The organism is Nocardiopsis algeriensis (genome assembly GCF_014203695.1).
Lineage (GTDB): Bacteria > Actinomycetota > Actinomycetes > Streptosporangiales > Streptosporangiaceae > Nocardiopsis > Nocardiopsis algeriensis.
Genome location: NZ_JACHJO010000006.1, coordinates 115,343 through 346,028, shown reverse-complemented (window position 1 = coordinate 346,028; position 230,686 = coordinate 115,343). Strand labels below are relative to the sequence as shown.

The 230,686-nt window shown below is 71.2% G+C and carries 203 protein-coding genes, 4 tRNA genes, 2 pseudogenes and 1 riboswitch (2 of these 210 cut by a window edge); of the genes and pseudogenes, 74 read left to right on the top strand and 135 right to left on the bottom strand.

The window, feature by feature from the left end:
* A protein-coding gene (locus FHS13_RS12040) for a 3-hydroxyacyl-CoA dehydrogenase (protein WP_184291544.1) crosses the window boundary here: on the bottom strand, positions 1-173 show its 5' end (the start). It extends 1,036 nt beyond the left edge of the window; only the first 173 of its 1,209 coding nucleotides appear in the window; its start codon is at positions 171-173; its stop codon lies beyond the left edge, outside the window.
* A 126-nt stretch (positions 174-299) separates the two neighbouring features.
* Between FHS13_RS12040 and nucS the strand changes: the two genes are divergently transcribed.
* From nucS to FHS13_RS12000, 8 genes are all read left to right on the top strand, one after another.
* A complete protein-coding gene (gene nucS, locus FHS13_RS12035; RefSeq protein WP_184291542.1) occupies positions 300-977 on the top strand; it encodes an endonuclease NucS in 678 nt (225 codons plus the stop codon).
* A 107-nt stretch (positions 978-1,084) separates the two neighbouring features.
* Positions 1,085-1,960 (top strand): ABC transporter ATP-binding protein, encoded by an 876-nt coding sequence (locus FHS13_RS12030; protein ID WP_184291540.1) that lies wholly within the window; start codon positions 1,085-1,087, stop codon positions 1,958-1,960.
* On the top strand, positions 1,957-2,796 hold the full coding sequence (locus FHS13_RS12025) for an ABC transporter permease (RefSeq protein ID WP_343064996.1): 840 nt from the start codon (positions 1,957-1,959) through the stop codon (positions 2,794-2,796). Before FHS13_RS12030 ends, FHS13_RS12025 begins: the two co-directional genes overlap by 4 nt.
* Before the next feature lie 5 nt (positions 2,797-2,801).
* Positions 2,802-4,043, top strand: coding sequence for a sensor histidine kinase (locus tag FHS13_RS12020; protein WP_184291538.1), 1,242 nt, complete (start codon positions 2,802-2,804; stop codon positions 4,041-4,043).
* The gene (locus FHS13_RS12015; RefSeq protein ID WP_184291536.1) at positions 4,040-4,666 is read left to right on the top strand and encodes a response regulator transcription factor; all 627 of its coding nucleotides are present in this window, start codon (positions 4,040-4,042) and stop codon (positions 4,664-4,666) included. Before FHS13_RS12020 ends, FHS13_RS12015 begins: the two co-directional genes overlap by 4 nt.
* Before the next feature lie 79 nt (positions 4,667-4,745).
* The gene (locus FHS13_RS12010) at positions 4,746-5,408 is read left to right on the top strand and encodes a DUF1707 SHOCT-like domain-containing protein (RefSeq protein WP_184291534.1); all 663 of its coding nucleotides are present in this window, start codon (positions 4,746-4,748) and stop codon (positions 5,406-5,408) included.
* A gap of 194 nt (positions 5,409-5,602) precedes the next feature.
* Complete coding sequence (locus FHS13_RS12005; protein WP_425491173.1) at positions 5,603-7,225, top strand: M28 family peptidase; 1,623 nt, start codon at positions 5,603-5,605, stop codon at positions 7,223-7,225.
* A 321-nt stretch (positions 7,226-7,546) separates the two neighbouring features.
* Positions 7,547-8,143: a cob(I)yrinic acid a,c-diamide adenosyltransferase gene (locus FHS13_RS12000; protein WP_184291532.1), complete on the top strand. Its 597-nt coding sequence runs from the start codon at positions 7,547-7,549 to the stop codon at positions 8,141-8,143.
* Positions 8,144-8,153: 10 nt separating this feature from the next.
* Here FHS13_RS12000 and FHS13_RS11995 read toward each other — a convergent pair whose 3' ends face one another.
* From FHS13_RS11995 to FHS13_RS11880, 24 genes are all read right to left on the bottom strand, one after another.
* Positions 8,154-8,669, bottom strand: coding sequence for a hypothetical protein (locus FHS13_RS11995; protein WP_184291530.1), 516 nt, complete (start codon positions 8,667-8,669; stop codon positions 8,154-8,156).
* A gap of 65 nt (positions 8,670-8,734) precedes the next feature.
* Positions 8,735-9,217 carry a DUF2550 domain-containing protein gene (locus tag FHS13_RS11990; protein WP_184291528.1) on the bottom strand — a complete coding sequence of 161 codons (483 nt, stop codon included), beginning with the start codon at positions 9,215-9,217 and terminating at the stop codon, positions 8,735-8,737.
* Positions 9,218-9,249: 32 nt separating this feature from the next.
* Positions 9,250-9,639: a F0F1 ATP synthase subunit epsilon gene (locus FHS13_RS11985; RefSeq protein ID WP_184291526.1), complete on the bottom strand. Its 390-nt coding sequence runs from the start codon at positions 9,637-9,639 to the stop codon at positions 9,250-9,252.
* Between the two features lie 113 nt (positions 9,640-9,752).
* Complete coding sequence (gene atpD, locus FHS13_RS11980) at positions 9,753-11,195, bottom strand: F0F1 ATP synthase subunit beta (RefSeq protein ID WP_184291524.1); 1,443 nt, start codon at positions 11,193-11,195, stop codon at positions 9,753-9,755.
* Positions 11,196-11,200: 5 nt separating this feature from the next.
* Complete coding sequence (locus tag FHS13_RS11975) at positions 11,201-12,121, bottom strand: F0F1 ATP synthase subunit gamma (protein ID WP_184291522.1); 921 nt, start codon at positions 12,119-12,121, stop codon at positions 11,201-11,203.
* Positions 12,122-12,124: 3 nt separating this feature from the next.
* On the bottom strand, positions 12,125-13,759 hold the full coding sequence (atpA, locus tag FHS13_RS11970) for a F0F1 ATP synthase subunit alpha (RefSeq protein WP_184291520.1): 1,635 nt from the start codon (positions 13,757-13,759) through the stop codon (positions 12,125-12,127).
* 68 nt (positions 13,760-13,827) lie between these two features.
* Entirely contained in the window at positions 13,828-14,649 is an 822-nt protein-coding gene (locus FHS13_RS11965) for a F0F1 ATP synthase subunit delta (RefSeq protein ID WP_184291518.1), read from the bottom strand.
* The gene (locus tag FHS13_RS11960; protein ID WP_184291648.1) at positions 14,649-15,191 is read right to left on the bottom strand and encodes a F0F1 ATP synthase subunit B; all 543 of its coding nucleotides are present in this window, start codon (positions 15,189-15,191) and stop codon (positions 14,649-14,651) included. The genes FHS13_RS11965 and FHS13_RS11960 overlap by 1 nt, the downstream gene beginning before the upstream one ends.
* A gap of 57 nt (positions 15,192-15,248) precedes the next feature.
* Positions 15,249-15,470 (bottom strand): ATP synthase F0 subunit C, encoded by a 222-nt coding sequence (gene atpE, locus FHS13_RS11955; RefSeq protein ID WP_184291516.1) that lies wholly within the window; start codon positions 15,468-15,470, stop codon positions 15,249-15,251.
* A gap of 120 nt (positions 15,471-15,590) precedes the next feature.
* On the bottom strand, positions 15,591-16,421 hold the full coding sequence (gene atpB / locus FHS13_RS11950; protein WP_184291646.1) for a F0F1 ATP synthase subunit A: 831 nt from the start codon (positions 16,419-16,421) through the stop codon (positions 15,591-15,593).
* Positions 16,422-16,532: 111 nt separating this feature from the next.
* Complete coding sequence (locus FHS13_RS11945) at positions 16,533-16,763, bottom strand: AtpZ/AtpI family protein (RefSeq protein ID WP_184291514.1); 231 nt, start codon at positions 16,761-16,763, stop codon at positions 16,533-16,535.
* Positions 16,764-16,868: 105 nt separating this feature from the next.
* Positions 16,869-17,291, bottom strand: a complete 423-nt coding sequence (locus tag FHS13_RS11940) for a Cg1360 family ATP-synthase-associated protein (RefSeq protein WP_184291512.1) — start codon at positions 17,289-17,291, stop codon at positions 16,869-16,871.
* 137 nt (positions 17,292-17,428) lie between these two features.
* On the bottom strand, positions 17,429-18,577 hold the full coding sequence (locus FHS13_RS11935) for an MraY family glycosyltransferase (RefSeq protein WP_184291510.1): 1,149 nt from the start codon (positions 18,575-18,577) through the stop codon (positions 17,429-17,431).
* 12 nt (positions 18,578-18,589) lie between these two features.
* Entirely contained in the window at positions 18,590-19,342 is a 753-nt protein-coding gene (locus tag FHS13_RS11930) for an L-threonylcarbamoyladenylate synthase (protein WP_184291508.1), read from the bottom strand.
* A 36-nt stretch (positions 19,343-19,378) separates the two neighbouring features.
* Entirely contained in the window at positions 19,379-20,242 is an 864-nt protein-coding gene (gene prmC, locus FHS13_RS11925) for a peptide chain release factor N(5)-glutamine methyltransferase (RefSeq protein ID WP_184291506.1), read from the bottom strand.
* Positions 20,239-21,306 (bottom strand): peptide chain release factor 1, encoded by a 1,068-nt coding sequence (gene prfA, locus FHS13_RS11920; protein WP_343064999.1) that lies wholly within the window; start codon positions 21,304-21,306, stop codon positions 20,239-20,241. The genes prmC and prfA overlap by 4 nt, the downstream gene beginning before the upstream one ends.
* A gap of 109 nt (positions 21,307-21,415) precedes the next feature.
* On the bottom strand, positions 21,416-21,625 hold the full coding sequence (gene rpmE, locus FHS13_RS11915) for a 50S ribosomal protein L31 (RefSeq protein ID WP_184291502.1): 210 nt from the start codon (positions 21,623-21,625) through the stop codon (positions 21,416-21,418).
* Positions 21,626-21,906: 281 nt separating this feature from the next.
* A complete protein-coding gene (gene rho / locus FHS13_RS11910; protein WP_184291500.1) occupies positions 21,907-23,865 on the bottom strand; it encodes a transcription termination factor Rho in 1,959 nt (652 codons plus the stop codon).
* A gap of 442 nt (positions 23,866-24,307) precedes the next feature.
* The gene (thrB, locus tag FHS13_RS11905) at positions 24,308-25,270 is read right to left on the bottom strand and encodes a homoserine kinase (RefSeq protein WP_184291498.1); all 963 of its coding nucleotides are present in this window, start codon (positions 25,268-25,270) and stop codon (positions 24,308-24,310) included.
* A gap of 17 nt (positions 25,271-25,287) precedes the next feature.
* Positions 25,288-26,346: a threonine synthase gene (gene thrC / locus FHS13_RS11900; RefSeq protein ID WP_184291496.1), complete on the bottom strand. Its 1,059-nt coding sequence runs from the start codon at positions 26,344-26,346 to the stop codon at positions 25,288-25,290.
* 207 nt (positions 26,347-26,553) lie between these two features.
* On the bottom strand, positions 26,554-27,840 hold the full coding sequence (locus FHS13_RS11895) for a homoserine dehydrogenase (protein WP_184291494.1): 1,287 nt from the start codon (positions 27,838-27,840) through the stop codon (positions 26,554-26,556).
* 54 nt (positions 27,841-27,894) lie between these two features.
* Complete coding sequence (lysA, locus tag FHS13_RS11890; protein WP_184291492.1) at positions 27,895-29,280, bottom strand: diaminopimelate decarboxylase; 1,386 nt, start codon at positions 29,278-29,280, stop codon at positions 27,895-27,897.
* Positions 29,281-29,390: 110 nt separating this feature from the next.
* Positions 29,391-30,473 carry a DALR anticodon-binding domain-containing protein gene (locus FHS13_RS11885; RefSeq protein WP_184291490.1) on the bottom strand — a complete coding sequence of 361 codons (1,083 nt, stop codon included), beginning with the start codon at positions 30,471-30,473 and terminating at the stop codon, positions 29,391-29,393.
* Positions 30,470-30,856 carry a response regulator gene (locus FHS13_RS11880; protein ID WP_184291488.1) on the bottom strand — a complete coding sequence of 129 codons (387 nt, stop codon included), beginning with the start codon at positions 30,854-30,856 and terminating at the stop codon, positions 30,470-30,472. The genes FHS13_RS11885 and FHS13_RS11880 overlap by 4 nt, the downstream gene beginning before the upstream one ends.
* Positions 30,857-30,983: 127 nt before the next feature.
* On the opposite strand from FHS13_RS11880, the gene FHS13_RS11875 reads away from it, so the two are divergent.
* Positions 30,984-31,055 (top strand) — tRNA-Arg (locus FHS13_RS11875).
* Between the two features lie 209 nt (positions 31,056-31,264).
* Here FHS13_RS11875 and FHS13_RS11870 read toward each other — a convergent pair.
* On the bottom strand, positions 31,265-32,323 hold the full coding sequence (locus FHS13_RS11870) for an IS110 family RNA-guided transposase (RefSeq protein WP_221442742.1): 1,059 nt from the start codon (positions 32,321-32,323) through the stop codon (positions 31,265-31,267).
* Positions 32,324-32,701: 378 nt separating this feature from the next.
* Positions 32,702-33,427, bottom strand: a complete 726-nt coding sequence (locus tag FHS13_RS11865) for an exonuclease domain-containing protein (RefSeq protein ID WP_184291485.1) — start codon at positions 33,425-33,427, stop codon at positions 32,702-32,704.
* 287 nt (positions 33,428-33,714) lie between these two features.
* On the opposite strand from FHS13_RS11865, the gene FHS13_RS11860 reads away from it, so the two are divergent.
* The 3 genes from FHS13_RS11860 to FHS13_RS11850 all read left to right on the top strand — a co-directional run bounded on the left by FHS13_RS11860 (position 33,715) and on the right by FHS13_RS11850 (position 36,168).
* Entirely contained in the window at positions 33,715-34,224 is a 510-nt protein-coding gene (locus FHS13_RS11860) for an LURP-one-related/scramblase family protein (RefSeq protein WP_184291483.1), read from the top strand.
* Between the two features lie 106 nt (positions 34,225-34,330).
* Complete coding sequence (locus FHS13_RS11855; RefSeq protein ID WP_184291481.1) at positions 34,331-35,536, top strand: sensor histidine kinase; 1,206 nt, start codon at positions 34,331-34,333, stop codon at positions 35,534-35,536.
* Positions 35,524-36,168: a LuxR C-terminal-related transcriptional regulator gene (locus FHS13_RS11850; protein WP_184291479.1), complete on the top strand. Its 645-nt coding sequence runs from the start codon at positions 35,524-35,526 to the stop codon at positions 36,166-36,168. The genes FHS13_RS11855 and FHS13_RS11850 overlap by 13 nt, the downstream gene beginning before the upstream one ends.
* A gap of 108 nt (positions 36,169-36,276) precedes the next feature.
* On the opposite strand, the gene FHS13_RS11845 is transcribed toward FHS13_RS11850, so the two are convergent.
* The gene (locus FHS13_RS11845) at positions 36,277-36,831 is read right to left on the bottom strand and encodes an ATP-binding protein (RefSeq protein WP_184291477.1); all 555 of its coding nucleotides are present in this window, start codon (positions 36,829-36,831) and stop codon (positions 36,277-36,279) included.
* A gap of 443 nt (positions 36,832-37,274) precedes the next feature.
* Between FHS13_RS11845 and FHS13_RS11840 the strand changes: the two genes are divergently transcribed.
* Both FHS13_RS11840 and FHS13_RS11835 read left to right on the top strand, forming a co-directional pair.
* Positions 37,275-39,896 (top strand): ATP-binding protein, encoded by a 2,622-nt coding sequence (locus tag FHS13_RS11840; protein ID WP_184291475.1) that lies wholly within the window; start codon positions 37,275-37,277, stop codon positions 39,894-39,896.
* Positions 39,877-40,572, top strand: coding sequence for a response regulator (locus FHS13_RS11835; RefSeq protein ID WP_184291473.1), 696 nt, complete (start codon positions 39,877-39,879; stop codon positions 40,570-40,572). The genes FHS13_RS11840 and FHS13_RS11835 overlap by 20 nt, the downstream gene beginning before the upstream one ends.
* 4 nt (positions 40,573-40,576) lie before the next feature.
* Here FHS13_RS11835 and FHS13_RS11830 read toward each other — a convergent pair whose 3' ends face one another.
* Both FHS13_RS11830 and FHS13_RS11825 read right to left on the bottom strand, forming a co-directional pair.
* The gene (locus FHS13_RS11830; RefSeq protein WP_184291471.1) at positions 40,577-41,506 is read right to left on the bottom strand and encodes an aminoglycoside phosphotransferase family protein; all 930 of its coding nucleotides are present in this window, start codon (positions 41,504-41,506) and stop codon (positions 40,577-40,579) included.
* 178 nt (positions 41,507-41,684) lie between these two features.
* Entirely contained in the window at positions 41,685-42,362 is a 678-nt protein-coding gene (locus tag FHS13_RS11825) for a sirohydrochlorin chelatase (RefSeq protein ID WP_184291469.1), read from the bottom strand.
* Between FHS13_RS11825 and FHS13_RS11820 the strand changes: the two genes are divergently transcribed.
* The 4 genes from FHS13_RS11820 (at position 42,361) to FHS13_RS11805 (ending at position 45,769) form a co-directional block, all read left to right on the top strand.
* Positions 42,361-42,561, top strand: coding sequence for a hypothetical protein (locus FHS13_RS11820; protein WP_184291467.1), 201 nt, complete (start codon positions 42,361-42,363; stop codon positions 42,559-42,561). The two genes, FHS13_RS11825 and FHS13_RS11820, sit on opposite strands and share 2 nt — an antisense overlap.
* Positions 42,562-43,119: 558 nt before the next feature.
* Positions 43,120-43,932: a nucleotidyltransferase domain-containing protein gene (locus FHS13_RS11815; RefSeq protein WP_184291465.1), complete on the top strand. Its 813-nt coding sequence runs from the start codon at positions 43,120-43,122 to the stop codon at positions 43,930-43,932.
* Positions 43,933-44,019: 87 nt separating this feature from the next.
* Positions 44,020-44,574 carry a peptide deformylase gene (gene def, locus FHS13_RS11810; protein ID WP_184291464.1) on the top strand — a complete coding sequence of 185 codons (555 nt, stop codon included), beginning with the start codon at positions 44,020-44,022 and terminating at the stop codon, positions 44,572-44,574.
* Between the two features lie 223 nt (positions 44,575-44,797).
* The gene (locus FHS13_RS11805; RefSeq protein ID WP_184291462.1) at positions 44,798-45,769 is read left to right on the top strand and encodes a coiled-coil domain-containing protein; all 972 of its coding nucleotides are present in this window, start codon (positions 44,798-44,800) and stop codon (positions 45,767-45,769) included.
* On the opposite strand, the gene FHS13_RS11800 is transcribed toward FHS13_RS11805, so the two are convergent.
* The 5 genes from FHS13_RS11800 to FHS13_RS11780 all read right to left on the bottom strand — a co-directional run bounded on the left by FHS13_RS11800 (position 45,756) and on the right by FHS13_RS11780 (position 51,728).
* Positions 45,756-46,994, bottom strand: coding sequence for an MFS transporter (locus FHS13_RS11800; protein WP_184291460.1), 1,239 nt, complete (start codon positions 46,992-46,994; stop codon positions 45,756-45,758). The two genes, FHS13_RS11805 and FHS13_RS11800, sit on opposite strands and share 14 nt — an antisense overlap.
* Before the next feature lie 42 nt (positions 46,995-47,036).
* On the bottom strand, positions 47,037-47,831 hold the full coding sequence (locus FHS13_RS11795) for an alpha/beta hydrolase family protein (protein WP_184291458.1): 795 nt from the start codon (positions 47,829-47,831) through the stop codon (positions 47,037-47,039).
* 60 nt (positions 47,832-47,891) lie between these two features.
* Positions 47,892-49,139, bottom strand: a complete 1,248-nt coding sequence (locus tag FHS13_RS21730) for a CPBP family intramembrane glutamic endopeptidase (RefSeq protein WP_343064995.1) — start codon at positions 49,137-49,139, stop codon at positions 47,892-47,894.
* Positions 49,140-49,184: 45 nt separating this feature from the next.
* Entirely contained in the window at positions 49,185-49,907 is a 723-nt protein-coding gene (locus FHS13_RS11785; protein WP_184291644.1) for a M48 family metallopeptidase, read from the bottom strand.
* 87 nt (positions 49,908-49,994) lie between these two features.
* Entirely contained in the window at positions 49,995-51,728 is a 1,734-nt protein-coding gene (locus FHS13_RS11780) for an amidohydrolase (protein ID WP_184291456.1), read from the bottom strand.
* A 434-nt stretch (positions 51,729-52,162) separates the two neighbouring features.
* On the opposite strand from FHS13_RS11780, the gene FHS13_RS11775 reads away from it, so the two are divergent.
* Positions 52,163-53,290: an acyltransferase family protein gene (locus FHS13_RS11775; protein ID WP_184291454.1), complete on the top strand. Its 1,128-nt coding sequence runs from the start codon at positions 52,163-52,165 to the stop codon at positions 53,288-53,290.
* 66 nt (positions 53,291-53,356) lie between these two features.
* On the opposite strand, the gene FHS13_RS11770 is transcribed toward FHS13_RS11775, so the two are convergent.
* Positions 53,357-54,298, bottom strand: coding sequence for a CDP-alcohol phosphatidyltransferase family protein (locus FHS13_RS11770; RefSeq protein ID WP_184291452.1), 942 nt, complete (start codon positions 54,296-54,298; stop codon positions 53,357-53,359).
* A 220-nt stretch (positions 54,299-54,518) separates the two neighbouring features.
* On the opposite strand from FHS13_RS11770, the gene FHS13_RS11765 reads away from it, so the two are divergent.
* Positions 54,519-55,958: a GuaB1 family IMP dehydrogenase-related protein gene (locus tag FHS13_RS11765; RefSeq protein ID WP_184291450.1), complete on the top strand. Its 1,440-nt coding sequence runs from the start codon at positions 54,519-54,521 to the stop codon at positions 55,956-55,958.
* Between the two features lie 84 nt (positions 55,959-56,042).
* Here the strand turns inward: FHS13_RS11765 and FHS13_RS11760 are convergent, their stop codons facing one another.
* On the bottom strand, positions 56,043-56,834 hold the full coding sequence (locus tag FHS13_RS11760) for an endonuclease V (protein ID WP_184291448.1): 792 nt from the start codon (positions 56,832-56,834) through the stop codon (positions 56,043-56,045).
* A gap of 225 nt (positions 56,835-57,059) precedes the next feature.
* Between FHS13_RS11760 and FHS13_RS11755 the strand changes: the two genes are divergently transcribed.
* The 8 genes from FHS13_RS11755 to FHS13_RS11720 all read left to right on the top strand — a co-directional run bounded on the left by FHS13_RS11755 (position 57,060) and on the right by FHS13_RS11720 (position 65,272).
* A complete protein-coding gene (locus FHS13_RS11755) occupies positions 57,060-57,455 on the top strand; it encodes a DUF3592 domain-containing protein (RefSeq protein ID WP_184291446.1) in 396 nt (131 codons plus the stop codon).
* Positions 57,456-57,817: 362 nt separating this feature from the next.
* On the top strand, positions 57,818-60,268 hold the full coding sequence (locus tag FHS13_RS11750) for a sensor histidine kinase (protein ID WP_184291444.1): 2,451 nt from the start codon (positions 57,818-57,820) through the stop codon (positions 60,266-60,268).
* A 2-nt stretch (positions 60,269-60,270) separates the two neighbouring features.
* Entirely contained in the window at positions 60,271-60,717 is a 447-nt protein-coding gene (locus FHS13_RS11745; protein ID WP_184291442.1) for a roadblock/LC7 domain-containing protein, read from the top strand.
* 8 nt (positions 60,718-60,725) lie between these two features.
* Positions 60,726-61,163, top strand: coding sequence for a DUF742 domain-containing protein (locus FHS13_RS11740; RefSeq protein WP_184291440.1), 438 nt, complete (start codon positions 60,726-60,728; stop codon positions 61,161-61,163).
* Positions 61,144-61,728: a GTP-binding protein gene (locus tag FHS13_RS11735; RefSeq protein ID WP_184291438.1), complete on the top strand. Its 585-nt coding sequence runs from the start codon at positions 61,144-61,146 to the stop codon at positions 61,726-61,728. The genes FHS13_RS11740 and FHS13_RS11735 overlap by 20 nt, the downstream gene beginning before the upstream one ends.
* Positions 61,729-61,951: 223 nt before the next feature.
* The gene (locus FHS13_RS11730; RefSeq protein WP_184291436.1) at positions 61,952-62,902 is read left to right on the top strand and encodes an oxygenase MpaB family protein; all 951 of its coding nucleotides are present in this window, start codon (positions 61,952-61,954) and stop codon (positions 62,900-62,902) included.
* Between the two features lie 52 nt (positions 62,903-62,954).
* Positions 62,955-63,920, top strand: a complete 966-nt coding sequence (locus tag FHS13_RS11725; protein ID WP_184291434.1) for an oxygenase MpaB family protein — start codon at positions 62,955-62,957, stop codon at positions 63,918-63,920.
* Complete coding sequence (locus FHS13_RS11720) at positions 63,917-65,272, top strand: MFS transporter (protein ID WP_343064994.1); 1,356 nt, start codon at positions 63,917-63,919, stop codon at positions 65,270-65,272. The genes FHS13_RS11725 and FHS13_RS11720 overlap by 4 nt, the downstream gene beginning before the upstream one ends.
* A 30-nt stretch (positions 65,273-65,302) precedes the next feature.
* On the opposite strand, the gene dprE2 is transcribed toward FHS13_RS11720, so the two are convergent.
* The 4 genes from dprE2 to pgfA are packed head-to-tail and all read right to left on the bottom strand — an operon-like array spanning position 65,303 to position 69,290.
* Complete coding sequence (gene dprE2 / locus FHS13_RS11715) at positions 65,303-66,055, bottom strand: decaprenylphospho-beta-D-erythro-pentofuranosid-2-ulose 2-reductase (protein WP_184291432.1); 753 nt, start codon at positions 66,053-66,055, stop codon at positions 65,303-65,305.
* A 9-nt stretch (positions 66,056-66,064) separates the two neighbouring features.
* Positions 66,065-67,441, bottom strand: a complete 1,377-nt coding sequence (dprE1, locus tag FHS13_RS11710) for an FAD-binding protein (RefSeq protein WP_184291430.1) — start codon at positions 67,439-67,441, stop codon at positions 66,065-66,067.
* A 15-nt stretch (positions 67,442-67,456) separates the two neighbouring features.
* Positions 67,457-68,383: a decaprenyl-phosphate phosphoribosyltransferase gene (locus tag FHS13_RS11705; RefSeq protein ID WP_184291428.1), complete on the bottom strand. Its 927-nt coding sequence runs from the start codon at positions 68,381-68,383 to the stop codon at positions 67,457-67,459.
* Positions 68,367-69,290, bottom strand: coding sequence for a cell envelope lipid trafficking protein PgfA (gene pgfA / locus FHS13_RS11700; RefSeq protein ID WP_184291426.1), 924 nt, complete (start codon positions 69,288-69,290; stop codon positions 68,367-68,369). Before pgfA ends, FHS13_RS11705 begins: the two co-directional genes overlap by 17 nt.
* Positions 69,291-69,478: 188 nt before the next feature.
* On the opposite strand from pgfA, the gene FHS13_RS11695 reads away from it, so the two are divergent.
* Positions 69,479-70,795 (top strand): acyltransferase family protein, encoded by a 1,317-nt coding sequence (locus tag FHS13_RS11695; protein WP_184291424.1) that lies wholly within the window; start codon positions 69,479-69,481, stop codon positions 70,793-70,795.
* A 106-nt stretch (positions 70,796-70,901) separates the two neighbouring features.
* Here the strand turns inward: FHS13_RS11695 and FHS13_RS11690 are convergent, their stop codons facing one another.
* Entirely contained in the window at positions 70,902-72,902 is a 2,001-nt protein-coding gene (locus FHS13_RS11690) for a hypothetical protein (RefSeq protein ID WP_184291422.1), read from the bottom strand.
* Between the two features lie 158 nt (positions 72,903-73,060).
* Between FHS13_RS11690 and FHS13_RS11685 the strand changes: the two genes are divergently transcribed.
* Together FHS13_RS11685 and FHS13_RS11680 are read left to right on the top strand one after the other, a co-directional pair.
* A complete protein-coding gene (locus tag FHS13_RS11685; protein ID WP_343064993.1) occupies positions 73,061-73,819 on the top strand; it encodes a class I SAM-dependent methyltransferase in 759 nt (252 codons plus the stop codon).
* On the top strand, positions 73,816-74,577 hold the full coding sequence (locus FHS13_RS11680) for a methyltransferase domain-containing protein (RefSeq protein WP_184291420.1): 762 nt from the start codon (positions 73,816-73,818) through the stop codon (positions 74,575-74,577). The genes FHS13_RS11685 and FHS13_RS11680 overlap by 4 nt, the downstream gene beginning before the upstream one ends.
* Before the next feature lie 70 nt (positions 74,578-74,647).
* Here the strand turns inward: FHS13_RS11680 and FHS13_RS11675 are convergent, their stop codons facing one another.
* The 8 genes from FHS13_RS11675 to FHS13_RS11640 form a co-directional block, all read right to left on the bottom strand.
* On the bottom strand, positions 74,648-75,592 hold the full coding sequence (locus FHS13_RS11675) for an electron transfer flavoprotein subunit alpha/FixB family protein (protein ID WP_184291418.1): 945 nt from the start codon (positions 75,590-75,592) through the stop codon (positions 74,648-74,650).
* Positions 75,593-75,625: 33 nt separating this feature from the next.
* Entirely contained in the window at positions 75,626-76,405 is a 780-nt protein-coding gene (locus FHS13_RS11670) for an electron transfer flavoprotein subunit beta/FixA family protein (protein ID WP_184291416.1), read from the bottom strand.
* A gap of 369 nt (positions 76,406-76,774) precedes the next feature.
* Positions 76,775-79,081 (bottom strand): serine/threonine protein kinase, encoded by a 2,307-nt coding sequence (locus FHS13_RS11665; protein WP_246405170.1) that lies wholly within the window; start codon positions 79,079-79,081, stop codon positions 76,775-76,777.
* Between the two features lie 289 nt (positions 79,082-79,370).
* Positions 79,371-80,159: an enoyl-CoA hydratase-related protein gene (locus FHS13_RS11660; protein ID WP_184291414.1), complete on the bottom strand. Its 789-nt coding sequence runs from the start codon at positions 80,157-80,159 to the stop codon at positions 79,371-79,373.
* A gap of 63 nt (positions 80,160-80,222) precedes the next feature.
* Positions 80,223-80,972 carry an energy-coupling factor transporter transmembrane component T family protein gene (locus tag FHS13_RS11655; RefSeq protein ID WP_184291635.1) on the bottom strand — a complete coding sequence of 250 codons (750 nt, stop codon included), beginning with the start codon at positions 80,970-80,972 and terminating at the stop codon, positions 80,223-80,225.
* Positions 80,973-80,991: 19 nt separating this feature from the next.
* Positions 80,992-82,542, bottom strand: coding sequence for an ABC transporter ATP-binding protein (locus FHS13_RS11650; RefSeq protein ID WP_343064992.1), 1,551 nt, complete (start codon positions 82,540-82,542; stop codon positions 80,992-80,994).
* 2 nt (positions 82,543-82,544) lie between these two features.
* Positions 82,545-83,159, bottom strand: coding sequence for an ECF transporter S component (locus FHS13_RS11645; RefSeq protein ID WP_184291412.1), 615 nt, complete (start codon positions 83,157-83,159; stop codon positions 82,545-82,547).
* 97 nt (positions 83,160-83,256) lie between these two features.
* Positions 83,257-83,362: riboswitch (TPP riboswitch) on the bottom strand.
* Between the two features lie 28 nt (positions 83,363-83,390).
* On the bottom strand, positions 83,391-85,433 hold the full coding sequence (locus FHS13_RS11640) for a transglycosylase domain-containing protein (RefSeq protein ID WP_184291633.1): 2,043 nt from the start codon (positions 85,431-85,433) through the stop codon (positions 83,391-83,393).
* 788 nt (positions 85,434-86,221) lie between these two features.
* On the opposite strand from FHS13_RS11640, the gene FHS13_RS11635 reads away from it, so the two are divergent.
* The 4 genes from FHS13_RS11635 to glgB all read left to right on the top strand — a co-directional run bounded on the left by FHS13_RS11635 (position 86,222) and on the right by glgB (position 94,039).
* Positions 86,222-88,192, top strand: a complete 1,971-nt coding sequence (locus tag FHS13_RS11635) for a maltotransferase domain-containing protein (RefSeq protein ID WP_184291410.1) — start codon at positions 86,222-86,224, stop codon at positions 88,190-88,192.
* A gap of 105 nt (positions 88,193-88,297) precedes the next feature.
* Positions 88,298-90,208 (top strand): maltose alpha-D-glucosyltransferase, encoded by a 1,911-nt coding sequence (treS, locus tag FHS13_RS11630; protein ID WP_184291408.1) that lies wholly within the window; start codon positions 88,298-88,300, stop codon positions 90,206-90,208.
* Between the two features lies 1 nt (position 90,209).
* Entirely contained in the window at positions 90,210-91,595 is a 1,386-nt protein-coding gene (locus tag FHS13_RS11625; RefSeq protein WP_184291406.1) for a maltokinase N-terminal cap-like domain-containing protein, read from the top strand.
* Between the two features lie 275 nt (positions 91,596-91,870).
* The gene (gene glgB / locus FHS13_RS11620; protein WP_184291631.1) at positions 91,871-94,039 is read left to right on the top strand and encodes a 1,4-alpha-glucan branching protein GlgB; all 2,169 of its coding nucleotides are present in this window, start codon (positions 91,871-91,873) and stop codon (positions 94,037-94,039) included.
* A gap of 47 nt (positions 94,040-94,086) precedes the next feature.
* On the opposite strand, the gene FHS13_RS11615 is transcribed toward glgB, so the two are convergent.
* The 6 genes from FHS13_RS11615 to rpsB all read right to left on the bottom strand — a co-directional run bounded on the left by FHS13_RS11615 (position 94,087) and on the right by rpsB (position 100,079).
* The gene (locus tag FHS13_RS11615; protein ID WP_184291404.1) at positions 94,087-95,265 is read right to left on the bottom strand and encodes a pyridoxal phosphate-dependent aminotransferase; all 1,179 of its coding nucleotides are present in this window, start codon (positions 95,263-95,265) and stop codon (positions 94,087-94,089) included.
* 91 nt (positions 95,266-95,356) lie between these two features.
* Positions 95,357-96,286, bottom strand: a complete 930-nt coding sequence (locus tag FHS13_RS11610; RefSeq protein ID WP_184291402.1) for a phosphatidate cytidylyltransferase — start codon at positions 96,284-96,286, stop codon at positions 95,357-95,359.
* A 266-nt stretch (positions 96,287-96,552) separates the two neighbouring features.
* Positions 96,553-97,110: a ribosome recycling factor gene (gene frr / locus FHS13_RS11605; protein WP_184291400.1), complete on the bottom strand. Its 558-nt coding sequence runs from the start codon at positions 97,108-97,110 to the stop codon at positions 96,553-96,555.
* A gap of 55 nt (positions 97,111-97,165) precedes the next feature.
* Positions 97,166-97,891 (bottom strand): UMP kinase, encoded by a 726-nt coding sequence (pyrH, locus tag FHS13_RS11600; protein WP_221442808.1) that lies wholly within the window; start codon positions 97,889-97,891, stop codon positions 97,166-97,168.
* A 317-nt stretch (positions 97,892-98,208) separates the two neighbouring features.
* The gene (tsf, locus tag FHS13_RS11595; RefSeq protein WP_184291396.1) at positions 98,209-99,045 is read right to left on the bottom strand and encodes a translation elongation factor Ts; all 837 of its coding nucleotides are present in this window, start codon (positions 99,043-99,045) and stop codon (positions 98,209-98,211) included.
* A gap of 110 nt (positions 99,046-99,155) precedes the next feature.
* On the bottom strand, positions 99,156-100,079 hold the full coding sequence (rpsB, locus tag FHS13_RS11590; RefSeq protein WP_184291394.1) for a 30S ribosomal protein S2: 924 nt from the start codon (positions 100,077-100,079) through the stop codon (positions 99,156-99,158).
* 294 nt (positions 100,080-100,373) lie between these two features.
* On the opposite strand from rpsB, the pseudogene FHS13_RS11585 reads away from it, so the two are divergent.
* Positions 100,374-100,775, top strand: a pseudogene (locus FHS13_RS11585) (M23 family metallopeptidase); the annotation flags it as partial.
* A gap of 124 nt (positions 100,776-100,899) precedes the next feature.
* On the opposite strand, the gene FHS13_RS11580 reads toward FHS13_RS11585, so the two are convergent.
* From FHS13_RS11580 to FHS13_RS11495, 18 genes are all read right to left on the bottom strand, one after another.
* A complete protein-coding gene (locus FHS13_RS11580) occupies positions 100,900-101,775 on the bottom strand; it encodes a tyrosine recombinase XerC (RefSeq protein ID WP_184291393.1) in 876 nt (291 codons plus the stop codon).
* Entirely contained in the window at positions 101,772-102,128 is a 357-nt protein-coding gene (locus FHS13_RS11575) for a RidA family protein (protein WP_184291391.1), read from the bottom strand. Before FHS13_RS11575 ends, FHS13_RS11580 begins: the two co-directional genes overlap by 4 nt.
* A 226-nt stretch (positions 102,129-102,354) precedes the next feature.
* Positions 102,355-103,503, bottom strand: coding sequence for a DNA-processing protein DprA (locus tag FHS13_RS11570; RefSeq protein ID WP_343064991.1), 1,149 nt, complete (start codon positions 103,501-103,503; stop codon positions 102,355-102,357).
* Between the two features lie 148 nt (positions 103,504-103,651).
* A complete protein-coding gene (locus FHS13_RS11565; RefSeq protein WP_184291389.1) occupies positions 103,652-105,172 on the bottom strand; it encodes a YifB family Mg chelatase-like AAA ATPase in 1,521 nt (506 codons plus the stop codon).
* Positions 105,172-105,537 carry a YraN family protein gene (locus FHS13_RS11560; RefSeq protein ID WP_184291387.1) on the bottom strand — a complete coding sequence of 122 codons (366 nt, stop codon included), beginning with the start codon at positions 105,535-105,537 and terminating at the stop codon, positions 105,172-105,174. Before FHS13_RS11560 ends, FHS13_RS11565 begins: the two co-directional genes overlap by 1 nt.
* Positions 105,538-105,842: 305 nt before the next feature.
* Positions 105,843-106,169 carry a DUF2469 domain-containing protein gene (locus FHS13_RS11555; RefSeq protein ID WP_184291385.1) on the bottom strand — a complete coding sequence of 109 codons (327 nt, stop codon included), beginning with the start codon at positions 106,167-106,169 and terminating at the stop codon, positions 105,843-105,845.
* A gap of 113 nt (positions 106,170-106,282) precedes the next feature.
* The gene (gene lepB, locus FHS13_RS11550; protein WP_184291383.1) at positions 106,283-107,146 is read right to left on the bottom strand and encodes a signal peptidase I; all 864 of its coding nucleotides are present in this window, start codon (positions 107,144-107,146) and stop codon (positions 106,283-106,285) included.
* A gap of 61 nt (positions 107,147-107,207) precedes the next feature.
* Complete coding sequence (gene rplS / locus FHS13_RS11545; RefSeq protein ID WP_184291381.1) at positions 107,208-107,567, bottom strand: 50S ribosomal protein L19; 360 nt, start codon at positions 107,565-107,567, stop codon at positions 107,208-107,210.
* Positions 107,568-107,754: 187 nt separating this feature from the next.
* Complete coding sequence (trmD, locus tag FHS13_RS11540) at positions 107,755-108,519, bottom strand: tRNA (guanosine(37)-N1)-methyltransferase TrmD (RefSeq protein ID WP_184291379.1); 765 nt, start codon at positions 108,517-108,519, stop codon at positions 107,755-107,757.
* Between the two features lie 10 nt (positions 108,520-108,529).
* A complete protein-coding gene (rimM, locus tag FHS13_RS11535) occupies positions 108,530-109,042 on the bottom strand; it encodes a ribosome maturation factor RimM (RefSeq protein WP_184291377.1) in 513 nt (170 codons plus the stop codon).
* Between the two features lie 143 nt (positions 109,043-109,185).
* Positions 109,186-109,428, bottom strand: a complete 243-nt coding sequence (locus tag FHS13_RS11530) for an RNA-binding protein (protein WP_073704564.1) — start codon at positions 109,426-109,428, stop codon at positions 109,186-109,188.
* 1 nt (position 109,429) lies between these two features.
* The gene (rpsP, locus tag FHS13_RS11525) at positions 109,430-109,885 is read right to left on the bottom strand and encodes a 30S ribosomal protein S16 (RefSeq protein ID WP_184291375.1); all 456 of its coding nucleotides are present in this window, start codon (positions 109,883-109,885) and stop codon (positions 109,430-109,432) included.
* 225 nt (positions 109,886-110,110) lie between these two features.
* Positions 110,111-111,712, bottom strand: a complete 1,602-nt coding sequence (gene ffh / locus FHS13_RS11520) for a signal recognition particle protein (protein ID WP_184291373.1) — start codon at positions 111,710-111,712, stop codon at positions 110,111-110,113.
* A gap of 137 nt (positions 111,713-111,849) precedes the next feature.
* Positions 111,850-113,049: a hypothetical protein gene (locus FHS13_RS11515; RefSeq protein ID WP_184291371.1), complete on the bottom strand. Its 1,200-nt coding sequence runs from the start codon at positions 113,047-113,049 to the stop codon at positions 111,850-111,852.
* Between the two features lie 387 nt (positions 113,050-113,436).
* Positions 113,437-114,768 carry an ammonium transporter gene (locus FHS13_RS11510; RefSeq protein ID WP_184291369.1) on the bottom strand — a complete coding sequence of 444 codons (1,332 nt, stop codon included), beginning with the start codon at positions 114,766-114,768 and terminating at the stop codon, positions 113,437-113,439.
* A gap of 287 nt (positions 114,769-115,055) precedes the next feature.
* The gene (gene ftsY / locus FHS13_RS11505) at positions 115,056-116,252 is read right to left on the bottom strand and encodes a signal recognition particle-docking protein FtsY (RefSeq protein WP_184291367.1); all 1,197 of its coding nucleotides are present in this window, start codon (positions 116,250-116,252) and stop codon (positions 115,056-115,058) included.
* Positions 116,253-116,328: 76 nt separating this feature from the next.
* Positions 116,329-117,366: an iron chelate uptake ABC transporter family permease subunit gene (locus FHS13_RS11500; RefSeq protein WP_184291366.1), complete on the bottom strand. Its 1,038-nt coding sequence runs from the start codon at positions 117,364-117,366 to the stop codon at positions 116,329-116,331.
* On the bottom strand, positions 117,367-118,368 hold the full coding sequence (locus tag FHS13_RS11495) for a helical backbone metal receptor (protein WP_184291364.1): 1,002 nt from the start codon (positions 118,366-118,368) through the stop codon (positions 117,367-117,369).
* A gap of 597 nt (positions 118,369-118,965) precedes the next feature.
* On the opposite strand from FHS13_RS11495, the gene FHS13_RS11490 reads away from it, so the two are divergent.
* Positions 118,966-121,590 carry a S8 family serine peptidase gene (locus tag FHS13_RS11490; protein ID WP_184291362.1) on the top strand — a complete coding sequence of 875 codons (2,625 nt, stop codon included), beginning with the start codon at positions 118,966-118,968 and terminating at the stop codon, positions 121,588-121,590.
* Between the two features lie 69 nt (positions 121,591-121,659).
* Here FHS13_RS11490 and smc read toward each other — a convergent pair whose 3' ends face one another.
* The 8 genes from smc to coaD all read right to left on the bottom strand — a co-directional run bounded on the left by smc (position 121,660) and on the right by coaD (position 129,996).
* Entirely contained in the window at positions 121,660-125,205 is a 3,546-nt protein-coding gene (gene smc, locus FHS13_RS11485; RefSeq protein ID WP_184291360.1) for a chromosome segregation protein SMC, read from the bottom strand.
* A 403-nt stretch (positions 125,206-125,608) separates the two neighbouring features.
* Positions 125,609-125,797 carry a hypothetical protein gene (locus tag FHS13_RS11480; RefSeq protein WP_184291358.1) on the bottom strand — a complete coding sequence of 63 codons (189 nt, stop codon included), beginning with the start codon at positions 125,795-125,797 and terminating at the stop codon, positions 125,609-125,611.
* Between the two features lie 356 nt (positions 125,798-126,153).
* Positions 126,154-126,441: an acylphosphatase gene (locus FHS13_RS11475; RefSeq protein WP_184291356.1), complete on the bottom strand. Its 288-nt coding sequence runs from the start codon at positions 126,439-126,441 to the stop codon at positions 126,154-126,156.
* 62 nt (positions 126,442-126,503) lie between these two features.
* Positions 126,504-127,361 (bottom strand): bifunctional DNA-formamidopyrimidine glycosylase/DNA-(apurinic or apyrimidinic site) lyase, encoded by an 858-nt coding sequence (gene mutM, locus FHS13_RS11470; protein WP_184291354.1) that lies wholly within the window; start codon positions 127,359-127,361, stop codon positions 126,504-126,506.
* A 4-nt stretch (positions 127,362-127,365) separates the two neighbouring features.
* Positions 127,366-128,121, bottom strand: a complete 756-nt coding sequence (gene rnc / locus FHS13_RS11465; protein ID WP_184291352.1) for a ribonuclease III — start codon at positions 128,119-128,121, stop codon at positions 127,366-127,368.
* A 371-nt stretch (positions 128,122-128,492) separates the two neighbouring features.
* Positions 128,493-128,669 (bottom strand): 50S ribosomal protein L32, encoded by a 177-nt coding sequence (rpmF, locus tag FHS13_RS11460; RefSeq protein ID WP_184291350.1) that lies wholly within the window; start codon positions 128,667-128,669, stop codon positions 128,493-128,495.
* Between the two features lie 137 nt (positions 128,670-128,806).
* Positions 128,807-129,382, bottom strand: a complete 576-nt coding sequence (locus FHS13_RS11455) for a YceD family protein (protein ID WP_184291348.1) — start codon at positions 129,380-129,382, stop codon at positions 128,807-128,809.
* A gap of 134 nt (positions 129,383-129,516) precedes the next feature.
* Positions 129,517-129,996, bottom strand: a complete 480-nt coding sequence (gene coaD / locus FHS13_RS11450; RefSeq protein ID WP_184291346.1) for a pantetheine-phosphate adenylyltransferase — start codon at positions 129,994-129,996, stop codon at positions 129,517-129,519.
* Between the two features lie 167 nt (positions 129,997-130,163).
* Between coaD and rsmD the strand changes: the two genes are divergently transcribed.
* Positions 130,164-130,727: a 16S rRNA (guanine(966)-N(2))-methyltransferase RsmD gene (gene rsmD / locus FHS13_RS11445; RefSeq protein ID WP_184291344.1), complete on the top strand. Its 564-nt coding sequence runs from the start codon at positions 130,164-130,166 to the stop codon at positions 130,725-130,727.
* Positions 130,728-130,797: 70 nt separating this feature from the next.
* Here the strand turns inward: rsmD and recG are convergent, their stop codons facing one another.
* Positions 130,798-132,957, bottom strand: coding sequence for an ATP-dependent DNA helicase RecG (gene recG / locus FHS13_RS11440; RefSeq protein ID WP_184291342.1), 2,160 nt, complete (start codon positions 132,955-132,957; stop codon positions 130,798-130,800).
* Between the two features lie 317 nt (positions 132,958-133,274).
* Here recG and rpmB point away from each other — a divergent pair, with 317 nt between their 5' ends.
* Positions 133,275-133,460: a 50S ribosomal protein L28 gene (rpmB, locus tag FHS13_RS11435; protein WP_013151263.1), complete on the top strand. Its 186-nt coding sequence runs from the start codon at positions 133,275-133,277 to the stop codon at positions 133,458-133,460.
* Positions 133,461-133,582: 122 nt separating this feature from the next.
* Here rpmB and FHS13_RS11430 read toward each other — a convergent pair whose 3' ends face one another.
* Both FHS13_RS11430 and FHS13_RS11425 read right to left on the bottom strand, forming a co-directional pair.
* Entirely contained in the window at positions 133,583-134,224 is a 642-nt protein-coding gene (locus FHS13_RS11430) for a cellulose binding domain-containing protein (RefSeq protein WP_184291340.1), read from the bottom strand.
* Positions 134,225-134,364: 140 nt separating this feature from the next.
* The gene (locus tag FHS13_RS11425; protein WP_184291338.1) at positions 134,365-135,330 is read right to left on the bottom strand and encodes a thiamine-phosphate kinase; all 966 of its coding nucleotides are present in this window, start codon (positions 135,328-135,330) and stop codon (positions 134,365-134,367) included.
* 73 nt (positions 135,331-135,403) lie between these two features.
* On the opposite strand from FHS13_RS11425, the gene FHS13_RS11420 reads away from it, so the two are divergent.
* A complete protein-coding gene (locus FHS13_RS11420) occupies positions 135,404-135,637 on the top strand; it encodes an Lrp/AsnC family transcriptional regulator (protein ID WP_184291336.1) in 234 nt (77 codons plus the stop codon).
* An 11-nt stretch (positions 135,638-135,648) separates the two neighbouring features.
* Positions 135,649-136,107, top strand: a complete 459-nt coding sequence (locus FHS13_RS11415; RefSeq protein WP_184291334.1) for a DUF3515 family protein — start codon at positions 135,649-135,651, stop codon at positions 136,105-136,107.
* A gap of 107 nt (positions 136,108-136,214) precedes the next feature.
* Here FHS13_RS11415 and FHS13_RS11410 read toward each other — a convergent pair whose 3' ends face one another.
* Positions 136,215-137,006: a DUF3105 domain-containing protein gene (locus FHS13_RS11410; protein ID WP_184291332.1), complete on the bottom strand. Its 792-nt coding sequence runs from the start codon at positions 137,004-137,006 to the stop codon at positions 136,215-136,217.
* 89 nt (positions 137,007-137,095) lie between these two features.
* Here FHS13_RS11410 and FHS13_RS11405 point away from each other — a divergent pair, with 89 nt between their 5' ends.
* The 9 genes from FHS13_RS11405 to FHS13_RS11365 all read left to right on the top strand — a co-directional run bounded on the left by FHS13_RS11405 (position 137,096) and on the right by FHS13_RS11365 (position 148,473).
* Positions 137,096-137,833, top strand: a complete 738-nt coding sequence (locus tag FHS13_RS11405) for a DUF305 domain-containing protein (RefSeq protein WP_420222040.1) — start codon at positions 137,096-137,098, stop codon at positions 137,831-137,833.
* Positions 137,834-138,106: 273 nt separating this feature from the next.
* Positions 138,107-139,549, top strand: coding sequence for a cytochrome ubiquinol oxidase subunit I (locus tag FHS13_RS11400; RefSeq protein WP_184291328.1), 1,443 nt, complete (start codon positions 138,107-138,109; stop codon positions 139,547-139,549).
* Positions 139,550-139,558: 9 nt separating this feature from the next.
* Complete coding sequence (cydB, locus tag FHS13_RS11395; protein ID WP_184291326.1) at positions 139,559-140,596, top strand: cytochrome d ubiquinol oxidase subunit II; 1,038 nt, start codon at positions 139,559-139,561, stop codon at positions 140,594-140,596.
* Positions 140,597-140,735: 139 nt separating this feature from the next.
* Positions 140,736-142,454 (top strand): thiol reductant ABC exporter subunit CydD, encoded by a 1,719-nt coding sequence (gene cydD / locus FHS13_RS11390; protein ID WP_184291324.1) that lies wholly within the window; start codon positions 140,736-140,738, stop codon positions 142,452-142,454.
* Positions 142,451-144,202 (top strand): thiol reductant ABC exporter subunit CydC, encoded by a 1,752-nt coding sequence (gene cydC / locus FHS13_RS11385; protein ID WP_184291322.1) that lies wholly within the window; start codon positions 142,451-142,453, stop codon positions 144,200-144,202. The genes cydD and cydC overlap by 4 nt, the downstream gene beginning before the upstream one ends.
* Before the next feature lie 845 nt (positions 144,203-145,047).
* Positions 145,048-145,797: an ATP-binding cassette domain-containing protein gene (locus FHS13_RS11380; protein WP_184291320.1), complete on the top strand. Its 750-nt coding sequence runs from the start codon at positions 145,048-145,050 to the stop codon at positions 145,795-145,797.
* The gene (locus FHS13_RS11375) at positions 145,794-147,080 is read left to right on the top strand and encodes a DUF7224 domain-containing protein (protein WP_184291318.1); all 1,287 of its coding nucleotides are present in this window, start codon (positions 145,794-145,796) and stop codon (positions 147,078-147,080) included. Before FHS13_RS11380 ends, FHS13_RS11375 begins: the two co-directional genes overlap by 4 nt.
* A complete protein-coding gene (locus tag FHS13_RS11370; protein ID WP_184291316.1) occupies positions 147,077-147,655 on the top strand; it encodes a hypothetical protein in 579 nt (192 codons plus the stop codon). Before FHS13_RS11375 ends, FHS13_RS11370 begins: the two co-directional genes overlap by 4 nt.
* Positions 147,656-147,687: 32 nt before the next feature.
* Entirely contained in the window at positions 147,688-148,473 is a 786-nt protein-coding gene (locus tag FHS13_RS11365; RefSeq protein ID WP_343064990.1) for an EI24 domain-containing protein, read from the top strand.
* Between the two features lie 36 nt (positions 148,474-148,509).
* Here FHS13_RS11365 and FHS13_RS11360 read toward each other — a convergent pair whose 3' ends face one another.
* From FHS13_RS11360 to FHS13_RS11345, 4 genes are all read right to left on the bottom strand, one after another.
* Positions 148,510-149,628, bottom strand: a complete 1,119-nt coding sequence (locus FHS13_RS11360; RefSeq protein WP_184291314.1) for a D-alanine--D-alanine ligase family protein — start codon at positions 149,626-149,628, stop codon at positions 148,510-148,512.
* A 64-nt stretch (positions 149,629-149,692) separates the two neighbouring features.
* Positions 149,693-150,904: a trans-sulfuration enzyme family protein gene (locus FHS13_RS11355; protein WP_184291312.1), complete on the bottom strand. Its 1,212-nt coding sequence runs from the start codon at positions 150,902-150,904 to the stop codon at positions 149,693-149,695.
* 11 nt (positions 150,905-150,915) lie between these two features.
* Positions 150,916-151,983: an NAD(P)H-dependent glycerol-3-phosphate dehydrogenase gene (locus FHS13_RS11350; RefSeq protein WP_184291310.1), complete on the bottom strand. Its 1,068-nt coding sequence runs from the start codon at positions 151,981-151,983 to the stop codon at positions 150,916-150,918.
* Positions 151,980-152,792 carry a 1-acyl-sn-glycerol-3-phosphate acyltransferase gene (locus tag FHS13_RS11345; protein WP_184291308.1) on the bottom strand — a complete coding sequence of 271 codons (813 nt, stop codon included), beginning with the start codon at positions 152,790-152,792 and terminating at the stop codon, positions 151,980-151,982. Before FHS13_RS11345 ends, FHS13_RS11350 begins: the two co-directional genes overlap by 4 nt.
* A 206-nt stretch (positions 152,793-152,998) precedes the next feature.
* Here FHS13_RS11345 and cofC point away from each other — a divergent pair, with 206 nt between their 5' ends.
* Entirely contained in the window at positions 152,999-153,694 is a 696-nt protein-coding gene (gene cofC, locus FHS13_RS11340; protein ID WP_184291306.1) for a 2-phospho-L-lactate guanylyltransferase, read from the top strand.
* An 87-nt stretch (positions 153,695-153,781) separates the two neighbouring features.
* Here the strand turns inward: cofC and FHS13_RS11335 are convergent, their stop codons facing one another.
* The 3 genes from FHS13_RS11335 to leuC all read right to left on the bottom strand — a co-directional run bounded on the left by FHS13_RS11335 (position 153,782) and on the right by leuC (position 156,450).
* Positions 153,782-154,063: an HU family DNA-binding protein gene (locus FHS13_RS11335; protein ID WP_184291304.1), complete on the bottom strand. Its 282-nt coding sequence runs from the start codon at positions 154,061-154,063 to the stop codon at positions 153,782-153,784.
* Positions 154,064-154,423: 360 nt separating this feature from the next.
* Complete coding sequence (leuD, locus tag FHS13_RS11330) at positions 154,424-155,017, bottom strand: 3-isopropylmalate dehydratase small subunit (RefSeq protein WP_184291302.1); 594 nt, start codon at positions 155,015-155,017, stop codon at positions 154,424-154,426.
* Between the two features lie 26 nt (positions 155,018-155,043).
* Entirely contained in the window at positions 155,044-156,450 is a 1,407-nt protein-coding gene (gene leuC, locus FHS13_RS11325) for a 3-isopropylmalate dehydratase large subunit (protein ID WP_184291300.1), read from the bottom strand.
* Between the two features lie 155 nt (positions 156,451-156,605).
* On the opposite strand from leuC, the gene FHS13_RS11320 reads away from it, so the two are divergent.
* Positions 156,606-157,289, top strand: a complete 684-nt coding sequence (locus FHS13_RS11320) for an IclR family transcriptional regulator (RefSeq protein ID WP_281388771.1) — start codon at positions 156,606-156,608, stop codon at positions 157,287-157,289.
* Positions 157,290-157,425: 136 nt separating this feature from the next.
* On the opposite strand, the gene FHS13_RS11315 is transcribed toward FHS13_RS11320, so the two are convergent.
* The 6 genes from FHS13_RS11315 to FHS13_RS11290 form a co-directional block, all read right to left on the bottom strand.
* A tRNA-Glu gene (locus FHS13_RS11315) sits at positions 157,426-157,498 on the bottom strand.
* Between the two features lie 92 nt (positions 157,499-157,590).
* A tRNA-Glu gene (locus FHS13_RS11310) sits at positions 157,591-157,666 on the bottom strand.
* Between the two features lie 52 nt (positions 157,667-157,718).
* Positions 157,719-157,790 (bottom strand) — tRNA-Gln (locus FHS13_RS11305).
* A gap of 180 nt (positions 157,791-157,970) precedes the next feature.
* A complete protein-coding gene (gltX, locus tag FHS13_RS11300; protein WP_184291296.1) occupies positions 157,971-159,410 on the bottom strand; it encodes a glutamate--tRNA ligase in 1,440 nt (479 codons plus the stop codon).
* Positions 159,411-159,463: 53 nt separating this feature from the next.
* The gene (locus FHS13_RS11295) at positions 159,464-160,414 is read right to left on the bottom strand and encodes a GDSL-type esterase/lipase family protein (RefSeq protein WP_184291294.1); all 951 of its coding nucleotides are present in this window, start codon (positions 160,412-160,414) and stop codon (positions 159,464-159,466) included.
* A gap of 83 nt (positions 160,415-160,497) precedes the next feature.
* Positions 160,498-161,298 (bottom strand): fumarylacetoacetate hydrolase family protein, encoded by an 801-nt coding sequence (locus FHS13_RS11290; RefSeq protein ID WP_184291292.1) that lies wholly within the window; start codon positions 161,296-161,298, stop codon positions 160,498-160,500.
* A 227-nt stretch (positions 161,299-161,525) separates the two neighbouring features.
* Here FHS13_RS11290 and FHS13_RS11285 point away from each other — a divergent pair, with 227 nt between their 5' ends.
* Entirely contained in the window at positions 161,526-162,242 is a 717-nt protein-coding gene (locus FHS13_RS11285; protein WP_246405203.1) for a DUF3152 domain-containing protein, read from the top strand.
* A 50-nt stretch (positions 162,243-162,292) separates the two neighbouring features.
* On the opposite strand, the gene FHS13_RS11280 is transcribed toward FHS13_RS11285, so the two are convergent.
* The 13 genes from FHS13_RS11280 to gatB all read right to left on the bottom strand — a co-directional run bounded on the left by FHS13_RS11280 (position 162,293) and on the right by gatB (position 181,217).
* The gene (locus FHS13_RS11280; protein ID WP_184291625.1) at positions 162,293-163,690 is read right to left on the bottom strand and encodes an ABC transporter substrate-binding protein; all 1,398 of its coding nucleotides are present in this window, start codon (positions 163,688-163,690) and stop codon (positions 162,293-162,295) included.
* Positions 163,691-163,735: 45 nt separating this feature from the next.
* The gene (locus FHS13_RS11275) at positions 163,736-164,593 is read right to left on the bottom strand and encodes a carbohydrate ABC transporter permease (protein ID WP_184291288.1); all 858 of its coding nucleotides are present in this window, start codon (positions 164,591-164,593) and stop codon (positions 163,736-163,738) included.
* Positions 164,590-165,513, bottom strand: a complete 924-nt coding sequence (locus FHS13_RS11270; protein ID WP_343064989.1) for a carbohydrate ABC transporter permease — start codon at positions 165,511-165,513, stop codon at positions 164,590-164,592. The genes FHS13_RS11275 and FHS13_RS11270 overlap by 4 nt, the downstream gene beginning before the upstream one ends.
* 313 nt (positions 165,514-165,826) lie before the next feature.
* Positions 165,827-167,437 (bottom strand): citramalate synthase, encoded by a 1,611-nt coding sequence (cimA, locus tag FHS13_RS11265; RefSeq protein ID WP_184291286.1) that lies wholly within the window; start codon positions 167,435-167,437, stop codon positions 165,827-165,829.
* A gap of 274 nt (positions 167,438-167,711) precedes the next feature.
* The gene (locus tag FHS13_RS11260) at positions 167,712-168,209 is read right to left on the bottom strand and encodes a hypothetical protein (RefSeq protein ID WP_184291284.1); all 498 of its coding nucleotides are present in this window, start codon (positions 168,207-168,209) and stop codon (positions 167,712-167,714) included.
* 54 nt (positions 168,210-168,263) lie between these two features.
* A complete protein-coding gene (locus FHS13_RS11255; protein ID WP_184291282.1) occupies positions 168,264-169,382 on the bottom strand; it encodes a branched-chain amino acid aminotransferase in 1,119 nt (372 codons plus the stop codon).
* A 167-nt stretch (positions 169,383-169,549) separates the two neighbouring features.
* A complete protein-coding gene (locus FHS13_RS11250; protein WP_184291280.1) occupies positions 169,550-170,608 on the bottom strand; it encodes a 3-isopropylmalate dehydrogenase in 1,059 nt (352 codons plus the stop codon).
* Positions 170,609-171,164: 556 nt separating this feature from the next.
* On the bottom strand, positions 171,165-172,754 hold the full coding sequence (serA, locus tag FHS13_RS11245; protein ID WP_184291278.1) for a phosphoglycerate dehydrogenase: 1,590 nt from the start codon (positions 172,752-172,754) through the stop codon (positions 171,165-171,167).
* A 165-nt stretch (positions 172,755-172,919) separates the two neighbouring features.
* Positions 172,920-173,915, bottom strand: a complete 996-nt coding sequence (gene ilvC, locus FHS13_RS11240) for a ketol-acid reductoisomerase (RefSeq protein ID WP_184291276.1) — start codon at positions 173,913-173,915, stop codon at positions 172,920-172,922.
* 80 nt (positions 173,916-173,995) lie between these two features.
* Complete coding sequence (gene ilvN / locus FHS13_RS11235; protein ID WP_184291274.1) at positions 173,996-174,520, bottom strand: acetolactate synthase small subunit; 525 nt, start codon at positions 174,518-174,520, stop codon at positions 173,996-173,998.
* A gap of 18 nt (positions 174,521-174,538) precedes the next feature.
* Positions 174,539-176,392: an acetolactate synthase large subunit gene (locus FHS13_RS11230; RefSeq protein WP_343064988.1), complete on the bottom strand. Its 1,854-nt coding sequence runs from the start codon at positions 176,390-176,392 to the stop codon at positions 174,539-174,541.
* 284 nt (positions 176,393-176,676) lie between these two features.
* Entirely contained in the window at positions 176,677-179,382 is a 2,706-nt protein-coding gene (locus tag FHS13_RS11225; protein ID WP_184291264.1) for a putative bifunctional diguanylate cyclase/phosphodiesterase, read from the bottom strand.
* A gap of 338 nt (positions 179,383-179,720) precedes the next feature.
* Positions 179,721-181,217 carry an Asp-tRNA(Asn)/Glu-tRNA(Gln) amidotransferase subunit GatB gene (gene gatB, locus FHS13_RS11220; protein WP_184291262.1) on the bottom strand — a complete coding sequence of 499 codons (1,497 nt, stop codon included), beginning with the start codon at positions 181,215-181,217 and terminating at the stop codon, positions 179,721-179,723.
* A gap of 297 nt (positions 181,218-181,514) precedes the next feature.
* On the opposite strand from gatB, the gene FHS13_RS11215 reads away from it, so the two are divergent.
* From FHS13_RS11215 to FHS13_RS11200, 4 genes are all read left to right on the top strand, one after another.
* Entirely contained in the window at positions 181,515-182,690 is a 1,176-nt protein-coding gene (locus FHS13_RS11215; protein WP_184291260.1) for a Cys-Gln thioester bond-forming surface protein, read from the top strand.
* 400 nt (positions 182,691-183,090) lie between these two features.
* Positions 183,091-184,299, top strand: coding sequence for a Cys-Gln thioester bond-forming surface protein (locus tag FHS13_RS11210; protein WP_184291258.1), 1,209 nt, complete (start codon positions 183,091-183,093; stop codon positions 184,297-184,299).
* Positions 184,300-184,646: 347 nt separating this feature from the next.
* Positions 184,647-185,882: a Cys-Gln thioester bond-forming surface protein gene (locus FHS13_RS11205; protein ID WP_184291256.1), complete on the top strand. Its 1,236-nt coding sequence runs from the start codon at positions 184,647-184,649 to the stop codon at positions 185,880-185,882.
* A 115-nt stretch (positions 185,883-185,997) separates the two neighbouring features.
* Positions 185,998-186,408 (top strand): hypothetical protein, encoded by a 411-nt coding sequence (locus FHS13_RS11200; RefSeq protein ID WP_246405167.1) that lies wholly within the window; start codon positions 185,998-186,000, stop codon positions 186,406-186,408.
* 70 nt (positions 186,409-186,478) lie between these two features.
* Here FHS13_RS11200 and gatA read toward each other — a convergent pair whose 3' ends face one another.
* The 7 genes from gatA to mnmA all read right to left on the bottom strand — a co-directional run bounded on the left by gatA (position 186,479) and on the right by mnmA (position 195,995).
* The gene (gatA, locus tag FHS13_RS11195; RefSeq protein WP_184291254.1) at positions 186,479-187,978 is read right to left on the bottom strand and encodes an Asp-tRNA(Asn)/Glu-tRNA(Gln) amidotransferase subunit GatA; all 1,500 of its coding nucleotides are present in this window, start codon (positions 187,976-187,978) and stop codon (positions 186,479-186,481) included.
* On the bottom strand, positions 187,979-188,278 hold the full coding sequence (gatC, locus tag FHS13_RS11190) for an Asp-tRNA(Asn)/Glu-tRNA(Gln) amidotransferase subunit GatC (protein ID WP_184291252.1): 300 nt from the start codon (positions 188,276-188,278) through the stop codon (positions 187,979-187,981).
* 196 nt (positions 188,279-188,474) lie between these two features.
* On the bottom strand, positions 188,475-190,517 hold the full coding sequence (locus FHS13_RS11185; RefSeq protein WP_184291250.1) for a putative bifunctional diguanylate cyclase/phosphodiesterase: 2,043 nt from the start codon (positions 190,515-190,517) through the stop codon (positions 188,475-188,477).
* A gap of 245 nt (positions 190,518-190,762) precedes the next feature.
* Complete coding sequence (gene ligA / locus FHS13_RS11180; protein WP_184291248.1) at positions 190,763-192,991, bottom strand: NAD-dependent DNA ligase LigA; 2,229 nt, start codon at positions 192,989-192,991, stop codon at positions 190,763-190,765.
* A 37-nt stretch (positions 192,992-193,028) separates the two neighbouring features.
* The gene (locus FHS13_RS11175) at positions 193,029-194,069 is read right to left on the bottom strand and encodes a uroporphyrinogen decarboxylase/cobalamine-independent methonine synthase family protein (protein WP_184291246.1); all 1,041 of its coding nucleotides are present in this window, start codon (positions 194,067-194,069) and stop codon (positions 193,029-193,031) included.
* A 90-nt stretch (positions 194,070-194,159) separates the two neighbouring features.
* Positions 194,160-194,711 carry a DedA family protein gene (locus FHS13_RS11170; protein ID WP_184291244.1) on the bottom strand — a complete coding sequence of 184 codons (552 nt, stop codon included), beginning with the start codon at positions 194,709-194,711 and terminating at the stop codon, positions 194,160-194,162.
* A gap of 183 nt (positions 194,712-194,894) precedes the next feature.
* Entirely contained in the window at positions 194,895-195,995 is a 1,101-nt protein-coding gene (mnmA, locus tag FHS13_RS11165) for a tRNA 2-thiouridine(34) synthase MnmA (protein WP_246405165.1), read from the bottom strand.
* A gap of 369 nt (positions 195,996-196,364) precedes the next feature.
* Between mnmA and FHS13_RS11160 the strand changes: the two genes are divergently transcribed.
* Positions 196,365-197,531 (top strand): DUF695 domain-containing protein, encoded by a 1,167-nt coding sequence (locus tag FHS13_RS11160; protein WP_184291242.1) that lies wholly within the window; start codon positions 196,365-196,367, stop codon positions 197,529-197,531.
* Positions 197,532-197,776: 245 nt separating this feature from the next.
* Here the strand turns inward: FHS13_RS11160 and FHS13_RS11155 are convergent, their stop codons facing one another.
* From FHS13_RS11155 to FHS13_RS21160, 3 genes are all read right to left on the bottom strand, one after another.
* Complete coding sequence (locus FHS13_RS11155) at positions 197,777-198,124, bottom strand: DUF4333 domain-containing protein (RefSeq protein ID WP_184291240.1); 348 nt, start codon at positions 198,122-198,124, stop codon at positions 197,777-197,779.
* 91 nt (positions 198,125-198,215) lie between these two features.
* Positions 198,216-199,070 (bottom strand): hypothetical protein, encoded by an 855-nt coding sequence (locus tag FHS13_RS11150; RefSeq protein ID WP_343064987.1) that lies wholly within the window; start codon positions 199,068-199,070, stop codon positions 198,216-198,218.
* Positions 199,071-199,239: 169 nt separating this feature from the next.
* Positions 199,240-199,845, bottom strand: a complete 606-nt coding sequence (locus tag FHS13_RS21160) for a hypothetical protein (RefSeq protein ID WP_221442731.1) — start codon at positions 199,843-199,845, stop codon at positions 199,240-199,242.
* A 533-nt stretch (positions 199,846-200,378) separates the two neighbouring features.
* On the opposite strand from FHS13_RS21160, the gene FHS13_RS11140 reads away from it, so the two are divergent.
* Positions 200,379-201,200 carry a ZIP family metal transporter gene (locus FHS13_RS11140; RefSeq protein WP_343064986.1) on the top strand — a complete coding sequence of 274 codons (822 nt, stop codon included), beginning with the start codon at positions 200,379-200,381 and terminating at the stop codon, positions 201,198-201,200.
* Between the two features lie 119 nt (positions 201,201-201,319).
* Here FHS13_RS11140 and FHS13_RS21875 read toward each other — a convergent pair whose 3' ends face one another.
* Positions 201,320-201,541 (bottom strand): DUF2795 domain-containing protein, encoded by a 222-nt coding sequence (locus FHS13_RS21875; RefSeq protein WP_184291238.1) that lies wholly within the window; start codon positions 201,539-201,541, stop codon positions 201,320-201,322.
* A gap of 683 nt (positions 201,542-202,224) precedes the next feature.
* On the opposite strand from FHS13_RS21875, the gene FHS13_RS11130 reads away from it, so the two are divergent.
* The 5 genes from FHS13_RS11130 (at position 202,225) to FHS13_RS11110 (ending at position 206,061) form a co-directional block, all read left to right on the top strand.
* Complete coding sequence (locus FHS13_RS11130) at positions 202,225-202,419, top strand: hypothetical protein (protein WP_184291236.1); 195 nt, start codon at positions 202,225-202,227, stop codon at positions 202,417-202,419.
* A gap of 7 nt (positions 202,420-202,426) precedes the next feature.
* A complete protein-coding gene (locus tag FHS13_RS11125) occupies positions 202,427-203,248 on the top strand; it encodes a hypothetical protein (RefSeq protein ID WP_184291234.1) in 822 nt (273 codons plus the stop codon).
* 305 nt (positions 203,249-203,553) lie between these two features.
* Positions 203,554-204,171, top strand: a complete 618-nt coding sequence (locus tag FHS13_RS11120; protein ID WP_184291232.1) for a LysE family translocator — start codon at positions 203,554-203,556, stop codon at positions 204,169-204,171.
* A 172-nt stretch (positions 204,172-204,343) separates the two neighbouring features.
* Complete coding sequence (locus tag FHS13_RS11115) at positions 204,344-205,228, top strand: YwqG family protein (RefSeq protein WP_184291230.1); 885 nt, start codon at positions 204,344-204,346, stop codon at positions 205,226-205,228.
* Positions 205,229-205,344: 116 nt separating this feature from the next.
* On the top strand, positions 205,345-206,061 hold the full coding sequence (locus FHS13_RS11110; RefSeq protein WP_184291228.1) for a hypothetical protein: 717 nt from the start codon (positions 205,345-205,347) through the stop codon (positions 206,059-206,061).
* Positions 206,062-206,167: 106 nt separating this feature from the next.
* Here FHS13_RS11110 and FHS13_RS11105 read toward each other — a convergent pair whose 3' ends face one another.
* The gene (locus FHS13_RS11105; protein ID WP_184291226.1) at positions 206,168-207,118 is read right to left on the bottom strand and encodes an aminoglycoside phosphotransferase/kinase family protein; all 951 of its coding nucleotides are present in this window, start codon (positions 207,116-207,118) and stop codon (positions 206,168-206,170) included.
* Between the two features lie 268 nt (positions 207,119-207,386).
* Between FHS13_RS11105 and FHS13_RS11100 the strand changes: the two genes are divergently transcribed.
* The 4 genes from FHS13_RS11100 (at position 207,387) to FHS13_RS11085 (ending at position 211,011) form a co-directional block, all read left to right on the top strand.
* Positions 207,387-208,355, top strand: coding sequence for an MBL fold metallo-hydrolase (locus FHS13_RS11100; RefSeq protein ID WP_343064985.1), 969 nt, complete (start codon positions 207,387-207,389; stop codon positions 208,353-208,355).
* A gap of 182 nt (positions 208,356-208,537) precedes the next feature.
* Positions 208,538-209,245, top strand: a complete 708-nt coding sequence (locus FHS13_RS11095) for a class I SAM-dependent methyltransferase (RefSeq protein ID WP_184291222.1) — start codon at positions 208,538-208,540, stop codon at positions 209,243-209,245.
* Between the two features lie 131 nt (positions 209,246-209,376).
* On the top strand, positions 209,377-209,931 hold the full coding sequence (locus tag FHS13_RS11090) for a hypothetical protein (RefSeq protein ID WP_184291220.1): 555 nt from the start codon (positions 209,377-209,379) through the stop codon (positions 209,929-209,931).
* Positions 209,932-210,024: 93 nt separating this feature from the next.
* On the top strand, positions 210,025-211,011 hold the full coding sequence (locus FHS13_RS11085; protein WP_343064984.1) for a DMT family transporter: 987 nt from the start codon (positions 210,025-210,027) through the stop codon (positions 211,009-211,011).
* A gap of 72 nt (positions 211,012-211,083) precedes the next feature.
* On the opposite strand, the gene FHS13_RS11080 is transcribed toward FHS13_RS11085, so the two are convergent.
* Positions 211,084-211,272, bottom strand: coding sequence for a hypothetical protein (locus FHS13_RS11080; protein WP_184291218.1), 189 nt, complete (start codon positions 211,270-211,272; stop codon positions 211,084-211,086).
* A 244-nt stretch (positions 211,273-211,516) separates the two neighbouring features.
* Here FHS13_RS11080 and FHS13_RS11075 point away from each other — a divergent pair, with 244 nt between their 5' ends.
* The gene (locus FHS13_RS11075; RefSeq protein ID WP_184291216.1) at positions 211,517-211,813 is read left to right on the top strand and encodes an NUDIX hydrolase; all 297 of its coding nucleotides are present in this window, start codon (positions 211,517-211,519) and stop codon (positions 211,811-211,813) included.
* A 75-nt stretch (positions 211,814-211,888) separates the two neighbouring features.
* Here the strand turns inward: FHS13_RS11075 and FHS13_RS11070 are convergent, their stop codons facing one another.
* The 4 genes from FHS13_RS11070 to FHS13_RS11055 form a co-directional block, all read right to left on the bottom strand.
* Positions 211,889-216,775 (bottom strand): DEAD/DEAH box helicase, encoded by a 4,887-nt coding sequence (locus FHS13_RS11070; RefSeq protein ID WP_343064983.1) that lies wholly within the window; start codon positions 216,773-216,775, stop codon positions 211,889-211,891.
* Between the two features lie 298 nt (positions 216,776-217,073).
* Positions 217,074-217,442, bottom strand: a complete 369-nt coding sequence (locus FHS13_RS11065; RefSeq protein WP_184291214.1) for a type I restriction endonuclease subunit R, EcoR124 family — start codon at positions 217,440-217,442, stop codon at positions 217,074-217,076.
* A 104-nt stretch (positions 217,443-217,546) separates the two neighbouring features.
* Positions 217,547-217,993, bottom strand: coding sequence for a hypothetical protein (locus FHS13_RS21440; RefSeq protein ID WP_246405163.1), 447 nt, complete (start codon positions 217,991-217,993; stop codon positions 217,547-217,549).
* 126 nt (positions 217,994-218,119) lie between these two features.
* On the bottom strand, positions 218,120-218,644 hold the full coding sequence (locus FHS13_RS11055) for an ATP-binding protein (protein ID WP_343064982.1): 525 nt from the start codon (positions 218,642-218,644) through the stop codon (positions 218,120-218,122).
* 350 nt (positions 218,645-218,994) lie between these two features.
* On the opposite strand from FHS13_RS11055, the pseudogene FHS13_RS21945 reads away from it, so the two are divergent.
* The 5 genes and pseudogenes from FHS13_RS21945 to FHS13_RS11035 all read left to right on the top strand — a co-directional run.
* Positions 218,995-219,192 (top strand): annotated as a pseudogene (locus FHS13_RS21945) (helix-turn-helix domain-containing protein); the annotation flags it as partial.
* A gap of 30 nt (positions 219,193-219,222) precedes the next feature.
* Complete coding sequence (locus FHS13_RS11050) at positions 219,223-219,858, top strand: DUF5753 domain-containing protein (RefSeq protein WP_246405161.1); 636 nt, start codon at positions 219,223-219,225, stop codon at positions 219,856-219,858.
* Positions 219,859-220,667: 809 nt separating this feature from the next.
* On the top strand, positions 220,668-222,740 hold the full coding sequence (locus FHS13_RS11045) for a hypothetical protein (RefSeq protein ID WP_184291208.1): 2,073 nt from the start codon (positions 220,668-220,670) through the stop codon (positions 222,738-222,740).
* A 138-nt stretch (positions 222,741-222,878) separates the two neighbouring features.
* Positions 222,879-224,198 (top strand): hypothetical protein, encoded by a 1,320-nt coding sequence (locus FHS13_RS11040; protein ID WP_184291206.1) that lies wholly within the window; start codon positions 222,879-222,881, stop codon positions 224,196-224,198.
* A gap of 169 nt (positions 224,199-224,367) precedes the next feature.
* The gene (locus FHS13_RS11035) at positions 224,368-224,916 is read left to right on the top strand and encodes a GNAT family N-acetyltransferase (protein WP_184291204.1); all 549 of its coding nucleotides are present in this window, start codon (positions 224,368-224,370) and stop codon (positions 224,914-224,916) included.
* A 152-nt stretch (positions 224,917-225,068) separates the two neighbouring features.
* Here the strand turns inward: FHS13_RS11035 and FHS13_RS11030 are convergent, their stop codons facing one another.
* From FHS13_RS11030 to FHS13_RS11005, 6 genes are all read right to left on the bottom strand, one after another.
* Positions 225,069-225,911 carry an alpha/beta fold hydrolase gene (locus FHS13_RS11030; RefSeq protein ID WP_184291202.1) on the bottom strand — a complete coding sequence of 281 codons (843 nt, stop codon included), beginning with the start codon at positions 225,909-225,911 and terminating at the stop codon, positions 225,069-225,071.
* Positions 225,908-226,339 (bottom strand): helix-turn-helix domain-containing protein, encoded by a 432-nt coding sequence (locus tag FHS13_RS11025; protein WP_184291200.1) that lies wholly within the window; start codon positions 226,337-226,339, stop codon positions 225,908-225,910. Before FHS13_RS11025 ends, FHS13_RS11030 begins: the two co-directional genes overlap by 4 nt.
* Before the next feature lie 330 nt (positions 226,340-226,669).
* The gene (locus FHS13_RS11020; RefSeq protein ID WP_184291198.1) at positions 226,670-228,103 is read right to left on the bottom strand and encodes a PQQ-binding-like beta-propeller repeat protein; all 1,434 of its coding nucleotides are present in this window, start codon (positions 228,101-228,103) and stop codon (positions 226,670-226,672) included.
* A gap of 198 nt (positions 228,104-228,301) precedes the next feature.
* Positions 228,302-228,640 carry a MerR family transcriptional regulator gene (locus tag FHS13_RS11015; RefSeq protein ID WP_184291196.1) on the bottom strand — a complete coding sequence of 113 codons (339 nt, stop codon included), beginning with the start codon at positions 228,638-228,640 and terminating at the stop codon, positions 228,302-228,304.
* A gap of 786 nt (positions 228,641-229,426) precedes the next feature.
* Positions 229,427-230,161 (bottom strand): DUF4429 domain-containing protein, encoded by a 735-nt coding sequence (locus tag FHS13_RS11010; protein WP_184291194.1) that lies wholly within the window; start codon positions 230,159-230,161, stop codon positions 229,427-229,429.
* Between the two features lie 95 nt (positions 230,162-230,256).
* A protein-coding gene (locus FHS13_RS11005) for a DUF6177 family protein (protein WP_184291192.1) crosses the window boundary here: on the bottom strand, positions 230,257-230,686 show its 3' portion. Its footprint extends 962 nt past the window's final position; the window shows 430 of its 1,392 coding nt (coding positions 963-1,392); its start codon lies beyond the right edge, outside the window; its stop codon occupies positions 230,257-230,259.

Sequence of the window (230,686 nt, the reverse complement as noted above, 5' to 3'; positions counted from 1 at the left end):
TTGGCGACCGCGCGCGAAAGGGACTTGTCCACGTGGCCGCGGCCGCGGTCGAGGGCGGCCTGGTCGATCTCGACCCCGATGACGTCGAATCCCGCACGTGCGAACACCTCGGCGATGCCCGCGCCCATCGTGCCGAGTCCGACGACACCGACCTTGTCAAATTCCTGCACCATGTGCTCAGCCTAGACCTCGGTCGCGGTGCCTCCGCCCACCGGCTCCCCCCGTTCGTACCCGCCGGTAACCACGGAAGGGGACGACTCCTCCCCAGGACCTCGCGAAAGGCGGTAACGTGGCGTTCTGTGCGTCTCGTCATCGCCCGGTGCAGCGTCGACTACGTCGGCCGCCTGACCGCCCACCTGCCCATGGCCCCCCGCCTGATCCTCGTCAAGGCGGACGGAAGCGTGTCCATCCATGCCGACGACCGAGCCTTCAAGCCCCTGAACTGGATGAACCCGCCGTGCAAACTGCGGGAGGAGACCGTCGCGGACGGCCCCGACGTCTGGACGGTCACCCACGGCAAGTCCGGTGAGAAGCTCGTGCTGACCATCGAGGAGATCATGCACGACTCCTCCCACGAACTCGGCAAGGACCCGGGGCTGCAGAAGGACGGGGTGGAGGCCCACCTCCAGGAGTTGCTGGCCGAGCACATCACCACCCTCGGCGAGGGCTACACCCTCATCCGCCGCGAGTTCCCCACCGCCATCGGCCCGGTCGACATCCTCTGCCGCGACGGCGAGCAGGGGACCGTGGCCGTGGAGATCAAGCGCCGCGGCGAGATCGACGGCGTGGAACAGCTCACCCGCTACCTGGAGCTGCTCAACCGCGATCCGCAGCTGGCCCCGGTGCGCGGTGTCTTCGCCGCCCAGGAGATCAAGCCGCAGGCGCGCGTGCTCGCGGAGGACCGCGGAATCTCCTGCGTCGTGCTCGACTACGACGCGCTCCGCGGTATCGAGCCCGACGTCCTGCGCCTCTTCTGAGCCCCTCCCGGCCGAAGCCCCGACGGGCCCGTGTCCTCCGATCGGAGGACACGGGCCCGTCCGCTTGTCCGATACCGCCGGGGCCACCGCCGCGGGAACCTCGGTACATGAACGACACCGCGATCGAGGCCGTCGGCCTCACCAAGAGCTACGGCGGCTCCCCCGCCGTCGCGGGCATCGACCTCCGCGTCCCGCGCGGCGAGGTCTTCTCACTGCTGGGGCCCAACGGCGCGGGCAAGAGCACCACCGTCGAGATCCTGGAGGGTTTCCGCCGCCGCGACGGCGGCACCGTCTCCGTGCTCGGCGAGGACCCCGGACAGGCGGGGCGCCGCTGGCGCTCGCGCATCGGGATCGTCTGGCAGAGGGAGACGATGCTCCCCAAGGTGCCGGTGCGCGACCTCGTGCGCCACTTCGCCGGCTACCACCCCTCGGCGCACGACCCCGACGAGGTCGTCGAGCGCGTCGGCCTGGCGGCCAAGGCACGGGCGCTGCCCGACTCCCTCTCGGGAGGCCAGCGGCGGCGCCTGGACGTCGCCCTCGGGATCGTCGGCCGCCCCGAGCTGCTGTTCCTGGACGAGCCCACCACCGGGTTCGACCCGGAGGCCCGCCGGTCCTTCTGGGAGCTGATCGGCGACCTGGCCCGCCGGGGCACCACGATCGTCCTCACCACGCACTACCTGGAGGAGGCCGAGGCCCTGGCCGACCGCGTGTGCGTGCTCGCCGGCGGCCGGGTCCGCGCTCTGGGTGCCCCCGCCGACCTGGGCGGGCGCGCAGCGGCGCGGGCCACCGTGTCATGGACCGAGGACGGCGGGCACCGCGAGGTGCGCACCCGCGAGCCCACCCGGGTGGTGGCCGAGCTGGCCGCACGCTTTTCCGGGGAGGTTCCCGGGCTCGGCGTGCACCGGCCCACCCTCGAAGAGATCTACCTGAGCCTGGTCTCCGGGCCCGCCGGCTCCGGGACCGCGGGGGAGGGGACCGCGTGAGCACCGGAACCGCCGCCACCGGAGGCACCGCCCCCGCCCGTCTGCCCGGCGTGCTCCGCCTCGGCCTGTCCCGCGGATGGCTGGAGATCCGCGCGTTCGCCCGCGAGTGGGAGGGGATCGTCTTCACCTTCGCACTCCCCTCCCTGATCCTGATCCTGTTCGCGGTGGTCTTCGACGGCATGTTCGACACGGCCATGCCCGCCGTCGACTACTACCTTCCGGGACTGGTCGCCATGGGCCTGATGTCGGTGAGCTTCCAGAACCTGGGCACGGAGATCGCGATCGAGCGCGACCACGGAGGCCTGCGCCGCCTGCGCGGCACCCCCATGCCGCCCGGCGCCTACTTCGCCGGCAAGACCGTCCTGGTGGCCTTCCTGGCACTGGGCCAGCTGGTCCTGATGCTCGGGGTGGGCGCCCTGTTCTTCGATGCGCGGCTGCCCTCGGACCCCGCTTCCTGGGCCACCGTCGCCTGGGTGTTCGTCCTGGGCACCATCGCCTGTTCCCTGCTGGGTGTCGCGACCAGCTCCCTGGCCCGCAGCGCCCAGGCGGCCTCGGCCGTCGTGGTCGTGCCGTTCCTGGTCCTGCAATTCGTCTCGGGGGTGTTCGTCCCGGTGACGGCGCTGCCCGACTGGGTCCTGTACGTCGCCTCCCTGTTCCCGCTGCTGTGGATGGCCCAGGGCATGCGCGCCGCCTTCTACCCCGACGTGATGGCCGCCTTCGAGCCGTCCGGGGCCTGGGATCTGCACATGGTCGCCCTGGCTCTGGGGGCCTGGTGTGTGGTGGGCTTGGTGCTGACGCTGCTGACCTTCCGCTGGAAGACCCGAAAGGACGGCTGAGAGCGATGTCCTCCACCGAGCCGGCGGAAGCGCGACCGCTGCTCCCCGGCCCCGGCGGCACCGAACGGCACGCATGGGACCTGGGCACCGCCTGGTACATCTTCTTCGCCGTCGTGCTGACGGTCTTCGGGGCCGTGTGCGTGGTGGCCGGCGAGGGGTGGCGCGGCTGGTCCGCGGCGGGCCTGCTGGCCGCGGTGGGTCTGCTCCACCTCACCGTCGGCCGCTGGATCCAGGACACCGACCGGTACGCCACCCCGGTCTCGGGGGTGTTCGCCCTGGCGGTGGCGGCCCTGCTCGTGGTCGGAGTCCATCTCGTCCCGTTCACGGCCTTCGCGCTCCTGGCGGTGGCACCGATGTGCTTCATGACGGCGGGGGCCCTGTACGGAACCCTGTCGGTCGGCCTGGTCCTGCTCGCCCCCCTCGTGTCCGACTGGGCGGCGGGCCGGACCGACACCGCGGACGCGCTCGTGGCGGCGGGCGTCCACCTGGTCGTCCTCGGGTTCGCCTACTGGTTCGGCAGCTGGTTCCAACGCGTCGTCGCGCAGAGCTACGAGCGCTCGGAGCTGCTGCGGCAGCTGCGGGAGAGCCGCGCCGAGGCCGTCCGGCTGTCGGAGGAGAGCGGTGCCCTGGCCGAGCGCGAGCGCCTGGCCCGGGAACTGCACGACACCTTGGCCCAGGGGCTGACCAGCATCATCGCCCTCACCCAGGCGGTGGAGTCGGAGATGGGCCCCGACCCCGGCTTGGCCCGCCGCCACCTGGCGCTCATGCGTGCGACCGCGTCGGAGAACCTCGCCGAGGCCCGGGCGATGGTCGCCGCCCGGCGCCCGGTGCCGCTGGAGGAGAACACCCTGGACGCGGCCCTGGTGCGGATCGCGACCGCTCTCGGCGCGGAGTTGGGCATCACCGTCGACACGGCCGTGACGGGGGTGGGTCCCCGGGAGCTTCCGAGCCCCTCGCAGGTCTGCCTGCTGCGCACCGCGCAGGAGGCTCTGGCCAACGTCCGCAAGCACGCCGGCGCCCGACGCGTCGAGGTGTCCCTGTCCTACACCGACGTGGGAGTGCGCCTCACCGTCGCCGACGACGGACGCGGCTTCGACCCCGGCGCCTCCACCGGCGGCAACGGCCTGGCGAACATGCGGCACCGCGCCGAGGAGGCGGGAGGCGTCCTGGACATCGACACCGCCCCCGGGGAGGGCACGGCCGTGCGGCTGTCCCTGCTCCACGACGACGAGGAGGAAGGCACATGATCCGCGTGCTCCTGGCGGACGACCACCCCGTGGTGCGGGAGGGCATCCGCGGCATGCTCGCCGCCGAGCCGGACCTCGACGTGGTCGGTGACGCCTCCTCCGGCCCCGAGGCCCTGGCCCGGGTCGCGGAGCTGTCCCCCGACGTCGTGCTCATGGACCTGCGCATGCCGGGCGGCGACGGGGTGGCCGCGACGAAGCGCATCGCCACCGACCACCCGGGCACCCACGTCCTGGTGCTCACCACCTACGACACCGACAGCGACATCCTGAGGGCGGTGGAGGCCGGCGCCACCGGTTACCTGCTCAAGGACACCCCGCGCGCGGAGCTGGCCGAGGCCGTGCGGGCGACGGCACGCGGGGAGACGGTCCTGACCGGGCGCCTGGCGGGCAGGATCGTCACGGGGATGCGCCACCGGAGCGCCCCCGCGCTCTCCCAGCGCGAGACGGAGGTGCTCCGGCTGGCCGCCGACGGACTCACCAACACCGCCATCGGGCACGCCCTGCACATCAGCCCGACCACGGTCAAGACACATCTGATGCGCGTCTACGAGAAGCTCGGCGTGGGCGACCGGACGTCGGCCGTCAGCCGGGCGCTCCGGCAGGGCCTGCTGCCCGACGCCTGAGCGCACCGGGGACACATCAGGGTCGGCTCGGGGATCCTCCCTGATGCCGGCGACCTGCCGCTCGAGGACAATTCGGAATATGCTGGAAGCGATGAGCGAGATCACACCCCCCGACCGCGAGCGGATGCGCGCCTCCGACGCCGACCGCGACGCCACCGCGCACCAGTTGCGCGAAGCCCTCGCCGAGGGGCGCCTGGACCCTGACGAGCACAGCGAACGGCTGGACTCCGTCTACCGCGCCAAGACCCTCGGGGAGCTCCTCCCCCTGACCGCGGACCTGCCCGCCCCGAACAGCTCCGCGACCCCGGCCCCCACCGGCTTCCGGTCCCCGCGCCCGCTCTACGGCAGCGGCCGCCTCACCGACCAGGGCCCCACGAGTTCCTTCGCGGTCGCCGTGATGGGGGGTGCCGACCGCTCGGGCAGCTGGATCGTGCCCCCCGTCTTCAGCGCGGCGGCGGTGATGGGCGGAATCGAACTGGACCTGCGCGAGGCCCGCTTCGCCCAGCGCGAGACCACCGTCTGGGTCCTGTGCGTCATGGGCGGGGTGTCCATCACCGCACCCGACGACATCCAGGTACGGGTGCACGGCCTGCCGATCATGGGCGGGTTCGGTGTGCGGGGCGCGCCCCCCAGCGTGATGGACCCGGACGCACCGATCGTCCACGTGCGCGGCATCGCCGTCATGGGCGGCGTGGACGTGCAGTACCGCAAGCGGCGGCACCAGAAGGAGATCGAGGACTGAGCCGGCAAAGCTCGCTTTCGAGACATTTGCTGGTTTTCGGGCCGGTTATTTAATCATATTGGCCACAGCCACGTCATTCTTTTGGCTGATTGTGGCAATTTTACCTTCAGCGCTTGCCCACAGCTGCCGTCCGGTGGCACTCTGCATCGATACCTCGCCTACCCCAGGTGTCCATCCCCCAACACCGCGGAGCGATGGACTCCTCGTACCACGGAGGAAGATCGTTGCCTACACCCAGCAGACGGCTGGCAGCGCTGGCCGGCCTCACGGCAGCCCTGATGACCGCGGGCACCCTTGCCGCGAGCCCGGCGAGCGCCGCGCCCGAGCATGCCCCGCAGCACCCGGCCAAGCCGGGCAAGCCCGGGAAGCCGGGTAAGCCCGGGAAACCCGGCAAGCCCGGGAAGCCGGGCAAGCCGGGCACCCCTGGCGAGGACCTCCCCCTGTCGGAGCTCGTGACCGTCGACGCCGTCCGGAGCCACATGGAGAGCTTCGACGTCATCGCCGAGTACAACGGCGGCAACCGCGCCTCGGGCACCCCCGGCTACGACGTGGCCGCCCTCTACGTGGAGGACCAGCTCGAACGGGCCGGATACGAGACCTACCGGCACGAGTTCGACTACGACCACTGGTCCGAGCACTCCGACGCCGTCCTGAGCCGGACCGCGCCGGACGAGCACACCTTCGAGGTCGGCACCGACTACGTCACGCTGTCCTACTCGAGGGCGGGCGACGTCACGGCCCCGGCCGTGGCGGTCAACCCGGACAGCACCGCGAGCGGCTGCTCCGCCGACGACTTCGCCGGCTTCCCCGCGGGAGCGGTCGCGGTCGTCGTGCGCGGCTCCTGCGCGTTCTCCGAGAAGGTCCAGAACGCCGCGGACGCCGGCGCCTCCGCCGCCCTGGTGGTCAACAACGCGGACGAGGTGTTCCTCGGCACCGTCAGCGAGCTCTCCGACATCCCCGCGATCGGCGTGTCCGGCACGGCCGGCGCCGAGCTGCTGTCGGCCGGCGAGGGCCTGGAGGTGCGCGTCGCCGTCGACGCCTCCGTCGAGACCAAGACCTCCTACAACGTCCTGGCCGAGACGGCGGGCGGGCGCGACGACAACGTCGTGGTCGTCGGCGCCCACCTCGACGGTGTCGAGGACGGTCCCGCGATCAACGACAACGCCAGCGGCACCTCCTTCGTCCTGGAGACCGCGATCCAGCTCGCGGCGCAGGAGGAGACCAAGAACAAGGTCCGCTTCGCCTTCTGGGGCACCGAGGAGGAGGGGCTGATCGGCTCCACCGAGTACGTCGCCTCCCTGAGCGCGCAGGAGCTCGACGACATCGCGCTCTACCTCAACTTCGACATGATCGGCTCGCACAACTACGGCCGCTTCGTCCTGGACGGCGCGATGGAGCTGCCCGGTTCCGTCCCCGCCCCGTCCGGCTCGGGCGCGATCTCGAAGATCTTCTCGGACTACTTCGCCGAGCAGGGCCAGGTCAGCGAGCCCGGCGTGCTCAGCGGCCGCAGCGACTACGCGCCCTTCATGAACGCGGGCATCCCCTCGGGCGGTCTCTTCAGCGGCGCCGACGGCGTCAAGACCGAGGAGCAGGTCGAGTGGTACGGCGGTACCGCGGGCGCCCAGTACGACCCGTACTACCACACGCCCGACGACACGATGGAGAACGTCAACTGGGACTCGGTGGCCGAGCTGTCGGCCGCGGGTGCGCACGGCGTGGAGTTCCTCGCCGAGAACACCCTCCCCGTGAACGGCGTGCGCTCCTTCTCCGCCGCCACGCCCGAGTTCGACCGCGTGGGCGACACCTGGCTGCGCTAGGCCCTGTTTTTCGGATCATCTCGGGCTGCACGGCCGCCAGGCGCCCCCTTGCCGCGTCGGAGAGCTTGCGAAGCCAACCAGGCTGAGCTGCGCTCCCCGCCTCGCAAGGAAACGCCTGGCCGGCCGTTCGCCGGGGATCGGCTCCGCCGATACGGCGAGAGCATCCGAAAACACGGCCCAGCCGACACCTGACCCCGAGAAGCAGGAAGGGGCGGGCGGTGCGGACCTCCGGGTCCGCACCGCCCGCCCTCCGTTCTCGGGGGCGGAGTCCCGCCGCACCCGCCCCGGGGCCCCGCGCCGCGCGCACCCTAGGGTGGGTGCATGACGAAACGGGACACCGACAAGCCGGTCGTGCTGTCGAAGATCTACACACGCACCGGCGACAGCGGCACCACGGCTCTGGGAGACATGAGCCGCACCAGCAAGAACGACTCCAGGATCGCCGGCTACGCCGACGCGGAGGAGGCCAACGCCGCCATCGGCGCCGTCATGGCCTTCGGCGAGGTCCCCGACGACGTGCGGGAACTGCTCTCCCGCATCCAGAACGAGCTGTTCGACCTCGGGGCGGACCTGTCCACCCCCGTCGTGCCCGATCCCGAGTATCCGCCGCTGCGGGTGCTGCCGGAGTACGTCACCCGGCTGGAGGAGGCCTGTGACGCCTACAACGCCGATCTGCCCACGCTGCGCAGCTTCATCCTGCCCGGCGGCTCCCCCACCGTCTCGCTGCTGCACACCGCGCGGATCGTGGTGCGCCGTGCCGAGCGCAGCGTGTGGGCCGCGGTCGAGGAGCACGGGGAGGGCGTCAACGCCCTGACGGCGCAATACCTCAACCGCCTCTCGGACCTGCTGTTCATCCTGGGCCGGTACGTGGCGAAGGAGGGCGACGAGGTCCTCTGGAAACCGGGGGGCGAGCGCTGAGGCGACGTCCTCAGCAGGAGGGCGGAAACTCCTCGGCGTCGGTGAACTCGGCCTTCCCCGTTCCCGACACACTCGCGTAGACGCCCTGCTCCGAGGTGAGCGCCCCGGTGCTGAACACCAGGGTGCCGATGTCGTGCTCGGCCTCCTCACCCGGTTCCGCCGCAGCGGTCCCGACTCCCAGCAGGTACTCCTCCTGCGGGGAGTCCGGGCCCAGGCGGTAGACGGCGCGGCCGTCGCCGTCGAGGATGTCCCAGTCCTCACCGGGGGCTGACAGGTCCACCTCGATGCTCCCGCCCTCGAACTCGCGGGTGGCGATCAGGTGCCGCCGCTGGTGCTCCCCCACCAGGTCGATCTGGCGGGGCGGTTCCTCGCCGCACCAGGAGATGAGCAGCACGGGAAAACTGTGACCGGCCGTGAAGTGGCCGGTGGCGACCGCGGCCACATGGCCTCCGGTCGGCTGGCAGGCGATCAGGAGCGGGCCGGCCAGGGCGATGGCGGCCAGCCGCCGCGACGGGGAAGCGACCATGTCCGAAATCCTGCCATCCCCGGGCCATCCGGGGCGGAAGGCGCTCCGATGCGCACAGCGCCGGTTCAGGCCTCCCACGGGGTGCCCGGGGGCAGCGACTCGACCCACGACAGGAACCCGGTGAGGGTGGCCTCGCCCATCGCGATCTCGAACGCCGCCTCCTCGGGGTCGGCACCGTCGTCGCCGGCCCAGCCGATCCGCACGACCGTGCTGTCGGCGGGCAGCTGCTCCCCCTCTTCCGGCAGACGGCGCCCCACAATGACGAGACCGCGGCGCGACAGCTGTGCTGTCGGCCGCGGTCTGAGGGAGAAGATCGGGAACCAGTCGAGGTGCTCCGAGCCGTACCGGCACATACCGATGCGCCAGGAGCCCCGGCGGCCCCGTACACCCACGGTACGCAGATGGCACTCCACCGCGCCGCCGCGCCGCAGGAGGATCCAGCGGCGCAGGAATCCGGTGGCCGCCAGTGCGACCGCGAGCAGGAGAAGGGCGAGAAACACCCACTGCACGGGCTCCACCCAAGGCGTTCCGAGCAGCAACTGTTCCATTCCCACCCCGTCTCCGTCTCCAGGTACTGCGGTCAGGTGACTTCCTCGCCTGCCGCACGCAGGCGGCTGCGGGCGCGGCCCAGGGCGACGGTGTCACCCGATCCGCCGGCGCTCTCGAAAGCCGTGCGGGCGCGCTCGACGTCGATCTCCTCGGCGAGCTCGGCGGTCTCGGCGAGGATGGAGACGCGACCTCCGTCCGACACCGAGATGAACCCGCCGTGCGCGGCGGCCCGAACCTCACCGGTCTCGCGCGCACCCAGCACGCGGACGACGGCGTCGTGGGCCAGAAGGGCCATCACCGGGACGTGCCCGGGCTGGATACCGATCTCGCCCTCGACCGTCTTGGCGATCACCATGTCGCCCTCACCCGACCACACCTCGTGCTCGGGGGAGACGATCTCGACGGAAAGCTTCTTCGACACTGCCACAAACTCCTCGGCTGGCGGGTGGATTCGGCCGGGCCGACCCCCTTTCTCCCGGGGGCCGGCCCGGCCTGACGGCTTGCTCGCCGCCACCCTCGACGGACTCTTCGGTACTAGCCCTGGAGCTTCTTGGCCTTCTCGACAACCATGTCGATGTTGCCGACGTCGAGGAACGCCTGCTCGGGCAGGTGGTCGTACTCACCGTCGCACAGGCCCTTGAAGGAGGCGATGGTCTCCTCCAGCGGCACGAACACGCCCGGGGTACCGGTGAACTTCTCCGCCACGAACATGTTCTGCGACAGGAAGCGCTCGATCCGGCGGGCGCGGTTGACGATGATCTTGTCCTCTTCGGACAGCTCGTCCATACCGAGGATGGCGATCTGGTCCTGGAGGTCCTTGTTGCGCTGCAGGATCTCCTTGACCCGCTGGGCCACCTGGTAGTGCTCCTCGCCCACGTACTGCGGGTCGAGGATGCGGGAGGTGGAGGCCAGCGGGTCCACCGCCGGGTAGATGCCCTTCTGCGAGATCGGGCGGGAGAGCTCGGTCGTCGCGTCCAGGTGGGCGAACGTGGTCGCCGGGGCCGGGTCGGTGTAGTCGTCCGCGGGAACGTAGATCGCCTGCATCGAGGTGATCGAGTGACCGCGGGTCGAGGTGATCCGCTCCTGGAGCTGACCCATCTCGTCGGCCAGGTTGGGCTGGTAACCCACGGCGGAGGGCATGCGGCCCAGCAGCGTGGAGACCTCCGAACCCGCCTGGGTGAAACGGAAGATGTTGTCGATGAACAGGAGCACGTCCTGCTTCTGGACGTCGCGGAAGTACTCCGCCATCGTCAGAGCCGACAGCGCCACGCGCAGACGGGTGCCCGGGGGCTCGTCCATCTGGCCGAAGACGAGAGCGGTGTCCTGGAGGACCTCCATCTCGTCCATCTCCAGGAAGAGGTCCGTACCCTCACGGGTGCGCTCGCCGACGCCGGCGAACACGGACACACCACCGAAGTTGCGGGCGATACGGGTGATCATCTCCTGGATCAGAACGGTCTTGCCGACACCGGCACCACCGAACAGACCGATCTTGCCACCGCGCACGTACGGGGTGAGGAGGTCGATGACCTTGATACCCGTGACCATCATCTCGGTCTTGGACTCGAGCTGGTCGAACGACGGCGGGGTGCGGTGGATCGGCCAGCGCTCGGTGACCTGCAGCTCCGAGGTCGGCACGTCCAGGGACTCGCCCAGGGTGTTGAACACGTGGCCCTTGACGACGTCGCCGACGGGCACGCTGATGGGCGCGCCGGTGTCGCGCACCTCTCCGCCGCGGACGAGGCCGTCCTGCGGGGCGAGGGAGACGGTCCGGACCAGGTTGTCACCCAGGTGCTGGGCGACCTCCAGGGTGATCGTCTTGGTCTTGCCGCCGACGGTGACGTCGGTGTGCAGGGCGTTGTAGATGGCAGGCAGGGAGCCGACGGGGAACTCCACGTCGACGACCGGGCCGGTGACCCGGGCGATACGGCCGGTGGCGGTGCCAGCCCCAGCCGTCTCTTCAACAGTCGCAGTCACTTTTGTTACTCACTTCCCGCGCTGGCAGCAGCGAGCGCGTCGGCACCGCCGACAATCTCACTGATCTCGTTGGTGATCTCGGCCTGACGCGCCTGGTTGGCCAGGCGGGTCAGGTTCTTGACGAGGTCCTCGGCGTTGTCGGTGGCGGCCTTCATGGCAGCCCGACGGGACGCCTGCTGGGAGGCGGCCGACTCGAGGAGCGCGAAGTAGATCCTGTTGGTCACGTACTGCGGCAGCAGCTGGTCCAGGACGTCCTCCGCGGAGGGCTCGAACTCGTACAGCGGCAGTGCCTCACCGCCGTGCGCGGCCTCGAGCTCGGCCTCGTCGACCTCCTCCAGCTCCAGGGGCAGGACCCTCGTGGCCGCGGCCCGCTGCGTCAGCATCGACACGAACTCGGTGGAGACCACGTGGATCTCGTCGACCCCGCCCTCGTCGGTGTCCTGGGCGAAGCGCTCCATGAGAGCGTTGCTGATCTCCTGGGCGTGCGCGTAGGACGGACGCTCGGTGATGCCCTCCCACGTGGCCTCGAGGGGGCGCTCGCGGAAGTTGTAGGCGGCGACACCCTTGCGGCCCACCATGTAGGTGAGGACCTCCTTGCCCTGCTCCTGGAGGAGCCGGGAGAGGCCTTCGGCCTCCTTCAGGGCGTTGGCCGAGAAGGCTCCCGCCAGGCCCTTGTCACTGGTGATGACCAGGACGGCCGCCCGCGTGGGGTTCTCGACGTCGGTCAGCAGCGGGTTGTAGCGAACCCGGCCGGCCAGCGCCGAGACGGCCCTGGTGATCTCCCGCGCATAGGGCCCAGCTGCCTCAGCCGCCCGCTGCGCCTTGGTGATGCGCGTCGTGGCGATGAGCTCCATCGCACGGGTGATCTTCGCCATCGACTTCGTCGAGCGGATCCTCCGGCGATAGACGCGAAGCTGTGCACCCATGGGTTACTTCCCGCCCTTGGCGACCTTGATGGTCTCCTGGCCGACGTTCTCCTCGTCGAGCGCCTCGGCCTCGACGCCCAGGAGGGAGCCGGACGAGGTCTGGAAGCCCTGCTTGAACTTGTCGAGGGAGCCGACGAGGGCCTGCTCGGTCTCGGACTCGAACTTGCCGGACTCGCGGATGGTGTCCAGGACACCGCCGTTCTCGCGCTCCAGGTAGGACAGGAAGTCCTCCTCGAAGCGGCGCACGTCCTCGACGGGGACGTCGTCGACGCGGCCGGTGGTGCCCATCCAGATGGAGACGACCTGCTTCTCCATGGAGAACGGGGAGTACTGGCCCTGCTTGAGCAGCTCCATCAGGCGGGCACCGCGCTCCAGCTGCTGCTTGGAGACGGCGTCCAGGTCGGAGCTGAACGCGGAGAAGGCCTCGAGCTCGCGGTACTGGGCCAGGCCCAGCCGGAGGGTACCGGAGACCTTCTTCATCGCCTTGGTCTGCGCCGCGCCACCGACACGGGAGACCGAGACACCGACGTCGATGGCCGGACGCTGTCCCTGGTTGAACAGGTCGGACTCCAGGAACACCTGGCCGTCGGTGATGGAGATGACGTTGGTGGGGATGTACGCCGAGACGTCGCCCGCCTTGGTCTCGATGATCGGCAGAGCGGTCATCGAGCCCTTGCCCAGCTCGTCGGAGAGCTTCGCGCAGCGCTCCAGGAGGCGGGAGTGGAGGTAGAAGACGTCACCCGGGTAGGCCTCACGGCCCGGCGGGCGGCGCAGCAGGAGGGAGACCGCGCGGTAGGCCTCGGCCTGCTTGGTCAGGTCGTCGAAGACCACCAGGACGTGCTTGCCCTGGTACATCCAGTGCTGGCCCAGCGCGGAGCCGGTGTAGGGGGCCAGGTACTTGAAGCCCGCGGCGTCGGACGCCGGAGCGGCGATGATGGTGGTGTACTCCATCGCGCCGGCCTCCTCCAGGGCGCCGCGCACGCTGGCGATGGTCGAGCCCTTCTGGCCGACCGCGACGTAGATGCAGCGCACCTGCTTGTCGGGGTCGCCGGAGTCCCAGTTGGCCTTCTGGTTGATGATCGCGTCGATGCAGACCGCGGTCTTGCCGGTCTGCCGGTCGCCGATGATCAGCTGGCGCTGGCCGCGGCCGATCGGGGTCATCGAGTCGATGGCCTTGATACCGGTCTGCAGCGGCTCGTGGACGGGCTTGCGCTCCATCACGGTCGCGGCCTGCAGCTCCAGCTCGCGGCGCTCGGTGGTCTCGATCTCGCCCTTGCCGTCGATGGGGTTGCCCAGGGGGTCCACCACACGGCCGAGGAAGTTGTCGCCCACCGGCACGGAGAGGAGCTGGCCGGTGCGGCGCACCTTCTGCCCCTCCTCGATGCCGGTGAAGTCGCCCAGCACGACGGCACCGATCTCGCCGATCTCGAGGTTCTGGGCCATGCCCAGGGTGCCGTCCTCGAATTGCAGCAGTTCGTTCGCCATCGCCGAGGGAAGGCCACTGACGCGGGCGATGCCGTCACCGGAGTAGGTGACGGTACCGACCTCTTCCGCGCGGGTGGCCTCAGGCTCGTACGACTGGACGAAGCGCTGCAGCGCGTCCCGGATCTCGTCCGGCCGGATCGTCAGCTCCGCCATCTCTACGTTGTCCTTGCTCTCAAGTGGCGCCGAGCCGGCGCCGTGCGTGCTTGCCTTGCATTCGGGTGTCAGCCGGCCAGACGGCGCCGCACCTCGGCGATGCGCCCGGCGATCGTGCCGTCGGTGATCTCGTCACCCACCTGGACGGACAGGCCGCCCACGAGGCCGGGGTCGACCTCGATGTTCAGGTGGATCGCACGCCCGTACCTGCGGGCGAGGGCGCCGCGCAGGCGTTCCTGCTGGTCCTCGCTCAGCGGGTGCGCGACACGGACCAGCGCGATGTAGCGCTGGGCCCGCTCCGCGACGAGCTGGGCGTAGGTCTCCAGCACCTGCTCCAGGGTGCGGTTCCTGGGGCGGGCGACCGCCTCGCCGACGAGCGCGACTGTGGCCGGGTTCGCCTTGCCCTCGAGCAGGTCGCGGACCAGGGCGCGCAGGTGCTCCTGGGAGACCCCGTCCCGGGTGAGGGCCGCGCGCAGCTCGGGCTGGGCGACGACGATCCGCTCGAAGCGGAAGAGCTCGTCCTCCAGCTCGTCCAGGCGGGTGCCGTCGACCGAGGCGATGGTCGCGTAGACGCCCATGCGCTCCAGTGCGTCCACGAGGTCGCGGGCGCTGGACCACTTCTGCTGGACGACGTCGCTGACCACGATGACCGTGGACGGCGAGACCTTGCTCTCGAGCAGCTGACCGATCAGACCGGTCTTCTGCTCGGCGGGGTTGGACTGGTCGGCCAGCCAGCGGCGCAGCGAGTGCTCATCGCCGAGCAGCCCGACCACCTCGAAGATCTCGGCCCCGAGCTCGATCGCGTGGCGGTCGGCGCCGGCCGACGCCAGGACGTTCTCGTCCAGGCGCCGGGTCACCTCTGCCAGAGAGGTACGACTGATACCACGCATCAACGCACCTCGGCCCGCTGGACATTCCCGTCCTGCTCCAGCTCCTGGAGGAACCGGTCCACGACACGGGTCTGCGCGGCGGTGTCGGTGAGGGTCTCACCGACGATGCGGCCGGCGAGATCGGTGGCCAGGGCCCCGACCTCGCCCCGCAGCTGGGCCATCGCCTGCTGGCGGTCGGCCTCGATCTGGGCCTTGGCGGCCTCCAGGATGCGGGACGCCTCGGCCTGGGCCTCCTCGCGGGCCTCGGCGATGATCGCCGCGCGCTGCTCCTTGGCCTTCTCGAGCTCCTGGGCGTACTCGCGGTGGGCTTCCTCGAGCTTCTCGCGGTACTGCTGTCGGATCTCCTCGGCCTCGGCCTCGGCACGCTTGGCCCGCTCGATGCCGCCCTCGATGGCGTCGTGGCGCTCGTCGAGGACCGCCATCACCTTCGGGACCGCCTTGCGGCCCACGAAGAACCAGACCACTGCGAGCGCGATCGCACCGAAGGTGAACTTCACCCAGTCGATTCGCAGAATGTTGTCATCGGCTGCCAGCTCCAGCAACATGGTCAGCCCTCCTTCACGTCAGTTGCCATCGAAGAACGGTCGGCCGTGTCGGGCCTAGTTGACGGCGAACGCGAGGACGAAGCCCAGGATGGCGAGGGCCTCGATGAGCGCGAAACCGAGGTAGATGTTGGTCTGGAGGGGACCGCGGGCCTCGGGCTGGCGGGCGATGGCCTGCATACCGAGACCGAAGACGATACCGACACCGATGCCGGCGCCGATGACGCTGATGCCGTAGCCGACGGTGTTGATGCTGCCGGAGATCGCGGCGATGTCCATGTTGTATTCCCTTTACTCGACGTCCGGCGTTGCTTGCGCAATTGGTCAGTTCGCCGGTTTGGACGGGGTCCTTCACACCTCGGGTCCCCCCGGCAGGGGCCGGGGAGGGGAGAGGGGAATCTAGTGGGCTGCTTCGAGGGAGTCGTTGAGGTACAGACCGGCCAGGAGCGTGAAGATGAACGCCTGGACGAGCATGATGACGATCTCGAAGACGAAGAAGACGATGTAGCCGATCAGGGCGGCACCGGAGAACACCGCCGAGGCGGCGGCGAGCGCGGCGGGCGCACCGAGGTTGAGCATGTACCAGCCGCCGTAGGCGAACACGGCGAGCAGGAGGCTGCCCGCGAACATGGTCGCGAAGAGACGGAGGGCGTGGGTGACCGGGCGGATCACGAAGACCGAGAGGATCTCGATCGGGGTGACCAGCACGTAGATCGGCTTGGGCATCCCCGCCGGGAAGATCTGGTTGCGGATGTAGCCCCAGCCGCCCTGGTTGCGCATGCCGATCACCAGGGTGAGCACGTAGACGAAGACCGCCAGCATGGCCGGGAAGGCCAGGTTGCTGTTGACCGGAAGCATGCCCGGGATGAGACCGGTGAAGTTCATCAGCAGGATGAACGTGAAGAGGGTCGTCAGCAGCGGCAGGAACTTGTCGCCCTTGGCGCCCATCGTGGGTCGGGCGATCTGATCCCGGATGAACAGGATCAGCATCTCACCGATGCCCTGCCTGCGCCCGGGGACGAGGCTCAGCTTCTTGCTGAACCACGACCACAGGAGCAGGGTGGCACCGACCGCCACGAGCAGCAGCAGCAGGTGCAGGTCGATACCGGCACTGCCGGGGATGTTCTCGTACCACGGTGTGGGGAAGAACATCCCCGTGGTAGGAGCGGAGAAGCCGCACCCGTTGTCGCCGAAGAGATGGCAGCCCGGTTCGGCCGCGAGAATGCGCACGTCAGCACTCACGGCGAATCCTTTCGTCGTGACGCAAGAAAGCCTCGTTGATGGTTGTGCCGGAGCCCGGCCGGGCGGGGGACCGCACCGGTCGCACTCCAACGGGGTGGTTCAGTCCTGACGGGTCTTGGCGACGATCAAGAGGACCGCCCCGACCAAGCCGAGAACCGCGCCGATGGGCAGGAAGAGCGCCTGGAAGCCCAGAAGCTTGTCCGCCCCCCAGCCGATCGCGCTCCACACGAGCACGCCCGAGAGCAGAGTGGAGAAGAGCGCCCAGCCGTCGGACTCCCGCGGCCCCGAGGGCTGGTGTGAGTCCGTCTTCCGTGCAGGTTCGCTGCTCATCTCGCTCCGGAATATAGCATGGGGCCTCAGGCCGGAACGTGTCCGCCCATCCGCCGGAGAACAGGGTATTACGCTCGGTTCCACGGCCTGGCGCCAGGTCGGCCATCACGTCCTCTCCGCATCCTCGTCGGGCTGCACATGGAGGATCTTGGCCCGTGACGTGGCCCAGGTCTGCCCGCCCAGCCATCCCAGCACCACGGCAAGGGCGCTGTAGACGAAGGCGTTGCTGCTGAGGTCCTCGATCAGGGGACTGCGTCCGAGCGTGACCAGAACGATGCCGAGGATCACCATCTTGACGACGAACCCGACCAGGTTCGCGGCAAGGAAGAGGTCCTCGTTGCGGCGCGTGATCGCAATGACGGCCCACTGCCCCAGACCGAAGCAAGCCAGGACGATCGCCACGGCGAAGGCCGACCCGAGAGCGCCCGAACCGCCGGCGAACAGCGCCGACAGCACGACGGCCAAGGCTCCGATCACAGCGGCGGGAAGCGCGGCGCCGCGGAGGATCCGGGCTCCGTGTTCCTGCATGGCAAAGCTCCGAAGGGGTTCGTGGGTACCTGCTCGTGAAAGCTATCACAAGGTTTTCGGTGCTGAATCCGAAGGATCCTTAACGCGACCTTAACGCCTCGGAAAACACCCGCTTCACGCGGGCTTCGGGTCTTTTGTCACTTTGGCCACACCTGTTGCTTCTGCCCCTTGCGACCACCCCACACCAGCCGTCCGCGGCGGCGCAGCCGCGGCAGGGCGATGAGGCCGACCGCGCAGACGGCCACGAGAGCCGTCACCAGGAGCACGATCACCACCGAGTCGAACACCGACAGGGCCACCGCGGCGAAGGCGACGATGCCCGCCCACAGGTACATGAGCAGCACGGCGCGCACGTGGCTGTGGCCCATGTCGAGCAGCCGGTGGTGGAGGTGGCCCCGGTCGGGGGCGAACGGCGACTTGCCGGCCAGGGTGCGGCGCAGGACCGCGAGCACGAGGTCGGCCAGCGGCAGCGCGATCACCAGCAGGGGCAAGGCGATCGGCAGGAAGACCACCAGTCCGGAATCGAGTTCCTCGCGCGCGGTGTTGGCGTCGAACTGGCCGGTCACGGTGATGGTGATCGAGGTGAGCAGCAGGCCCAGCAGCATCGACCCGGTGTCTCCCATGAACACCCGGGCCGGGTGGAAGTTGTGGAACAGGAAGCCCACGCAGGTGCCCGCGAGGATGATCGCGATCATCGCCGGATAGGACTGGCGGACGAAACCCTGCTCCACCGCCACCACGTAGTAGTAGGCGAAGAACGCGAACGCGGAGATGCCGACGATCCCCGCCGCGAGGCCGTCGAGGCCGTCGGCGAAGTTGACGGCGTTGATGGTCACCACGATGAGCAGTACCGAGACCATCGCGCCCAGCCACGGCCCCAGGGAGAGCTGCGTGCCCGGCAGAGGCAGCCACAGCAGCTGCACGCCCTGCCAGACCATGATGCCCGCGGCGGCCACCTGTCCGGCGAGCTTGCTGAGCGCGTCCATGCCCCAGCGGTCGTCGATGACACCGATGACCGTGATGAGACCGCCGGCCAGCAGCAGCCCCAGCCACGTGTCGGCGACGAAGACGTTCTGCAGGTGCGGCAGCTGGGCCGAGATCAGCAGCGCGGCCGCGAACCCGCCGTAGATGGCGAGGCCGCCCAGACGCGGGATGGGCTCGGTGTGCACGTCGCGGTCGCGTACCGGCGGGGTGGCGCCGAAGGCGATCGCGAACTTGCGCACCAGGGGAACCAGCAGATAGGTCACCGCGGCGGCGATGACGAAGGTGAGCGCGTACTCCCGCACGGCCTGGCCCTTCTAGTCGCGACTCTGGGGGATGTCCTTCTCGGGGGCCTGCCCCGTGCCGTCCGCCTCCCGCGCCTCTTCCCCGGCCGCCTCCTGGGACCGGGCGGGGCTCCTGCGCGGTTCGCCGATGACCGTGCCGCACACGGCCCGCAGCTGTTCGACGGAGATCGCGCCGGCGCGCAGCACCCGCGGAACCGCGTAGGTGAGGTCGACGATCGTGGAGGGGACCGAGGACTCGGTGGCACCGCCGTCGAGGTAGACGGCGACGTCCTCCTCGCCGAGCTGCTCGACCGCCTCGTCCACGCGGGTGGCGGCGGGCCGCCCCGACTTGTTGGCACTGCTGACCGCCATCGGACCGGTCTCCTTGAGCAGCTCCAGGGCCACGGGGTCCATGGGCATGCGCACGGCCACGGTGCCCTTGGTGTCGCCCAGGTCCCAGGACAGGCTCGGGGTGGCCGCGCAGACCACGGTGAGCGGACCGGGCCAGAACTCCTCCATGAGGTCGCGGCCGTGGCTGCCCAGATCGTCGATGAGCGCCGTCGCCGCCCGCATGGAGCCGACCAGGACCGGCGGAGGCATCTCGCGGCCGCGGCCCTTGGTGGTGAGCAGGCCGGCCACGGCCCTGGGGTTGAAGGCGTCCGTGCCGATGCCGTACACCGTGTCCGTGGGCAGCACCACAAGCTCGCCCCGGCGCACCGCGGACGCGGCGTCGGCGATGCCGTCCTTGCGGGCTGCCTCGTCCGCGCAGTCGTAGATGCGGCTCACGTTCCACCTCGTTCTCGAACGTCCGGGCGGTCCCGGTCAGTCGTCCTCGTCGGCCCTGCGCATGACCACGAAGCGGTCGCGCCGGGCCATGTCCTTGCGGTTGAGCACATCGCGCCACCCCCTGGCCTCGGGGAAGAGCCGCGGAATGTCGATGCCCTGGCCGTCGTGGTGCTCGACCGCCATCGCACCGCCCGGGCGCAGCAGCCTGCGACCCACGGTCTCCAGGGCGCGGATCATGTCCAGGCCGTCCTCCCCCGACCACAGCGCCGGGGCGGGGTCGAAGTCCCGCACCTCGGGCGGGATGGCTCCGACCTCCCCCGTGGGCACGTAGGGCGGGTTGCTGATGAGCAGGTCGACCCGTCCGTCGAGCTCGGGGAGCGCGGTGCGCATGTCGCCGCGGTGCAGGGTGACCCGGTCGGCGTGGCCCGCGGCGTCGATGTTGCGCCGGGCCCACACGAGCGCCCCCGGATCGATCTCCACGGTGTGCACGCGCGAGCGCGGCACCTCCTGGGCGATGGAGATGGCGATGGCGCCCGAACCGGTGCCGAGGTCGACGACCAGGGGGTCGGCGACATCCATCGCCCGCAGGGTCTCGATGGCCCAGTCGACCATGATCTCGGTCTCCGGGCGGGGGATGAACACCCCCGGCCCCACCTGGAGCTCGAGGTAGCGGAAGTAGGCGCGGCCGGTGATGTGCTGGAGCGGCTCGCGGGCCTCGCGGCGGGAGACGCACTCCCAGTAGCGGGCGTTGAAGTCGGAGTCGGCGACCGTGTGCAGTTCCCCTCGACGGACACCGTGCACGTAGGCCGCGAGTTCCTCTGCGTCCGTACGCGGCGATGCGACACCCGCCTCCGCGAGTCTCAGTGTCGCGCGGGCGACCTCGTCGAGCAGAAGGTTCATGACTGGGCCGCTTCGAGCCTCTCCTTGGTGTCCGCGTCCACCAGGGCCTTGACGACCCCGCCGAGGTCTCCGTCGAGGACCTGGTCGAGGTTGTAGGCCTTGTAGCCGACACGGTGGTCCGAGATGCGGTTCTCGGGGAAATTGTAGGTGCGCACGCGCTCGGAGCGGTCCACGGTGCGGACCTGGCTCTTGCGCTCGGCCGCGGCCTCGGCGTCGGCCGTGGCCTGGGCCTCGGCATGGATGCGGGCGCGCAGGATGCGCATGGCCTGCTCCTTGTTCTGGAGCTGGCTCTTCTCGTTCTGGCAGGAGGCGACGATACCGGTCGGGATGTGGGTGATGCGCACCGCGGAGTCGGTCGTGTTGACGCTCTGGCCGCCGGGTCCCGACGAGCGGTAGACGTCGATGCGCAGGTCCTTCTCGTGGAGCTCGACCTCGATCTCCTCGGCCTCGGGCACCACGAGGACGCCGGCCGCGGAGGTGTGGATCCTGCCCTGGGACTCGGTGACCGGGACGCGCTGGACCCGGTGCACGCCGCCTTCGAACTTGAGCATCGGCCAGACTCCGGTGCCCGGCTCGGGGGTGCCCCTGTTCTTGAAGGCGATCGTGATGTCCTTGTAACCGCCCAGGTCGGAGTGGGTGGCGTCGATGATCTCGGTCTTCCAGCCCTGGCGCTCCGCGTAGCGCAGGTACATGCGGACCAGGTCGCCCGCGAACAGGGCGGACTCCTCGCCGCCCTCGCCCGCCTTGACCTCCATGATGAGGTTCTTGTCGTCGGCGGGATCGCGCGGGACGAGCAGGAGGCGCAGGCGCTCGGTGAGCTGCTCAGCCTCCTGGGTGAGGCGGTCGGCCTCCTCGGCGAAGGAGGGGTCCTCCGCGGCGAGTTCGCGTGCGGCCTCGATGTCGCTCTCGACCTCGGAGAGGGCGCGGTAGGTCTCGATGACGGGGGTGAGCTGCGCGTAGCGCTTGCCCAGAGAGCGCGCTCTTCCCTGGTCGGCGTGCACCTCGGGGTCCGCGAGCTGCTGCTCCAGCTCGTAGTACTCACCCAGAAGGTCGTCCAACTTCACTTGTGTCATCCCGCCTTGTTCGCGTGCCTCGCCTGTCTCATTGTCCCCGTCCGGGAACGAACCGGTCCCGCGGTGCCGGTCGGCCGGCGCCGCGGGACAGCGGGGAGCGCTACTTGCGCTTGCCGAAGCGCTTCTCGAAGCGGGCGACCCGGCCGCCGGTGTCGAGGATCTTCTGCTTGCCGGTGTAGAACGGGTGGCACGCGGAGCACACCTCGGCGCGGATCTTGCCCTCACCGACGGTGCTGCGGGTGACGAAATGGGCACCGCAGGTGCAGGTCACCTCGGTCGCGACGTACTCGGGGTGGATGTCGGCCTTCATCGTGTGTCTCCTCATCAGGGGCTCGGCCGCCGGACGCACGCGGGACGGGCCACCTCTCGGTGGGGCGTCGTGATGTCGCGTGCGCGAACCGGTGCCGCGTCGATCCAGGTGGTGGGGCGGCCGTGCCCTCGCGCGGAGGACGGGGCTTTCCCTTCACCAGTCTGCCAGAAGCACAACGATGCCCGGACCAGTGTCTATTCCCGCGGCCGGGCCGTCGCGGCGCACGGCGGCGGCCCTTTCCCCGGGAACCTCCGGGGAAAGGGCCGTTACCAGGACCTGGGTCAGCGCTCGGGGCCGACCGTCGTCTTCTGGATCTGGAGCAGGAACTCGGCGTTGCTCTTGGACTCCTTCATCTTGTCCAGGAGCAGCTCGATGGCCTGCTGGGTGTCGAGTGCGTGCAGCACCCGGCGCAGCTTCCAGACCACGTTGAGCTCCTCCGCCGACATGAGGATCTCCTCCTTGCGGGTGCTGGAGGCCTCCACGTCGACGGCGGGGAAGATGCGCTTGTCGGCCAGGCTCCGGCTGAGCTTGAGCTCCATGTTGCCGGTGCCCTTGAACTCCTCGAAGATCACCTCGTCGGCGCGCGAGCCGGTCTCGACCAGCGCGGTCGCCAGGATGGTGAGGGAGCCGCCCCCCTCGATGTTGCGGGCGGCGCCGAAGAAGCGCTTGGGCGGGTACAGCGCGGTGGAGTCCACACCGCCCGACATGATGCGGCCGCTGGCCGGGGCCGCCAGGTTGTAGGCGCGGCCCAGGCGGGTGATGGAGTCCAGCAGGACGACGACGTCCATGCCCATCTCCACGAGCCGCTTGGCCCGCTCGATGGCCAGGTCGGCGACGACCGTGTGGTCCTCGGCCGGACGGTCGAAGGTCGAGTGGATGACCTCGCCCTTGACCGTGCGCTGCATGTCGGTGACCTCTTCGGGACGCTCGTCCACGAGGATGACCATCAGGTAGCACTCGGGGTTGTTCTCGGTGATGGCGTTGGCGATCGCCTGCATCACCATCGTCTTGCCCGCCTTGGGCGGAGAGACGATGAGCCCGCGCTGGCCCTTGCCGATCGGTGCGACCAGGTCGATGATGCGCGTGGTCAGCACGCCCGGCTCGGTCTCCAGGCGCAGCCGCTCCTGCGGGTAGAGCGGAACCAGCTTGGAGAACTCCTGGCGGCCCCGGGCCTGGTCGGGAGACATGCCGTTGACCGAGTCCAGGCGCACCAGGGCGTTGAACTTCTCCTTGCGCTCGCCCTCGCGGGGCTGGCGGACCGCACCGATGATGTGGTCGCCCTTGCGCAGACCGTGCTTGCGCACCTGGGCCAGCGAGACGTAGACGTCGCTGGATCCGGGCAGGTAGCCGGTGGTGCGGACGAAGGCGTAGTTGTCCAGGATGTCGAGGATGCCCGCGACCGGCAGCAGGACGTCGTCCTCGCCGATCACCGGTTCCGGTTCCTGGCTGCCGCGGCCGCGGCGGTCGCGGCGGTCGCGGCGGCGTCCCCGGCGGCGGCCGCCGAACTCGTCGTCGTCACTGCCTCGGTTCTGCTGCTGGCCGCCGCCCTGCTGCTGCTGTTGCTGGGGCTGGGCGGCGCCCGAGCCCTGGTCCTCGCCACCGCGGTTGCGGTTGCGGCGGTTGCGCTGGCGGCGTCCCTCGCGCTCCTCGGAGGCGTCGGAACCGTTCTTCTGGGGGGTGCTCGATGTCTTCGTCACGCTGCTCGCGGAAGTTGGGGTGTCGGTACCGTCCACCGAACGGGCCTGGTCGCCGGTCTCGTCCCCGCGTCTGCGGGGGGAGCGACGGCTGCGGGACGGCTTGTCGCCCCGCCCCTGGGCGTCGGCAGCGGCCTGGTCCGGCGACTGCTCGGCCGCGCTGCTGCGGGCCTCGTCCGTACCCGACGATTCCCGGGCCCGGACTTCGCTGTCGGCTGCCTCGACCTTACCCGTCTCGGGGGCCTCGGCGCTCTTCTTCGCGGATCTGGAGGCGGTCGGGCCGCTGACAGGGCCTCCCTGCTTGGCTTCGATCGCGGCGATGACGTCGCTCTTGCGCATGCGCCCCGTACCGGTGATGCCCATGCTCGACGCGAGCTTCTGCAGCTCGGGGAGCTTGAGGGCAGCGAGCCCGGTGCCGCGCGCGGCGCGGGACCGTGCCGGCGAGGTGCCCGTGGCAGCAGCGGCTCCGGCCTCCGTTCCGGAGGCGCCGGTGGTGGTTGTGCTGTCGACCGCCGCGTCCGTGTGGAGTTCGGTGGTGTCGCTCACTAAGGGTCCTTCCCAAGGAGCGGGCTTCGGCCGTCAGCGGATTGCTTGATCGGCCGGCCCGATGGTGCGAACCGGCAGGGCCGGGTAGGGCTTGCCCCACGTGGATGTCGGAAACCGGCTGAAGACGGTCCCCTACCCAATCTCAGCGGGCTCTGGGTACAGCCAGACGTCGGGGTGAATGGCTCGGTGGCGGTGCCCGTCAACCAGGGTGACACGCTCGTCCGAGGAGGAGCGAACTTCGGAGACGTCGACACACTCGCGCGGATACCGCGGACTCGACACGTTGGCTACCGCTTCCGGAAGGTCGTGGGACCGGACCACACCGGGGTATGGGACGCGGACGCCGCTGTGGCGGATGAGCACTCGCCCCGCGGACGGGGCGCCTGGTGCTCCACCTAGCCTAACATCACCAGAGGCCACGGCTATTCCTCGACACATGGTGCTACGGATGGGGAGATGGGGTCCGCACCCCCGCCGGCTCGATGTGCAGGGGGCGTATGTCCCAATCATTACCCGCGCTTCGAGCGATCGAATCAACCTGGCGGACGATTTCCGGTGAATCGGTGTCGGCCTCCCCCTCCTCCACCGAGCACAGCACCAGCACCGTGGGCCCCGCTCCGGAGACCACCGCGGGCAGACCGTGCCGTTCACGCAGGTCGCGGACCAGCTCCAGGGTCCGCGGCATGGCGGGCTCCCGGTAGTCCTGGTGCAGGCGGTCCTCGGTGGCCGCGTACAGCGCGTCGGGGCGTCCGCACACGGCCGCGGTCATCAGCGCGGAGCGCCCTGCCGCGAACGCCGCGTCGGCGTGGGGCACCGCCGCGGGGAGCAGGCCCCTGGCCCGTTCGGTGGACAGGTGCCAGCCCGGGACGCACAGGACCGGCAGGATGCGCCGGTCGACGGCCAGGGAGACCGCGCCCCAGCGTCCGCCGTCGCGGTAGGCCACGGTGTAGCCCCCGAAGACGCAGGGGGCGACGTTGTCGGGATGCCCCTCGATGTCCGCGGAGACCTGGTAGATCCAGTCGAGGTCGGGACCCTGGCCGGGACCGGTGCGTCCCAGCAGGGCGGAGGCCGCGGCGACACCGCCGACGATCGCCGAGGACGACGAGCCGAGCCCGCGCGCGTGCGGAATGTTGTTGACGCAGTCCAGGGTGAGCCCCGGCAGCTTCTCACCGACGCGGTCGAAGGCCTCGGCCATGGACCTGACGACGAGGTGGCGCCGGTCCAGCGGGACCTCGCCCGCCCCTTCGCCACCCACCCGGACGCGGAGCTCGCCGTCGTCGCGCACGGTGACGTCGAACTCGTTGTACAGGCGTACGGCCAGTCCGAGGGAGTCGAAGCCGGGGCCGAGGTTGGCGCTGGTGGCCGGCACCCGGACGGACACCCGCGCGGGGCCCGGTGGGGTCATGGTGCGTGCTCCCACGGTCAGGCGAGGTCGAGCGCGCGGGCCGCGGCGAGGGCGTCCACCGGGACCGTGGTGGCGGAGGAGGCGCCGGCCAGGGCCCAGTCGGGGTCCTTGAGGCCGTTGCCGGTCACCGTGCACACCACGCGGCTGCCGCGCTCGACCTGCCCTGCCTCGGCGGCCTGGAGGAGGCCGGCGACACTGGCCGCGGAGGCCAGTTCGACGAACACGCCCTCCTCGGCGGCCAGAAGCCTGTAGGCGGCCATGATCTGGCGGTCGGTCACCTTGTCGATGAGGCCGCCGGACTCGTCGCGCGCCTGCTCGGCGAGCCTCCAGGAGGCGGGGTTGCCGATGCGGATCGCGGTGGCGATGGTGCTCGGGCTGGTGACGGGGGCGCCGTCGACGATGGGCGCGGAGCCGCTGGCCTGGAAGCCGAGCATGCGGGGGTTCCTGGTGGAGATCCCGTCCCTGCTGTACTCGGTGTAGCCCATCCAGTAGGCGGTGATGTTGCCCGCGTTGCCGACGGGGATGCAGTGGACGTCGGGGGCGTCACCCAGGGCGTCGACGATCTCGAAGGCAGCGGTCTTCTGGCCCTGGAGGCGGTAGGGGTTGACCGAGTTCACCAGGGCGACGGGGTAGTCGACGCTGAGCTTGCGGGCCAGTTCGAGGCAGTCGTCGAAGTTGCCGTCGACCTGGAGCAGGCGGGCGCCGTGGACGAGGGCCTGAGCGAGCTTGCCCATGGCGATCTTGCCGCGCGGCACGAGCACGGCGCAGGTCATGCCCGCGCGGATGGCGTAGGCGGCGGCGCTGGCGCTGGTGTTGCCGGTGGAGGCGCAGATGACGGCCTTGGCACCGTCCTCGGCCGCCTTGGTGATGGCCATGGTCATACCCCGGTCCTTGAAGGATCCCGTGGGGTTGAGGCCCTCGACCTTGAGGAAGACCTCGCATCCGGTGAGCTCGGATACACGCGTCGCGGGCAGGAGGGGCGTGTTGCCCTCCTGGAGCGTCACGACGGGGGTGCTCTCGTTGACGGGGAGGCGGTCGCGGTACTCCTCGACGACGCCTCGCCACGCCCGTGCCATGCTCACGACTGTGTCCCTTTCGGGTGGATACGACTTCACTTGAAGATCGGTGGAAGGGGCGGGGCGCGCCGGTCCTCTGGCCTGCACCGCCGCCGCGTACGAGTCTATGTCCCCGCGGGGGCGTCCTGCATCGCGGACCCCGGTCTCAGCATGTGGAACGGCGGGCCGGGGTCGCGCCCCCGCCGGCCGGACCCCTCGGCCGGCGGATCAGTCGGCGAAGGTCTCCACGCGCATGACACTGGCGACCTCCCGGACCATCTCGTGCCCGCGCAGGTCCGCCACGGTGCTTCTGAGCGCGGCATCCGGGGCGGGGTGGCTGACCAGCACGAGCTGGGCGTCCTCACCCCGGCCCTCCTGGCGCACGTTGCGGATGGACACGCCGTGGTCGGCGAAGATCTCGGCCACCTTCGACAGCACGCCCGGGCGGTCGGCCACGTCCAGCGCCACGTGGTAGCTGGTGACGGTCTCGCCCATGTCGTGCACCGGCAGGCCGGTGTCGTGGCCGCCCTCGGAGACCGAGGTGCCGGCCAGGCGGTTGCGCGCCACCGCCACCAGGTCGCCCAGGACCGCACTGGCCGTGGGGGTGCCGCCCGCCCCGGCTCCGTAGAACATCAGGCGGCCCGCCGACTCGGCCTCGACGAAGACCGCGTTGTAGGCCTCCTTGACCCCGGCCAGCGGGTGTTCGAGGGGGAGCATGACCGGGTGGACGCGCACACCCACGGAGGCACCGTCCTCGGAGCGCTGGCAGATCGCCAGGAGTTTCACCACGCAGCCCATCGCCCGGGCGCTGGCGATGTCGCCCGCGGTCACCCCGGTGATGCCCTCGCGGTGCACGTCGGCCGCGGTGACCTTCTGGGTGTGGAAGGCCAGCCGGGCCAGGATCGCGGCCTTGGCCGCGGCGTCGAAGCCCTCCACGTCGGCGGTCGGGTCGGCCTCGGCGTAGCCCAGGGCCTGCGCCTCCTCGAGCGACTCGGTGAACCCCGCACCGAGGGAGTCCATCCGGTCGAGGATGTAGTTCGTGGTGCCGTTGACGATGCCGAGGACGCGGTTGACCCGGTCACCCGCCAGGGAGTCGCGCAGCGGCCGCAGGAGCGGGATCGCACCCGCGACGGACGCCTCGTAGTACAGGTCGACCCCGGCCTCGCGCGCGGCGGCGTGCAGGGTCTGGCCGTCCTCCGCCAGGAGCGCCTTGTTGGCGGTCACCACGGACTTGCCCGCCCCGATGGCGGCGAGGATCAGCGAGCGGGCCGGCTCGATGCCGCCGATGACCTCGACCACGACGTCGATGTCGGGGCGCGTGACCAGGGACGCGGCGTCGGTGGTCAGCAGTGCCGGGTCGACACCGCGGTCGCGGTCGGTGCGGCGCACCGCGATGCCGCCGATCTCGATGCGCGTGCCGACCCGAGCGGCCAGCTCCTCGGACTGCTCGTTGACCAGGCGGACGACTTCCGAACCCACAACGCCGCATCCGAGCAGCGCCACCTTCATCGCCATTTGGGCGTGACTCCCACTTCTCTCGTGTCCTCTCCGTACATGTGGAGGGACGTTTCAGCCGACGTCGAGGCGGAGGAGGTCCTCCTCTGTCTCCCTGCGCACGATCACGCGGGCGCTCGCGTCCCGGACCGCCACCACGGCCGGCCGGGGCAGGTGGTTGTAGTTGCTCGCCATGGAGTAGCAGTAGGCCCCGGTGGCGGCGACCGCCACCAGGTCGCCCGGCCGGAGGTCGGCGGGCAGGTACAGGTCGTGCACGATGATGTCGCCGCTCTCGCAGTGCTTGCCGACGAGGCGGGAGAGCACGGGGTCCGCGTCGCTCTCCCGGGACACCAGCCGGCTGGTGTACTCCGAGCCGTAGAGGGCGGTGCGGATGTTGTCGCTCATGCCGCCGTCGACGCTGACGTAGGTGCGGATGCCCTCGACGTCCTTGACGGTACCCACCTCGTAGAGGGTGATTCCGGCCGGGCCCGCGACGGCGCGGCCCGGCTCCACCGCCAGGCGCGGCACCGGCAGGCCGGCGTCCTCGCACTCGCGCCGCACGATGGAGGTGAGGCTGTCGGCGATGCTCTTGGGGTCGAGGGGCTTGTCGCCGGAGACGTAGGCGATGCCCAGGCCGCCGCCGAGGTCGAGTTCGGCGAGGGTGACACCCATGTCCTGGTGGATCCCGGTGAGGAAGCGGGTGACGCGGCGGGCCGCGACCTCGAAGCCGGCGGTGTCGAAGATCTGGGAGCCGATGTGGGAGTGCAGGCCGACGAGCTCCAGGTGCGGGGCGTCGAGCACGCGGCGGACCGCCTCGGCGGCGGCACCGGTGCTGAGCGCGAAGCCGAACTTCTGGTCGTCGTGGGCGGTGGCGACGAACTCGTGGGTGTGCGCCTCCACCCCGGTCGTGACGCGGATCAGCACCCGGGGGGTGCGGTCCAGCTCGGCGGAGATGCGTTCGAGCCGCTCGATCTCGTCGAGGGAGTCGAGGATGATCCGGCCGACACCCGCCGAGACGGCGCGGCGCAGCTCCCGCTCGGACTTGTTGTTGCCGTGCATGCCGATGCGCTCGGCGGGCACCCCGGCGGCCAGGGCCACGGCCAGCTCCCCGCCCGAGCACACGTCGAGCTTCAGCCCCTCCTCGGTCACCCAGCGGGCCACCGCCTTGGTCAGCAGCGCCTTGCCCGCGTAGTAGACGTCGGCCCCCGCGAAGGCCTCGGCGTAGCTCCGGGCCCGGCCGCGGAAGTCCTCCTCGTCCATGACGAAGAGGGGGGTGCCGTACTCGGCGGCGAGCTCGCGGACGCCGACGCCGCCGACGACGAGCTCGCCGTCCTCGCGGCGGGCGGTGGCGGGCCAGATCTGCGGGTCGAGCGCGTTGAGGTCCTCGGGCGGCAGGGGCGGGTTCTCCTCCGGCAGGACCTCCGCGTGGCGGGATCCGGCGGGATGGGCGTAACGGCTCATGATCGGCTTTCGGCTGGGTCTGTGGAACTGTGCGGGAGGCTGCCCCGCCCATTGTCCCCTTCTCCGGTCGGGACGGAAGGGTTGGGTGCGGTCCGCGGCGGGCGGAGCGTCTACAGCCTTGTGGGCGCCGACACCCCGAGCAGGAAGAGCCCGGTGCGGAGAACCCCGGCGACGGCGGCCGGAATCGCGGTGGCCTCGCCGCGGTCCGCCGGTTCGGCGGAGGAGGGGCACACCCGCCACTCATCGTAGGCACCGGCCAGCGTCTCCAGGTATCTGACCAGGATATGGGGTTCCTCTCGGCGCGCGGCCGTGTCGAGGGCGCTGGGGCCGTCCAGAAGGGCCCGCCGGACGGGGGCGGTGTGCTCGGAGCAGGCGGTGTGCGGCTCCGCTCCTCCGGCCGTCCAGCGTTCCTGGCCGACCGCGTGGGCGTGGGCGTAGCGCAGCCGGAAGGCGGGGTTGGCCTCCGTCAGGCGCACCCACGCCCCCGGGTTCTCGGCGGACGGGAGCGCGGGCAGGTCCCGGCCCGTGGTCTCCCCCGCACGGGGGTGCTCGGGAACCGAGCGGCAGAAGGCGATGCGGGCGCTGTCCTCGCCGACGGCGCGCAGCGCCCGGGCGGCGGGTGTGGGCGGCAGGTCGGCGCCGCCGTCGCGGTAGCGGTCGCGCCAGGACACCTCGCCTGCGGGGCCGGGGGGCGGGGGCGGGCCCCCGAGGGCCAGGGCGATGCGGGCCCGCGCGTCGGCCCGGGCGAGGCGGCGGGCCCGGGCGACCGGCCCGGCGTCGTGCAGCTCGGTGCGGGGCCACTCCCCCGGCCCGTCCCAGGCGCGTCCGGTGAGGTAGCGGGGGCCGTCGGAGGCCGCCTCCAGGAGTGCGCGGCGCTGGCCGGCGGTGAGTGTGAGGTCGAGGAAGCCGCGGGCGTCGGCGCGGACCGCGGCGAAGGAGGCCGCGCCCTCGCCGCGCATGCGCAGCAGCTCCTCGGCGATGCGGGCGCCCGCCCGCAGGTGGGGTCTCTCCTCACCCGGCGGCAGAGCGGACCCCGCCAGGCGCACGATCCTGGGCGGCAGGGCGGTGGCGGCGTCGGCGCCCTCCCCCGCGTGGTCCCCGCGCGGCCAGACGAGCGGGATCCGTTCGGGTTCCAGCCCGAAGGACCGTGCGGCGGCCCCGCGCACGAGGGCCTCCATCTGTCTGGGGGTCACTCCCGCCCTCCACCGAGGAGGCCCCGTACGACGTCGACGAGCTCGTCGGGGTCGAAGGGCTTGGTGACGTAGGCGTTCACCCCGATGCGCTCCGCGCGCCGCCGGTCCTCCTCCTGGGTGCGGGCGGTGACCAGCACGATGGGGCAGTGGCGGGTGCGCTCGCGGGCGCGCAGACGCTCCGCGGCGGACCAGCCGTCCAGGCGGGGCATCATCACGTCCAGGGTGACGACGTGGGGATCGATGCGCTCGACGTGTTCGAGACAGTCCTGCCCGTCCACGGCCGTGAACACCTCGAAGCCCTCGAGCTCGAGGTTGAGGCGGATGAGTTCACGGATCACGTGGTCGTCCTCGACGACGAGAACCCGCGCAGGTAGGGCGTTCACGGGCGCGACACTACCGCTGCCGGATGCCTCGGCACCACCGGATCGCGAAGTTCCTGCCATCCCGGGCGCGCGGTGCGCGTGTGGACGAAGCGCGCGAGGCCCCTGCTACAGTTGTTCTCGCAAGCCAGCCCCCTTAGCTCAGGGGATAGAGCAACGGCCTCCGGAGCCGTGTGCGCAGGTTCGAATCCTGCAGGGGGCACACACACCGGACCAGCACCATCACGGCGCTGACCAGGCGATACGGCGTCCTACGGGGCGCCTTTCGTGTGTCAGCCCTCGTCATCCGGCACCACCTTTCCCGGACCTCTGTGGTCGGGCTGTGGTCAGGACACCGAAACACAGAAAGGGCGGGTGCCCCGAGATCCTCGGAGCACCCGCCCTGTCGTGTCTTCTCGTGACGCTTCTATGTCAAGCGGCGGGCTGACAGGCCTCTTGCAAGGCTTCTTCAGCCCGCCATTGCTGCCGGTCAGCCACCATCGCCCGATACACCACATCCACCAGATGACGCTTCAACGCCCGCTGCGCTCCCCGCTTGCCCTTGGCCTCCACCCGCGCCGCCACATACTCCCGCGCCGGCCCGAACCTTTGCGCCTGCACCATCGCCACCGTGTGCAACACCCGGTTCACCTGCCGATTGCCACCCCGATGCAACCGGTGCCGCTCCCGATCAGCCGAAAACACCGGAATCGGCGCGCACCCCGCATAGCGGGCCAGCTTCGCCGAGGACGCGAACCGCTCCACATCCCCCACCTGCGACAGCAGCACCGCCGCCGAAACCACCCCCACCCCGGCAATGGCCAGTAGGTGCGGCGCCACCGGCTCCACCAGCTCCCGCAGCCGCCGCTCCACCTCCCGGATCCGCGCCAGCAACCCCTCCAGCTCACCGACCAGGGCCAGCAGCACCCACCGCACCGTCTCCTCCACCGCTGCCGCGGCCACCACCTGGCGCACCCGCGCCAGCGCCGCCCCGCTCGACAGCCCGCCAGGGGCATGCTCGAGCTCCACATGCACCATCGTGGCCAGCCGGTTGGCCACCGCCACCCGCCGCTCGACCAGGTCGGCGCGCAGGTCCACCAGCAGCCGTATCTGCCGCACCCGGGGGTCGATGCGGTGGCGGGCCAGGTGGGGGTCGGCCATGGCCGCGCGCGCCACCGCCACCGCATCGATCACGTCGGACTTGGCTCCCCGGGTGGCGGTGATACGGCGCTGGGCGGCCATGGCCCGCACCGGGACCCACACCACTTGCTGGCCGTGCAGCAGCAGCGCATCGGCCACTGCCCGGCCCAGGCCGGGGCCGCCCTCGATGGCCCACAGCACCGGCCGGCCCTGGGCCAGGGGCCGGATCCAGGCCAGCAGCCGTTCCAGGGCCTCAGGGCCGGTGGGGACTTTCAGGGGCCGGCCCAGCCGGGTGCCGTTGTCGGCCAGTGCGACGGCCAGGTGCATCTGCTTGTGCGGATCGATGCCCACTGTCACCATGGTGGTGTCCTGTCCTTGTCTTTTGGTGGAGGGACGGGACTGCTGCCAGGGCTCTGCCGTGGGGGACAGATCTACTGTGAGTTATGGGATGCACAGGCTTCTATTAGGTCACTCCCACAGGCAGGGCCCTGGTGTGCGAGCGCTGGTGGACACGTCACGAGAAAGCCATCTCGGACAGATCTTGTAGGAGTCACCCCAGCGTCGCGATCGGGGAGAGCTCCCGTCGAAACCCTCCCTGACACCACCATGGTGGACCAGTAGATCTTGTATCTGCGGTCACTTCGGCCGGCTACAGGACGGCAGCGAGACGGGGTGAGATCGGCTCCAGGGACAAGATCACGGGGAACGGGGCGGAGCCGGAAGGGCAGGTCACTGCCGCGCCGTGTCCGACGGGCGCGGGGAGAGGGCGACGGGCCAGCTGCCGTCGACGACCGCCTCGGGGTCCTTGCGCCGCAGGTAGGCCTGGAAGGAGGCGGCCTGCTCGGCCTTCCAGCGCACCTGGGCGGCGTGCAGGTCGTCCAGGTCCAGGGCGGTGAGCTCCTCGTGGGCGGCGGCCAACTTCCAGGCCAGCCGGGCGGCGGCCAGGGCGTCGGCGGACGCTCCGTGGGCCTGTTCCTGGTCGAGGGGCACACCGTGGAGGGCGCACACGTCGGTGAGCTTGCGCCCGCCGCGCCGGTAGGGGTCGACCCGCTTGTCCAGCACCAGGGGGTCGATGACGCGCAGGCCTTCGACGAAGCCGGCGGGGAGGCCGTGGCGGTCCAGTTCCGCGCAGAGCAGGCCGAGGTCGTAGGGGGCGTTGTAGACCACCACGGGCAGGCCGTCGGCGGAGACCTTCTCCAGGGCCGCGGCGATCTCCGCCACGACCTCCGCCGCGGGGCGGCCGGAGCCGCGCGCCTGCTCGGTGGTGACACCGTGGATGGCGGTCGCCTCTGCGGGGATCTCGATCCCGGGGTCGGCCATCCAGGTCCGGACGTCCTTCGTGCGCGCGGCCGGGTCGATCCGCCACAGGGCGGCGGTGACGATCCGGTCGGCGGTGACGTCCAGTCCCGTGGACTCGAAGTCCAGTGCGGCCATCGGCCGGGTGTGCCAGCTCATGTGTGCCCTTCCGTTCGGTGCCCTCCTATCGTGCCCTGTACCTGTGACAGCCCGCCGCACACACGGCCTGGTGCGCCCGGTGTCGCGGCCTCCAGGCCCTGTTTTTCGGATCATCTCGGGCTGCACGGCCGCCAGGCGCCCCCTTGCCGCGCCGGAGAGCTTGCCAAGCCCACCGGGCTGAGCTGCGCTCTCCGCCTTGCCAGGGAACACCTGGCCGACCGTTCGCCGGAGGATCGGCTCCGCCGATACGGCGAGAGCGTCCAAAAAACAGGGCTTAGGTTGGTTCCATGAAATTCCTGGTACGCGAACGCGTCTTCGACATCGGTGACGACTACTGGGTGACCGACGAGGACGACCGCAAGGTGTTCCTCGTGGACGGCAAGGCCCTGCGCATCCGCACGACCTTCGAACTCAAGGACACCGAGGGCAACCTCCTCACCACCATTCGCCGCAAGCTGTTCAAGGTGCGCGACCAGATGCGCGTCGAGCGCGACGGGCAGACGGTCGCCACGGTGCGCAAGCGCCTGGTCAACCCCCTGCGCGACAAGCTCGTGGTCGAGGTGGAGGGGGCGCCGGACTGGGAGGTCACAGGGGACTTCCTCGGCAAGGAGTACGTGATCAGCGACGAGCACGGCACCGTCGCGCACGTGTCCCGGACGTGGTTCCGGATCCGCGACACCTACGCCGTGGACGTCAACACCCACCGCGACGACATCGGCGGCGACGTCGCACTGGTCATCAGCGTCGCGGTGGCGGTGGACTCCCTCACCCGCGACGACGACGGCGAGGAGGACTGACACGGGCGCGGCGGCCCGTTTCCGGTAGCCGGCTGTAGTGACCGCCCGGACCCGTATGCCCCAGACTGTCGGGGACCGAAGAGGCGCGGGCTGGAGGCAGTCGGAGATGAAGGTCTGGAGAGCGGTCCTGCGGGCCGTCGGCCACCTGGTGGTGGCCCTGGTCACGGGGATGGCGGCGATGGTGGCGCTGCCGCTGACAGCGGTGGCGGTGCTCCTGTCGCTGCTGGGCGGGGCGCGGTTGTCGTCCGGCTGGTTCCTCCTCCTGCACCGGTGGGCGGAGTCGTACCGGGCGCGGGCGGCCGGCTTCCTGGGCGCGCCCGCTCCCGAGGAGGCGCCGCCGCCCCCGAGCGGTCCGCGCGAGCTGCGGCGGGCGCCGTCCGCCCGCCGCCTGCTGCGGTGGGCGGCCCAGGAGGCCCTTCTCGGTACCGCCCTCGGTCTCGCGGGCACGGCCGCGGCCGTGATGCCGGTGGACGCCCTGCTGTTTCTCCTGTGGTGGGCGCTGCCCTTCGAGGAGAGCTTCCTCGGGATGCCGGTGGACGGCTGGGCCCCCGCCCTGGTCGCCTTCTCCGCCGAGGCGGCCGCCGGCCTGGCGCTGCTGCGCTGGGCGGTCGTGCCCGTGGCCCGCACCCACGCCCGGCTGGCGCTGCGCCGGCTGGCCCCCTCCCGGGCCGAGGTGCTCGCCGCGCGGGTGGACGAGCTGAGCCGGACCCGGGCCGGGGTCGTCGACGCGCACGGCGCCGAGCTGCGCCGCATCGAGCGCGACCTGCACGACGGCACCCAGGCGCGGCTGGTGGCGATCGCCCTCCAGCTGGGGGTGGCCAAGGAGGCCCTGAAGGACGATCCCCGCGCGGCCCGGCTCCTCGACCAGGCCCACGAGGGGGCGGAGGAGGCGATGGCCGAGCTGCGCCAGGTGATGCGCGGTATCTACCCGCCGGTCCTGGCCGACCGCGGGCTGTCCGGTGCGCTGGACGCCCTGGCCGCCCGCACGGGCATCCCCACGCGGATGGACACCGGGGACCTGGGCACTCTGCCCGTCCCCGTGGAGACCGCCGCGTACTTCGTCGTCACGGAGGCGGTCACGAACGCGGTCCGCCACTCGGGGGCGCGGGAGATCGGCGTGCGCCTGCTGCGGGAGGACGGTGTGCTGCGGGTGTCGGTGCGCGACGACGGCCGCGGCGGGGTGGACGAGGAGCGGGGAACGGGGGTGCAGGGGATCCGTCGGCGGGTGGCCGCCCTGGACGGCTCGGTACGGGTGGACAGCCCTGCGGGCGGCCCTACGGTGCTGGAGGTGGAGCTGCCGTGCGGGTCGTGATCGCGGAGGACAACGTCCTGCTGTCGGCGGGACTGGAGCTGCTCCTGTCCACGCAGGGGTTCGAGGTGGTCGAGATCGCGGCGGACGCCCCGGCCTTCGCCTCGGCGGTGGCGCGGCACCGGCCCGATCTGGCGGTCGTGGACGTGCGGCTGCCTCCGGGGTTCCGCGACGAGGGCATCCGCGCGGCCATCGAGGCCAGGCGCACGCACGAGGCGCTTCCGGTGCTGGTGCTGTCGCAGTACGTGGAGCGCGAGTACGCGGGTGAGCTGCTGGCCGACGGCCGGGGCGGGGTGGGATACCTGCTCAAGGACCGGGTGGCCCGGGTGGGCGAGTTCGTGGACGCGCTGCGCCGGGTGGCGGAGGGCGGCACGGTGATGGACCCGGAGGTGGTCCACCAGCTCCTGGCCCCCAGGGCGGGCGACCCCCTGGACTCGCTGACCCCGCGCGAGACGGAGGTGCTGGCGCTGATGGCGGAGGGGCTGGGCAACGGGGAGATCGCCGGCCGGCTGGTGGTCACCGAGAACGCGGTGCACAAGCACGTGGGCAACATCTTCGCCAAGCTGGGGCTGTTTCCCGCCGACCCCGGGCACCGGCGGGTCCGCGCGGTGCTCGCCTACCTCGACAGCAGGTGAGCGCGGCCCCGCCCGCTCGGGCCGGCCCCGGGGCGGCGGTCCGGGCCGCACGCGGGACCCGGAACGCCTGCCGCCGGCACGGTCCCGGGCCGGGCACGGGGAGCGCGTTCAGGCGGCCGGCCAGGAGCTGCCCGTCATGTCGAAGGCCAGGTGGAACCACACCTTGCGGATACTGGGGTGGCCGTTGTCCCCCCAGGAGCTGGCGAAGCTGTCCACCAGGGCCAGGCCGCGCCCGCTCTCGGCGGTCAGCCGGTCGCCGGTGGCGGGCACCGCGGTCAGCGGGCCGCCCTCCCCGGCCGCGGCCCTGGTGGGGATCCCGTTGTCGCGGCACACCAGTGTCATGCCGTTGGGGGTGCGCGTCACCCGCAGCACGAAGGTCTGCCCCTCCTCTCCCGAACGGCTGTGCTTGATGGCGTTGGTGGCCAGTTCGGTGCCCATCAGGGCGAACACGTAGCGGTACTCCCCGTCCCGGGCGGCGGCGCAGGTGTCGAGGAAGGCGCGGGCGAGCGGCACGGCGGCGGGCTCACCCGGAAACTCCCAGTGGCGCTTCGTGAACGGGACCGGGGGGCGTCCGTTGAAGTAGTGCCGGTACTCGTCCGGGACACCCGCGAGGACGCTGTCCTCGGCCGTGGCAAGGGTGGGCACGGAGACGAGTGAGGGCATGGGGAACTCCTTCGGCGGGGCGGTTCAGTGGGCAGGCGAACCGGGGGAGGGTCTGCTGCGGGAGCGTCCGGCGCCACGAGGGGGAGGGATGGCGGGACCGGTACACGACCATACGCGATCGGGCTTCCCCGGGACAGTGGGTGCGGGTGTGGCGCACCACCCCTCTTCCCGGGCTCCTCGGCCTACCGCGGCCAGGGTCTGGGCCGCGGCTGCCTCCGCGGCTGTCCGGTCGCCGACGGCCGGCGCCCTGGGCCTGCGGCTGTCGGACCGCCTGCTGCCCCTACCGGGGCGAGCTCGTCCCCGACGCGCAGGCATGAGCGCCGGCGCGGTCGCGTGCGGGTGACGCGGCCGGTTCGCGCCGGACCCCGCGGAAGGGACCTGGCGGGCAGAAGGGGCGGGCCGCCCGGGGACGCCTGCGCCCCGCACCTCCCGCAGGCGCGACAATGGACGCCGTGGGACGAGGAAGACTGCGCATCTACCTGGGGTCGGCCCCCGGGGCCGGCACGACGCACAGCGCCCTGGCCGAGGCCCGCCGGCGGGCGGACGAGGGCGTCGACGTGGTCGTGGCTGCGGCCCACACGCGCCACCGCGAGCGCACGTCGGCGCTGCTCGAAGGGCTGGAGGAGATTCCCCTCCACCCGTCGGGCTCGGTGGACACGGCCGCCGTGCTCGCCCGGTCGCCCCGCCTGGCCGTGGTCGACGACCTCGCCCTGGCCAACCCGCACGGCTCCCCCAACGAGTACCGCCGGCAGGACGTCGAGGAGCTGCTGGAGGCGGGCATCGACGTGCTGTCCACGGTGGGCATCCACCACCTGGAGTCCCTCAACGACGTCGTGCACCAGATCACCGGGGTGCGGCCCCGCCGGACCGTGCCCGACCACGTGGTGCGGCGCGCCGCCGAGATCGAACTCGTGGACACCACCCCCCAGGAGCTGCGCCGCCGCATGGCGCGCGGCGACATCCACACGCATGTCGACGCCGCGCTCGCCGACTACTACCGGGAGGGCAACCTCGCGGCGCTGCGCGAGCTGGCGCTGCTGTGGACCGCCGACCGGGTCGAGGAGAGCCTGGCCCGCTACCGGGGCGAGCACGAGATCCGGCGCACCTGGGAGGCGCGCGAGCGGGTGGTGGTGGCGCTCACCGGAGGACCCGAGGGGGAGACGCTGATCCGCCGGGCCGCCCGCGTCGCGGCGCGTTCGCGCGGAGGCCGCCCGCAGCCCAGCCACCTCATGGCCGTGCACGTCGTCCCTCCGGGCGGCATCGCGCAGACGCCCGGCGGTGACCTGCTGCGCCAGCGCAGACTGCTCGCCGAGCTGGGCGGCACCTACCACCAGGTGGTCGGCAGCGACGTCCCCACAGGGCTGCTGGAGTTCGCGCGGGGCGTGCACGCCACCCAGATCGTGCTGGGCTCCTCCCGCCGCAGGGCCTGGCAGTACATGTTCGGTCCGGGGGTCGGCACGATCGTGGCCCGCGAGTCCGGCGACATCGACGTGCACATCGTCACCCACGAGGAGGTGGGCAGCGGCCGCTGGCCCCTGCCGCCCCAGGTCCGGGGCCTGGGCGGCCACCGCCGGCTGGCGGGATGGCTGCTGGCCCTGCCCGCACCGACGCTGGTGTCGCTGGTTCTGGCGCTGCCCCCGTTCGCGGACACGGGGCCCGCGTCGGACGCGATGCTCCTGCTGCTGACCACCGTGTCCACGGCGGCGGTCGGCGGTCTGCGGCCCGCCCTGGTGTCGGCGCTGTGGAGCGCCCTCCTGCTCACGCTCCTGCTGTCGCCCCTGCACGGGCGCCCCGCCGTGTCCCTGGACAACGCCCTCGCCCTCGTCGCCTTCACCCTCGTGGGGGCACTGGTGGCGATGGTGGTGGAGACGGCGGCCCATCGATCGGCGCAGGCGGCCAGGGCGCGTGCCGAGGCCGACGCGGTGACCCTGCTGGCGGGCAGCGTCCTGGCGGGGAACGAACCGCTGCAGGCCCTGCTGCGGCGGATCCGGGAAACCTTCGGCCAGCGTTCGGCGACTCTGCTGGAGCTGGCGGGCGAGCCGGGCGAGGACGGTTCCCCGGCCGGGGCGCCCGAGGGGAGCGGGTGCCTGGACGGTGACCGGTGGCGCGCGGTGTACAGCGTGGGCAGCCCGGCGGCGGACTCCCCCGAGGAGGCCGACGTCCTCGTCTCCATCTCCGACAGGCTGGCGCTCGCCCTGCGCGGCCGGGTCCTGCCCGCCGCCGACCAGGGGGTGCTGCGGGCCTTCGCCGCGCACATCGGTATCGCCCTGGAGCACCAGAGGCTGGAGTGGGACGCGGCCGAGGCGCGCCGCCAGGCCGCGGGCAACCGGATCCGCACGGCGCTGCTGGCCGCGGTCTCCCACGACCTGCGCACGCCGCTCACCTCGATCAAGGCGAGCATGTCGAGCCTGCGGGCCACCGACATCGCCTTGAGCGAGGAGGACCGCGAGGCTCTGCTGGAGACGGTCGAGGTGTCCACCGACCGGTTGAACCGGCTGATCGACAACCTGCTGGACATGAGCCGGGTGCACACCGACAGCGTGCGGCCCAAGCTGGCACCGGTCGGTCTGGAGGAGGTCGTCCCGCTGGCCCTGCTGGGTCTGCCGGGCGGAGCGGTCACCGTGGACGTGCCCGACGGCCTGCCCCGGGTCCCGGCCGACGCCGGCCTCCTGGAGAGGGCGGTGGCCAACGTGGTCTCCAACGCGGTCCGCCACAACCCCGATCCGCGTGTTCCCGTACTGGTGGCGGCGAGCGCGCACGGCGACAGCGTCCAGCTGCGCGTGGTGGACCGGGGTCCGGGGGTCTCCGACGAGGGCAAGCAGCGCATGTTCGAGGCGTTCCAGAGGCTGGGCGATGCCCCTCAGGGGACCGGGGTGGGGCTGGGCCTGGCGGTGGCGCGCGGTTTCGTCGAGGCCATGCACGCCACGCTCGACCCCGAGGACACCCCGGGCGGCGGACTGACGATGGTGTTCACGTTCCGGGCCGCGGAAGGCGTCCGCACGGAGGACGCGGTGACCGGGGTCGGGACCGAGGGAAGGAGGGCCGGTGCGGGTCCTGGTCGTTGACGACGACATGCAGATCATCCGGGCGATGCAGATCAATCTGCGGGCGCGGGGACACGACGTGGACACCGCCGCCGACGGCGCGTCGGCGCTGAGGTCGGCGGCGGAGCACTCCCCCGACGTGGTCCTGCTCGACCTCGGCCTGCCCGACATGGAGGGGCTGGAGGTCATCCAGAGGCTGCGCGGCTGGTCCCAGGTACCGATCATCGTGCTGTCGGCCCGCCATTCCTCGGGGGAGAAGGTGCGCTGCCTGGACTCGGGGGCCGACGACTACGTGACCAAGCCGTTCGGGATGGACGAGCTGCTGGCGCGGATGCGTGCGGCCGAGCGCCGGTCGGTGCGCAGCGAGGAGGCCCCGGTGGTACGCACCTCCTGCTTCACCGTGGACCTGGGAGCCAAGCGGGTCCTGCGCGACGGCGGGGAGGTGCGCCTCACCCCCACCGAGTGGCACATCCTGGAGATCCTGGCACGCAACGCCGGACAGCTGGTCAGCCAGCGGCGGCTCCTGCACGACGTGTGGGGCCCCGCCTATCAGAGCGAGACCAACTACCTGCGGGTGTACATGGCGCAGCTGCGCCGCAAGCTCGAACCGGACCCGGCCTGTCCGCGCTACCTGATCACGGAGGCGGGCCGGGGCTACCGGTTCGAGAACGCCGCGCTGTCACCGCGCGGGGACTGAAGCCTCAGCGGCCTGCGTAGGCCCCTCCGGAGAGCTCCATCAGGAGGTCGAACTCCTCGCTGTTCTCCTGACCGCGGTTGGCCTTGGCGACGGCCATGCAGGGGGCGAAGGCGCGGACCCAGTCCATCATGCGGCCGCCGTCGACCCCCATGACGCGGGAGAGCGTGTCGACGCGCTCCTCCACCTCCTCGCGGGTGGTGGCCTTCCACAGGGCCCAGTCCACCGCGTCGACGGCGCCGTCGCCCAGGCAGGCGCGCGGGTCGATGACGACCAGGCCGCGGGGACCGCCGTCGAGCACGTTGCCGGGGTGGAGGTCCCCGTGGACGGGCACAGCGTCGACCTCGCTGTCCGAGAGCTCCCTGGCCCGGGTGAAGCCGCGGTGCATCACCGCGGCGGGGATCATCTCGGCGGCCCGGCCCTCGCTGTGCTCGCGGCCCCACAGGTCGAAGACGAACTGCACGCGCGAGGCCAGGGGCGGCAGCTCCAGGAGCTGGGCCCGCGGCACCTCGGTCCCGTGCAGCTCGGCGATGAGGGAGCCGATGGTCTCCATCGGCGGCACCTCGCCCCGGGCCGCGACGGTGTCGCCCTCGATGAACTCCATCAGGATCGCGCCGCGGGGCACGCTGACGTCCCACACCTCGGGCACCCTCCGGGAGGAGGACCACATCATGAGCAGGTTGGCCTCGGAGACGGCCAGGCCGCTGTCCGGGGAGAGCTTGACGACCCCCCTCCGGCCATCGGCGCGGGTGACCTCGATGACCACGGACGTGCGCCCGTGCGGGGCGGGACCCTCCAGCCTCAGCCGCCACTGGGAGGCGAGTTCGTCCAGGACCGCGGGCAGGTCGGCCAGCCACTCCCCCACGTGGCTGCCGAAGCGCCGTTCCAGGCGCCGACGCTGCCGGTCGTCGACGAACCTTGCTGTGAGGTCGTTCATAGGTCCACCTTCGGATCCGCTCACGTCGGTGCCGCGGGGCGGTCCCGCGCACGGGGGCGGAGCGGAGCGTGCCTCGTCGTGGGTGCGGGGAGTTCCCGCCCGTGGAGCACATACCCGTTCCGGCGACCCGGGTAACGGACCGTGCCGGTGCGGGCCCCGCAGGGCCCGCGGACCGGGCTCACACGAGGCGGCCCTTGGCGGCCCGGTGCTGGGCCAGAAGTGTGTCCACGACCAGTTCGGAGGGCCACAGGGGGGAGGTGATGGCCGTGGCGTCGAGCCTGCGCAGCAGGTCGAGGTCGGGGCCGTCGACGAGCCGCCAGGCGGCGACGGCGACGTTCTCGCGGCCGTTGCGCCGCAGGCGGTCGACGGCGTCGACCACCGAGGGTGCCCAGGTGCGCAGGTAGCCGACCTGGACCGGTGAGCCCAGGCGGCGGCTGAGCATGCGCGCCACGTCCATGACCACCTGGCGCTCCTCCGTGCCGGTGGTGCCGTCGGCAGCCAGGACCACGCCGTCGTCGCGGCTCCAGCCCGCGTCGGAGAGGCGTCCGGCCAGGTCGGCGACGATGGACGGAACCGCGCCGAGGGGCGGGGTACGGCAGGAGTCCCCCAGACTGCGGAGGTCGAGCCGGGAGAGCAGCCGGGCGCTGGCGACGTCGCCGCCCGCGACGAACGCGGGGACGACGACCTTGGGCCCGCGGACGGAGCGGAGGGCACCGGCGACCTCCTCCGGGCTGCCGAAGGCTGTCGCCACAGGCGCCTCGCCCCGCTCGGCCACCGCTTCCGCGAGACCGCACAGGGCCTCTCGCCGCTGCGCGTCGCGGGAGTCGTCGGCCAAGAGGACCATCGTCGGGACCATGAACGGCTCCTTCGTCTTCTCTGTATATCTGCTGCTGCTTGTCGAGGCTGCAGTGGATCGGTTTCCGGAGGATGCCCCTGTGTTACGCGGAGGAAAACAGCAGATAATGGCTGTCTTGGTTATCACCAGAACCGGCCCTGGTGAACCACAACAATCGCCGAAAAAAATGAGTAAGTCCACCTTCTCGACAGTGGTATAGACCTCATACGACACCCGACGCCTCCTGACCTGCATCGAAACCCCAAGGGTCGCTCAACCGGACACGGAGGGGCTCGGAGAGGGCGCCGGCGGCAGATCGGCCGACGAGAGCCTCACAAGTCGGGAAAAATGCCCACAGAACTTCTCCAGAGAAATCCCGGGAAAACACGTCCCATGCATCCGCACGGTGCCGATGCACGTGCTTGCGAATGTGCGCGAGAAATTGTCCCTCCCGGTCCGACCCCCGTCCGACCGGAGGACCTCGGCCCTTCTCCTGCGGACCCGATCCCTTAGCGCCTGATCCTCCTTCTTGTCAAGGGTGCACACCTCCCCTTTCCGGCATAGCCGCACACCACCTGACGTGGGGGGACAGGGTGCGGGTTCGGTGCCGCCACTTGCGATCGCTTCCGGACCCGCCCACACTGGATCGCGGAGAGGAGCACTCCACTACAGGCCCTCCGGCCCCAGCAGCGCTCTTCAGCCACATGAACTCCCGACTACATCGCTCGCATGTGGGTAATGGGGTTGCCGGAAACCGACCGTCCAGACTGGAGTGAGCATGGCCGTCCACCCTCGGGTGCGGACGATCGCGCGGACCTTTCTCACGCACGCCGACCGGGAGGCCCCGGGCCTGGTCGAGGGTCTCTACCTGACCGGTTCGGTCGCTCTCGGCGACTTCCGCCCCCACACCAGCGACGTCGACTTCGTCGTCGTCACCTCGGCCCGGCCGGGCCCCACCGAGCTCGAACTGCTCCGGCGCGCGCACGCGCTCACGCGCAACGACGCCGCCGGCCTCCAGTTCAACGGCATCCACGTCACGTGGGAGGACCTCACCCGCGACCCGGCCGCCTGCGGTCCTGTCGCCTCCGTCATCGGCGGCCGGTTCCGCGACCGGGCCGACAGCGATGTCAACCCCGTCACCTGGCACGTGCTCGCCGAGCGGGGCGTGACCGTACGCGGTCCGCACCGGCTCGAGCTCGACGTGTGGGACGAGCGCGAGAGCCTGCGCGCCTGGTCGCTCGGGTCCTTGGACGAGCAGTGGCGGCGCTGGCGGGAGAAGGCCGGACGCCTGGTCACGCCGCGCGGGCTGGCCGTCCTCGGATCCCTCGCCCCCTCCTGGAGCGTGCTGAGCGTGAGCCGCCTCCACTTCACCCTCAAGACGGGTGAGATCACCTCCAAGTCGGGTGCCGGCGCCTACGCGCTGCACGCCTTTCCGGAGAAGTGGCAGCGAGTCGTCAACGAGTGCCTGCGGGTCCGGCGCGGCTTCGGCAGCCCCTCCCTGTACGAGAGCGCCCTGGCCCGGCGCCGGGCCGCCCTGGACTACATCGAGATGGTCCTGGACGACGCCCTGCGCCCCGGTCTCGCCCTCTGAGGAAACGGGAGCACCGGTTCGCCGGGGCGGAAGGGCTTCTGCGGATCTCCGTCCTCGCACGGACGGGACCGGACTAATCTTTGGTGCATGACCATGCGTCCCATCGTCCGCTTCGGCGACCCTGTACTCGTCACCGCGACCACACCCGTCACCAAGTTCGACAAGCACACCGCATCCCTGGTCCAGGACCTGCTGGACACGGTGGACGCCCCCGGCCGGGCCGGCGTCGCCGCCACCCAGATCGGGGTGGGGCTGCGTGTGTTCAGCTACAACGTCGAAGGGCGCATCGGCTACGTGATCAACCCCGAGATCGCGGAGCTGTCCGAGGAGGTGCAGGACGGCGACGAGGGCTGCCTGTCCATTCCCGGCCTCTGGTACCCCACCCGGCGGGCCATGCACGCCGTCGTCACCGGCGTGGACCTGCGCAACGAGCCCGTCACCCTGCGGGGCAGCGGCCTCATGGCACGCGCCCTCCAGCACGAGACCGAGCACCTGGACGGCGTGCTCTACATCGACCGCATCGAACCGGAGGCGCGCAAGCAGGCACTGCGCGAGATCCGCCGGTCCGACTGGTTCATGCCCGCCGAGCCGCCGAGCCCCGCCGGCGTCCAGCTGCCCAGCGCCTTCGGCGGCGCGGGCTGAACCGCTGCCGCGAGCAGGGCGTCCCACGGGCAGGCGCGGGCCCGTCCGGTCACCGGCTACCGGTATCTTCGGACACGTCCCCGCTCGACCCCCCAGAGTCACGTGAGTCAACGCACCAGGCACGCAACGCCACGACCTCATAGGGTCTGCTGAGCATCCCTCCGCCGCGACATCCTCCTCGCTGTCGCGCGTCGGATGCGCCCAGACCGTTCACGGAGCAGACATGACACCCTCTCCTCATCCCAGCCGCCGGCGCGGCAGGCGCGCCGTCCTCGCCCTCTCCGCCGCGGTCACGGCCGTGGCCGTCGGCCTCCCGGGCACGGCGCAGGCCGAACCCGGTGACGACGAGGTCGACATCGACGAGCTGACGCAGCGGGCCGAGGAGCTCGAGGAGAGCTACAACGGCGAGCTGCTCCAGTTCGAGGAGATCAAGACACGTGTCGAGAAGGCCGAGGAGGACCTCCAGGAGATCGAGGAGGAGCTGGAGGCCTCACGGTCGGGCGTGTCCACCATCGCGGCCACCCAGTACAAGAACAGCAGCGGCCTCGACCCGGCCTTCTCGGTGATCTTCTCCAGTGAGCCGGAGTCGGTGTACAGCGACGCGGCCGTCCTGAGCTACCTGGGGCAGAGCCAGTCCGAGGAGATCGCGGACCTCATCGAGATACGGGACGAGGCCGAGCTGGTCGCGGACGAGCTCAACACGGAGTTGCAGGACGCCGAGGAGCTCATCGACGAGCTGGAGGGCAAGCGCGAGGAGATCGAGGAGAAGATCCGGAAGTACGAGGAGGAGCAGGTTCCCGAGACACAGGGGACCGGCGCCATCCCCGACAGCGCGGTCGGCGGCGGCTGGTCGCAGACCACGCCCCGCATGGCGGCGATCCGCGACGAGATCATCAGGTCGGTCGGCGTCCCCTACTCGGTGGGCTGCTGGCGCGGCACCGCGGACGACCACGGCGAGGGTCGGGCGTGCGACTTCATGGTGAGCACGGGCGGGGGCTACCCGACGGCGGACAACCAGGCGTGGGGCACCCAGATCGCCCAGTACGCCATCGACAACGCCGACCGCCTGGGCGTGGAGTACGTCATCTGGGAACAGCAGATCTGGCACACGGCCAACCGCCAGTGGAAGTGGATGGAAGACCGCGGCAGCCCCACCCAGAACCACTACGACCACGTGCACATCACGTCGTTCTGACCTTCCGCCCCAGGGCCAGGGGCAGGGCCGCCGCCAGGACGAGGGCGGTGACCGCGAAGGCGGGGCCGTAGCCGAGCAGCTGGATGAGCAGGCCCAGGAGGATCGCCCCCGCACCCGTGCCCGCGTCGTAGCCGATGTTCCAGACCGCACTGGCCCTGCCGTAACCGGCGGGGCCGGTGCGGTTCAGCATGAGGGTGACGGTCTCGTTCTGGACCGCGCCGAAGCCCAGGCCGAACAGGAAGGCGCCCGCCACCACCAGCAGCGCCGTTCCCGCCCCGGGCTGTGCCCCCGGACCCGGGACGGACCACAGGGCGACGGTGGCCAGGGCCGCGCCGAGAACGGCGGCCGCGGTGCCCGGCAGGAGGAGCAGGGTGCGGCGGTGGCGGTCGTGGAGCGTCCCTGCGCTCCAGCGGCCGATCACGACCGCCGCCGCGTAGGCGGCCAGGGCGCCGCCGGCCAGCCACGCGGTCCGCTCGAACGGGATCGCCAGGAAGGTGACGATCCCGCTCGCGGTCGCCGCGGTCACCAGCATGAGCACCAGGGGGACCGCCAGCGCCGCCGGGGAGGTGCGGACCGGAGCGCTCCTGTGCGCGGGGTCGGAGCGCATCGCCGGGCGGTTGCGCCCGCCGTCGGCGTACCAGATGCACGCGGACAGGGCCGCCCCCGCCACCGAGCACAGCCCGGTGAGCCAGAAGGTGGTCTCGAAGCCGATGCTCAGGGCGAGGGCCACGCCTCCGGGGAGGATGACGACCTGGGGCAGGCCGACGGCGAGCCCGTAGTAGCCGGTGGCCCGGCCGACCTGGTCCTGCGGGACGAGCCGGGCCGCCAGGACCGTGCCGGCGACGGTCACCATTCCGAAGCCGACGCCCCGCACCGCCGAGACGGTGACGAGGACGCCGAGGTCCGCGGTCAGGGCGAACAGCGGCGCGGGCAGGCCCATGATCAGTGAACCGACGGGAAAGGCCCAGCGGTAGCCGCCGCGCTCCAGCAGCCAGGGCATGGCGAGCTGGGTGATCACCGTGGTGAGCATGAAGGCGGCGGTGGTGCCGCCCGCCCCGAACTCGCCCACCCCTCCCCTGGCCGCCCACAAGGGGACCAGGGGCAGTGCGGCGGTGAAGCCGCAGAGGCTGATGGCGGTCGCGGCGATGAGCAGGGCGAAGCCGCGTCCCCGCAGGCCGGGCAGTGCTGTTTCCACCTTTTTCCTCGACACAGGTGATCGGGTCATCCTCTCTTTGTAGTCGAGAAGGAAAGGGCCCGCGACACAGGTTCAGTTCTCCTCCGCCTGCTCCTCGGGCAGGTGTTCACGCAGCCATTCACGCAGGCGGAGGGAGAGTTCCGGGGTCACCGCGCGCTCGGCGTGGCCCATGCCGGGGATGATCCACAGGTCCTTGGGTTCCTCGGCCGCACCGTGGACGTCGAGCGCGTGGGAGACGGGGAAGTAGGGGTCGGCGTCACCGTGTACCACCAGCAGCGGTGCCGGAGAGATCTTCCCCGCCACCTCCCGGGGCTCGGCCGGTCTGGTCTCCCACTCGCGGTCGATGACGCGGACCTTGCGGAAACTGCGCAGGAAGAAGCGGCCCAGCCCCCGCTCGACACCGAGGTGGAGCAGGCGCATCCTCCGGGTGCCCCTGTAGTACCAGCGGCTGGGACCGCTGACGGCGACCGCGGCGGCGACCCCTCCGTAGACGGCCGCGTGCCGCACGACGACCGCCGCCCCCATGGAGAACCCGACCGTGGCCACCGAGGTGTAGCCCAGCTCCCGCAGCCGCACCATGACCGCCTCCAGGTCGTGGATCTCGGCGTTGCCGACCGTGCTGCGGCCCCCGGAGCCGTGGTGCCCGCGGAAGTCGAAGGTCATGACGTCGCCGACCTGGAGCATCGCCTCGGCGAGCGCACGCGTGTGAGGGCTGCGATAGGTGCCGGTGAACCCGTTGGCGAGCACCACCGCGGTGGTGCGCGGAACAGGACCGGTCAGCAGCTGGGAGTCGATCCCGACGCCGTCGGCGGTGGTCAGCCAGTAGCGGCGACTGCGGGTGATCGGGAAGTCGAGAGCGTCGGACATCCCACCATCGTGCCTCACCGCCTCGGGACACCGGGAACCGGCCCGGAGGTCACCGCCGGCTCAGGCGCCCGGTCCCTGCGGGCGCTGAGGCCACTCCCCGAGGAGGTCGCCGCTGCGCCCCGCGTCCCGGGGCGGCGCGCCGGGCGGAGGAGCTCCCCACGGGGGCGTGCCCCGGGGCGGAGTGCCCTGCCGCGGGGATCCGTACCCGGGCGTGCCCGGCGAAGGCGTGCCGTAGGGGGGCGTCCCCGGGGGCCGAGCATCCTGCGGCGGCATCCCCTGCGGCGGGGTGCCGCCCTGCGGCCGCGGTCCCCCGTGCCGCGGAGCCTGCGGCCCGGGAGCCACGGGAGCGGCGAACTGCGCGGTGGCGGCCGGGGCCTGCGGGGCCGGAGCGGTGGGGACGGCGGACTGCGCTGTGGCGGCCGGGGCCTGCGGGGCCTCTCCGGCCCCGCCGCCGGGGCCCTCGCCGTCGGACCGGTCCTCGTACTCGCTCTCGTACGGGTCCTCGTGGTCGTCCTCGTACGGCCCCTCCCTCAGGGAGGCCGGGGGGAAGGCGATCGAGCGCAGGTTGAGGGCGACGTGCACCGCGATCGGCACCCACAGGCTGCCGGTGCCCAGGTACAGGACCGTGAACAGCGTGCCCGAGGCCCCCGCGCTGACCAGCCCCCACCAGCCCTGGTAGAGGTAGGCGACGGAGAACAGCGCCACCGAGAGCACCCCGGCGATCCACAGCGGGACGCCCATGCTCGCCACCAGGACGATGAACAGGCCGCGGTAGACCATTTCCGTGAACACGCCTCCGGTGACGGCCGCACCCGCGGCCGCGAGGCGCTCGTTCCTCGTCCAGGGGACGAGCAGCCACCGGTCGCGCTCGGGCTCGGGCAGGTTCCTGGCGGGAGCGGGGGCGCGGCGGCGCCTGCTCCGCCGGCCCTTGGCCGGAAGCGCGGAGCGGACCCGGGCGGGGAGTCCGTTGAGGAACAGCCACAGGCCGCCCAGGGCGATCAGGCCGCCCAGGGCTCCGCCGACGACCGGTCCCAGGGAGTCGGGGAGCCGCAGGCCGAGGTCGGCGGCGTCCAGTCCCGGGGAGAGCAGCAGCACGGCCAGGAACAGCACGCCCCACAGGACGTGCACGCCCATCGTGGCGGCGTGCACGCGGACGAGGGCGAGCGCGTCCCTGTCACGCCGCCGCGACAGCCACGCGAACGCCTTCCTGCCGAGGAAGGGCTCGCCGAAGGCCGCGAAGAAGAGCAGCAGGACCGTCAGCAGGGTCCCGGCGAGACTGAACTGAGGGAGGGAATCGGACCATGGCACGGGGCAATAGTAGAGGGCGGAAACAGGTTGCGGTGCACGCCTTGTTCACAGGATCCGGCCCGGCCTGCTCCGGTCCGACAGAGCGGCGAACCTGAACGTGTTGACCGGGTGGCTGGAGAGCAGGTTGACCAGCAGTACGAAGAACCCCGTGTCGGTCGCCGCCCGGTCGGCGATGTCCTGGAAGTCGACCGCCTGGTACAGGTACTTGCCCGCGGCCAGGACCCGCAGCCCCTGCACCCCCTCGGGGCAGAACTTGTAGGCGTGGTTGTCGGCCGTGTACTCCTGGGCCCGGCTCAGCGTGCTGCCCACCCCCGGGATCACGTTGGCCACGGAGATGCCGAACTGGCGCCAGAACGAGGTGTGCCCGGCCGCGATGTGCCCCACCTCGTGGCCGATGACGAAACGGAGCGCGTCGGGGTCCGCCAGTCTCCCGCCCACCTCGAACAGATCGCTGTTGACGGCCACGTACCGGCGGAACCCGTGTCCGGAGGCGAACGCGTTGATCACGCCGTTGCCCAGCACGACGTACGCCTCCGGAACCCGTTTCATGCCGAACGCGGCCGCCGCCTCGGCCACCATCCGGTGCGCCTCGGGGAACTGCCGCTCGGTGATCCGCACCCCGTTGACCCGCTGGCGCGCGTACATCTGCCCCCGCACGAAGTACACCAGCACGGGGATGCTCAGCAGCAGCAGCGGTTCGTTGGGGTCCCCCGCGTAGGCGCGGCTGAGGGCGCCCGCCACGGTGAAGAGGGTCACCCCCACGCACATGGCCAGCAGAGAGGCTTCCCGGGGGTGGCGCAGGGACCGGCGCAGACCGGGGTCGCCCCACTGCCGGAAGCCTGCTCCCACAGGAGGTCAGAGAGGGTACTCGGAGCCGGGCCGGCCGTCGTCGCGCCCGGGGGGCGGCGCCTGGTGGGCGCTGCCCTGCGGCGGCGGACCGCCGTAGGAGCGTCCGGCGGGCGGCCCCTGGGGCTCGTCGTCCAGGAACGCGGCCATGTCCGCCGACATCGTGGACTCCTCGACCTTCCCGCTGCGCCACTCCTCGCGGAGCTCCTCGTCCTGGGCCTCCATCATGGCGCCCATGTCGGCCTCGTGGGTGGACTTGGCGCGCTCCTCCCCGTAGGCGGGCCACGGGGTGGCGGCGAGGTAGGCGCTGTCGTAGGCCTCGGAGTCGGGAAGACCGGACGGCGGCGGGGCGTCGGCCGCGGGGGCCTCGCCGGGCGGCGGGCCGTGCACCGCGGTCGGCGGAAGCGCCTGTCCCTGCACGCTCCCCCGGTCGCTGCCCAGGTAGGTCAGCGCCGCGACGGTGAGCGCCGCGAGCCCGGCCCGCAGCGCGGGTTCGCGGGCGGGTGCGAAGAAGGGCGAATGGGTGCCGGGAACGTTGCCCATCTTCTCGTAGGGGGTGTCACCTGGGGCCGTCTCCCAGACGTCGTGCGGCGTCGCTCCCACGAACCAGAACACGTACGGGATCGGCTGCGGGTCGCCGGGCAGCCCGAAGCGGCCGAAGTCCTCCGTGGCCGGGAAGGGGTCCGGAAGGTGGATGACGTAGTCCTCGCCGAAGTACGCGTGGTGCGCGGCCGCGACGTCGGCGGTGCCGTCCGGGTCGTTGCGGGTGACCCCCGCGCTCTGGAAGCGCTCGACGGAGGGCGGGCGGATCGCCCCGGAGGCGGCGGCCTCGGCGTTCACGATCCGCTCGATGGCCGCCTCCAGCTGCGCGGCGACGTTGTCGTTGAGCGCGCGGGTGTTGATCTCCAGGTAGGCCTCGTCCGGGATGATGTTGGCCGTGGTACCCGCCTGGATCCTGCCGACGGTGAGCACCGCCATCTCGCTCGGGCTGATCTCGCGGGAGACCACGCCCTGCAGACGGGTGACGATGTTCGCCGCGATGAGCACCGGGTCGACGGTGGCGTTGGGCTGGGAGGCGTGGCCGCCCTCACCGTGGATGCGCACCCGGTAGGAGTGGGACGAGCCGAGGATGATCCCGGCCCGGTGCGAGATGAGTCCGGCGGGCTGGGGGCCCAGGTGCTGGCCCAGGACGATGTCGGGGCGGCCGAAGCGTTCGAACAGGCCGTCCTCCAGCATGGCCTGCGCCCCCTCCAGGGACTCCTCGGCGGGCTGGGCGACGATCATCACGGTGCCCGACCACTCCTGGCGCGTCTCGGCGAGGAGGTCGGCGGCTCCCACCAGGCAGGCGGTGTGGGCGTCGTGGCCGCACGCGTGCATGACGGGGACCTCGGTGCCGTCGGCGTCGACGGCGCGGGCGGTGCTGGCGTAGGGCAGACCGGTCCGCTCCTCGACGGGGAGGGCGTCCATGTCGGCGCGCAGCATGACCGTGGGGCCGGGGCCGTTGCGCAGGATGCCGACCACACCGGTGCCGCCGATGCCCGTGTGGACCTCGTAGTCGGCCCGGCTGAGCCACTCGGCCACGGCGCTGGCGGTGCGGTGCTCGGCGTGGGAGAGTTCCGGATTCTTGTGGAGGTCGACGTAAAACCCCTCCACGAGCGGGAACAGCTCGTCGAGGAGTCGCATGACCACACTCCCGTGCTGGGCGGCACGGCTCGGGTCCACCGCGTGCGGCACGGTTTCCACCGCCTTTTCTCGTATCTCGACCGGGTCTGCTGTCCCGGGGCCACTGCCTGACGGCACAGCCTATCGGCGCGGACGCCCCCCACCCACACTGACATGTCCTCCCTTCGTTCCCCCGCCACCGCGTAGGTGGGTTAAGGTCTGATCACGGAAGAACGGCCTGGGCACCCTGTTTGCCCGGCCTGTACGCGCAGAGGCCCGCTTCCCCGAGGGCAGGCACCCGAAGCGGATTTCCCGGGAAAACCGTGCGAACCGCTGGCGCATCGATTTACATCACAGTAATGTAACGGCACACGTGCCCGGTTCCCCGGTGCCCTCCGCGTGCACCGCACGGCATCGGCCGCTCGACTCCCCCACACCTCCGTGTGACCTCATGCACGGAAAATTGAACACGAACAGTTACGATTCGACTTCGGAGTCCACTCGTGGCCTCATCCATGACCGAACCGGAAGACCGCCGCCCCGACCGGGGCGCGGCCTCCCCGACGGCCGAGAGCAACCCCGCCGCGGCGGAGACGACCCCGGCCCGCGACGCCCGCCTGGACAACGCCAAGTTCCTCCTCATCGGGCTGGTGGTCGTCGGCCACATGCTCGGGCCCATGCGCGACTACGGTCCCGCCAACGTCCTGTACTACTGGATCTACTTCTTCCACATGCCCGCGTTCATCCTGATCAGCGGGTACCTGTCGCGTTCCTTCACGACGTCGCCCCGGCGCGTCGAGAAGCTGATCCTGACCCTGGCCGTGCCCTACCTCGTCTTCTGGGCCGTCGACCACGCCGTCCATGCCCTCCAGCGCGGAAGCCTGCCCGACGCGCTGTCGCTGCTCCAGCCGACCTACGCCCTGTGGTTCCTCGTCGCGCTGTTCCTCTGGCGACTGAGCGTCCCGGTCTGGCAGCGGCTCCGCCGGCCGGTGGCGGTCGCCCTCGTCGTCTCGGTCTGCGCCGCCACCACCGACCTGGGCAGCGGAACCCTGGCCATCGGCCGCGTGCTCAGCTTCCTGCCCTTCTTCGTCCTGGGCCTGACCCTGCGCAGGGAGCACCTCGCCCTCCTCGACAAGCTGTGGGTGCGTGTCGGCGCCGTGGCCGTGATGGGCGTGACGGCCCTGCTGGCGGTACCCGCCTCCCAGGAGCTGAGCACGGACTGGCTCTTCCTGAGCAGCAGCCTGACCGACCGCGACATCGACCCCCTGCTGCCCGGCCTCGGCATCCGGCTGGCCTTCCTGGGAATCGCCCTGGCAATGAGCATCGCCTTCCTGGCCCTGACCCCCAAGCGGCGCACCTGGTTCACCGACCTGGGTGCCTACACCCTGTACGTCTACCTCGGCCACGCCGCGCTCATGGAGCCGCTCCGCATGACCCCTTGGTACGACGTCGCGACCGGCCCCGTGGGCACGGTCGCCACCCTGCTCCTGGCGGCGGGCCTCGTCCTGCTGCTGTGCAGCCCTTGGGTCCGGGCCTGCCTGCGCTGGGCGGTGGAGCCCCGGTCCACCTGGTTCCTCAAGCCCCTGCCCGACACCCCCCGGCCCGCCGAGCGCGAGTCGGCCGGAAGCGGCAGCCGGGCCTGACGGCCTGCCCGCAACGGCGAAGGCGGGGCGGTGCCGACCGGCACCGCCCCGCCCGTATCGGCCGGATCAGCTCTGGCCGCCCCTGTTGCGCAGAGGGGTCATCCCGGCGTCGAGCAGGTAGCGGCGCCGCGACTCGAAGCGGCGCGCCTCCCTCCACAGCCGCAGCACCAGCACGACCTCGAAGAAGAGCAGTGCCAGGACGGAGAAGGCCGCGACGGGAAGGATGAGGCCGTCCAGCGGGGTGAACAGAGAGACCAGGACGGTCACCGGGGCCACCACGCACAGGAACATCTCGTACTCGATACCGCTGAACAGGTGCGGGCGCACGCGGTGGCGGAGCAGGAAGTCGCGCGCCCGGGCGTAGCGGCTCCTGCGGACGGGAGGCGCGGGAGCGGCCGAGGCCTCGTCCATCTCGTCGTCCTCGGGGCTGACCCGGCCCAGGCCCTTGGCGGCGTCGACGCGGAGTTCCTCGGTGTCGCCCACCAGCTCGGCAAGGGCCCTGCGCATGGCCCGCCGCGTCTTGGCCACCTGGGAGCCGTTGAGGTAGCGCAGCAGGTCGAAGAAGACGACGACCGGGGCCGCGATGAGGTAGGCCACGTCACCGGTGACCACCCACTGCCCGATCAGCAGGGCCATGACGCACGCGAAGAAGCGGATGCGGTCGAACACGAAGTCGACCCAGCCCCCGAAGACCGACCCCGTCCCCTTGAGGCGGGCGATCTTGCCGTCCATGCAGTCCAGCACGAAGCTGAGGTGGAACAACAGGGCCCCCGCCAGCAGCCAGGCCCATCCGGCCCCCACCCCGACGGCGGGCATGGCGAAGCTCACAGCCGACAGCAGACCCAGCACACCGGCTCCCAGCGTCAACTGGTTGGGCGTGATCTCGGTGCGGTTCGCGGTCCAGACGACCAGTCGGCCCGCCAGGGGGTCGACCAGGAAGACGGTCCACCAGGCATCCTTGGCCTTGTAGGTCTCTTCCTTGACTTGCGCGAGCGAAAAGCGCGGCATGCGTGTCTCTCCAGGGAAAACGCCCGGCGAACCCCGTGTCGACGACAAAGCACTGCCGGGTACAGGGGGGAGGGCTCTGTGGTGGGAATCGAGTCATCATGCCAGACAGGAGGCCGTACGAGCCAATCGGAGAGGCATACTTGACCGGCAGGAGGAGGCAGGCCGGCGGCCGCGCGCGGCGGACGGCCCGCCCCCTTGGGTCCCGACCGAGGTAGAGGTAGTGCGTTTTCTCAACGACCAGATTCCCCAGCAGGACCTGACCTACAGCGACGTGTTCATGGTTCCGGGCAGGAGCTCTGTCGGTTCCCGTCTGAGCGTGGACCTGTCGTCACAGGACGGCACCGGCACCACCATCCCGATCGTGGTCTCGAACATGACGGCCGTCGCGGGCCGGCGCATGGCCGAGACCGTGGCCCGGCGCGGCGGCATCGCGGTCATCCCGCAGGACATCCCCATCGACGTGGTCTCCGACGTCGTCGCCTGGACCAAGCAGCGCCATCTGGTCCATGACACCGCCATCACCCTGAACCCCGCCAGTACCGTCGGCGAAGCGCTCAACCTGCTGCCCAAGCGCGCGCACAACGCCGTGATCGTCGTCGACGGGCTCCGCCGCCCGGTCGGGGTGGTCACCGAGGCCGACTGCGCGGGGGTGGACCGCTTCACGCAGCTGCGCGACGTCATGTCCGCGGAGCTGCTCACCCTTCCCGAGGACACCGAGCCGCAGAAGGCGTTCGGGGTGCTGAACGGCCACCGGCACCGGCTGGCACCGGTGGTCGACGGCGAGGGCGCCCTGGTCGGGGTGCTGACCCGTACCGGCGCCCTGCGCTCCACCCTGTACACACCCGCCGTGGACGCCGGGGGCCGTCTGCGGGTGGCCGCCGCCGTCGGCATCAACGGCGACGTCGCGGGCAAGGCCGCCGAACTGCTGGATGCCGGGGTGGACACCCTGGTGATCGACACCGCGCACGGCCACCAGGAGAAGATGCTCTCCGCCGTCGGGCGGGTCCGCGCCCTGTCGCCCTCCGTGCCGATCGTGGCGGGCAACGTCGTCACCGCCCAGGGCACCCGCGACCTGATCGAGGCCGGCGCCGACATCGTCAAGGTCGGCGTGGGTCCGGGCGCGATGTGCACCACCCGCATGATGACGGCGGTGGGCCGCCCGCAGTTCTCCGCCGTGCTGGAGTGCGCGGAGGCCGCCCGCGCCCTGGGCGGGCACGTGTGGGCGGACGGCGGCGTGCGCCACCCGCGCGACGTGGCGCTGGCCCTGGCCGCGGGCGCGTCCAACGTGATGGTCGGCTCCTGGTTCGCCGGCACCTACGAGTCGCCCGGCGACGTGATGCGCGACGCCGAGGGCCGCCAGTACAAGGAGAGCTTCGGCATGGCCTCGGCCCGCGCGGTCCGGCTGCGCACCGCCGACGACTCCCCCTTCGAGCGGGCCCGCAAGGCCCTGTTCGAGGAGGGCATCTCCACGGGCCGCATGTACCTGGACCCGGAGCGCCCGGGTGTCGAGGACCTGATCGACCAGATCGTCGCGGGTGTGCGCAGCTCGATGACGTACGCGGGTGCGTCCTCGCTGGAGGAGTTCCACGAGCGCGCCGTCGTGGGTGTGCAGAGCGCCGCCGGGTACAACGAGGGCCGCCCGGTCCCCACCAGCTGGTAGGACGGGGACGCGCGGGACACGCCCCGGCTCCCGCCGGGGCCCGTGCGCGGGAGGACGCCGGCCGTCCTCCCGCGCATCCGGAGCTCAGGAGAAGACGGGGAGGTCCTCACCGGCCTCCTTGGCGGCCAGCACCGCCTTGCGGTGCTCACCGCACAGCCGGTCGGCGTGGCGGACCGGCTCGGGCACCCGGTACTTGGGCGACAGGCGCAGGACCAGCTCGGCGGCGCCCTCCAGATCGACCCTGTGGCCGACGGACACGTAGACGGGCTTGACCCCGGTCCGGGTGCGCAGGGACCGGCCGATGACCTCCTTGCCCTGTTCCGCGAGGGCCGCCGAGTCGGGGACGACCTCGGAGATACCCGCCACCATGGGCGTCCACGATCCGCGCTCCTCCCCGGGGACCGCGTGTTTGCCGTAGAGCACCGACTTGGCCGATCCCACCACCGGCAGGTCGAGCAGGACGCCCAGGTGGCAGGCGACCCCGAAGCGGCGCGGGTGGGCCAGGCCGAAGCCGTCGCACAGGTACACGTCGGGGGTGGTCGTGAGCTGCCCGAGCGCCTCCAGGACCGGCGGTGACTCGCGGAAGCCGAACAACCCGGAGATGTAGGGGAACGAGGGTTCCGAGGCGATGGCGACCGACTCGACCACCTCCAGGGTGCGCACGTCCATGACCACCGCGGCCGCCGACAGCGCCGTGTTGTCCTTCGCGTAGCTGACGTCGAGTCCGGCGACCAGGCGCACGGAGTCGACGTCGAGAGGTTCCACCCTGACCCTGCCGGCCAGGCGCCGCTGGAGCGCGACCGCCTCCTTCGGGTCGTCCGGCCAGTTGTTCGGGTCGTCCAGGATCCTCCCGACCCGCTCTGCGATCTCCGACATCGCCTCCCGCTCCTTTCCGCTTCCTCCTGACACGCTGCCGCCACCCCATCATCGGGGGCTGCCGGCCGCCTGTCCGCACACCCGGAGCATCTGTTCCCCCCAGGCCGGTCCGCGCTACCCTGTCGCCGCCCGTCGGCGGCCTCCCGACCCAGGACGTGTGCGACGGCTCCGACCTGGGCGCTTCTCCCTCCTTCCCGGCAGTCTCCTGAGAGGACACCCCTGGCGATGTCCCAGCTGTACCCGCTCCTCCCCCTCGTCGCGGGCCTGGTCCTCCTCTGGACCGTGAACCGCAACAGCCGGCTCGACCGGCGCCTGGCCAGGTACGGCGTGCGTGCGAAGGGGAGGGTGATCGGCTACCGGGAGACCTCGGCGGCCTCCCGGATGATCGTGCAGTTCCGCACCGAGGAGGGGCAGGAGGTCCACGCCGAACACGAGAGCACCGGGTGGACGGCATCCAGGGCGGGAGAGATCGTCACCGTGGCCTACGATCCGGCCCGGCCCGACCTGGCCCGGATCGTGGCCGCTCCGTGGCTGTCGCACTGGGTGCGCGGCATGTTCGGCACGCTGGGAGCGATCCTGGTGCTCAGCGGTGCCTTCCTGGGATATTTGGAGTGGCGTTGAGCCATATGTGACGTACGTCCCATGTAATTCCGGAGAGTAGTATCCAGTCCGCATCAGCCCTCCGAAGATGTGGACATCCCGCTCTTCGTGGCAGACTGCCCCCACCACCCGGATATTTCGCCGTTTTCCTTCCGAGATACGATCTCCAACGCCGAAAAGCCGCATGAGTGGTCACCCTACGGGGCGTTCCGCTCCGACCACCCGAGTCGGACGAACCCGTGGACAGAGAGGTGCAGACCCCGAGGCACCCGCGGCCGTTTCCCCGACGCCGCATCCGAGAAGACTTCACGCGGATCGACAGGAGAACCGTGCAGGCATTACCACAACGTCGCAGGCGGACGATCGCCTCCCGCATCCGCACGATGGTCACGATTCCCACCGCCGCCCTGGTGGCGCTCTGGTTGATCCTCACCTCGGTCCTGGCCTACGACGCGACCCTCCAGCTGCTCCGCTCGCGGGCGACCGAGAGCATGGTGACGCCCGCCGCCGTCGGCCTCGTCGACGCCATGCACGAGCGGGCCCGGACCATCGCGTTCATCGAGAACCCGGGGAGCCGGGAGCTGGCCGAACAGCTGGCCGAGGCCCGCACGAGCACCGACGAGTCCCTCGGCTCCGTCATCGGAGAGCTCATCGACTTCGCCGACCTCGCCCCCGGGGACGCCGGCCGGCACATCGAGACACTGCACGCCGAGTACGGCAGGATCGGCGACATCCGCCTGGCCGTGGACGACGGCAGCGCCACCCGTGACGAGGTCCTGGAGTACTACAACGGTCTGATCCTCCACGGCGCCAACTCCTTCGACAGCCAGGCCCGCGAGGGCAACATCACCGCCGCGGTGAAACCGGGTGTCACGGCGACCCAGATGTTCCGCACCGTCGACCTGTTCGCGCGCACCGATGCCCAGCTCTCCCGGGCCTTCGCCAACGACGAGCTGACGGTGGAGGACCAGCGCGAGTTCACCGAACTGGTGGGCGCCTACCAGAGCCTCCTCGCCGCCAACGGCCCCTACCTGAGCGGTCCGGGGCAGGCCGACCGGCTCCAGGCCGTGCTCGACAGCCCCGAGTACGCGAACCTGCTCTCGATGCAGGAGCAGATCATGGACCGCCAGGTCCGGACGGAGACGGTCACCGACCCGGTCACCCTCCTCCCGACCGAGGTCGAGGACCTGTCCATGCCGGTGGACGCCGAGGCCTGGTACTCCGACTTCGAGTACGTCGTGCTCGAGTTCACCGAGATCGGCGCGGACGAGGCCCTGCACGCCTCCGACGTCACCGCGGCCCAGGCCAACCGGGCCGTTCTCGTGGCCGCCGTCAGCAGCCTCGCCGTGGCCCTGGTCGTCGCGGCCGCCTTCCTGCTCGCCCGCCGGTCCTCCCTGTCCCTCACCACCCGGCTGACGACGCTGCGCGACGGCGCCGACGACCTGACCCGGAACCGGCTGCCCGACATCATGCGCCGCCTGCACGCCGGCGAGCACGTGGACATCGACTCGGCACTGCCCCAGCTGTCGACCTCCGACGACGAGATCGGTGACGTCGCCAAGGCGTTCAACACCGCCCAGCGCGCCGCGGTGGACGAGGCCGTCCAGCAGACCGAGCTCCGCCAGGGCATCAACCGCGTGTTCCTCAACATCGCGCACCGCAGCCAGACGCTGGTCCACCGCCAGCTGCGCCTCCTCGACAAGATGGAACGCGAGCAGGAGGACCCGGAGCAGCTCTCGCAGCTCTTCAAGCTCGACCACCTGGCCACGCGCTCGCGCCGCAACGCCGAGAACCTGCTGATCCTCGGCGGTGAGGCGCCCGGCCGCACCTGGCACCGGCCGATGCCGCTGATCGACGTGCTGCGCGGCGCCATCTCCGAGTCGGGCGACTACACCCGCGTCAAGCGCGAGCGGATCGCCCGCGTCCACCTCAACGGCCCCGCCGTCGCCGACGTCATCCACCTGGTCGCCGAGCTGGTCGACAACGCCGCGATGTTCTCCCCGCCGCACACCCACGTGCGCCTGAGCAGCGACGAGGTCCCCAACGGTGTGACCATCGAGGTGGAGGACCGGGGACTCGGCATGACCGACGACGAGTTCGCCTCGGCCAACGCGCTCCTCGCCGACCCGCCCGAGTTCGACGTGATGCGCCTCAACGAGAAGATGCGCCTCGGCCTGTTCGTGGTCTCCCACCTGGCCCACCGCCACGGCATCAAGGTGCACCTGCGCCCGTCGCCCTACGGCGGCGTGCAGGCGATCGTCCTGCTCCCCCACGAGCTGATCTCCGGCGACCGCGCCTCCGTCTCCGGGAAACCCTCCGAGGAGGAGGACATCTGGGAGGTGCGCGAGGTCGCCGACCGCACCCCCGAGGGCGCACTGAAGGCCGTGTCCTCCCCCGCGCTGACAGCGGTCCCCGCGCCCTCGGACACGTCCCCCGGGACGCCGGAGCCCCAGGACCCCGCGGGCACCGGCCCGGAGGGCGAGGACGGTGGCTCCGCCGACCGCCCTCCTCTGCCCACCCGCAGGCCGGCCGTCTCCCCGGCACCGGCCCCGGACACCGGGGAGACGGTCGAGGCGGGCGGCGGACGCCCTCCGCTCCCCAGACGCAGGCCCCAGCAGAACCTGGCCCCGCAGCTGGCCTCCGACCCCGCGCCCGACCCCCGGGGCGGACCCGCGGCGGCGGAGGGATCCTCCTCCGCGGAACGTCCCCGGCCCGCCGACACCAGTGAGCGGCTGTCCCGGCTGCGCCGGAACATGACCGCGTTCCAGAAGGGAACGGACCGGGGCCGGCGCGCCGGCAAGCAGCAGACCGACGAGACCGACAAGGACGCGTAACCGTGACGAGTACTTCCGAGAGCTCCGACCACGAGGACTCGAGCAAGAAGGACATCGACTGGCTGCTGGACGAGCTCCTCGACCGCGCGGTCGGCTCCCGGCACGCCATCGTGCTCTCCGCCGACGGCCTGTTGATCGGCCGCTCCCGCGGGCTGGCCAAGGACGACGCCGAGCACCTGTCGGCCGTGGCGTCCGCCTTCCAGAGCCTGGCACGCGGCACCGGCCGCCACTTCGGCGGCGGCGAGGTGCTCCAGACCGTCGTGGAGATGGAGAGCGCGTACCTCTTCGTCACCGGCGCGGGACGGGGCGCCTGCCTGGCCGTCCTGGCCCAGGAGAGCGCGGACGTGGGCCTGATCGCCTACGAGATGAATGTCCTGGTCGAGCAGGTGGGCCGATACATGGGCGCCGCCCCCCGGCACGAGGGCGACGCTGGAGAAGCCACACGATAGGGGCCGTCATGCAAGCGCACAACGAGTTCGACCCCGGCGAGGCCTACGAGCCGCCGCTCCGCGATACGGAGGCGGCTCCGGAGGACCTCGCGGCCGAGCAGCCGGACGCAGGTCCGCTCGTCCGCCCGTACGTGATCGCGCAGGGCCGTGAACACGACGACGCGGTGCGGCTGGACATGATCAGCGTGGTGATCGCGGCCAAACGGGCCGACGTCGACGAGATGGCGCTGGAACCCGAACAGCTCCGCATCCTGGAGCTGTGCCGACACCCCCAGTCGGTCGCCGAGGTGTCCGCGCACCTGGACATCCCGGTGGCAGTCGTCAAGGTCCTGCTCAGCGACCTCCTCAACCGCGGCCTGGCCCTGGCCCGCGCACCCTACACAGCGAAGAGCCCGGTGAGCCGGGACGTACTCCAGGCGGTTCTCGATGGCATCGAACGACTCTGACCCGCGCTCCCAGGAGGCCGTTCCCTCGGCCCTGAAGATCCTGGTGGCGGGCGGTTTCGGGGCCGGCAAGACCACGTTGGTCGGGTCGGTCAGCGAAATCCCCCCGCTGAGCACCGAGGAGGTGATGACCGAGGCCAGCTTCGGGGTCGACGACCTGTCCGGGGTGGAGTCCAAGACGACGACCACCGTGGCGCTGGACTTCGGACGCATCACCATCAGTCCCAACCTCGTGCTGTACCTGTTCGGCACGCCCGGACAGGAGCGGTTCTGGTTCATGTGGGACGAGCTGTCCGAGGGCGCGCTGGGGGCGATCGTCATCGCCGACACCCGCCGTCTGGAGACCTGCTTCGCCTCGGTGGACTTCTTCGAGCGGCGCGGCGTGCCCTTCGTGGTGGCGGTGAACTGCTTCGACGACTCCTACGCCTACGAGGCCGAGGAGGTGCGGGCCGCACTGAGCCTGGCCCCCTCGGTCCCCGTGGTGCTGTGCGACGCACGCAGGCGCGAGTCGTCCAAGCAGGTCCTGCTGGCCCTGGTCAACCGCGTGGCCGAGAGCGTGGCCGTCTGACCGAACCTGCCGAGGGCGGGGGGACGCAGGTCCTCCCGCCCTTTGTGCTGTTCCCCTGAGCGACCGCATGATGACGGACAGGACACGGTTTTCCGGCCACAAGGGAACAGAGGCCCCCAGGTCTCCTCTACAGAAGGGCCTTCCGGGTAAAGTGCGCCCCTGAAGCACCCGCAGACCCTGTCCCGTCGCGGGCGGGCCGAGAAGGCGACTGGAGTTCCACCTGATGAAGCGGTTCGAGTGGCGAGACAGGATCCACACGCTGGACGCGGAGGCGGACTGCGAGGAGATCGCGCGCATCCTGGCGGCCCACGAGTTCCCCTGGGACATCGAGCAGGCCCTGGGTCTGGCCCTGTACCGCACCTACGCCGTCCCCAGCGTCGGACAGCTGCTGGCCGACACCCGGGAGTTCACCGAACGCACCCAGCACCGCTACGACGACACCGCGCTGATCCTCAACGACATCATGGAGCACGGGTTCGGACCGGGCCGGGGACGCGACGCCCTGCGCCGGATGAACCAGATGCACCGCTCCTACGACATCAGCAACGACGACTACCTCTACGTGCTCAGCACCTTCGTCGTCATGCCGGTGCGCTGGATCAACGACCACGGCTACGGCTGGCGCTGCCTGAGCGACCACGAGACCGCCGCCCACACGAACTACTACCGCAAGCTCGGCAGGCACATGGGGATCAAGGAGATCCCCGAGACCTACGAGGAGTTCCGCCACCTCATGGACTCCTACGAGGCGGAGCACTTCGCCTACACCGACGGCGGCCGCGCCGTCTCCGACGCCACCCTGGAGCTGATGGCGGGCTTCTACCCCGCCTGGCAGAGGCCCCTGGTGCGCCCCTTCACCAAGGCCCTGCTGGACGACCGCCTCGTGAAGGCGTTCGGCTACCCCGAACCCTCGAAGACCTGGCGCGCCCTCGCCTCGGGGGCCCTGAGGCTGCGTGCGAAGGTCGTGCGCCGCATGAGGCCCCGGAAGGAACCGCGCTGGGCCCGGCAGAGCCCCAACGTCCGCAGCTACCCCGAGGGCTACGACCCGGCGCGGATCGGCACCTTCCCCCAGGGCTGCCCGGTTCCCCACGGCATGGCCACCGTCGAGGTGCCCGCCACCGGCGCGCTCGTGCCCGCCCCCGGACAGGCCGTGGCCCCCACCACCGAGGACTGACCGCTCCGCGACACCCCACCGGCACCACCCCCTACCCCCTTAAGGACCCCCGATGAAGCGTTTCGACCTCCGAGACGAGATCCATCGCCTGGACGCCGAGGCCGACTGCGTACGGATCGTCCAGATCCTCACGTCCCAGGAGTTCCCCTGGGACATGGGGCGCGCACTGGGCGTGGCCCTGTACCGCACCTACGCCGTCCCCAGCATCGGGGAGCTCCTGGGGCGGACCGACGAGTTCACGGGCCGGACCCAGAAGCGCTACGACGACACCGCGCTGATCCTCAACAACATGATGCGGTACGGGTTCGGACCGGGGCAGGGCCGCGACGCCCTGCGCCGGATGAACCAGATGCACCGCTCCTACGACATCAGCAACGACGACTACCTCTACGTGCTCAGCACCTTCGTCGTCATGCCGGTGCGCTGGATCAACGACCGCGGCTACGGCTGGCGCCGCCTGAGCGACCACGAGGTCGCGGCGATCACGCACTACTACCGCAAGCTCGGCAGGTACATGGGGATCAAGGAGATCCCCGAGACCTACGAGGAGTTCCGCCACCTCATGGACTCCTACGAGGCGGAGCACTTCGCCTACACCGACGGCGGCCGCGCCGTCTCCGACGCCACCCTCGATCTCATGGTGACGTTCTACCCCGACCGCGTCTCGGGACTGGCCCGCAAGTTCTCCATGGCGATCCTCGACGAGTCCCTCATCGAGACGTTCCGCTACGACCCGCCCTCGAAGGCCTGGCGCAAGGGCGCCGACCTGGCGCTGAAGCTGCGCGCGAAGGTCGTGCGCCGCATGAGGCCGCGCGAGGAGCCGCTGTGGGCGGACCAGAACCCGAACATCCGCAGCTACCCCGGCGGCTACGACGTCAACCGGATCGGCACCTTCCCGGCGAGCTGCCCGGTGGCGCACGACGTGGACCCGGTCGGCCACGAGGAGCTGTACGGCGGAGAGACCGCTCCGGCCGAGAGGGCCGAGAGGGCCGAGGCCTCCGCGGACGGAGCCGTGTGACTCCCGTCCCCGCCCGCTCCGGGGCCTCCTCCCCGCCGGCCTCCCCCCTTCCGCGGTCCGTGCACGCCTGGTACGGCAGCGGCGCCCTGGCCACCGGTGTCTTCAACACCGTCCCGGGGCTGCTCCTGCTCATCTACCTGACCGACACGCTCGCGGTGAGCCCGGCGGTGGCCGGTCTGGTGGTCCTGCTGCCCAAGATCGCCGACCTGGCCGCGAGCCCCCTCATCGGGGCCTGGTCGGACCGCACCCGCTCGAGCTGGGGGCCGCGCCGGCCCTGGATGCTGGCGGGTGCGCTGACCCTGCCGGTGCTGTTCGCCGCGATGTTCGCCGGTCCGCCGCTCCAGGGCGGGGCCGCCGCTGCCTACGTGGCGGCGGTGTTCGTGGCCGCGGCCCTGGCCTCGTCGGTGTACCAGGTACCGCACGCGGCGATGCCCGGAGAGATCACCGACGACTACCACGAGCGTTCCACGTTCACCGCCTGGCGGACCGTGTTCGTGGGGGTGGCACTGATGCTGGGCGGGGCGCTGGCCCCGGTGATCCAGTCGGCCGCGGGTGACGAGGTGACCGGATACCGGCTCATGGGGCTGGTCATGGGCGCCGTGCTGCTGGTGTCGATGCTGGGCTCGGTCGCCGGCACCCGCCGTGCCCCGCGCACGGTGCACCCCCACCGCACCGAGGGGATCGCCGCCCAGCTGAGGATCGCCTTCGCCCACCGGCACTTCCGGGTGCTGTTCCCGGCCAACCTGCTGATGGCCACGGCCGGCGGGACGATGGTGGCGGGTGTTCCCTACGTGACGGCCAATGTCATGGGCGAGCCCGCCTACACGAGCATCCTCATGGTGTGCGTGCTGGTGCCGCTGATGGCCGCGGCCCCGCTGTGGCGGCGGCTGTCGCTGCGTGTGGACAAGCGCCGGGCCGCGGCCTGCGCCGCCGGGGTGTTCACCCTCGGAGGCCTCGGCCTGCTGCTCATCCCGGTCTGGGGTGTGCCCGGTGCGATGGCCTCGTCGGTCCTGGTCGGCGTCGGCCTCTCCGGCACGGGCATGCTGCCGTGGTCGATGCTGGCGGACTGCATGGCCGCCACCCCCGACGGGAGGCACCAGGGCGGCGTGCTGTCGGGCGTGTGGACCGCGGGCGAGGCCCTGGCCCAGTCGGTGGGCGCCGGCCTGCTGTCGCTGTCGCTGGCCCTGAGCGGCTACGCGGAGTCCTCCGCGGGCGAGGTCGTGCAGCAGAGCGAGACGGCTCTGCGCGGCATGCTCGTCGGCAGCACGCTGGTCCCGGCCGCGGTCATGCTCTCCTGCCTGGTCCCCCTCGCCTTCTACCGCCTCACCGCCGCCGACACACGCCGGCCGTGACCGGGGCGTGCCCGGCGGCGGCCGGGCCGGTCAGCGGTTCAGGCGGCGCCAGAGGGGGCGCGGCAGTAGGCGCATGCCGGTGAAGAGAGGCCCGAGCACGCGCGGCACCCACACCGTGGTGGCGCCCGAGCGCAGGCCCGACCGGACCGCCTCGGCGACCTGCCCCGGCGTGGCGGGGAAGGGCGCGGGTGCCACGTGCGCCGACATCCGGGTGGGCACGTAGCCGGGGCGCACCACGAGGACGCGGGCGCCGCTCCCGTGCAGCGAGTCGGCCAGCCCCTGGGCGAAGCCGTCCAGGCCCGCCTTGGCCGAGCCGTACACGAAGTTGAACCTGCGCACCCGTACACCGGCGACCGACGACAGCACGACCAGCGCCCCGTGGCCCTGCTCACGCAGCCGTGCGGCCACCGCCAGGCCGGCGGAGACGTGCCCGGTGTAGTTGACCGCGGCGGCGCGGGCGGCCGCGGCCGGGTCGGCCTCGTACTCGGACTGCTCGCCGAGCACACCGAACGCGTCGACCACCACGTCCAGATCGCCCACCAGGGACACGGCCTCGGCGACGGTGGCGGTGTGGGTGTCGGGAAGCGCCGCGTCGAAGTCCACCGAGTGGAGGGTCGCCCCGAGGGCGGCCAGGGTCCCGGGCGGGTCGGCCGCCCCTCCCCGGGCGGCCAGCACCACCTCCCGCGCCCCGTCGCGGACGAGCCGCTCGACGACGGCCAGGCCGATCTCGCTGCGGCCTCCGAGCAGCAGGACGGTGCGTACCCGTCCGGTCGAGTCGCGCATGGTACTCCCTCACGGTCGGACGAGTTCGAGGCGGCGGGCCAGGTCGGAGACGAGGACCCCGTCGGGGTCGACGCGCTCGCGCACCCTCTGCCAGGCCGGCAGTTCCGGGTACATGGCGCGGACGGTCGCGGCATCGGTGCGGCTGTCCTTGGCCAGGTAGAGCCGCCCTCCCGCTGCCAGGAGCATCTCGTCGAATCCACGCAGCAGCGGACCGAGTCCGGGCAGCCCGGCGGGCAGGTCGACGGCGAGCGTCCAACCGGGCCGGGGGAAGGACAGCGGGGCGGGGACGGACTCCCCCATCCGCTTGAGGACGGCCAGGAAGGAGGGCGCCCCCGCCCGCGACAGCCCCTCCATGACGGCCGCGAGGGTGTCCTCGGCACCGAGGGGGAGCACGAACTGGTACTGGACGAGGCCGCGGGGGCCGTACAGCCGGTTCCAGTTCCGCACCGCGTCGAGGGGATGGAAGAAGGAGGCCGCGGGCCGGACCTCGCTGCGGCGGCGCCGGGGCGCGGCGGAGAAGTAGGCGGTGTTGAACGCACCCACGCTCCACCGGTTGAGGAGGCCGAACGGCATCTCGGGCGGAGCCGCAGGCAGGGCGGCGGCACGGTGGCGCAGGGGGGCGCGGCGCAGCGGAGGAGGCAGGTCGGCCACGCGCGCGTGGTGGGCGCGGGTGAGCACGCCCCGGCCCATCGCGGCCCCCTTCGCCAGCAGGTCCACCCAGCAGACCGAGTACGGGTGGCCGCTGTCGGCCGACATCAGCTCCAGGGACCGTTCGAGGGAGGCGGTGCGGTCGGTGTCCACCTTCATGTGGGCGGTCTCCACCGGAAGCACCGACAGCGTGGCCTCGGTGACGACCCCGGTCAGTCCCATGCCGCCCACGGTCGCCCAGAACAGGTCGGCCCCGTCCCCGTCCGGGCCGACGCGGCGGACCCCGCCCGCGGGCACCGCCACGGTGAGGGAGCGCAGGTGCGCCCCCAGGGAGGAGTCCGCGTGGTGGTTCTTGCCGTGCACGTCGGCGGCGATCGCGCCGCCGAGGGTGACATGGCGGGTCCCGGGGGTGACGGGGACGAACCAGCCGCGTTCGAGCAGGTGGTCGATGAGCCTTCCCGTGCTCGTCCCGGCCGGGGCGGTGACCTCGCCGCGTTCGGTGTCCAGCCGGATCGGGCCGGTCAGACCGGTGCAGTCCAGGACCAGTCCTCCGGCGGCCTGGGCGGCGTCGCCGTAGGAGCGGCCGAGCCCTCGGGCGATCGCGCCGCGCGGTCCGGCCGCGGCCAGGGCCTCCGCGACCTGCTCGGCGGTGCGGGGCCGCACCACGCGGGCGGCGGTGGGGGCGGTGCGCCCCCACCCGGTGAGAAGCAGGGTCCGCTCCCGCTGCCGGCGTTTCACGTGCTGTTCCTCCTGTCAGAGGTGGATGCCGAGGCACACGAGGGTGAGAAGGGAGGCGCCGGCCAGCTGCAGGGGGCGGTCGCGCAGGGCGATCTCCTCGGGTTCCTCCCCCGTGCCGCGGTCGACGAGAAGGTTGTAGCGCAGGACGAACATGGTGAACGGCAGCGTACTGGCCGCGTGGAACGCGTTCCCACCGCCCTGCTCGAACGCCCACAGGACGTAGGTGAGGATCATCGCGGCCGACACCGCGGTCCGGGTCCGGGCGAGGCAGGCGGGGGTGTAGACGTTCAGGACGGCGCGGACCGGGCCGGGGGCCGGCCGGTCGGCCAGGGCGCGCAGCTCGACCTCGCGCTTGCCGGTCACCACCAGGAGCGCGGCGAGGGAGACCACGGCGACGAACCAGGAGCTCAGCGGGACGCCGGCGGCCACACCCCCCGCGGCGGCGCGGAGCACGTGGCAGGAGGCGACCGCCACCAGGTCGAGGACCGCGATGTCCTTGAGGCGGTGGGTGTAGGCCAGGGTGAGGACGACGTATCCCGTGAGGATGCCGGTGAGCAGGGGGTCGCCCAGCAGGAGGGAGGCCGCCGGGGCGGCGACGACGAGCAGGGAGCCGACGGTGACGGCCACGGGGACCGGCACCCGTCCCGAGGCGATCGGGCGGTGCCGTTTGCGCGGGTGGGCGCGGTCGCGCTCGATGTCGCGGACGTCGTTGAGGAGGTAGGTACCGCCGGCCGCGACGCAGAACAGCACGAACACCGAGGCGCAGGCCGCGGCGGCCTGCGCCTCGGTGAGTGTGCCGGCCGCCGCCGGTGCCGCCGCCACCAGGAGGTTCTTGGGCCACTGGCGGGGGCGGAGAGCCCCGAGGAGGGCGGGGAAGGCCCCGCGCCACCGCTGGGTGCGGCGGTCGCGGAGCCGTTCGGGGTCCTCAGTTGTGGTGGTCACTGCGGCGGCCGGAGAAGTACAGGACGGCCGCCATGGCGAAGGTTCCGGCACCGACCACGAGCAGGCCGATCGGGAGCGTGGTCCTCAGCAGCGGAAGCACGGTGCGGCCCTGCTCGGAGTTCTCCAGGGCCTGCTGGACGGAGGCGTCGTCGAAGACGAGCTCGGCGTCGAGGAGGGTGAGGACCTCCTCGCCCTCGACGTCGACCACGCGCTGCTGGTGCTCGCTCACCTTGATGGGCGAGCCGGTGGTGGGTTCGACCCAGTAGGTGCGGACGATGGAGAAGACCTCGTCGCCGGTGACGTCGCCGTCACCCTCCAGCCCCGCGACGGAGCGGGGCAGGGTGCGCTCGCCGATCACGGCGTCGTCGACGGTCTGCTCGAAGCGGTAGACCTCGACGCCCTCGATCTCCTCGGTCCCCCGGAACTCCATGGGGACGACTTCCTGGACGGTGCTCTCGAAGAAGTCGTAGTCGCGCTGCTCGGTGAAGAAGGGGAACTTCCACAGCTGGCCGGACTGGGCGACGCTCTCCTCGTTGATCATGGCGTCGCAGCAGTCCACGGCCTCGCCGGTCACGCGGTCGTGGCCGGCGCGGCGGCTGGTGGAGGTGATGCCGAAGTCGGTGTCGGCGTCCTTCAGCCAGGTGAACTGGTCCCAGACCACCGTCTCGTCGGTGCTGGAGGCGACGTCGGCGCGGATGGTGGCGTGCGCCTCGAGAGTGGCGTTCTCGACGAGCTCGACATCCTCGATGTTGAAGTAGGTCGCTCCTTCGGCGACGTTGACGGTCTCGCTGTAGTAGTCGAGGGGGGTCTTAGCGAGGGAGCTCACCAGCCACGTGCGCATGAGGGGTGCGAAGGCGAGGCAGAAGACCCCGATCGCCACGAGAACGACCGCAACTGTACGGCGCATGTGCCCTCCTGGGCGTGGGTTCGGGTCTCAGTGAAGGGGGTTGGGTCTCAATGAGGGGGGTTGGTGGAACTAGCTTCAGTTCTGGGTAGAGTACTGCCCAGTAGTGAACAACGTCACCAGGGCGTGCCCGAATTTTTATAACACGTTCTAATGATGGTGCTCCCGTTCCCTCCCGTTCTGGAAATCCCATGGCGTCCCTTTCCCCAGCGCCCGAGGGGCCCGCCGACACCCCCTCCGCCGGTGCTTCCACCGCTGCTCCCGCCCCCGACCCCGCCCTGGTGCTGCCCCAGGTCGGCGGCCGCAACGAGGCACTCGACGGCATCCGCGCCGCGGCCGCGCTCATGGTCCTGGTCTTCCACGTCGCGACCGAGACCGGCGACGCCCTGGCCCCCGGTGTCCTGGGCGGGCTCCTGTCCGCCTTCGACCTCGCGGTCCCCCTGTTCTTCGCGCTGTCCGGGGTCCTGCTGTACCGGCCGTGGGCGCGGGCCGCCCTGGAGGGGCGCCGGGGACCCGACGTCCGCGTCTACCTGTGGCGCCGCGTGGTGCGCGTCTTCCCCGCCTACTGGCTGGTGGCGGTGGCCGCGCTGCTGATCTGGTCGCGCGATCAGCTCGGATCCCCGCGCTACTGGATCGAGACCCTGACGCTGACCTTCCCCTTCAACACCGATCCGTCGTGGGTGGGCACCGGCCCCTACGGCCTCGGACAGATGTGGAGCCTGTCCGTCGAGGTGAGCTTCTACCTGCTGCTGCCGCTGTTCGCCCTGCTGCTCGCCCTGTGGGCGCGCCGGGGCACGACCGTGGACGCACGCGGCAGGCGCCTGCTGTGGGGGCTCGCGGTCATGGCCGCGCTCGCACTCCTGGCACTGGTTCCGCAGTACTTCCCCGAGCACAGGTCCTACATGCACGCGTGGCTTCCGCGCACGCTCGGCATGTTCGCCGGCGGCATGGCGCTGGCCGTCCTCTCGGAGTGGGCCTGGCGCGAGCCCGGCCCCGACGGGCCCGTGCGCCGCTTCTGCCGCACCGCGGCCTCCGCCCCGGGGGTGTGCTGGCTTGCCGCGGGCGGATTCTTCGCCCTGTGCGCCACCGAGGCCACCGGTGGCAGGTTCATCGGCTCGGGCAACTTCTGGACCGCCCTGCTGGAGTCCTTGAGCACCATGGGGTTCGCGTTCCTCGTCCTCGCCCCGGCCGCCCTCGCACCCAGGCCGGCGGGACCCCCGATGCCGCTGCGCAGCACCGCGGCCTGGACCGGCGGGCGCTGGCTGGACTCGCTGCTGCGGCACCGGGTGTGCCAGTTCCTCGCCAAGATCTCCTACGGCGTGTTCCTGTGGCAGTTCCTGGTGCTGTACCTGTGGCGGGACTTCACCGGCCAGGAGATCTTCACCGGGTCGTTCTGGCTCGACATGGTCCCGGTGACGGCGGTCACCGTCCTGCTGGCCGCCGCCACCCACCGCTGGGTCGAGGAACCGAGCCGCCTCTGGTCGCGGAAGTTCTTCCGCCGTCCCTAGGCCCTGTTTTTTTGGATCATCTCGGACTGCACGGCCACCAGGCACCCCCTTGCCGCGCCGGCGAATCGGCTCCGCCGATACGGCGAGAACATCCGCAGCACAGGGCCTAGTCCTGCGGAATCGGAGGGGTGTCCTCGTCACCGGGGGCGAGTCGCCCCAGGGCGACCCCGGTCAGGCAGACGGCCTCCTCGTCGAGGAACAGGGAGAGCCGGTTCCCGCGCTCGGCCACGGGGATGTGCCGGAAGGCGCCCTCCGGGGCGGCGGGCAGAGCGGCCTCGATCCATCCGCCGTCCACCGAGACCACGATCTCCGACTCCTCCTCGGAGACGTAGCCGACCGTGGCCACCTGTTCGGCTCCGCCGACCTCCAGCACCGGCCAGGAGACCGCGCCCTCCAGGGTGCCCAGGCACTCGTCGTCCGGCCCCGGCACGACGACGCTGCTGAACTCGGTGTGCACCCCGGGGACCAGGTGCCCCTCCTCGTCGAACACGTACGCGGCGGCGGCCTGCTCGGGAACCCTCAGCCGCTCGGCGGTCTCGCCGTCGGCCAGCGGCGGCAGGACGTAGGAGGTCAGGCGGCGCTCGCCGTTCCACTCCAGGACCACATCCTCGGGCACCGGGCGCGGATACAGGCCGCCCTCGGGCACGTCGGCCAGCGAGGCGCGCACGTTGTCCAGGTAGGCGCGCAGCTCCTCCCCGTTCAGGGTGCGGGCGTAGGTGTGGGTGGAGTACAGGGCCCCGGCCGCGTGGGCCAGGGCGAGCCCGGCGACGGCCGCCGTCCGCAGCCGCCGGCGGGAACGGCTCCTCCCCGGCGGGGAGGGGGCCTCCTCACCCGCGCGCCCGACGTGCTCGCGGGCCCGCTGCTCGAGCACGACCAGGAAGGCGAAGGCCAGGCACAGGGCGAAGACCATAGCGGCATCGGCGACGTAGCGGGCATCGGCCCCGGCCATCCCCTGGTCGCGGCCGCGCGCGATGACCGTGGGGAGGGCGTCGGCGAACACCAGGTAGCCGGTCAGCAGCGCCCAGGCCCGCCAGGCCCGGGCCCGCCGGCCCAGGCTCACCAGGACGAGCGCGGTCAGGGCCGCCCAGGCGCCCAGGACCACGGTGCCGCTCGGGTCCATCAGCCCGCCGGTGGGAGCCACCAGGGGCCACTCGTAGGGGCCGCCCAGCGCCCCCACGGGAAAGGCCTCCGTCAGCATGAGCCGCACCAGTTCGACCGCGGTGTCCCACCGGGGCAGGGCCGCGCCCTCGGGGTCGCCGCCCGCGGTCTCGCGCATCAGGTACAGGACCAGGTAACCGGCGGTCAGGCCGGCCATGGCCGACCACAGGGGCCGGTGGAGGCGGAAGGCGGCCGTCGCCGCGGTGAGCAGGCCTCCCGGGTAGAGGAAGGCGACCGCCGCGGTGAACAGCAGCGGCGGCAGGAACAGGGCCTTGACCGAGAACAGCATGCCGAACACGACGGCCCCGCCCGCCTGCCAGGCGTACCGCTGCTCACCGGTGCGCAGGTGGCGGACCGTCCACAGCAGGGCCAGACCCATGGCCAGCTGGAGCGGCACCGCGTTCAGGGCGGCCGCCCACCAGCCCAGGACCGGAACGGTCAGCGGGGACAGCACGTAGAGGGCCAGGGGCACCAGCAGGGACCAGCGGCGGCCGAAGAGCTCCCACAGCAGGCGGAGGAACACCAGGAACGCGGCGGTCTGGAGCACCAGCACGGAACCCGCGCTGAACCACCAGGCGTAGGGAAGGAAGGCCGTCTGCAGGTAGACCAGGAACATGGCCCCCGGCATGAAATGGCCCTTGTGCAGGGAGAAGAGGAACTCGGGGGTGAGATCGGCGGCGTGCGCGGCACCGAAGAAGAGGAAGTCGTCCTCGACGAAGTAGGAGTGGGCGAGCACGTAGGCCCTGGCCGCCACCGCCGCGGCCACCACCAGGAGCGAGACCCACAGCAGGGGGTCGGCCGCCAGTCGGCGCGCCCGCACCAGGGCCGCGCGCACGAGCTCCGCCGGCCCCGGCCCCTCCTCCGGCTCCTCGACCGGGCGCCGCACCCGGGGAGGTGTCCGCGCGGAGTCGACTTCCCCTGCCCCCGTCTCGGGAGACGCTGACGACATCGGTATTCTCCCCGCCGTGGTTGGCCGACCAGAAAGCGGATGACAGAATACAACAAGTTTCAGTTTTAAATCTTCCTGTTGTACCAGGCCTTTTCTCTGCAACAACTCCGTAACAGGAACATGATTCACCTGGCCGTCGGACCTTCTGTTCCGGAATCGTGGGCACCGTGGAGGTGATGCGGGTGGGGCTCGAACAGGTCCGCCGCGACTGGACCAGGCTGGGTGCCGCCGAACCGCTGTGGGCGGTGTGCGTGGACCCCGGCAAGCGGGGCGGCGGTTGGGACGACGACGAGTTCCTCGCCTCCGGCCGCGCCGACATCGACCCGGCCGTCGCCCGTCTGGAGGAGCTGGGTCTGCGTCCGGACGGCGGCCGGGTCCTGGACTTCGGCTGCGGGGCAGGACGGCTCTCCAACGCCCTGGCCGCTCACTTCGACGAGGTCGTGGGGGTGGACATCTCCGCGCCCATGCTGGAGGAGGCCCGCCGCCTGGACCGATCGGGCGGGCGGGTCAGCTTCGTCCTCAACGAGCGCCCCGACCTGGCCCTGTTCGAGGACGACTCCTTCGACCTCGTCTACACCGACCTGGTGCTCCAGCACCTGCCCCCCGAGCTCGCCGAGGGCTACGTCCGCGAGTTCGCGCGCGTGGTCCGGCCCGGCGGGGCGCTGGTCCTGGGCGTACCCGAGTCCGAGCGCCGCACCTTCAAGGGCATGGTGTTCCGCCACGTCCCCTGGCCCCTGGTCGCACTGGCCCAGAGGGTGCTCCTGCGCTATCCGGCGCCGATGCGCATGCACGTCCTGCCCACCGAGCGCCTTGCCGAGCTCCTGCCGGGGTCGCGTATCGCGGCCTCCGACGAGTACTGGGGCGGCGACCACTGGCGCCACCTGCGCCACTACGTCGCGGTGGGGGAGAAGGCGTGACGGCCTCCGGCACGCGGAACGACGGCACCGTCCCCTTCCGCGCCACGCTGGGCCGCTCGGTCGCGCTCTTCTCGGCCTTCCGCAAGGAGCAGACCGACCCCGCCTTCTTCTACGGCACCCTGGCCCGCGACACCGTCGCCCAACTGCGCTCCTACACCCCGCTGCGGGAACGGCTGGTGGTGGACGTGGGCGGCGGCCCCGGCTACTTCGCCGACGCCCTGCGCGAGGCGGGCGCCCGCTGCCTGTGTGTGGACTCCGACGCCCACGAGATGACCCTGCACGGCCGCGAGGCCGACGCCTTCGCCGTCCAGGGCAGCGCCCTGAACCTGCCGCTGCGCACCGACTCGGTGGACGTGTGCTTCTCCTCGAACGTGCTCGAACACGTCCCCGACCGCGTGCGGATGGCCGACGAGATGGTGCGCGTCACCCGCCCGGGCGGACTCGTCTACCTGTCCTACACACTCTGGTTCTCCCCCTGGGGCGGCCACGAGACCTCCCCCTGGCACTACCTGGGCGGGTCCTACGCGGCCGAGCGCTTCACCCGCAGGCACGGCCGCCGCCCCAAGAACGACTTCGGCCGCACCATGTACGCCGCCCACGCCGAGGAGATGCTGCGCTGGGCGCGCACCCGCGCCGACGTCGAACCGGTGGACATCCGTCCCCGCTACCTGCCCACCTGGATGAAGCCGGTCGTACACGTCCCCGTACTGCGCGAGGTCGTCACCTGGAACCTCCTGCTCGTCCTGCGGAAGCGCTGAGCGGCCCGCCCGGCCGGGAAACGCGAACGCCCGGCCGTTCCCGGCCGGGCGTTCGGGATCGCGAGCGCGGTTACTTGCGCTTCTTGATCTCCTCGGTCAGCTGCGGGGCGACCGTGTGCAGGTCACCCACGACGCCGTAGTCCGCGAGCTCGAAGATCGGCGCCTCGGGGTCCTTGTTGACCGCGACGATGTTCTTCGCGGTCTGCATGCCCGCACGGTGCTGGATCGCGCCGGAGATGCCCAGGGCCACGTACAGGTTCGGGCTGACCGTCTTGCCGGTCTGGCCGACCTGGAACTGGTTCGGGTACCAGCCGGAGTCGACGGCGGCGCGGGAGGCGCCGACGGCCGCGCCCAGCGAGTCGGCCAGGTTCTCGACGACGGAGAAGTCGTCGGAGCCCACGCCTCGGCCACCGGAGACCACGACGGCGGCCTCGGTGAGCTCGGGGCGCTCGCCCTTCTCCTGAGCGACGCGCTCGACGACCTTGGCCGTCTTGGCGGCGTCGGAGATCTCCACCGACACGGCCTCCTCGGCCGCGGCGCCGGCGGCGGCCTCGGGCACGACGGAGTTCGGACGGACCGCGATGACCGGGACGCCGGTCCTGACGCGGGCGTGGGTGACGGTGGCACCACCGAAGATGCTGTGCTCGGCGACCAGGTCGGCGCTGACGCCGACGACGTCGGTGAGCACGCCCGAGCCCAGCTTGACGGCGGTGCGGCCGGCGATCTCCTTGTTCTCGGCCGTGGCCGAGACGAGGATCGCGGCGGCGCCCTTGTCCCGGGCGAGCGAGGCGAGCAGCTCGGCCTTGGGAGCGACGACGTAGTCGTCGAGCTCGGCCGGCGCGACGTAGACCTTCTCGGCACCGTACTCGGCCAGCGCGGCCTTGCCCGACTCCGCACCGTCGCCGATCCACACCGCGGCGGGCTCGCCGATGCGGCGGGCCGCGGTCAGCAGCTCGGTGGTGACCTTCTTGACCTGTCCGTCGACGTGGTCGACGAGGACGAGGACCTCAGCCATATTCCTTGAACCTTCCTGAGTCTCTCGCCTGGCCTACACGAACTTCTTCTCGGCGAGGAAGTCGGCGATCTTCACGCCGCCGTCGCCCTCGTCCTTGACGATCGTGCCCGCGGCGCGCGGCGGCGCGGCGGCGAAGTCGACGGTCTCGGTGGTGGCGTTGGCCAGACCCACCTTGCCGGCGTCGATGCCCACGTCGGCGGCGGACTTCTTGTCGACCGGCTTCTTCTTCGCCTGCATGATCAGCTTGAAGGAGGGGTAGCGCGGCTCGTTGATCTTCTCGACGACGGAGACGACCGCCGGGAGCTGGGCCTCGACGACGTCGTAGCCGTAGTCGGTCTGGCGCTGGATCCTGATGGCGCTGCCGTCGATGTCGACCTTGCCGGCCAGCGTGAGCTGCGGCAGGCCGAGGTACTCGGCGAGCGCGGCGCCGACGACACCGGTGCGGGCGTCGGTGGACTCCGAGCCCAGGACGACCAGGTCGAACTCCATGCTGCCCAGCGCCTGCGAGAGGGCGTAGGCGGTCTGGAGCGCGTCGGAGCCGTGAAGGGTGTCGTCGTTGACGAAGACGGCCTTGTCGGCACCCATGGACAGGGCCTTGCGGATGGAGTCCGTGGCCTGGTCCGGCCCCATGGTCAGGACGGTGACCTCACCGCCGTGCTTCTCCCTGAGGAGCAGCGCCTCCTCGATCGCGTACTCGTCGAGCTCGTTGATGACGCCGTCGGACGCTGCGCGGTCGAGCGTCTTGTCATCGGGGTTGAGCTTCCGCTCGGTCGCCGTGTCCGGGACCTGCTTGACCAAAACGACAATATTCATGGCCGGTGGCCGACCTCCCTGCACTCCATGATCCGCCTGCGGCGGCCGGACGCTGGCGCGCCCCGTACTGACAACAATGCCGAATGCCGCTCGGTCATTCGGCGGCGGGGCCGGGTTTTCCGGCCGGTCCTCCCCGCCGGGTGCTCATGACACGTATGTTACTCGCTAGTAGCTTGAAGACCAACCCGCGGCCCGTGTTACTTGGGGAACCCTGACCGGTCCGGTTCCCCGAGGTTGCGAGGACCCTCCCGAACGGGTCCCCGCCCCCACCCTAGTGACCGTCCCTCCCCGACGAGCAGGCACGCCACTCCCAAGCGGCGGGGCGCCTCCTTCCGCACGGAAGAAGGCGCCCCGCAGGTTCGCGACCGGTCACTCGGAGCCCGAGAACCAGTCCGACGGGCCCTGGAGCGGCCCCAGCTCCCAGACCGGGGCCGAGCTCAGCCCGACGGACAGGATGAACATGGTGAACAGGACGATGGCGACCACCACACCGATGTACACGTACAGGTTGGTGAACCGCACCCGCTCCACCAGCCACACCGCCTGGTGGCGGGCCCCGCGTCCGCTCGGCATGATGTAGCTGAGCAGCATCGTCACGAAGATCGCGAACCCGCCGGTGTAGTTGGCGCCGTCGCCCGCCGTCTCCCGGAACGAGGCGTAGATCATGCCGATGAGGATTCCGGCCAGCAGGTAGATCAGACCGAACCCGATCGTGCGCAGCACCGTCCGGCCGAACGCCCACGGGAAACTGAGCGCCACCACCATGGTGTCGGAGCTGCGCGCCCCGCGTGTCTGCAGGCGCTTGGCGTGCTCGGCCTTGACCACGTCCAGGGCACTGAGTCCGGCGATGACGACGATGCCCAGGATGATGCCGATCCAGGGGAACCACAGACCCACACCGGCCAGCGCGATCATGATGGGGACGAGCACCAGCGGGTGCATCCGCCAGGCCTCGTCCTCGTACTCGTCACCGTACTCGTCGCCGTAGTCGTCGTACTCGTCGCTCTCGGCGCCGTCACCGCGGAAGTAGTCGCCGAGCCGGTCGCTGCGGCCGCGGCGGAAGCGGCTGAGCCAGCCGCCCCGCTCCTCGTGGTCGTCCTCGTCGAAGGTCTGCGTCTGGTTGCTCCGGCCCTCCTCGACGGGGGTGAGGATGTCGGAGAAGTCGCCCTTGTGCAGCGGTGTGTTGAAGAACTGGGTCTGCGGAGCCGCGTCGTGGTCGGGTTCCGCGTAGACACGGCTCTCCCGCCGGTCGTCGACCGGGTCCATCATCATGGTGCCCTGCGGATCGTCCCGCCCCGCCGCGGGAACGCGGCCGGTGGCGTCCGGGTCCCCGACCGGGTCCATCATCATCGTGCCCTGCGGATCGTCCCGCCCCGCCGCGGGAACGCGGCCGGTGGCGTCCCGGTCTCCGACCGGGTCCATCATCATCGTGCCCTGCGGATCGTCACCGGCCGGAGGCACCCGTTCGGTGTCCGCGTCCCGGATCCCCTCCTCCTGCGCCGCGTACTCGGCCGGGGTCGACCACGACTCCGCCTTCTCCTGCGCCGCGTACTCGGCCGGGGTCGACCACGACTCCGCCTTCTCCTGCGCCGCGTACTCGGCCGGGGTGGACCACGACTCCACCGGCTGCTGGGGCCCGCTGGGGGACTCCCAGCCCTGCCCGGTGTGCCCGGCCAGGTATCCGGCGGCACCGCCCAGGGCCGCACCGGCGGCACCGGCGGCCGCCGCGCCGCCCAGGCCGCCGGAGTCCTCGGCCGGCCGGTCGCCGTGGCCGGTGACGGGGGCGTGGTAGACGGTGTGGCTGCCGGTGGCGCCCGAGAGCTTGAGGCCGGGGTCCTCGGTCCAGGGCAGGTCCAGGTTGAGGCGCCCCGCCTCCTCCACGATCTCGGCCGCCGTGGGGCGGCGCGACATGTCCCGGGCGACGGCGCGGGTCACCAGGGGCCGCAGCGCCTCGTGCATCCCCTCCATGTCGATCTCGCCGTTGAGGATGCGGAAGAAGATGACCTCGAAGGCGCCCGAGCCGTAGGGCGGGCGGCCCGTGGAGGCGAAGGCGACGGTGCCTCCCCAGGCGTGGATGTCGGTGGCCGGGCCCAGCGCGGTGCCCTCGATGACCTCGGGAGACAGATAGCTGGGGGTGCCCACGAACGTGCCGGTCTGGGTGAGCTTGGCACCGTCCACGGCGTGCGCGATGCCGAAGTCGATGACGATCGGCTCGCCGTTGGAGATGATCACGTTGCCGGGCTTGAGGTCGCGGTGGATCACGTCGACCGCGTGGATGTCCTTGATCGCCTGGGCCAGGCCCGTGACGAAGCGGGTGAGCGCGCGGCCCCGGAGCGGGCCGTGGTCGGTGACCGTCGAGTCCAGGGTGGGGCCCGGGATGTACTCGGTGACCACCCAGGGCAGCTCCGCGTCGATGTTGGCGTCGATGACCTCTGCCACGTTGGGGCTCTGCACGCGGCGCATCGTCTCGACCTCGCGGGCGAGCCGGGCGCGGGCGATACGGTCCCCCGCGACTTCGGGCTTGAGGACCTTCACCGCCACGAACTGCTCGGTCCGGGGATCCTCTGCCTGGTACACAACGCCCATGCCGCCCTGGCCGATTCGGCGGCGGATCACGTAGTGGCCGATGCGCTCCGGCAGCTCCTCGCCCATGGGGAAACCTGCCGACATTGCCATCGAGAACTCATCCCCTCAAAAGACCGCATACCGCCACGTCCAGCTTATCGGCCGGGGGGATGGGTCGTCATTGGCTTGTACGGGTCCCGGACCCGGTGGTCTGTTCGGCGCCGCCGGGGGAGCCGGGGTCCCGGCGGCCGGTCTCTTCGGACGACCACCATGAGTATGACGGAAAAACCGCCCCTCCGGTTCCTTCCCAGGCGTCCGGAGTGGCCGGTTTCGGCCCGTGCGGTGCGTCCGGGAAACCCTTCTTCCCGACCGCACCGCCGCCGTTCTCCCGAAGGGCCCGCTAGCGGCCCCGGAAAACCGCCTTGCCGGGTCCCTGCTCGACGAAGCTGCGCATGCCCGCCGCCTGGTCCTCCGTCGCGAACAGGCCCGCGAAGTGGAGGCGCTCGATCTCCAGACCGGTGTCCAGATCGGTCTCCAGACCCCGGTCCACCGCCTCCTTGGCGGCGGCCAGCGCCACGGCGGGGCCGTCCGCGTACCGGGCGACCAGCGCCACGGCCTCCCGGTAGACGTCGGCATCGGGCACGACCGCGTCGACCAGGCCGATCCGGTGGGCCTCCTCCGCGCCCACGTGGCGGCCGCCGAAGATCATCTCCTTGGCACGCGACGGGCCGATCAGGCGCGGCAGGCGCTGGGTCCCCCCCGCGCCGGGGATCACACCGAGCTGGATCTCGGGCACACCCAGCTTGGCCTTCTCCCCCGCGACCCGGAAGTCCGCGGCCAGCGCCAGCTCCAGGCCGCCCCCGAGCGCGTACCCGGTGATCGCGGCGACGACCGGCTTGGGGATGCGCGCCACGGCGTTCAGCGCGCTCTGGAGGGCGCGCGAGTAGTCGAGCATCTGCGCGGTGGTGCGATCGGCCATCTCCTTGATGTCGGCACCCGCGACGAACACGCGCTCACCGCCGTAGAGGACCACCGCCCGCGCCTGCGGGTCGGCGGCCACCGCGGCGGCGGCCTCGGCGATCTCGGCGGTCAGCGCCGCGTTGAGCGCGTTCACCTTGGGGCGGTCCAGCCGGATGACGGCCACCGCCGGGTTGTCGGGATCGGCCTCCACGCGAACGAACTCGGCCACGGGTTCCCCCTCTTCCTTCTCGGTTTCCTCAATGTCTCGGTCCAGGGTGTCCTACCACCGGTCTCACCCGAACAGCAGCACCAGGGTGCCCAACCGCGCCGAGAGCGTGTAGGCGGCCGCCAGCAGCAGCACGGCGCCGACCACGAGCAGTGTGTCCGCGGCGCGCCAGCGGCTGTGCCGGGCGTGCGTGCGCGGCCCGGTACCGAAACCGCGGGCGTCCATCGCCGTCGCCATCAGCGTCCCCGTCCGAACGGCCCGCACCAGGAGCGCGAACAGCCGGCTGAAGAAGAGCGACACCGCCCGCAGCGGGTGCCGTCCCGCCTCCAGACCGCGTGCCCGCCGCGCCAGGGTGACGGTCCGCCACTGGTCGGCGAGCATCGGGACGAGCCTCAGTGCCGCCAGTACGCCCATCGCGGGCCGCTCGGGCACCTTGAGGCGCTGCACGAGCCCGTCGGCGGTCTCGGTGGGGTCGCTGCTCACCGCCGCGACCGCCCCGGGCAGGGCGATCGCCAGCAGGCGCACCGCCACGCCCACCGCGCCCTCGAGGCCGTGTTCGCCGTAGAGGTGGTTGACCAGGCCGCTGGAGAGGCCCATGAGGAGGAACGGTCCGCCGAGCACGAGCAGGGTCCTCCGGTCGATCCCGCTGAACGGCAGAAGGAGCAGCACCCCGACCAGCACGGTGCCGCCGGTGACCGCGTCCACCGCCGGGACCAGCCCCAGCGCCAGCACGAGTGCGGCGAGCAGCTTGGCAGCCGGGTTGAGCCCGGCCAGCCAGTACCGCGACCCGGCCCTCCGGGGGACGTCCGGGGTCATCGGGTCCGCGGCCGCGGTGTCACGGCCTGCCACGGAAACCTCCTCTCACCAGGGCCGGGCTCTCCACGAGGGCCCGTCCTCCCGCCACGTGGACGCGGTCGTCGGCCAGGTGGCGCAGCAGCAGGTCGTCGTGGGTCGCCAGAACGATCGCGCACCCCTGGGAGCGCAGGGCTCCGAGCAGCTCCACCAGCTCCGTCCAGGTGCGGGTGTCCTGTCCGAAGGTCGGCTCGTCCAGGACCAGCACGTCGGGCGCGTGCGAGGGCCCCGAGCTGAGGGCGGTGGCGACCGACAGGCGCCGCTTCTCCCCGCCCGAGAGGGTGTAGGGGTGCACGTCGGCGAGCCGGGTCAGGCCCAGCCGTTCCAGGAGCTCGTCCACCCGCGCCTCGGTCTCGGTCTCGCCCGCACCCGCACGGCGCGGCGCGAACCGCAGTTCGTCGCGGACCGTACCGGTGACGAACTGGTCCTCCGCGTGCTGGAAGACGGTACCCACGTGGCGGACCAGGCGGCGGGCGGGCCAGCGCGCCAGCGGGCGCCGGTCGGCCCGTGCCAGCGGGCCGGCCGGCAGCACCGCGCCGCGGTAGGGCCGGGACAGCCCCGCCAGCGCCGTGAGGAGCGTGGACTTGCCCGCCCCGTTGGGTCCGGTCAGCGCGGTCGCGGTCCCGGCGCGCACGCCCGCGTCGACGCCCTCCAGGACGGTGCGCGGGGGCGCGGCCCGTGTGCCCGCCCCGCGAGGGGTGCGCAGAGCGACGCCGGAGGCCTCCAGGAGCACCTCTCCGCCCGGAGCGGGATCCGGTCGCGGCGCGGGGTCGTGCCCGGGCACCCACACGCCCTGCTCCGCCAGCGCGCGCCCGTGGTCGGCGAACACGGTGCGCGGGTCGCCGTCGGCGACCACACCACCGCCCGGTTCGAGGACCACCACACGGTCGACCAGGTCCACGACGTCCGCGACGCGGTGTTCGACCAGCACCATCGTCGCCCCTGTCCGCGCCGGCAGGCGCGCCAGGACCTCCCGCACGAGCGCGGCCCCGGCCGGGTCGAGGTTGGCGGTGGGTTCGTCGAGCAGCAGCAGGCGGGGCCGCATCGCCAGTACCCCGGCGATCGCCAGGCGCTGCTTCTCCCCGCCCGACAGCGCGGCCGTCGGGTGGCGGAGGCCGTAGGGGAAGCCGACGTCGGCCAGGGCCTCTGTCACACGCGGCCAGATCTGTGCGGGGTCCACGCCCAGGTTCTCGGGTCCGAAGGCGACGTCGTCGCCGGCCCGGGCCATCACCAGCTGGGCTTCGGGATCCTGGCCGACCAGCCCGGCGGTGCCGCGGCCCCGCCGGGGCGGACGTCCGTCGACCAGGAGGACGCCCTCCTCGTCGCCGGTGAGGGCCCCCTCTTCGCCGGTGAGCCCGGCCAGGGCGTGCAGGAGGGTGGACTTGCCCGCGCCGGAGGGGCCGAGGAGCAGGACCCGCTCACCGGGTTCGACCACCAGGTCGACGCCCCGCAGCGCCGGACTCTCCCGACCCGCGTGCCGCCACCCCCAGCCGCTGAGTTCGATGCGCGCGCCGGGGCGGTCGTGGTCGGCCACGGTCAACCCCTGGCCGACGGGAAGGGGGCGAGGGCACCGGCCCGGGCCAGCGCGGTGGTGAGCAGGCGTGCGCCCACACCCGCGATTCCGGCGGCGCTGGCGACCACGATCACGCCGTAGACGACCTGGAAGTGCAGCGGCCACGCGGCGTAGTGGACGATGTTGTCGCGCACGGCCGGGAACAGTCCCGCCGCGGCGGCGGCGAGGACGGAGACGACCACTCCCCAGCGCCGGTAGAGGAAGGCGAGGAAGACCAGTTCGGGCAGAAGGCCCTGGAAGAAGCCGTCGAGGACCACCGTGATCCCCCACTGGCTGCCGAGCAGCGCCGAGACGGAGGAGGCCGCGATCGAGGTCAGCACGGCGGCACCGGGTCGGCGGATGACGAGGCCGCCCAGCACCCCGGGGAGGAGCCAGATCCCGTAGAGGACGGCCTGTGCGGGCGGGAAGGCGATGAACAGGGGTGCGGTGGCCTCCCACACGACGCCCCAGATCCAGAAGACCACACCGACGGCGACGCCGATGACGGCGGCGACGACGATGTCCACGGTGCGCCATCCGCGCCGCTGCCGGAACGGACCGCCCCGCGGCTGCGCGCGGTCGGTCTTGTCGGTACCCATTCGGTGTGTCCCTTCGTCGGAAGGACGAGGGGCGCACCGCCGAGAGCGCACCGAGGTGCGGCCGCGCGCGGGGGTCCCGCGTTCGGCCGCACCGCAGGTGTCGGTTCCCACGACTTCCTTCGCTGGCATGACCCAGATCAGGTGTGTAAGGGTCTGCGGCGGTGCCGCACTCTCAGCGCTTCCGCGCTCCCCTGTCGGTTTTCATCATTATGCGGTACAACACCGCTTTTGTCAGGCGTCATCCCTCTTGGAGGGCTTGTCCGACGGGTTGCCGAAGGCCTTGGGCGACGCCGCGAACTCCTCCACCGGCAGGGGCTCGACCGCCTCGCGCATGGTCGCCTGCCAGATCGGCCCGGGCAGCGTGGCGCCGTAGACGATCCCGTAGTAGTTGTCGCCGATCTGCACGCCCTGGAGCGGGTGCTGCTCGCCGCCGCGGATGTCTCCCACGGCCACGGCGCCCGCCAGGTTGCGCGTGTAGCCGGCGAACCAGGCATAGGCCGAGCTGTCGGTGGTACCGGTCTTGCCCGCCGCCGGGCGCCCGATGTCCAGCCCGTTGGCCGTGCCGCCCTTGAAGGTCTGCTGGAGCAGGTGGTTGACGCCGTCGGCGACCTCCGTGCTCAGCCTGTCCTCGTCGCACTCCGTGGGAACCTCGATCTCCTCGTCCTGCCCGGCGCCCTCGCGGTCGAGGACGATCGCGTCCACCGGGTGCGGCTCGCAGTAGGTGCCCCGGGCGGCGAAGGTGGCGTAGGCGTTGGCCACGGTGAGCGGGGAGACCTCCTGGTCACCCAGGGTGAAGGAGCTCCACACGCCCAGCGGCTCGCCGTCGGCCCGGTGGACGCCCAGCCGCTCGGCCATCTCCGCCGTGTCGCACAGGCCCACCTTCTTCTGGAGCTGGGCGAAGTAGGTGTTCACCGAGTTCTTGGTGGCGGTGATCATGTTGTGGTGGCCGCTGCTGCTGTCGCCCGCGTTGTGGACGTTCCATCTGCCGAGCCGGGCGCCGTCGCAGTTGCGCATTCCGCTCACCGAGGTGTCCGTGGGCGAGGAGAAGCTCGTCGAGTACTTCATCCCCTCGTCCAGCGCCGCCGCCAGCGTGAACGCCTTGAAGGTCGAGCCGGCCTGGTAGCCGTACGTCCCCCCGTCCGCGCGGTCCACCGCCAGGTTGAGCGACGTGGTCCCGGGCTCGTCCTCGTAGCCGTAGCGCATGTTCTGGGCCATGGCCCGCACCGCGCCCGTGCCCGGCTCCACCAGCACCTCCGTGGCGAACTTGGTGCTGTCCCCGGCGGGGACGTACTGCTCGATGGCCTTCTGCGCCGCGTCCTGCATGTCGCTGTCCAGCGTGGTGCGGACGGTGATGCCGCCCTGGCCGACGACCTTGTCCCGCTCCTCGGGCGTCTCGCCCAGCACCTCCGCGTCGCGCAGCCAGTGCATGACGTAGTCGCAGAAGCTCGGGTACTTGCTGTGGTAGCAGCTGCCCCCGCGCGGCGTCGGGTCCAGCTCCAGCCCCTGCTCCTTGTACCGCCGCACCTCCTCCGCGGTCAGGTACCCGGCGTCGCCCATCCGGTCGAGCACGATGTCGCGCCGCTCCCGGGCCGCCTCGGGGTTGTCCAGGGGGTTGTAGTAGGACGGTCCGCGCACCAGTCCGACGATGGTCGCGGCCTGGGCCGGGTCCAGCTCGTCGGCGGAGACGGAGAAGTACCGCTTGGCCGCGACCTCGATGCCGTGGGCACCCGCTCCGAAGTAGGCGAGGTTGAGGTAGCCCTGCATGATCTCGTCCTTGGTGAGGCGCTGCTCGATGTCCATCGCGTAGCGCAGCTCGACGATCTTGCGCATGATGGTCTGCCTGCTGGCGCTCTCCACCTCCTCCTCCGTCTCGGCCTGCTCGATGAGGAGGTTCTTCACGTACTGCTGGGAGATGGTCGATCCGCCCTCGGTGTCGCCCTGGGCGGTGCGTATCGCGGCGCGGAACACCCCTTGCAGGTCCAGCCCGCCGTGCTCGTAGAAGCGCTCGTCCTCGATCGCCATCAGGGCCGCGGGCACCCACTCGCTGATCGAGTCCAGCGGGACCACCTCGCGTTCGCGCTCGGCGACCTCGGCGATGCGTTCGCCGTCGGCGTCGGTGATCACGATCCGCTCCGACAGCCGCGGTATCTCGATGTCACCGGGCAGGGCCATGAAACCCCTCGCCGCGTCGCGCGCGACCAGCCCCAGGCCGCCCAGCCACGGCAGCACCAGCGCGGCCGCCAACAGCCCCGCCAGGGCACTCACCGCCGCCATGCGCCAGAGCGTGTCCTTGTGGTCCGCGAGCGTCAGCCCCTCCGGATTCGGTTGCCTCACGTCGTCCCCCTACGAGCGTGTGCCGCCCCGCCGCAGTGAACCGGGACGGATCACTGCGCGGACCACCATCGCAGGGTCGAGGGGGAGCGTTCCACAGCGCTTCGGGCGTGTTTCCGAAAAGCTTCCCCAATCCATGGCAAAGCCCTCAGACAGAGCATGGTTCTTAAGCAACACGACTCTTCGCGAAACGGGCATTTCAATTCCTTGACATCAAGGAGAAACAACACCCGGGGCGACACCGGGGGAATCCGGGGCGGCCGACATCCCGGAGAGCGATCGTTCTGCCCCCATGTCCGGAATAAGGCTCCGAGCAACTATGGACGCATTCGGTCATCCCTACCCGCTCTCGCCACCGCTCCAACATGTGGACTCTGTTTTCTGACTTTTCCCAACAGAAAAACGCAAATCAACTTCAGTGACTCCTGAATCCCCCGCCACCCTATGACCGTTTTGCGAAGTTCATCCCGGTTAAACCGGGCAAATGTCAAGTTTTTACCTCGCCGAACAGTGTGATGAGTATCACATAAATTTCCCGGCCTCGACACTCCGCCAAACACCGAGAGAGGGCAGACGATAGACAGCGGAACGCACCGAAGGCGAAATCCGGACAGCTCGAGTTCGGCCTCTTCGTCGACTTCGCATTGCCCAGCGCGAGAACCGGGCCATTTCCTCCTGCCGTAAAACAAAAGTCTTCTCAAAACGCCCATATCAAGACAATGGTGTAGCCAGTGATCGGACGCCTGCCCATCATCGACATCTCTCCAGACAACGATCTCGGCCCGGTGAAAGCCGTCCCCGGAGAACGCTTCACCGTGGGAGCGACAGTCATCCGCGAGGGCCACGAATCCCTCGCGGCGGGGGTCGTGCTCCACTCTCCGAGCGGGCGCCGGGAGCAACTCGTGCGCATGCACGAGCGGGCGCCCGGAACCGACCGCCACGAGGCCGAGATCAGCTTCCCCTCCGAGGGGAGGTGGTCCTTCTCCGTCGAGTCCTGGAGCGACCCCTTCAGCACCTGGCGCCGGACCGCCGAGATCAAGATCCCCCTGGACCAGGACACCGAGGTCGTACTGGAGGAGGGCGCCCGCCTGCTCGCCCGGGCCGCCCGCCGCGTTCCCCGGAGCCCCGTCCTCAAGAGGGCCGCCGCCGCCCTGCGCGACCGCTCCCTGCCCCCAGCGGGGCGCCTGGCCGCCGCACTCGCCCCGGAGGTGCGCGCCGAGATGGAGCGCAACCCCCTCCGCGAGCTCGTCACCCGGTCCCGGCGAACCGCTGTGGCCGTCCACCGGACCCGTGCGCTCTTCGGCTCCTGGTACGAGTTCTTTCCCCGCTCCGAGGGCGCCCAGCTCGGCACCGCCCCGGGCGAGGAGCGCTCGGGCACCTTCGCCACCGCGGCCAAGCGCCTGCCCGCCATCGCCGACATGGGCTTCGACGTCGTCTACCTGCCGCCGATCCACCCCGTGGGCACCACCCACCGCAAGGGCGCCAACAACTCCCTCACCGCGGGCCCCGGCGAGCCCGGCTCGGTATGGGCCATCGGATCGGCCGACGGAGGCCACGACGCCGTCCACCCGGATCTGGGCACCATCGCCGACTTCGACGCGTTCGTCGCCGAGGCCCGCGAACACGGCATGGAGATCGCCCTCGACCTGGCCCTGCAGTGCTCGCCCGACCACCCGTGGGTGGAACAGCATCCCGAGTGGTTCACCGAGCGGGCCGACGGCTCCATCGCCTACGCCGAGAACCCGCCCAAGAAGTACCAGGACATCTATCCCCTCAACTTCGACAACGACTTCGAGGGCCTCTACAAGGCGATCCGGAGGGTGGTCCAGCACTGGATCGACCACGGCGTCCGGATCTTCCGCGTGGACAACCCGCACACCAAGCCCGTGGTGTTCTGGGAACGGCTCCTGGCCGACGTCGCCGACCGCCACCCCGACGTCCTCTTCCTGGCCGAGGCCTTCACCCGTCCCGCCATGATGCGCACCCTGGCCAAGATCGGCTTCCACCAGTCCTACACCTACTTCACCTGGCGCAACAGCAAGGAGGAGCTGGAGGGGTACCTCACCGAGCTGAGCCGGGAGACCGCCCACTACCTGCGGCCCAACCTGTTCGCCAACACCCCCGACATCCTGCACGCCTACCTCCAGGACGGCGGCCGCCCCGCCTTCGAGGCGCGTGCCGTCCTGGCCGCGCTGCTCTCCCCGACCTGGGGCATCTACTCGGGCTTCGAGCTGTGCGAGAACACGCCGGCGCACCCCGGCAGCGAGGAGTACCTGGACTCGGAGAAGTACCAGTACCGCCCGCGGGACTGGGCCGCCGCCGAGGCCTCCGGCCGGACCATCAGCGGGCTCATCACCCGGCTCAACCACCTGCGCCGCGCGCACCCCGCCCTCCAGGAGCTGCGCAACCTGCGCTTCCACCACGTGGACCGGCCCGAGTTGATCTGCTTCTCCAAGCACAGCCCCGGTACCGGACCCGGCGATCCCGGCGACACCGTCGTCGCGGTCGTCAACCTCGACCCGCACCACGCCCGCGAGGCGACGGTGCACCTGGATCTGCCGTCCATCGGCCGCGCATGGGAGGAGGAAATCGAGGTGACCGACGAGCTGACCGGCCGCTCCTACACCTGGGGCGCACACAACTACGTCCGTCTCGACCCCGCGACCGGGCCCGCACACGTGTTCACCCTCAGCGGCAGATAGCAGCCGGGCGGGGCCCGGTGCGAGGCCTCGGCCGGCACCCCGCCCCGACCCGCGTCCGAGACGCCCGTTGACACGATGCCGAACATTCTTGGTGGGGAGCAGCAGATGAGCAAAGACGAGCCCGGACCGGCCGGCGGTCACCCCGTACACGGTCCGCTCGCCCCGGCCACCGGGGCCGCCACCGGCCCGCTCATGTCCTCCGGCGGTACCAGTGATCCCCATTGGTACAAGCACGCCGTCTTCTACGAGGTACTCGCCCGGGGGTTCTTCGACTCCAACGGCGACGGCACCGGCGACCTCTCCGGTCTGGTGCAGAAACTCGACTACCTCCAGTGGCTCGGCATCGACTGCATCTGGCTGCTGCCGATGTACGAGTCCCCGTTGCGCGACGGCGGCTACGACATCTCCGACTACTTCAAGATCCTTCCCGAGTTCGGCACCACCGCCGACTTCGTGGAGCTCCTCGACGAGGCGCACCGGCGCGGCATCCGCGTCATCACCGACCTGGTCATGAACCACACCAGTGACCAGCACCCGTGGTTCAAGGCCTCCCGGGAGGACCCCGAGGGCCCCTACGGCGACTTCTACGTGTGGTCGGACACCGACGAGCGCTACGAGGACGCGCGGATCATCTTCGTCGACACCGAGACGTCCAACTGGGCCTACGACGAGGTGCGCGGCCAGTACTACTGGCACCGCTTCTTCTCCCACCAGCCCGACCTCAACTACGAGAACCCCGCCGTCCAGGAGGCCATCCTGGAGGTGCTGCGCTACTGGCTGGACCTGGGCATCGACGGTTTCCGCCTGGACGCCGTGCCGTACCTGTACGAGCGCGAGGGCACCAACTGCGAGAACCTCAAGGAGACGCACGAGTTCCTCAAGCGGGTGCGCGCGGAGGTGGACCGCCTCTACCCGGGCCGGGTGCTGCTGAGCGAGGCCAACCAGTGGCCCTCGGACGTCGTCGACTACTTCGGCGACCACGAGTCCGGCGGCGACGAGTGCCACATGAACTTCCACTTCCCGCTGATGCCGCGCATGTTCATGGCGGTACGGCAGGAGCAGCGCTTCCCGATCTCGGAGATCCTCGCCCAGACGCCGCCCATCCCGCGCCACTGCCAGTGGGCGATCTTCCTGCGCAACCACGACGAGCTGACCCTGGAGATGGTCACCGACGAGGAGCGCGACTACATGTACTCCGAGTACGCCAAGGAACCCCGTATGCGCGCCAACGTGGGGATCCGGCGCCGGCTCGCGCCCCTGCTCGACAACGACCGCAACCAGATCGAGCTGTTCACCGCCCTGCTGCTCTCGCTGCCCGGCTCCCCGGTGCTGTACTACGGCGACGAGATCGGCATGGGCGACAACATCTGGCTGGGCGACCGCGACGCCGTGCGCACGCCCATGCAGTGGAGCTCGGACCGCAACGCCGGGTTCTCCCGGGGCAACCCGGCACGCCTGTACCTGCCGCTGATCATGGACCCGGTCTACGGCTACCAGGCGGTCAACGTGGAGTCCCAGCGCGACAACCCCGGGTCGCTGTTGCACTGGACCCGCCGGATGATCCAGATCCGCAAGCGGCACCCGGTGTTCGGCACCGGGGAGTTCACCGAGCTCAACGCCACCAACCCGAGCGTGCTGGCGTTCATCCGCGAACACGGCGACGACCGCATGCTGTGCGTCAACAACCTGTCGAGGTATCCGCAGCCCGTGGAACTGGATCTGGCCCGGTACGCAGGTGCGCGTCCCGTCGAGTGCGTGGGCGGCGTGCGCTTCCCCGAGATCGGGGAGCTGCCGTACCTGCTCACCCTGCCCGGCCACGGCTTCTACTGGTTCCAGCTGCCCGTCACGGTGAGCGGGTCCGCCGGTCCGCGCCGCGACGAGGGCGTGCCCTCCTACGGCCTGCCCGCCGCCGGGGTCAGCCTCGCGGACTCCTTCGGCCCCCGGCACGCGACCGCGCCGCACACCGCTCACCACCCGGTCACGACGACGTCCGCCCAGGGGAACGGGTCGGTCTGACATGTCCCAACTCGAAGAGCTCATCGCGGTCTGGCTGCCCCGCCAGCGCTGGTTCTCCGGCAAGGGGATCCCGATCCAGCAGATCCGGGTCGAGAACTTCCACACCCTGGCGTCGGCCGGACCCGACGGCCCCGACCTGCACCTGCTCGTCGTCCGCTCCGGCCAGCGCGGCCGCAGCTCCCGCTACCAGGTGCTGCTGGGGTCGCGCGCACCGCGCTCGCTGCCCCCGGACCTGGCCCGCGCCGCCATCGGCGTGTGCCCGGTGTCGGGCAAGCGCCAACGGGTGATCTACGACGCCGCCTGCGACGGGGACCTGACCGGCATGCTGCTGGAGCGGTTCGCCTCTCCCGGCGGCAACGGGCAGGTCCGGTTCCGGACACTGCCGGGCGAGCGCATCCGCACGGGGGCGGCCGGTCGGATGCTCACCGGCGAGCAGTCCAACACGTCACTGGTCTTCGGCGAGGACTACGTGCTGAAGACCTTCCGGCGGCTGTGGCCCGGCCCCAACCCCGACCTGGAGCTCAACTGCGCCCTGTCCGGATCGCCCTACGTGGCCCGGCCGTGCGGCTGGATCGAGGCCGACCTGCCCGGATACGCCGCCCCGACCACCCTGGCCATGCTCCAGACCTACATTCCCGGCGCCATGGACGGCTGGGTGCTGGCCACCACCAACGTGTGGGCCCTGCTGGAGGGGACCGGGCCGGAGCGCCAGTCGGCCTTCACCGAGGAGGCGGCCCTGCTCGGCCGCACCACGGCGGAGGTGCACCGCTCACTGGCCAAGGCCCTGCCCACGGACGTGCTGTCACCGACGGCCGTGGCCGAACTGGCGGACGCGATGGTGGAGCGCCTGGCGATGGCCAGCGCCGAGGTTCCGGAGCTGGCCGACTACGCGCACCTGGTCATGGAGGCCTACGCCGACTTCTCCCAGGTCGACGAGCCCTTGCCGATACAGCGCATCCACGGCGACTACCACCTGGGCCAGGTGATCCGCACCGGAGCCGGGGGATGGGTGCTGCTGGACTTCGAGGGCGAGCCCACCGTCCCCGTCCGCGAACGCCAGCGGCTGTCGAGCCCGCTGAGGGACGTGGCCGGGATGCTGCGCTCCTTCGACTACGCCGCCGGATACCTGCTGGTCGACCACCCGAGCGACCCGGGTCTGGAGTGGGCCGCCCGGTCCTGGGCCCGGCACAACCGGGAGGCCTTCTGCCGGGGGTACGCCGACGGCGGCGGCGCCGACCCGGAGAAGCACCTGGCCGTGCTGCGGGCGTTCGAGTTCGACAAGGCCGTGTACGAGGTCCTGTACGAGGCCAGGAACCGGCCCAACTGGCTGCGGGTCCCGTTGGAGTCCATCGCCACGGCGGTCTCCGTGCCGCCCGCCGCCCGCTGACCCGGCCGCGGGGCCGCCGATGCCGGGCGGCCCCGCACCCCACCATCTCTTGTCCGATCCACGAGTACTACGGAGCCGCTTTGTCCTCGCCTCGCCGCGACAACCGTCCCCGCGCCAGCGACACCGGGAAGAACACGAAAACCAGGAAGAACACAGCAACCAGCAGAAGCACCGCGACCGGAAAAAGCACCGCGGCCGAGAAAAGCACGGCGGCCGGCAAGAGCACGGGAAGCACCGGCAGGTCCGGAACCCCGCGCACGGGCCCCGGACCCGAGCTGACCGACGCACTGGACCGGCTGGTCGACGGGCACCACCACGACCCCCACTCACTGCTGGGTGTCCACCCCGAGGGGCGGGGCACCGTCGTGCGCGCCCTGCGCCCGGGCGCGCTGGAGGTCCACGCCGTCCTCGCCGACGGCGGCCGGGTCCCCCTGAAGCACCTGCACCGGGGTGTGTTCGGCGCGAAGGTCCCCAAGAAGCGGCTCGGCCCCTCCTGCGACTACCGGATCGCCGCGCGCTACGAGGCCGGCGGTCCCGAGCACATCACCGCCGACCCGTACCGCTTCCTCCCCACCGTGGGCGAGCTGGACCTGCACCTGATCGGCGAGGGCCGCCACGAGGAGCTGTGGCGCGCCCTGGGCGCGCACGTCCGCGAGGAGGAGACCCCGATCGGCGAGGTGGCCGGCACCTCCTTCTCCGTGTGGGCCCCCGACGCGCGCGGCGTGCGGCTCATCGGCGACTTCAACTACTGGAACGGGGTCGGCCACCCGATGCGGAGCCTGGGCTCCAGCGGGGTGTGGGAGCTGTTCGTCCCCGGTGTCGGCGAGGGAGACCTCTACAAGTTCCAGGTGCTGGGCTCCGACGGCCACTGGCGCGACAAGGCCGACCCGATGGCGCGCCGGACACAGGTGCCGCCGCAGACGGCCTCCGTGGTGACCGCCTCCTCCTACGTGTGGAGCGACCAGGAGTGGATGGCCGAGCGCAAGGGTGTGGAGCCGCACAAGGCGCCGATGAGCATCTACGAGGTGCACCTGGGGTCCTGGCGGCCCGGCCTCGGCTACATGGAGCTGGCCGAGCAGCTGGTCGAGTACGTCACCGAGGCGGGCTTCACCCACGTGGAGTTCCTGCCCGTGGCAGGACACCCCTACGACGGCTCGTGGGGCTACCAGGTGACCTCCTACTACGCGCCGACGCCGCGGTTCGGGTCGCCCGACGAGTTCCGGCACCTCGTCGACGCCCTGCACCGGGCGGGGATCGGCGTCCTGCTGGACTGGGTCCCCGCCCACTTCCCCAAGGACGACTGGGCGCTGGCCCGCTTCGACGGGTCCGCGCTCTACGAGCACCCCGACCCGCGCCGGGGCGAGCACCCCGACTGGGGGACGCTCATCTTCAACTACGGCCGTACCGAGGTGCGCAACTTCCTGGTGGCCAACGCTCTGTACTGGCTGGAGGAGTTCCACATCGACGGGCTGCGCGTGGACGCGGTCGCGTCGATGATCTACCTGGACTACTCCCGCGAGTACGGCCAGTGGGAGCCGAACATGTTCGGCGGCCGGGAGAACCTGGAGGCGATCAGCTTCCTCAAGGAACTCAACAGCACCGTCTACCGGCGCAACCCGGACGTGGTGATGATCGCCGAGGAGTCCACCGCCTACCCGGGGGTGACACGGCCGGTGGACCACGGGGGGCTGGGCTTCGGCCTCAAGTGGAACATGGGGTGGATGCACGACACCCTGGAGTACGTCAAGAAGGAGCCGATCCACCGGCAGTACCACCACGACGAGCTCACGTTCTCGATGGTGTACGCCTACAGCGAGAACTACGTGCTGCCGCTGTCGCACGACGAGGTGGTGCACGGCAAGCAGTCGCTACTCAACAAGTTCCCGGGCGACGAGTGGCAGCGGGCGGCCAACCTGCGGGCCCTGCTCGCGTTCATGTGGTCGCACCCGGGCAAGCAGCTGCTGTTCATGGGCGGCGAGATCGCCCAGGGCGACGAGTGGTCGCACCGGGAGGGCGTGCCGTGGTGGCTGCTGCAGTTCGACCACCACTCGGGCATGCAGCGGCTGGTCAGGACGCTCAACGACCTGTACCGCCCGCGTCCGGCGCTGTGGTCGCTGGACACCGACCCGGCGGGCTTCCGCTGGCTCGACGGCGGTGACCGCCAGGGCAACACCCTGTCGTACCTGCGCCACGGCGAGGACGGGTCGGCGCTGGCCTGTGCGGTGAACTTCTCACCCGTGCCGCGTACGGGCTGGCGGATCGGCCTCCCCTCCGAGGGGCGTTGGAACACCGTGCTCAACACCGACGAGTCCCGCTTCGGCGGCTCGGACCACCCCGCGCCGGCCCATGTGGAGGCCCAGGAGCGGGAGTGGCACTGGCAGCCGTACTCGGCGGAGATCACCCTGCCACCGCTGGGCGCGGTGTGGCTGGAGCCCGAGAACTAGACCGTACAACTCGGATGTCGGCCCCCGGAGCGCTCCGGGGGCCTCTCTCATGTCTTGCCGTGCCAGGCGCTCAGGCGCGCGACGGCCTCGTCCAGGACGGCGTCCTCCTTGCAGAAGGCGAAGCGGAGCAGGTGCGCGCCCTCCTCCTGCCGGTCGTAGAAGACCTGCGCCGGAATCGCGGCGACACCCGCTTCCCGGGGCAGCGCCCGGGCGAGCTCGACGCCGTCGGTACGGCCCAGGGGCCGGATGTCGGCCATGACGAAGTAGGTGCCCTCGCACACGCCCACGTCGAAGCCCGCGTCCGCCAGCCCCGCGGCGAGGCGGTCGCGCTTGCCCCGCAAGGTGTCGCGCTGGGCGGCGACCCACTCCCCCTGGGTGTCGAGGGCCTCGGCGACGGCGAGCTGGAGGGCCCCGTTCGCGGAGAAGGTCAGGAACTGGTTGACCCTGCGCACGGCGCCGACCAGCGGCTCGGGGCCCGTCACCCAGCCCGTCTTCCAGCCGGTGACGGCGAACATCTTGCCCGCCGACGAGGCGGTCAGGGTCCGCTCGCGCATTCCGGGCAGGGAGGCGAGCGGGACGTGGGGCCTGCCGTCGAAGGCCAGGAACTCGTACACCTCGTCGGTGAACGCGATGAGGTCGTGCTCACGGCAGACCGCGGCGACGTGCTCCAGCTCCTCTGCGGTGAACACCGTCCCGGTGGGGTTGTGCGGCGTGTTCACCAGCACCATGCGGGTGCGCGGCCCCACGGCGGCGCGCAGTTCCGCGGGGTCGAAGGTGAACCGCCCTGTCGCGGGATCCGGCCGCAGCATCACCGGGCGGCGCACTCCGCCCGCGAGGGTGATCATCGCGGCGTAGGAGTCGTACATCGGCTCGAAGACGACGACCTCGTCGCCGCGGTCCACCAGCGCCAGGAGCGCCGCCGCGATCCCCGCCGTGGCGCCGACGGTGGCATGGACCTCGGTGTCCGGGTCGTACTCGGTGCCGTAGTGGCGCGCCCGGTAGCGGCTGACCGCCCGGCGCAGCTCCGGGTGCCCCGGACCGGGCGGGTACTGGTTCACCCCCTCGCGGATGTGCCGGGCCGCGGCCTCCAGGAGGGAGGCGGGACCGTCGGTGTCGGGGAAGCCCTGTCCCAGGTTGACCGCCCCGGTCTCCGTCGCCAGCCGCGTCATCTCGGCGAAGACCGTCTCGCCGTACGCGCGCATTCGTTCGATCAGCGGTTCGTCCACCCGTCGAGGGTAACCGTGCCGCGGCGGCCGGACGGAAACGGCCCGGGGCGGCGGCCGGACGGGCCGCCGCCCCGGGCCGGGGTCCAGGGGCTCAGAGCAGGAGGGTGAGCACGATCCAGACCACGGGACCGGCGATGAGGAGGGAGTCCACACGGTCCATGAGGCCGCCGTGGCCCGGCATGAACCGGCCCATGTCCTTGATCCCCAGGTCGCGCTTGAACAGCGACTCGATGAGGTCTCCGACGGTGGCGGCCAGCACCACCGCGAGGCCGAGGACCACACCGACCCACCACGGCCCGTCCAGCATCAGCGTGACGCACAGCGCGCCGGCCAGGCAGCAGCCGAGCACGGAGCCGCCGAAGCCCTCCCAGGTCTTGTTCGGGCTGATCACCGGTGCCATCTTGTGCCGTCCCAGCAGGATTCCGGCGAAGTAACCGCCGATGTCGCTGGAGATGGTCACGACGATGAAGGTGACCAGCCGGAACTGGCCCTCCTCGGGATGGGCGACGAGGAGCATCCAGGTGGAGAGCAGGAACGGCAGGTAGACCAGGGTGAACATGCTTGCCGAGACGTCGGCGACGAACCCCTCGGTGCCGCCCCGGAGCCGCCACGCGAGGGAGACCACCGCGGTGAGCGCCGCGGTGCCCAGCAGCCACTCGGTTCCCCCGAAGTAGGCGGCGGCCTGCATGGCGACGCCGCCCACCGCCAGGGGGACCACGGCCACGTCCATGCCCTTGCTCGCGAAGGCCCGGTTGACCTCGCGCATCCCGATCAGCACCGCGGCGGAGCAGATGAGCGTGAACAGCGCCGGGTAGGGGAAGATCGAGAAGAAGACGAGCGCGCCCAGGACGCAGCCGCTGGCGATGGCCACCGGGAGGTTGCGTCCGGTCCGGACCGGCTCGCCCCCTGGTTTGTGCAGCACGAAGCGCGGTTCGGAACCGGTGCTGCCGGGCCCGGCCTCGTCGGATCTGTGCTCCGGCGAACGGTCGTGGCCTCCGGAGCCGCTGGAAGGTGTCGTCACGCTAGGCCCTGTTCCTTGGATCATTTCGGCGGCGCGGCCGCCGGGCTGCCTCCCGCGGTACCGGATGCGCCCGTACAGCCGACCGGCTGGGCACTCCGGCTCGCAGGAGATCGTCCGGGCGGCCGCCCACGGGCGTCTCGGCCCGCCGAGGGATGCGAAAGCACCCAAAAAGTACTGCGGCCGCCAGGCCGGTGCCCCCTCGGGGGCGGTGGATGGCGGACAGGTACGACCGCCGACCGCCGGGCCGCCCTCGGCAAGGGCACACCTCAGACCTCGAGCAGTTCCGCTTCCTTGTGCTTGAGCAGCTCGTCGACGGAGGCCACGTACTTCTGCGCCAGCTCGTCCAGCTCGGCCTGGGCCCGGTGGGCCTCGTCCTCACCGATCTCGCCCGCCTTCACGGCCTTCTCGAAGGCGTCCTTGGCGCGGCGGCGAACGTTGCGGATGGAGACCTTGCTGTCCTCGCCCTTGGTCCGCGCGACCTTCACGTACTCCTTGCGGCGCTCCTCGGACAGGTCCGGGAAGACGACGCGGATGACCTGGCCGTCGTCGGAGGGGTTGACGCCGAGGTCGCTGTTGCGGATCGCGTTGACGATCGCGGTCCGGGAGCTGACGTCGAACGGTGAGATGACCACCATGCGCGGCTCGGGCACGGAGAAGGAGGCCAGCTGGTTGATCGGCGTCTGCGCACCGTAGTAGTCCGCGGTGATCTTGTTGAAGGTCGCCGGCGTCGGACGGCCCGTGCGAATGGTCGCGAAGTCCTCCTTCGCGACGGTCACGGCCTTCTCCATCTTCTCCTCGGCCTCGAGGAGGGTCTCTTCGATCATTGGGGCGCTCCCGGTTCTCGGCTGTGGTGTTCTTGTCTGGCTTCGGCGCGGCCGATCAGGCAGAGGTCGGACCGACGATGGTGCCGATCTTCTCACCGCGGACGGCGCGCAGGATGTTGCCCTGGCTCATCAGGTCGAACACGACGATGGGGAGCCCGTTGTCCATGCACAGGCTGACCGCGGTGGCGTCCATGACCTTGAGGCCCCGGGTGAGGACCTCGTTGTAGTTGAGCTTGTCGAACTTGACCGCGTCCGGGTTGCGTCTCGGGTCGGAGTCGTAGACCCCGTCGACCTGGGTGCCCTTGAGGACAGCCTGGGCCCCGATCTCCAGGGCGCGCTGGGCCGCGGTGGTGTCGGTGGAGAAGAACGGTGCGCCGAGACCGGCGCCGAAGATGACGACCCGGCCCTTCTCCAGGTGGCGGACGGCACGGCGCGGAATGTAGGCCTCGGCGACCTGGCTCATGTGGATCGCGGTCTGGACGCGGGTGTCCACGCCGAGGCGCTCCAGGAAGTCCTGGAGGGCGAGGCAGTTGATGACCGTGCCGAGCATGCCCATGTAGTCCGCGCGGCCCCGCTCGATGCCGCCCTCGGTGAGCTGGGCGCCGCGGAACATGTTGCCGCCACCGACGACGACGGCCACCTGGATGCCCTCGGAGACCGCCTCGGCGATGGACTCGGCCACGTACTGGACGACCTCTGTGTCGATGCCCAGACCGCCGCCGCCGGCGAACGCCTCTCCGGAGAGCTTGAGCATCACACGCTTCCAACCGGAATCGTGCATGGCGGGTTCGGTGTTCGTCGTTACGTTCACGGCCTGCGGCCTCCCTTGGTCGTTCTCGAGCCGCACAGGGTTACCCGAGTGCTTCTGCCGGGCGGAAGGGGCTTCCACACCCCGAAACCGCCCATATCCGCGAAATGCCGGGGAGAACAGCTCTCCCCGGCACCTCCATCATGTCAAAGACCGGACCGCGTTCCCGAGACGTTCCCGCGTCCCCCCGGCGGAGCCGGGAGGCTGCGGGCGGCCGCCTCGCCGCTCCCCTGCCAAGGGCCGGGAGCGGACCGGTGGCCGTGCGTCCGGAAACGATCCGACAACAGGTCCTAGGACTGACCGACCTTGAAGCGGACGAAGCGCTTGACGGTCACGCCGGCCTCGTCGACGACCTGCTGGACCGTCTTCTTGGCCTCCTTGACGAACGGCTGGCCGAGCAGCGTCACTTCCTTGAAGTAACCGTTGAGGCGGCCCTCCACGATCTTGGGGATAGCCTGCTCGGGCTTGCCCTCCTCGCGGGTGGTCTGCTCGGCGATGCGGCGCTCGTTCTCCACGACCTCGGCGGGGACGTCGTCCTTGCCGACGTACTGCGGGGCCAGAGCGGCGATCTGCTGGGCGAGGTCCTTGCCGACCTCCGCGTCCGCCTTGTCGAGCTCGACCAGGACGCCCATGGTCGGGGGCAGGTCCGGGTCGGACTTGTGCAGGTAGCTGGCCACGTAGGTGCCGTCGAACTTGGCGAAGCGGCGGAACTCCAGCTTCTCGCCGATGACCGCGCTCTTGCCCTCGATGAAGTCCTGCAGGCTCTTGCCCGGCTCGATCTCGGCGGCGGCGACGACGGCGAGGTCCTCGCTGTCCTGGGCGGCGACGAAGTCGGCGACCTGGTCGGCCAGCTCGATGAACTGGTCGTTCTTGGCGACGAAGTCGGTCTCGCAGTTGAGCTCGATCAGGGTGGCCTTGCCGTCGCCCTCCTGCTTGAGGACGACCATGCCCTGGGCGGCGGTGCGCTCGGCGCGCTTGCCGACGTCCTTGGCGCCCTTGATGCGCAGGGCCTCGACGGCCTTGTCGAAGTCGCCCTCGGCCTCGGTGAGGGCCTTCTTGCAGGCCATCATGCCGGCGCCGGTCATGTCGCGCAGCTTCTTGACGTCCGCGGCGGTGAAGTTCGCCATGACTGTTCTCGGATTCCCTTGGAGTGGAGTCTGTACGGAAAGTGAGCGGTCCTGCCCCGAACGCCCGGCGCCGCGGAGGGCGGCGCCGGGCGGGGTGTGCAGTCGCGCTGCTACTCGGCCGAGCCCTCGGGGGTCTCGGCGGCGGGAGCCTCGGGGGCGGAGGCCTCGGGAGCCTCCTCGGCGGGGGCCTCGGCGGTCTCCGCGGCAGGGGCCTCGGCGGCGGGGGCCTCGGCGGCCTCCGCGGTCTCGGCGTCCTGGCCCTTGCTCTCCAGGAGCTCGCGCTCCCACTCGGCCAGGGGCTCCTCGGCGGCCTTCTGGCCACCGGCGGCCTCGGTGGCGCCGGAGCGGGTCAGGAGACCGTCGGCCACGGCGTCGGCGATCACACGGGTCAGCAGGCTGACACTGCGGATGGCGTCGTCGTTGCCCGGGATCGGGTAGTCGACCTCGTCCGGGTCGCAGTTGGTGTCCAGGATCGCGACGACCGGGATGTTGAGCTTGCGCGCCTCGCTGATCGCGATGTGCTCCTTCTTGGTGTCCACGATCCAGACCGCGCTGGGAACGCGGGACATGTCGCGGATACCGCCGAGGGTGCGCTCGAGCTTCTCCTTCTCGCGGCGGAGGTTGAGGAGCTCCTTCTTGGTGAGCGCGGAGCCGGCGACGTCGTCGAAGTCGATCTCCTCCAGCTCCTTGAGGCGCTGCAGCCGCTTGTGGACGGTGGAGAAGTTGGTGAGCATGCCGCCCAGCCAGCGCTGGTTGACGAACGGCATGCCGACGCGGCGGGCCTGCTCGTCGATGGCCTCCTGGGCCTGCTTCTTGGTACCGACGAACAGGATGGTGCCGCCGTGGGCCACCGTCTGCTTGACGAACTCGTAGGCGCGGTCGATGTGCGCCAGCGACTTCTGCAGGTCGATGATGTAGATGCCGTTGCGCTCGGTGAGGATGAAGCGCTTCATCTTCGGGTTCCAGCGGCGGGTCTGGTGCCCGAAGTGGACGCCGCTCTCCAGGAGCTGGCGTGTCGTCACGACTGTGGCCATGACCGGTCCTCCTTGCGGTGGCGGGGGGAACCTGTCCCCACCGCCTTCGGTTGTTCCTGACGCCCCGGCCGCACCGCCACTCCGCCGAAGCGGTGTGGACCGTGGGTACGACCCCTCACGGAGGAGGCTGGTGGACGTGCGTAGTGTGTTCGGCCCTCCGGGCCACAGACGATTCTATCCTCCACGGGGAATACGCCGGACCTGCGCCGTGTCCGCGCCCTTCGGGCCCCCGGGGTTTTCCACAGGCCCGCCCGCCCCCTGGCGCCCCGGTCCCGCGCGACCGAGCCTTGACACATGCGCCTGCTGATGCTTCTCCTGCCGTTCCTGCTGCTCCTCGTCCCGGTCGACCGCGACTGGCGCTGGCCGCTCGAACCGGTGCCCGAGGTGCTCCGCTCCTTCGACCCGCCCGAGCGGCGCTGGCTGCCCGGACACCTGGGTGCGGACCTGGCCGCCGAACCCGGCCAGGAGGTGCTCGCCGCGGGCGGCGGCCGCGTCCACTTCTCCGGCAGGGTGGCGGGGGTGCCCGTGGTGAGCGTGTCCCACGGGGACCTGCGCACCACCTACCTTCCCGTCGACTCCGACCTCGCGCGCGGCGATCCGGTGTCCGCGGGCGACGTGCTCGGCGTCCTGGCCGCCTCGCCGCTCCACTGCCGCGACCGGCCCTGCCTCCACTGGGGCCTGCGCCGCGGCTCCGGCTACCTCGACCCCCTGTCCCTCCTCGGCCGCGCCGAGGTCCGGCTCCTCCCCCTGGACACGCGCGCTCCGGGACCGCCCGGCCCGGCTGCGGCGCACAGCGCCGCGGGGGCCGGTCGCGGTCCGGTCAGGCGCGGGGGTGGGCGCGGCGGTAGCTGTCGCGGAGACGGTCGACCGAGACGTGCGTGTAGATCTGGGTGCTGCGCGGGCCGGCGTGCCCCAGGAACTCCTGGACGCTGCGCAGATCGGCGCCGCCGTTGAGCAGATGGGTGGCGGCGCTGTGCCGCAGGTCGTGGGGGGCCGCGTCGATTCCGGCGGCCCGGAAGTGGGCGTGGACGTCCTCGCGCGCCCCGCGCACACCCAGCCGTCCGCCGCGGACCCCGAGCAGGAGCGCGTCCGCGCTCGACGGCCCGGCCAGCTCGGGGCGGCCGCCGGAGAGCCACGCGTCGAGGGCCTCCAGCGCGGGGCGGCCGACGGGAACGGTGCGCTCCTTGCCGCCCTTGCCCAGGACACGCACGGTCTCGCGGGACCGGTCGACGTCGGACAGGTCCAGGGCGCACAGTTCGGCCACACGGACACCGGTGGCGTAGAGCAGCTCCACCACGGCACGGCGGCGCAGACCGACGGGGGAGTCCTCGGACCGGTGGGACAGCGCGGCGGCGGCCTGTTCCTCGCCGAGGACCGTGGGCAGCGAACGCCGCTGGGCCGGAGCGGCCAGGCGGGGGCCCGGGTCGGCGGCCAGCACGCCTTCGCGGTGCAGGTAGCGGGTGAACGCCCGGACGGCGGCCACCCTGCGGGCGAGTGTGGCACGGCCGGCGCCCGCGTCGCGTGAGTGCGACAGCCAGCCGCGCACCGCGGGGACGTCGACGTCCTCCGGACCCAGACCGCGTTCCTCCAGATGGGACAGGAGCGAGCGGAGGTCGGCCAGGTAGCCGCGTACGGTGTGCGGGGAGCGTCCCAGTTCCCCGGACAGGTACGCCGCGAAGCCGTCCAGCACGCTCATCCGCGCCTGGGCAGGCAGGCGATCGCGTCGATCTCCACGAGGAACGTGGGGTCGACCAGGGCGCTCACCTCCACCAGTGTCGCGGCCGGGCGGTGCTCCTGGGGCAGAGCGGAGGTCAGGGCGGTGCGGAACTCGTCCAGGTCGGTGATGTGCCGCAGATAGCAGGTGAGCTTGACCAGGTGTTCGAGGCCGGCGTCGTGCCGGGCCAGAACGGTCTCGACATTGGCGAGGGACTGCCGGGTCTGGCCGCCGACGTCCACGGCGACCTCGCCCTCCGGGCCCCGCGGGGTCTGCCCCGAGACGAAGAGCAACGGACCGTCCGCGAGGAGGGCGTCACTGGAGAGACTGGCCATGGCGGAACAGTACCCGCGGTCCCGTTCCTCTACCGTCCCTTCTGTACCTTCCTGCCCTGCTGGGGAAGCAGCGCCGCCGACGGAGGAGCACCGCACGGACACCCGTACCGGAACGGGCCCGGCTCCGCCCGGCAGCGGCACTCCCCGAGGGGCCCGAGGACAGGGAGCACCGCACCTGCGGAGCCGCGCGGTACGGGCCCCGGCCCCGCGACACCGCGTCCGGCGCTCAGCGGACGAGGCGCCAGCCGGCAGGGCAGCGTTCGACCAGACCCGAGGCGGCGAGCATGCCGAGGATGCGCATCGTGGTGTCCAGCCCCTCCCCGCAGGCAGCGGCGATCACCGCGGGGCCCGTCCCCGAGCCGGAGACCGCCCCGAGCACCCGGGCGTGCTCCGGCGCGAGCGCCGCCGACGTCCGCACCGGCCCCTCGGGAAGGTCACCCATGGGGCCGATCTGGGCCATCACGTCGTCCGCGCAGGTGACACAGCCCGCGTTCCAGTCGCGGAGCAGCATGTGGCAGCCCGCCGACATCGCCGACGTCACCGGCCCGGGAACCGCCATCAGCACCCGGTGGAGCTCGGCGGCGTGCGACGCGGTGTTGAGGGCACCGCTGCGCCGACCCGCCTCGACCACCACCGTGCCCGGGGTGAGCGCCGCGATCAGGCGGTTGCGCACCAGGAAGTCCCTCGCGTGCGGGGTCGCTCCCAGCGGACGCTCGCCGACCAGGACGCCGGTGCGGGCGATGTCGGCGAACATCCCCGCGTGCCCGCGCGGATAGTCGACGTCGAGCCCGCAGGCGAGCACCACCACCGTGCTCCCCGCCGAGTGCGCCGCCCGGTGTGCCGCACCGTCGATCCCGTACGCTCCTCCGGACACGACCACGACAGAGCGCTCGGCCAGCTCGTAGGACATCTCCGCCGCCACGTGCGCCCCGTAGGAGGTGCACGCGCGCGCCCCCACCACGGCCACCGAGCGCAGACACAGATTGCGCAGGTCACCGGCGCCCCGCACCCACAGCCCGTACGTGCGCCGGCTGCCCGGCATCCCCAGCTCCTCCAGCCGCCCCGGCCACTCCGGGTCGCCGGGCACCACGAACCGAATACCGGCCGCCGCCGAGGCCGACAGGAGCTGCTCGGCGTCCACCTGCGCCGCGGCGGCGCTCCACCGGCGCCACCGCCGCAGCAGCGTCTCCCGTGCCTGCGGTCCTGGTCGCCCGTCCTCCTCGCACGGCACGGCGGGCGGCGCCGCCCCTGCCGCGATCGCTGCCCACACCTCCGCCGCCCCGTGTTCGGCGAGCATCGCCCCCAACCACAGGTCCCCCGGCGGCGCCACCGCCGTCAGACACGCCCGCGCCCGGGCATCGGCATCCCTTGTCACCGAGTCCTCCCCGTCACCGCATTCCTCCCCGTCACCGCATTCCTCCTCGTCCGCCGGACGACCGCCCGCCGCACCCGCACGCCTCGCCACCCTGCCGCTGTCCCCTCCTCGAACGCGGTCCGTCCGCTCCGACCCGTCCCTGCGGGGGTCACCAGGCGCGGCCGGACCAGAGCGCGAAGGCACAGGCCGTCTCCTCCTCTCCCGGCCGGTCGTGTGCGGCCAGGTCGGCAAGGGTCCAGGCCACCCGGAGGGCGCGGTCGACGCCGCGTGCGCTGATCTGTCCGAGGTCCATGGCACGGCCCAGGACCTGCAGGGCCTTGGGCTCCACCGGGAACTCACGGCGCAGGTAGGAGCCGGGGACCTGGGCGTTGGTGGTCCACGGTGTGCCCTCCAGCCGCCGCGCGGCACGGGCCCTGGCCGCGGCGACGCGGGCGGCGACCACCTCGGAGGACTCGGCGAAGGCGCGGTCGGCGAGGAGCTCGGCGCGGCTGACCTGCTGCAGCTCCACCTTGAGGTCGATGCGGTCCAGCAGCGGTCCCGAGATACGGGAGAAGTAGCGGCGCCGCTCCCCCGCCGGACAGGTGCACAGGGTGCCGGGCTTGGCGCAGGGACACGGGTTGGCCGCCATCACCAGCTGGAAGCGGGCCGGGAAGGTGACCGTGGAGGTGGCGCGGGCCAGGACCACCTCGCCGCGTTCGAGGGGTTCGCGCAGGGAGTCGAGCACCCCCCTGCCGAATTGGGGGGCCTCGTCGACGAAGAGCACCCCTGTGTGCGCCTTGGACGCCCAGCCCGGGCTCGGATATCCGCTGCCGCCTCCGATGATCGCCGCCCGGGTCGAGGTGTGGTGCGGAGCGGCGAACGGCGGCACCGTGACCAGGGGCGACCCCTGGGGCAGCAGACCCGCCACCGAGTGGATCGCGGTGGCCTCCAGCGCCTCGGCCGGGCTCAGCCCGGGCAGCACCGTGGGCAGGCGTTCGGCGAGCAGGCTCTTCCCTGTGCCGGGGGAGCCCAGCATCAGCAGGTTGTGTCCGCCCGCGGCGGCGATCTCCACCGCTCGGCGGGCCACCGGCTGTCCCAGGACGTCGGCGAGATCGGGGCCCTGCCGCGCGGGTCGGCGCGGCGGGGGGACCGCGGGAGGCGGTTCCTCGGGGAGCACCCCCTCGCGCAGCCACGCGCACACCTCCTCCAGGCTGTCCACCGCGACGACCTCGGTCTCGGGGACGAGCCGGGCCTCGGCCGCGTTGCCGTGCGCCACGACGAACCGCGAGTACTCGTGCTCGCGGGCGGCCACCACCGCAGGCAGCACGCCCCGCACTGGTCGGGCCCGGCCGTCCAGGCCCAGTTCCGCGATGAGGACGGTGCCCTCCAGCCGGTCCTGCGGCACCGCGCTCGCGGCGGCCAGCACGGCCGCAGCGATGGCCAGGTCGAACAGGCTGCCCGACTTGGGCAGGCTCGCCGGGGACAGGCTGATGGTGATCTGCCCGCTGGGCCAGGCCTCCCCGCTGTTGACCACGGCGGCGCGTATGCGGTCGCGGGCCTCTCTCAGGGCGGCGTCGGGCAGACCCACCAGGGTCACCCCCGGGTCACCGCCGCCCAGGTGGACCTCCACCTCGACGATGTGCCCCTGGACCCCCAGCAGGGTGATGCAGCGGGTCCGGGCGAGTGTCATCACGACATGCCCCGCTCGTGGGACACGAACACGCGGCCGCCGCTGAGCAGTACGCCTATCCCGTCGACCCGCAGGGGGCGGGCGGGCACGCGCCGACTCGCCGCCCAGGCCCTCCCCAGGTGCCGCAGCCTGCGCCTGCGGCGAGGGTGGACGGCCTCCACCGGGTGCCCGTGGCGCAGCGAGGTGCGCGTCTTGACCTCGGCCACGACGAGGACGGCCCCGTCCCTCGCCACGATGTCGATCTCTCCCGCGGGGATCCGCCAGTTGCGGTCCACCACCCGCATACCCGCCCGCTCCAGGAACACCGCGGCCAGATCCTCGCCGCGCCTGCCCAGGTCCCTCCGGTACTCGGCCCACCGATCCAAGGCGACCACCTCCCGTTACCACGTTCGGTGATCGGGGATGACTCCGCCAGAGGGCAGATTCTCCTGTGGAAAACCCGGCGGACGGGCCCCGCCCGGCAGGGCGGGTGCCTGCCGGACGCGTCCAGGCCGTGTTGTGTGGACGCTCTCGCCGTATCGGCGGAGCCGATGCCCCGGCGAACGGCCGACCAGGCGTTCCCTCGCGAGGCGGGGAGCGCGGCTCGGCCCCGGCGGGCCTCGCAAGCTCTCCGACGCCGCAAGGGGCGCCTGGCGGCCGTGCAGCCCGAGACGGTCCACACAACAGACCTTTAGGAGCGGCCGCCCTCGGAGGGGGGCAGTTCCAGGTCCGCCTTGGTGATCTCCTCGACGTTGACGTCCTTGAAGGTCACCACGCGGACGTTGCGGACGAACCTGGCGGGGCGGTACATGTCCCACACCCAGGCGTCCTCCATCACGACTTCGAAGTACATCTCTCCGTTGTCCGTGGAGCGCGGCTGCAGATCGACGTGGTTGGTCAGGTAGAACCGCCGCTCGGTCTCCACGACGTAGCTGAACAGCCCGACGACGTCCCGGTACTCGCGATAGAGCTGGAGCTCCATCTCGGCCTCGTACTTCTCCAGGTCCTCAGAACTCATCCACGCGCTCCCTTTCGTCAGCACTGTCCGGTCGCGGTCGCTCCATCATGCGTCACGGAACGGCCTCGCGTACCGGGGGGAACGAATCTGTCTCGGCCGGCCTGCGCCCCGGCTCACCCCGCCTGTTCCTCGATCCTGGCGAAGGTCTCGGGGATGCCCAGGCCGCCGACCTGCTCGAGGGGCCAGATGATCACGAACGCGCGCCCCACCACGTGGTCGATCGGTACCGCGCCTCCCCCCGGGTTGTCCTGGTTGAGCCGGGAGTCGGAGGAGATCGCCCGGTTGTCACCCAGCAGCCACAGGTGCCCCTCCGGCACCTCGATCGGGCCGAACTCCGCGTGGCTCGCCACACTTCCCGGGTACAGGTAGTCCTCTTCCTCCAGCGGAACACCGTTGACCGTGACCCGCATCTGCTCGTCGCAGCACTCCACCACGTCGCCGGGCAGACCGATCACCCGCTTGATGTACTCCTTGCCCGTGGGCGCCGCGCCCAACTGCTGCTGCACCCACGTGAACCCGCGCGAGAGCGGGTTGGTCGGCTCGGGGATCTGGACCGTGTTCGGGTCGTCCCACGAACCGCCTCCGTTGAAGACGATCACCTCGCCGCGCTCGATGTCGCGTATCTGGTAGACGACCTTGTTGACGAGCACCTTGTCGCCGACGAGCAGGGTGTTCTCCATCGAGGTGGAGGGGATGTAGAAGGCCTGCATCACCCAGGTCCTGATCACGAACGCCAGCACCAGGGCGATCACGATCAGGATGGGCAGTTCCTTCCAGAACGACCCCTGCTTTTCCTTGCTCATCCCGGTGTCCGCTCTCTCCCCGGCCTCCTGGCTCCCGGGTTCGGAGACACCGCTGGCTCCCGTGTCCCCGGGGACACGGGAGCCAGTGGCGGAGTCCTGCTTCTCCGAACCGGAACGGGTGGAGGCCTCGTCTCGGGCCCCGTCCGTGCCGGGACCGCTCTCGTCATCGCTCATCGTGCCGAAGCTTATACCGCCGCGTCGAGGGACAGGCCTGCTTCGGAGAGCAAAGAGAGGGCTACTGAGCGGCAGGCTCGCGGCGCTCGCGGATGCGGGCGGCCTTCCCGCGCAGCTCACGCAGGTAGTACAGCTTGGCGCGACGCACGCGACCGCGGGCGACGACCTCGTACTTCTCGACCGCCGGAGTGTGGATCGGGAAGGTCCGCTCCACGCCCACGCCGTAGCTCACCTTGCGGATGGTGAAGGTCTCGCGGTTGCCCGCGCCCTGGCGGCGGATGACGACGCCCTTGAAGACCTGGACACGGGTACGGTTGCCCTCCGTCACGCGGACGTGGACGTTGAGGGTGTCACCGGGGCGGAACTCCGGGACGTCGGAACGCAGCTGGGCCTTCTCCAGCTCCTGAATGGCGGTGTGCATCTGAATCCTCATCGATAGCGCGCCGCGTCCTGTTCCCGCTCTCGACGGAAAGGGGTGCGCGGGCGAGGGCCCTCATGGGTCTGTACTCTCGAACCGCCCGGGTGACCGACACAGAGGCCGACGTCGTGCCGCCGGCATGCGGATGCCTAGGGGTCACCAGGGGGGATCCCACCCAGTTTGCCACATCTCAGTCGGCGGCCCGAACGCCTTCCTCGGCCAGGACCTCCCGGTCGCGCCGGTCCAGGGCCTCTTCCGGCGTGGCCGCCACGAGGTCGGGCCGGTTGCGCGCGGTCTTGCGCAGCGCCTGGTCGCGCCGCCAGCGGTCCACCGCGCCGTGGTTGCCCGACAGCAGCACCGGCGGCACCTCCTGTCCGCGCCACACCGACGGCTTGGTGTACACCGGCCCCTCCACCAGGTTCTCCATGCCGCCGGAGGCGAAGGAGTCCTGTACGGCCGACTCCTTGTTGCCCAGCACCCCGGGCAGCAGCCGGGTGATGGCCTCGACCATGACCAGGGTCGCCGACTCGCCGCCGTTGAGCACGTAGTCGCCGATGCTGAGCTCCTCGACCGGCATCCGGCGCGCGGCGTCGACCGCCACCCGGGAGTCGATGCCCTCGTAGCGTCCGCACCCGAAGACCAGGTGCTCCTCCTCCGCCAGGCGCTCGGCGTCGGCCTGTCCGAACCGGCGTCCGCTCGGGGTGGGGAGGACGAGTCGCGCGGGGGCCTGCCCCACGACCTCGTCCAGCGCCTCGCCCCACGGCTCGGGCTTCATCACCATGCCGGGGCCGCCGCCGTAGGGGGTGTCGTCCACCGTGTTGTGCCGGTCGTGGGTCCACGCGCGCAGGTCGTGGACGCGCACGTCGAGCAGGCCGGCGGCGCGCGCCTTGCCGATGAGGGACAGCTCCAGGGGCGCGAAGTAGTCGGGGAAGATGCTGATGATGTCGATGCGCACGGCTCGCCCTTCAGTCCGCGAGGTCGAGCAGGCCGGGCGGGGGGTCCAGCACGATCCGTCCGCCGGCGGTGTCGACCTCGGGGACCAGAGCGGCCACGAAGGGCACGAGCAGCTCCCGCCCGTCGGGGGTGGCCACCACCAGCAGGTCCTGCGCGTGGTGGAGCACGTTGTCGACGGTGCCGACGGCCTCGCCGCCGGTGGTGACCGCGGCCAGGCCGATGAGCTCGTGGTCGTGGAACTCGTCGGGGTCGTCGATCGGGGGGAGGTCCTCGGAGTCGACGAGCAGCAGGGTGCCCCGCAGCTCCTCGGCCGCGTCGCGGTCCGCGATCCCCTCGAAGCGCACCAGGAGCTTGCCGCTGTGCACCTTGGTCGCGGCGACGGTCAGCGGTCCGGTCGGGGCCGGGTCGGTGGCCAGCACCGATCCGACGGCGAACCTCTCCGCCGGGTCGTCGGTACGCACGTCGACGGCGACGTCGCCGCGGATACCGTGGGCGCGGCCGATCCTGCCCACCACGAGTCGCATGGGAACTCCGTCCTTGCCGTCCGTTCCTCGGGGAACGGGAAAGACCATGCCCGGGGCCCGGGGCGTGTTCGGTGACGACACCCTGGGGACCCCGGGCACGGGTGTGGGGCGCCGACCGGACGGTCGGCGCCCCGAGAGGCGCGTCAGCGCACTTCGTGCAGGTCCAGCAGGTCCACCCGGACGTACCTGCCTCCGGCGAGAGAACCGATCACGGTCCGCAGCGCCTTGGCGGTGCGGCCGTTGCGACCGATCACCTTGCCCAGGTCGTCGGGGTGCACCCGGACCTCCAGGACTTTGCCCTTGCGGAGCCTCTTGGCTCTCACCTGGACGTCGTCGGAGTTCGCAACGATCCCCTTCACGAGGTGCTCAAGCGCCTCTTCCAGCACGTCAGGCCTCGCCCTCGGACTTCTCGGCCTCGGCGGTCTCAGCGGGCTTCTCCGCCTTCTCCGCCTTCTTCTCGGACTTCTTGGCCTTGCCCTTGTTCTCGCCGCCCGGGAGCACGAGCTCCTTCAGAGCGGCCTGGAACGCGGCCTCCTTGGCCTCCGGGTCCTTGGGCTCGGCGACCTGGAGCGGAGCCGGGGCGGGCAGGCCCTTGAACTTCTGCCAGTCGCCCGTCTTGCGCAGGAGGACCTTGACCGCGTCGGAGGGCTGGGCGCCCACGCCGAGCCAGTACTGGACCCGCTCGGAGTCGACCTCGATGAGGCTCGGGTGCTCCTTGGGGTGGTACTTGCCGATCTCCTCGATCGCCTTGCCGTCACGCTTGGTGCGGGCGTCGGCGACGATGATGCGGTACTGGGGCGTACGGATCTTGCCCATACGCTTGAGCTTCAGTTTGACAGCCACTGGAGTGGTCTTCTCCCGATGAACGGTGTTAGGCGCCCGGTGACGGGACCGCGTGGGGTGCGGAGCGCACCGGAGCAGACGTGGGTGACGAGCTAGTTAGAGGGCCGGCTCGGCACCGTTAGTCGACTTCTCATTGTGCCAGACATCGGCAACTTCCTTGTCCACCACACCGGCGTGTGACAGCGGGAAAGGGCCGCCCCGGACGTCACGGAGCGGCCCTCGTCCCTACTTCTTGGGCAGTTTGAAGTTGGACAGGTCCGGCATGTTGGGCATTCCCGGGCCACCGAGTCCGGGCGGCAGGGTCGGCTGACCGGGAGCACCGCCGCCCAGGCCCGGCGGCAGCTGCGGCTGGCCGCCCTCCTCCTGGCGCCGCCGGCGCTCGGCGGCGCGCTCGGCCTCCTGCTGGCGGGCCTTCATCGGGTTGCCGCTGCGCTGCTTGCCCTTCTTGCCCTTCTTGGCCTGGGCCTTCTTGCGTCCGCCCGCGGCGCCGGGTGCCCCGCCCATCCCCGGCATGCCCGGGAATCCGCCGCTCTTCATCTTGCGCATCATCTTCTGCGCCTCGAAGAAACGCGTGACCAGCCCGTTGACGTCGCTGACCTGCATGCCCGAACCGTTGGCGATCCGCAGTCGGCGCGAGCCGTTGATCATCTTGGGGTTGGCCCGCTCGGCCGGGGTCATCGACTGGATGATGGCCTGGATGCGGTCCAGGTCCTTGTCGTCGATGCTCTCGATCTGCTCCCGCATCTGCCCCATGCCGGGCATCATGCCGAGCAGGTTGCCGATCGGGCCGAGCTTGCGGACCATCTGCATCTGCTGCAGGAAGTCGTCGAGCGTGAAGTCCTCGTCCGAGGCCATGGTCGAGGCCATCTTCTGGACCTCGGCCTCGTCGAACGTGCGCTGCGCCTGCTCGATCAGCGTGAGCACGTCACCCATGTCCAGGATGCGCGAGGCCATCCGGTCCGGGTGGAACAGGTCGAAGTCCTCGAGCTTCTCGCCCGTGGACGCGAACATGATCGGCCGGCCGGTGATGTGCCGGATGGACAGCGCCGCACCGCCGCGCGCGTCGCCGTCGAGCTTGGTGAGGGCGACCGCGTCGTAGCCGACCCCCTCGAGGAAGGCCTGGGCGGTGTTGACCGCGTCCTGACCGATCATCGCGTCGACGACGAAGAGGATCTCGTCGGGCCGGACGGCGTCGCGGATGTCGGCGGCCTGCCGCATCATCTCGGTGTCCACACCGAGGCGGCCGGCGGTGTCGATGATGACGACGTTGTGGTTGTTGCGCCGCGCGTACTCCAGCGACAGGCTCGCGACCTCGACGGGGTCGCCGACGCCGTTGCCGGGCTCGGGCGCGAACACGGAGGCGCCGGCCCGCTCACCGACCACCTGGAGCTGGGTGACGGCGTTGGGGCGCTGGAGGTCGGCCGCGACCAGCAGCGGTGTGTTGCGCTGGTCGGAGAGCCACTTGGCGAGCTTGCCCGCCAGGGTCGTCTTGCCGGCGCCCTGCAGGCCCGCGAGCATGATGACGGTGGGAGGTGTCTTGGCGTAGCGGATCTGCCGGGTCTCACCGCCCAGGACCTCGACGAGTTCGTCGTTGACGATCTTGATGACCTGCTGCGCGGGGTTGAGGGCCTTGGAGACCTCCTCACCGCGGGCCCGTTCCTTGATCCGCGCGATGAACTCGCGGACCACGGGCAGCGCGACGTCCGCCTCCAGCAGCGCGAGACGGATCTCCCGCGCGGTCGCGTTGATGTCCTCCTCGGACAGCCGCCCCTTGCCCCGCAGCGAGGAGAAGACCGATGTCAGCCGGTCGGAAAGCGTCTCGAACACGAGTGTGGCCAGTCCTTCGTCTCGGAATTGGCTTCCTAGCCTACCCGCCCGCCGTCACCTCGCCGTGTCGGACGAGGCGGCCCGCGGACCTCCGGCGCGCCGGGGCGGGACTCCGCGCCCCGCCCCGGGCCAGAGGGTCAGTTGCCGTTCTCCCCCTCGGAGGGCTCCTCGCTCTCCTGGCCGCTCTCGCCGGAGAGGACGGCCTCGCGCTCCTCCCCGAGCGCGGCCAGCATGCTCTCCTGCTGGCCGCCGGTCAGGCCGCGCGTGCTCAGGACGGAGCTGCCCGAGACGGTGTACTCCGTCTGGGTCTCGCTGACGATGTTGTAGTTGGCGTCGCACGAGAGCTGGAGCGTTCCCCCGGCCTCCAGCTCACCGCTGTCCTCGCAGGTCTGCTCGCCGATCTCGTCGTTGGTGAAGGTCACCTTCATGTGCACGTACACCGTGCCGGTCCCGCTGCCCGTGGCGTCGTGCACGGTACCGGTCCAGGTGCAGTGCGGGCCGTCCTCGCACGACATGTCGGCCTGGCCGTCCCAGGCCACCTCGATGCGCGCGTCGCGCGAGGAGGTCAGCTCCTCCTCGGTCGCGGTGACGACACCGCTGTAGAGCTCCTCGACGGCGGTGGTGTCGGCCTCGGCGATGTCCAGGCGCACCTGCGGGCCGCTCTCGGCCTCCGGCGGGACGAGCTGCTCGACGGCGATGCGCTGGAGCTGCCCGGTCTCGGCGTTGACCCACATCTGGTCGCGCTCGCCGGCCAGGTCGATCCGGTAGGTCAGCGTGCCGTCCAGGTTCTCCTCGACGGCCTCGTCCGACTCCAGCTCCAGTCCGCCGAGGATCTCGGCCAGCACCGACGGCGCCAGGACCGCACCCGGCTCGATCCCGGTCTGGGACGCCGAGGCCCGCACCCAGTTGCCGTCGAACTGGTCGAAATCGGGGCCGTAGATGTTCTGGTCGAGCCAGAAGTCCTCCGCGGCACGGAGGAAGATCCGGTTGTCGGCGCTGATCAGCTCGGCACCCACCCCCCCGGCGCGGATGGTGCCGCTGCTCGTGCCGCCGTCGGAGACGGTGAGCGAGACGTCGCGCACGTCGCCGCCGACGCTCTCGGCGATCTGGCCGGTGGCGGTGATCCCCTGGTACTCGGCGAGCCCGGCCAGGGCCTCCTCCACCAGGGGTGCGGCGGCGACCGGTTCGGCCGGTTCGGCGCTGGGCTCCTCCTCGCCGCCGCCCGACTGCCCGTCCCCGAGGGAGCATCCGGCCAGGCCGAGCACCGCGGCCGCGCCCGCCGCGGCGAACGCCGCGCGCCCGCGCCTGCGAACCCTGAAGTGACTAACCGGCGCCATCTTGCCTCCTGGCCCCGCAGCGGGGGGCGTGTACGAACGAGCGTGAGTTTTCCGGGATGCGGCAGGTCGGACCCGACCGGCCCTCCCGTCCATCGCGTGTGATGCGGCGGCACGTCCCGGGGTTCCGAAACGGCCGCCCCGCGGGTCGGCCCGCGCTCCGGCCGTGCTCCGGGTGCGCTGCAGACCGCGCGCCCCGTGCTCCTGGCGGTTCCACCGCCGAGCCGCGTGCAAAGCGTACCGAATCGGAGCACCGCCGAAGGCCGACGGACCCCGGGGCCGCGCCCGTTCCCCGAGCGCGCGGAAGGGGCCGGCGGGGATCTCTCCCCGCCGGCCCCCGCGGCACCGCGCCGCGCCGGTGGTCCGAGCCCGTGCCCTCGGCGTTGAGTGCTAGGTCGTGACCTGCGGCGGTGCCGTCTCCCCGCCCGGAGGCGTCGGCGGGGAGACCGCTTCTCCTTCCTCGATCTCGTCGAGCTCGTCGAAGGCGTAGGCCGATTCCGCGTGCAGCTCGTGGTCGAGGCCGTTGGTCTCGACCTCCTCGGGGATGCGGAACCCGACGGCGAGGTCGATGACCTTGGCGATGGCCCAGGTGACGGCGAAGGAGTAGAGCATGACGCCCACGACCGCGACGGTCTGGACCGCCAGGAGGCCGATGCCGCCGCCGGAGAAGAGCCCGTCGGGGGCGCCGTCGCCGACGATACCGGCGGCGAGGAATCCCAGGGCGAGGGAGCCGATGATGCCGCCCACCATGTGGATGCCCACCACGTCGAGGGCGTCGTCGTACTTGAACTTGAACTTCCAGCTGATCGCGTAGGCGCAGACGGCACCGGAGAGGAGGCCGAGGAGGATGGCCCCCACCGGGGTGACGTTGGCCGCGGCCGGGGTGATCGCGACCAGGCCGGCGACGGCGCCGGAGGCGAACCCGAGGGCGCTGACCTTGCCGTAGCGCAGGCGCTCGACGAGCATCCACGACGCGGTGGCGGCGGCGGTGGCGACCTGTGTGTTGACCAGGGCCAGGGCGGCGACGCCGTCGGCGTTGTAGGCGGAGCCGCCGTTGAAGCCGAACCAGCCGAACCACAGCAGGGAGGCGCCCAGCAGGACGAACGGCAGGTTGTGCGGGCGCATCGACCCCGAGCCGAAGCCCTTGCGGCGGCCGAGGACGAAGGTCAGGGCCAGGGCGGCGGCGCCGGCGTTGATGTGGACGGCGGTACCGCCGGCGAAGTCGATGACGCTGTGGCCGCCGATCTCCAGGCTCTCGATCCAGCCCTCGCCCCAGACCCAGTGGGCGACGGGGAAGTAGACCGCGAGCGCCCAGACCGGCACGAAGAGCAGCCAGGCGCCGAACTTGGCGCGGTCGGCGACGGCGCCGCTGATGAGTGCCACGGTGATGATGGCGAACATCATCTGGAAGCCCGCGTCGACCAGGAGCGGGTAGGAGCCGGGGCCCTCGCCGGAGTCCTCGCCGATGAGGTCGGTCAGGCCGGCGTGCTCCAGGCCGCCGATGACGGGCTGGAGCACGCCGCCGTCGGCGTAGGTCAGCGAGTGCCCGACGGCCACCCAGAGAACGCTGACGATCGCGATGCTCGCGAAGCTCATGAGCATCATGTTCAGGACGCTCTTGGCCCGGGACATGCCTCCGTAGAAGAACGCGAGGCCCGGGGTCATGAGCATCACCAGCGCGGCGCTGACGAGCAGCCACGCCGTGGTGCCGGTGTCAATCATTTCTTCGCCTCCATGGGACCGGTGGGGGAATGTCGTGAGGGCGTCGACATCGAGCGCGCCGTCGGGCCCGGTGCGGCATCGTCACGGAGAGAACTCTCCGACCGGGGTGTTTCCCTCCGGCGTGTGCCTTGTTGCGCGGAGGTAAAAGGGCGGCCCCCGGTGTTACGGCTCCGTGAACCGGGGCCCCGGCGGGCGCGGAGGCGTACACACGGGTACAGGGGTGCGGTTCCCGGGAACGACGACGGGCCGGGCACCCGCGAGGGGTGCCCGGCCCGCGGCCGGAGCGGTCAGGGAAGGATGGCGTCCACGAAGACCTCGGGGTCGAAGGGCGCCAGGTCGTCGGGGCCCTCCCCGAGACCGACGAGCTTGACGGGGACCCCCAGCTCGCGCTGGACCTGCACGATGATGCCGCCCTTGGCGGTGCCGTCCATCTTGGTCAGCGCGATGCCGGTGACGTTCACCACCTCGGCGAACACGCGGGCCTGGCGCAGCCCGTTCTGGCCGGTGGTGGCGTCCAGGACCAGGAGCACCTCGTCCACCTGGGACTTCTTCTCGACGACGCGCTTGACCTTGCCGAGCTCGTCCATCAGGCCGGTCTTGGTGTGCAGGCGCCCTGCGGTGTCGATGATGACGGTGTCGGCACCCTCCTCGATGCCGCGGGCGACCGCGTCGAAGGCCACGCTGGCCGGGTCGGCGCCCTCCTCGCGGCGCACGACCGGGGCGCCCACCCGGCTGCCCCAGGTCTCGAGCTGCTCGCTCGCGGCGGCGCGGAAGGTGTCGGCGGCGCCCAGGACGACCGTGCGCCCGTCGCCGACCAGGACGCGGGCGAGCTTGCCGCTGGTGGTGGTCTTGCCGGTGCCGTTGACGCCGACGACCATGATCACGGCGGGGCGCTCACCGTGCGGCTCGGTGCGCAGGGAGCGGTCGGTGTCGGCGCCGATCTGGGCGAGGAGCTCCTCGCGCAGCAGGGCGCGCACCTCGTCGTGTCCGCGGGTGCCGAGCACCTTGACCCGGGTGCGCAGGCCGTCCACGATCTGCGTGGCCGAGGTGACGCCGATGTCGGCGGTGATGAGGGTGTCCTCGATCTCCTCCCAGGTGTCCTCGTCGAGGGAGTCGGAGGAGAGCAGGTTGAGCAGGCCCTGGCCGAAGGAGCTCTGCGAGCGGGCCAGGCGGGCGCGCAGGCGCACCATGCGGCCGGCCGACGGCAGCGGTGTCTCCAGCTCCGGTGCGGCCGGCTCGGCCTCCTCCGGGACGATGGTCTCCCGGACCGGTGGCGGGGCCTGGGCGGGCGGGGCGAGCGCTGTCCCCCCGTCCTCCTCCCGCTCCTCCTCCGGGGCGGCGGTCCTCGGTCCCTCGGCGATTCCCGGCTTGGTCTCCTCCTTGCCCGGCGTGACCGAGCGTCGGGTCCTGACCAGGAAGAATCCACCGACGGACAACAGCAGTACGACGGCAACAGCAAGGCTTGCGAGCAAGGTGATGTCCATAGCCGCTCCAGTCTCCCAGAGTGTCCGACGCGAACACGTCACACCCTGATGGCGCGCCGGGAACGAAGCGGGCCGGTCATACGGCCCGGTGGCGGGTCGCGCGCAGGACGAGGACGAAGAAGGGTGCTCCGAGGAAGGCCGTCACCACCCCGACGGGCAGTTCGGAGGGGGCCGCGACGGTGCGTGCGACGATGTCCACCCCGACCAGGAAGGCGGCGCCCGCCGGCACGGTGACCGGCAGGATCGCACGGTAGCCGGAACCCACCAGGCGGCGCACGATGTGCGGGACGACGATGCCGACGAAGCCGATGAGGCCGCTGAAGGACACCGCCGCGGCCGTGGCCAGCGACGCCGCGGCGATCACCGCGACGCGCACGGCGCCCGGGTTCAGGCCGAGGCTGACCGCCTTGTCGTCCCCCAGGGCCAGCATGTCGAGCAGGTGGCCGCTGAGCAGCAGCACGGCCAGGCCGGCCACCGCGTAGGGGGCGACGAGCCGCACGTCGTCCCAGCCGCCCCGGCCCAGGCCGCCGAGCAGCCAGGCGTAGATGCGCTGGAGCTGGTCGGTGCCCATCTGCTGGACCAGTGTCTGGGCCGCGGTCAGGAAGGAGGAGACGGCCACACCGGCCAGCAGGAGCGCGGTGGTGCCTCCCCCGCCCGCCATGCTGCCGAGCAGATAGGCGGCGGCCACCCCGGCGAGCGCGCCGACGAAGGCGGCGACGGGCACGAGGGCGCGGGGGTCGTCGGCGAACTCGCTGCCGAAGACGATGACCGAGGTCGCGCCGAGCCCGGCGCCCGAGGCGGCCCCGAGCAGGTACGGGTCGGCCAGCGGGTTGCGGAAGACACCCTGGTAGGCGGCGCCCGCCGTGGCCAGGAGCGCGCCGACGACCGCTCCCATCACCACGCGCGGCAGGCGCAGCTCCACGAGCAGGGCCGCCTGCCGCTCGGTCAGCGGGGACGCGCCGCCGAACGGCAGGAGGCTGAACAGGTGGCGGACGGTGTCGGCCGCCGAGAAGGAGGCCGCACCCGCGGTGACGCCGAGGAGGGCGGCCGCGGCGAGCGCGGCCAGTCCTGCGGCGAGCCACCCGAGGGTGCGGCCGACGACGCCCTGGGACACCTACCGACCGGTGCTTTCGAGGACGGCGTCACCGATGGTGCGGGCCAGGTCGACCACACGCGGCCCCCAGCGGGAGGCGATGTCGGCGTCGAGCAGGTGGACGGCGCCGTCCTGGACCGCGGTGACGGTGTCGAAGGCGGGGCGCTCGGCGACGGCGTCGACGGCGGCCTCGTCGCCGTAGGAGAGGAAGATCAGGTCGGGGTCCTGCTCGACGATGTACTCCTGCGACAGCTGCGGGTAGCCGGCGGCACTGCCGTCGTCGGCGGCGTCGGCGATGTTGACCAGCCCGAAGGAGGCGTACACCTGGCCGATGAAGGTCTCGGAGGTGGCCGCGTACGGGGTCTCGTCGAGTTCCTGGTAGAAGGTGAGCCCGGAGTCCCCGGCCTCGGCGCACACCTCCTCGACGATCTCGTTGAACTCGGTCTCGACGCGGGTGGCCTCGGCGTCGGCCTCCTCGGGGTTGCCGGTGGCGTCGCCGAGCAGGCGGATCTGGGCGTAGGTGCCCTCGAGGTCGGCGGCAGCGTCCAGGACGAGGACCGGCACGCCGATCTCACCGAGCTGGACGGCGGTCTCCTCGTGGGTGGGGGTGAGGACGACCAGATCGGGGTCGTACTCGCTGACGGCCTCCACGCTCGGGGTGAAGCCGCTCAGGTCGGTGACGGGTGCCTCGGGCGGATGGGTGGAGTACTCGTCCACGGCCTCGACCTGCTCTCCGGCGCCGAGGGCGAAGAGCATCTCGGTGTGGCTGGGCGAGAGGGAGACGATGCGCTCGGGCTTCTCCTCGAGGGTGACCTCGCCGGTGTCGTCGGCCACGGTGACGGGGAAGGTGCCGTCGCCGACGGGGGTGCGGTTCGGGTCCGCCTCGGGCGGGGCGCAGGACGCGGCCGGGGACGGGGATGCGGATTCGTCCGTCTCGGGTGCGGCGGCCTCCTGGCCGCCGCAGGCGGTGAGGGCGAGTGCCGTGCCCAGGAGGGCGAGGGGAAGTCGGTGCGTGATCCGCACGGTGCTCCTTGGTGAGACCAGGGGGAAGGGGAGCAGCCTTGTCGCGAGACGGCCTGTCCTTCCCACGAGGACGGGGACGCCGGCACCGGGGAGGCGACCTGGCTCGTCCCCGCCGGGGCGGGGCTTCACAGTTGCGGGACAGCGCCGGGTTCGGCGGCCGGTGCGGCCGCGTACCGGACTTCGCTCCTTCGGTACCGGTCGGGCGAATCGCCCGACTCCTCCACAGTACTCGGCCCGGGCAGCCGCCGGGCTGCGGCCCCGGCCCCTCGTCGACCTGGAGCTTCTCCGGACGGAGGGCGGAGAGGCGACCGCGACCCCCAGTCGCTTTTATCCAATTCCCATACAAAAAGCACTGTTTGTCTGTTTTCGGAATGTGGCGACACGCTCCCCGGAGGAGCTGTATTCGCACGGTCCGTGGCCATATTGAGTCTTGGCGAACATTGACACATTGGTGGCACAAAGCAATGATCTCGTTGCTATGCGCGCCTTTTAACCGTGCAAGGACTTGATGCTGTGTATAGCCCGACATCTTCCGGGCTGTTCCGCTCTCTCCCCCGGAGTCCCGGTGCGCGCAACGAGAAGGGAAGTGTTGACAAGGTGGTACCCCCCCGGAAGCACCTGGCGTCCGTCGCCGGGCTGACCCTGTTGGCGGGTCTGGTCTCCGCCGCGCCCGCGGGCGCCGACGAGATCTCGGAACTCGCCCCACTGCATCCCGTTCCCGCCCCCGAGGGCGAAGAACTCGTCCACCAGGTCAGCGGCCGCTGGCTCGTCGAACTGGAGAGCCCGCCCACCGCGCAGGGCTCCTCCCCCGCCGAGGTGGAGGAGGAGCAGGAGGAGTTCCGCGCCGAGGCCGAGGCACACGGCCTGGAGTACAGCGAGCACGACTCCTTCCAGGACCTGTGGAACGGCCTCTCCCTGGAGATGGACGACACCCAGGTCGGCACCGTTCGGGAGATCCCCGGCGTGAGCGCCGTGTACCCCGTCGTCACCTACCAGATCCCCGACGTCGACGAGAGCACCCCCGACATGGGCACGGCACTGCCCATGACCGGCTCCGACAGCGCCCAGAACGAACTCGGGCTGACCGGTGAGGGACTGCGGGTGGCCGTCATGGACACCGGCATCGACTACACCCACCCCGATCTCGGCGGAGGCGGGTTCCCCAACAGCCGCGTGGTCGCCGGCCACGACTTCGTCGGCGACGACTTCAACGCCCAGAACCCCGACGCCGTCCCCGTCCCCGACGACGACCCGCAGGACTGCCACGGCCACGGCACGCACGTGGCCGGCATCGTCGGTGCCGACGGCGAGATCACCGGTGTCGCCCCCGGTGTGGAGTTCGGCGCCTACAAGGTGTTCGGCTGCGCCGGCTCCACGACCTCCGAGATCATGATCGCCGCCATGGAGCAGGCCCTGGCCGACGACATGGACGTGCTCAACATGAGCATCGGCTCGTCGCACTCCTGGCCGGGCTACCCGACGGCGACCGCCTCCGACAACCTCGTCGACCAGGGCATGGTCGTCGTCGCCTCCATCGGCAACGAGGGCGCCACCGGCCTGTACTCGGCGGGTGCCCCGGGCCTGGGCGAGGACGTCATCGGCGTCGCCTCCTACGACAACACCCACGTCCAGAGCGCCTCCGCCACCGCCAACCCCAGCGGTGAGGGAATCGCCTACATGGCGATGGGCGACGCCCCCGAGCCGCCGACCAGCGGTGAGACCGACCCCCTGGCCGACGCCGGGCGCGCCTGCCCCTCCCTCGGCGACGAGGTCGGCGACCTGACCGGCCGGACCGCGCTCATCGTCCGCGGCGAGTGCACGTTCGCCGAGAAGTACGACGCCGCCCTGGACGCGGGGGCCACCGGTGTCGTCATGCGCAACAACGTGCCGGGGCTGTTCGCGGGCGGCGGCGTCGCCGACCGCGGTGCCTTCTCCGTCGGCATCTCCGACACCTCCGGCGCCCACCTGCTGGAGCTGCTGGAGGCCGGCGAGACCGTCACCCTCTCCTGGAGCGACGAGCTGCTCACCGTCCCGAACCCCACGGGCGGTCTCATCAGCTCCTTCAGCTCCTACGGCCTGGCCGCCGACCTCGCCCTGAAGCCGGACATCGGCGCCCCGGGCGGCCTGATCAACTCGACCTACCCGATGGCCAAGGGCGAATACGCCACGATCAGCGGTACCTCCATGTCCTCCCCGCACGTCGCCGGCGGCGTCGCCCTGCTGCTGGAGGCGCGCCCCCACCTGGAGGCGCACGAGGTGCGCACCGTCCTGCAGAACAGCGCCGACCCCAAGGCCTGGTGGGGCAACCCCGGCCTCGGACTCCTCGACAACGTCCACCGCCAGGGTGCGGGCATGATGGACGTCCCCGGCTCGGTGCTCGCCACCACCGCGGTCACCCCCGGCAAGCTGTCCCTGGGCGAGACCGCCGGTACCGTGACCGAGACGGTCACCATCTCCAACGACGGTGACGAGGAAGCCGTCTACGAGCTGTCCCACGAGGGTGCGCTCGGCACCCACGGCGACACCTTCGCGCCCGGCTTCAACGACGGGTTCGCCGACGTGTCCTTCAGCCAGGACACCGTGACCGTCGCCCCGCGCTCCTCCGCCGAGGTGACCGTGACGGTGACCCCGCCGGCCCGCGACTACGAGCAGATGATCTACGGCGGCTACGTCGTCGTCTCCGAGGTGGACGGCCAGACCTACCGCGTCCCCTACGCGGCCTACAACGGCGACTACCAGGAGATCGACGCGATGACCGGGGGCGGCAACGACCTCCCCTGGCTGTCGCGGATCACCGACTGCGATGCCTTCTCGGGTCTGGAGTGCGTGTCCGGCGGTTCGTTCGAGAACCGGCCCGAGGGCGAGACCTACACCCTGGGACAGGTCGACGGCCTGCCCGACGTGCCCTACGTCCTCGTGCACTTCGACCACCACGTCACGCGCCTGGAGATGAGGATCGTCGACGAGCGCACGGGCCGCCCGGTCCACCCCCGCCACGACATCGGCGTCGCGGTGGACCAGGTCGGGCGCAGCGCCACCCCCACGGCGTTCTTCAGCTACGCCTGGGACGGCACCTACGTGAACGCCCACGGCCGGATCACGGACGTCCGGGACGGCAGCTACCGCCTGGAGGTCCGCGCGCTCAAGGCGCTCGGCGACGAGGGCAACCCCGACCACTGGGAGACCTGGACCTCCCCGGTGATCACCATCGACCGCGGCTGATTCCGCAGCCCCCGGCCGAAGGCGGCCCCCTCCTTCCCAGGAGGGGGCCGCCCCTCTTCCCGCCCGGTCTCAGGCCGGGCGGTCGAGCTTCTGGCTGATGACCTGGGAGATGCCGTCGCCCTGCATGGTGACGCCGTAGAGGGCGTCGGCGGCCTCCATCGTGCGCTTCTGGTGGGTGATCACGATCAGCTGCGAGGAGGCGCGCAGCTCCTCGAAGATCACCAGGAGGCGCTGGAGGTTGGTGTCGTCCAGCGCCGCCTCGACCTCGTCCATCACGTAGAAGGGGGACGGGCGGGCCTTGAAGATCGCGGCGAGGAACGCGACCGCGGTCAGGGAGCGCTCGCCGCCCGAGAGCAGCGACAGGCGCTTGACCTTCTTGCCGGGCGGGCGGGCCTCCACCTCGATACCGGTGGTGAGCATGTCGTCGGGGTCGGTCAGCAGCAGCCGGCCCTCGCCGCCGGGGAACAGGCGGCCGAAGATCGCCGCGAACTCCCGTTCCACGTCCAGGTAGGCGGAGGCGAACACCTCCTGCACCCGCGCGTCCACCTCCTGGACGATGTCCATCAGGTCGCGCCGGGTCTTCTTGAGGTCCTCCAGCTGGGCGTTGAGGAACCCGTGCCGCTCCTCCAGGGCCGCGAACTCCTCCAGCGCCAGCGGGTTGATCCTGCCGAGCTGGTTGAGCTGCCGCTCGGCCGCCTTGGCGCGCTTGGCCTGCACCTCGCGCACGTACGGCACCGGAACGGCGTTCTCGTCGGCGTCGGCGGGCGGCGGAACGGGCACCCGGGGACCGTACTCGGAGACGAGGGTCGGCACGTCGACGCCCATCTCCTCCATCGCCTTCGCCTCCAGCTGCTCCAGGCGCAGGCGGCGCTCGGCCCGGGCCACCTCGCCGCTGTGCGCGGAGCTGGTGAGCTTCTCCAGTTCGACCGACAGTTCACGGACCCGGGCCCGCACCGTCCTGAGCTCGGCGTCGCGGGCCTCCTTGTCGGCCTCGGCGGCCCGCCGCTCGGCCTCGGCCGCGGACAGGGAGACCGCGATCCGCTCCAGCGCCGTGCGGGCGCCCTCCGCGACCGCCTCGGCGAGAGTCGCCTGGGCCGTGCGCAGTGCCCGGCGCTCCGCGGCGCGCTGCACGGCCCTGCGCTCCTCGAGGGCCTGGGCGCGCAGCTGCTCGGCGCGCCCGGCGACCGCGCGGGCCCGCTCCTCGGCCGTGCGCACCGCCAGGCGGCGCTCCATCTCGGTGGCGCGGGCCCGGGAGGCCTGGGCGGCGAGCTCGTCACGGGTGTCGGGGTCGGGTGCCTCCTCCTCGAGGGAATTCGCCGCCTCCTCGGCCTGGGCCAGCTCCTCCTCCAGCCGGGCCAGCCCGGCGGCGTCCTCCTCCCGGGCCGCGGCCGCCTTGACCGCAGCGTCGGTGTAGCGCCCGGCCTCGGCCTCGGCCGAGCGGGCCTGCCCGCCGAGCTTGCCCAGCCGCTGGGCGATCTCGTTGCGCCTGCGGTCGCTGTGGCGGCGGCGGGCCGTGAGCTCCTGGGCCCGCGCGGAGATCTCGGCGCGTTCGGCCTCGGCCGCCTCGAGTGCCTCCGCGGCCGCATCGGCGGCCTCGGAGGCGGCCTCCAGCTTCTCCGCCGCCTCGTCGACGGCCGCCTGGACCTCCAGGAGACTGGGCGCCGCCGCGGAACCGCCGTGGACCAGCGCCGCGGTGAACACGTCACCCGCGGGGGTGACGGCGCGCACGCCCTCCAGCTTCGCGGCCAGGTCGCGTGCGGTGGCGGGGTCGGGGGCGAGCACGGCGCGGTCCAGCAGGGCGGCGACCGCGCCGGCCAGGTGCTGGGGTGCGGTGACGGCGTCGAGGGCGTAGCGCGCCCCCGCCGGCAGCGGCGGCCACTCGCCGCGGGGCGCACGGGGCACCGCTTGCGCGACGACGATTCCGGCTCTCCCCGCGTCCTCGGCCCGCAGGAGTTCGAGAGCGGCGAGGGCGGTGCCGGGGTCGGAGACGGCGACCGCGCCCGCGGCCGCGCCCAGCGCGGCGGCGACGGCGGTCTCACAGCCGGGTTCGACCTGCACCAGGGCGGCGAGGCTGCCGAGCATGCCGGGCAGGTCGGCGCCCAGCAGCACGGCGGCGCCGTCCCTGCCGGCCAGCCCCAGCTCCAGGGCCTCCTTGCGGGCGGCCAGCGCGGCACGCTCCCCCTCGGCCGCGCGCTCCGCCTCGCGGAGCCGGTGGAGCTCGGCCTCGACCGCGGCCAGCTTCCGGGCCGCCTCCTCCTGGGCGGTGTCGAGCTCGGCATCGCCCTCGTCGAGGCCGGCGGCCTCCTCGGCGACCGTCTCGTACTCGGCCTGGGCCCGGGCGGCGCGCTCGGCGGCCTGGCGGGCGGCCTCCTCCAACCGGGCGGTCTCGGCCTCGCCCGAGGCCAGGCGGCCGCGCAGGCTCTCCACCCGGGCCGCCGTGCGCACGATGCCCTCGCGCCGCTGGGCGGCGACGCGGCTCGCCGCCTCCAGCCGCTTCTCCTCCCGGTACAGGGCGTCCTCGGCGGCGGCCCGCTCGGTGACGGCGGTCTCCAGGACCTCCCGGGCCTCCTCCAGCCGCAGGAGGAGCTCCTCCTCCTGCGCCGCGGCCTCCTCGGCCTCCGCCTCCAGTTCCTCGGGGTCGCGCCGGTGGACCGGTTCGGCGTCGGCCGCGGCCAGGTTGCGGTGCCGCTCGACGGCCAGCCCGCGCACGCCCTCCAGCCTCTCGGTCAGGCGTGACAGGGCGTGGTAGGCCTCGGTGGCGCGGGCCAGGAGCGGCGCGGCCTCGGTGGCCTGCGCCTCCAGCTCGGCCTCGCGTTCCTGCGCCCCCGCCAGGGAGGTCTCGACGGCGGTACGGCGGACCAGGACCTCCTTCTCGTCGGCCTCCTCCTTGGCGAGCTGCTCGGTGAGGGTGACGATGTCGTCGGCGAGCAGGCGCAGCCGGGCGTCGCGCAGGTCGGCCTGGATGACGGCGGCGCGGCGGGCCAGCTCGGCCTGGCGGCCCAGCGGCTTGAGCTGGCGGCGCAGTTCGGCGGCGAGGTCGGCGACCCGGTCCAGGTTGCCCTGCATCGCGTTGAGCTTGCGGATCGCCTTCTCTTTGCGCTTGCGGTGCTTGAGGATGCCCGCGGCCTCCTCGACGAGGGCGCGCCGCTCCTCGGGCCCCGCGTGCAGGACGGTGTCGAGCTGGCCCTGGCCGACGATGACGTGCATCTCACGGCCGATGCCGGAGTCGCTGAGGAGGTCCTGGATGTCGAGGAGGCGGCAGGTGTCGCCGTTGATGGCGTACTCGGAGCCGCCGTTGCGGAACATCGTCCGCCGGATGGTGACCTCGGTGTAGTCGATGGGCAGGGCACCGTCGGCGTTGTCGATGGTCAGGCTGACCTCGGCCCGGCCGAGGGCGGGGCGGGTGGCGGTGCCCGCGAAGATGACGTCCTCCATCTTGCCGCCGCGCAGGGACTTGGCACCCTGCTCACCCATCACCCAGGACAGGGCGTCCACCACGTTGGACTTGCCCGATCCGTTGGGACCCACCACACAGGTGATGCCGGGCTCGAAGCGCAGGGTGGTGGCGGACGCGAACGACTTGAAGCCGCGCAGCGTCAGGTTCTTCAGGTACACCCACACCTCCCACAGCGATCACCGGGCGGCCGCCTCACCGTCCCCTCGGGGAACGGGGCGACTCCACAAGGGTGCCATGAAGCGCTGACCTGCTGTACGGGGTCGCGGACAGCCGGAAGGCGGGGGCCTTCCCCCGCTCGGGCCGCGGCGGGCACGGCGCGCGGGAGCGGGGAAGACCGGGAAAGGGGGATGTCCGGCGGGCCGAAGGGTTTCGACGGGATCCGCCGGGTACAACGGTAAAAAGGCCGCAAGGGAAAGGAAAGACTGCGGCAAGGCGGAATCTCGGGACGGTGGTGTCGGCGACCGGTCCGGCAGGGACGCCTGGATGGTGCGCTCGGCGTCCCTTGGATCATCGCGACATGCGGGCGGGCCCGCGGACGGCAGCTCGGCGCGTCGTTACGGGTCAGGCGAGCGCGGGCTCGCGGTCGGTGACCTCGACGGTTTCGGTGACGGCCATGCTGAGCTGGTCGTTGCGGGCCTGGAGACGTCCGACCTCGTCCTCGAGGTCGCGCACCCGCTTCTGAAGCCGCCGCATCTCCTGGACCAACCGAGGGTCGGATCCGCCGACGTGGCCAAACAGAGCCTTCGCCATGATATGGGTCCTCCACGCTGAGTGACCAGAGGTGATATCGCGCTTGCGACACCCTGTGGAGTACTGCGAGGATCTCGTGTCTTCTCGTGTCGTCCACACGGGTGGAAGGTACTGCGATGCACCTTCCAGAGTCTCACCGTGCGCGCTGCTGGTCAAGATTGGATTACAACGGTACGCCGCGCCCGCAAGGCCCTTCGGGCTTCAAGAAGGCATGTGGCGTCGCACGATCCGGCGGGAACCTCCCCCGCCACCGCGATGGTGCGGGCTCCCACACCCCGCGCGAACCTGCCACGAGCCTTCGGTCGGCCGCCGCGGTCGCACGGTGTGTTCGAATCGAGTTACCCCATCCAGCATACTCACCGTTCGACGAAACCGGTGAACATCCCCCCAGGGTGAGACCAACGTTGCGTCACGGAGTCCACACGGCCTGGTGTGGAACCCCCCTCGAGATGCGCGAGAAGCGCCTCGCAGGACGGCCGCGGGCCCTCCGCGACGACTTCGACCCGGCCGTCGGAAAGGTTGGTCGCGGCCCCCGTCAGCCCGAGTTCCAGTGCCCGGCAGCGCGTCCACCAGCGGAAACCCACCCCCTGGACCTTTCCGCGCACCCATGCCGTGAGTCGGACCGCCTCGTCGGCGTCCCCCATGACCCTTCCTCTTCCTTACCTTGGGGAAACACTTTCCTCACTTGTGCCCGTGAGGGCGCGTGTCAGCCGAGGCCCCCTCGGGGCGGGCGCTGGCACGAGGGGCAGCTGTAGGAGGAGCGGTTCATGAACGCCTCCCGCACGATCGCCGTCCCGCACCGCCCGCACGGCTCGTCCCTGCGCCCGTAGGCGTTCAGGCCCCGTGCGAAGTACCCGCTCTCCCCGTTGACGTCGACGTAGAGCCCGTCGAAGGTGGTGCCGCCCACGGCCAGTGCCTCGGTCATCACGTCGCGCACGTGGCCCAGCAACTCCTCCGCCCGGGTCCGGTCCAGCTCGCGCGCGGGGTGCGCCCAGTGCAGCCCCGAGCGCCACAGCGCCTCGTCGGCGTAGATGTTGCCCACGCCGCTGATCAGGGACTGGTCCAGCAGGGCCCGCTTGACCTCGCTCCGCCTCGCCCGCAGCGCCTTCACGAACACCTCGGGGACGAACTCGGGGTCGAGGGGGTCCAGGGCGATGTGGTCCACCGACGACGGCACGTCTTCGCGCAGTCCCGGTCCGTCGACCATGAGGTGGCCGAAGGTGCGCTGGTCCACGAAGCGCAGTTCCTGGCCGTCCGACAGCGGGAGCCGCACCCGCAGGTGCTTCTCGTCGGGCTTGCCCTGAGGCTGGACCAGCATCTGCCCGCTCATGCCCAGGTGGGTGAGAAGCATCTCACCGCTGTCCAGCACCATCCACATGTACTTGCCGCGGCGGCGCAGCGCCGTGGGCACGCGCCCTTCGAGGCGGGCGGCGAAGTCGGCCGCGCCGGCGGCGTGCCGCCGCACCGACCTGGGGTGCAGCACCTCGACCGCGCCGATCGTGCGGCCCGCGGCATGGACCTCCAGGCCGCGGCGGACGACCTCGACCTCGGGCAGTTCGGGCACGCTGTCAGCTCCTCTGTCCGGGGCCGGGCTCGCCGGCCGCGCTGGCGGCCTTGGCCGCGTCCGAGCGCGCCTTGATGGCCTTCCACGCCGACTCCGCGGCCTGCTGCTCGGCCTCCTTCTTGCTGCGGCCCTCACCCAGTCCGTAGCTCTCCCCGGCCACGCGCACGGTGGCCCGGAAGGTCTTCTGGTGGTCGGGGCCGCTCTCCTCCACGCGGTACTCGGGCACACCCAGCATCTCGGCGGCCGTCAGCTCCTGCAGCGAGGTCTTCCAGTCCAGCCCCGCGCCCAGCCCGGAGGCGGTGGCGATGAGCGGGTCGAAGAGCCGGTGCACGAGCTCCGAGGCGGTGTCTAGGCCGCGGTCCAGGTAGACCGCGCCGATGACGGCCTCCAGGGTGTCGGCGAGGATGGAGGACTTGTCGCGCCCCCCGGTGCCCTCCTCGCCGCGGCCCAGCCGGATGTACTTGCCGATGCCCAGCCCCCGGGCGACATCGGCCAGCGCCCGCATGTTGACCACGGCGGCGCGGAGCTTGGCCAGCTGCCCCTCGGGCAGGTCGGGGTGCTTGCGGAAGAGGGTGTCGGTGACCACCAGACCGAGCACGGAGTCCCCGAGGAACTCCAGGCGCTCGTTGGTGGGCAGACCGCCCTTCTCGTAGGCGTAGGAGCGGTGGGTCAGCGCGCGGACCAGGACCTTGGGGTCGACCTCGACCCCGATGGCCCTGTGGAACGCCTTGGCCTCTGCGGCGGAGAGTTGGCTTGCCACTTCTGTATCACTTTCCCTGTTCGGACACGCCCGGAGGGCGCGAGGGTACGGACGGGTGCGGACCCGTCGGCCCCAGGCAGGGTGCTCGAAAACGAGGTGATTGTCGCGGGAGGCCGGCAGCAAGGCGGCCGCCTCCCCCGGCAGCCACCACGAACTCGGGAACCCCCGGCCGCCCTGCGACGGCCGGCGTGTCGTGCCTGTTGCCTGTCGGTTCGTGGAAACACTCTACAAATCCCCGCCCCGCGATGGCACCCGGACAGCAGATCGGGGCGGGCCCAGGAACTGGGCCCGCCCCGAAGGAGCGCCGATGACGTCTCGGACATGGCTGACGGATATGTGCCCTGCCGGGCGGCATCCACCGGACACACGTCCTAGGCCGGGTTGACGACCTGGCGGTTGTTGTAGGTGCCGCAGGTCGGGCAGGCCACGTGGGGCAGCTTGGGGTCACGGCAGCGCGGGCAGTTGACCAGCACCGGGCGCGACGCCTTCCACTGGGAACGGCGGGTACGGGTGTTGCTCCGCGACATCTTCCGCTTCGGGACGGCCACTTCAATCCTCCTGGGTCACCCCCGCGCGGGTCGCGGGAGGTCGCTTATCTGGTCACCCCGCGTGCTGCGGCGGGGAGGGCGCCCCGGCCGACGGGGCTCCTTGCGGGGCCGCCCGTGATCGGGGCTCGTGAACAGCTCTACTCGCCGGGGTCCTCCGCGATCTTGCGGAGGGCCTCCCAGCGGGGGTCGACACGGTCGCCGTGACCGTGGTCGGGGCCCGCCTCGGCGAGCTTGGCACCGCACTCGGAGCACAGCCCCGGGCAGTCCGGGCCGCACAGCGGCGAGAGCGGAAGGGCGAGCACGACCGCGTCGCGGACCACCGGTCCGAGGTCGAGCAGGTCACCCTGTAGATAGTAGTCCTCATCCTCGTCGGCCGCGTCCCCGTCGGTCTCCGGGAGCTCCTCGCCGTCCTCGTACCGGTACAGCTCCTGGAAGCCGACCTCGATGTCCTCGGAGAGGGGATCGAGGCAGCGCGAGCACTCGGCGGCGAGCTGGCCGCGCGCCGTACCGGTGACGAGCACGCCCTCCATCACCGCCTCCAGGCGCAGGTCCAGCTCGATCTCGCGGCCCTCGGGCACGGACGCCATGGCGTTCGCGAACGCCTCGGGGACGTTCACGATGCGCTTGACGGTCCGCATCGACCCCGGCTGGCGGCCCAGCTGCTGGGTGTCGACCACGAACGGGTCACGGGGATCTGGACGAGACAGGGTCATCGGGCCTTCACGAGAGATGTGGAGCACCGGGGCGGGCGCCCGCGGGGCGGCCGCGACCGGCTGGAGCGCACGCCGAAGAGGCGACGCCGATGGTCGATCTCGAATTCTACCCACCGTCGGCCCGAGCTCCCAAATCAGCCCGCGGCGTACTTCTCCTTGAGCCTGTCCTGCACGTAGGGCGTGACGAGGCTGGAGACGTCGCCCCGGTGCAGGGCGATCTCGCGCACCAGGCTGGAGGACAGGAAGGAGTACTGGGGGTTGGCGGTCATGAACACCGTCTCCACACCGGAGAGCTGGTAGTTCATCTGCGCGATCTGGAGCTCGTAGTCGAAGTCGCTGACCGAGCGGAGGCTGCGCACGATGGTGCTGATGCCGTTGGCCCGGCAGAAGTCGACCAGCAGCCCGTCGAACTCGGCGACGGAGACGTTGGCGATGCCGGAGGTGCCCTCGCGGAGCATGTCCAGCTTCTCCGGGACGCTGAAGAGTCCCTTCTTGTTGACGTTGTCGAGCACCGCCGCGACGACCTCGTCGTACTGCTTGGCCGCCCTGCCGATGATGTCGATGTGTCCGTAGGTCACCGGGTCGAAGGAACCCGGGCAGACAACACGGCGCACGGTGGTTCACCCCTCTCAAGTCACGGCCTCTGGAGTACCGCGATCGTAGGGGTCGCCCCTTGTCGCAATTCGGGCAACTCCCCCCTTAGCGACCACCTTCCCCACGCCGGCCGCCTCCGGAACGGGGAGGCGCCGAAAATCCCCGCCGGGGACTAACGTGGCCTTTCATGACCCGCATCATCGCCGGAACGGCCGGCGGACGCCGTATCAGCGCTCCCGAGGGCCGCAACACACGCCCCACCAGTGACCGGACCCGCGAGGCCCTGTTCTCCTCGGTCAGCTCGGACCTCGGCTCCCTCCAGGGGCTGAGGGTGATGGACCTGTACGCGGGCTCGGGCGCGATCGGCCTGGAGGCGCTCTCCCGGGGCGCGGACCACGCCCTGCTGGTGGAGGCCGACCGCAGGGCCGCCCAGGTCGTGCGCTCCAACATCGCCGCCCTGCGCCTCCCCGGCGCCCGGCTGGTCGCCGACCGCGTCGAGCGGGTGGTCGCCCGGGAGAATTCCGGCGAGCCCTACGACCTGGTCGTGGCGGACCCTCCCTACTCCGTCACCGAGGAGGAGGTCGCCGCCGTGCTCGGTGACCTCCTCGCCCGCGGCTGGCTGGCCCCCGACCCCCTCGTCGTGGTCGAGCGCTCCAAGCGCAGCCCCGAGCCGGCCTGGCCCGACGGCCTGGCCGCGGACCGCCGGCGCGTCTACGGCGAGGCCGCCCTCTGGTACGCCCGCCGTCCCTGAGCCCCTGCGCGGAACACGCCCCGCGTGTACCGGGCGGGGCGGGCGCCGCCGGCCTCCCGGGTCACTGCGTCTAGCCCTTGTCCAGGTACTCCGCCCTCTCCTCGGGGAGCAGTTCCTCCAGGGCCTCCGCCAGCGGCGGGTACGCCGTCAGGTCCGGGTCGCCGGCCACGTACTCCGCGGCCTTCTCCCGTGCCTCCTCGATGAGCTTCTCGTCCCTGAGCAGGGTGAGCAGCCGCAGGCTGGAGCCGCCCGACTGCGCGTCCCCCAGGACGTCGCCCTCCCGGCGCATGCGCAGGTCCTCCTGGGACAGCCGGAAGCCGTCGGTGGTGGAGGCGACCACGTCGAGCCGCTCCCGGGCGGGCGAGCCCTCCTCGGCGTCGGTGACCAGGAGGCACAGCCCCGGCAGCTTCCCCCGGCCGACGCGGCCGCGCAGCTGGTGGAGCTGGGAGACGCCGAAGCGGTCGGCGTCCATGACGACCATCACTGTGGCGTTCGGCACGTCGACGCCGACCTCGATGACGGTGGTGGAGACCACCACGTCCGTCACGCCCTCGGCGAAGCGGCGCATGACCGCGTCCTTGTCGTCGGGGGCCATCCGCCCGTGCAGGACCTCCACCTTCAGGTCCGCGAGCGGGCCCCCGGTCAGGCGTGCGGCGACCTCCAGCACCGAGAGCGGGGCGTCCTCGTCGTTCTCCTCCCCCGCGCCTCCGTCGCCGATGCGCGGGCACACGACGAAGGCCTGGCGGCCCTGCCCGGCCTCCTCCCGGATGCGCTCCCAGGCCCGGGCGAGGAAGTGGGGCTTCTCCCTGGCCGGGACCACGTGCGTGGACACCGGGGACCGGCCGGCCGGCAGCTGGGTGAGGGTCACCACGTCGAGGTCGCCGTAGACGGTCATCGCGACCGTGCGCGGAATCGGCGTCGCGGTCATCACCAGCACGTGCGGGCGGCCGTCGGCGGCCTTCTCGCGCAGGGCGTCGCGCTGCTCCACCCCGAAGCGGTGCTGCTCGTCGATCACCACCAGGCCGAGGTCGGCGAAGCCCACGTTCTCCTGGAGCAGGGCGTGGGTGCCCACGACGATCCCGGCGGCGCCGGAGGCCGCGTCCAGGAGCGCCTCGCGGCGGGCGGCGGCGCCCATGGAGCCCGTGAGCAGGCGGACGCGGGTGGCGTTCTCCGCGCCGTCGATCTGCCCGGCCCTCCCGAGGGCGCCGAGCATGGCCCCGATGGAGCGGTGGTGCTGCTGGGCGAGGACCTCGGTGGGGGCGAGCAGGACCGCCTGCCCCCCGGAGTCGACCACCCTGAGCATGGCGCGCAGCGCCACGAGGGTCTTGCCCGCCCCCACGTCGCCCTGCAAGAGGCAGTGCATGGGGTGGGAGGAGTCGAGCCGCTCGGCCAGCCGGTCCCCGACCTCCCGCTGGCCCTCGGTGAGGGTGAAGGGCAGCTGCGCGTCGAAGGCGTCGAGGATGCCGCCCTCGACCCCCGGGCGCGGCACCGCGGGCAGCTCCCCGGCCCTCAGGCGGCGCCGGGCGAGGGCGGCCTGGAGCACGAAGGCCTCGTCCCACTTGAGGCGCCGGCGGGCCACGGCGATGTCCCGGTCGCTCTCGGGGCGGTGGATCCCGCGCAGGGCGTCGGCGATGCCGGTCCCGCCGCGCACCTGCGGCGGAAGCGGGTCGGGCAGGTCGTCGACACTGCCGAGGGCGACGTCGACGGCCCGGAAGATCGCGGTGGAGTCCAGTCCCTTGACGGCGGGGTAGACGGGGATGATCTCGTCGGCGTAGGCGCGGGCGCGCTCCTCCTCGTGACCGTCCTCGTCCAGGAGCTCGTACTGCGGGTGATCGAGCTGGCGCCTGCCCTTGAAGGTGGAGACACGCCCGGAGAACATGGCCAGTCTCCCGGGGGTGAGCCGGGTCTGGTGGTAGGCGCCCTGGTTGAAGAACGTCAGGTGCAGCCGCCCGGTGCCGTCCGTGACGACGGCCTCCAGCAGGTCCATCCGGCGGCGCCCCTGCCGGGGCGGTACCGTGCGCCGCTTGGCGTCCAGGACCTTGGCCTGGACGGTGACCTGCTCTCCCTCCTGGAGTCGGGCGAGGTCGGTCAGCTCTCCGCGGCGGTCGTACCGGCGCGGGTAGTACCGCAGCAGGTCGCCGAGCGTGTGCAGATCGAGTTTCTCCGCGAGGGCCTTCGCCGTCTTCCCCCGAAGCGGGCCCTTGCCCAGCGGTTCGTCCCAGGTGCTCACTGTGGTCTTCCTGGTCTTCCTCTGTGGATCGCCTTTTCCACCGCAACGGTAGACCCCGCGGGTGACGCGCGGGCACCGTCCACAGATCGGCGGGGGTATACTCGGTTGAGTTCACCGTGTTGACGCCATGCCCGCGTGGTCGTGCGGTGATGCCTGAGGTGGCACACAGTTCCACCGTTCACGCAGGGGGGTACAGTCTTCCCTCGTGTACCTCCCCGGTTGGCGTCCGCGTCAGCCTGTCCGCCCGACCTCTTTCGGTCGGATGAACCTTCGCGTGCGGCAACGTACGTGATCCCGAGCGCTTGAATGGAGTTACCGTGGCTTCCGTTTGCGACGTCTGCGGCAAGGGACCCGGGTTCGGTAACAGTGTTTCCCACTCGCACCGTCGCACCCGCCGCCGCTGGAACCCCAACATCCAGACCGTCCGCACCCGTGTCGGTGGCACGCCCAAGCGCGTGAACGCCTGCACCTCGTGCATCAAGGCCGGCAAGGTGACCCGCTGACGACCGGGTTCTCCCTGGACATGCCGAAGGCCCTCCGACACCGTCGGGGGGCCTTCGGCATGTCCGGGGCCGTTTCCCGCCCCGCTGCCCGCGGCCGCCGGGGCCCGTGTTCGGACCGGTGGTCAGAGGCGGCAGACGTGGCCGTTGAGGGAGCAGCGGACGGGGCTCTGCGCGGCGCCCAGCGCCTCGAAGGTGAACGTGGCCGACTCTCCCGGCTCGAGCCCGTCCTGCCCGGCGGGCTGGCGGGCCAGGATCCCGTCCTCCATGGCCTCCCAGTCGGCGCCCTCGACCGCGGTGACGTCGGCTCCGGAGAAGGCCAGGGCGAGTTCCCAGCCGTCCAGCCGGCTCTGCGACGTGTTGGTCACCGTGACCTGGGCGCTGAAGTCCACCGACGTGGACCCGAGCACCTGGTAGGAGACCGTGGTGGGCTCCGAGCCCGCCTGCGTCTGCGGCCCCTGCTGCTCGCGCCCGTCCTCGGGTCCCGGCGTGGCCCCGGCGCTCGGCTCGGTCAGCTCCTCGCCGGGGACGGTGGTCTCGGGGCTGCTGCCGAACTGCAGGTAGATCTGCGTGGTGCTGTAGCCGAACAGGAGCAGGCCGAGGATCACGCCGGAGATGACGAGCACGTTGAGCAGGCGCGGGGGTTCGACCCGCTTGGGAACCGTGCTCTCGATGAGGCCCCCGATCCTGCGCAGCGTCCCGGCGTCCTCGGGCTCGCTGCGGTGGGCGCCACGACGGGTGCCCTGCCGCCGGCCTTGCCCAGCCATAGACCGCCTCTCAACGCTGCTCGGCCGCCCTTCGGATCTCTCTTCCGCGGGCGTTCGGAACGTGCCGTGTCTCGCGGGGCAGGGGCGGCTTTCGGCCGCAAGCCTAGCGCGAGAGCCAAAGGGGACAAATCCAAACACGTTCATTCATGGAAGTGGTCCCACCCCCGCATCCGGGGGGCGGCACCTCCGACGGTGACCTCCGCACCGCCGCCACCTGCGTCGACGACGCTCCCCAGCCGGTACCAGTGGGGCGGCAGTTCGGTGCCGGCCGGAAAAGTGGCGGCGAGCGCGTGGTCCTCCCCTCCCGCGATCATCATGTCGCGGGCGCGTTCGGGACCGCCGCCCAGGAGGCGCACCGCCTCCAGGAGAGCGGGCTCGGGAAGCAGCAGCGCGGGGTCCAGGTCGACGGCGACGCCGCTGGCCCGGCACACGTGGCCGAGGTCCTGGACGAGGCCGTCGCTGACGTCGAGCATCGCGGTGGCCCCCAGCCGGGCGGCCTCCGGGCCGGCCGCGTACGGGGGGCTGGGTCTGCGGTGTTCGGCCAGGCACTCCGCGGGGCCGTCGATGCCCCTGCGCAGGAGGGCGAACCCGGCGGCGGACAGGCCCAGACGGCCCGTACAGGCGACGACGTCGCCGGGCCGGGCGCCGTCGCGCCGGACCGGTGCACGGCCCTCCAGGTCGCCCAGGGCCGTCACCGCGATGGTGAGGGTGTCGGAGCCGACCGTGTCGCCGCCCGCCACCGCGCCGCCCGCCGCCGCGCACTCGTCGCGCACGCCGAGCGTGAACTCCTCCGCCCACTCCAGGGGGAGGTCCGCGGGGGCGGCGAAGCCGATGAGCAGCCCGGTGGGGCGCGCCCCCATGGCCGCGACGTCGGCGAAGTTCTGCGCCACCGCGCGGTGCCCGACGTCGCGGGCGCTCGACCAGTCGCGCCGGAAGTGGCGCCCCTCGACCAGGAGGTCGGTGGTGGCCACGGTCCGCCCGTCGGGCGCGGCAACGACGGCGGCGTCGTCACCGGGGCCGAGGATTACATCGTCGCTTCCGGGGAATTGGCTCGTCACACGTGCGATCAGAGCGAACTCGCCAAACCCCCCAATGGTTCTTCCCACAGGGTTCAGGGTACGGTGGCGCTCCGCCGGGCCCTCCCGGCCCACGTCTTCCCGCATGCCCAGAGGAGTACAGATGGTGCAGGCCTACATCCTGATCCAGACCGAGGTCGGCCTGGCCGCCGAGGTCGCCCGGCGCATCCGGGAGATCGAAGGGGTCGAACAGGCCCACGACGTCACCGGACCCTACGATGTGATCGTCCAGGCCGGGGCCGACGACGTCGACGCCCTGGGCACCCTGGTGGTCGCCCGGATCCAGCGTCTGGAAGGCATCGCCCGGACACTCACCTGCCCCATCGTCAACATCTAGAAGGTGCTCCCGTGCTGAAGCGGTGGACCGCGGCGGCCCTCCTCCCGATCGCCCTGACCGGATGCGGTGCGCAGACCGTGCGTGTGGAGCCCCCCGAACCGGACGCCGCGACCGCCGAGGTCTGCGCGGACCTCGTCGCCGATCTTCCCGACACGCTGCTGGACGCCGAGCGCGCCGAGGTCCGGCCCGCGTCCGATCTCACCGCCGCCTGGGGCGATCCCGCGATCGGACTGCGCTGCGGCGTGGACCGGCCCGCGGCCCTGAAGCCGGACTCCCTCCTGCACGAGATCGACGGGATCCCCTGGCTGTTCGAGCCCGAGGACGCGCCCACCGTCTTCACCGCGGTCGGGCACGAGGCCTATGTCGAGCTGACGGTTCCGCAGGCCTACGGCGCCCCCGCCCCCGCTCTGACCGCGATCGGCGATCTGGTCTCCGAGCACGTTCCCGCCCTGCCCGACGGGCAGCTCTGACCTCGGGGACGCGTCTTCGCGGACGCCCGCCCCGGCACGGGCCGGGGCCGGGTCCGCGTCGTCCGCGGTCCCGGCCCCGGTCTGCTCGGGCCGAAGGGAGCCGTGCCCTACTCGGTCGACTCCTCGGCGGGCTCCTCCTCGGAGTCCTCCCCGCCGCTCTCCTGGCTTCCGCCGTCCTCCGCGCCCTCGGCGGGTCCGTCCTCGGCCGGGGTGTCCCCGGGGCCCTCCATCTCCTCGGCACCCACACCGCCGGTCTCGACGAGCATGGCCTCGACCTCGGCCGCGTTCTCGGAGACCGCACCGGAGCAGGAGGCGCCCGGCTCGGGGACGTCCCGGCCGCGCTCGTAGGCGCGGACGAACTTCTGCAGCGCCTCGTCGCCGGCGGTCTCGGCGGTGATCTGGCGGCCCCAGCTGGAGGCGACGATGGGCGCGTCCATCTCACCCTCGTAGGGGCTGATCACCAGGTAGTCACCGGGGTTGTACATGCCGGCGAGCTCGTCGACCTCCTCCTGGGCCAGCTCGGGGTCGTAGGTGATCCACACGGCGCCGTGCTCCAGCGCGTGGACGGCCAGCTCGGTCGTCACGGGCTCGGTGTAGACGGCGCAGTTCTGCCAGCTCGACCAGTGGTCCCCGCCCACCGGGGGCGACTGCTCGTAGGCCACGGTCTCACCGGTACCGACATGGACGTAGGAGCCGACCTCGTACTCCGCCACCCCCGGAATGACCCGGCTGCGGACCTCCATGAAGACCGCGAAGGCGAGAAGGCCCACGACGAGCACGGCGGCGGTGGTGAAACCGGTGACGGTCAGGATCTTGCGTCGCCGTTCCTGTTTGAGGCGCTCCGCCCTCAGCTCTGCTGCGCGGCGGCGGCGCTCCTCCGCCGTCTTCTTCTTGGCCACTGGGTCTCCTGGGATGGGTGAGGGTGCCTGAGACTTACCTATTCTCTACTTTGGCACCATAGTCGGGCTATTTGACCAGGATGGTTCCTATGGAAGATGCGAGCAGTCCGGACCGCGAGACGGTCCGTGACAGCGGCGACACAGCGGACGACGGCGAGAGGAAGTCGGCGGACGCCCTGGCAGATGAGCCTTTGGAGGAGGACGCGGCCCCTGTCGGGCCGAAGCGGTCCGTGCCACTCTTCGTGACAGTGATCCTCGTCACACTCGCGCTCGGGATCGGCTATCTGGTGGGGCGTCCCTCCCCCCCGCTGGACACCGGGGCCGACGCCGGGTTCCTCCGCGACATGAGCTCCCACCACGCCCAGGCCGTGGACATGGCGCTGATCGTCATGGAGAAGACCGAGGATCCGGACCTGCACATCGTGGCCAGCGACATGGCCCGCACCCAGCAGGCCCAGATCGGCATCATGCAGGGCTGGCTGCGCGCGTGGGACCTGCCCGCGCGCGGCCCCGGGAAGCCGATGGCCTGGATGGAGGGCTCGGGCCACGACCACGGCGGCCAGGGCGAGGTCCCCGACCGGATGCCGGGCCTGGCCACCCCGGAGCAGATGGCCGAACTGGAGGAGGCCGAGGGCACCGAGGCCGAGATCCTCTTCCTCGAGCTGATGATCGCCCACCACCTGGGCGGGATCGAGATGGCCGAGGCCGAGGTGGATCTCGGGCAGGAGGAGATGGTCGTCGACCTCGCCCAGGGCATGATCAACGCCCAGGCCACCGAGGTCGACCTCATGGAGAAGATGCTGGACGAGCGCGGCGCCGGCGACTGACCGGACCCTCGCAGCGAAGCGGCGGTGCCCTGCGGGGCGCCGCCGCTTCGCGTGTGTGCCCAAGAGCACACCGGGGTCCGTGTTTCCGGTCAACAGCCCTGGTCAGGACCGTGATTCCGCTCGGCGCAAGCGTTTCCACACCGCACCGCACCCCCTCCGCCGCGCTCCACCCACCCCTTCGGCACCCCCGCGTAACAGGGGTCACTGCATCTACGACAAGCTGTAGAACTACGATGTGTAGTACTACCGGCAGTCGGTACTTGAGAGGCGGGTATGGAAGCCCTAGACCTAGCGCGGTGGCAGTTCGGGATCACCACGATCTACCACTTCCTGTTCGTCCCCCTGACCATCGGGCTGTCGTTCATCGTGGCCGTGCTCCAGACCCTCTGGCACCGCACCGGCAAGCACGAGTACCTCCAGGCGACCCAGTTCTTCGGGAAGCTCTTCCTGATCAACTTCGCCATGGGCGTGGTCACCGGCATCGTGCAGGAGTTCCAGTTCGGCATGAACTGGAGTGAGTACTCCCGTTTCGTCGGCGACGTCTTCGGGGCGCCGCTGGCCATGGAGGCCCTGCTCGCCTTCTTCCTCGAGTCCACCTTCATCGGCCTCTGGATCTTCGGCTGGCACCGCCTGCCCCGCGCCGTGCACCTCGCCTGCATCTGGGCCGTGGCCATCGGCACCAACCTGTCGGCCTACTTCATCCTCGCCGCCAACGCCTGGATGCGCCGCCCCGTCGGCTTCACCGTCAACGAGGAGAACGGCCGCGCCGAGCTCACCGACATCTGGGCCGTGCTCAGCAACGACCAGGCCTGGTCGACCTACCTGCACACCGTCTCGGCCGCGTTCGTCACCGCCGGCCTCTTCGTGGTCTGCGTCAGCGCCTACAAGCTGTGGCGCAGCCGCAGGCACGGCGACACCGGCGTCCCCGGAACGGTCCCGGCCCCGAGCGAGTTCTCCCTGTTCCGCGGCACGCTCAAGGTCGGCCTGGTCTTCACCCTGGTCGCCGGCGCCGTCGTGGCCGTCTCCGGCGACCACCAGGCCAAGCTCGCCGCCGAGTACGAGCCGATGAAGCTGGCCGCCGCCGAGGCCCTGTGGGAGACCGAGGAGGGCGCCGCCTTCTCCACCTTCGCCGTCGGCGACACCGAGGCCCACTACAACCCGATCGACATCACGGTCCCCAACGTCCTCAGCTTCCTCGCCACCGGTGAGTTCGACGGCGAGGTCCACGGGATGAGCAACCTCCAGGAGGCCTACGAGGCCGAGTACGGCGAGGGCGACTACATCCCCAACGTGTTCGTCGTCTACTGGTCGTTCCGCCTCATGATGGGCCTGGGCATGGCCGGTGTCGCCGTCGCCGCCCTCGGCCTGTGGCTCACCCGCGGCGGGCGCATGCCCGAGGGCGCGTGGTTCTACCGCGCCGCCATGCTCGCCCTGCCCGCCGCACTGGCGGCCAACATCTTCGGCTGGGTGCTCACCGAGATGGGCCGCCAGCCCTGGACCGTCCACGGCTACCTGCTCACCGCCGCCAGCGTCTCGCCCGGCGTCAGCCTGGCCACGGTCGCGCTGAGCCTGGGCGGCTTCACCCTCCTGTACGGCATCCTCGCCGTGGTCGAGTTCAAGCTGCTGGTCAAGTACGTCAGGTCCGGCCCCACCCACCTCGTCCCCGACCTGAAGGACGACGAGGACGAGGCCCGGATCCCCCACTTCAGCTACTAGGAGACCGACATGGATCTGGCCGTCATCTGGTTCATCGCCATCTCGGTCCTGTGGATCGGGTACTTCGTCCTCGAGGGGTTCGACTTCGGCGTCGGCATCCTGATGCCGTTCCTGGGCAAGCGCGACTCCGTGGACCGCCGCGTCGCCCTCAACGCCATCGGTCCCGTGTGGGACGCCAACGAGGTGTGGCTGCTCACCGCCGGAGGCGCGATGTTCGCCGCCTTCCCCGCCTGGTACGCCTCGCTGTTCAGCGGCTTCTACGTCCCGCTCTTCCTCATCCTCCTCGCGCTCATCGTGCGCGGTGTGGCCTTCGAGTACCGCGGCAAACGCGACGACGCGCAGTGGCGCCTCTGGTGGGACCGCGCCATCTTCCTCGGCAGCGCCCTGCCGGCCCTGCTGTGGGGTGTGGCCTTCGCCAACATCGTCCAGGGCGTGGCCATGGACGCCGACCACATCGTCACCGCCTCGCTGCTGGACCTGCTCAACCCCTACGCCCTGCTCGGCGGACTGACGACGCTGTCGCTGTTCACCCTGCACGGCGCGGTGTTCCTCACCCTCAAGACCGACGGGCCGGTCCGGGTCCGCGCCCGGCAGGCCGCCCTGCGGACCGCCTACGTGGCGGTCCCGGCGGGTGCCGCCTTCCTGCTGTGGACGCAGCTCGCCCACGGCAAGGCGTGGACCTGGCCGCTCGTCCTGATCGCCGCCGCGGCCCTGGTGGGTGGGGCCGCGGCGGCCCTGAAGGGCCGCGAGGGACGGTCGTTCACCCTCATGGTGGTGACCATCGTCGCGGCCGCCACGACGCTCTTCGGGTCGCTGTTCCCCGACGTGCTGCCCTCCACCACCGACCCGGCGTTCAGCCTGACCGTGGCCAACGCCTCCTCGGCCGACTACACACTCACCGTCATGACATGGGTGGCCGTGGTGTTCCTCCCGCTGGTGCTCCTCTACCAGGGGTGGAGCTACTGGGTCTTCCGCAAGCGCGTCACCGGCGCCACCGTCACCGGTGAGACCGTCACCGCCGGCCCCGACACCGGCGTGGCGGCCTGACCCCGCGCACCACGGCCCCCGCACTCCCCCCGGTACGGAGAGGAGGTGCGGGGGCCGTGTCCGCGCGAGAGGGCGGGCGAAAGGGCAGACAGAGAGAACAGGGCGCGACCGCGCCCGCGTACCGACCAGCGAGGAGCGCATGAAACCCCTTGACCCGCGGCTGCTGCGCACCGCCGGCGCGGTCCGGGCACACCTGGCCGTCTCGGTGGTCAGCGGTGTGCTCGTCACCGGCCTGATCCTCGCCCAGGCATGGCTGCTGGCCCGTGTTCTGTCCGGTGCCTGGGCCGGGGAGGGGATCGACGTCCTCGGCACGATGATCGCCGCGGTGGCCGGCATCGCGGTGCTCCGCGCCCTGCTGTCCTACGTGTCGGAGGCCTCGGCCCTGCACAGCGCCGCGCGCGCCAAGTCCCAGCTGCGGCGCCGCCTGGTCGCGCACGTGACCGGCGGCACCGCGGCGTGGACGGCCGGGCGCGACCGGGACGGGCACTCCCCCCGGGCGGGCGAGCTGGTCACCCTGGCCACCCGCGGCCTGGACGCCATGGACGACTACTTCGCCCGCTACCTGCCCAAGCTGGTCCTGGCCGCGATCGTGCCGCTCGCCGTCCTGGCGGTCGTCTTCCGCGCGGACTGGATCTCGGGGATCGTCATCGCGGTGACGGTGCCGCTCATCCCCGTCTTCATGGCGCTCATCGGAATGCACACCCAGGCGCGCACCGACCGCCAGTGGAAGCTGCTGAGCCGGCTCGGCGGGCACTTCCTGGACGTGGTCGAGGGGCTGCCGACCCTGGCGGTGTTCCGCCGGGCCAAGGCCCAGGCCGCGCTCCTGCGCGAGGTGAGCGACGGGCACCGGCGGGCGACCCTGGGAACGCTGCGGGTCGCCTTCCTGTCCGCGTTCGCCCTCGAGCTCCTGTCCACGCTGGCGGTGGCCCTCGTCGCCGTCGAGGTGGGACTGCGCCTGCTGGGCGGGCACATGGACTACCAGACGGCGCTGCTCGTGCTGATCCTGGCCCCGGAGGCCTACCTGCCGCTGCGCGAGGTCGGCTCCCAGTTCCACTCCAGCATGGAGGGCGTGTCCGCCGCCGAGCAGGTGTTCGCCGAACTCGACCGCGAGCTCGACCGCGACACCGCCGCGGCCGCACCGGTGGGAAGGGCCCCCGCCGCCGCGCACGGCGACATCCGCCTGCGGAACGTGGAACTGCGCCATCCCGGGCGCGACCGCCCCGCGCTGTCCGGCCTCGACCTGGAGGTGCGCGCCGGGGAGCACGTGCTGCTCACCGGCCCCAGCGGCTCGGGCAAGACCTCCCTGCTGTCCCTGCTCCTGCGGATGAACCGGCCCACCGGGGGTGTCGTCGAGGTCCGCGCGCCCGGCGGCGACTGGGAGCCCCTCGACGGGATCCCCGCCGACGACTGGCGCCTGGGCGTCGCGTGGGTGCCCCAGCACCCCTACCTGTTCGACGTGTCGGTGGCCGACAACATCCGGCTGGGCTCCCCGGGGGCCACCATGGAGCAGGTGCGCGAGGCCGCACGCCTGGCCGAGGCCGACGGGTTCGTCTCCGCGCTGCCGCAGGGCTACGACACCCGGCTGGGCGAGCGCGGCGCACGCCTGTCGGCCGGGCAGCGGCAGCGCATCGCCCTGGCGCGGGCGCTGTGCCGGGACGCGCCGCTGGTCCTGCTGGACGAACCCACCGCCCACCTGGACGCGGAGAACGCGGCTGCCGTGCGCACGGCCGTGGCCCGGCTGCTGAAGGGCCGCACCGCCGTCGTCGTGGCCCACGACGCGGGCTGGGCCGAGGAGTCCCTGGGTGCGCGGACCGTCCGCCTGCCCCTGCACAGCACCGAAGGGAGCACAGCGCCATGAGCGGTCCCACCACGGCACCCTCGGAGCGGGAGCGCCGCCGCGACCCGCTGGTGCGCATGATCGCGCTGGCCCGGCCGCGCAGCGCGCGCTTCGCCCTCGGGGTCCTGCTGGGCGCGCTGGCCACCGGCGCGGGCGTGGCCCTGCTGGGCCTGGCCGCCTGGATGCTGGCCACCGCGGCCCACCACCCGTCCGTCACCGTGCTCGGCGTGGCGGTGGTCGCCACCCGCGCGCTGGGCGTCACCAAGGGCGTGGCCCGCTACCTGGAGCGCCTGGTCACCCACGACGCCGCCTTCCGCATCCTGGCCGAGGTGCGGGTCAGGGTGTACCGGAGGCTGGCCGCCACCGAGCCGTTCGGGCGCTTCCGCTCGGGCGACCTGGTCTCGCGCCTGGTCAACGACACCGAGAGCACCCTGGACCTGCTTGTGCGCGGTCTGACGCCGCCGCTGGTCTCGGTGGTCACCGGCGGCACGGCGGTCGTGGTCCTGACCGCCGTGTACGTGCCGGGTGGCCCCCTGCTGGCCGCCGGCCTGCTGCTGGCCGGGGTGGCGGTGCCGCTGGCCGCCGCCGCGCTGGGCAAGGGCCCGGGCCGGCGTCAGGCGAAGGCGCGCGGTGAACTGTCGACCGCTCTGGTGGACACCCTGCACGGGGCCCCGGACCTGATCGCCTACGGCGCCATGGAGCGCCAGGTGGAGAGGGTGTACGCGGCCGACGACGAGCTGACCCGCACGGCCCGGCGCGACGCCGCGCTCCTGGGCACGGGCGAGGGCGCGACGGCCCTGATCACCGGTCTGACCGTGTGGGGGTCGCTGCTCCTCGGTGTGCTCGCCGTGGAGGACGGCGCACTGAACGGTGTGTGGTTGGCCGTGCTGGTCCTGACCACCCTCGCGGCGTTCGAGATCGTGGCGCCCCTGCCCGCCGTCGCCGCGCGCCTCGGTTCGATCCGGGCCGCGGGGGCCCGACTGTTCGGTGTCCTGGACGTCCCTCCGGCCACCGAGCCCCCCACCCGGGAGGGGCTGGCCCCGCAGGGCGCCGATCTGCGCATCCGCGGCCTGCGCGTGCGCTACGGCCCCGAGGATCCCTGGGCCCTGGACGGTGTCGACCTGGACCTGGCGGAGGGCGAGACCGTCGCGGTGGTGGGGCCCAGCGGCGCGGGCAAGAGCACGCTCGCCTCGGTCCTGCTGCGCTTCCGCGACCCCGACGAGGGCACCGTGGAGCTGGGCGGGGCCGACATCACCGACTACCCGGCCGACGAGGTGCGCGCCGCGGTGTCGGGGGTCCCGCAGGACCCGCACGTGTTCGCCTCCACCCTGCGCGAGAACCTGCGCCTGGCCCGTCCGGAGTGCTCCGACGACGAGCTGTGGGAGGCGCTGCGCCGGGTCCGCCTGGCAGGCGAGGTCGAGGCGATGCCCGAGGGCCTGGACACCCGCGTGGGCACCCACGGGCTGGGCCTGAGCGGCGGCATGGTGCAGCGCCTGGCGCTGGCCCGCGCCCTGCTGGCGGCCCCGCGCGTGCTGGTGCTCGACGAGCCGACCGCCCACCTGGACCCGGACACCCGCGACGCCGTGGTGGCCGACCTGCTGTCGGCCTCCGAGGGGCACTCGACCCTGCTCATCACCCACGACCTCACCGGCCTGGACCGCGTGGACCGCATCTACGTGGTCCGCGACGGCCGCGTGTCCCAGCGGGGCACCCACGCGGAGCTCCTCGCCCAGGAGGGCTGGTACCGCGACGTCCAACCCCGTCCGTAGAGACGGTGCTCCTCCCTCAGGGGCGGCCGTGGAGACGGCGCTCCTTCCCGCCCCCCTGGAGGGCGGGAGGGGGCGCCGGGGCCTGTCCACCTCGGCTGTGCGCACGGTGCGGGCCGGGGATCGACCGCACCGGCCCATCGGGAACGTACGGCCCGCGGAGGAGCGTGGGCCTCCGCCACGGTCAAGCCGGAGGAACAGGTTCCGGCACCACACGCTCGGTCGGTGGTTCTCATGGGGACCCCCTGGCCTGTTGCCGGAAAGTGACATTTCTGAACTCAGGGCTGTCCGGCACCCGGTATCAGCCGGTCCGCTGGTCAGAGGCGTGCCGGCACACAACGTGACCGGAAGAGAAAGCGGCTCCAGGAAGGCCCGGGCCTCCTTCCGCCAAAAAGCGGTCATGTTTTCCCAGCTCAGAAAGCCGGACAGCAATGACCACGAGGAACAAGGGCTTGGAGTTCACATCCCCTTGACACTCCTCGAAAACCGGGAGTAACCTTCCAGGCGTCCGGAGCAAAGAGAAAACAAAGGCTTGGACCAAAGCATTCTCGGCCTCCTCCTTTCCTGCCCGTGCGGGCCCGGCGGCTTCCGGAACGTCACACCTCAGCCGGCCGGGGCAGGCGGGATCAACACGGTTGTCGGAACCGGAGCGGACCCCTGCGCTGCAAACCCATGGTCAACCACCGGCAGCAACGCGGACAAGAGCTGCCCGTTCGGCAGCACACGCATCAACGGGTCCGCTTACTGCGGTGGGACCCGATCCGCACATTCTTCCGCGATGGACCACCAGAGCAAAGGGCATCCCGTGGTGGACATTTCTCCACCACGGGATCGAAGGCACAATAAAAATGAAACTCAGCACAGAAGAAATCATCTATTCCTACGGGTGGTTCTCCTCACCTGTCTTCGACGGCCTCTCTCTCGACATTCCGAACGAATGCACGGTCCTGCTCGGACCCAACGGCGCGGGCAAGAGCACCCTGATGTCCCTGCTCGCCTCGGCGGCCCCGCCCCGGCGCGGCCGTGTGCGGGTCGGCTCCTGGCGCAGTGACCGCCGCCGCGACCTCGCGCCGCTGCGACGTGCCGTGGGGTGGATGCCCCAGGACATCGTTCCGGTGACCGGTCTGACCGTACGTGAGCAGGTCGCCTACCACGGCTGGCTGAAAGGTATGAGCCGGGCAGAGGCATGGCAGGCCTCCTTCGAGGCTCTGCGCCAGACCAACCTGGTCGACCTCGCCGACCGCTCCTCCGGCAAGCTCTCCGGAGGGCAGACGCGCCGGGTCGGCCTGGCTCAGACCATCGTCCATCGACCCTCGGTGCTCCTGCTGGACGAACCCACTGCCGGACTGGATCCGGCACAGCGGTCGTCCTTCCGCGGAGTTCTGAGCAGCTTGTCCGTAGGTGACACCGTTCTCGTCTCCACCCACCAGACCAGCGACCTGTCCGACCTCTTCGACTCCGTGGTCGTGCTCAGCGAGGGGCGGAGCCGCTTCACCGGCTCGGCCGAGGCCTTCCTCGCACACGCCACCGACAGCAGCGAAAGCGTGGAACGGCGCGCCGAGGCGGCCTACACCGCCGTGCTGAAGGAGGCGCCGTGACCACGAAGAAACGATGGCTGACCAGCCTGTCCCTGTGGCTGGCGGTGCCCATGGTCGTCCTCATCGTCTCCGTCAACCTCGAGGACGGTCTCTCCTCCACCCGCGGCTACTGGATGACGGCCACGACCAAGGCCTCGGAAGCCGTTGTCTTCACCGGCATGGTCGCCGCGCTCGGCGCGACCTGGGAAGCGTCACGGCTGCGAAGAGCGGATCTCCTCGCCATCACCGCCAGGTCCCGGCTCCTGGTGGTGGCCGAGGCTCTGGCCCCCACAGTCGTGGTCGCGCTTCTCGGCACTCTCGTCTCCTACGCGATGCTGGCCACGCTCGCCCTCGGCGCGCCCGGGGGCCCCGCCTGGCACGTCATCGGGGTCAACCTCGCAGCCCTGGCCGGGATCACCGGTTGGGGCCTGTTCCTCGGTTTCCTGCTCCCGCCGGCGCTCTCCCTGACGATCTGCCTGGCCGGCACCTACATCTGGTACTTCGTCACTGCTGCCCATTACCAGTTTCCCTTGTGGGCACGTTTCCTGTCCGGCGGCTTCCTCGGCGACCCGGGCGTGTGGGGTGTCCCGGATCCCCGCGCCCTGCTTGCCGCACTGGTGTCGGCCTCAGGACTGCTCGTCGCTGGGCTATGTGCCCTCCTGCTGAGGGACAGAGGGCACGCGCTCGTCGCGGGTGTCCTCATGGTCCTCCTGGCTGTCGGCAGTGGCTGCCTGATCGTCCGGCCACTGGACTACCACCCCGTGGTCGCACGTACCGGAATCGCCTGCGACAGGATCATCGAGGATGAGATCACCGTCTGCCTGTGGCCCGAGCTCGAGCCGGACCGGGAGGCGCTGGTGCCCGAGATCGTGCGGCAGCACCAGGCGTTCACCGCCCGGGGGATCGATCTGCCGTCGACCGTTTCCGCGGCCCAGGAGGAGCCGGAGGGCAGTCTCTGGCTGCCGATGTTCCCCCGCGCGGACGCACGTTCCACTGTTGCCGCGGGCTTCGTTCACGTGCTCATGCCCCAGGAGCTGCCCGAGTCCTGCCCCAACGAGAAATTTCCGCAGCACACCATGGATGCCGTGCTCGCCTGGCTGCGTACCACTGCGGAGACAGAGGGGCACGAGGAGTACCGTGCGTCGATCTCGGCGAGGTCGGCCCGTGCCCTGGACGCGGTCCTGGAGCTCCCGCCGGAGGCTCAGGGCGAGTGGTACGCGATCAATCGCCCGGTCCTGGGCACCTGTTCCCCCGATCCCGACACCCTCGACCCGCGCCACCTCGCTCCTGAGGCGGATTCGTGAGGTGGTGGCTGAGAGCGAGGCTGGTCCTGCCCGGGCTGGTGCTGCTGGCGGCGGCCTGGGCGGCAGGCCTGGCCTCTGCCGACCAGCTCTTCGCCTTTCCCACGGTGTTCGGGCCCCGAGCGCACGTCCCCGTGGCGCTGCTTGCGGCCACCGCAGGTCTGCTCCTGACGACGTACGGCCTGGACCGCTCCCGTACACCGGTGGAACTCACAGCCAACCGTCCCGTGCTGCTGTGGGACGCCGCCCTGGTGGCGGGCACGGCCCTGGCCGCGGTCACCGCCGGACTCACCGCCTGCTTCTCGGGGATCCCCGAAGGCCTGATGATGGCGCGCACCACCGTCGCCGGCCTGGGGGTCTACCTGGTGGCCCGGGCGGTGGTGCGGACCGACCTCGCCGGGCTGGCCCCCATGGGAATGCTCACCGCCAACATCGTCCTGTGGGACGTCCAGGCCTTCCCGGTCGCCGGGCCGTGGCTGCTCGCCGCTCCGGGCTCTGCCGTGTCCTGGTGGGTCAGCGTTCTCGTCCTCGTCCTGGGGCTGGGGTGTCTCCTTTCCCGCTTCCCGACCCGGAACTGACACCGGGGAGGGAAGTGCCCTAGTGTGCACCCGTGGCAAATCCTGTTCGTGAAGTGTTCGGCGGAGTCGGCGCGCTCATGCGCGGCTTCGGCCTCCTGGTGCGCAGACCGCGCCTCTTCCTCCTGGGCGCTCTCCCCGCCCTGGTCACCTCGCTGCTGTTCCTGGCCGTGATCGTGGTCCTGATCGTCAACCTCACCGACCTGGCCGCGTGGGCGACACCCTTCGCCGACGGCTGGGACCCGGTGTGGCAGGGCCTGGTGCGCGGCGCCGTCGCCGTCGCCGCCGTGGTGGTGACGGTCCTGCTCATGGTCGTCGCCTTCACGACGGTGACGCTGGCGCTGGGGTCCCCCATTTACGACCTCATCGGTGAGCAGGTCGAGAAGGAGCTGGGCAACGCCCCCGAGGAGTTCGACGAACCGCTGTGGTCCTCCGCCGTGCGGGCCGTGCGCCAGTCGCTGGGGATCGTCGCCGCGTCCCTGGCCGTGGGTGTCCTGGTGTTCGCCGTCGGTTTCGTCCCGCTGGTCGGGCCGGTGGTCGGCCCCGTGCTGGCCGCCGTGCTGGGCGGCTGGCTCCTGGGCATCGAGATGGTGGCGGGCGCCTTCGACCGGCGCGGCATGCTCACCATCGGGGAGCGCCGCCGCGCGATGGGCACCCGCCGCCTGCGGGTGCTGGGCTTCTCGGTGCCCACCTATCTGCTGCTGGCGATCCCGTTCGTGGCGGTGGCGGTGTTCCCGGCCGCGATCGCGGGCGGCACCCTCCTGGCCCGCGAGCTGCTCGGTGTCCCCGAGGCGCCGCAGCCCCAGGCTCCCCCCGCCTGATCTCCGTGCGGGCGGCCGCCGGGCCGCCCGCCCCTCTCAGCGCAGGCCCGTGCCGCGGCGCAGGGCCGTGGTGATCATGCGGTCCACGAGGGCCGCGTAGTCCAGTCCGGTGGCCGCCCACATCTGGGGGAAGGCCGAGGCCGGGGTGAAGCCCGGCATGGTGTTGAGCTCGTTGACGAGGATCTCGCCGTCCTCGGTGTAGAAGAAGTCCACGCGGGCCAGCCCCTCGCAGCCCATCGCCTCGAACACCTCGGCGGCCAGGCCCCGCAGGCGGGCGGCGGCGTCCTCCGGCAGCTGGGCGGGGATGGTCAGGCTGCTGGTGGACAGGTACTTGGCCTCGAAGTCGTAGAAGTCGAAGCCCTCGGCCACGTGCACCTCCGCGGGGAAGGACACGTCGGGCATCCCGCCGTCCTCGGCCTCCAGCACGCCGCACTCGATCTCGCGGCCGACGACCTGCGCCTCCACCAGGACCTTGGGGTCGTGCTCGCGGGCGGCCTCGATCGCTGCGGTGACCGCGTCGGCGTCGGCAGAGTCCTTGACCTTGCTGATGCCGACGCTGCTGCCCGCGCGGGCGGGCTTGACGAACACCGTCTCGCCGAGCGCCGCGATGTCGTCGAGCACCTTCTTGCGCTCGGTGCGCCACCTGCGCTCGTTGACCGCCACGTAGGCGCTGGTGGGGATGTCGTTGCCGGTGAGCACGGCCTTCATGAAGACCTTGTCCATCGCGGCCGCGCTGGAGAACACCCCCGCGCCGGCGTAACGCACGCCCAGCATCTCGAACAGGCCCTGGACGGTGCCGTCCTCGCCGAAGGGGCCGTGCAGCAGCGGCAGCACGACGTCCACCCCGGCCAGGCGCTCGGTCCCCCGCGCCGGGTCGACCACGAGCAGCTCCCCGGCGGCGTCGAAGGGCAGTGCCAGTGACATCCCGTCCGAGGGCACCGACGGCAGCGCCTTGGTGGCGGCGTCGATGCGCAGCAGCTCGGGGTCACCCGGGGCCAGGACCCAGTTGCCCTCCTTGGTGATGCCGACCGGTACGACCTCGTAGCGGTCGGGGTCGATCACCGACAGGACGCTGCCGGCGGTGACGCAGGAGATCTCGTGCTCGGAACTGCGACCGCCGAAGACGACGGCGACCCGAATCTTTTCGGACGACATGCTGTGTGACCCTGTTTCTCGCCTACCTGGAGCCCGGGGAGGCGTTCCTCCCCCGGGCGTGCTGTCAGTCTCGTGCGTCGAGCGCCTTGAGGGCGTCCTCGACGAGGTCCTCGGGATCCTCCAGGCCGATGGAGAACCGTACCGCGCTCGGTGAGATGCCCGCGGCCGCCAGCTCGCCCTCGCTCATGTTGCGGTGCGAGGAGGTGGCCACGTGCCCGGCCAGTGTGTGCGTGCCGCCCAGCGAGGTGGCGATGGTGGCCAGTCGGAGCCGGTCGGCGAAGGCCATTCCGGCCTCCCGACCGCCGCGCGGGTGCACGGTGACGACCGCGCCGAAGCACCCCGGGGCGAACAGCTCGGCCGCCAGTGCCGACTGCGGGTGCGAGGGCAGGGACGGGTGGTCGACCCGCTCCACCTCCGGGTGGCCCTCCAGGGCCGCCGCGAACACCGCCGCGCTCTCGCACTGGCGGCGCACCCTCAGCGGGAGCGTCTCCAGGCCCCGGTGCAGCATGTAGGCCTCGTCCGGCGCCAGGCACGGGCCGAGGTCGATGCGCGCCGCGCGGATCCTCCCCGCCAGGTCGGCGGAGGCCACCGCGACACCGCCGGTGGTGTCGCTGTGCCCGCCCAGGTACTTGGTCGCCGAGTGCACGACGACGTCGGCCCCGTGCTCCAGGGGCCGGCACACCACCGGGGAGGCGAACGTGGAGTCCACCACCAGCGCGGCGCCCGCCCCGCGGGCGATCTCCGCCAGCGCCGGCAGGTCGGAGACGGTCATCGTGGGGTTGGACAGCGTCTCGGTGAACACCATCCGGGTGTCGGGGCCGACCGCCGCGCGCACCGCCTCCAGGTCGGTGATGTCCACGAAGTCGGTGCGCACCCCGAACCGGCGCAGCAGCCGGTCCAGCACCGAGTAGGTGTTGCCGTAGATGGAGCGGGAGGCGACCACGTGGGCGCCCGCCTCCGTCAGCGCCAGGAACACGGTGCTGAGCGCGCCCATGCCCGACGAGAACGCCTGGCCGTACACCGGCTCCGTGAGCCCCGCACCCTCCAGCGCGGCGACCGCGTCGGCGAAGGCGTCCGCCGTGGGGTTGTCGATGCGCCCGTAGGAGTATCCCGCCTTCTCCCCCGCCAGGACGTCGGCGTAGTCCTGCGAGGTCTCGAACGCGTAGGTGGTCGACCGGTGGACGGGGATGCGCATCGGGCGCTCGAAGAAGTCGCGGACGCCGGGGAGGGAGACCGCCCTGGTGTACTCGCCGCCGAGGCCGGGTGTGTTCGACATGGTGTTCCCTCTCAGACCCCGTAGCGCTCGGGCTTGGCGCTGCGCGCCATGAAGGCCGCCAGTGCCTCGGCCGGGCTCAGGTCGTGGTGCATCATCTTGACGACGGCCTCGGTGATCGGCAGGTCGACGCCGTGGGCCCAGCCGAGTTCGAGGACGGACTGCGAGGACTTGACCCCCTCGGCCGTCTGCTTCGTCTCGGCCACGACCTGCTCGAGCGTTTTTCCTGCGCCCAGTTTCTCACCGAAGGTCCGGTTGCGCGACAAGGGCGAGGTGCATGTCGCCACGAGGTCGCCCATCCCGGCCAGGCCGGACAGCGTGTGCTCGTCCGCGCCCAGCGCCACCGCCAGGCGCGTGGTCTCGGCCAGGCCCCGGGTGATGAGGGAGGCCTTGGTGTTGTCGCCGAAGCCCATCCCCGCCGCCACGCCCACGGCCAGCGCGATCACGTTCTTCATCGCGCCGCCGATCTCCACGCCCACCAGGTCGGTACTGGTGTAGGGCCGGAAGTAGGGCGCCTTGAACAGCTCCTGGAGCCGGAGCGCGGTGCTCTCGCGGGAGCACGCCACCACCGCGGTGGCGGGCTGGTGCTCCGCGATCTCGCGCGCCAGGTTGGGCCCGGAGACCGCCGCGATGCGCTCCTCGGGGATCTCCAGCACCTCGGCGACGACCTGGGAGACCCGCATGCAGGTGCCCAGCTCCACACCCTTCATCAGGCTCACGATCACCGCGTCGCCCTCCAGGTGCTCGCGCCACCGGGCGAGGTTGTCCCGCAGGGTCTGCGAGGGCACCGCCAGCACCACGACGCCGGCCCCGGACAGGGCCTCGGCGACGTCGGCGGTGGCCCGCAGGCGCGGGTTCAGGGCGATGCCGGGGAAGTAGTCGGGGTTCTCCCCCTTCTCGTTGATCGCGTCCACCACGGAGGACCGCCGGCCCCACAGCACCACCTCGGCGGCGGGGCCGCCGGGGTCCTGCCGCCGGGCGAGATCGGCCGCGTCGGCGGCGACGTTCGCGAACACGGTTCCCCAGGAGCCCGCACCCAGGACGGCGATCCGCGTGCCGTCGCTACCCGTCTGCACCGTCATGCCCCCGCGCTGCTCCTGCCGTCCTCTGCCCCGGCCTCGCCGGGGGCCCCGTTCCGCTCCTCCGCCTGCTTCTCCTCCGCCTGCCCGGCCTCCAGGCGCGCACGCTTCATGTCGTAGGGCACGGCGGGCGGCTGCTCACCGCGGATCGTGGCCTGGAGCGCGGTGATGTCGGCCATGATCGCCTCGGTGGCCTCCCGGAGCAGCGTCGCCGTCAGCGGCTGGTCGCGGAACCGGGACAGGTCCACCGGCGGGCCGGCGAGGAACTGGACGCGCTTGCGCGGGAACAGGCTGGGCTTCTTGGCACCGTAGGGCAGGAGCTCCTGCTCACCCCAGTGCGCCACCGGGACGACGGGGACGCCGGTGGTGAGCGCGAGGCGGGCGACGCCGGTCTTGGCGGTCATCGGCCACAGCTGCGGATCCCGGGTGCACGTGCCCTCGGGGTAGAAGATCACCGACGCGCCGTCGCGGGTGAGCGCCAGCTCCGCCTCGTGGAGGGCCTTGATCGCGTCGGTGCTGCCGCGCTTGACGGGGATCTGACCGGTGCTGCGGGCCACCCAGGACACCACGGGGATCTTGAGGACGGCCTCCTTCATGGTGAAGGTCGGCCAGCGCCGCCCTCCGACGTAGAGGAAGTGGGCCACCGTCAGCGGGTCCGCCATCGACAGGTGGTTGGCCGCGATGATCACCCCTCCCTCGGCCGGGACGTGCTCGGTCCCCTTCCACTCCGGCTTGGTCACCAGGCTGATGAGCGGTCGGACGATGCAGGCTGCGAGCAGCTTCACCCACCGGGTTTCGCGTTGCTTGGCCACGGGACTCCTCACTTCGTCGCTTCCTGTCCCTCTGGGGCCAAGAAGCACAATCGGTTCAGTCTAGGGCGTGTTCGCCGGGTCCCTTCGCACCTCCCGGAGCGCCGGTCCCGGCCCTGACACGTCCCAGGGCGCCCGCGCCGCGCCGACCCCGACCGCCTACCCTCGACACTGTCGTCACCGCAGCACGCGAGCATCCCGGGGGAAGCGTGGCCGGCTCCGGAGAGCGAGGAGGGGGAGCGCGCCTCGGGGTGCGCTGGTCCCTGGTCGTCCCAGTCAAGCACCTCGGGCGGGCCAAGTCCCGCCTGGCCCTGGCCGCAGGGCGCCATCGGGAGGAGCTGGCGCTGGCCGTGGCCTGCGACACGGTCGCGGCGGCTCGGGCCTGCGCGGCCGTGGCCGCGGTGTTCGCCGTGACCGAGGACCCCCGCGCGGGCGCCGAGCTGGCGGCCCTGGGCGCCGTGGTGGTGGGCGGCGAGCCGGGGACCGGGCTCAACCCCGCGCTGGCGCACGGTGCGCGCGCGGCCCGCCGGCGCCTCCCCGGGCTGGGCGTGTGCGCCCTGTCGGCGGACCTGCCGGCGCTGCGCCCGCCCGAGCTGGGCCGGGTGCTGGCCGCGGCGGCCGGGTACGGGCGGTCGTTCCTGCCCGACGCCCCCGGCGTGGGGACCACGCTGCTGGCCGCCTCGCCCGGGCATCCGTTCCTCCCGGCCTTCGAGGGCGCCTCGCGGGTCCGCCACCTGGCCCGGGGAGCGCACGAGCTGGTGCTGCCGGACGTGGAGTCGGTGCGCCGGGACGTGGACACCCCGGCGGACCTGCGCGCCGCTCTGGAGCTGGGGGTGGGCCCGCGTACGCGCGCCCTGCTGGACCGGGCCGCGGAGCTGTCGGCGGCCGCCGCCCGGGCCCGCTGAGGGTGCCGGGACAGCAGTCCGCCCGGGCCCCTCACGGGCCCGGGCGGACTCCGGCTGTCGCCGTGGTCGGTGCTGCCGACCCGCTGCCTACTTCTTGTCCCCGTTGACCAGAGCCTTGAAGTCAGCCCCGGCGCGGAACTTCGGGACGAAGCTCGCGGGGACGTCGATGGTGGCCCCGGTGGCAGGGTTGCGGGCGGTGCGGGCCGCGCGCTCGGACTTCTCGAAGACGCCGAAGCCGGTGATGGCGACCTTGTCGCCGGACGCCACGGTGGCCTGAATGGTCTCAAGCACAGCGTTGACCGCTTCGGTCGCAGTCTTCTTGTCCCCGAGCCGCTCGGAGATCGCGTCGATCAGGTCACGCTTGTTCATAAGGTTCCTCCGGTTCCCCCTTGCTCGCACGAAATTAGGGGAAGCAGAGGCGGTTACACAAATACAAACGCCTGCTGCAAGGGCGTGTCGGGGCCTGCCCCACCTGCGGGACCACCCAGGGTCAAGGGGTGGCCGGAGCGGCGGAGACACCGGCATGAGCCCCTTTTAGCCCCTTGTGCACCCCTCAAATGCCTACGTATAACCGGATTCCGGACACGGGCCGGGTCGTTCTTATAGGCCCAAGGTCCGCAAGCGCGCGCTCACTCCAAGTAAAGGTAAAAAATTCGGGGCCGCGGGCGTGTGCTATGTCACACACGCCCTCGGCCCCGCCCCCGCAAGGGATCTCGCGCCCCGCCCCCGTCAGAGGGTGGTCGGCATCCAGGGCCTGCGCGTGGCCTCGTAGGCGCTGATCTCGTCGGTGTGGCGCAGGGTCAGGGCGATGTCGTCCAGCCCCTCCAGCAGGCGCCAGCGGGTGTAGTCGTCGAGCTCGAACGGCTCCCGGACCCCCGCGGACGGGGCGCGGACCTCGCGCTCGACCAGGTCGACCGTCACCTCGGTGGCCGGGTCGGCCTCCACGGCCTCCCACAGCCGCTCGATGACCTCCTGCGGCAGCAGGACCGTCAGCAGACCGCCCTTGAGGGAGTTGCCGCGGAAGATGTCGGCGAAGCGCGAGGACAGCACGGTCTTGAAGCCGTAGTTCTGCAGTGCCCAGACGGCGTGCTCGCGGGAGGAGCCGGTGCCGAAGTCGGGGCCCGTGACCAGCACCGTGGCGCCCTGGTACTCAGGGCGGTTCAGCACGAAGTCGGGGTCCTCCCGCCAGGCGGCGAACAGGCCGTCCTCGAAGCCGGTGCGGCTCACGCGCTTGAGGTAGACGGCGGGGATGATCTGGTCCGTGTCGACATTGCTCGCACGCAGCGGCACGGCCCGGCCGGTGTGGACGTCGAACTTCTCCATCGGGGTCTCCTTACGGGACGGGCGTGCTACAGGGCGGCCAGGTCGGCGGGCGAGGACAGGGTGCCGCGCACCGCCGTGGCGGCGGCGACCTGCGGCGACACCAGGTGGGTGCGGCCGCCCTTGCCCTGGCGCCCCTCGAAGTTGCGGTTGGAGGTGGAGGCGCTGCGCTCGCCGGGCCCGAGCTGGTCGGGGTTCATGCCCAGGCACATCGAGCAGCCCGCCTCGCGCCACTCGGCGCCGGCCTCCTCGAAGATCGCGCCGAGGCCCTCGGCGTTGGCCTGCTCCTTGACCCGCATGGAACCCGGGACCACGAGCATGCGCACGCCCTCGGCGACCTTGCGGCCCTTGATCACCTCGGCGGCGGCGCGCAGGTCCTCGATGCGGCCGTTGGTGCACGAGCCCAGGAAGACGGTGTCCACCCTCACCTCGCGCATGGGCGTGCCGGGCTCCAGGTCCATGTAGGCCAGGGCCTTCTCGGCGGCGGCGCGCGCACTGGGGTCCTCGAAGGACTCGGGTGCGGGCACGGAGGCGTCCAGCGGCACGCCCTGGCCGGGGTTGGTGCCCCAGGTGACGAACGGGCTGAGCTCGGCGGCGTCCAGCACGACCTCGGCGTCGAAGACGGCGTCCTCGTCCGTGCGCAGGCTCTTCCAGTGCTCGACGGCGGCGTCGAAGGCCTCGCCCTCGGGCGCGTGGGGGCGGCCCTTGATGTAGTCGAAGGTGGTCTGGTCGGGCGCGATCATGCCGGCCCGGGCCCCCGCCTCGATGGACATGTTGCAGATCGTCATGCGGGCCTCCATCGAGAGGGACTCGATGGCCTCACCCCGGTACTCGATGACGTAGCCCTGGCCGCCGCCGGTGCCGATCCTGGCGATGACCGCCAGGATGATGTCCTTGGCGGAGACGCCCGGCCGGAGCTTGCCGTCGATCGTGACGGCCATGGTCTTGAAGGGGGACATCGGCAGGGTCTGGGTGGCCAGCACGTGCTCGACCTGGCTGGTGCCGATGCCGAAGGCCAGCGCGCCGAAGGCGCCGTGGGTGCTGGTGTGGCTGTCGCCGCAGACGATGGTCATGCCCGGCTGGGTCAGTCCCAGCTGCGGGCCGACCACGTGCACGACGCCCTGCTCGATGTCGCCCATGGGGTGCAGGCGCACGCCGAAGTCGGAGCAGTTCTTGCGCAGCGTCTCCACCTGCTTGCGCGAGACCGGGTCGGCGATGGGGGCCAGCAGGTTCTGGGTGGGGACGTTGTGGTCCTCGGTGGCGATGGTCAGGTCCGGGCGGCGCACGGAGCGGCCCGCCAGCCGCAGCCCCTCGAAGGCCTGGGGGCTGGTCACCTCGTGCACGAGGTGGAGGTCGATGTAGAGCAGGTCCGGCTCGCCTTCGGCACGTCGGACGACGTGCTCCTCCCAGACCTTCTCGGCCATCGTGCGTGCCATGGGCGATCGCCTCTCTCGTGTTCGTGTCGGGCCCTGTTCGAACTGTGCCCGCGCGCGGACTGCGGCCTGAATTTGCATTCCAAATATCGAGACGGCAATATCAAGCCATGGACAACTCTAGCTCATCCAGCGGTGTTGGTGTCCTGGACAAGACGATGTCTGTCCTCGACGCCCTGGAATCGGGGCCGGCATCCCTGGCCCAACTGGTGCAGATCACCGGCCTGGCACGGCCCACCGCGCACCGTCTGGCCGTGGCGCTGGAGCGCCACCGCATGGTCTCCAGGGACAGCCAGGGCCGCTTCGTCCTGGGCCCGCGCCTGGGTGAGCTCTCGATCGCCACGGGCGAGGACCGGCTCCTCGCCGTCGCCGCCCCCGTGCTGGTGCAGCTGCGTGATCTGACCGGGGAGAGCGCCCAGCTCTACCGGCGCCAGGGCGATCTGCGCGTGTGCGTGGCCGCCTCCGAGCGCACCAGCGGTCTGCGCGACACCGTTCCGGTCGGCAGCGAGCTGCCCATGAACGCCGGTTCCGCGGCCCAGGTCCTGCTGGCCTGGGAGGACCCCGACCGCATCCGCCGCTCGCTCGTCGGCGCGCGCTTCACCGCGGCCAGCCTGGTCCAGGTGCGCCGCCGCCGGTGGGCCCAGAGCGTCGCCGAGCGCGAGCAGGGTGTGGCGTCGGTCTCGGCGCCGATCTCGGGGCCGGGCGGGCGCGTGATCGCCGCCGTGTCGGTCTCGGGCCCCATCGAGCGCCTGACGCGCTCGCCCGGCCGGGTCCACTCCCAGGCGGTGCTGTCCGCCGCGGAGCGGATCAGCGAGGCCCTGCACAACTACGAGGGCCGCTGAGGCGGTGAGGGGAGCACCGGAGGGCCTCCGCGCCGTCCGGTGCCCTCCGGATCGCCGCGGCACGGTCTCCCGGAGGCCGGCGTTTCCGGCCGGGAACGACAAAAGGCCCCATCCTGTGGATGGAGCCTGTGCTCTGTACCCCCGAGCGGATTCGAACCGCCGTTACCGCCTTGAGAGGGCGGCGTCCTAGGCCACTAGACGACGGGGGCCTGCCGGTCGTGGTGCGATCGCCCGCACCTGCCACCGGTTGCCGATGACGCGCATCGGCCAGAAGAAGCTCTCCGGCAGAGAACCCCTGCTGTGGTACCCCCGAGCGGATTCGAACCGCCGTTACCGCCTTGAGAGGGCGGCGTCCTAGGCCACTAGACGACGGGGGCGCACCTTCGGATCCCTGGGGATCCGCGCTCTCCGCGCTTCCGCGGAGCTGCGCTGGGGTACCAGGACTCGAACCTAGACTAACTGAACCAGAATCAGTCGTGCTGCCGATTACACCATACCCCAGTGCTTTCGGAGGATTTCGGCCGCTTTCGCTTCCTTGTCCCCCTCGGCGACATGGACAACTCTAGCGGAGATCCGGAGTGCTCGCGAACCGGAATCGAGGCGGCCCGGGGGTGAACCCCGCCACCCCGGCCCGGGGCGCCCCGCCGCAGGGGCCCTCGGGCCCCTGCGGCGGCCCTTCCGCTACTGGGCGGCCTCCTGGGCACGCAGCTTCTCCAGGGCGGCCGAGACGCGCTCCAGGACGCGCTCGCGGCCCAGCAGCTCCAGCGACTCGAACAGCGGCAGGCCGACCGTGCGGCCGGTGACGGCCACACGCACGGGGGCCTGGGCCTTGCCGAGCTTGAGCCCGAGCGAGGCGCCGGCCTCCTCGGTGGCGGCCTTGAGGGCCTCGGCGTTCCACTCCAGGGCGGTGTCGGAGTAGCGCTCCAGGGCGGCCTCCAGCATCTCCCGGCCCACCCCCGGCTTCATGGCCTTGGACCAGCTCTTCTCGTCCTCGACCGGCTCGCGCAGGAACAGGAAGTCGACGTTGGGCACGATCTCGGAGAGCACCGCGATCCGGCTCTGGGCGAGGGGCGCCACCGCGCGGAAGACCTCGGGGTCGTAGTCGGCCGCGTCCCAGGGGGTGTCCTCCCCGGTCAGCCACGGCCGGCACCGCTCGGCGAAGTCGTCGGTGTCCAGCGCCCGGATGTACTCGCCGTTGAACGCGCGCAGCTTCTTCTCGTCGAAGAAGGCGCTGGAGCTGTTGACGTCCTCGACGGCGAACAGCGGGACCATCTCCGACCACGGCATGATCTCGCGGTCCTCGCCCGGCGCCCAGCCCAGCAGCATCAGGTAGTTGACCATCGCCTCGGCCAGGTAGCCCTCCTCCTGGTAGGACTCCAGGGCCACCTTGTCCCGGCGCTTGGACAGCTTCTTGCGCTGCTCGTTGACGATGACGGGCAGGTGGGCCCACACCGGCGGGGTGTGGCCCAGCGCCTCCCACAGCAGCTGCTGCTTGGGGGTGTTGGACAGGTGCTCCTCGCCGCGCACGACGTGCGTGATGCGCATCTCGACGTCGTCGACGACGTTGGCCAGCACGAACAGGGGCGAGCCGTCGGCCCGGGCGATCACGAAGTCCTCGATGGCGGAGTGCTCGAACTCCACCCGGCCCCGGATCCGGTCGTCGACCACCGTGGGACCGCCCTCGGGGACGCGGAAGCGCAGGGCCCTGCCGGGGCCCGCCTCCAGGCCGCGGTCGCGGCAGAAGCCGTCGTAGCCCAGGTGCGGGTTGCCGCGGCGCTCCTCGACCTGCTCACGCGTGCAGTCGCAGTAGTAGGCGCTGCCGTTCTTGTACAGCTCCTGGGCGGTCTCCCGGTGCTTGTCGGCGTAGGCCGACTGGAAGAGGGGGCCCTCGAAGTGCGGGTCGCCCTCGCCGATGCCGAGCCAGGCCAGCGCGCGGAGGATGCCCTCGGTCCACTCGGGCCGGTTGCGGGCGGCGTCGGTGTCCTCGATGCGCAGCACCATGCGCCCCTCGGGCTGCTGCTGTGCCAGAGCCCAGTTGAAGAGCGCGGAGCGGGCGCCGCCGACGTGGAACATCCCCGTGGGGGACGGGGCGAAGCGGGTACGAATCGAAGTCTCAGTCACGGATCCCAGGGTATTGCCGAACCGCCGCTGCCCTGATCAGGCGCGAGCTCCCCTCAGAGCTCCTCCGGCAGGGGGCGCGGGTAGGCGGGCCCGATCCCGTAGGCCGCCGACAGCGCGTCGGCGAAGGCCGCGGCGATCTTCAGCTCACCGCGCGCGTTGGGGTGCGTGCCGTCGTAGGTGTCGGCGGCCACGTCCCACTTCTCGCGCCCGGCGATGTCGAGGCTGACCACGGGCGAGGCGTCGGTGGACATGTCCTGGGCCACCTCGCGGACGATCTCGTTGTAGGCGTAGACCCGCAGGGCGAAGCCGGGGTCGGTGTCGGCGAGCGCGATGGGCAGGACCTCGGCGAGCACGATGCGCAGGGTCGGGTTGCCCGCCCGGGCGCGCTCGACGTAGCTGCGCAGGCGGCTCTCCATCTCCTCCTTCCCGACCGGCCACAGGAGGTCGTTGACGCCGATCATGACGCACAGCACGTCGGGCTGATGGACCCGGACCTCCTCCTGGATGGTGGCCGAGGCGTCCTGCAGGGTGCGCCCCCACAGGGCGTTGTGGTGGGAGTCGAAGTCCGGATCGCGGTACTCGGGGGTGTCCGGGTCGCCGTCCAGGCCCGGCCAGGGGGCGTCGCGCAGCTCCTCCAGCACCTCGGGGTCCAGCGGTTCGGCGGACGCGTGCTCCGCCTCCTCCCCGGTGGTGGGGACCGGGATGATCATGTCCCGGCCGGCCGGGTCGGAGTAGGGGCCGACGAACTCCAGGCCCTCCACGTGCGGCTCCAGGTGGTGCCACAGGTGAAGGCGCCACGTCCGGTCGCCGTTGGCGCCCTGGGTCATGGAGTCACCGGCCGGCATGATGCGTCGGGGGTCGGTCACGGGAGCCTCCGGTGGTGGTGCGGACTCGCTCTCTTCCCGCGACGCCGTCCAGTGGACCGCCCCCGCCGCGGTGAGGGCGAGGGCGAGAACTCCGGCCAGGGCCAGGACTCCGCCGCGGCGAGGACGGGGAGGTGCCACGGTTGTCCCACGCTTTCTGTCTCTGCCCACGGGGCGGGCCGGCGGACCGCCCCGTGCGCGTACGGCTTCTCCGAAGGAGGGTCTCAGTCCCGGGTCACGACCCGGTTGGTGATCGTGCCGAGCCGTTCCACCGTCACCGCGACCTCCTGCCCGGGCTCCAGCGGTCCGACCCCGGCCGGGGTTCCGGTGAGGACGACGTCGCCGGGAAGCAGCGTCATGAAGGAAGTGATGTAGGAGATCATGCCCGGGATGTCGTGGATGAACTGTGATGTTCGCCCGCTCTGCCGGAGCTCGCCGTCCACCGTGGTGGTGAGGGCCAGGTCCTGCGCCTCCTCGATGCTCAGCCCGGTGGTGATCCACGGCCCGATGGGGCAGAAGGAGTCGAACCCCTTGGCCCGGGTCCACTGGTTGTCCTTGCGCTGGAGGTCGCGCGCGGTGACGTCGTTGGCGACGGTGTAGCCGAAGATGACGTCCTTGACCCGCTCGCGGGGCACCTCCCGGCACGGGCGGGAGATGACGACGGCCATCTCGCCCTCGTGGTCGACCCGCTCGGAGACCGGGGGAAGGAAGATCGGGTCGTTCGGCCCGGCGACCGCGGTGGAGGGCTTGAGGAAGACCACGGGCTCCTCGGTGGCCTCCCCGGTGGTGCCGCCCATCTCCGCGACGTGGTCGGCGTAGTTCTTGCCGATGCACACCACCTTGGTGGGCAGCACGGGCGACAGGAGGCGGACGTCGGAGAGCTTGGCCCGTTCACCCGTCAGCTTGATGTCGCCGAGCAGAGGGTGCCCGTTGAGCCGGGCCACGAACTCCTCACCGCTGTCGGTATCGGCCTCCACCAGGCCGAACCCGACCTCGTCGCCGACGGCGAACCGTGCGATACGCACCTGTTTCCTCCCCAGATCGAACGCTGTGCGTCTGAAGGCTACCGCCGCGTCGGCCGGTGCGCCCTGCGGATTCTGGCATGCTGGGACGCGCTGGTCTCTTGGAGAGGTACCTCGTGCCCACGTCCGCTTCACCCACGGAACCGTCCCGTGGCCGCCATGCCCGCCGCCGCTTTCCCACGGGGATCGCGCTGGCGCTGTGCGCGGTCTCGGGGGTCGCCGTCGTGCTGATGGTCGCCGTTCCACCGACGCAGGAGGACTCCGGAACGCCCGCGGGAACCTCCGTGCCCGCACCGCTGTCCGACGGGGAGGCCGGGCCCCGGGAGCGGGAAGAGCCGGAGGAGGGCCCGCAGGGCGCGGAGGCCGAGGAGGAACTCCCGGTCCTGCTCCGCTCGGTCGAGGAGGAGGTCGACACCGCCGACGGCGAGTTCACCGTCGTGGAGGGCGGCAGCGACACCATGGGCGAGGGCCCGCTGACGACCTTCGCGGTGGAGGTCGAGGACGGCCTGCCGGGCGAGGCCGAGGACTTCGCCGACGCGGTGGTGGAGGTCCTGGGCGACCCCCGCAGCTGGCGCGGCGAGGACGAGCGGTCCGTGCGGAGGGTGGACTCCGGCGACGCCGACATCCGCGTCCTGCTGGCCGCCCCCGCGACCGTCGACCGGCTGTGCGCCCCGCTGCAGACCAACGGGTACGTGTCCTGCGCCAACGGCAACCGCGCCGTCATCAACCAGAACCGCTGGGTCTCGGGCGTCCCGCACTTCGAGGGCGACCTGGAGACCTACCGGATCTACCTGATCAACCACGAGGTCGGCCACACGCTGGGCCACGGCCACGTCTCCTGCCCCGGTGAGGGCGAGGCCGCCCCGGTGATGCAGCAGCAGACCTTCGGCCTCCAGGGCTGCGAGGCCAACGGCTGGGTCCACCCCGGCAACGACTCCGAGGACTGAGGCCGGCTCCCGGGGCGGGCCGGGGCTCCCCCGGCCCGCCCCGGCGACCGCTACTCGACGGAGGCGTTGTACTCCTCGATGGAGGTGTCCAGCCCGTCCGCGGCGGCGGACATCGCCTCGGCGGCCGGGGTATCGCTGGTCAGGGCCGTCTCCCACCCCTCCTCGGCCGCGGCGCGGGCCTCGGACATGACGCCCATCATGCAGCCGGCGGTGTTCTCGTCGATCCGGGAGTCGGCGAGCTGGTCGGCCGCGACCGCGAACTGCGGGAACTCCTCGGCCCGTGCCCGGGCCTCCTCGCCCTCGTACCCCTCGGTGTTGACCGCCAGGTAGCCGGTGCCGGCGTGCCAGACGGACTGCGACTCGGGGGTCAGCAGGAACTGGACGAACTCCCAGGAGGCGCGGACCTCCTGCTCGGTGTGGCCCTCCCCATTGATCCACAGGGAGGCGCCGCCGATGATCGAACCGCCGGGGTCCCCCTCCTCGACGAGCGGGAAGTAGCCGGCGCCCACCTCGAAGTCGGACTGCTCGATGAAGCCGCCCAGCGAACCGGTGGACTCCAGGGTCATCGCGGCGCGGCCGGAGGTGAACGCGGCCTGGCCGTCGGCGGTGTTGCGGCCGATCTGGACGGCGAGCCCGTCCTCGATCATGTCCTTCCACCACTCGACCGTCTCGACGACCTTCGGGTCGTCGAACAGGACCTCGGTGGCGCGTGCGGAGCGGCCGTTGGCGCCGTCGCAGTACGGAACGCCGGCGCGGGCCATGAACTGCTCGATGAACCAGCCGTAGACGGAGGCGCCGAAGCCGTACCGGACGACGTTGCCGTCGTCGTCGCGGACGGTGAGCCGCTCGGCGGCCTCGCGGATCTCCGCCAGGGTGGCGGGAGGGGCGTCGGGGTCGAGTCCGGCCTCCTCGAAGGCGTCCCGGTTGACGTACATCAGCGGGGTGGAGTTGTTGAACGGGAAGGACCGGAGCTGCCCGTCCACCGTGAAGTAGTTGAGCAGCGCGCCCTCGATGGAGGAGGTGTCGTAGCCGTCGGCGTCGAGGAACTCCTGGGCGGGAACGGTCTGGCCGGTGTCGATCATGAACTGGGTGCCCAGGTCGAAGACCATGACGAGCTCGGCGGTCTCGCCCTGCTGGATGGCCGCGCGGTGGTTGGCCAGCGCGGTGTCGTAGTCGCCCTGGAAGGAGCCGGTCACCTCGATCCGGCCCTCGTTCTGCGCGTTGAAGTCCTCGATGAGGCCGTCGAGCACCTGGCCGTTGGTGGCGTCCATGCTGTGCCAGAACTCGACCTCGACGGGGGCGTCCAGGTTCTCCAGGACCTCGGGGCCGGGGGCGGAGAGGTCTCCGCCGGAGCCGCCCTCCTCACCGGAGCAGCCGCTGAGGAGCAGGCCGAGGCTCGCGGCCAGGGCGGCGGCACCGGTCGCGTGCCGTCTGGGGGACAGACCCATGGTCACACTTCGCTTTCTGGTTCGGGGTCGGATGCGGCGGGGTCGCTACTTGACCGCGCCCGCCGTGAGGCCGCGGACGATGAAGCGCTGTCCGAGGATCACGAGGGCGAGGGTGGGCAGAACGGAGAGCGCGGCGCCGGCCAGGAGGAGTCCGGGGTCGGTCGACTCGCCTGTCTTGAGGCTGTTGAGGCCGATCTGGAGGGTCTGCATCTCGGTGCTGCGGGTGATGATCAGCGGCCAGAAGTACATGTTCCAGCTGGTGATGAACACGTAGACGCCCACGGCCAGGAGCGAGGGCCGGCTCAGGGGCAGCAGGATCGTCCACAGGAACCGCAGGTGGCCCATGCCGTCCATGCGCGCCGCGTCGTAGAGCTCGCGGGGGAACTGCCGGAAGCTCTGGCGCAGCAGGAACGTGCCGAACGCGTAGGCGAGGAAGGGCAGCACCAGGCCGGCGAAGGTGTCCGCCAGGCCCCAGGCGGAGATGGTGAGGTAGTTGGGGATGAAGGTCGCCTCGCCCGGGACCATGAGCGTGGACAGGAACAGGGCGAACACCACGGCGCTGCCGCGGAAGCGCAGGAACACGAAGGCGTAGGCGGCCAGGGCCGAGGTCATCAGCTGGGCCGCGGTGATGACGCCGGCCATGGTCAGCGAGTTCGCGTACATCCGCACGAGCGGGACCGCCTCCAGGGCGCCCCGGATGTTGTCCGTGTGCAGGCCGGTGGGGACCAGCTGCGCGGGGAACCTGGAGAGTTCGTGCGGAGCCATGAGGGCGCCGGCGAACGCGTAGTAGACGGGGAAGAGGACCGGCACCAGCAGCAGTGCCAGGAGGAGGTGGGCGCCGGCGCGGCCGAGCACCTGTCCCGGCCGGATCCGGCGGCGGGGCGCCTCGGCTGTCGTGCTCATGCGTAGTGCACCTTCCGCTCGATGACGCCGAACTGGACCGCGGTGCACACCAGGACCACCAGGAGGAGGACGAGGGCCTGGGCGCTGGCCCGGCCGAAGTCGCTCGTGCTGTAGGCGAAGGCGTCCTCGAAGATCGAGTAGACGAGGGTGGTCGTGGAGCCGACGGGGCCGCCCCTGGTGAGGATGTGGATCTGGCCGAAGCTCTGCAGGGCGTTGATCGTGGAGATCACGACGAGGAAGAACAGCTGGGGCCCCAGCAGCGGCACGGTGACGTGCCGGGCGAGCCGGACGCCGGTGGCGCCGTCGATGCGGGCGGCCTCGTTGACCTCCCTGGGGATGGAGCCGATCCCCGCGGCGAGGACGAGCACCCCGTAGCCGAGGTTCATCCACACCGTGGTGATGCACACGGACCACAGGGCCATCTCCTGGGAGGTGAGCCAGGGGACCTGGTCGAGTCCGAGCCGGTACAGGATGCCGTTGAGCACGCCGTTGCCGGGGCTGTAGAAGACGGTGAAGACGACCGAGGCGCTGGCCACCGAGAAGGCGAACGGGAGCGCGAAGGCACCGCGCAGCAGGCGCTGCCCGCGGATCACCCCTTCGAGGAGGAGAACGACGGCGAGTGCCCCCGCCACACCGGGCACGACGGTTCCGGCGGTGAAGAGCAGGGTGGTCAGCAGCACCTGGCCGAACTCGGGCGAGGCCATCTCCGCGAAGTGGCCGAGTCCGACGAACCGGTCGGGGCGTCCGATGATGTCGTTGCCGTGCAGCGACAGGTAGACGGTCCGGCCGAGCGGATAGACGAGGAAGAGCGCGAAGACCGCGAGGGAGGGGGCGAGGAAGCCCCACGCCAGCGCGGTCTCCCCGAACCTCTCGGAGCGGGCGCGCGGCGGGGCGGGGGACGGGGGTGCCGGTGCGGTCACGCGCGCCTCCCTTCCCCGGGGGATGGTGGGTGAAGACACGTCCCGCAGTCTTCATGGGGCAGGTGACCTGCGCTCCTCGCCGAGGAGAACCGGCTCCCAACACGAGAACGCATCCGGGTTATGACCAGCACTTTTCACCGTTCGTGTCCGCGCACTTTCCCAAAGGTTGAAGTATCGGGTGATGTGGGACACACGGTCTATGGCTTGCAGGTAAGCACTTACTCACTCAAAGTTGCCTCCAGGGAAATGGGTACACAAAAGGGGCCCTCTGTCCGGTTCTCGGGTTCGGACGGAGGGCCCCTCGCCGCAGGGTCTACTCCTGGGGGTAGCCCTGCCGGAGGAGGCCGTAGGTGAAGGCCTGCTCCAGGGCGACCCACGAGGCGTCCACCACGTTGGCGCCCACGCCCACCGTGGTCCACTCCCCCGCGCCGTCGCCGAAGGTGATGAGCGTGCGGGTGATGGCGTTGGTGCCCGAGCTGCCCTCCAGGATGCGGACCTTGTAGTCGGTCAGCTCCAGCCGTGCCAGCTCGGGGTAGACACCCTCCATCGAGGAGCGCAGCGCACGGTCCAGCGCGTTGACCGGGCCGTTGCCCTCCGCGGTGGCGATGACGCGCTCGCCCTTGACCGTCAGCTTCACGGTCGCCTCGGTGAGGCTCTCGTACTCGCTGGTCAGCGGGCTCGTGTCCTTGCGCGGGCGGCGCTCGGTGAGGACCCGCCACGACTCGGTCCCGAAGTAGCGGACCGGCCGGCCCATCTCCTCGCGCAGCAGCAGCTCCAGGGAGGCGTCGGCCGCCTCGAAGCTGTAGCCGGACAGCTCCAGGCCCTTGACCCGGTCCACCACCCGGCCCGACAGGGTGCGGTCCCCGGACAGGTCCAGGCCCAACTCCTTGGCCTTGAGCTCGATCGAGGCGCGCCCGGCCATGTCGGAGACGAGCATGCGCATGGAGTTGCCGACCAGCTCGGGGTCGGTGTGCTGGTACAGGTCGGGGTCGACCTTGATGGCGGAGGCGTGCAGGCCCGCCTTGTGCGCGAACGCCGACACCCCCACGTAGGGCTGGTGGGTGTCCGGCGCCAGGTTGACGATCTCGGCGATGGCGTGCGAGACCCGCGTCATCTCGCCCAGGCAGCCCTCGGGCAGGACGTCGCGGCCGTGCTTGAGGGCCAGCGCCCCCACCACGGAGAAGAGGTTGGCGTTGCCCACGCGCTCGCCGTAGCCGTTGGCGGTGCACTGCACGTGGGTGGCGCCCGCCTCGACGGCGGCGAGGGTGTTGGCGACCGCGCAGCCGGTGTCGTCCTGGGCGTGGACGCCCAGTCGGGCGCCGGTCGCCTCGCGCACCTCGGTGACGGTGCGGAAGACGTCGGAGGGGAGCATGCCCCCGTTGGTGTCGCACAGCACGACGACGTCGGCGCCGGCCTCGGCGGCGGCGCGCACGACGTCGAGCGCGTACGAGGGGTTGTGGCGGTAGCCGTCGAAGAAGTGCTCGCAGTCCACGAACACGCGCTGTCCGTGCTCGCGCAGGTAGGACACCGTGTCGGCGACCATGGCGAGGTTCTCGTCGAGGGTCGTGCGCAGTGCGCGTTCGACGTGCCGGTCGTCACTCTTGGCGACAAGGGTGACGACCGGTGCGCCGCTGTCGCGCAGGGCGGCCACCTGGGGATCGTCGGCGGCCTTCCCACCGGCCCGGCGGGTCGCGCCGAACGCGGTGAGTTGCGCGTGCCTCAGCGTCAGCTCTCGTGAAGCGCGCTGGAAGAACTCGGTGTCCTTGGGGTTCGCCCCCGGCCACCCTCCCTCGATGAACGCCACCCCGAAGTCGTCCAGCAGCTGGGCGATGGCCAGCTTGTCGGAGACCCGGAGGTTGATCCCCTCGCGCTGGGCCCCGTCGCGCAACGTGGTGTCGAAGACGTGGAAACTGTCGTCCCTCATGGGTGGACTCCCGAAGGTGGATGCTGTGGTGGGCCGACCGGGACGCGCCAACAAAAAAGACCCCTCGTGGACACGAGAGGTCGGCGCGCCGGCGATGTCCGCGGTCAGCCGGCGCGCCTCACGATAATGAGAACCTGAGACGGCATGCGCTCAGTGTGCCACACGGGAACGGAAGAACCGGAGTTCAGAGCCCGATCGTCTCACCCACCGAGACTGTGATTTCCCTCTCCGGACACAAAGGGAGGTCCGGCCCCCGCCGCACCCGTCCGAGGTCTCAGTTCTCGGGGCCGGGCGCCGCCGTTTCGGGGACCACCGCCTCTTCCTGTGCCTCGCGGTGGGCGTCGACACAGGCCTGGTCGCAGAGGTTCTCCAGGGGAGGTCGCGGCTGCGGGGAGTTGAGGATGTCGTTCAGGATCTGCTCGCGGGGGTCGGCGCCCCCTTCCCCGCTCTGCGGGACGCTGCCGCCCGTACCGCCGCCGCTGCTGCCGGAGTCGCCGCCTCCGGTGCCCGGGGCGGTGCCCGCCGCAGGGGCTTCCTGGGCTGCTCGGGGCTCTTCCGCCTCCTCCGTCTCTTCCGCTTCTTCGGAAGGGCTCGGAAGCAGCGACGTGGTGACGCGTTCGGGAGGGGGCCCGTCCTCCTCGGAGGTGGTGGGAGGGGCGGGGGGCGGATTCAGCGCGGAGACCGTTCCCGCGGCTCCGTAGGCGATGCCGGCCGCGACGACTCCCGCGGATGCCAGGAGCGCGACGCGGACGGGCCAGGGGTTGTCGGACAAGGTGACCTCGGGGGATGCGGGGGGCCGCCCGGCCCTGCCGGGCGGCCCGGGGAATCAGAAGCGGGTGATCCAGCCGTACTTGTCGGGGCGCAGGCCCGTCTGCAGGCCCACGAGCTCCTCGCGCAGACGCATGGTCACCGGGCCGGGGGTGCCGTCACCGACGGTGAAACCGCCCTCGTCGCTCTTGACGAAGCCGACCGGGGTGACGACCGCCGCCGTGCCGCAGGCGAAGACCTCGGTGAGCTCGCCCGACTCGGCGGCCTCGCGCCACTCGTCGGTGGAGACCGGCTTCTCCTCGGCCGGGATGCCCAGGTCGGGGGCCAGGGTCAGCAGCGAGTCCCGGGTGATGCCCGGCAGCAGCGTTCCCGTGAGCGCCGGGGTGCGCAGGCGGGCGTTCTCGCCGGAGCCGAACACGAACCACAGGTTCATGCCGCCCATCTCCTCCACCCAGCGGTGCTCGCGGGCGTCGAGCCAGACGACCTGGTCGCAGCCCTTCTCCACGGCCTGGGCCTGGGCGAGGAAGCTCGCCGCGTAGTTGCCCGCGAACTTGGCCGCGCCGGTGCCTCCCGGTGCCGCCCGGGTGTAGTCCTTGGACAGCCACACCGTGACCGGCTTGATGCCGCCCGAGAAGTAGGAGCCGACCGGCGAGGCGATGAGCAGGAACAGGTAGCTGCGGGAGGGGTGGTTGACGCCCAGGCCCACGTCGGTGGCGATCATGAACGGGCGCAGGTACAGGCTGAAGTCGGGCTTGCCGGGAACCCAGTCGCCGTCGTGCTCGAGGAGGAGCTTGATGGATTCGAGGAAGAGCTCCTCGGGCAGCTCGGGCATCGCCATGCGCGCCGCGCTGCGGTTGAAGCGGGCCGCGTTGGCCTCCGGCCGGAAGGAGGCCAGCGAGCCGTCCGGGTGGCGGTAGGCCTTGAGCCCCTCGAAGATCTCCTGGGCGTAGTGGAGGGCGGCCGTGGCCGGGTCCAGGCTGAGCGGGCCGTACGGCTCCAGCCTGGCGTCGTGCCAGCCCTTGCCCTCGGTGTAGCGGATGCTCACCATGTGGTCGGTGAACACCTGGCCGAACCCGGGACTCTCCAGCAGCGCTTCTCGTTCCTGCGGGGTCCGCCGCCGGTCGGAGAGCTGGATGTCGAACGCCAACCCGCTTGTGGTGGTGTTGTCGTTGGTCATGTCATCGGTCCTCTCGGGTGCATCAGGCCGGCAGCGCCGCCGGCCCGGATCTAGTCTGTCGGAAGAGCGCACCCGTGCGAAAGGCGCGCTCGGAGGGTTTCCGGGCGCGCCTCGTGTCGGTGCCGGCCGCGCCTCGGAGCAGGAGGGCAGGGCCGACGGGAAGGGGGTCAGCCCTGCTCGGCTACTCGGGCGGCGAGGTCGTCGCCGATCCGGGACGTGGAGCGGACACCGTGGCCCCGGCTCTTGAGGTCGGCCGAGACCGCCGCCTCGATGCGGCGGGCCGCCTCGGGAACGCCGAGGTGGTCCAGCATGAGGGCGGCCGAGAGCACCGTCGCGGTGGGGTCGGCCTTGCCCTGGCCCGCGATGTCGGGCGCCGAGCCGTGGACCGGCTCGAACATGCTGGGGAAGGTGTTGTCGGGGTTGATGTTGCCGCTGGCGGCCAGCCCGATGCCTCCGGTGACGGCGGCGCCGATGTCGGTGATGATGTCGCCGAACAGGTTGTCGGTGACCACGACGTCGAAGCGCGCGGGCTGGTTGACGAAGAACATCGACGCGGCGTCGACGTGGCAGTAGTCCACGGCGACCTGCGGGTACTCGGCGCCGACCTCGCGGACGGTGCGCTGCCACAGCTCCCCGGCGTAGGTCAGGACGTTGTCCTTGTGGACGAGCGTGAGCTTCTTGCGCGGGCGCTCGGCGGCCTTGGCGAAGGCGTAGCGGACGACGCGCTCGACGCCGAAGCGGGTGTTGACGCTGTCCTGCGTGGCGATCTCGTACGGGGTGCCCTTGCGCAGCACGCCGCCGGCGCCGGCGTAGGGGCCCTCGGTGCCCTCGCGGACGACGAGCATGTCGATGTCCTCGGGGGTCACACCCGCCAGTGGGCTCTCGACACCGGGGTAGAGGCGCACGGGACGCAGGTTGACGTAGTGGTCGAAGTCGAAGCGCAGGCGCAGCAGCAGGCCGCGTTCGAGGACGCCGCTGGGCACGGACGGGTCGCCGACGGCGCCCAGGAAGACGGCGTCGTGCCCGGCCAGCTCCTGCTCCACCGAGTCGGGCAGCGTCTCACCGGTGCGGTGCCAGAGCTTGGCGCCGAGCTCGTACTCGGTCGTCTCCACGGCCAGGTCGTGCGGGGCGATCGCCGTTTCCAGCACCTTGAGGCCCTCGGCGACCACCTCGGGGCCGATTCCGTCACCGGGGATGACGGCCAGTTTCACCGTGCGCGCTGCCATACTGCCTCTGATCCACTCGGGACCCCACCTGCTTCTTCTCAGATGGTGAGATCACAATGAACACTGAATGAGACAACCATACCGGGGCCGAGGACCGGAAGTCGCCGCGGGGGCGACGCGCCCCCACGACGGACCGCTCAGTCGCGGCGGTTCAGCGCCTCCTGGAGGGCGCGGGCGATCTCGTCGTCGGACTCGGGCGCGGACGGGTACTCGACCATGTCGTACATGTGAAACTCCAGATGCGTTGCGTGACCAAGGACGGGAAACAGGCGGTCTCGGCGCGCGCGATGGGTGTGCGGTCGGCGGTGACCGGAGAAAGAGTTCCGTCCCGGCGGGGTCCTCCGCGGGGCCGCCCTCGCGGCCCGTGTTCGGGCGAGCGGGCGGAGTGCAACTCCTAGGGCTTCAGAATATCGGATGTCCAACTATATGACCAGAGCATCCCACGATGTGAGACGTCGGCGTGTTTCCACTGGTCATGGGCGTGACGACATTTCCTCTGAAATGCCACAAAGGCCGCACCGCGCATCATGCGGTGCGGCCTTCGGGTCGGGGAAGGTCAGTCCTCCAGGTCGACCTGGCGGGTGACGGCCGCGTCGATCTCGGCGGAGATCGAGGCGAGCACGGGCTCCGGAACGGCGGAGTCGACGGTCAGGGCGATGAGGGCCTGGCCGCCCTCCTCGTCGCGGATGACCTGCATGCCCGCGATGTTGACGCCGGCCTCGCCGAGCAGGGCGCCGACCTTGCCGACCATGCCGGGGCGGTCGTCGTAGGACAGGAACACCATGTGCTCGGCCAGGCCGATCTCCAGGGTGTAGTTGTTGACCTCCACCAGCTTCTCGATCTGGCGGGGGCCGGTCAGCGTGCCCGAGACCGACACGCGGGTGCCGTCGGCCAGCACACCGCGCACCGAGATCAGGTTGCGCCAGTCGCTGCTGTCGTCGCTGGTGACCAAGTTGACCTCGACGCCGCGCTCCTTGGCCAGCAGCGGCGCGTTGACGAAGGTCACCGCGTCCTCGACCACGTCGGCGAACACGCCCTTGAGCGCGGCCAGCTCCAGCACCTTGACGTCGTGGGCGGCGATCTCGCCGCGCACCTCGACGTCGATGCGGCTGGCGATCGTGCCCGCCAGGGCGGTGAAGACCCGGCCGAGCTTCTCGGTCAGCGGCAGGCCCGGCTTGATCTCCTCGGCCACGCCGGTGCCCTGGACGTTGACCGCGTCGGGCACGAACTCGCCCGACAGCGCCAGCTTCACCGAGCGGGCCACCTGCGTGCCCGCCTTCTCCTGCGCCTCGTGGGTGCTGGCGCCCAGGTGCGGGGCCACCACGACGTTCTCGAACTCGAACAGCGGGCTGTCCGTGCACGGCTCCTTGGCGAACACGTCGATGCCCGCACCGCCCACGCGGCCCTCCTTGAGGGCCTGGTACAGCGCGTCCTCGTCGAGGATGCCGCCGCGCGCGGCGTTGACGATGCGCACGGTCGGCTTGACCTTGCGCAGCGCCTCCTCGCCGATCAGGCCCAGGGTGTCCTTGTTCTTGGGCAGGTGGATGGTGATGAAGTCGGAGCGCTCGAGCAGGTCGTCGAGCGTGGTGACCTCCACACCCATCTGCGCGGCCCGCGCGGGCTGCACGAACGGGTCGTAGGCGATGGCCCTGGTGCCGAAGGCCAGCATGCGCTGGGCGACCAGGGCGCCGATGCGGCCCAGGCCCACGATGCCGACGGTCTTCTCGTACAGCTCCACACCGGTGTACTTGGAGCGCTTCCACTCGCCGTTGACCAGCGCGTTGTGCGCCGGAGCGGTGTTGCGGGCGCTGGCCAGGAGGAGGTTCACGGCCTGCTCGGCGGCGCTGATGATGTTGGAGGTCGGGGCGTTGACCACCAGCACGCCGGCCTTGGTGGCGGCCTCCACGTCCACGTTGTCCAGGCCGACCCCGGCCCGGGCGACCACCTGGAGGCGACCGGCCGCGGCGAGGGCCTCGGCGTCCACCTTGGTGGCGCTGCGGACGATGAGCGCGTCCACGTCGGCCAGGGCCGGAAGGAGCTGGGAGCGGTCGGAGCCGTCCACGCGGCGCACCTCGAAGTCCTCTTCGAGCAGCGCGATTCCGGCGGGGGAGAGTTCTTCCGCTACAAGTACGGCGGGTTTGGACACAGGGGTTCCTTTTCGGGTTGCGCGTCCCGATATGCGCAGGTAGAGCCAGCCTGCGGATCGGGGAGGACGGCCGTTCTGAAGTCTACTGCCGCGGTAGGGAAGGCGAAGGGGGCAGGTGGTCTTCGCCGCCTACCCCCATCGGTCCCGTCCCTGAAGGGCTGGGGCCTAGGCCTTGAGCCAGCTCATCAGGGGGCGCAGCTCGGCGCCCACCTTCTCGATCTGCTCGTTCTGCTCGGCCTCGCGGCGCTTGGTGAACGTCGGCTGTCCGGCGTCGAACTCGTCCATGAGCTCCTTGGCGTAGGAGCCGTCCTGGATCTCGCGCAGGATCTTGCGCATCTCCTCGCGGGTCTGCTCGGTGATCACGCGCGGGCCGCGGGTGTAGCCGCCGTACTCGGCGTTGTCGGAGACCGACCAGTTCATCTTGGAGATGCCGCCCTCGTACATGAGGTCGACGATCAGCTTGAGCTCGTGCAGGCACTCGAAGTAGGCGATCTCGGGCTGGTAGCCCGCTTCCACCAGAGTGGCGAAACCGGCCTTGACCAGCTCCTCGGTGCCGCCGCACAGCACGGCCTGCTCACCGAAGAGGTCGGTCTCGGTCTCCTCCTTGAAGGTGGTCTTGATGACGCCGGCCTTGGTGCCGCCGATGCCCTTGGCCCACGACAGGGCCAGGTCCCAGGCCTGCCCGCTGGCGTCCTTCTCGACCGCGACCAGGCAGGGCACGCCGCGCCCGGCCTCGAACTGGCGGCGGACCAGGTGGCCCGGGCCCTTGGGGGCGACCATCGCGACGTCGACGCCCTCGGGCGGGGTGATGAAGCCGTAGCGGATGCTGAAGCCGTGGCCGAAGAACAGGGCGTTGCCCGGCTCCAGGTTCGGCTCGATCTCGTCCTTGTACAGGTCCCTGTGGATGTGGTCGGGGACCAGGATCATGACGACGTCGGCCTCGCGGGTGGCCTCCGCGGGGGTGAGGACGCGCAGGCCGTCCTCCTCGACCTTGGCCCGGCTCTTGGAGCCCTCCGCCAGGCCGATCCGCACGTCGACGCCCGAGTCCCGCAGCGACAGCGCGTGCGCGTGCCCCTGACTGCCGTAGCCGATCACGGCGACCTTCTTGCTCTGGATGAGCGCGATGTCCGCGGCGTCGTCGTAGTACATCTGTGCTGCCACTTGGGGTTACTCCTTGCTTGACACGTTGGTTGGGGGCGCGTGGCGGGATCCGGCGGCTCGCTCCGGACCCCTGTCCCGTCTCAGGCGCTGCGCTCGACGGGGCGGAGAGAGCGGTCGGTGATCGACCGGGGCCCGCGCCCCAGGGCGACCAGCCCTGACTTGACCAGTTCCCGGATACCGAACGGCTCCAGGTTCTTCACCAGGGCATCGAGCTTCTCGGGGTCGCCGGTGGCCTCGATGACGACGACGTCCGGGCTGACGTCCACGATGTGGGCGCGGAACAGCTCGGCCGTCTGAAGCACGTGGGTGCGGCTCGACGCGTCGGCCTTGACCTTCACGAGCAGGAGCTCGCGCCGGACCGACGCGGTGGTGTCCATCTCCACGATCTTGACGACGTTGACCAGCTTGTTGAGCTGTTTGGTCACCTGCTCCAAGGGGTGGAGGTCGCAGTTGACCACGATTGTCATCCTGGACAGTCCGGGGTACTCGGTCGTGCTGACACTGAGCGAGTCGATGTTGAAACCGCGGCGGGAGAACAGAGAGGAGGCGCGGGCGAGGATACCGGGGGTGTCCTCCACCAGAACGGAAAGCGTGTGACTGCTCATGGTGGTTCGGCTTCTCCTCTAGTCCTCGTGTTCCCAGCTCGGCGCCATGTCGCGCGCGTACTGGATCTCGTCGTTGCTGACGCCGGGTCCGACCATGGGCCAGACCATCGCGTCGTGGTTGACGGTGAAGTCGACGACGACCGGGACGTCGTCGATCGCCATGGCCTTCTCGATGGTGGCATCGACGTCCTCGGCGCGCTCGCACCGCAGGCCGACACAACCGTACGCCTCGGCCAGCTTGACGAAGTCCGGAATCCGGATCTTCTCGTCCCTGGGGGACGTCTGCAGGTCGGTGTTGGAGTAGCGGCCCTCGTAGAACAGGGTCTGCCACTGGCGCACCATGCCCAGGTTGCCGTTGTTGACCAGGGCGACCTTGATCGGGATGTTCTCAACGGCGCAGGTGGCCAGCTCCTGGTTGGTCATCTGGAAGCAGCCGTCGCCGTCGACCGACCAGACCGCGCGGCCGGGGTCGCCCACCTTGGCCCCCAGGGCGGCCGGGACGGAGAAGCCCATGGTGCCCAGGCCGCCGGAGTTGACGAAGGAGCCGGGGCGCTCGTGGTCGATGAACTGGGCGGCCCACATCTGGTGCTGGCCGACGCCGGCGACGTAGGTGGCCTCGGGGCCCACGACCTTGCCCAGGCGCTCGATGACCATCTGCGGGGCCAGGCTGCCGTCCTCGGGAACGTCGTAACCCTTGGGGTAGGTGGTGCGCATGCGGCCCAGGTGCTGCCACCAGGCCCCGTAGTCGCCGGCGCGGCCCTTCTCCTGGTCGGCGCGCACGGCCACGACCAGGTCGGCGAGCACCTCGCGGCAGTCCCCGACGATGGGCACGTCGGCGTGGCGGTTCTTGGAGATCTCGGCGGGGTCGATGTCGGCGTGGACGATCTTGGCGCCGGGGGCGAAGCTGTCCAGGCGGCCGGTGACCCGGTCGTCGAAGCGCGCGCCCAGGGCGACGATGAGGTCGGCCTGCTGCAGGGCGCCGACGGCGGCGACGTCGCCGTGCATGCCCGGCATGCCGACGTACTGCGGGTGGCTGTCGGGGAAGACGCCGCGGGCCATCAGGGTCGTGACGACGGGAACGCCGGTCAGCTCGGCCAGGATCCGCAGCTCGGCCGCGGCCCCGGCGCGCAGCACGCCGCCGCCGACGTAGAGGACGGGGCGCCGGGCCTCGAGGATCATCCGGGCGGCCTCGCGGACCTGCTTGCCGTGGGGCTTGGTGACGGGGCGGTAGCCGGGCAGGTCCAGGCGCTCGGGCCAGACGAACGCGGCGTCGCCCTGGAGGGCGTCCTTGGTGATGTCGACCAGGACCGGGCCGGGGCGGCCGCTGGAGGCGATGTGGAAGGCCTCGGCGACGGCGCGCGGAATGTCGGCCGCGGTCCGGACGAGGAGGTTGTGCTTGGTGATCGGCATCGTGATGCCGCAGATGTCGGCTTCCTGGAAGGCGTCGGTGCCGATCATCGGGGAGGCGACCTGGCCGGTGATCGCGACCATGGGGACCGAGTCCATGTAGGCGTCCGCCAGCGGCGTGACCAGGTTGGTGGCGCCGGGGCCGCTGGTGGCCATGCAGACGCCGGGGCGTCCGGTGGCGTAGGCGTAGCCCTCGGCGGCGTGGCCGGCTCCCTGTTCGTGCCGCATGAGGATGTGGCGCACCTCGGCGGAGTCGTAGAGGGGGTCGTACGCGGGGAGGATGGCGCCGCCCGGAATACCGAAGACAGTGTCAACGCCGACGTGTTCCAGCGACCTGATCAGCGATTGGGCGCCGGTCATCTGCTCGGTCATCTCAAGATCCTTCGCGAGGGCCCAGAGCGGCACGGGGCTCTGGCTTTGATGGGTCTGTCTCGTGGCTTGGTCCGGCAATAAAAAAACCCCCACCGCCCGACGGCGGTTGAGGGGTTGGCGCGCAGCAGAAGAAACTCAGTGGGCTGCGCGCCGACCAAGTACGAGAATCAGGGAGTTGCTCTGCACGCTCCCAAGATTGGCCGATGGTGGGCGGGCGCGTCAACAAGATCACCCTTTTGTCTCACATTATGAGACAGAAATTTCACAATGCGACCTGCGTCACATGCCACTCCCCCTGTGAACTGGGAAAACGGGCGAAGGAGCCCTTCCGTGCGCCCCGACCGACGCGCCGGGGATACCACCTGGTGAGACGCCTCTCAGAGGCTCGCACCCGCCTCCCCGCCGACCAGGGCCTCCACCCCGGCCGCCGACATCGGCCGCGCGACCAGGAACCCCTGGCCCCGGTCGCAGCCCATCGCCCGCAGCTGCTCCAGCTGCTCCGCCCGCTCGATGCCCTCGGCCACCACCTGCACGCCCAGGTCCCGGCCGAGCTGGATGATCGTGTGCGTGAGCAGCGTCACCGTGCCGTCACGGCCCAGGTCCGCGGTGAACGAGGGGTCGATCTTGATCGCGTCCACGCTCAGCCTGCGCAGGTGCGCCAGCGAGGCGTAGCCCATCCCGTAGTCGTCGATGGCCAGCTGCACACCCAGCTCACGCAGCTCCGCGAGCCGCTGGACGGCCTCTCCCCCGTTGTCGAGCAGGATCTCCTCGTCGACCTCCAGGGTGAGGAACTCGGCGGAGAGCCCCGTCTCCGCCAGGATCCGCTCCACCGTCTCCACGAACCGGGGCGAGAGGACCTGGCGCGGCGACAGGTTCACCGACAGGGCGATGTCCCAGTCCGAGAGCCGCCACACGGAGACCTTCTCGCACGCCTCCCGCAGGATCCACTCCCCCAGGGGGACGATCAGCCCCGATTCCTCGGCCGCGCCGAGGAACGCGTCGGGACCCACGGCCTCGCCGTCCCGGCCCCAGCGCACCAGGGCCTCCACCGAGGTCACCTGCGAGGTGCCCAGGTCCACCACCGGCTGGTACTCCAGGTAGAACTCGCCCTCGGCCAGGGCCCGGCGCAGCCGGACCTGGAGCTCCAGGCGGGAGAGCACCTTGTCGTGCATGTGGGCCGCGTACACCTCGACCGTGCCGGGGCCCCCCTCCTTGGCCCGGGTCAGGGCCACGTCGGCGTTGCGCAGCAGCTCGCCGCTGCCGGTACCGGTCTCGGCGAACGCCACCCCGATGCTGGCGGTCAGCACCATCTCGCGGTCGGCGGTCTGGAACGGCTCGGAGGCGATCACCCGGCCCAGCCGCTCGGCCAGGTCCACCACCCGCTGGGCCTTGGGCGCCTCCTCCACCAGGACGGCGAACTCGTCGCCGCCCCAGCGGGCCAGGGTCGCGTTCGAGTCCAGCTCCCCCCGCAGCCTGCGGGCCGCCTGCGACAGCACGTGGTCGCCGCCGGCGTGCCCCGCGGCGTCGTTGACCGCCGTGAAGCCGTCCAGGTCCAGGAAGACCACCGCGACCGTCCCCGCGGCGTCGTCGCTGATCACCCGGTGCGCGAGCACGTCGCCGGCGCGCTGCTCCAGGTAGGCCCGGTTGGGCAGGCCCGTCACGCCGTCGTGGAAGGTCAGGTGCTCCACCTCGTTCTGCAGCGCCACCTGGGCGCTGATGTCGCGGGTGGTCACTAGGAGCCGGTCCGGCTCGCCGGGCTGCTCGTACAGGGACACCGTCGACTCGGTGTGCCGCCACGTCCCGTCCGCGGCCCGCACCCGCAGTCGCAGGTGCACGCCCTGTCCCGCGCAGCCCGTGAACAGCTCGCCCACCTCCTTCGTGCGCTCCAGGTCCTCGGGGTGGAGCAGGGAGGTCACCGGCGCGGCCAGCACGTCGTCGACCCGGTACCCGAAGGCCTCCGCGGTGCCGGGGCTGACGTAGTCCACGCCGCCGTCCCGGTCCAGGACGAGGACGACGTCGCCGCTGTTGCGCGCCAGCTCGTGGAAGTGGATCTCGCGGTTGCGCACCATGCGCGCCAGGGTCGCGTTCTCCTCCATCATGCCCAGCATCCGCACCAGCAGGGCCAGCACCGCCGTGCCCGCGGCCAGCGGCAGCACCGGGGCCACCCCCGGCAGGCCCAGCCCCGAGACGGTCAGGGCCACGGCGGCCACGGCCACCGCCCCGACCGCGGCGAGCTCGGGGGCGAACCGGTACAGGCCCCGCCCGGTGATCCGGCGCGGCTCCGACCCCGGCCGGTGCCCCACCAGCCACGGCAGCGCCCCCAGCACGAGGAATCCGAGGAGTTTCAGCGGGTGCTCGATGCCCCCCGCCACGGCGGGTCCGGTCAGGCGGGTGACCGCCCCCACCAGGTCCGCGGCGGTGATGAGGGCGAAGGCGCCGATCGCCGGCAGCACCACCCGCCGCATGCTGTGCGGCGACATGAACACCAGCGGGACGAGCAGGCACAGGACGGCGATGTCGGCGACCGGGTAGACCAGCGCGAAGCCCAGGAATCCGGCGCCTTCCCCCAGCTCCCGGTACAGCGGGGAGAACACCAGCAGCCACACCACGGAGAACACCGCCGCGGCGCACACGTAGCTGTCGGTGATGTGCCGCAGGGCGGTCCGTATCCCGCCCGGCCAGGGGGCGAGGCGGGTGAAGCCCACCGCGAACAGGGGCAGCGCGGCGAGCAGGAACAGGTCGCCCAGCGTCAGGGACAGGATCGAGTCGGAGACGAACAGGCGGGTGATCCCGTGGGTGAGGCCGCCCGCGCACCAGGCCAGGGCTGCGAAGCCCAGGTTGCGCAGCGCGGCGCCCCCGTCCACGCCGTCGGAACCGCCGCCGTGCCCGGTCCCGCCCCGCTCCCAGAGGCGCGCGGCCCGGAGCAGGGAGATGCCGGCCGCGCCCGCGGCGACGGTTCCGGGCCATTCCCCGAGCGCCGCCGCCACGGTCTCCTCCCCCAGCGGGATGCCGATGCAGACGAGGTGGACCAGGAAGAGGATCCCCACCCCGGCCAGCAGCAGGCGGCGCGCCCGGGTCCCCATCAGAGGCCTCCCCGGGAGCGTGTCGCGGCGCCGGCGGCGGAACGCCGCTGTCGCGCTCTCTCCTCGGACATGGAGCACCCATCCTCGGGTCGTACGGTTCCGGGCGCGGCGGCGCCCGGTACGCGGCCTGCCTCCCGGGTTCTGTCGGAACAGGGGCGGGAGAGGGTGAACCGACGGCGCAGCCCTCCCGCGTGTGGCCACCCTACGCAACCAAGGTCACACGCCGGTTGAGGGCCGGGGAAACCGGCACCGGCCCCGCCCTGGCGGTCCCGTGCCCGGGGGCGCGTCCGGGCCGGCCGCGCCGGCCGCGGACACCGGACCACCGGGAAGCACGGGGTCTACTTCGCGCCCAGGCGCTCCAGGATGAGCTCGCGCGCACGGCCGGCGTCGGCCTGGCCGCGGGTCGCCTTCATCACCGCGCCCACGAGGGCGCCGGCCGCGGCGACCTTGCCGCCGCGCACCTTGTCGGCCGCGTCGGGGTTGGCGGCGATGGCCTCGTCCACGGCCGCACCGAGCGCACCGTCGTCGCTGACCACCTTGAGGCCGCGCGCCTCGACGACCTCGTCGGGCTCGCCCTCGCCGGCCAGGACGCCCTCGACGACCTGGCGGGCCAGCTTGTTGGTGAGCGTGCCCTCGGCGACCAGGGCGATGATCCGCGCGACCTGACCCGGGGTGATGGGCAGGGCCGCGAGCTCGATCTCCTGCTCGGTGGCGCGGCGGGAGAGCTCGTTGAGCCAGAGCTTGCGCGCCTCGCCCGACGGGGCTCCGGCGGCGACGGTCGCCTCGACCAGGTCGATGGCGTCGGCGTTGACCAGGTCGCGCAGCTCGGTGTCGCTGAGGTCCCACTCCGCACGTACCCGGGCGCGCTTGGCCGCGGGCAGCTCGGGCAGGGTGGCGCGCAGCTGCTCGATCCACTCCTCGGACGGGGCGACCGGAACGAGGTCGGGGTCCGGAAAGTAGCGGTAGTCCTGTGCCTCCTCCTTGCTGCGGCCCGAGACGCTGGCGCCGATGTGCTCCTGGAAGTGGCGGGTCTCCTGGACGACCTTCTGCCCGGCGTCCAGGACCCCGGCCTGGCGCTCGATCTCCGAGCGCACGGCGCGCTCGACCGAGCGCAGGGAGTTGACGTTCTTGGTCTCGGTGCGGGTGCCCCACTCGGCGGCGCCGCGCTCGTTGATCGACACGTTGACGTCGCAGCGCATGGAGCCCTCCTCCATGCGCACGTCGGAGATGCCCAGGGAGCGGACCAGGTCGCGCAGCTCGGCGGCGTAGGCGCGGGCCACCAGCGGGGCGAGCCCGTCGGTGCCGGTGATGGGCTTGGTGACGATCTCCAGCAGGGGGATGCCGGCGCGGTTGTAGTCGACGATGGAGTACTCGGCGCCGTGGATACGGCCGGTGGCCCCGCCCTTGTGCGAGGTCTTGCCGGTGTCCTCCTCCATGTGGACGCGCTCGATCTCCACGCGGAACGTGCGCGGGCCCTCGGGGGTGTCGACGGTGACGTCCAGGTACCCGTCGACGCAGATCGGCTCGTCGTACTGGGAGATCTGGTAGTTCTTCGGCATGTCCGGATAGAAGTAGTTCTTCCGGGCGAACCGCCCCCAGGGCGCGATCGAGCAGTTGAGCGCCAGCCCGAGGCGGATGGCTCCCTCGACGGCCTTCTCGTTGACGACCGGCAGCGAGCCCGGCAGCGCCAGGCAGACCGGGCACACCTGCGTGTTGGGCTCGGCCCCGAAGGCCGTGGGGCAGGAGCAGAACATCTTCGAGGCGGTGCCCAGCTCGATATGGGTCTCCAGGCCGAGCACGGGCTCGTACCTGGCCAGCGCCTGCTCGTAGGCCACAGGGGTGGGGCCTTCGTGAGAGACAGGGCTAGGAGTTACCGCGTGGGCCATCGCCGCAAACCCGTTTCCGTAGAGGACATACCTTCCAGCTCAGCCTACCGAGCGTGCGGGGGTGGCGATGCCCGGAACCGGGTCCGGGCGCGATCGGGGATGTCACGAGGAGTACACGATTGGGCCGCATGTAGGGGCGTCGGACCGGCCGGGGAGGCGCGCGGCCGTTAGTCTGGGGATCCGGATCTCACGTTCTCACCGGTCGGCCCTTCGGCGACCCGTCCGTCCCACGCCCAGGAGCTGACCATGGGCATCCTGCGCAGGTGCGCCGCACTGCTCTCCGCCACCGCCCTGACGGGCACTCTGCTCGGCGTACCCGCCGCCCGCGCCGACGACTTCTCCCGGGTGGACCGGGCTCCGGTCGCCGGTGCCGAGGTCGTGCTGTCCGACGGGCGCAGGCTCGGAACCTCCCTGTTCAGCCTGCGCGTGGGCGCGCGCGAGTCGGTGCGGGCCTACGCGGCCGGGGCGGACGAGGTGCGTCCGCACACCGCCTACGTGGAGTCGGCGTGGGAGGAGGCCGAGGGCTGGTCCGTGACCGCCCGGCCGGGCGACCCCGCGGACAGGGCGCGCTGGATCGTGTCCCACTCCTACCCGAGCGTGGACCTCACCGAGCTGTCGGCGGACCTGCCCGCGGTGACGCTGGAGGAGGGCCAGGCGATCGCGGCCACGCAGGCCGCGCTGTGGCATGTCCTGGACGGGGTGGAGCTGGACCGCGAGGCGGGCAACGCCCCCGCGGTCGTGGCCCTCTACGACTTCCTGGTGGAGGGCAGCGACTCCGCTCCCGACCAGACCGCGCAGCGCTCCTTGTCGGTGTCCCCCTCGCACGTGGAGGCCGTCTCCCCGGAGGAGCCCCTGGGTCCGCTGGAGGTCTCCAGCCTCGGCGGGAAACCGGTGGATGTGTCGCTGAGCGGTGCGCCGACGTCGTGGCTGGTCGACGGCGACGGCGTCCAGGTCGCGCAGGCCGACAGCGGCGACGAGCTGTACCTGGACGTGGACCCGTCCGTTCCCGCCGGCGTGGTGACCGTGCACCTGCGCGGCGAGGGCCTGCCGCTGCCCGAGGGTCAGCTGTTCACGGGCCGCAACGGGGTGCGCACCCAGCCGCTGGTGACGGCGGAGGCCGGGCGGGCGACGAGTACGGCGAGCGCCACCCTCACCTGGCAGTCGCAGGAGAGGCCGGCGCAGCCCTCCGCGCCCGCGCCCGAGGCCCCCGAGGAGACGCCGCAGGAGGGCCCGCCCGTGGCGGCGGAGGCGCCCGAGGCCGAGGAACCCGACGCGGAGGTGCCGTCCGAAGCGGGTGACCGAAACTCCGACGAGGATCTGCCGGTCACGGGGACCTGGCTCTCCGGGCTTCTGGTCATCGCCGGGGCCCTGCTGGTGTCCGGCCTGATCATCTTGCTTCTGGGCCGTAAACGGCGTGAGTGACTTTCTGTCAGACGCCTATGACCGCAGTTCGGTTGTCATGTTTCAGGCTTGAATCCGGATTTTCTTGGAAAGAATTTTTTCTTGTCCATATAGGCCGAGTTTTTCGCGGGAACGGCTTGGAAGCACCGTTGCGGGTCGCTAGTATCGGGCAAGCGATCGGCCAGGCGCGGCCGGCCCTTCCGGCTCCCGCGCCACGGCGACCCCCAACCTTCGACTCCGCCCGCTCCCCACGTGCGCACGTCCCCTGCCCCTGGCGTCGCGACAACGGGCTTCGCATTCGAGGCGGTTCCCTGTTCCGGAGAACCGCCGTGCCGGGCCGTCGCACCGAGCCTCCTCCAGTGCCCTCAGGCACGAGGCGGCTCACATCCGGTTACCCCTACGCAGAACACCGGGACACACAGTGACTCACATCTCTTCCTCCCGCACGTTCGCCCGTGCGGGTCTGGCGGCCACCGCCGCCGCTTTCCTCGCGTTCGGCCTGGCCGCCCCCGCCGCGGCCGAGCCTGTCACCGAGGGATCGGCCCGCGGCCAGTACCTCGACAACGCCGAGTCGGGAACCCGTGTCTCCACCACCGGCGGCACCATCGGCACCACGCTGTTCAACCTGCGTCTCGAGGACGGCACCGTCCTGACGATGTACTGCATCGACTTCGAGACCAGCATCCGCACCGGTGCCTGGTACCTGGAGGACTCCTGGGCCAACTACCCGGGCAAGGGCGAGTTCGCCGCTCCGGCCAAGGTCCACTGGATCCTGCAGAACGCCTACCCGGCCGTCGGCGCCGCCGAGCTCGGCACGGCCGCGGGCGTGGAGGGCCTGAGCGGCAAGGACGCCCTCGCCGCCACCCAGGCCGCCATCTGGCACTTCAGCAACGACGTGGACCTGAAGGAGCAGGGCAACTCCGAGGACGTCAAGGCGGTCTACGACTGGCTCGTCGCCAACGCCGAGGAGCTGCCGCAGACCGAGGAGCCCGCCCCGACCCTGAGCATCACCCCGGAGTCGGCCACCGGCGAGGCCGGCGGCACGGTCGGCAGCTTCACCATCTCCACCAGCGCCGAGGACGTCCCGGTCGACCTGAGCGCGCCCGAGGGCGTGGAGCTGATCGACCTGGCCACCGGCGAGGCCGTCAGCTCCGTCGGTGACGGCGACAAGGTCGGCTTCTCCGTCCCGGCCGAGGCCGAGGCGGGCGAGGCCTCCTTCAGCCTGGAGACCTCCGCCACCGTCCAGGCCGGCCGCCTGTTCAAGGGCGAGGACTCCAAGCCGACCCAGACGCTGATCACCGCCGAGGGCGGCACCACCACGGTCGAGGCCTCCGCGTCCGCCACCTGGACCGCCAAGCCCGAGGAGCCCAGCGAGGAGCCCTCGGCCCCCGAGGAGCCCAGCGAGGAGCCTTCCGCTCCGGAGGAGCCCAGCGAGGAGCCCTCGGCCCCCGAGGAGCCCAGCGAGACCCCGAAGCCGACCCCTCCGGCTGACGACAAGCCCAGCCTGCCGGTGACCGGTGGCGCCCTGGCCGGCCTCGTCGGCGTCGGCGTGGCCGCCCTCGGCGCGGGCGGCGCGGCGATCTACCTGAGCCGCAAGCGCAAGTCCGCCGGCAGCGACACCGAGGCCTAGCCTCCCTGCCGCCCGGCGGCAACCGGCACAGGGCCCCTTCCCGTCCTCACGGGGAGGGGCCCTTCCCGTGTCCGCCGGGCGGCTGCCCGATTCCGGACCGATACGGGAAGGAGGCCGCGGCGTGTACACCGGAAGCGGGAGGCGCGCGTCATACCCGCAGATGGATGAACTTAGAGAGACATAGCGGACACTTTGCGCCCGGTTGATAAAGGTTGTCCAAAAAGGCTAATATCGGCCAGGGGAAACCAGTCCGCTCGTCTTGGTTCCCTCCCCTCGTCTCTCATCTCCCGTCGGCCTCTCCCTTCGTGCCCCCTGGCCGCCGACAGCACAGATCCTGAGGAAGCAACGTGACACGCATGTCCATCCCCCGTGCCTTCGGCCGCACCGCCGTGGCCGGCGGCGCCGCTGCCCTGCTCGCTCTCGGCCTGGCCGCTCCCGCCGCTGCCGAGGGCGAGGGCGCGGTCCGCGCCCAGTACGTTCGCGACGCCCAGAAGGGCGACAACGTCCGCCTCGACATCGGCACCGCGAGCACCTCGCTCTTCGAGCTGAAGCTGGAGAACGGCGAGACCCTCACCGCGTACTGCATCGACCTCAAGACGGGCATCGTCCCCCAGGCCTGGTACGTCGAGGACTCCTGGAGCCAGTACAACGGCCAGGGCAACTTCGCCGAGGCCCGCGGCAAGGTGCACTGGATCCTCCAGAACAGCTACCCCACCGTCGGCGTCGAGCAGCTCGCCGAGAACGCCGACCTGGGCAACCGCGCCCACCGCTTCACCGAGAAGGAGGCCATCGCCGCCACCCAGGCCGCGATCTGGCACTTCACCAACGGCGTCAAGGTCACCGCGAACAGCCCCGACAGCGTCAGGAAGGTCTACGACTACCTGGTCGGGAACGCCCAGGACCTGCCCCAGGAGCCCGCCCCGACCCTGAGCATCACCCCGGAGTCGGCCACCGGTGAGGCCGGCGGCACGGTCGGCGAGTTCACCGTCTCCACCAGCGCCGAGGCCGTTCCGGTCGACCTGACCGCCCCCGAGGGCGTGGAGCTCGTGGACGCGGAGACCGGCGAGGCCGTCACCACCGTCGACAACGGCGACACGGTTGCCTTCTCCGTCCCGGCCGGCACCGAGCCGGGCGAGGCCTCCTTCAGCCTGGTGACCGGCGCCACCATCTCCGCGGGCCGCCTGTTCAAGGGTGAGAACGGCCTCCGGACCCAGACCCTGATCACCGCCAAGAACGAGGAGGTGTCGGTCTCCGCCGACGCCTCCGTCACGTGGACCACCCCGGAGACCCCCGAGGTCCCCGAGGAGCCTGAGACCCCGGAGGAGCCCGAGGCCCCGGAGACCCCGGAGGAGCCCGAGACCCCGGAGACCCCCGAGGCCCCGGAGGAGCCCAGCGTCGAGCCGAGCACCCCGGCCGAGCCCAAGGTGACCCCTCCGGCTGACGACAAGCCCAGCCTGCCGGTGACCGGTGGCGCCCTGGCCGGCCTCGTCGGCGTCGGCGTGGCCGCCCTCGGCGCGGGCGGCGCGGCGATCTACTTCAGCCGCAAGCGCAAGTCCGCTGCCTCGAACGAGAACATCGGCTGACCCAGGTCCTGACCTGAGGTGAGGGCCCCTTCCCGTCCCGGGAAGGGGCCCTTCGCCGTTCCGGGGCCCCAAAATTTCCGCATGGGGAGGACATATCGGGGCAGTGGTGGGGATTATGGACGTTCACACGGAGGATCAGCGCACACTCGCACCCGAGAAACGCAGCACACATCCCCTCCCGATCGCCGGAGCGCTCCTGTTCGTGGCGGCCGCCGTCGCCATGGCCGGGTCGGCCTGGAACGCCCAGGTGCCCGACCCCGGCGCGCACCGCGTCTTCCTCGTCGTCTGGGCCGTGGCGGCCTCTCTGCCCGGCCTGCGGATCGCCACCGGAAGGCCGCCGCGCTCGACCCTGGCCTTCGCGGTCGGCGGTCTGCTCGGCACCGCCCTGGCCACCACCCCGTGGCAGGCGCTGGAAGCGGTCTACTGGTACCAGCTGTGGTGGTCCGTCCCCGTCCTGGCGGGCCTGGCCGTGGCCATGAGCGCCGTCCGCGAGCCGCAGCCCGAACCCGCGCACCGGCCCGGGTGACCCCGCTGACGACGGACGCCCGCCGCCCCGAGGGGCGGCGGGCGTCCTCCGCCGTCGGCGGAAACCGGGCTCAGGCGCCGACGGCGTAGGGGCTGCGGGCCAGCAGCGCGCCGTCGCGGTCGGCCAGGGCGCGCTCGACGGCCGCGGCGACCCGGTAGGTGCGGTCGTCGGCCAGGGCCGGGGCCATGATCTGCAGGCCCACCGGGAGGTTGTCCTCGGGGGCCAGGCCGCAGGGCACCGACAGGGCGGCGTTCCCGGCCAGGTTGGTCGGGATCGTGCACAGGTCGGCCAGGTACATCGCCATCGGGTCCTCGGTGCGCTCGCCGATCGGGAACGCGGTGGTCGGCGTGGTCGGGGAGACCAGCACGTCCACGCTGCCGAAGGCGGCGTCGAAGTCGCGCTTGATGAGGGTGCGCACCTGCTGGGCGCTGCCGTAGTAGGCGTCGTAGTAGCCGCTCGACAGCGCGTAGGTGCCCAGCATGATCCGGCGCTTGACCTCGGGGCCGAAGCCCTGGGCGCGGGTCAGCGACATGACCTCCTCGGCGCTGCGGGTGCCGTCGTCGCCGACGCGCAGGCCGTAGCGCATGGCGTCGAACCGGGCCAGGTTCGAGGAGCACTCGCTGGGCGCGATGAGGTAGTAGGCCGACAGGGCGGCGTCGAAGCTGGGGCAGGACACCTCGACGATCTTGGCGCCGAGGGACTCCAGCAGCTCCAGCGACTCGTGGAAGCGCTGACGCACGCCGGCCTGGAAGCCGTCGCTGTCGAGCTCCTTGACCACACCGACGCGCAGGCCCTCGATCTCACCGCTGCGGGCGGCCTCGACCACCGGCGGCACGGGCGCGTCGATCGAGGTGGAGTCGTGCGGGTCGTGGCCGGAGAAGGCCTCGTGGAGCAGGGCGGCGTCGAGCACGTTGCGCGCGAACGGGCCGGGGGTGTCCAGCGAGGAGGCGAACGCGATCATCCCGTAGCGGGAGGAGCCGCCGTAGGTGGGCTTGGCGCCGACCAGGCCGCACACGGCCGCGGGCTGGCGGATGGAACCGCCGGTGTCGGTGCCGGTGGCCAGGGGCGCCTCGAACGCGGCCACGGCCGCGGAGGATCCGCCCGAGGAGCCGCCGGGGATGCGCCCGGTGTCCCACGGGTTGCGGGTGACCTGGTAGGCGGAGTTCTCCGTGGAGGAGCCCATGGCGAACTCGTCCATGTTGGTCTTGCCCAGGATGACCATCCCGGCCTCGCGCAGGCGCGCGGTGACGGTGGCGTCGTAGGGCGGCCGCCAGCCCTCGAGGATCTTGGAGGCGGCGGTGGTGGGCATGTCCTTGGTGGAGAACACGTCCTTGTGGGCGACGGGCACGCCGGCCAGCGGGCCCAGCTCCTCGCCCGCGGCGATGCGGGCGTCCACCGCGCGGGCCTGCTCCAGGGCGCTCTCACGGCCCACGTGCAGGAAGGCGCCGATCTGGTCGTCCACGGCGTCGATGCGCCCCAGGTAGGCCGCGGTGGCCTCCTCCGAGGAGGTCTCGCCCGCCTTGATCGCCGCGCCGAGCTCGGCGGCGGTGAGGCTGATGATGTCGCTCATCTACTCCTCCTCCCCCAGGATCCGCGGAACCCGGAAACGCTGCTCCTCCACCGCCGGGGCACCGGCGAGGGCCTGGTCGGGGGTGAGGCCGGGCCGGGCCTCGTCGGGGCGGTAGACGTTGGTCAGCGGCAGGGCGTGCGAGCTGGGCGGGATGTCGCCCTTGGCGACCTCCTGCACCTTGGCCACGGCGGTGAGGATGTCACCGAGCTGGGCGGCGAGCGTGTCGAGCTCGCTCTCGTCGAGCGCCAGCCGCGACAACCGGGCGAGGTGCGCGACCTCATCGCGGGTGATGGCGGTCATGAGAAACTCACCGTTTCTTCGGCGGAAGGACTGTCCTGTCAATCCTAGGGCGTGTTCCGCGGATGCCGTCCGCCGTGAGCGGTGTCCAGGAGCTTTCCGCCGCCGGGGAGGGCAGGTCCCCGCCGCGCCCGCCGCGCAGGTCGGGCGGTGCCGTGCGGCGGGCCGGGGGTTCCCCGGCGGCCGTCCCCGGTGTCGCTCACGCGCAGGTGCCCGCGGTGCTGCCGCCGCTGTGCGCGGCGATCCAGGCGGGAACCTCGTCGCCGCGCAGGGGGTGCGAGTAGTGGCTGCCCTGGCCGGTGCGGCAGCCCGCCTCCCGGGCGGCGGCGGCGAGTTCGCGGGTCCGCACGCCCTCGGCGGTGGCGTCCATGCCGAGGGAGTTCACCAGGGCGACGGCGGCGTGCACGGCGGCGGTCCCGGCCTCGTCGGTGAGGCGCGCGGTGAACGACTCGTGGATCCTGACCTCGTCCAGGGGCAGCTCGGCGAGCTGGACGAGGGTGAAGTGCCCCGTGCCGAAGTCGTCCAGGGCCAGGCCCACCCCGAGTTCGCGCAGGCGGTGGACGGCCGCGGCGGCCGCCTCGCCGTCGTCGGCGAGGGAGTCCTCGCCGATCTCCAGGACCAGCTGCGAGGGCGGGACGCCGTGTTCGCGCAGGCAGGCGTCGACGGTGTCGGGAAGCCGGGGGTCGAGGAGCTCGCGCATGCCGAGGTTGACGGCGACGGTCGGGGTGAGGCCCTCCTCGCGCCACCGGGAGACCCGGGCCAGGGTGATGTCGAGCACCTGTCCGGTGAAGGCGCGGAACAGGTTGGACTGCTCGACCACCGGCATGAACTCCTCGGGCAGCAGCAGCCCGCGGGTGGGGTGCTGCCAGCGGGCGAGCGCCTCCAGGCCGGTGACGCGGCCGTCGTCGAGGGAGACCCGCGGCTGGTAGTGCATCTCCAGAGCGCCCTCGGCCAGGCCGCGGCGCAGCTCGCTGTAGAGGCTGAGGCGTGCGGTGGAGTTGCGGTCCTTGCCGGGGTCGTAGGACTCCACTCCGGAGCGGGCCGACTTGGCGACGTACATGGCGACGTCGGCGCGCTGCAGGAGGTGTTCGAAGCTGTCGGCGTCGTCGGGGAACAGGGCGATGCCGATGCTGGCGCCCAGGTCGAGGTCCATGCCGTCGATGCGGACGGGCTCGGCGAGGGCGCAGCGCAGGCGGGCGGCGACCTCGGCGGCCGCCGCGCTGTCGCGCACCTGGGTGAGCAGGACGGCGAACTCGTCGCCGCCGAGCCGGGCCACCAGGTCGCCGGGGCGGACGCTGTGGCTGAGCCTGCGGGCGACGGTCTGGAGGAGGCGGTCCCCGGCCGGGTGGCCCAGGGTGTCGTTGACCTCCTTGAAGCGGTCCAGGTCGAGCAGGAGCAGGCCGATCCGGCCGCCGTGCCGACCGGCCCGGTCCATCTCGCTGCGGGCGCGCAGGTTGAGGAGCTTGCGGTTGGCCAGGCCCGTGAGCTCGTCGTGGTTGGCCTGGTGGTCGCGCTTCACCGAGAGCATGGCGCTGCTGTACAGGGCGCCCAGGGGCAGGGCGAACAGCGGCACGTACAGCACGGAGTGGGTGGCCGCGACGACGACGAGGGGGACGAGGGCGACGAGGACGCAGGTGACGCGGATCTGGCCGCGGATGTCCTTGAGCAGGGCCGGGCCGAGAGAGGAGCGCTCGTGCATGGCGACGGCGGACCTGACCAGGATCCGGTTGACGGCGAAGTGGACGGCTCCGGCCAGGGCCAGTGCGATGATCACCTCTCCCGCGGGGACCCAGGGGCTGTCGCGCAGGACCGGGAGGACCAGGCGCAGCACGGCGTCCGCGGCGCCGAGGCAGAGGACGTACTGCGCGGCGTTGAAGGCGATCCGGTGGACGGCGTGGCCCCGGGCGGTCCCGGCCACGGCCACGGCCAGGACCTGGGCCAGGAGTGCCAGGGGCAGCCCCTGGACCACGACGAGGGCGAGGGAGAAGGGCAGCGACGTGGGCGACCCGTTGCCGGGTGCCTGCCCGGGCGCGGCGACGGGCCGCAGCTCGCCCAGGACGACCATGGCGATCAGGACCCAGGTGAGCGGTTCGGTCGCCTGACCGAGGTACTGCGCGGGCTCGCTCCCCAGGGCCGCCCCTGTGAGCAGGAGCATTCCGGCGACGATGGTGGCCGCCATGTACAGCCACAGCGGCGTTCCGGCGCGGGGACCGATGTCCCTGCTGCTGTTGGGGTCTTTCATCCCTTGGACCTCGCGAGGGGGACAAGGGGGCGGCGCCACCGGAGGTGACCGCCGCCCCTGGCGCTCAGGAGCCGGGATCCGGTCACCCCTCATGACCGGATCCCGGGTCGGGCCGTGACCGCTTCCACGGTTACGCGCTGTCCACCTTACGCACTTTCGTCACAAACTGTCGCGCACTCGGAACTATCAGTTAACAAAGGTGGTGGCTGGACATGATGTGAAACGCGCCACCGGAAGGCCCCGGTTCAGGAGGAGGGGTTGAGGCGCAGTGCCTCGGCCGCCTCGGGCCCCGACTCCAGCAGCACCCGGAAGCCCTGCTCGTCCAGGATGGGGACCCCCAGCTTGACCGCCTTGTCGTACTTGGAGCCGGGGCTGTCGCCGACCACCACGAACCCGGTCTTCTTGGACACCGAGGCCGTGGCGCGGCCGCCGCGCTCGGCGACGGCCTCCTTGGCGCCGTCGCGGCTGAAGCCCTCCAGCGAGCCGGTCACCACCACGGTGACGCCCTCCAGGGTGCGCGGGCGGCTCTCGTCCACCTCGTCCTCCATGCGCACCCCGGCAGCGCGCCACTTGCGGACGATCTCGTTGTGCCAGTCGACCTCGAACCACTCCTTGATGGAGCGCGCGATGGTGGGGCCCACGCCGTCCACGGCGGCCAGCTCCTCCTCGCCGGCGTCGCGGATGGCGTCGAGCGAGCGGAAGTGGCGGGCCAGGTCCTCGGCGGCGCGCGGGCCCACGTGCCGGATGGAGAGCGCCACCAGCACCCGCCACAGCGGTCGGGACTTGGCCTCCTCCAGCTGCTGGAAGAGCTTCTCGACGGTCTTCTTGGGCTCGCCCTGCTTGTTGGCGAAGAACGACACGACCTTGGGCTCGCCCGTCTTCGGGTCGGTCTTGGGCTCGGAGGTGTCGGGGTCCAGCACGTAGGTGCGGATGGGCAGCAGCTGTTCGACGGTGAGGTCGAACAGGTCGCCCTCGTCGCGCAGCGCGGGCTCGGCCGGCTCCAGCGGCTGGGTGAGGGCGGTGGCCGCCACGTAGCCCAGCGCCTCGATGTCCAGCGCCTTGCGGCTGGCCACGAAGAAGAGCCGCTCGCGCAGCTGGCCCGGGCAGGACCGGGCGTTGGGGCAGCGCAGGTCGACGTCGCCCTCCTTCTGCTGTCCGAGCGGGGTGCCGCACTCGGGGCACTTCTCGGGCATGGTGAAGGGGCGCTCGCTGCCGTCGCGCCTGTCCACCACCGGGCCGACGATCTCGGGGATGACGTCGCCGGCCTTGCGCAGCACCACGGTGTCGCCGATGAGCACGCCCTTGCGGGCGACCTCCTGGGCGTTGTGCAGGGTGGCGAACTCGACCTCGGAGCCGGCGACGGTCACCGGTTCCATCACGCCGTAGGGCGTGACGCGCCCGGTGCGGCCCACGCCCACCTTGATGTCCACCAGCGTGGTGGTGACCTCCTCGGGCGGGTACTTGTAGGCGATCGCCCAGCGCGGCGCACGGCTGGTGGAGCCCAGGCGGCGCTGGAGGGCGAAGCTGTCGACCTTGACCACGATGCCGTCGATCTCGTAGGGCGGCTCGTGGCGGTGCTCCTGGTAGTACCGGACGTACTCGCGCACCTCGTCCATGGTCCGGACGACCTTGTACCGGTCGCTGAGCGGCAGCCCCCACTCCCCCAGCAGGGCGTAGGCCTGCGACTGGCTGGTGAAGGTGGTGTCCTCGGCGTCGCCCGCGACCACGGTGTCCCGCTCCCTGTCGGAACCCGCGGGCGTGTAGGCGCCCACACCGTGCACGATCATCGACAGCGGCCGCGTGGCGGTGACCCGCGGGTCCTTCTGGCGCAGCGAGCCGGCGGCGGCGTTGCGCGGGTTGGCGAAGGGGGTGTGCTCACCGGTCTCGGTGATGCGCCGGTTGAGCTCGGCGAAGGCCTCCACCGGCAGGAACACCTCGCCTCGCACCTCCAGCAGCTCGGGGGCGGGGCGCACGCTCTCGTCGAGCCGCTCGGGCACGTCGGCGATGGTGCGCACGTTGAGGGTGATGTCCTCGCCGACGCGGCCGTCCCCGCGCGTGGCGGCGCGGACCAGGCGGCCCTTCTCGTAGACGAGGTCGACCGCCAGGCCGTCGATCTTGAGCTCGCACAGGTAGGCCTCGACGGGGACCTCGGCCGAGGCGCGGTCGGCCCAGGCGCCGAGTTCGTCGAGGTCGAAGGCGTTGCCCAGGCTCTCCATCCGCACCAGGTGCTCGACGGCCGCGAAGTCGACGCTGATGGGCGAGCCGACCTTCTGGGTGGGCGAGTCCTGCGTGACGAGGAGGGGGTACTCCTCCTCGATGCCGCGCAGTTCGAGCATGAGGGTGTCGTACTCGGCGTCGGAGATGACCGGGGCGCCCATGTAGTACCGGTAGCTGTGATCGTCCAGCTCTCGGGACAGTTCCTCGTGGCGTTCGCGCACCTTGTCGGGAATGTCGGTCGTGTTGTCGGGCGCCACTGGCTGCCTTTCTCTCTCGTACTGCTACCGGGGCCTGCTACCGGCGGGGCTCGTCCCGCAGGACCCTGGCTCCGTCCCGGACCGCCTTCAGCGCCTGCCGGGCATGTCCCGGCGAGGCGCCCGCCAGCCCGCACGAGGGGGTGGTGACCACCGCGCGGGTGAGCAGCTCCGGACCGATCCCGAGCCGGTTCCACAACTCGCGTACGGAACTGACGGTAGCGGCGGGGTCGGACATTCGGCGGGCCTGCGCGGGCGTGGGATCGGCGCCCGGGACGACCCCGAGCATGAGGCCGGTGCCGGCCTCCACGGCGGTGCCGAGCATCTCGTCGTGACGGCGGCCGAGCAGGGCGGCGTCGAGGCCGATCAGCCGGGCTCCGCTGCGGCGCAGCAGGTCGACCGGGGCGCCCTCGGCGCAGCAGTGGACGGCCGGGACCGCACCGGCGTCGGCGATCGCGGAGAACAGGACGCGCAGCACCTCCTCCACGCGCACCCGGTCGACGGCCGGGAGGCGGCCGAAGCCGCTGGCGGTGGGCAGGGAGCCCGTCAGGACGGCGGGCAGGGAGGGCTCGTCGACCTGGACGAGCAGCCGCGCGCCGGGGACGCGCCGGCCCACCTCGGCGATGTGCGCCAGCAGTCCCTCCAGGTGGGACTCGGCGAGGTCGCGGCAGGCTCCCGGGTCGGCGACCATCCGCTGTCCGCTGCGGAGCTCCACCGTCCCGGCCAGGGTCCAGGGCCCGGCGGCCTGGATCTTGAGGGTCCCGGTGAAGTCGCGGGCGTGCTCGGTGAGGGCGTCCAGGTCGTAGGACAGGAAGCTGTGTGCTCGGCCGAGGTCGCGGCCGGGGGTGTCGGCGACGCGCCATCCGGAGGGTTGGACCTCGGCGGGCATGTCCACCAGCAGACCCAGGGTGCGGCCGAGCATGTCGGCGCCGACACCCCGCGCGGGCAGCTCGGGCAGGTGCGGGAGGTCGGGAAGCTCGCCGAGGATCGTGCGGACGGCCTCGTCGGGGTCCTCACCGGGCCAGGAGCCCACACCGGTGGCGGAGGCGGCGGGCCAGGGGTAACTGTGCTCTTCACTCACAACGCCCAAGATTAGGGCCACGGAGGTCTTCCCCCGCGCTTCCCCGAACGGCCCAGGTGTCACCCGGGTCCGGCCGCCGGGGGCGGCGGGTCAGGCGGCGGCGGTCTCCGACCCCGCCTCGACGGTCTCCCCGGCGGACCCGTGCCCGTCCTCCCCGGCCTCGGCCGCGCGGCGGGCCGCCCTGCGGCGCGAGCGCACCGCCATGGCCGCGACGAGGGCGCCCGCGACGGCGACCACGGCCGCGGCGGTCCACGGGGAGTTGAGGAAGAGGGTGAGCCAGGCGCCCACCGCCCCGGCGATCACCAGCCCCCACAGACCGGCCCACATGAGCCCGCCGACGAACATGGCGGCCATGTACTTGGGGAAGCGCATGCGCACGACGCCGGCCGCGAGGTTGACGGCGCTCTGCATCCCGACGGTGAGGAAGCTGAGCGTGATCACGGGTGCGCCGTAGCGGTTGATGAGGTCCTCGGCGCGGGTCAGGCGGGGGCCGATCCGCTTCCCGATGCGGCTGCGCGTGACCCCGGCGCCCAGGCCGCGCCCGAGCCAGTAGGTGGCCGGAGCGCGCAGCGAGATGACGAAGAGCAGCGTGAAGTAGATGATCCAGAAGGGCTGGCCTTCGAGGAAAGCGAACTGCGGCATGGACCGGACCCCCAACCTTGACCTTCCTCACTTTGCATTGCCTTACCTAACTCCGGCAAGGGACCAAGGCGGGAAAGTGAGGAAACTCCTGTCCAGTTTGCCCGTTTCATCCATCAGGCACACGGGCCGTGCGGTCCCCGGTCGGGTGCCGCGCGGCCTTCTTCCTCAGGGGTCGCGGCTTCCTCAGGAGGCCGCGGCCGCCGCCCGCACGGTGGCCGCGATCGTCGCCGACCCCAGGACCGTGTCCCCGGTGGCGCCGTCGTAGACCACCACCGCCTGGCCCGTGGCCACGCCCGTGGCGGGCTCGGCCAGCCGGACCTCCAGCTCCGGACCGTCCGCGCCCTCGCGCTGGCGGACCGTGGCCGGGTACACCTCGCCGTGGGCGCGCAGCTGGACGCGGCACTCCGTGGGCTCGGTCAGCGGCTCGCAGCCGTTCCACACCGGGCGCCTCCCGGTGATCCCGTCCACCTTCAGGGCCGCACGCGGTCCCACCGTCACCGTGTTGCCGACCGGCTCGATCGAGAGCACGTACCGGGGGTCGGGCGAGCCGCTCAGGCCCAGGCCCTTGCGCTGGCCCACCGTGAACGTGTGCGCGCCCCGGTGGGTGCCCAGCACGTTCCCCTCCTCGTCCCGGATCTCCCCGGGCCGCTCGCCCAGGCGCCGGTTGAGGAAGCCCGCGGTGTCGCCGTCGGCGATGAAGCAGATGTCGTGGCTGTCGGGCTTGTCGGCCACCGACAGCCCCCGGCGCTCGGCCTCGGCGCGCACCTCCTCCTTGGTGCAGTCGCCCAGCGGGAACATCGCGTGCCGCACCTGCTCGGCGGTGAGGACGCCCAGCACGTACGACTGGTCCTTGGCCGCGTCCACGCTGCGCACCAGGCGCCCGTCGACCTTGCGGACGTGGTGCCCGGTGGCCACGGCGTCGAAGCCCAGGGCGATCGCGCGGTCCAGCACCGCCTCGAACTTGATCTTCTCGTTGCAGCGCAGGCAGGGGTTGGGGGTGTTGCCGGCCTCGTACTCGGAGACGAAGTCGCTCACGACCTCGCGGTCGAACTCCTCCGACATGTCCCACACGTAGAAGGGGATGCCGATGACGTCGGCGGCCCGGCGGGCGTCGTGGGAGTCCTCCACCGTGCAGCAGCCGCGCGCGCCCGTGCGGTAGGACTGAGGGTTCTTGGAGAGGGCCAGGTGGACGCCGGTGACGTCGTGGCCCGCCTCGGCCACACGGGCCGCGGCGACCGCGGAGTCCACCCCGCCCGACATGGCGGCCAGTACACGCAAAGTCATAGTGCCTCCAGCGTATGCGCCCCGGGGAGCGGCGGCCACGGCCGTGCCGGCGGCCGGACGCCCGGGACCGGCCCCGGAGGTTCCGCGGAATCCTTGAACAGACCGCCCGTCCGTCAAAGGTTAGGGGTCTATCCTTTAGCAGAGCGCGGTTCGATGACCCGCGTCTCCGCTCCGAACCGTTCGGTTCCGGCGCCTCCGCGGGGCTGAGCGGCGGAGGTTCGGGAACCGGCCTCGGGACACCGGCGCGGCAGGACCGGACCGCCCGGTACGGCGGCCGGTACCGCAGCACCTCCCGCCAGAACGTTCCGGGAAGGCGCTCCCGGGTCCGAACCGGCAGGGGCGGTGCCCCGGTTCTGCGAAAATCGTCCCATGGCTCTGTTCCGTCGTCGCCGCTCCAGCGATTCCACCGCCGCCATCGCCGCCTTCTGGGACGCCTGGCCGTCCCTGCGCGGCCCCTTGGCCGAGGCCGCCTCGTCCGAAACCCCCATCCCGGAGGAGGTGGCCGAGCGGGTCACCGCCCTGGTCCGGGCGATCCACCCCGAGCTGGACTGGGAGGTCGGTCCGGCGCCGTCCCGGCCCGAGGGCATCGAGGACCTGGACCTGTCGATGGACGTCGATCCGGGCAAGCTGCTGGAGCAGCTGGCCGCGCTCGACGCCCCCGGAAAGCTGGAGACCCCCGAGCACGCGCTCACCCTGCGCCCTGGCGCCTCCGACGACGCCCGCATCCAGTCCGAGCGCTGGTCCCGCTCGGCGCCCACCGACGACACGTGGGCCTTCCTGCCCGTGCGCCCCGCCGACCACGGAAGGCTGTCGGGGAGTGTGCGCTGGGACGACCACGAGCTGGACCTGTCGCACGTGGCCGTCTCGCTGCGGGTCGACCAAGCCTCGCGGCGCATCGACGTGGGCGTCTACCACCCCGACAACATGTTCCTGTCGGAGGAGACCCGCCGCGGCCTGGCCGAGCACGTGGTGCTGCTCGCCCTGGGCGAGGACGACGTGGTGCGCTGGGTGGGGCAGGTGACGACGCTGGACGAGTCGCCGCTGGACCCGCTGTCGGCCACGGCGATCCCGGCCGCCGTCCGGCAGATGATCGACTTCCTGGGCGGCAGCAACGACGGCTGGGTGACCCTCAGCGGCACCAACCTGCGCAAGGAGCAGCTGGTCTTCACCGCCCGCCATCCGCTGACCCGCCGGGACTTCCCGGCGTTCACGCTGGCCGTGCACGTGACGGTGCCCTACACCGGCAAGGACGGGGAGGGCCAGCCCGACGAGACGTCGGCGGCGGCGATGCAGGAGCTCGACAACCGGGTGGAGCGCACGCTGGGCGACAACGGGGCGCTGTTCCTCAAGAGCACGCTGAGCGGCATCAGCGAGCGCCTGTACTACCTGGACCCCGACTCGGGCGTGCTGCCGGAGTTCGAGGAGGCCTTCAAGGGCTGGTCGGAGGGAACGGTGAAGCTCCGCAGCCAGCTCGACCCGGAGCGCATGGTGTTCGGCCTCAAGCTGCGCCCCCACCGCCGCTTCTTCCAGGGCTGAGGTACATGCCGGCGCCCGTCCGTCCCGGGGTGGGGTGGACGGGCGCACGAAGCCGTTCCGCGCGACGTTGTCGGACATGGAACACACGTCGGTACGTGTGCTCGGGAACGGCCACCGCAACCGACGTCCCCGCCGGGGCAGGCACGGCGCCTCGGATCGCGGCGGCCCGTTCGGTCCCGGTGCCGGGGGTCATCGGCCCCGGCACGACCTTCGGCCCGCGTGCGGCAGCGACCTCGGCGAACGGGTCAGTTCTTGGGCTCGTCGCCGATCTGGACGTCGAAGTCGAGGTTGCCGCCCTCGCCCTCGGTCGCGGTGACGGTCACGCCGTACACCAGGCCACCGGCGTTCATCTCGCACTCGATGCTGGCACCGACCTCGTCGGGGAGCTCCACCGGGCAGTCGAGCTCTCCGGGGATCTCGCCGAGCTGCTCCTCGACGGCCTGGCTGATCTCCTCCTCCAAGGCCGTCCTGGCCTGCTCGGTGATGGCCTCGGTGTCGACGCTCAGGTCGAACGAGCAGCCGGCGGCGAGGAGCACCGCGAGCACCCCCGCCCCCACACCCGTGACCACCCGGTTCCGCCGTGTCTGCCGCATCCTGGACTCCTGTCGTCGCGGTGACCTTCCGTGGATAAGACGCCCGGACCCGCGACCGCGTTCCCCCGCCGGGCCCCCGATCCGGGGCCGCTCATTTCCGCTGGACGGCCCGTGTGACGGTGAACAGCAGCGGCGAGCGGAGGCCGGTCCCGGCGGCGGACTCCGCCGCGACCTCGGCCAGCCACCCGACCGCCTCGCACGACCACTCGGCGAGCTCTCCGCGCAGGACCGCGCCGTGCAGGGGCGGGCCGTTCCAGAAGCTGTCGTCGAACGGCGGGGCCGGAGCGGCCCCCTTCCCGTTCCCCTCACGGGCACCGGGCGCGAACACCTCCTGGTCGAGGCGGCCGAGCCGGTCGGTGAACTCCTGCGCGACGGCGGGGGCCGAGGGGTCCCGGCCGCTGTTGATCTCGACCTCCACCGGCGTCCGCGCCCGCCGGCTGCGTCCGGCGAACCAGCCGGCTGTCGGCGCCGACGGCACGATCGCGTACGGCGGGCGCGCCGCGGTGTCGATGCCCTGGACCGGAACGAGCACCTGCACCGCGGTGAGGGAGGTCGTCCCGGCCCGCGCGGTCACGTCCCAGGCGCACCGCAGGAACGGCTGCACCGGCAGCGGCCGGTCGCCGGCCACCGCACCGGCCTCGGCCTGGAACCAGGAGACCAGTCCCGCCCCGGGGTCGGCGAGCGGGTGGTCCCATCCGGCGTCGTTCACGGCCCACAGCCCCGGCGCGCCGGGGGTGCCGCCCGGGTCGCCGCCGGCCGACCGGTCGTCGTGCCAGCCCATGGCCAGCGACCGCTGGTGGAACAGGGCGTAGGCGTCGTGCTCGGGGTCGGGCCCGCGCCCCTCCTGCGGGGCCGGTCCGCCGTACAGGGCGGCGAACATGGTGCCCGCGGTCCGCGGAGACGCGGGCATCGCGCCCGGTCGCGCCGGATCTCCGTACTCGGTCACACTGGGTCCTCCCTCTGGTCGCCCCGCTTCCGCGGGGCCCTCTTCCCCGGGCGCGGGTCGCGGACCCCGGGTGTTCTCCCCCTGCCGGGGAGGCTTTCCGAGCGGGGCAGGGGAAGCATCGCGCGGAGCAGGCGCGCCGACGCGGCCGGCGCGCCTTCCGCCTCACCGGTCAGAACACCCGGCAGTTGACGTCGGCCTGGCGGTAGGGCCACTCGGAGGTGTCGGCCTCACCGATCACGTCGACGTCCACGTGGTTGCGCCACGACGTCGGGGCGGTGGTGTCGCAGTTGCGGCGGGCCACCGTGCGGTGGGTGCTTCCGCCGCCCGGCTTGAGGGTCTCCTTGGGAGAGCACGCCTTCTGTCGCCAGGTGTTGTCCGTGTACCACTCGTAGAGGCAGTTGTAGACCCGGGCGCGGTCGTTGTCGCAGTTCCCCTTGTTCCACCAGCCGTGGCCGGAGACCGCCACTCCGGTGCTGGATCGGTGCGGGTTGTCCCGGCCGCTGACCGGGGTGCAGAGGAACTGGGCCGCCTCGGCGACCTCCTGCGGCTCTCCGGGCAGGGACATCACCTGGCCTGCGCCGTCCAGGTAGACCGCGGTTCCGGCGGCGTCCCGGGGCGCGATCCCCGGTACCGCGTCCTGCGACGGGACGGACACCTCGGCGGCGGGCAGTGCCGGGACCTGCGCGGCGCCGGCCGGCGCACCCGCGAGGAACACGGACCCCGCCCCGAACACCAGGGCGGCACCCGCGGAGAGAAATCGTTGGACCCTTTTCATACGACGGCACTCCTCTCGGCGAAGCCCTCTCCTCCTGCCCCCGCGGAAGGAGGAGGGGCGAACGCAAGGAGAATTCTCCTTTTCTCCGCTTACAAAATTCTTCCACATCACCGGAGGCCACCACGGGGAAACCGGAAAAGGAATTTCCTCCCCCTGGACAAGAAAGCTGTCATTTCACCATAAAGCCACACGAACACATCCATGCGGCACCGCAGAGCCGGAGCGGCCGGGCGCGGCGCCCCACAAAAAGTCCTGCTGGGGGCACGGTTCCAGGCCTCGGAGGAAGCCACCTCCGCACGCACACTTCCCGCGCCCCCGCGCCACGGACTCCGGAGAACAGCACCGGAAGCGGAATTCCCCAGAGGGGTGACAACAAAAGAGAAATGTCCACACAAATCACTTCCCGACCCCGACCGGCACCTCGATCCGCACCCGCACTCCGGACAGAACCGCCCCCGCCCGCCCTTTCGACCGGACCGGGAAGAGATGCCTTCCCCCGGGCCATTTCGGATTTGCTCTCCTCCTCTTCCGGCGTGGCTCCTCCGGCCGCGTCCGCTTCTCCCGGACACTGGCGGGTCGACGGAGACCTGGAGGAGACGATGCCCGGAGTGGTGGAGGCGGGTGCGTGGGGGCTGCTCGCCGGGTCCGCGCTGCTCGTGGGAGCGGTGCCGGGATACCTCCTGCGCGTACCGCGCCTGGTGGTCGCCTCGGTGATGGCCTTCGGCGCCGGCGTGCTGCTGTCGGCGCTCTCGTTCGAGCTGATCGCCGAGGCGCACGAGGAGGCGGGCCTGGTCCCGGCGGCGGTCGGCACCCTCGCCGGCGCGGGCGCCTACACCCTCGGCAACGTCCTCCTGGCCCGAAGGGGAGCCCGGCACCGCAAGCGGTCCGGCCGCCGCAGGGGGCCGCCGTCGGAGAGCGAGGAGTCGGGTTCCGGCACCGCGCTCGCGCTGGGCGCCCTGCTGGACGGTGTGCCCGAATCGGTGGTCATCGGTGTCGGACTGGCCCAGGGCGGCGCCGTCAGCCTGGTGACCGTCGCCGCCGTGTTCATCAGCAACATCCCCGAGGGGCTGTCCAGCGCGGCGGGTATGAGGAGCTCGGGCCGCGGCGGCAGGTACGTGTTCGGCGTGTGGGGGTCGATTGCCGTCGCGAGCATGCTCGCCTCCATGCTGGGGTTCGCCGTCGTCGGCGGCCTGCCCGCGACCGCGGTGGCGACGGTGACGGCCGTGGCGGCCGGCGCGATCCTCGCCATGGTCTCCGACACGATGATCCCCGAGGCCTTCGAGGACACCCATCTGGCCATGGGGCTCATCACCGTCTGCGGCTTCCTGGTCTCCTTCGCGCTCTCCCACATCTGAGCGCCGGCCCCGGCACCCCCTTCGCGGCGGGGGCGGCGGTCCGTCGGCGCACACCCCCGGACAGCGGAAGGGCGCCTCCGCCGCGAGCTGCTGCGGCGGAGGCGCCCCTGTCCTCGTGCCTACTTGCCGAAGACGGCCTTGCGAACGTCGTCGGGGCCGTCGAACTGGATGACCTTGACGCCGGCGAGCCTGTCCACGAGGTCGTTGTGGGCGCCGTTGTTCTTGGCCGTCGACACGAGGTCCTCGCGTTCGGCCGGATAGGCGGCGCCCTTGATCGCTCTCTGGAGCTCGACGGGGTTGATCTTCGCCTTGCCCTTGCTCTTGCCCTTGCTCTTCGCCACGGCGGATCCTCCTCGGTGCGTGCCGTTGCTGTGTGCAACCGCCGACTACCCGGGGTCACCACCCGCACGCTCTGGCACCGGTAAAGGAGCGGTAGAGAGCGTTCCCTGTCCTCTGCTCGGGCTGGTTCCCGGACGCTTCCCACCGGAAGGTTTCCGTGCGGGTGGGAGGAACCGCCCGGGCGGCGGGGTTTCGGCTGTCTGTGCCCGGGGGTTTCCGCTGGTGGAAACCCCCGGGACCGAGGACGAAATGTGCGTAACCCGCACGGAGAGCAGGGCCCTCCTGCGAGGTAGCCGCACACCAGGGTGCGATCCACACCTTGCACGGTGTGTCTCCTGTGACCGCACACCCTTATCGCCCAAAAGGGAAAGAACACGACAAAAGCCATGTCCGCTACTCATCCGAGAGTGTGCCATAGAAGCTCGTTCGCCGGCGGAAAGGCGTTCCGTCTTTCCAGAATTTTCCATCCGTCACCCAACGGTGCATTAGACCAGTTCAGTAGGGTGTGCCAGGAAATGCCAGGCTACGGCTCTGGATCGGCCGCCCTTCGGCGCCCGCAGCTGCCATAGTGCAGCTGGTGCGGTTGTCTGCCGTACCACCACATATCGATCATCCGGTTCGTCCGCGTACTCATCTCCTGATGGCCGCGTTCGGACCCCGACCTGACCTCAAAGAGGAGGTCCTTATGTCCGCTACTCACACTTCGCACGACTCCTGCGGCAGAAATTCCCGGCTCTGGCCCCAGACCGTGATCGCGATCGTGGTCATCGCGGTGGTCGTCCATGCCATGGCCACCGGATACGAGGTCACCGCGGCGATCGCCGCAGCAGCCGCAGCAGGATTCGCCGCGGTGGCGGTGTCCCGACGCCTGGCCCACTGACCCACTCGTGGAGGAACACTCCTGGTCCGAGCGCCCGGTCCGGGACATGCTCGACCAGCAGATGCCCCCGGACCGCTATTCGCCGGAGGACCGGCTCAACGCGCTGCTCTTTCACCTGCGAGCCCGCATCCGGGCCGACCAGGCCGCACTGCGGAAGCACGCACGCCTCCTGGGCACCCCACAGGGTGCGATCGAGGCACTGATCCGCGGCGACATGCACACCTTGTACGCCGAGCTCGACGGCGAGGGCGGCTGGCCGGTCCTGGCCTCTCTGGTCGCCTTCGGCGGTGGCCTCGACGCCGGCCTGGACGTGCTGGCCGCAGTCAAGTCCGAGTACGAGGTGATCGCCCTGGGTGAGCAGCGTCCGCACCTGCCGACCACCGCCGAGGAACTGCACCGGCGCGGCTATCGGGTTCGCAGACGCTCACGCACGCCGGTAGAGGAGGTCACCGACCCCAAGCAGGTCAACACCTTTCCGCAGCTGGTGCAGGCTTTGAGGCTGCTGAGGTCCAGCAGGGGGGATCCCCCCTACCGGGAGATGGCCGCGCGCTCGGTACACCGCCTACCCGGCTGGAACCCCGAGCTGCACGAGCCCCGCTCTCACAGCGGAATGCAGAACGCGGTCAAGGAGGACGCACGGCCCCGGCTCGCGGCGGTCCTGGCGTTCGTACGCGGCTGCGGGGTCACCGATCCGCAGGTGGGGCGGGCATGGGAGGCAGCACACGCCCGAGCCGCCGTGCACGAGGAGTTGAAGCACCTGCCCCGGTATCCCCCGCGGCTGAGGGACACCGTCGAGGAATGGGCCGCTCGTACGCCCACAGGCCCCTGACCCGGCCCTGGGCTGACCCGCAGCAGGGTGCTGCCGTCCGTGTCCGGACACGGACGGCAGCACCCTCACGGAGAGATGCCGCAGGCCCTGGTACCCGGTCGGAGAACACGGGGTCCGGAGCTCGGGAACGCCGACCGGACCCACAACATCCGGTACACGACGTGCAGACCGGCGCGGCCCGGTGGGCACAAACCACGGGAGTGCCGACCACTCCTCGCGACGTGTGTCCCACGCCTCCCGGTGCGTGCCTGGCACACCGGTGGCCGGACTTCACCATGAGCCTGCTGAAATGCGACAATGCACCCATGACCAGTCATCTCCTCGTGGCCGCCGGTGTACTGGCCCTGCTCACCGTGGCACCGGGCCCCGACATGGCCGTTGTCGCACGCCAGGCCGTGGCCGGAGGCCGGAGCGATGGATTTCGAACGGTCCTCGGCGTGGCCGCCGGCCTACTCCTGTGGGGGCTGTTGACCGCCGTCGGCCTGGCCGCGCTCCTGGCTGCCTCGGCCACGGCCTTCACCGTCGTCAAGTTCGCTGGCGCGGCCTACCTGGTCTTCTTGGGGATCAGGTCCCTCCTGAACAGCCGCAGGCCCGAGCCGAATGTGGCCGAGGAGCCCGCAAGACGCGAAGGCGGCCCATGGGTGACCGGCGCGGTCACCAACACCCTCAATCCCAAGGTGGCGGTCTTCTACATCGGCCTTCTCCCCACGCTGGCCCCGCCGCAGCTGTCACCACAGGCGGGGATGGCCCTGCTGGTCCTGACCCACGTGATGCTCACCGTGATCTGGCTGGGTGGCTTCGTGTTCCTGCTGGATGCCGCCAAAGCCTTCTTCGCACGGTCGGGGGTGCGCCGCTGGATGGACCGGATCACCGGGGCCGTACTGATCACCTTCGGCCTCCGCATCGCCGCAGCCCAACCCTGAGGCCACATCGCAGGCGCCCTTCCCTCGGGCGGATGCAACGGCCACCAAAGGGACGGATCCAGGACAACCGCCCCATTCTGTTTGGTTTGCACGCCTTGTCGCTAACTCCTGGAAGTATCGACCCACAGCACACTTCGTGCACCGGCCTGTCCGGTTCCCTCAGGAGAACGACGTGACCCCTTCCGAGATCTTCCGGTCCCACGCGCGCGAGTACGGCGTCTCCGACGACGCCGTCACCCGCATTCTGTGGAACGTCCAGCCCGCCGTCCACATCGACAGCCAGGACCCCGAGCACGTCGGACCCGACGCGCACGTGGTCGGCTACATCGGCGGGCTTCCCACCATGCCCGAGGACGTCCCCTGGGAGGAGGGGAAGCAGTTCGTCGCCTCCCTCGACCTGGCCGCCGTCCCGAGGCAAGCCATGGACGACCGGGTCCCCCGCGAGGGCCACCTGCTGCTGTTCGCCGACACGGAGTACTTCTACCCCGAGGACGGCCCCCTGTCCGCGGTCCACGTGCCCCCCGGCGTCCCGATGGCGGAGCGCGCCCACCCCGACGGGGCCGAGGAGGGCGTGGAGCTGCTGGAGCACCGGGTGATGGTGCTCCAGGACCCCGAGGTGTGGGGCATCCTCGGATGGCCCACCCAGGAGGAGGAACCGCTGGTCCTGGACGACGACCCGCTGCTCGCCGCCGCGATCAGGGAGTACCAGGAGCTGGTCCCCGATGCGCCGGTCGTGCGGCGGGGCGACGCGACGGTGACCCTGCGCGGGGAGAAGCTCAACCCCAGTGACGACACCGACGCCTGGGGGGAGGCGTTTCGCGAGCGGAGGGAGGAGGCCGTGATCGCCGTCCGGGACGCGCCTGAGAAGTTCGACGAGCTGCACCTGCGCGCCCTGACGGAGGCCTCGGAGGAGGAGGACGGGCCCGCGCTGTGCCTCGTCGAGCTCGCCGAGGCCAACGTCTGGTGGACCGGGGACGGCGAGGTGACCTGGATGATCCGGCCCGACGACCTGTACGCCGGGCGCTTCGACCGGATCGTCTCCGGCTACTTCTGCTGACCGGTCCCGGCCGGCCGGGACCGGCCGCCTCCCCGCCTGAGAGGAGACCCATAGCGGAAAAGGCCGTGCGTTACGCTGTCCGTGCGACACCTGACGCCTCCCCCCGAAGGAATCGCGTGCGATCCACCTGCCCCCGTCGCCTCGTCCCCGCCCTTCTCGCCCTGGCCGCCGCAACCGCGGGTTGCGGCGCGGAGGATCCCGAAGAGCCCGCGGTCCGCGCCGAGGCCGCCCCGTCTCCGTCACCGTCACCGTCACCGTCGCCCGACCTTCCTGAACTGGAAGAGGTGGAGGACCTGAAGACCTACTGCCGTTCCTCCGACGACCACGACATCACCGAGGGGCACCCTGAAGCAGCCGAGTACACCGGCGAGGGCCCGCACCCGACCGCGGTCTTCGCCAGGGACCGCGGCGGCAGATTTGCCTACGGCGGCGGGTGGCAGCTCCAGGAATACGGGCACCGCATCGAGGAGTGGATCCCCGAGCATCCGACCGGGGCCGCCCTGCTGGTCTGCGCCGACTACGACGTCACCAAGGCAGGTGAGAAGATCGACACCTGCGAGTACCAGGAGACAGATCTCCTGGGCAGGCCCGCACCCGGCAGCGAGGCGTTCTCCGTTCCGCTGTACCAGCAGGTATACGAGTACACGGTCTACGAGCTGCGCACCGGCGATGTCGTCGGCTCCGGTGAGATCACGCCGGAGTCGACGTCGTGCCCTGGATCCCTCGATCTGATAGGCGATTTCGACACCGATCCCGGAAGCGTCTACACGGTCCTGCCCACCCGCGAGCTGGAGGAGGCGGTCAAGGACATCGTCGAGGGTGCCGCGCCCTGACCCGCTTCTGCCCCGACGGCCGGCGCCCTGCCCCACCGCCGTGCGTACCTGCGGTGGGGGCCGTGTCCGGTGGATCTCGCAGTGCCCGTCTCCTCCAGGGCGTCCTTCACCCGTCCAGGTCCCCGGCGAACGGTGTCGCCCGCCACCGCTCGATGGAGGACTTCATCGCCTCCACGAGCACGGGCAGCTGCGGCGCGAGGGCGAGGGCGGCCACCGTCCGGCACATGCCCACGGCGTTGACGAAGTGCAGTGTGTGCTCGTCCAGCTCCCGGATCCCCAGGCGCCGCGCGGCGGCGTTGTAGGCGGCCTCGCCCTCGGGGCCGAGGAAGGCCAGGTCCCACTCGACGGGGCCGAACGTGACCAGTTCGAAGTCGGAGTGCAGCAGGCCGTCCCGGGTGGCGACGACGTTGACCGCCGGGGCGTCCCCGTGGATCGGCTGGAGACCGACCGCGGGAAAGGCCCCCTCGAACTTCTCCCGCGAGCGGACGAACGGTTCCAGGGTCTCCCACTCCCTCTGGGCCCGGCCGAGATCGGCCGGCTCGATGAGGTCGGGGCGGGACTCCAGTGCGGCGAGGCCCTCGGTGACGAAGTCCGGTTCGGCCGCCGACAGGAACGGCAGCTCACCCGGGTCGTCGCGCATCGCGGCGTGCAGGTCGGCGACCAGGCCCGCGTTGCGCACGTGGTCGGGCTCGGCCTCCGCGTCCTGTTCGACGAACTGCCAGAACGTCATCGAGAACCCGTCGCGCCGCACCGGTTTCCGGGGCACGAGCGGGCTCGGCGGGATCACGGGGGCGCCCTTCCGGGCGAGCCGGTCCACCACGTCGAGTTCCGCCTGCTGCTGCGCCGCCTGGCGGTCGGGGTCGGTGTTCGGCGGCAGGACCACGGGGACCCGGGCCACCACGGGTGAGGGAGCGAGGTGGACGACGACGGAGAACATGTCGTGGAGCACGGTCGCCCCGTCCACCTCGATCCCGAGGTCGCGGCCCGCCGCGACGGCCGCGCCGAGGGCGCGCGCGGTGCGGTCGGCGATCTGGTCGGGTGTCATGAATCCTGGCATGTCGGCGATCGTGTCAGGCGGGGCCGGGCAAGGCAACGACCTTCCGCACCGGTGCCGTGTCCCTGCGCACGCCCCGCCGTGCCCCGCAGGCACGCGGCGAAATCCTCGGGGAAGGCGGAACGTCTCCGAGCAGGCACAGCGGACATTGCGGGTCCGCACTCGGAACCGGCCGCCGGTGGACCGCATCACAAGCCCGCGGGGGCGCTCCCGCACCGCCCCGCGCAGTACGTCATCCCCCGCGCACCACAACCGGCCCAGGGAGAAAACAGTGACGTCCTCGCTCCATCCCGACGACACGGCCCGCCCGCTGCCGAGGCGCCGCTTCGCCCAGCTCGCCGCCCTCGGCCTCGCGGCCGGCACCGGCCTGCTCGGCCCGGCGCCCGCCGCCGCGGCGGCCCCCGGTGACGGGCAGCCCTACTACGACCGCGCCCGCACGCTGGCCGGGGACGACCCGGTCCTGCTGGCCCTGGTGAGGGCGATGGACCCCGCCACCGTCATCCCCGACCTGACCGCGCCCGAGCCGATCATGCTGTTCGACGATCTCGCCATGCTCAGCGTGGGCTTCGTCCACGCCATGGCGCTCCTGACCGACGGCGGCATCGTGCTGATCGACGCCCTGAGGTCTCCGGAGGACGCCCGGGACGTTCTCGTCCCGGGGCTGGTCTCCCTGGGTGCCGATCCGGAGGAGATCCGGTACGTCGTCGTCACCCACGGCCACGTGGACCACTTCGGCGGCGCGCAGTATCTCGCCGACCACTACGGGGCGCGCGTGCTCATGGCTCCGCAGGACTGGGACCTCGTCGCCGAGGCCCGGCCCGAGCACGCCCCCGCGCAAGACCTGGAGATCGCCGACGGGCAGCGGCTCACCCTCGGCGGCACGACGCTCCGCCTGTACCATACGCCGGGTCACACCCCCGGCACTGTTTCCCCCGTCTTTCCGGTGCGGGACGGAGCGGGGCGCCACACGGCCATGCTGTGGGGCGGCACCCAGCCGCCCGGGACGGCCTCGGAACTGCGCACCTACCTGGCGTCCGTCCGCTCCTTCCGCAGGCGCATGCACGAGGCACGGGTGGACGTGGAGCTGTCCAACCACCCGGTCGACCACGGACTCCAGCGGGTGGAGGAGTTGCGCGGCCGGACCGGCGGGGAGCACCCCTTCGTGATCGGCAGGCGGCGTACGGACCGCTTCATGGCGGTGATGGACCTCATGCTGCGCGGCCGGCTCGCCGACGTCTGACCCGGGTCCGCCGCCCCGGGAGGAAGCGCGTCCCCGACGTCCTCCCGGGGCGGTCTCGCCAGGTCGGTCCTCCGCCGACCGCCAGGCGTCCCCGGACGCTCCGGGCAGGCTCGTATCCAGCGTTCTTGCCACTCCGGCAACGAAAATTGCGCAGGTGCGGTGCAAGGGGCGAGGTTGGAGGCATGAACGACGACACCGTGACAGGACCGTCCGGATCCGACGCCTCCCGCCCCGCCGGCGGACACGCCGTGGACCCCGCGCTGCAGAAGGAGTGGGACGAGCTGTACTCCGCCCAGGAGCGGGTGTGGAGCGGGAACCCCAACGGCGCTCTCGTGGTCGAGGCCGCCGACCTCCCGCCCGGCCGGGTGCTCGACGTGGGCTGCGGCGAGGGCGCTGACGCCGTCTGGCTGGCGAGGCGGGGCTGGGACGTGACCGCGCTCGAGGTCTCGACCGTGGCGCTGGAGCGGGCCGCCGCGCACGCGCGCGACGCCGGGGTGTCCCCCCGCTGGGTGCACTCGGGGCTCGTGGAAGCGCGGCTGCCCCAGGCGTCCTTCGACCTCGTCTCCGCCCAGTACCCGGCCCTGCTGCGTACCCCCGGCGGGGAGGCCGAGCGCGTGCTGCTCGACCTCGTCGCGCCCGGCGGCGTGCTGCTGTTCGTGCACCACGCGTTCTCGGAGGACCACGGGGAGCACGGGGATCACCACGACCACGGGGAAGAGGGCCACCGCTTCGACCACGCCGACTTCGTGCAGCCGCCGGACGTCGCCGCGCTGCTCGACGACCGGTGGGAGGTGGAGGTGAACGAGCAGCGGCCGCGAGTGGTGGCCGAGCACAGCTCCGGTGCGCACCACGTCGAGGACGTGGTGCTGCGCGCCCGCCGTCTGCGCTGAGGCACGGGGCCGCACAGGAGCAGGAGGAAGCGGGGCCGGGACGCCGTCCGCGAGGACACCGCCCCGGCCCCGCACGGGTTCCGGCCGAAAAAGATCTGTCCGGACAGGTCCGCCTCCGTTACTTTCGCCGCATGACGCGCTTCCTCGGTTTCCACATCGGTTCCGGGTTCGGTCTGGCGTTCGTGCTCGCCAACTCCGGTCCCCCTCTTCCCCCTTCCGTCGCCCTAGTGCTGCGTGCCCTCGCGGTCGCCGCGTTCATCGCGATCATCGCGCTGACCGTGTTCCTCGGCCGCAGACCCGCGGTACAGCCGGGGCCCGACTCCCCGCAGACGAGGTTCGACGGCTTCTTCGGCGCGGTCGTCCTCGTCGAGGCCGTCCTGCTCTTCGGAGGCCTGCAGGTGCTGCGCCTGTTCGACGCGCCCGTGCAGGCCAACGTCGCCTGGATCGCCCTCGTGGTCGGTGCGCACTTCTTCCCGCTGGCCCGACACTGGAGGTCCGGTTCGCTGATGTACGCCGCCGCCTACATCAGCGCCCTCGGTCTCCTGGGCCTGGCGCTGGTGCTCGTCGGTGTGCCGGAGCCGGTGCCCTTCGTCAGCGGTGTACTTCCGGGCGTCGGCATGCTCGCGGGCATTCTGGCCTCCCTCGTCGTCCAGAGCAGGAACTCCCGCCTCTCCGGCGGGACATGAGCGTCCTGCCCCCCACGACCCGGCCCCACCGCCGGAGGCGCCGCTCCGACCGGGTAGGTTGGTCCACCCGTTCGGAGCCGGAGGTGCACGAGGGTGGACACGGATCGCACGGGGACACGACCGCGCACTATTGCCCGGGGCCCGGTCGGCGCCGCGCCCCGCCGCCTGGCCGGGATCGGCGCGATCACCGTCACCTCGGTCCTGTGGGGCACGACCGGCACGGCGGCCACCTTCGCCCCGGAGGCCGGTCCGCTGGCCATCGGCTCGGCCGCCCTGGGGATCGGCGGACTGCTCCAGGCCCTGATCGCCCTGCCCGCGCTGCGGTCGGCGCGCGCCAGACTGCGGGAGAACCTGGCCCTCGTGGTGGCGGGCGCCGTCGCCGTGGGCGTCTACCCCCTGGCGTTCTACGGCTCGATGCACCTGGCGGGCGTGGCGGTGGGCACGGTGGTCTCCCTCGCCTCCGCGCCGCTGGCCTCGGGCCTCCTGGAACTGGTGGTGCAGCGCAGGCCCCTGGGCCGCTGGTGGACGGCGGCCGCGCTGCTGGGTGCCATCGGCAGCGCGCTGCTGTGCCTGTCCGCCGCGGAGGGCCCCTCGGCCTCGCCGGGGCGGACGGCGGCCGGTATCACGCTCGGGCTCGTGGCGGGTGCCACCTACGCCCTGTTCTCCTGGGCGGCCCACGGACTCATGGGGCGCGGCATCGACCGGGCCGCGTCCATGGGCGCGGTCTTCGGGGCCGGAGGCGTGCTGCTGATGCCGGTCCTGGCGGTCACCGGCGCTCCCCTGCTCGCCTCCGCGCAGTCCTTCGCCGTGGCCGCCTACATGGCGCTGGTGCCCATGTTCCTGGGCTACCTCCTCTTCGGCCTCGGACTGGCCCGGGTCCCGGCGAGCACGGCCACGACGGTGACCCTGCTCGAACCGGCGGTCGCCGCGGTGCTCGCCGTCCTCGTCGTGGGCGAGACCCTGGGAGGCGCGGGCCTGCTCGGCCTGGGAGCCGTCGCGCTGGCCCTGGCCGTGCTCGTCCTGGCCCCGGCGGGGGGAGGAGGTGCGGCGCCTCCCAGGCCCGGCGCCGCACGCACGTGAACCGCGCCGGGTTCCGCCCCTGTCCGCGTGCCGGCGGCCCGCCTCCGCCGGCGCGGCGAACGGTACCCCGGGTCAGGCCAGCCGGGTGACGCGCAGCCCGGCGAGGGGGTACTCCTCCGGGAGGGCAGCCGGATCGCCGGGGACGGTGAGCTGGATGTCGACATTCCGGGACTTGCCGCTCTCCAGGAGCTGGTCCGCCTGGGAGTCGATGTAGGCCTTTCCGCCCTCGTAGAGGACGTCGACAGCGCAGGTCAGAGGCATAGACGCTCTTACTGGCGGGGCAGGAGCGGTGGCGGCCCGACCGGAAGGGGCCCATCCGAAGGACCGGGGGACAGAGCGGGGCGAACGTCCCTGCACGACCCGCCCTGCGCGTGTCCGCCCTGACCAGCGCTGGCCACGACACCGCCTGCGTCATCATCGAACGGGCCACAGCGCACCCAAGCATGTCCTACCGGGCCTGTTCCTCCTCGGGGCCGCCACTCGAGCCCGGGGAGACACCTCAGGAATGCATCTGCCCGAGGTGCTGGAGGAGACAGGGATGACCGTCACGCCGCTGCGGCTCACCGGCGTCCACAAGAACATGAAGCGGGACGTCCTGACACTGGCGTTCCTGTCCGATTCCCTCTCCGGGGAGCCCGCCCCCACGGACGAGGTCACCGACGCGGTCCGGCTGGCCCGTGACGAGGTGGCGCGCCGCGTACCGCCGATGCGGGCCCTGCGGGTCTTCGACGCCCTCGACCAGCTCCACCCGCCCGTACGCGCCCACGACGGCCACCGCTTGCTCGGGGCGGGGGTTTCCTGACGCCCCGAGCACGAAGGGCGTCCCCGCGGTCTTGGCAGGGACACCCCGTCGCGTTTCCGCAGCAGGGAAGGACCGTCAGTCCTCCAAGATCTCCAACGGCGGCAAGGACTCGACGATGTCGACGGTCTCCAGGCTCACGGTGACGATCCGACCCAGGAGGTCGATAATGTAGCGCGGGTCGTCGGACCAGTCGTTGGGGTCGTTGACGATGCCACTGGCCTCGTCGGTCTTGACCTGGTAGCGGTCCATGACCCACTCGACGGCCGAGCGCGCTCCGAGCTGGTAGCGGTAGGCCCGCTCAGGAATGCCGCTGACGGTGACCCGGGAGTTGTAGACGATCGTGGAGCGGTCGCTCTTGTCGGCGAACTTCATCTTCTGCACGCGGTACACCTCGCGCGCGGGCGCCGGCGTGGGGCCGGTGATCGTCCGCTCCAGCGGGTAGGGCTGGACGGTCTCGTAGCCGATGTGGAGGACGGCGAGGTTGCGCCCGGCATCGACGAACTCACGGAAACCGGCGACTTTGGGAATACGCGGCAGGGACTTCTTCAGGTCAGCGGCGAACTGCGTGCGGTAGTCCTCAGAGTGAAGAAGGCCATAGGTGTAGTAGAAGATGTCGTCCTTGGTGACATCGGAGCCGTAGATCTTGCGGAAGTCGGCGAGGGCGAAATCGGTGATGTTGTCGACCTGCTGGAGCCCTTCATCCTGAGAACTGAAGAGATTGTCTCCGGCACTCTCACGGTAGGTGTAGCGAGGGAAGAATTGGCCTCCGCTACCTGCTCCAGTGACATGAAGGTCGGGCAGGGCGTCCATCATGAGGACGGAAAATGGAACCGCCGAACCGCTGCCAACATTATAAAACCCGAAATTCCTTTCCCCGGACACAGGGAATACCACGGGGAGAGCATACACCATGTCATTCATTCCACGACTGAAGTACACTCGCTGTTTGACGAAAGGGCGATAAGTACCAAACATGACCGACGCCAGCCCAAAAGCGCGAAACCTCCCCCTTTTCACACCAATCTTATCAGCCCTATTCCAGCTGATTTTGGCACTGTCGTAGTCAATGAACTTGACCACGTCGTCATTGCTAGGCTCACGAATCCCTTTTTCCTCACAATACTCACGGAATCCGTCAACCTGGCTGTTGTAGAAGCCGATCATGCGCTCGACATTGCCCCGCAGTTTGGCCTCACTGAAGTTGTAAACCCAAGCGTCTCTCCCAGAGGCAAGACCACGGGAGTAAGCCGCAAAAATCCCTCTGCTTGAATCACGATCCCCAATCGGAGAGAAGCACCTGAACCTCTCATCTCTTTGATTGATCCAATCCCCTTCGGAGCTCGGAGCGATCTCCTGCCATGTAATCGTGTCGAGGCCGCCAGCCGCTACAATGTTGAGCTTCTCGCTCCGGCTCAGGTAGTCGGCAACAGAGTGGTAGACCAGCCTCCCCTGCCCATTGCCCTGACCGTTCTTTACCAGGAGCAGAACAGCAACCGTGTTCCGGCTCCCTGACCCAAAGACGTTCCCAGCTTCCTTGCGCCGCTGCTCTCCTGCCGTACGCGCATTGCCGCGCAGGTTGAGGCAGTAGATGTAGTCGAACTCCGACACTAGGCTCTTTCTGAGCCCCGATGCCGTGTTGCCATCGATGTAGCCGCCGTTGGTGACGTAGCAGACCACGCCCCCGTCCTCGATCCGGTCCGAGGCCCACCGGATGGCCCGGATGTAGGAGTCGTACAGCGAATTCTTGTTCTGCGCGGTGGAGCCCGCCGCGTACGTCTCTGCGATCCGTGCGTCGAGCTTTTCGTAGGACTGGTTCTGGTTGTTGTCATTCTGGCTGGTCTGCCCCGACGAGTACGGCGGATTGCCGATGACCACCCGGATGTTCTGCTCCAGCTGCCGACGGGCTCGGTCGCTGTTCGCTCCCAGCAGCGTTCCTGGAATGGTGTCCCGCTCCTCGCTCAGCTGGAAGGTGTCGGCGAGCACGATCCCCTCGAAGGGCAGGTACTCCTTCTCTCCTCCGTTCTTCGCACCGCCCCTCCCCTCCCACTGCTGGTGGAAGGCCGCTTCGATGTTGACCGCCGCGATGTAGTACGCGAGCAGCACGATCTCGTTCGCGTGCAGCTCCTGCGTGTACTTCCGGAGCAGGTCATCGGGCCTGATCAGCCCCAGCTGCAGCAGCCGCACCAGGAACGTCCCCGTTCCGGTGAAGGGGTCGATGACGTGGACACCCTCGTTCGAGAGGTTGCTGTCGAAGTGCTTGTCCAACGCCTGGTTGGTGATCCGCAGGATGAAGTCGACGATCTCCACCGGCGTGTAGACGATCCCGAACGCCTCTGCCGTCTTGGGCAGCGCCTTCTTGAAGAAGTTCTCGTACAGCTCGGTGATGACCTGCTGTCGGCCCTCGTGGTTGTCGATACCCTCGGCCCGTTTGCGCACCGAGGCATAGAAACCTTCCAGGGTCTCGGCCTCGCTGCCGATGAACTCGTCCTCCAAGGCGGTGAGCATCTTCTCCATGGCCAAGGAGACCGGGTTGTGGCCGGCGAAGTCGTAGTCCTTGAACAGCGCATCGAACACCGGCTTGGTGATCATGTGCTGGGCGAGCATGTCCGCGGCCCTGTCCCGGTCGACGCCCGGGTTCAGGTTGGCCTGCAGCTCCTCCACGAACCCCGCGAAGGCGCGCCCCTTTTCCGACTCCACATCAGCGGTGGCCGCGCGGATACGCGCCACGTGCCGCTCGGCAATCTCGGCGATGTCGCGGGCCCAGTCCGCCCAGTAGTGGCGCTCACCGACCTTGTCGACGATGCGGGTGTAGATCGCCTCACGCAGCGCCCCCCAGTCGTAGTCCAGCACCTGCTGCTGGAACCCGTCGGCCACCACTGCCGTGGCAGAGTCGCTTCCCTCACCCGTACTCTGCCCGCTGTCGCCTCCGACGCTCTCACGCAGGCCGTCGAAGTCCTCAGCGGTGACCGTGCCGACCATGATGTTGTCGGGCTTGTTCCGGTTGAGATTGATCTTGTTGATCGTCGCATTGAACCGGTCGTCATGTGCGCGGAGGGCCTGAAGCACCTGCCAGACGGCTTTGTACCGCTTGTTGTCACCGAGCGCCTTTGCGGGGCTGACGTCGGTCGGGACACCCACCGGCAGGATGATGTACCCGAATTTCTTGCTCTCGGCCCTGCGCATGACACGGCCCACGGACTGGACCACGTCGACCACGGATTTACGCGGATGCAGGAACAGCACCGCATCCAAAGCGGGGACGTCGATACCCTCGGACAAGCACCGGGCGTTGGAGAGGATGCGGCACGTGTCGTCTCCCGCATCCGCCTTGAGCCAGTCGAGCAGCCGGTTCCGTTCCAGCGCGTTGTAGCTGCCGTCGACGTGTTCGACCTCGCAGCGCAGGCCCGAGCGCGACTGCTCGTCCGCCTGCGCATTGACGCCGTCCACCACCTGGGCGAACTTGTCGGCGAGCTTCTTGGATTCGGCGATGGTACGGGCGAAGGCCACTGCCCGGCGCATCGGTGGCTCACCCGGTTCGAAACTCTGGCCAGCCGGGGCCTTGCCGATCTTCTTGGCCAGTCCGTTCCAGCACCCGATCACTTTTGCGGCGTCGTCGAGTTTGAGTTCGCCGTCCTCGGACAGCTGCGACTGCAGTGCGTTGGCCAGGAAGGCCTCATCCACGTTGAGGATAAGCACCTTGTAGTCGGTCAGGAGCCCTTCCTCCACCGCGCGTCCGAAGCCGAGGCGGTGGAACTCGGGGCCGTAGACCTCCTCGTCGTCCATCGAGCACAGGACGGCGTTGTTGCTCTTGGCACTGCTCTTGCTGTTGTCGTCGAACAGCCGCGGCGTCGCTGTCATGTACAGGCGGCGGTCCGCCTTCAGGTACTCGCGGTCGTGGACCTTGACGAAGCTGGAGGCTTCCTCACCGGAGCGGGTCACTCCGGTAGTGCGGTGCGCCTCGTCGCAGATGACAAGGTCGAAGTTGCCCAGGCCGAGTTTCTGAGCGGTGTGGACCGTTCCAAGTGATTGATAGGTCGAGAAGACCACCTGCAGCCGCTCCCCGGAGAAGGAGCGCTTCACCTGGTCCAGGAGCACGGAGGCGTCCGTGGTCGCGGGCAGGGCGAGGTCGTGGCTGCGCAGATCCTGGAGGTCGTCGGCGCTGCTCCTGCGGCCGACCTTGGCATCGGAGCAGACGGCAAAGGCGCGCATGGAGGTCCGGCACTGGGCGGACCACTCCCGCAGGCTCTGGGAGAGCAGGGCGATGGACGGGACGAGGAACAGCACCCGGGTCGTGGTGTGTCGGCGATCCTTGCTCTCCAGGTCCGCGGCAAGCTCCTCGGCGATCTTGAGCGAGGTGAAGGTCTTGCCGGTGCCGCACGCCATGACGAGCTTGCCGCGGTCGTGCCTGGCAAAGCCCGTGAGGACATCGTCCACTGCTGCCCGCTGGTGCGGTAGGGGCTCATGAAGGGGGAGGGGTTGTAGGACGACCTCGGTGTCGATGGTCGGCCAAACCTGGTCCCAGCTGACCGGGCTCTGCGCGATCTCGCCCAGGCCGAGACGGGTGACGGGGATCTGCTGTCCGCAGAGCGCCTCCTCTGCAGCGCGCCCCCAGGTGTCCGTCGTCGAGACGATGAGCCGCTGGGTGAAGGGCTCCTTGCCCGAAGCCGTGAAGAAGGAGTCGATGTCGTCCTTCTGCAGGCGGTGGGTTCCCTCGTAGAACTTGCACTGGATGGCGCAGTATCCGCCGTCAACGGTCTCGGCGACGAGGTCGATGCCGTGGTCCTGCTTGCTGGGCGCTTCCGGCCAGTCCGCCCAGCGGTGGACACGGGTGAACCTGCGGGAGAACTGGGGGTCGGATTGCAGGTAGGAGACCATGAGGCGCTCGAAACGGCTGCCGCGCTCGTGGTTGTTCCTGGACTGCTCACGGATGGAGGAGATGACGTCGTGGACTGTGACAGGCACCGGGGGGTCGGTCCTTTCAACTAACAGCACGTCAGGGACGACCGCCAGCAGACCACTTGCCACAAAAAGATAATCCTATTTCGCAAAATCGTTACACAAAAAGCGTTGGCGGAGAGCGCGAATGTACCCACAGAAGCCCTTCGAAACAAGACACCAAACACCAGAGAGCAGCAGAAGGTGATATGCATTCCCCGGAAGGCACATATTACTTTTGCAAACAAACAGAGCAATAAAGGTGAGGCAGCGGGGCACCGGAGGACTCGCGGGGCCGCAACGGACACCTCTCGGAGACAGAGCACTACGCCGAGGGTGACGTCAAGCCGCCCTCTGGCGCCTCGCCATGCCCACCGCCTGCCGAGAAACGAGAGGCAGGAGGAAGAGTTTTCGTGATCGCCGTTCTGATCATGCGGAGCTGCCCGTCACGGAATGCTGCATCTATGAACGCGGGCGCTGCATCGGGTTGGAGCTTCTGCTCAGCAATGATCGCTTCAAGCTCCTCTGCGCGCTTGGCGACGACAAACGCACACCACTGGTCGTACACGGCTCTGTCCGCCGACACCGAGGCAACAAACTCCTCAGCCAAGTCACGTTCGCTGCGCAGTGTCGAACTGGCATCAGCGGCTCGGGCGATCTCGGCTCGGGTCTCGTCCTCGCCGCTTTGGCGCAAGGCTGCCGGATGACCGGAGGGCGTGGATGCTCGCTCTCCGGAATCAGCTCGATGTCGACGCCGTCCAGCCGCGCGGGCGCCTCGCGCGGCAGGACGGGTGCGGGTCAGCGGCTGGTGTGGGGCCAGAGGGCGAGCAACAGGGCATCGATGTCGCGGCCCTCGACGAGGCCGTGCGACGTCGCGACCCAGTAGGACTGCGTGGCCTCACCGAACCAGATCACCAGGTTCCGGTGGCGCGCCTGGAGCTTGGCGGCGTTGGCGTGCTCCTCGGCGAACTCGGAGCGTCGGCCGCCCAGGCGGGGAAGCCGCTCGGCCCGGCGAGCGCGGCAGGACGGGTGCTTGCAGTCCTGGCAGTACGGCCCCGGCTTAGGGGAGGGACGCCAGGGGTTGACCGACTCGGTGCGCGGCGCGGTGTGCGGGGCCGGCTGGGTGTGCCGGGTCGTGAACGGGTTCGCCGGTCGGCTCTGGGCGGGAACCCGGAACTTCTCGCTGGGCTCGGAGATGCTCGGAAGAGCTGCGGAGGGGCGGGGGAAAGAGATAATGTTCGTCATTGGATCCTGGCTCCTGAAAATTACAAGTTGCTCAGTGCTTCGGGATTCAGGGCCCAGGAGGTGGTGGTACACCTCCTGGGCCGCTTTGTAAGACGGGTCCGCCGTTGCAGCGGCGTTCCCGTGTGGTCAGCTGCGGACGCTCGCCGAGTCGTCCCACCAACGGCTCTCCTCGGCGTTGAACGCCAGGTAGAGCCACACGCTCCGGTACTCCGCGAAGCCGTTGTCACCCCACGAGGTGGCGAAGGCGTCGACCATCGCCAGTCCTCGTCCCGACTCGGCCGACAGGTCAAGGCCGCTCGGGTTCGGGCTGAGGTGTCCGTCCTGGCCGTTCAGGCTGCCCTGGTCGCGGCAGGTCAGGTGCAGTCCCTTACGGCTGCGCCGGACCTGGAGGGTGTAGCTCCCACCCGGACGCCCCGAGAGCGTGTGCCGAATGGCGTTGTTGGCCAGCTCGCTACCGAGGAGGGTGAACAGATAGCGGTAGTCCTCAGACCGGTCAGCCGCGCAGGTGTTCAGGAACGCCCTGGTCAGCGGCATCACCTCGGGGATGCCAGGGAAGCTGTAGTGACGGTTGCGGTAGTTGCACCGCTCCGGCAGCCCGGAGAAGTAGTGCCGGTGCACCGGCTGGACGAAGCTGCTGAGCGGAACCGTCACCTCCCCCGGCACGAGTCCCGGAGCCGGAGCCCCCTGGGGGAGGCGGGTGGCAGCGGTGGCTTCCCGAGCAGGAATCGGGACAGAGGACGCAGAACGGCACCCACGAATCTGCACCTTTTTGGGCATAGCGAGCACACTCCTTAAGTGTCATTCACGAAAGGGACAAAAGTGTCGAACGCGCCCGGCGGTGTGAGATTCAGAATCTCCGATAGACGGGAGGGGGCACGGCGCAACCCAGGAAGAACACTGTGCGTGTTCTCTCCGTGGCGCCCCTTCAATTTAGAGGAAATGTTCTCCGGCCACAACCAAAGAACTAACGCTACTTATAAGTAACTTACGAGGCAAGCGACATGCATGACCCCAGAAGCCCTTCACTCCGCCTACGCCGCCTGACCTCTGCACTTCGCCAGGCACGCCAATCGGCCAACCTCACGGCCGTGAGAGTCGCTCAAGAATTCGGATGGACCCATCCCAAAGTCACAAAATTAGAGACAGGGTTCACAAAAAGGATAAACCCTAAAGACATCATCAAACTGATGGACCTCTACGGGATTACAGAACCCAGCCAACGTGAAGACATGCTGGACTGGGTTCAAGACACCCGGCTTCGAGGCTGGTGGAGGGACTACCGGGACGTCTTCAACGGCGACCTGCTCCCCGACTACGAGACCGAGGCCGCCCACCTCCGCAACTACGAGACCCAGATCTTCCCCGCCCTCCTCCAGGTTCCCGGCTACAGCGCCGCCGTCCTCCGGGGCGCCGGCCGCACCGACCCGGCCGACATCTCACGGCACGTGGAGGCGCGCATGTGCCGGCGGGAGATCCTCGTCCGGATGAAGCCCGCCCGTCTGCACGCCGTTGTCGACGAGTCGACTTTCCTGCGCCCCATCGGCGGGCCCACCGTCATGGTCGAGCAGCTCGACTACCTGCTCCACATGGCCCAGCTCCCCAACATCGACCTGCGCGTGCTCCCTCTGGCCCAGGACGCGCACGCCGGCCTGGTCGCTCCGTTCACGGTCCTGGAGTTCGCGCACCCGCTCGACACCCCGATCGTCTGCGTCCCCTCCCTCACCCAGTCGCTCTACCTGGAGCAGGAGGACGAGGTGGAGGCCTACCAAGCCGCCTTCCGCAGCATCCAGGAGGCGGCGGCCGACCCAGCGGCTTCCGTCGCCCTCGTCGAACGGCACCGGGAGAGGATGAGGGAACTCCTCTGAGCCACCGATCGGCCCCGCACACCTTCGGCAGCCACCGCCGAGGCATCCCCCACTCTCTCCCCCGCACCACCGGTCCCCTCAGCACCTCTGTCAAGAACCTATGCATGACGCACATGGGGCCCGGGCCAACGCGTACCGGCCACATGCCGCCACCGTGCCGGCACCGACTCTGCCCCACGTCTCCAGCCACGGATCGGTACAGCCGCCCCTGACGCCCCGGAGGCCCGAGCCACCCGCGAAGAAGACATGGGGCTCTTCGCGGTTTTTGGCCGGAAGTGGCCAAGATCGATACGTCAGGGATCCCCCATTGCCTGGGTTCCTCCTGAAAACCCGGCCCGGGGAACATGGGAAAGACCAGCTCCGCATATTGGACCGCTCGCACATCCGGGCGAGGAGGGACAGGTGTAGCCATCCTCGGAAGTCTGGTACCGAGTTCTCTCAATAGCCCCTTCTGTGCTATTTTCTCCGCATCAGAACGAGCACGGAGGGCAATACAAGGAAACCCTCTTCATCCCCCTTCCGTACCCCTCTCCGACTGATGGTTGCCCCCGAGAAAAAAACGGAAATAAACATGAGGGCTGACAGGCGCACGCTGACATCCGCTGCTGCTCGTGTCGATTTTGTCGCGGAGGGACGCAGGGACACGGAATGACGGGCCCACATCTCTTCTCCTACTACAAGCGTTCCACGAGATGCCAAGGTTCCGCAGCGGTGAAGATCCCCACCCGCCATCGCACCTCCTGAGGAGCGCACAAAAATTCCACAGGCGGACCCCGGCGGCGTTCATTCATTTCCGAGACGGAACACTTGTGCTTCCCAGAATTATTTTCTTCACCCACACGGCTTTCGTTGCCCTGGCATCAATCTTTTCCTTTGCTGCCCTCCATCAGTACGAATCGGTAACCCTGACGGTCCCTTCACACTCTGTTTGGGTCACGGCCAACCAAGGCATTGCCGACACTCCTCAGATCATCGACAAGGTCGAAGAGTTCACGGCAGACAACAATGTTTCCGTTGCGTACGAGGTCCCGGATCTACGCGACCCCGGGAACATACGCCACCTCTACCTGTCCCCCGGTTCGCCCGAATCCCCTGAGCATGCCTGGCTCGAAGACGGATACCCCTCGTTCGGGCACAGCATGCGGACAGAGGTCCACCCCTTCACCGACCTGGACCACGAGGATCCACGCGGGTTCTACAACGTCTTCGGCTCCGAGGAAGAATCATCGGCCTTTGAGGCCGCACTCTCCGAGATCGGTCTTCACGACACCTTCAGTGCCTCGTCCACCGAGCTCCGATGGACAGATTTCTTCGTCTACTCCGGAAACATGAACACAGCGCTTCTCATCGCTCTGCTGATGGGTGTGACCGCTGTCGGTTCGGGTGTGCTCCTCAATGCCAAAAACTACGCCGTCCTTCGGCTGCAAGGGCATGGCTTCACCAGGATTCTCACTCGCGACATGCTCCTGCTCCTGCGCTTCTACCTCGGCCCAGGAGCGTGTGTGGCAGCGAGCGTGGTGCTCCTCCTCTTCCTCTACAACGGACTGTCCCAGTTCTTCCTCTTCGCCGAGATAGCCGGGTGGCTGCTCCTCCTCTTCCTGCTCGTCGGGTTCGCTGCCCATGCCTCCGCCTTGGGCATCACGCACACCATGGAGATACTCCCGGCGCTCAAGGGCAGGATCCCCGGCCGTCCTGCCACGGTCAGCGCCTACGCTGCACGCATCCCCGCGATCATCCTTGTCCTCCTCGTCCTCAGTTCTGTCATTGCCTCGGCTCGGAACATACAGGCCCAGAAAGAGGACATGGACGCTTTCGAAGGTGCCGGTCAGACATCCCGGATCATGATCTCCGGAAGCGTCGACATCGCCGAGATGGTAGGAGAGATGGAACCGGTGGTCGGGAACTGGATCCGCCAATCCGATGCATCCGGGGACATGATCCTGGCAGCCCAGGAAAGGGGGGAAGCTATCACCCCTCCCGGCACTCCCCGACCGGACTTCGGAGTGATCCTGGTCAACAACACCTACCTGGAACACCAGGAGATTCTCTCTCCCGAGGGGGAACGCTACCTACCCGGTGAGAGCGTAAGAATTCTCCTGCCTCCGTCACTCATCGACCGGAAAGCAGACTTCACAGCAGGAGTCGTCTCCCTCCTGGGGGGATCCGATACGTCCGGGCTGGTCTCCGAGGAGAAGATCGAAGTCCTCCCAACCGCACACGGAAACCAGGTGTTCACCTATGGGTCCATCACCCCCGGAGACTTCTACGTACAACCTTTCCTGGAGGAGCCTGTAATCATCGCCCTGCCCAACGGAGCAGTGCTCTCCGACGTCAGGTACACCTCCTACGCGACGCAGGGCGCCATTGTCTTCCCGGATCCTTCGGTGGTGGAAGAATCCATCTCCCAGCCTCCTTTCTCCACCTATGTCAACGGTATGCAGATGGTGGTCACCAGCGCCGCCGACTACTACGCGGGCTTGGTCAAGGAGCTACGGCTGGAGAGCTTCAACCTGGTTGCCTCCTGCGCGGTCATGCTCATGACCTCCGTCGCCGTCTGCGTCATCCACACACGGGTCCGGGCCCAGAAGATCTTCGCCCGGCACATCAGCGGATGGAGCTTCCTCGGCATCCACAGAAGGCTCCTCCTCACGGAGGGGGGCCTTTTCACAGCGTTCATCGGATGGGCCACATGGCAGAGCATCACAGAAGTGATCCGGCACAGTGATCCGAGCAACCCCGTGTCCATGTCGCCTACAGCGCGCGTCGTCGAACTGCAGCCGGTCCTTGCGGTGAGCATCTCTGCCCTGGGTATGACCTTCGCGGTCCTGACCCTTGCCGTCCTTCATCGAAAAATTGTCAGGGAGGGATCCTCCCAGGCGTGATGAGAGCATGTGGGCTCCCCAGGCGCTCCGGCAGCAGCACCGCCCGGCCGCCCCCGAAGGGCCGCGAACTCGTAGAGCCCCTCCCGAGGAATCCGGCACACCCCCCGACGGATGCACGAGACGGAGCGCTGACCCCCCATGCCCACGACCGGAACCGCCGACCGCACGAGCGCCGTCAAGGACTTCCTCTCCCGGGGGACGAAGGCGGCCCTGGCGGTCTTCCTCGCCGGCTCCAAGGTCCTCCTCTTCTTCTCCGCCCTGAGCGGCTACGCCCCCGAGGTCGCTGCCTCCTACGGAAGCGCGCTCACCCTGCTGCTGGTGTGCCTGACCCTGGGCACCGCCTACCAGGTCCTCGTGGTGTCCCGCCTGCGCCGCGACACCCTCCTGAAGGATCCGGAGCGGACGGCGGAGCTGGCCGCCACCGTCCTGGCGGGATCGGTGTTCCTGGCGCTCGGCGCACTGGCCGCGAGCGGCGCGGCCCTCGCCTTCCAGCACTCCCCCGGCCTGTTCGCCGCCTTCCTCCTCACCTACCTCCCGGCGGTCCTGCTCGCCCCCGTGACCTACGCGGCGGGCGGCGTGCTGCTGGTGACCGGCCAGGAGGGGGTGCGGCTGCGCACGAGCGCGGAGAACTTCGTCGCCCACGGGCTGCTGGCCGCCGCCGTGTTCCTGTGGGAACCCTCCCCGGTGGTCGCCCTGGTGGTCATCGGGGCCGGATGCTCCCTGGTGGACCTCGCCACCCTGGTCCGCACCGTGGTGCGCACCGAGCCGCAGGCCAGGGCCGCCGTGCTGCGGTCGGTGCGCGAGGGCGCCCGCAGGATGTGGTCGGCGCCGGTGCTGCGGGCGGTGCCCGGGTCGTTCGCGGGGGCGCTCGACGCCCTGGTGCTCGTGGCGGCCTTCGCCGTCGTCTCCCAGGTCGTGACGGTGCTGCCGGCGGCGCAGGCGGCCGCCGCCCTCGCCTGCATCGCGGTCGTGCGCACGCTGGTGGTGCCGCTGAAGCCCTACGGCATGGTGGCCGGGCGCCTGCTGCGCGCCTCCGGGACCGATCTGCGGGAGCAGGCGCGCCGCCTGCGCCTGTTCACCGCCTCGACGGCCCTGCTGCTGTGGCCGCTCGCGCTGGTGTTCCTCGCCCTGCCGGGGCCGGTGGCGGGGCTGCTGGGTCTGGAGGCCGACCCCGTGGTGTTGTGGGGGGTGCGGCTGGTGGGGGTGCAGCTGCTCCTGGAGCCCTGCGCGGGGTTCCTGTCGTCGGTGCTCAAGGTGGTCGTGGCACCGCACGCGACCGTGCGCAGCCTGGTCGCGGTGCTGTGGTGCGGCGCGCTTCCCGCCATCGGCCTGCTCGCCGTGTCGGGGCACCTGACGCTGGTGTCTTTGTGGTCGGTGCTGCTCCTGGCCCGCGCCGGGTTCGCCCTGGCCTCGGTGGTCTCGGCGCGGCGCGCCCTCACCGCACCGGAGGCGGCGTGAGGTCCGGCGTCCGCCCGTACCCGCGCGGACTTCCCCTCCCCGGTGCGGACCTTCCCCGCACGGCCCCGACCGCGCGGCGCCGTGCCGACGGGACCTGCCGGATCCGTCCGGGGCCGTCCGGGTCCTTGTTCGCTTGCCCGGAGCCGAGCCGACCGGATAGAAAGCCCGGGTGCTGACAGGAACCAAGGTCGGGCTCAGGGCCCGCCACGACGACGACATCCCGATCCTGCGGGCCGAGCTCTACGACGACGTAGCCGGCTCCTCGCGGGCCGAGGCCAGGCCGTGGCGGCCGATTCCGCCGAGGTCGCAGGACCCGAGGCTCGTGGTGAGGGAGGACGACGAGTCGTCCGTCCTGTTCTCGGCGGTGGAGTTGGAGGGTGGCACGCTGATCGGCAACGCCGCCCTGTGGGAGATCGACACCCACAACCGCTCCGCGCACATCGGGCTGGCGCTGCGGCCGTCCTGCCGCGGCAAGGGGTACGGCACCGACGTGGTCGCGACGCTGTGCCACTACGGTTTCACGGTCCTCGGTCTGCACCGGATACAGATCGAGACGCACGCGGACAACATCGCGATGCTGCGCGCCGCCGAGCACAACGGCTTCGTCCGGGAGGGTGTGCTGCGCTCGGCGTCCTGGGTGATGGGCGATTTCCTCGACCTGGTCGTGTTCGGGCTCCTGACCCACGAGTGGAGCCCGCGACCCCAGGGGCAGGGGTAGCCGCTCCGGCGGACACCTGCCCGCGCGGCCGCGCGCCGGTGAGCCCGGTGATACGTCGGTGAGCCCGGTGATGCGCGGCTGTCCGTGCCGGCGCGGCGGACGGTTCCGGCTCCGAAAGGCCAGGGGGCGTGTCCGGGCGGAGCCTGGTCTCCTCACCCCCGCAGGAACTCCTCCACCGTCTCCGTCTGGTGCAGGAGGGCGTGCCCGGCCTCGGGCAGGACGTGCACGCGCGCGTGCGGGACCCGGGCGCGCATCCGCCGAGCCGTCTCCGCCGAGTCGAACATGACGTCGCGTCCGCCCACGACCACCAGCACCGGCATGTCCAGGCGGCCGAGCTCCTCGTCGGAGAACACGGGCAGCCGCTCCGTGCGCGGCCGGAACTGGGCGAAGGCCAGCGCCACCGTGTCCAGGGCGGCCCGGTCGCGCCGCGGGTCCAGGCCCGTGACGAGCTGCACCGAGCGGCGCCTTCCCCGGCTCCCGAACAGCCGCGGCGGCAGGGCCGTGAGGAGCATCCGGCCCGTCGTCTGCCGCCCCACACCTCCCGGGCACAGCAGCGCCAGCCGGGTGACCCGGTCGGGGTTGCGGGTGGCGTAGTGCAGTGCCGTCCAGCCGCCGAGGGAGGTTCCCACGACCGCGGTGCGGGCGAGGCCCAGCCCGTCCAGCACGTCGTCCAGCCACAGCGCGAGGCCGCCGGAGTCCAGGGGCGGGCGTGAGGGGGCGCTCAGGCCGGGCTCGCCGACGAGGTCGACGGCGTGGACGCGCAGGTGCCGCGACCAGGAGGCGACGTCCCCCTGCCACATGGCGGCGTTGGCGCCCGACCCGTGCAGGAGCACCACCGGCGGTGCGTCCGGGGGGCCGGAGACCAGGACGAAGGTCTCCCCCTGGCAGGTGGGGAGACGCACCCGCTCGGCGGGGACCGGCCACTCCTCCAGCGCCTGGAGGTAGTTCTGCCGGATCCGGCGCTCGCCCTCCTCCGAACGGTAGATGGGGTTCACGGGGCGAGCACCCCTTCCATGTACTCGAGCATCCGCGCCGTCTCGGCCAGGCCGCCGAGGACGACGACCTTCAGGCGGGCCCGCTCCTCGTCGTAGGCGGTCGTGACCCGCAGGGGCTGCCCGCCGGGCTCGCGGCCGGCGGCTGCGGCCGTGAGCATGGTGGTCACGCGGTCGGCCGTCTCGCGGCTGACGGCGTCGGCCTCCACGATGCTCGACACCTCGGTGTGCCGGTGGCGCCGGACCGTCTCGGACGGGGGCGCGGGCACGGGGCCGCCGGTGAGGGCCTCCAGGTCCTCGTGCCTGATCCGGTACTGCTTGCCGATACGCACCGCCTTGAGGCGGCCGTCGCGCACATAGTTGCGGATGGTGCGCACGTGCAGCCCGAGATGCTCGGCGACCTCTTCCACGGAGTAGAGACGATCACTCATCAATATTCCCTTTTTTCCTCGGATGGCCAGAAGGTAAGGGAATTTTAGGGGAAGACAGGGAGTGATGGCTACAGGTTTGAGTCCGCTACCTCGAAGGGGAGCGGTGGCCTCCCCGGGACCGGACAGGAGCGAAACCACTACTCACAGCCCTGGGTCCGTCCGATTTCGCGGAACTGGCCCGCATCGGGGCGGACGGTCCCGGGCGCTCCCTCCCCATGTCCGCGAAGGAACGCAACAGCGGGAGAGCCGCCCGGCGGGCGGCGGGCGGTACGTTCGGTCCTCCCTCTCCCATGGCCCCCGGTCGGCGGCGGAGCGCTCCGGCGGTCCGCCTCAGCCGGTGAACCCCGAGATACGCGTCTGCGGCTGCCCGTGCCGGTACTCCCGCAGCAGCACCGCACCCGGCACTGCCACGAAGGTCGCGGGACCCACGACCTCCTCCGCCGCCACGAGGCTGGTCAGCTCGCGGGTCTCCACCTTCACCTCGGCGGGGATCTGCGCGACCGGCTCCGCGCCCCCGTCCCAGTCGAGGACGAACAGGTGGGGGTCCTCCGGGTCGGCCCAGTCCAGGCGGACGAGCGCGTCCTCCAGCGGAAGGAGCCCGTCGGCCCGGGCGAACTCGGTGGGGACCGCGCCGCGCACCCGCCCCGAGAAGTCGCGGAGCTCGTACTGCCCCCACAGCTCGCCCTGCCTCGGCATGCCCTCACCGGTGAGCGCCACGTACCCGTCGGAGAGCACCCGCACGACGAAGTCGCTCCCCGTACTGCTCATCAGATAGGGGATCTCGTCGGAGACCACCTCCCCGGTGACCGGATCGACGACCAGCGTCCCCCGGTGCAGGGCGAGGTTCTGGCGCACGGCGACGTCACCGAGCACGGCGAAGTGGCCGCCGCCGCCCAGGGTGTTCTTCTCGTGCTCGACGGTGAAGTCCTCCCCGGCGGCCAGACGCCACAGCTCCTCGCCGCTCCCGAGGTCGAGAGCCACCAGGTCCGACACGCCGTCGTCCTCGGCGGGGTCGTCCGCGTCCTTGGGCTCGCCGCAGCCGTGGAGGAGCACCACGGCGCCGGAGGTGAGGAAGCCGTCCTCGATCCGAGACGGGCTGATCCCCTCGTTGCAGGCCGGGACCTCGGTGCTCCACCCTCCGCCGGCGCCGTTGCCGTCGTCGAACGCCCAGGGGGTGAGGGTGACGTCGACGGCGCCGCTCTCCTGTATCTGCGCGGTGACCAGCCCCTCGTCGGCGGCCAGGCCCGCCGGGCCTCTGATCTCCAGCTGCCCGGGGCCGCGCGTCTGCGGGTCGGGCTCGTACTCATGGACACCGATCTCCGCACCGGTGGCCGGGTCCAGGACCACCACGGCACCGTCCGCGGCCACCGCCACCCGCTGCCGATCGGGGGTGAGGGCGACGTCGGCGCGGTCCCGGGGGTCCAGGAGGCGGAAGCTCCACGCGGTCTCGCCGGTGGCGGTGTCCAGGCCGGCTGCACCGTCGGCCAGGCGCACCACCGCGCCGGTGGGCACGGGGAGGATCTCCTGGATACCGGACCCGCCGGGGGACTTCCAGACCCAGGCGTGTCCGGTGACGGTGGTCGGGACGGGGAGCTCGGCCGGGGGCTGCTCGGCCACCAGGTGGAGGACCTCGAGGTCGGCGACCTCACGGACCTCGCCCCCGGAAAGCCAGGCGCACCCGGCCGACAGGGTGAGCACGGCGGCGGCCGCGGCGACGCAGCGGGGGCGGGGTGTGGCGCGGACGGGGGACGCGGTGTGGGACAACGGGCACCTCCTGAGGGGTGAGATCCCTGGGACGATCATCCCGTTCCACCCGCTTCCGGGGGTGGCCGACCCGCTTGCGGGGGTGGCCGACCACGCGGACACGGTGACGGGTACCGTCCCTCCCGCGCCGCCCCGGCGGACGACACCCCACCCCGGGGCCGGATTCGACCGCATTCATGGCCCTGGACGGGGGGTCCGTCAGGGTGCCGGCGGCTCGCTGCCCTGGGGGTGCCCGTCGGAGGCGCGCAGCTCCTCGTTGATCCGCAGGGCCTCCTCCAGCTGGTCCTCCAGGATGATGATCCTGCAGGCCGCCTCGATCGGCGTGCCCTCGTCCACGAGCTCGCGGGCACGGGAGGCGAGCCTCAGCTGGTAGCGGGAGTAGCGGCGGTGGCCGCCTGCCGAGCGCAGGGGCTCGATCAGCCGGGCTTCGCCGAGGGCGCGCAGGAACGCCGGCGTGGAGCCGATCATCTCCGCCGCGCGGCCCATGGTGTAGGCGGGGTAGTCGTCATCGTCGAACCGGTTCTCGGGACGGGACAAGCGTCTTCTCTTTCCTTCTCTCCTGACCGCACGCCGAGGGCCCCAGCGCGATTCCGCGCTGGGGCCCGAGAGTTTCAATACCACCTACCGGCGGCTGCCGGTCTTCCGCTTCCCGAGGTCGAGCTGAGCCGGGAAAGCGGGGATCGCGGTTGTGTGACCGTGGACCACCTTCTTCCGAACCGGGGCCTGCGGTACCCGAGCGGAACTTCTCCGCGCCCGGGCGATCCTGATGGCATCTGCTCCTCTCGCTCTCGCGTTGCGTGTTCTTCCTGCTGCGATGTCCCCCGTGCGGGCGGGACACCGGTACTGCGGTACTGCCTTACTGCTGTACTGCGGTTGCTACCGGCCCCCGGCGCCTTCAAGCACGTGCGCGCCGGTCGAGCCGACCTTCTCTGTTACTGCACCTTCTCTGTTACTGCGCGGCCTCCCCCGTACCGGCGGGAGGCCGTTCCTGCGTTACTGCGGTACCACCGGCACCCGACGCCATCCGACACTGCGCGCCGGTCGAGCCCTACCGCGTCCTTCTTCCTGCTCCGGTGTCCCCCGTACGGGCGGGACTCCGGTACTGCGTCACTGCTTCCCACCGGCGTATCCGGTGGTCCATCTTTTGACCTCTGTGGCTACAACAGAAAAATTAGCACTGGAGGACCTGGATGTCTACACCGATCACTACAGATTTTCGTGTCCTCCCGGAGCAGGTATCGCCGGGCGGGGTGTGGCGGAGCGGATCGCCGAGCCGTGACCGGGCCCGGGCCCCGGGGCGGGGGTGCCCCGGGTGCCCTGGGGTCACTCGAGTTCCAGCCTCCGGCCCGCCCACACGTGGGCCGTGACGGTGGCCGCCATCATCAGGGTGAGGGCGTCCTCCCTCCCCTCGTTGCTGAGCAGGCAGGACAGGTCGTGCTTGGGCTTGGTGACCGGGGTCTGGACGGCCTCGGTGGTGGTGACGCGCAGATGGCCGTACTCCCAGCCGTCCGAGGGGACCCACTCGGCGCCGGTGACGTCGGACAGGGCGATCTCGCGGCGGTGCGCCTTCTTCTTGCGCGGGGAGGCGGCCGAGCCGGCCCAGATCAGCCGCACGGTGGCGCCGTCGAAGGCGGCCGTGCCCTCCTCCGTCTGGATGTGGAAGGGCAGCGGCGGCACGAGGCGCGTCGCCAGGTCGGCCGGGGCGGCGCCCTTCTCGGCCGCCTGCTCCGCGGCGAAGCGCAGCTGGTCGGACAGGTACTCGGCGACCAGCTCCGTCTTCGCCGGACCCACCAGCCGGAAGGGCTGCGACTTCTCCGCCAGCATCGCGCCCGCAGCGGCGTAGGGGTCGGTCCGCTCGCGCAGGCGCAGATCCAGTGTCCAGCGCTTGCGCCTGCTGTCGGAGAGGATGAAACCGACCGAGGCGATCGCGGCGACGGGGACCTCGCAGTGGCCCAACTCCTTCAGCATCGGATCCTTGAACCGGCCGGTGTGGTAGCGGATCGCGACGGTTTCGCCGTCGAAGCGCCATGTGGCCCGGTCTCCGCGCAATTCGTCCATGCGCGCATCCTAGGGGAGCGCTCCCTTGCCTCCGGGCCCGAGAGAACGGACCGCGATCGGCTGCGGGCACGGGGATCTGCGGGTCCCGGCCGGCGTCAGGAACCCGTGCCGGGGGCGGCGGCGAGGTGGCGCAGCTGGGCCTCGACCGCCGCGGACCGCAGCTGCGCGGGGGCCTCCTCGGGAACGCGGTACCAGAGCGCCCGGTCCGCGCCCCGGCCGAGGACAGTGCCCTTCAGCGGCCCCGACAGCAGGTACTCCTCGCCCGCACGGGTGAACGCGTCGGGGCCCAGAGCCATGCCCACCGCGGTGGCCAGTCCGTGCCAGCGCGGTTCGTAGGTCGTGTCTGCGCGGCCACGGCTCCTGCGGACGTGGAGGACCGACAGCAACCCTTCGGCTGCGAGCCCCTCCACCAAGGCTGGAAGGACCTGGAGCGGCAGCTCGGAGCGGTCCCCGTACCCGAAGGCGACGGAGATCCTCTCCTCGGAACGCTCCCCCTCCCAGCCGACACGGATACTGCCGCTGAAC

Excerpts from the sequence above, each read along its gene's own strand:
- FHS13_RS11480 (WP_184291358.1), bottom strand. The coding sequence starts at position 125,797 with ATGGCGAAGGCTCTGTTTGGCCACGTCGGCGGATCCGACCCTCGGTTG.
- FHS13_RS11645 (WP_184291412.1), bottom strand. The coding sequence starts at position 83,159 with ATGGGTACCGACAAGACCGACCGCGCGCAGCCGCGGGGCGGTCCGTTC.
- FHS13_RS11675 (WP_184291418.1), bottom strand. The coding sequence starts at position 75,592 with ATGGCTGAGGTCCTCGTCCTCGTCGACCACGTCGACGGACAGGTCAAG.
- leuC (WP_184291300.1), bottom strand. The coding sequence starts at position 156,450 with ATGGCACGCACGATGGCCGAGAAGGTCTGGGAGGAGCACGTCGTCCGA.
- FHS13_RS11860 (WP_184291483.1), top strand. The coding sequence starts at position 33,715 with ATGAAATTCCTGGTACGCGAACGCGTCTTCGACATCGGTGACGACTAC.
- FHS13_RS11665 (WP_246405170.1), bottom strand. The coding sequence starts at position 79,081 with ATGGCAATGTCGGCAGGTTTCCCCATGGGCGAGGAGCTGCCGGAGCGC.
- FHS13_RS11775 (WP_184291454.1), top strand. The coding sequence starts at position 52,163 with ATGACCGAACCGGAAGACCGCCGCCCCGACCGGGGCGCGGCCTCCCCG.
- FHS13_RS11830 (WP_184291471.1), bottom strand. The coding sequence starts at position 41,506 with ATGAACGACCTCACAGCAAGGTTCGTCGACGACCGGCAGCGTCGGCGC.
- FHS13_RS11380 (WP_184291320.1), top strand. The coding sequence starts at position 145,048 with ATGAAACTCAGCACAGAAGAAATCATCTATTCCTACGGGTGGTTCTCC.
- FHS13_RS21160 (WP_221442731.1), bottom strand. The coding sequence starts at position 199,845 with ATGAAAAGGGTCCAACGATTTCTCTCCGCGGGTGCCGCCCTGGTGTTC.
- lepB (WP_184291383.1), bottom strand. The coding sequence starts at position 107,146 with ATGAGCGATGACGAGAGCGGTCCCGGCACGGACGGGGCCCGAGACGAG.
- FHS13_RS11855 (WP_184291481.1), top strand. The coding sequence starts at position 34,331 with ATGAAGGTCTGGAGAGCGGTCCTGCGGGCCGTCGGCCACCTGGTGGTG.
- FHS13_RS11670 (WP_184291416.1), bottom strand. The coding sequence starts at position 76,405 with ATGAATATTGTCGTTTTGGTCAAGCAGGTCCCGGACACGGCGACCGAG.
- FHS13_RS11770 (WP_184291452.1), bottom strand. The coding sequence starts at position 54,298 with ATGCCGCGCTTTTCGCTCGCGCAAGTCAAGGAAGAGACCTACAAGGCC.
- FHS13_RS11795 (WP_184291458.1), bottom strand. The coding sequence starts at position 47,831 with ATGTCCGACGCTCTCGACTTCCCGATCACCCGCAGTCGCCGCTACTGG.
- thrB (WP_184291498.1), bottom strand. The coding sequence starts at position 25,270 with ATGACCCCACCGGGCCCCGCGCGGGTGTCCGTCCGGGTGCCGGCCACC.
- lysA (WP_184291492.1), bottom strand. The coding sequence starts at position 29,280 with ATGAGCCGTTACGCCCATCCCGCCGGATCCCGCCACGCGGAGGTCCTG.
- pgfA (WP_184291426.1), bottom strand. The coding sequence starts at position 69,290 with ATGCGCCGTACAGTTGCGGTCGTTCTCGTGGCGATCGGGGTCTTCTGC.
- FHS13_RS11040 (WP_184291206.1), top strand. The coding sequence starts at position 222,879 with ATGCCCACGACCGGAACCGCCGACCGCACGAGCGCCGTCAAGGACTTC.
- rpsB (WP_184291394.1), bottom strand. The coding sequence starts at position 100,079 with ATGGCCACAGTCGTGACGACACGCCAGCTCCTGGAGAGCGGCGTCCAC.
- FHS13_RS11155 (WP_184291240.1), bottom strand. The coding sequence starts at position 198,124 with ATGCGGCAGACACGGCGGAACCGGGTGGTCACGGGTGTGGGGGCGGGG.
- FHS13_RS11655 (WP_184291635.1), bottom strand. The coding sequence starts at position 80,972 with ATGACCCCGGACGTCCCCCGGAGGGCCGGGTCGCGGTACTGGCTGGCC.
- FHS13_RS11400 (WP_184291328.1), top strand. The coding sequence starts at position 138,107 with ATGGAAGCCCTAGACCTAGCGCGGTGGCAGTTCGGGATCACCACGATC.
- FHS13_RS11355 (WP_184291312.1), bottom strand. The coding sequence starts at position 150,904 with ATGTCGAACACACCCGGCCTCGGCGGCGAGTACACCAGGGCGGTCTCC.
- mnmA (WP_246405165.1), bottom strand. The coding sequence starts at position 195,995 with ATGACTTTGCGTGTACTGGCCGCCATGTCGGGCGGGGTGGACTCCGCG.
- FHS13_RS11575 (WP_184291391.1), bottom strand. The coding sequence starts at position 102,128 with ATGGCCAGTCTCTCCAGTGACGCCCTCCTCGCGGACGGTCCGTTGCTC.
- FHS13_RS11820 (WP_184291467.1), top strand. The coding sequence starts at position 42,361 with ATGAACGGCTCCTTCGTCTTCTCTGTATATCTGCTGCTGCTTGTCGAG.
- FHS13_RS11420 (WP_184291336.1), top strand. The coding sequence starts at position 135,404 with ATGGTGCAGGCCTACATCCTGATCCAGACCGAGGTCGGCCTGGCCGCC.
- FHS13_RS11805 (WP_184291462.1), top strand. The coding sequence starts at position 44,798 with ATGACACCCTCTCCTCATCCCAGCCGCCGGCGCGGCAGGCGCGCCGTC.
- FHS13_RS11730 (WP_184291436.1), top strand. The coding sequence starts at position 61,952 with ATGAAGCGGTTCGAGTGGCGAGACAGGATCCACACGCTGGACGCGGAG.
- FHS13_RS11170 (WP_184291244.1), bottom strand. The coding sequence starts at position 194,711 with ATGCCGCAGTTCGCTTTCCTCGAAGGCCAGCCCTTCTGGATCATCTAC.
- FHS13_RS11515 (WP_184291371.1), bottom strand. The coding sequence starts at position 113,049 with ATGGCGCCGGTTAGTCACTTCAGGGTTCGCAGGCGCGGGCGCGCGGCG.
- FHS13_RS12030 (WP_184291540.1), top strand. The coding sequence starts at position 1,085 with ATGAACGACACCGCGATCGAGGCCGTCGGCCTCACCAAGAGCTACGGC.
- FHS13_RS11455 (WP_184291348.1), bottom strand. The coding sequence starts at position 129,382 with ATGACCCTGTCTCGTCCAGATCCCCGTGACCCGTTCGTGGTCGACACC.
- FHS13_RS12020 (WP_184291538.1), top strand. The coding sequence starts at position 2,802 with ATGTCCTCCACCGAGCCGGCGGAAGCGCGACCGCTGCTCCCCGGCCCC.
- FHS13_RS11405 (WP_420222040.1), top strand. The coding sequence starts at position 137,096 with ATGGAAGATGCGAGCAGTCCGGACCGCGAGACGGTCCGTGACAGCGGC.
- FHS13_RS11090 (WP_184291220.1), top strand. The coding sequence starts at position 209,377 with ATGACGCGCTTCCTCGGTTTCCACATCGGTTCCGGGTTCGGTCTGGCG.
- cydD (WP_184291324.1), top strand. The coding sequence starts at position 140,736 with ATGAAACCCCTTGACCCGCGGCTGCTGCGCACCGCCGGCGCGGTCCGG.
- prmC (WP_184291506.1), bottom strand. The coding sequence starts at position 20,242 with ATGAACCTTCTGCTCGACGAGGTCGCCCGCGCGACACTGAGACTCGCG.
- def (WP_184291464.1), top strand. The coding sequence starts at position 44,020 with ATGACCATGCGTCCCATCGTCCGCTTCGGCGACCCTGTACTCGTCACC.
- tsf (WP_184291396.1), bottom strand. The coding sequence starts at position 99,045 with ATGGCGAACTTCACCGCCGCGGACGTCAAGAAGCTGCGCGACATGACC.
- rplS (WP_184291381.1), bottom strand. The coding sequence starts at position 107,567 with ATGCACACCGCCATTCAGGAGCTGGAGAAGGCCCAGCTGCGTTCCGAC.
- atpA (WP_184291520.1), bottom strand. The coding sequence starts at position 13,759 with ATGGCGGAGCTGACGATCCGGCCGGACGAGATCCGGGACGCGCTGCAG.
- rimM (WP_184291377.1), bottom strand. The coding sequence starts at position 109,042 with ATGCGACTCGTGGTGGGCAGGATCGGCCGCGCCCACGGTATCCGCGGC.
- FHS13_RS11785 (WP_184291644.1), bottom strand. The coding sequence starts at position 49,907 with ATGTGCGTGGGGGTGACCCTCTTCACCGTGGCGGGCGCCCTCAGCCGC.
- FHS13_RS11130 (WP_184291236.1), top strand. The coding sequence starts at position 202,225 with ATGTCCGCTACTCACACTTCGCACGACTCCTGCGGCAGAAATTCCCGG.
- FHS13_RS11735 (WP_184291438.1), top strand. The coding sequence starts at position 61,144 with ATGGCATCGAACGACTCTGACCCGCGCTCCCAGGAGGCCGTTCCCTCG.
- FHS13_RS12010 (WP_184291534.1), top strand. The coding sequence starts at position 4,746 with ATGCTGGAAGCGATGAGCGAGATCACACCCCCCGACCGCGAGCGGATG.
- FHS13_RS11430 (WP_184291340.1), bottom strand. The coding sequence starts at position 134,224 with ATGGCTGGGCAAGGCCGGCGGCAGGGCACCCGTCGTGGCGCCCACCGC.
- FHS13_RS11255 (WP_184291282.1), bottom strand. The coding sequence starts at position 169,382 with ATGACCAACGACAACACCACCACAAGCGGGTTGGCGTTCGACATCCAG.
- FHS13_RS11510 (WP_184291369.1), bottom strand. The coding sequence starts at position 114,768 with ATGATTGACACCGGCACCACGGCGTGGCTGCTCGTCAGCGCCGCGCTG.
- FHS13_RS11050 (WP_246405161.1), top strand. The coding sequence starts at position 219,223 with ATGCTGGACTGGGTTCAAGACACCCGGCTTCGAGGCTGGTGGAGGGAC.
- FHS13_RS11095 (WP_184291222.1), top strand. The coding sequence starts at position 208,538 with ATGAACGACGACACCGTGACAGGACCGTCCGGATCCGACGCCTCCCGC.
- gatC (WP_184291252.1), bottom strand. The coding sequence starts at position 188,278 with ATGACCGCCATCACCCGCGATGAGGTCGCGCACCTCGCCCGGTTGTCG.
- leuD (WP_184291302.1), bottom strand. The coding sequence starts at position 155,017 with ATGGAGAAGTTCGACGTCCACACCGGCCGGGCCGTGCCGCTGCGTGCG.
- FHS13_RS11215 (WP_184291260.1), top strand. The coding sequence starts at position 181,515 with ATGGGCATCCTGCGCAGGTGCGCCGCACTGCTCTCCGCCACCGCCCTG.
- dprE2 (WP_184291432.1), bottom strand. The coding sequence starts at position 66,055 with ATGCGCGACTCGACCGGACGGGTACGCACCGTCCTGCTGCTCGGAGGC.
- FHS13_RS11025 (WP_184291200.1), bottom strand. The coding sequence starts at position 226,339 with ATGAGTGATCGTCTCTACTCCGTGGAAGAGGTCGCCGAGCATCTCGGG.
- FHS13_RS11995 (WP_184291530.1), bottom strand. The coding sequence starts at position 8,669 with ATGGTCGCTTCCCCGTCGCGGCGGCTGGCCGCCATCGCCCTGGCCGGC.
- FHS13_RS11640 (WP_184291633.1), bottom strand. The coding sequence starts at position 85,433 with ATGGCGGCGGTGAGTGCCCTGGCGGGGCTGTTGGCGGCCGCGCTGGTG.
- rpmE (WP_184291502.1), bottom strand. The coding sequence starts at position 21,625 with ATGAAGGCCGACATCCACCCCGAGTACGTCGCGACCGAGGTGACCTGC.
- FHS13_RS11815 (WP_184291465.1), top strand. The coding sequence starts at position 43,120 with ATGGCCGTCCACCCTCGGGTGCGGACGATCGCGCGGACCTTTCTCACG.
- FHS13_RS11965 (WP_184291518.1), bottom strand. The coding sequence starts at position 14,649 with ATGCGTGGTATCAGTCGTACCTCTCTGGCAGAGGTGACCCGGCGCCTG.
- FHS13_RS11185 (WP_184291250.1), bottom strand. The coding sequence starts at position 190,517 with ATGAAAGACCCCAACAGCAGCAGGGACATCGGTCCCCGCGCCGGAACG.
- FHS13_RS11825 (WP_184291469.1), bottom strand. The coding sequence starts at position 42,362 with ATGGTCCCGACGATGGTCCTCTTGGCCGACGACTCCCGCGACGCGCAG.
- FHS13_RS12015 (WP_184291536.1), top strand. The coding sequence starts at position 4,040 with ATGATCCGCGTGCTCCTGGCGGACGACCACCCCGTGGTGCGGGAGGGC.
- FHS13_RS11865 (WP_184291485.1), bottom strand. The coding sequence starts at position 33,427 with ATGAGCTGGCACACCCGGCCGATGGCCGCACTGGACTTCGAGTCCACG.
- FHS13_RS11690 (WP_184291422.1), bottom strand. The coding sequence starts at position 72,902 with ATGTCGTCAGCGTCTCCCGAGACGGGGGCAGGGGAAGTCGACTCCGCG.
- FHS13_RS11320 (WP_281388771.1), top strand. The coding sequence starts at position 156,606 with ATGTCTGTCCTCGACGCCCTGGAATCGGGGCCGGCATCCCTGGCCCAA.
- FHS13_RS11565 (WP_184291389.1), bottom strand. The coding sequence starts at position 105,172 with ATGACACTCGCCCGGACCCGCTGCATCACCCTGCTGGGGGTCCAGGGG.
- atpE (WP_184291516.1), bottom strand. The coding sequence starts at position 15,470 with ATGGACATCGCCGCGATCTCCGGCAGCATCAACACCGTCGGCTACGGC.
- FHS13_RS11225 (WP_184291264.1), bottom strand. The coding sequence starts at position 179,382 with ATGGGGACCCGGGCGCGCCGCCTGCTGCTGGCCGGGGTGGGGATCCTC.
- FHS13_RS11760 (WP_184291448.1), bottom strand. The coding sequence starts at position 56,834 with ATGTCGGAGATCGCAGAGCGGGTCGGGAGGATCCTGGACGACCCGAAC.
- FHS13_RS12005 (WP_425491173.1), top strand. The coding sequence starts at position 5,603 with ATGGACTCCTCGTACCACGGAGGAAGATCGTTGCCTACACCCAGCAGA.
- pyrH (WP_221442808.1), bottom strand. The coding sequence starts at position 97,891 with ATGCACGATTCCGGTTGGAAGCGTGTGATGCTCAAGCTCTCCGGAGAG.
- FHS13_RS11105 (WP_184291226.1), bottom strand. The coding sequence starts at position 207,118 with ATGCCAGGATTCATGACACCCGACCAGATCGCCGACCGCACCGCGCGC.
- frr (WP_184291400.1), bottom strand. The coding sequence starts at position 97,110 with ATGATCGAAGAGACCCTCCTCGAGGCCGAGGAGAAGATGGAGAAGGCC.
- FHS13_RS11360 (WP_184291314.1), bottom strand. The coding sequence starts at position 149,628 with ATGTCGTCCGAAAAGATTCGGGTCGCCGTCGTCTTCGGCGGTCGCAGT.
- FHS13_RS11800 (WP_184291460.1), bottom strand. The coding sequence starts at position 46,994 with ATGACCCGATCACCTGTGTCGAGGAAAAAGGTGGAAACAGCACTGCCC.
- FHS13_RS21440 (WP_246405163.1), bottom strand. The coding sequence starts at position 217,993 with ATGACGAACATTATCTCTTTCCCCCGCCCCTCCGCAGCTCTTCCGAGC.
- rsmD (WP_184291344.1), top strand. The coding sequence starts at position 130,164 with ATGACCCGCATCATCGCCGGAACGGCCGGCGGACGCCGTATCAGCGCT.
- FHS13_RS11625 (WP_184291406.1), top strand. The coding sequence starts at position 90,210 with ATGTCCCAACTCGAAGAGCTCATCGCGGTCTGGCTGCCCCGCCAGCGC.
- FHS13_RS11740 (WP_184291440.1), top strand. The coding sequence starts at position 60,726 with ATGCAAGCGCACAACGAGTTCGACCCCGGCGAGGCCTACGAGCCGCCG.
- FHS13_RS12000 (WP_184291532.1), top strand. The coding sequence starts at position 7,547 with ATGACGAAACGGGACACCGACAAGCCGGTCGTGCTGTCGAAGATCTAC.
- FHS13_RS11285 (WP_246405203.1), top strand. The coding sequence starts at position 161,526 with ATGGTCGCCGTTCCACCGACGCAGGAGGACTCCGGAACGCCCGCGGGA.
- FHS13_RS11975 (WP_184291522.1), bottom strand. The coding sequence starts at position 12,121 with ATGGGTGCACAGCTTCGCGTCTATCGCCGGAGGATCCGCTCGACGAAG.
- cydC (WP_184291322.1), top strand. The coding sequence starts at position 142,451 with ATGAGCGGTCCCACCACGGCACCCTCGGAGCGGGAGCGCCGCCGCGAC.
- thrC (WP_184291496.1), bottom strand. The coding sequence starts at position 26,346 with ATGGCACGGGCGTGGCGAGGCGTCGTCGAGGAGTACCGCGACCGCCTC.
- FHS13_RS11755 (WP_184291446.1), top strand. The coding sequence starts at position 57,060 with ATGTCCCAGCTGTACCCGCTCCTCCCCCTCGTCGCGGGCCTGGTCCTC.
- gatA (WP_184291254.1), bottom strand. The coding sequence starts at position 187,978 with ATGAGCGACATCATCAGCCTCACCGCCGCCGAGCTCGGCGCGGCGATC.
- treS (WP_184291408.1), top strand. The coding sequence starts at position 88,298 with ATGAGCAAAGACGAGCCCGGACCGGCCGGCGGTCACCCCGTACACGGT.
- FHS13_RS11475 (WP_184291356.1), bottom strand. The coding sequence starts at position 126,441 with ATGGGGGACGCCGACGAGGCGGTCCGACTCACGGCATGGGTGCGCGGA.
- FHS13_RS11580 (WP_184291393.1), bottom strand. The coding sequence starts at position 101,775 with ATGAGCGTGCTGGACGGCTTCGCGGCGTACCTGTCCGGGGAACTGGGA.
- FHS13_RS11075 (WP_184291216.1), top strand. The coding sequence starts at position 211,517 with ATGCATCTGCCCGAGGTGCTGGAGGAGACAGGGATGACCGTCACGCCG.
- FHS13_RS11845 (WP_184291477.1), bottom strand. The coding sequence starts at position 36,831 with ATGCCCTCACTCGTCTCCGTGCCCACCCTTGCCACGGCCGAGGACAGC.
- ilvN (WP_184291274.1), bottom strand. The coding sequence starts at position 174,520 with ATGAGCAGTCACACGCTTTCCGTTCTGGTGGAGGACACCCCCGGTATC.
- FHS13_RS11990 (WP_184291528.1), bottom strand. The coding sequence starts at position 9,217 with ATGGAACAGTTGCTGCTCGGAACGCCTTGGGTGGAGCCCGTGCAGTGG.
- FHS13_RS11280 (WP_184291625.1), bottom strand. The coding sequence starts at position 163,690 with ATGGGTCTGTCCCCCAGACGGCACGCGACCGGTGCCGCCGCCCTGGCC.
- FHS13_RS11120 (WP_184291232.1), top strand. The coding sequence starts at position 203,554 with ATGACCAGTCATCTCCTCGTGGCCGCCGGTGTACTGGCCCTGCTCACC.
- FHS13_RS11200 (WP_246405167.1), top strand. The coding sequence starts at position 185,998 with ATGGACGTTCACACGGAGGATCAGCGCACACTCGCACCCGAGAAACGC.
- FHS13_RS11695 (WP_184291424.1), top strand. The coding sequence starts at position 69,479 with ATGGCGTCCCTTTCCCCAGCGCCCGAGGGGCCCGCCGACACCCCCTCC.
- FHS13_RS11080 (WP_184291218.1), bottom strand. The coding sequence starts at position 211,272 with ATGCCTCTGACCTGCGCTGTCGACGTCCTCTACGAGGGCGGAAAGGCC.
- FHS13_RS11160 (WP_184291242.1), top strand. The coding sequence starts at position 196,365 with ATGGCTCTGTTCCGTCGTCGCCGCTCCAGCGATTCCACCGCCGCCATC.
- FHS13_RS11350 (WP_184291310.1), bottom strand. The coding sequence starts at position 151,983 with ATGACGGTGCAGACGGGTAGCGACGGCACGCGGATCGCCGTCCTGGGT.
- cimA (WP_184291286.1), bottom strand. The coding sequence starts at position 167,437 with ATGAGGGACGACAGTTTCCACGTCTTCGACACCACGTTGCGCGACGGG.
- FHS13_RS11555 (WP_184291385.1), bottom strand. The coding sequence starts at position 106,169 with ATGAGTTCTGAGGACCTGGAGAAGTACGAGGCCGAGATGGAGCTCCAG.
- cydB (WP_184291326.1), top strand. The coding sequence starts at position 139,559 with ATGGATCTGGCCGTCATCTGGTTCATCGCCATCTCGGTCCTGTGGATC.
- FHS13_RS11725 (WP_184291434.1), top strand. The coding sequence starts at position 62,955 with ATGAAGCGTTTCGACCTCCGAGACGAGATCCATCGCCTGGACGCCGAG.
- ftsY (WP_184291367.1), bottom strand. The coding sequence starts at position 116,252 with ATGGACATCACCTTGCTCGCAAGCCTTGCTGTTGCCGTCGTACTGCTG.
- FHS13_RS11010 (WP_184291194.1), bottom strand. The coding sequence starts at position 230,161 with ATGGACGAATTGCGCGGAGACCGGGCCACATGGCGCTTCGACGGCGAA.
- FHS13_RS11840 (WP_184291475.1), top strand. The coding sequence starts at position 37,275 with ATGGACGCCGTGGGACGAGGAAGACTGCGCATCTACCTGGGGTCGGCC.
- FHS13_RS11275 (WP_184291288.1), bottom strand. The coding sequence starts at position 164,593 with ATGAGCACGACAGCCGAGGCGCCCCGCCGCCGGATCCGGCCGGGACAG.
- FHS13_RS11895 (WP_184291494.1), bottom strand. The coding sequence starts at position 27,840 with ATGGCGATGAAGGTGGCGCTGCTCGGATGCGGCGTTGTGGGTTCGGAA.
- FHS13_RS11335 (WP_184291304.1), bottom strand. The coding sequence starts at position 154,063 with ATGAACAAGCGTGACCTGATCGACGCGATCTCCGAGCGGCTCGGGGAC.
- FHS13_RS11250 (WP_184291280.1), bottom strand. The coding sequence starts at position 170,608 with ATGGCAGCGCGCACGGTGAAACTGGCCGTCATCCCCGGTGACGGAATC.
- FHS13_RS11945 (WP_184291514.1), bottom strand. The coding sequence starts at position 16,763 with ATGAGCAGCGAACCTGCACGGAAGACGGACTCACACCAGCCCTCGGGG.
- FHS13_RS11940 (WP_184291512.1), bottom strand. The coding sequence starts at position 17,291 with ATGCAGGAACACGGAGCCCGGATCCTCCGCGGCGCCGCGCTTCCCGCC.
- FHS13_RS11750 (WP_184291444.1), top strand. The coding sequence starts at position 57,818 with ATGGTCACGATTCCCACCGCCGCCCTGGTGGCGCTCTGGTTGATCCTC.